The organism is Chitiniphilus eburneus, assembly GCF_005048205.1.
In the GTDB taxonomy this organism is placed as follows: Bacteria; Pseudomonadota; Gammaproteobacteria; order Burkholderiales; family Chitinibacteraceae; genus Chitiniphilus; species Chitiniphilus eburneus.
Genome location: NZ_SUMF01000002.1, coordinates 170,903 through 399,239, shown reverse-complemented (window position 1 = coordinate 399,239; position 228,337 = coordinate 170,903). Strand labels below are relative to the sequence as shown.

Here is a 228,337-nt window from a genome sequence, read left to right as displayed (position 1 = left end):
ATCGCGCGGCAGATGCGCCAGCCGGTCGGCGGCGGTGTCGAGGTCCGCCAGCTCCAGCCCATTGAATTCACACAGGCGAACACCGCGCGGGGCGGCATCGTCGCGGATCAGGATTTCGATCTCCCAGCCCGCCATATGGGCACGCCATGCCTCGAAATCGCGCGGCGACAGGCGCAGGCGCAACGAGCGCAAGGCATCGAGATAGCGGTTGAACAACTCGCCCTGGTCGGGCTGTTCGAGGAAAGCGGTGTAGATATTGAGCGCGCGGGCTTCGCTGGCGCCGCGCCGGACCGGCCAGGCAAAGCTGCCGGCGATGGCCTGCTCGGGCAGCGGGGGCAGCGCAAGGTCGATGGGCGCATCGACCAGCCCCAGCCATTTACGGTGTGGCACCCGCCTTAGCCATTTGAATGCCGCGCTGATCGCAACGTCACCGTGGGTGGCCACAAAGGGCGGGAACGGCTGGGTGGACGATTGCGCGATCATCACGGTTCTCCATCTGGCAATGAAAACCATTGGCTATACGGTGATGATATTCCGCATTCATGACGGAGAAATCCAGCGCCGGCCCCACCATCCGTCACCCCGAAAGATGGAAATCCATTCATTTGTCATGAAAATAGCGTCCACCCAAGGCACTGTTTTGCAAAGGGAAAGGCACGGTCGAGGCCATCGCCGGCCCGGCACGGTAGTCGCGCAGGCTTAGTCTTAGGCTGCCTCCGCCACGACGTGGATTTCCACGTCGTGCACCCGCACCTGTTGCCCGGGGCGGATCTTGTTGGTTTTGCGCAGTTCCTGCGCGCCATCCACCTGGACCACACCGCTCGCGACCAGCGCCTTGCCTGCGCCGCCGCTCTCGACCACGCCGGCGATCTTGAGCAGATCATTCAGCGCGATGTACTCGGTGGAGATTTCTACCTGGAGGATTTGCATGACCAGCCGCCGTTGCGAGGGAAAGCAGCGATGGTAACAGCGGCAGGCCTTCGCCTCATGCCAGGATGCCCTGTGGGCATTGCAATACCAGGCGCCACCACCGCTTGCGGAACCATGCGGGACGGTTGCTGATCCGACGTGGGCACCACCCCCGGGACAAACATCAGGGATGAATCAAACCTCAGCGTGTGGGTCCAGGGTGATCCACCATGCAGATGCACAACGCCAGACAAAATCGGCACGCAAGCTGTGCTTGAAGCGGTCATCGGGCTGGGTCAAGATGGGGGCCGCCCTGTAACGGGCTGTTTTTTCTGCTCTTTAAATCAAAAAGGAAATCCCCTTGTTCAAATGGTTCGAGCAACGCGTCCACCCCTATCCGGACGCCCCCCCCGCCCAGCCACCGAAAGGATTCTTCTCCTTCATCTGGGCCGGCACCGTCGGCATGCGCCCGCTGATCTTCGTGGTGATGCTGCTCACCGCCAGCATCGGCGCCTTCGAAGCATTGCTGTTCAGCATGCTCGGCTCGGTGGTCGACTGGCTGAGCGCCACCCCGCGCGACCAACTGTGGGCCACCCAGCAGGGCAACCTGATCCTGCTGGCCGCCATCCTGCTCGGCAGTCCGCTGTTGATCGCATTGCAGGCGCTGTTCAAGTACCAGTCGCTGGCGGGCAATTTCCCGATGCGGCTGCGCTGGAACTTCCACCGTCACCTGCTCGGCCAGAGCATGAATTTCTATCAGGACGAGTTCGCTGGCCGCGTCGCCGCCAAAGTGATGCAGACCGCACTGGCCGTGCGCGAAACGGTGATGATCGTCACCGACATCCTTGTCTTCGTCGTCATCTATTTCATCACCATGCTTGCGGTGGTCGGCACGTTCGACTGGCTGTTGATCCTGCCTTTCCTTGGCTGGCTGGCGCTGTATCTACTGGCGGTGTGGTACTTCGTGCCGCGCCTGGGCAGAGCGGGCGCCGCCCAGGCGGACGCGCGCAGCCTGATGACCGGCCGCGTCACCGACGCCTACGCCAATATCGCCACGGTGAAGCTGTTTTCGCATGCGCAGCGCGAGGCCGGCTTCGTCAAGGGCGCGATGCAGGAGTTCATGCAGACCGCCTACCGCCAGATGCGGCTGGTCAGCGGCTTCGAGATCGTCAACCACACGCTGAGCATGTTGCTGCTGGCGGCCAGCGCCGGCGTCACGTTGTGGCTATGGACGCGCGGCGAGGTCGGCGTGGGCGCCGTGGCGGCCGCAACCGCGATGGCGCTGCGGCTGAACGGCATCTCGCATTGGATCATGTGGGAGATGTCCAACCTGTTCGAGCAGATCGGCACGGTGCAGGACGGCATCACTACGCTGTCGCGCCCCATCGAGATCGTCGACCGGCCCGATGCGCAGCCACTGCGCGTCACCCGGGGCGAAATCCGTTTCGATCACGTGGACTTCAGCTACGGCAACGGCCAGCGCGTGATGGAAGACCTCACCCTCACCATCCGCCCCGGCGAGAAGGTCGGGCTGGTCGGCCGTTCCGGCGCGGGCAAATCCACACTGGTGAACCTGTTGCTGCGTTTTTACGACGTGGAAAGCGGCCGCGTGCTGATCGATGGGCAGGATATCGCCCATGTCACGCAGGACAGCTTGCGCGCCCAGGTGGGCATGGTCACGCAGGATACGTCGTTGCTGCATCGCTCCGTGCGCGACAACCTGCTCTATGGCCGCCCGGATGCCGACGACGACGCCATGATCGCCGCGGCGCGGCGCGCGGAGGCGCACGACTTCATCCTCACGCTGACCGACCCCAAAGGGCGCACCGGCTACGAAGCCCACGTGGGCGAGCGCGGCGTGAAGCTGTCCGGCGGCCAGCGCCAACGCGTGGCCATCGCGCGGGTGATGCTGAAGGACGCACCGATCCTGTTACTGGACGAAGCCACCAGCGCGCTCGACTCCGAGGTCGAGGCCGCGATCCAGGGCAGCCTGTATCGGCTGATGGAAGGCAAGACCGTGGTCGCCATTGCACACCGGCTGTCGACCATCGCCGCGATGGACCGGCTGATCGTGCTCGATCGGGGCCGCATCGTCGAGGAAGGCAACCACGCCAGCCTGCTGGCGCACAACGGGTTGTACGCGCGGCTGTGGGCACACCAGAGCGGCGGCTTCCTCGGTGAGGAAGCCGAGGACGAAGCGGCGGGTTGACCTAAGCGGGCGTAACCAGGGCGGGCCATCAGGTCCGCCTTTTTTCATGCCCGCGCCGCGGATGAGCGTTGTAGCAAGACCGACGAATGGCATTCATAATGCGCGCCGGCCTATTTGCCGAAAACCAAAATGATGCAGGGGGTAATGATGATGAACAGGAAATCCGTGTGGGGCGCACTGGCACTGCTGGTACTGCTGACCGGCTGTGCCACCAGCCGCAGCGTGGTCAGCATTCCGGCCGGCGAGATCAAGCCGGCACAGGTCGCCAATGGCAAGACCGTCTATTTTGCGTCGCTGACCGATGCCCGCGTCTTCGAAGCCAAACCGAAGGAGCCCAACATCCCGTCGCTGGATCCGTCCGAGTCACAAAGCGCCGAGATTCAGGCACGCGCCATTGCCCGCAAACGCAACGGCTACGGCAAGGCCTTGGGCGATATCCTGCTGCCCGCCGACGAAACCGCCCCGGCACTGGTGCGCAAGTCGCTGGAAAAAGCCTTTGTCGAACAAGGCTACACCGTGATCACCGATCCCACGCAGGTCAAGCCGGATACGTTCGTGGTGGATGTTGCGGTAACCAAAATGTGGGCGTGGATGAACCCGGGCTTCATGGCCCTGACCCTCAGCGCCGAAGTTGCCACCGACCTGAAGATCAAGCAGGCGGAACAGGCCCGCAGCGAATCGCTGGCAGTGAAGGAGTCGGCGCAGTTCCAGACCGGCATGGAGAGCAACTGGGTGGAAGTGGTGCAGAAGGCGCTTGCCGCCTTTACCGAACAGGCCAAGCAGAAACTGGCGCAGTAGGCGCGTCGCGTATTCCGGCCACGAACAGGCAGCTTCGGCTGCCTGTTTCCGTTGGGCTTCAATACCGGTTCACGGCGCCAGCAGATACTCGATCAGCGTTTCCACACCACGCGTCATGTTACGGATCGACCCTTCGAAATCCCAATCGTCGTGCACCACCGTCGCCACGTTGGAGATCGCCCGTACTTCGTAGAAGCGCTGCCCCGCCTGCAAGCAGGCGTGGAAGAACGCCGCGCCCTCCATGTTTTCCACATCGATGCCTTCACGCTGTACGAACGGCGCCAGCGCGGCGTTCATCGAATTGCTGTGCGCCAGCGGCAACGGCGGATCGTCCGGCAGGTGCGGGCAGTGCAATACCGGCTGGTGATCGAAATCCATGTCCAGATCGAGCTGCGCCAGGTGGCGAAAGCCGGTGGGCGTGAAGAACCCCAGGTCGGCCTCGCGCTCGCTGGCGATCAGCGCGGTGTCGCCCACCTTGAAGCGCGATTCGGGATAGACGCCGGCAATGCCCGCCAGGATCAGCACGTCCGGGCGATGCCGCTGGATCAAGCGCGCGGTGGTGACGCCCGCCGAGGTCAGGCCTACGCCGCAAAACGCCGTGCTGACAGCCGGATGCCGGAAATATTGCGCTTCGGTGCGGGTGGGAAACATGACGATGATGTTCATGGGGTAGCCGGCCGGACAAAGCGCCATTCTAACCATCGCCGCACCCGACCCACCCGGCCGGCATGCCTTGCCACCGCAGGCCGGGCCGGTTTTCCCCTGGTTCGACGGCAACAACCTTCCCCTATACTGGCCCCGCGCTGCCATGGACGCAGCGCACCGCCCCATCCACCCGTGACAGGCAGACACCATGGCTCAACCGTTCGGACTGATTCGATTCCTCACCCACGGCAGCCTGGTGGCGCAGATCGTGATCGGCCTGGTGCTGGGTGTGGCACTGGCGCTGCTGGCGCCCGGCGTGGCCTCGGCCAGCGGTTTGCTCGGTGCGCTGTTCGTGGGTGCGCTGAAGGCCGTGGCACCGGTGCTGGTATTCGTGCTGGTGGCCGCGTCCATCGCCAATCACAAGCAGGGCCAGCGCACCAATATCCGGCCGATCCTGTTGCTGTATCTGCTGGGAACGTTCCTTTCCGCGCTGGTAGCGGTGCTGCTGAGCTTCATTTTCCCATCCACGCTGTCGCTGGTCCGGCCGGAAGGTGGGCTGTCATCGCCGGGCAGCATCGTCGAGGTGCTGCGCGATCTACTGATGAATGTGGTGGACAATCCGGTGCACGCGCTCGTCACCGGCAATTTCATCGGCATCCTGGCCTGGGCTGTGGGCCTGGGATTGGCATTGCGCCACGCCGCCGACACCACCAAACGCCTGATCGACGATCTGGCGCACGCGGTGGGTGCCATCGTCCATCGGGTGATCCGCTTCGCGCCGCTGGGGATTTTCGGGCTGGTGGCCGCCACGCTGGCCGATACGGGCTTCGGCGCGCTGTGGGGCTATGCGCAACTGCTGGCGGTGCTGATCGGCGGCATGGTGGTGATGGCGCTGGTGGTCAATCCGCTGATCGTGTTCTGGAAACTGCGGACCAATCCGTATCCGCTGGTCTTCACCTGCCTGCGCGAAAGCGGCATTACCGCATTCTTCACCCGCAGCTCAGCCGCCAATATCCCCGTCAACCTGGAACTGTGCCGCAAGCTGGACCTGCCGGAAGACAGCTACTCGGTCTCGATCCCGCTGGGCGCCACCATCAATATGGAAGGCGCCGCGATCACCATCACCGTGCTGACACTGGCCGCCGCGCATACGCTGGGCATCGTGGTCGATCTGCCGACCGCGCTGCTGCTGAGCGTGGTGGCATCGATCTGCGCCTGCGGCGCCTCCGGCGTGGCCGGGGGCTCGCTGCTGCTGATCCCGCTAGCGTGCAGCCTGTTCGGCATCGACAACGACCTGGCGATGCAGGTGGTGGCAGTGGGCTTCATCATCAGCGTGTTGCAGGACTCCTGCGAAACCGCGCTGAACTCCTCCACCGACGTCCTCTTCACCGCCGCTGCCTGCCGCGCGGAAGCGGCTGGAGAGGTAGCCCGACAGGGGGCTTAGACAGTAACCCTGGATCTTGAACCACAGAGGACGGTGAGAATACGGCGTCACACAGAGAAAACCACGCCTTCGGGTAACGGGCGTGGTCAGCCCGCGAAGCGTTCTCTGTGACCCCCCGGCGTTCTCATTGTCCTCTGTGGTTCGAGGTTCAAGGTTACCCCCAAATCATCCCGCCGCATCCGCCGCGATCTTGCGCAATGCCTGGACAAAGGTTTCGGGGGGTTGGCCGCCCTGGATCAGGTAGCGGTCGTTGATGATCACAGCGGGCACGGCCGAGATGCCCTGTTCCTGGAAGAAGCGTTCCTGCTGGCGCACCGCATCGGCATGTTCGTCGCTGTCGAGGATGGCGCGCGCGGCGCCGCCGTCCAGCCCCACCGACTGGACAATGCCAACCAGCGTGTCGTGGTCGCTCGGATCCTGGCCATCGGTGAAATAGGCGGTGAACAGCGCCTGCTTCAGCGCCAGCTGCCGCGCCGCCCCCTGCTCACCGGCCCAATGCAGCAGGCGGTGGGCGTCGAAGGTGTTGTAGATGCGCTCGCGCGGGCCGAAGGTGAAGCCCAATGCCGCGCCACGCTCGCGAATGTTGTCGTGGCTCTGGCGCAGTTGTTCCTCGCCCATGCCGTACTTCTCTCCCAGGTGCTCCATCAGCCCCTGGCCGGCCGGACCCATCTGCGGATTGAGTTCGAATGGCTGGAAATGCAGGTCGAGTGCCACTTCGTCGCCCAGTTGCTCGGCGGCGCGCCGCAGCGAGGCCAGCCCGATGGCACACCATGGGCAGGAGACATCGGAAACGAAATCGATCTTGAGGGACGTGGACATGACGGGCACCTGCGCATCGCGCGGCTGAATGGAAGCAGATCAGATGCGGCCGGCCGCTGCGTGCTTCAACCGGCGGTGGGGCGCCGGCCCGCCGACCGGCGTGCGATCTCCGCTTCCAGGCAGGCCGGACACAGGCAGTCGCCGGCGCCGGGCAACGGCATCGCCGGTGGCAGATCGGCGCACCAGCAACCACCGTCGCGCCCGCCGCTGCCACAGGAAAAATCCGCCCCGCATCGGGTACAGCGTTTGCGCACCACCGGTGGCAACGCACGCAACCGCTGCCACACCGCCGCCTTGGCATCGTCGTCCATCCCCGACCAGGCCGCGATCTCATCCACCGTGCGCCGACAGCCGACACACACGCCGTCCTCGTCCAGCCGGCACAGGGCCACGCAGGGTGAAGGAACGGGGCTGGCGGATGGGCTGGAGGTAGACATGGCGCGGGCGTGGCGGATCGATCGGACGATGATGCCACGCCCTGCCGGGCTCAGTCCTTGAGGTAGTCGCCGATCTTCTCGAACAGCTCGCCGTCACGGTCCTGCGTGTATTCCCACACTGCCAGGCCACCCAAGCGTTTTTCCTTGAGGTAGTCCACCTTGTACTTCAGGCTTTCCGCGTCCTCGTAACTGACCATGACATCGCCGTTGTACAGCCAGGGCGCCTTGCCGATGGCGTCCCAGTGCCGCACATAGCCTGGCTTGCCCAGGATGTCCTTGCGGATGACATCCCAGCTCGGCGCACCACCGAACGCGACGCCCTTGAACGGCTGGAACAGCCCGTCGGCCTGGTTGGTCACGCCGCTCCAGGCCGCGCCGTAAAACGGCACGCCCATCAGCAGCTTGCGCGAATCGATGCCGGCATCCAGGTAGACCCGCATGCTCTGGTCGCTGCTCCAGCCGGCCGGATCGGCGGGTGTCTGGTACAGGTTGGAGAAATGCCCGGTGGTTGGGCTCCAGCTACCGTAGCCGGCGTAGGAGGTCACCGTGAGGAAATCGACGCTGCGCGTGGCGCGGCGCAGATCGTTCTTCTGCGCAAACCACGGGCCCGACGGCACGGCGGCGGTGATCTGGTACTTGCGCCCGGTCCTGGCACTCAGCCGATCCAGCGCGGCGCGCAGTTCCTCCAGTAACGCCACATAGTTGTCGCGGTCCTTCGGGTCGGTCTTGATCGGCAGGCCCCAGTCCGGCCCTACCGGGTATTGCCATTCGATGCCGAGGCCCGACAGTTTGTGCCGTTCGACATAGCCCAGCGCGCTGGCGATGAAGCGCGCGCGGCCTTGCGGCGTCATCGCCATCTGCGAATAGCCGTCGGCCGCCCAGCCGCCGATCGACAGGTTCACTTTCAGGTGCGGATAACGCTTTTGCAGCTTGGCCACTTCGTGCCACAGCTTGCCGAAGACCGGCGGGGTTTCGCCCTGGTCATTGGGTGGTTGCGGCTCAACCCCGGGGAGGTGGACAGTGCCATCCGGGCGGATCGCGGCAAATGCCAGATTGAGCTGGGTGATCTCATCGCCGTCGATGTCCTTGGCTTTCCAGAAGCGGCCGTCGTCCATTGCCCAGGTACGCAGGTAGGCGATCACTTCGGCGCGCTGGCGTCCACCGTGACGGCTGGCTTCGACGGTATTATCGGTCGCTGCCGCGATGGGCGGTAGCGGCGCCAGTGCGCAGGCCAGCAGGATGCCAGCCAGGGTAAGTTGCTGATGCATGGGGACTCCTCTCGATTGGTCTTGTCGAACGGCGCCCCATGACGAGGCGCGTTCCTGTCGGTACTGCCCCGCCGATTAAAGTCATGCGGCCGCGCCATCGCAATGACCCGCCACGGCCCGTTCGCACCGCGCGGCACCGTATTCGCAGGAATTTTCAACCGATGGTGCAAGGTGCCGCACCGCCCGGCATCGCAGGTTTCCGTGCAGGCATCTGCCTGGATTTTCAAGGTTTTTCAGGCGGTGGACTGGACAATCCCGGCCAAGCGTCACCGCGTCCCTTTTGCAGACATCTTCGGCTGTACAGGTAAAAAAAGAGCCGCATTCGCGGCTCTTTTCAGGGGAAAGACAACGGCTCAGGGGTTGTAGCCCAGGTTGGGCGCAAGGTCGCGCTCGGCCTGTTCCACGCTGACGCCGCGCCGCGTGGCGTAATCCTCGACCTGATCCTTGTCGATCTTGCCAACGGCAAAGTATTGCGCCTGCGGGTGGCTGAAATAGAAGCCGCTCACCGCCGCCGTCGGCAGCATGGCGTAGCCCTCGGTCAGCGTCATGCCGATGCCGGGCGCGTCCAGGATATCGAACAGGCCGGTCTTGGCGGTGTGGTCCGGGCAGGCCGGGTAGCCGGGTGCGGGGCGGATGCCGACATATTGCTCGTCGGTCAGTTCGTCCACGCTGAGCGACTCGTCGGCGGCGTAGCCCCACAGTTCCTTGCGCACTTTTTCGTGCATGTATTCGGCAAAGCCTTCGGCGAAGCGATCGGCCAACGCCTTGACCATGATGGCGCTGTAGTCGTCGTTTGCCGCTTCGAACGCGGCAACATGCGGTTCGATGCCGATGCCGCCAGTCACGGCGAAGGCCCCCAAGTAGTCGATCACGCCACTGTCCCGGGGCGCGACGAAATCGGCCAGGCACCAGTTGGGCTTACCGGCCGCCTTGACGTTCTGCTGGCGCAGGTTGTGCCAGGTCATCAACGTTTCGCCAGTGTCGGGCGCATAAATCTCGACATCCTCGCCACCCACGCTATTGGCCGGGTACAGGCCGACCACGCCATTGGCGGCGATCCATTTACCCGCGACCAGTTCCCTGAGCATCTTCTGCGCGTCGGCGAACAGCGCGCGCGCCGATTCGCCAACCACCTCGTCGTCCAGGATGCGGGGGTATTTGCCGAACAGCTCCCAGGCGTTGAAGAATGGGCTCCAGTCGATATAGGGCTCGATGGCTTCCAGCGGCACGTTCTCGAAGCGGAACACGCCCAGCCGGCGCGGCGCGGGCGGCGTGTATTGCTGCCAGTCCACCTTGAAGCCATTGGCGCGCGCGTCGGCCAGCGCCAGGAAACGGGTGCGGTCCTTGTTGGCGTGGATGGTACGGATGTTGTCGTACTCGGCACGCACCTTGGCGGCAAACTCGGGCTTGAGTTCATCGCTGAGCAGGCTGGCGCACACACCGACGGCGCGGCTGGCATCGGGGACGTAGAACACGTTGCCGCGCGGGTAGTTGGGTTCGATCTTGACGGCGGTGTGCACCTTGCTGGTGGTGGCGCCGCCGATCAGGAGCGGGATATCGAAGCCCTGGCGTTCCATTTCCTTGGCCACGTGCGCCATTTCTTCCAGCGACGGCGTGATCAGGCCGGACAGGCCGACAATGTCGGCGCCGGTTTCGCGCGCGGTGTCGAGAATCTTCTGTGCCGGCACCATCACGCCCAGGTCGAGCACCTGGTAGTTGTTGCAGCGCAGGACCACGCCGACGATGTTCTTGCCGATGTCGTGCACGTCGCCCTTGACCGTGGCCATGACGATCTTGCCCTTGGCCGGCGCATCGGCCAGCCCCATGGCGATCTTTTCCTCCTCGATGAACGGCTCCAGGTGCGCCACGGCGGCTTTCATCACGCGCGCCGATTTCACCACCTGCGGCAGGAACATCTTGCCGGCGCCGAACAGGTCGCCGACGTGGTTCATGCCGGTCATCAACGGGCCTTCGATCACGTGGATCGGGCGCTCGGCTGCCTGCCTGGCTTCTTCGGTGTCTTCGACGATGTAGGTGGTGATGCCCTTGACCAGCGCATGGGTGATGCGCTCCTGCAAGGTGCCCTGGCGCCACGACAGATCCTCGGCCTTGGCCTGGTTGGCGTCGCCGCGATAGGTTTCGGCCAGCGCGATCAGCGCCTCGGTGGCGGCCAGCGGATCATCGCCCACCGTCCGGTTCAGCACCACGTCTTCGATGCGGTCACGCAGGTCGGCCGGTACTTCTTCGTACACTTCCAGCGCGCCGGCATTGACGATACCCATCGTCATACCCTGCCCGATCGCGTGGTAGAGGAAGACGGCGTGGATCGCTTCGCGCACCTTGTTGTTGCCACGGAACGAGAACGACACATTGGATACGCCACCGCTGATCTTGGCATGCGGCAGGTGCCGCTTGATCCAGCCGGTGGCTTCGATGAAATCCAGGCCGTAGCGCGCGTGTTCTTCGATGCCGGTGGCGACGGCGAAGATGTTGGGGTCGAAGATGATGTCCTCGGGCGGGAAGCCCACCTCGTCCACCAGGATGCGGTAGCTCTTTTCGCAGATCTCGATCTTGCGAGCGAAGGTGTCGGCCTGGCCCACCTCGTCGAACGCCATCACGATCACGGCCGCGCCATAGCGGCGCAGCAGGCGCGCCTGCTCGACGAACTTGGCGACGCCCTCCTTCATCGAGATCGAGTTGACGATGCATTTGCCCTGCACGCATTTCAGGCCAGCTTCGATCACATCCCACTTGGACGAATCGATCATGATCGGCACGCGGCTGATGTCCGGCTCGGCGGCGATCAGGTTGAGGAAGGTGACCATGGCCTTGTGGGCATCGAGCATGCCCTCGTCCATGTTGATGTCGATCACCTGGGCGCCCGCCTCCACCTGCTGCCGCGCCACGTCCAGCGCGGCCGGGTAGTCGCCGGCCAGGATCAGCCGGGCAAACGCCTTGGAGCCAGTGACGTTGGTACGCTCGCCGACGTTGACGAACAGGTCGCCGTCGCCGATGTTGAACGGCTCCAGCCCGGACAATCGGCATTTCTTCTCGATCTGCGGCAAGGGACGTGGCGCGACGTCCTTCACCGCCTGGTAGATGGCGGCGATGTGTGCCGGCGTGGTGCCGCAGCAACCGCCGATGATGTTGGTCAGGCCGCTAGTGGCCCATTCCTTCACCTGCCCGGCCATTTCTTCCGGCCCCAGGTCATAGCCACCGAAGGCATTGGGCAGGCCCGCGTTGGCGTGGACCGAGACATAGGTATCGGCGATACGCGCCATTTCCTCGACGTAGGGACGCAGCAGGTCCGGGCCGAGCGCGCAGTTCAGACCGAAGCTGATCGCGTCGGCGTGGTTGAGGCTGTTGTAAAACGCCTCGGTGGTCTGCCCGGTGAGCGTACGGCCGGATTGATCGGTGATGGTGCCGGAAACCATGATCGGCAGCCGTTCGACCCCGGGACGGTCGTCGAAATACTTGTGGATGGCGAACACCGCCGCCTTGGCGTTCAGCGTGTCGAAGATGGTTTCGACCAGCAGCAGGTCGGCACCACCTTGTACCAGGCCGTCGATCGCCTCCAGATAGCTGGTGACCAGCTCATCGAAGGTGACGTTGCGATAACCTGGATCGTTCACGTCCGGGCTGATCGATGCGGTGCGGTTGGTCGGGCCGAGCACACCGGCGCAAAAGCGTGGCTTGTCGGGGGTGGCGGCACTCTGCGCCACGCACAGATCCTTCACCAGTCGCGCTGCGGCGTGGTTGATCTCCCACACCAGGCTTTCCATGCCGTAGTCGGCCATGGCGATGGACGTACCGTTGAAACTATTGGTCTCGATAATGTCCGCACCGGCATCCAGATATTGCTGGTGGATGGCGCCGATCACGTCGGGACGGGTGAGTACCAGCAGGTCGTTGTTGCCCTTGAGGTCCGACGGCCAGTCGGCAAAGCGCTCGCCACGGTAGTCGGCTTCCTCCAGCCGGTATTGCTGGATCATCGTGCCCATGCCGCCATCCAGGATCAGGATGCGGTCGTTCAACAATTGGCGAAGCTGGGCGGTGCGCGCGGTCATGAGAGTCTGATTCGTCAGCGAAAACCGCGAATTTTACCATAGGCCACCCTACCCCCCGTTTTAACGGGCAACGTGGCAATAGTTCGCTGCGGTGCAACAATCCGGGGTTGCCTGCGGTCGTATGGCTTGCCATAAAGCTATGTATTTTTGCGAATGATCGCGTCGAACCGATTCTAGGGAATTCCATCATGATCAAGCCTTCGGAACGCCTGGCCCTTGCCAGTACGCTACCTCTGAAACTCGCTCTGCAATGGCAGCGCCGGATCGCCGAAACCACCCATAAATGGTGGGAAGCCCAGACCCCCCCGCCCCAGCCACTGGCGCAGAATCCCATCGCTGCCGCGTGGGAATACTGGAGCGACAGCATCGAGCGCCAGGTGTTGTTCTGGGACACGCTGCGCCAGCGCGGCGACAATTTCATCGAGCACGAGAAAGCCGGCAAGCCGCCGCTGCTGCACTTCGACTACGAACTGATCCTGGATGCGCGCACCTTCAGCCAGCCGGTGAACTATGCGCTGGCGCGCATCGTTCCGCCTGTGGGCGTGACCGTCGATGACCGCAAGCGACCCTACGTGGTGCTCGATCCGCGAGCCGGCCACGGTCCCGGCATCGGTGGCTTCAAGGATGACTCCGAAGTGGGCATGGCGCTGCGCGAAGGCCACCCGGTTTATTTCTGCGTGTTCTTCCCCGAGCCGATGCCTGGCCAGCGGCTGGAAGACGTCACCCTGGCCGAAGCCGACTTCCTGCGCGAAGTGATCCGCCGCCATCCCGAATCCCCCAAGCCCGCGTTGGTCGGCAACTGCCAGGGTGGCTGGGCCGCGATGCTGGTGGCCGCGCATGCGCCGGAACTGGTGGGCGCCCTGGTGATGGCCGGAGCGCCGGTTTCGTACTGGGCCGGCGGCGACGGCAAGAACCCGATGCGCTACGCGGGTGGCATGCTGGGCGGTGCGTGGAGTGCATTGCTCGCGGCCGACCTGGGCGGCGGAATCTTCGACGGCGCCTATCTGGTGGACAACTTCGAGAACCTCGATCCCGCCAATACACTGGTCAAGAAGAACCATCACCTCTACGACCAGATCGATACCGAGCCGCCGCGCTACCTGGATTTCGAACGCTGGTGGGGTGGCTATTTCCTGATGAACGAAGAGGAAATCCGCTGGATCGTCGAGAACCTGTTCGTCGGCAACAACCTCACCGAAGGCCAGGCCATCGGACGCAACGAGATATACGACCTGCGCAAGATTCGCGCGCCGATGGTGGTGTTCGCCTCGATGGGCGACAACATCACGCCGCCGCAACAGGCCATCAACTGGGTGCTCGACCTGTACCCCGACACCGACAGCCTGAAGGCCAGCGGCCAGGTGATCGTGGGGCTGGCGCACAAGACCACCGGCCATCTGGGCATTTTCGTCTCCGCCAAGATCGCGCGCCGCGAGCATGCTCAGATCGTGGAACTGTTGCAGGTGATCGAAACGCTGGCACCGGGCCTGTACCAACTGGACATCCACGACGAAACCGACGAGCAAGGCAACGTACACCACGTGGCCGAGCTGACCGAACGCAGCGTGGAAGAGCTGCGTGGCCTGCAACGCGACCAGCGCCACGACGAAACGCCGTTCGCTGCGGTCGAAGCCATCTCGCGCCTGGGCGTTTCGGCCTACACCACGCTGCTGCGGCCGTGGATCGCGCCGTTCGTCACGCCCGATGCGGCCAAGTTCGGTCGCATGATGCATCCGCTGCGCGTCCAGCACTGGGGCTGGTCCAGCCTGAACCCACTGGCCAAGCTCAACCAGCATGCGGCGGACTACGTACGCCAGATGCGCGTGCCACGCGAACCGGAATGGCGACAGTGGGAACGCTATGTGGTCGATCAGAACGCGGCGGCACTGGATGTCTATCGCGACGCACGCGACGCGGCCACCGAGCTGGCGTTCTTCAACCTGTACGTCCCCGCCGCGCTGGCGGGTGTCGGCAATGAACTGATCCCCGACTACCTGCGCCGCGACCGGCCGGCCGCGCCAGCCTGGAACGATGCCGAACTGCTCGCCTCGCTGACCCATGGCGATCCGCTCGACGGGCTGGTGCGGATTGCCACGCTGGCGCAGCGCGGCTTGCCCACCATCAACATCGAACGCCGGGTGGCAGCGTATGAATGGGTCGCGCGCCATCCTGCGCTGCAACATCTGACGCAGGACGAGATCAGCGCCCGGATCCGGCAGCAGTCGCTGTTGGTCTGGCGCTTCCCGGCCGAAGCCCGCAAGACGCTGCCCGCCCTGTTCCAGGATGAAGCAATGCTCAAGCAGGCTTTTGCCAGGATCACCGAAATGGTGCGCACCCTGCCCGATCCGAAAGAAGCGCTGGCGAACCTGGCCCTGCTGGAAACGGAGGTGCTGGGGCAGTTCGAGCCGACCACCGCGGCAGCGATCGCGGAAGAAGCCGGCGCCGCGGCGGCATTCGATGCCCCGCCCGCCACGCCACCGACCAGAACTGCCAAACCGGCAGTGGCCAAACCCGCTGCCAAGCCGGCAGCGAAGCCCGCGGCAGCCAAGCGTGCGACGGCGACCAAGGAGCCGATATCGCCCACTCGCGGGGCACAAGCCAAACAGCGGGCGGAAGTTGCCCCCAAGGCCAAGTCGGCGGCAGCGGCGCCCAAAACCGAAAACGGCAGCAAACCGGCGGCGCGACGGACTCGCGCCGCCAACGACAACGCCAAGGAGTAACACCACGATGAGCACCCTCACCGGCAAGATCGCGCTGGTTACCGGTATCGCCAACGAGCAATCCATCGCCTACGGCATCGCCAAGGCGCTGAAAGCACGCGGCGCCGAACTGATCATTACCTACGTCAACGACCGCACGCTGGATTTCATCCAGCCGGTGCTGCCGTCGCTGGAGCCAGCCCTGCTGATCAAATGCGACGTGACGCAGGAAGGTGACCTGGAAAACGTGTTCCAGCAGATCGGCCAACGCTGGGGCAAGCTGGATATCGCCCTGCATTCGATCGCCTTCGCGCCCAAGGCCGACCTGCACGGCCGCGTGGTGGACACCAGCCGCGACGGCTTCCTGCAAGCCATGGACGTGTCGTGCCATTCGTTTGTGCGCTTGGCCAAGCAGGCCGAGCCACTGATGAAGGACGGCGGCACACTGATCACGCTGAGCTACTACGGTGCTGAAAAGGTGGTACCCAACTATGGCGTGATGGGGCCGGTGAAGGCGGCGCTCGAAGCCACCACGCGCTATCTGGCGGTGGAGCTCGGCCCGAAGAAGATCCGCGTGCACGCAGTGTCACCCGGCCCGGTGCAGACCCGCGCCGCCTCGGGTATTCCCGAATTCAGCAGCATGCTGGAGGACGCCACGCAGCGCGCGCCATTGCAAGAGCTGGTGGACATCGACGATGTCGGCGCCGCCACTGCCTTCCTGTGCGAGCCGGGTGCCGCCGCCATCACCGGCAGCGTGTTCTACGTGGATGGCGGGATGCACATCCTGGCCTGACGCAGCCCGGCCCGCAATGGGCCGTGGCGGCAACCACAAGGCGGCGTCGGCAGGCGCCGCCTTGTCGGTCTAAGGTAGTATCGATTTCCCGGTCTGTTCGGCCAGCAAGCAGCGGATCGTCTCCCGCCGCCGCGCCGCCCCGGATCCGTTCACTCTTCGCTGGTTGCCGCTCATGCCTCTCCTCGCCCGTTACATCCAGTTCAGCCAGACCGGTGGTCCCGAAGTCCTCACGCTCGCCGAAACCACGCTGCTCGATCCCGGTCCCGGCGAAGTGCTGATCCGCCAGACCGCCATCGGCGTCAACTTCATCGACACCTATCACCGCAGCGGTCTGTATCCGTTGCCGCTGCCTTCCGGCATCGGCCAGGAGGCGGCCGGCGTGATCGAAGCGGTGGGCGCCGGGGTGGTCGAATTCGCGCCCGGCGACCGCGTCGCCTATGCCGGCGGCGGCCAACGCGCCGCACAGGGGGGCGAGTGCGGCGCCTACGCCAGCCATCGGCTGATGCTGGCCAACGGGCTGGTGCCGATTCCCGGCGAGATTCCCGACGAAGTGGCCGCCGGCACACTGCTGCGCGGCATGACTGCGCAGTACCTGCTCAAGCGCACCTTCCCGATTGCCAACGGCATGACGGTACTGATCCACGCCGCAGCCGGCGGCGTGGGCCAGATCGCCTGCCAGTGGGCGCGCTGCCTGGGCGCCAAGGTGATCGGTACCGTGGGTTCCACCGCCAAGGCCGAGCTGGCCCGCGCGTGGTGCGATCATGTGATCGACTACACCCAGCCCGACTGGCCGGCCCGGGTACGCGCACTGACCGGCGGCCGTGGCGTGCCGGTGGTGTACGACGGCGTGGGCGCCGCCACCTTCGAAGGCTCGCTCGACAGCCTGGCGCTGCGCGGCACGCTGGTGAGCTTCGGCAACGCCTCCGGCGCGGTACCGCCATTCTCGCCCGGCCTGCTGTCGCAAAAGGGCTCGCTCTACCTGACCCGCCCGACACTGGGCCACTACACCGCCACCCGCGAGGAACTGCTGGACACCGCGGCGGACTACTTCACAGTGGTGGCACGCGGCGATGTCGAGGCCAATATCGGCCAGCACTACCCCCTGGCGGACGCGGCGCAGGCGCATCGCGACCTGGAGGCGCGCAAGACCACCGGCTCCACGCTGCTGGTTCCCTGAGCCCGCGCCAGGTCCACCCGCCCCCAGATCCTGAGCCAGGCTCTGAAGCCGTTCAGCCCCGGAGCACCCATGGTCCATCTCCTTTATCTGCACGGATTTCTGTCCAGCCCCTTCTCGAAGAAAGCGCAGGAAACGGCCGTGTGGATGGCCGAGCAAGGATTCTCCGACTACTTCCATTGCCCCGATATCCCGATGGAGCCCAGGGCCGCGGCCGACGCGCTGCTGCACGCGCTGGACCGGTTGAAAGGCGAGCCGACATGCTTCATCGGCAGCTCGCTCGGCGGCTACCTGGCCACCTGGCTGGTGGAGGAATACGGTGGCCGCGCGGTGCTGGTCAATCCAGCCGCGCATCCCTACGAACTGCTCCGCCAGTATGTCGGACCGCAGCACAACTACTACACCGGCGAAACCCACGTCATCGACGCCAGCTATGCAGACGATCTGCGCGAACTGAATCGTGAGATCGCGCAACCCGACCGTTACTGGTTGCTGCTACAAACCGGAGACGAGGTCCTCGACTACCGCGAAGCGCTCGATAAGTACGCCGGCAGCCGGCATACCGTGATCGAAGGCGGCGACCACTCCTTCCAGGACTACACCCGATGGCTACCCGCCATCTGGGATTTTGCTCAGGAGCACTGAAACCCATGCCCATCCCGCAAAGCGGCATCCTCCCCGCCGCCTCCGCGCATGGCCTGTTCGTCATGCTGCGCCGGCGCCTCGGCCGCCGTATCGACGACGCATTGCGCAGCATGCTGGCCGCCATTCCCGACCGGATCGACAACGTCGCGCTGGAGGCGCCCGAAACCCTGACACTGGGGGTCGTCGGCATTGGCGCCAATACCTGGGCCGACCTGTTCGGCGAGGCTCGGCCGCAGTGGTTGCGGGGGTTTCCGCGCATTTCCGGCGCCATCCACCCGGCCCCATCCACCGATGTCGATCTGCTGCTGCACCTGCGCGGCGAGCGCTGCGACCTGTTGTATGAGCTGGGCGAACGGCTGGTGGTCGATCTCGCCGAGTGGTTCGACCCGGTGGAAACCACCGCCTGTTTCCGCTACCGCGAAGGCCGCGACCTGACGGGCTTCGTGGAAGGCACCGAGAACCCGGTCGGGGACGAACGTGCCACCGTGGCCCTGGTGGGCGAAGAAGATGCCGCCTGGGCCGGGGGCAGTTACGTCCACATCCAGCGCTACGTGCACCGGATGAACGAATGGCAGAAACTGCCGGTCAAGCAGCAGGAGGCCGTCATCGGGCGCACCAAGGAATCCGACGAAGAACTGAGCGACGACGACAAGCCACTGACGGCGCATGTGCGGCGAGTGGAAATCGAGCAGGACGGCGAAGAGCTGGAAATCCTGCGCCAGTCGATGCCCTACGGCACACCCGGTGGCGAGAAAGGCCTGTTGTTCGCGTCCTATTGCAAGACACCGGTCAATTTCGAAAAAATGCTGGCGCGCATGGTGTCGCCCACCGCCGACGGCCGCGTGGACCATCTGCTGAACTACACGCGGGCGGTCAGCGGGGCGGCGTTCTTCGTTCCCAGCCGCGAGGCGCTGGCCTCGCTGGCAAAGTCGTAACTCAACAACCAAGTGGAGCTTCCATGCAGATCCAGGTTCGTACCGATCACCATATCCACGGCGGTGAATCGCTCACCCAGCGAGTGGAACAGACGCTGCGTGCGGAATTCGCACGCTTCGGCGATCAGATCACCCGCGTAGAGGCGCATTTCGCCGACACCAATGGCGACAAGGGCGGCGACGACGATATCCGCTGCACGCTGGAAATCCGCCTCGGCGGCCTGGCTCCGCAGGTGGCGACGCACGACGCCGGCGACATCGATATCGCTCTCGATGGCGCCATCGACAAGCTGATCCGGCAACTGGACAGCACGCAGGGACGGCTGGAATCCCGCAAGCGCCGGCCCGGCACCGCCCCCGGCGCGGCGGACGAAAACGAAGCAGACGAGTAAGTTCGCAGCCGCAAAAAAAGAGCCAGTCGTCGCGACTGGCTTTTTCCTTGCGGCCGATATGGCCCAATCGTTAAGCAAGCTTAATTGGACGCCCGCCCCTCGGCGGCGTAGTTTTGCCGCTTCTCATCAAATGGAGTCCCCCGTGGACAGCAGCTCAGGCAGTCGGCCTCGAACCGACCGCTGACGGCAAGGACATCCCGGCGCACTCCCGCCACTGCCCTTGCCGTCCGGCAAGGCGTGGCATCGGCTGAATCGTCCGATTCGGCCCTTTTCCCACCTGCACTTCTTCGCCATGCGTCGCACGCCCGGCTGATCCCGGCCGCGCGCCGATGGCCTATGTCCGATCATCCTTGGGCCGGCTGGCGCCTTTGCGCATCCCGGCGGGGAGGAACCATGCAATTCGATTTTCTGAAGCCGGCACTGCTGGCCTTTCTGCACAAGGGTCTGAGCATCCGTCAGTTTCGCCAGCTGGCGATCCTGGACTTCCTGCGCGGCGCCGCCGTGGGCAAGGAAATGCCCCGCCAGCAGGCCGAACGCGTCCGCGCGCTGTCCTTGCTGACCGCCGACGCCGTGCTCGACCGCCTGGGTAGCCACGAGCAGGGTCTGACCGAGCAGGAAGCCGACAACCAACGCGAACGCTTCGGCCCGAACGAAGTCGTCCAGGAGCAGCCGCTGTCCTGGCAGGCGCACCTGTGGCTGTGCTACCGCAACCCGTTCAACGTCCTGCTGACGTTGCTGGCCGTCATTTCCTATCTGACCGAGGACGCCACGGCCACCCTGGTGATCGGCGCCATGGTGGTGATTTCCACGCTGCTGCGCTTCGTGCAGGAAAAGCGCTCCAACGGCGCCGCCGACCGCCTCAAGGAAATGGTGAGCAATACCGCCACCGTGCTGCGGCGGGAGTCGGACGCGACCGTGCCGGCGGATACGCAACGCCGCTTCGACATGCCGCCACGCCCGCATGACGCCCGCAAGACCGAAATCGCCATCAAGCAACTGGTGCCGGGCGACATCGTAGTGCTGTCCGCAGGCGACATGATCCCTGCCGATTTGCGCGTGCTGGCGGCAAAGGACCTGTTCGTCAGCCAGGCCGCACTGACCGGCGAATCATTGCCCGTGGAAAAATTCGCCACCCAGCACGATCCGTCCGTGACGCACCCGCTGGCACTGGAAAATCTGTGCTTCATGGGCGCCAACGTCGTCAGCGGCACCGCCACCGCCGTCATCGTCGCGACCGGCAACCACACCTACTTCGGCGCACTGGCCGAACGAGTGACCGCACAGGACCGCACCCCCACCCAGTTCCAGGCCGGAGTGAACAAGGTGAGCTGGGTCTTGATCCGCTTCATGCTGGTGATGGCGCCGCTGGTGCTGCTCATCAATGGCTTTACCAAGGGCGACTGGCTGGAGGCCGCACTGTTCGCGCTCTCCATCGCCGTCGGGCTGACCCCCGAGATGCTGCCCATGATCGTCACTTCGACACTGGCCAAGGGCGCAGTGGTGCTCAGCCGCAAGCAGGTGATCGTGAAGCGCCTGGACGCCATCCAGAACTTTGGCGCCATGGACATCCTGTGTACCGACAAGACCGGCACGCTGACCCAGGACCGGATCGTGCTGGAGCGCCATACCGATGCTTTCGGCACGGTGGAGGACGGCGTGCTGGAGATGGCCTACCTGAACAGCTATCACCAGACCGGGCTGAAGAATCTGCTGGACGTGGCGGTGCTGGAGCATGTGGAGCTGAACAAGACGCTGGATATCGCCGGCAACTATCGCAAGGTGGACGAGATCCCCTTCGACTTCGCACGGCGCCGCATGTCGGTGGTGGTGAGCGAACACGACGAACACCACCTGCTGATCTGCAAGGGTGCGCTGGAAGAAGTGCTGGCGGTCTGTACGCATGTCCGGCACGGCGCTTCGGTCCAGCCCCTGAGCGCCGGACTGCTGGCGCAGATCCGTACCATCACCGCCGGGTTGAACCAGGAAGGCCTGCGCGTCGTCGCCGTTGCGACCCGGGAGCTGCCGCCGGTTCGCCATAGCTACGGTGTCGGCGACGAAGCCGAGCTGGTACTGGTGGGCTATATCGCCTTTCTCGACCCACCCAAGGAAACGACCGCTCCCGCGCTGCGGGCACTCCACGCCCATGGCGTGGAGGTGAAGGTGCTGACCGGCGACAACGAACTGGTCACGCTGAAGGTCTGCAAGGAAGTGGGGCTGCCAGTGAAAGGGTTGCTGCTGGGCAGCGATACCGAGGCCATGGATGACGCCCGCCTGGCGGCGGCGGCCGAAACCACCACCGTGTTCGCAAAACTGTCGCCGGTACAGAAGGAGCGCCTGGTACGCGTGCTGCGCGACCGGGGTCATGTGGTCGGCTTCCTGGGCGACGGCATCAACGACGCGCCCGCCCTGCGTGCCGCCGACATCGGCATTTCGGTCGATTCGGCGGTGGATATCGCCAAGGAAGCGGCCGACATCATCCTGCTGGAAAAGAGCCTGATGGTGCTGGAAGCAGGAGTGATCGAAGGACGCAGAACCTTCGCCAACATGCTCAAGTACATCAAGATGACCGCCAGTTCCAACTTCGGCAACGTGTTCTCGGTGCTGGTGGCCAGTGCCTTCCTGCCGTTCCTGCCGATGCTGCCGATGCACCTGCTGGTGCAGAACCTGCTCTACGATATCTCGCAGATCGCGATTCCTTTCGACCATGTCGATCCCGAATCGCTGACCCGCCCACAACGTTGGAACCCGGACGAACTCGGCCGCTTCATGGTTTTCTTCGGCCCGATCAGCTCAATCTTCGACATCGCCACCTATGGGCTGATGTTCTTCGTGTTCCACGCGAACTCGGCCGCGCACCAGACGCTGTTCCAGTCCGGCTGGTTCATCGAAGGGCTGCTGTCGCAAACCCTGGTGGTGCACATGATCCGCACCCGCAAGCTGCCTTTCATCCAGAGCCGCGCGGCATGGCCACTGTTGGCCATGGGGTTGACCATCGCCAGCATCGGCATCTTCCTGCCAATGGGCCCGCTGGCGCACTACTTCAAGCTACAAGCACTGCCATGGAGCTACTTCCCGTGGCTGGCGGCCATCCTGCTAGCCTATATGGCCCTGACCCAGGGTATGAAAGGCTTCTATGCGCGGCGGTATGGGTGGCAGTGACGCGAATTGATTGCATCGACAGGCAGCGGGAAACAGTGCCCATTTTGCCGGGCCGGCCCCCAGACATTCTTGGGGCGTGCGGCAGGATTAACCCGGAAACATGACTGCAACGATCAAAGAGCGCAAGGCAGGCCCAGCAAACGGGGAAAATCCACCCGCTGGGCATGCTCTTTGAAACCGATCCCGAATTGCAGCAAGGCAAGGCCGTCGATGCATACATCGAAGGCATGTTGGCCCTACGCCAAACGCAGGCCAACAAGATCAGTGCATAACGCAATGCCAAATCGCCTTGGGAGCAAGTACTGACTCGCTCTCGATCATGCGGTGCCAAGCCAGCAGGGCCGGTACCGGGGTGTCCCCTTCGGGTTCAGGATTTCAAACCAATGATTGATGACCAGCCTCGGGGCCGTGAAGGCACGACCCCATTCGCTGGACCATGACACCCTCACGGCATCGGTAGAATTGGAAGTACTGGCTAAGTAAAGCACCGGCTGCTGGATTGTGGAAAAATTGATGCACGGTAAAGCACGCATCAATGCTTTTGCCATTTTCGCCGGCCGTACAAATACTGCCCTATCGGCCTAAGCCGGCTGAAAAGATCAAAACAAGGGGTAAAGATGAGCAAAGCCGTCGTTATAGCCATTGTCGGGGGCATCGGACTGTGTTTCGTGATCGGTACCTGGGGCGGAAAAATCACGGCGGATACTCAACAATCCTCGGCAATGCGTGAGATGGCAACACAAGACGAATTGACCATTGAAATGATCAGGGCCAATGTCGACGGGACGAATGAACAATTACCAATACCCATTGGCGATGACGTTAGAATGGACAGGCTTGTTGCCGGGCCCGGCAAGAGAATTGATCATCTCTATACCTTGGTAAAAGACCGCAACTATTACTTACCGGCGGCCGAAATGAAGGCAAAGATAGGTGAAACGCACAGAATCTCGTATTGCTCAAATACCCAGTCAAAGGAGCTTCTTCTTCGTGGCGTAGCGTTTACTTTTTCCTATTTTGACAATCAAAAAAATCCGGTTTTTTCATACACACTGAATTCGATTGACTCGTGTGCCGGTATCGAAGGGCCCGAAATTGATCTTGTAGAATTGACTGAAGGCGCAAGAGAACTGGACGCTGCGGCCAAGGCGGTACTGAGGGAAAAGCTTGCCCGGATCAATCAAGACATGCCCTATGAGATTGGCGATGGTATTACGGCCCGTTCAACAATGGATGCCGGAAGCAGGGTGGTATTGATCCTTGGATTGGCGGATGCCGGCATCGAAAGGGCGTCGAAACAAATCGAAGCATACCAGACCCGTATCAACCATTTTATATGTACTGATTTGCGCCTGAAATTCGATAATCCCAAGGATATGGATTTTCGGTCGATACTCGGCGATAAAGCTGGCAAGCTGGTCATCATCGTAGCCACCGATCCCGACAAAGATTGCGCGGCCTGAACTCGCTCGACCCTGCTCTCTGTTGGGTTGGAAGCTTGCCGGTACCGCCAGTTGTTGCGTCACGACTCAACCAGAGTGGACAGCGGAAAGCGTGGCCACTTCGAAAGCGGTGCACGAAAGCCGCTATCAACGTCGAAGACCAGAGGGGCATCCACATGGTCAGTATCTGCAGGACATAAAGCTATGACGCGAACCTGTGGCCGACACCACGCCTGGAAGCTGGTGAAACCCACCCGCTGAGGACGTTTTGCGGAAAAAATCCAGATTTGCGGAAAAAAGCAGACCAAGAAAAAGGGCCTGACATGCGTCAGGCCCTTGTTTCTTCTAGCAATTCCTGGTGGGTCGTGCGGGACTCGAACCTGCGACCAACGGATTAAAAGTCCGCTGCTCTACCAACTGAGCTAACGACCCGGAAAGACCGCGAATATAGCGACGGCCTTGGCATGCGTCAAGGCAAGCCTCGACGCAACTACAATGAAAAACCGGCCTGGAAGGCCGGTTTTTCCTATCTTGGTGGGCTGTGAGTGGCTCGAACACTCGACCTACGGATTAAGAGTCCGCTGCTCTACCAACTGAGCTAACAGCCCGAAAGAGGGGCGAATTATTGTATGAGCCCCGAAAACTGTCAACCCCCAAGCCGCGATTTTTCCTGCGATGCCCGCGAGAACCATCGTCGGGACGAGTCGCCGGTGGGTGTTAGACTTTCGCCTTTGACTCGAGGGAGACCTTTCATGCGCCTACTTCACACCATGCTGCGCGTCGGCGATCTGGAGCGTTCGCTGGCTTTCTACACCGAAGTGCTGGGCATGCGCGTGCTGCGTCGCCAGGACTACCCGGAAGGCCGTTTCACGCTGGCTTTCGTGGGCTATGGCGAAGAAAAGGATACCGCCGTGATCGAGTTGACCCATAACTGGGATACCGACAAGTACGACCTGGGCAATGCCTACGGCCACATCGCCCTGGAAACGCCGGATGCCCATGCGGCCTGTGAGGCGGTTCGGGCCAAGGGCGGGCGTGTCACCCGTGAGGCGGGGCCGATGAAGCACGGCAGCACCATCATCGCTTTCGTCGAGGATCCCGACGGCTACAAGATCGAGTTCATCCAGAAAGGCACGCAGTAACCACCGGGGCCATCCATGAACCGCTTTGTTCCACTGGGACTGCTGTTCCTGCCCATGGCCGCCTCGGCGGCCGGGCTGGATGGCAGCCAGCTTTCGCTGACCTGGGCACTGCCCTTTGCCGGCATCCTGTTGTCGATTGCGTTGTTTCCGCTGTTCGCCCCTCATTTCTGGCACCGCCATTTCGGCAAGGTGGCAGCCTTCTGGGCGCTGGTTTTCCTGATCCCCTGCGCGCTGCTATTGGGCCCGGCTACGGCAGGCGGGGTCGTCGCGCATGCGCTGATCGAAGAATTCATCCCTTTCCTGCTGCTGCTGTTCGCGCTGTATACCGTTTCCGGTGGCATCCTGGTCTGGGGCAACCTGCATGGCTCGCCCGCCCTGAACACCGGCATCCTGGCGCTGGGCTCGGTGCTGGCATCGATCATGGGCACCACCGGGGCCGCGATGCTGCTGATCCGACCGCTGCTCAAGGCCAACGACAATCGCAAGCACAATGTGCACGTCGTCGTTTTCTTCATCTTCCTGGTGGCCAACATCGGCGGTGGGCTGACCCCCATCGGTGACCCACCGTTGTTCCTCGGCTTCCTGAAAGGCGTGGGCTTTTTCTGGACCGTGGAGCATATGGCGTTGCCGGTGCTGCTCTGCGTTTCCATCCTGCTGACGCTGTTTTTCTTCATTGATCGCCATTACTTCCGCAAGGAAGGCGTGTTGCCCCGTGACCCGACGCCGGACACGCCACTGAAGCTGTATGGCAAACGCAATCTGATCCTGATCGCCGCCGTGATCGGCGCCGTGGTGATGTCCGGGGTCTGGCAGCCTGGCATCTCGTTCCGGATCGCCGGGGCGACGCTGGCTTTGCAGAACCTGGTACGCGACATCCTGCTGATCGGCATTGCCCTGCTATCGCTATGGCTGACCCCCAGACAGGTTCGGGCGGGCAACGATTTCAACTGGTTTCCGATTCTGGAAGTGGGCAAGCTGTTCTCGGCCATCTTCATCGTCATGGCCCCCGCCATCGCGATTCTCCGCGCCGGCGAGGCCGGGCATCTCGCCCCGCTGGTGCGGATGGTGTTCGCGGCGGACGGCACGCCCCTGGACACGATGTTCTTCTGGATGACCGGCCTGCTTTCCGCGTTTCTCGACAATGCGCCGACCTATCTGGTGTTCTTCAACCTGGCGCATGGCGATGCGCAGCACCTGATGGGCGAGATGGCCAGCACCCTGCTGGCGATTTCGGCGGGTTCCGTCTTCATGGGCGCGATGAGCTATATCGGCAACGCGCCGAACTTCATGGTGAAGGCCGTAGCGGAAGATCGTGGGGTGAAGATGCCGAGCTTCTTCGGCTACATGGCCTGGTCGCTGGCCATTCTGCTACCGGTGTTCTTGCTGGTAACGGTCGTTTTCTTCCACATCTAGGTCGGTAACGGCGTCTTTTTCCAAGCCCGGCCTTGTGCCGGGCTTTCCATTTGTCGCTACCGGAACTTCCATCTCCGTGTCGGAGTCAGGTTGTATTCCTTGCATGACTCCTAGTTATCACCTTTAGTGATTTAGTTACTCACTCTCACACGCATCCTGATGCCTTTGACTTGCGTCAGGAGGCGGATATCACCGCAGCCTATACTGCGATGCGACGGGGCAGGTCACCGCCCATCTTCATCACAACAGCAACGAGGTGTTCCGTGGCTCAACAAACGCTCACCAAAGACTTACTTGTAAAGATGCACAAGTATTGGCAGGCGGCGAATTATCTGTCGGTCGGTCAGATCTATCTGCTGGACAACCCCCTCCTGAAAGAGGCCCTGAAGCGTGAGCACGTGAAGCCGCGCCTGCTGGGTCACTGGGGGACCACGCCGGGTCTGAACTTCATCTATGTTCACGCCAACCGCCTGATCAAAGAACGCGACCTGAACATGATCTACATCACCGGCCCTGGCCATGGTGGTCCTGGTCTGGTTGCCAATGCTTGGCTGGAAGGCTCCTACGAGGAGTTCTACCCGAGCATCGATCGCTCCGCCGCCGGCATGCAGCGTCTGTTCAAGCAATTCTCTTTCCCGCGCGGCATTCCGTCGCACGTCGCCCCGGAAACCCCGGGTTCGATGCACGAAGGCGGTGAGCTGGGCTATGCAGTGTCCCACGCCTTCGGCGCGGCATTCGACAACCCCGACCAGGTCGTCCTGGCCGTGGTGGGTGACGGCGAAGCCGAAACCGGCCCGCTGGCTGCTTCGTGGCACTCCAACAAGTACCTGCACCCGGTCAACGACGGCTTCGTGCTGCCGATCCTGCACCTGAACGGCTACAAGATCGCCAACCCGACCCTGCTGGCCCGCCTGTCCAAGGATGAGCTGACCAAGCTGTTCGAAGGCTATGGCTACACGCCGCACTACGTCGAGCTGAAGCAACCGACCTTCAACGAAAAGCTGGAATCGTTCGAAGAGATCCACACGGCAATGGCGACCATGCTCGACACCGTGATGGATGAACTGACCGCCATCCGTGCCGCCGCCAAGGCCGAAATGGATGCCGGCAAGCCGATCACCCGCCCGAAATGGCCGATGATCATCATGCGCACGCCGAAGGGCTGGACCGGTCCGAAGGAAATCGACGGCAAGAAGGTCGAAGACTACTGGCGCAGCCACCAGGTGCCGTTCTCCGACATGACGCCGGAACACGTTGCCGCGCTGCAAACCTGGATGAAGAGCTATCAACCGGAAACCCTGTTCGACGAAACCGGCGCACTGAAGCAAGAGCTGGTTGAACTGGCCCCGGCCGGCATCAAGCGTATCGGTAGCAACCCGGTGGTCCACGGTCAGGTCACCAAAGACCTGCGCATGCCGGACTTCCGCAAGTACGAGTTCAAGTTCGACAAGCCGGGTACCGCTTCCTGCGAAGCCACGCGCGAAATGGGCAAGTTCCTGCGCGACGTGATGAAGGACAACGAAGACAGCCGCAACTTCCGCATCTTCGGCCCGGATGAAACCGCGTCCAACCGTTGGAACAATGTGTTCGAAGTGTCCGGCAAGACCTGGTTCGCCGATTACTTCGAAGCCGACAAGACCAACGACTACCTGTCGCAAGACGGCCGCGTGATGGAAATCCTGTCGGAGCACACCTGCCAAGGCTGGCTGGAAGCGTACAACCTGACGGGCCGTCACGGCTTCTTCAGCTGCTATGAAGCGTTCATCCACGTCATCGACTCGATGTTCAACCAGCACGCCAAGTGGTTGAAGACCACCCGCGAGATCAACTGGCGCAAGCCGGTGCCGTCGCTGAACTACCTGCTGACCAGCCACGTCTGGCGTCAGGATCACAACGGCTTCAGCCACCAGGATCCGGGTTTCATCGATCACGTGGTGAACAAGAAGGCAGAGGTTATCCGTGTGTACCTGCCGCCTGATGCCAACACCCTGCTGTCGGTAACCGACCATGTGCTGCGTTCGCGTCACTATGTGAACGTTGTCGTGGCCGGCAAGCAGCCCGCACTGCAATACCTGACCATGGATCAGGCGATCAAGCACTGCACCAAGGGCGCCGGTATCTGGGATTGGGCCTCGAACGATGAAGGCGGCGAACCGGATGTGGTGATGGCTTGCGCGGGCGAAATCCCGACGATGGAAGCCCTGGCCGCAACCGACCTGCTGCGTCAGCACTTCCCGGACCTGAAGATCCGCTTCGTCAACGTTGTGGACCTGATGACGCTGCAACCGGAAGAAGAACACCCGCACGGCATGTCCGATCGCGAGTTCGACGCGCTGTTCACTGCCGACAAGCCGGTGATGTTCGCATTCCACGGCTACCCGTGGCTGATCCACCGCCTGACGTATCGTCGCAATGGCCACAGCAACATCCATGCTCGCGGTTACATCGAGGAAGGTTCCACCTCGACACCGTTCGACATGGTTGTGGTCAACCAGCTCGACCGCTTCAACCTCGCCATCGACGTGATTGATCGCGTCGAGAAGCTGCAAAAGACCGGTGCTCATGTTCGTCAGAAGTTTGTCGACAAGCTGGTCGAGCACGAGCAGTACATCGCTGAACATGGCGATGACCTGCCGGAAGTGAAGAACTGGAAGTGGCCGTACTAAACCGAACCAACACCAAAATCTAACGCTTCACTTGTCTATTTGCGGCCCACCTCACGGTGGGCCGTTTTTTCTTTTTGCGTCTTATTGCCATTGTCGTTAATTGATCGCGGTCAACCCTGATGGCGGGATGGCCCGCCACACTGCATCGGCCCGCATTGCCCGCGGCAAAAACGAAAAGGATTTTCATCATGCTTGCCCACGCCTTCAAACCACTCGTGATCAAGGGACGCTCGTTGCTGCCCGTCATCCAGGGAGGCATGGGTGTCGGCGTATCGGCTCACAGGCTGGCAGGCGCGGTAGCCAAGGAAGGCGCCGTGGGCACCGTCGCGTCAGTGGACCTGCGCCATCATCATCCGGATCTGGTCGAACGCTCCAAACATACCAAGGACACCGCCATCCTCGACGCGCTGAACTGCGAAGCGCTGGATCGTGAAATCCACCTTGCCCGCGATATCGCCAACGGTCAGGGCATGATCGCCGTGAATGTGATGAAGGCTGTCGATTGCCACGTCAAGCTGGTCCAGCAAGCCTGCGAATCCGGCGCCGACGCAATCGTCATGGGCGCCGGCCTGCCGTTCGACCTGCCCGAAGTCACCGCCGATTACCCCAACACCGCATTGATCCCCATCCTTTCCGATGTACGTGGCATTGCGGTGGTGTTGAAGAAATGGATGAAGAAGGGCCGCAAGCCCGACGCCATCGTGATCGAACATCCCGCGCATGCCGGGGGCCACTTGGGCGCAACCCGCCTGGACGATATCCACAACGAGAAATTCGATTTCGAGCGCGTACTGCCGGACACACTGGCGCTGTTCGACGAGCTGGGCATCCCGCGCGACGCGATCCCGCTGATCGTCGCCGGCGGCATCAACAGTCATGAAAAGGTCTGCCGTTACCTGGGCATGGGCGCCGCCGGGGTACAGCTGGGTACGGCGTTTGCCGTCACCGAGGAAGGCGATGCCCACCCCAATTTCAAGGCGGTGCTGGCCGGGGCGCAACAGGAGCAAATCGTTGAATTCATGAGTGTCGCCGGATTGCCTGCCCGCGCGGTGCTCACGCCTTGGCTCAAGAATTATCTCAACCGCGAAACCCGCTTGCAGGGGAATGCCAAGGCCGATCCCGCACGTTGCACGCAGGGGATGAACTGCCTGTCGGTTTGCGGATTACGCGATGGGCTGGCCAAGGTCGGGCAGTTCTGTATCGATCTGAAGCTCGCCGCCGCAATGCGGGGCGAAGTCAGCAAGGGCCTGTTCTTCCGTGGCGCGGACTCCCTGCCCTTCGGCGATGCGATTCGTCCCGTGCGTGAGTTGCTCGACTATCTGCTCACCGGGCAGAAGCCGGCCGGGCTGACCGCCTGATCGCGAGTTCCGTTCTGGAAAGGCCTGCTCCGGCAGGCCTTTTTGCTGTTCAGCGATAACGCGTCGGGTCCACGACTCCGGCCGCTTCGAAGCCCGCCTTGCGCAGGCGGCATGCATCGCATGCGCCGCAGGCACGGCCGTCATCGTCGGCCTGGTAGCAGCTCACCGTCAGGCCGTAATCCACCCCCAGCCGGATGCCCGTCTGAACGATCCGGGCCTTGCTCCATTGGATCAGCGGCGTGTGGATCGTCAGTGGCGAGCCTTCCACGCCAACCTTGGTCGCCAATCGCGCCATTGCCTGGAAAGCGGCGATGTACTCCGGACGGCAATCGGGATAGCCGGAATAATCGACCGCGTTGACACCGATGAAGATGTCGTCGGCCTTGAGTACCTCCGCCCACGCCAGGGCATACGACAGCAGGATGGTATTGCGCGCCGGCACGTAGGTCACCGGGATCGTCCCATCCTCCACGCCCGAGGTCGGCACATCGATGCTCGCATCGGTCAGTGCCGACCCGCCAAAAGCGGCCAGATCGATCCGCGCCACGCGATGCTCGACGGCCCCCAGCGCCTGTGCCACCCGCGCAGCCGCCTTCAGCTCGGCGTTATGGCGTTGTCCATAGTCGAACGACAATGCATAGGGCGCCAGATCCATGTCGCGGGCAATGGCAAGGCAGGTAGCGGAATCCAGCCCGCCGGACAACAGCACCACCGCGGGTCTGCGCGTCGTGTTCATGGTGTTTCCTCTTTCTTTTCCATGGCAGGCGTCGCCGGCAACAAGCCCTTCAGCGAACGCTCGGCCAGATCGTGATACAGATTGGTGCGGAACAGGCGGGCAACGGCAGCGGCGATCATCGTCGCGGCCAGCGTGGAAATCACCATGGCGTGACCATCGGTCATTTCCATCAGGATGACTGCGGAAGTGAGCGGGGCGCGCGTCACCGCGGCAAGCATAGCCGCCATGCCGATGGCCATCAGCTTGACGTGGATGCTGCTGTCGAACAGCGGCAGGAACCAACTACCGATGCCCGCCCCCAGCGAGAGCGACGGCGCGAAGATCCCACCAGGCAGGCCGGTCAGGAATGTCGCCAGCAGGCCGATGAACTTGAGCGGCAGGTAGTACCAGGGCAGCCCGTGCCCACTGGCGACTGCCACGCTGGTCGCTTCCGCGCCGCTACCGAAAATGGGTGCGATCAGGCCACACAGCGCGATCAGCAGACCACACCCGGCAATGAAATGGTACGGATGCACCAGCCGCCAGTGCGCCAGTGTCCTGGGCAGCCAACGGTGTGGATTGACGCACAACCACGAAAAGGCGCCGCCGAGAAGCCCCGCGACCACCGAAACCAGCACCATCGGCAGCAGGATGCCGTAATCGAAGTCCGGCACCCGGATACGCCCGAAGTACGTGTAGTTGCCCAGGAAAGCCAGCGACACCACGCCCGCAAGGATCACCGCGCCGATCAGCTTGCCGCTGGTTCTTTCCTCCACCGAGCGCGCCAATTCCTCGAATGCGAACACGATGCCGGCCAGCGGCGTGTTGAAGGCGGCCGCAATGCCAGCGGCGCCACCCGCGAGGATCAACTGCCGGCGGAATGTGGCATCCGCCAGCGGCACGAAGCGATGGCAGGCATACATGATGCTGGCGCCGATCTGCACCGTCGGCCCCTCGCGCCCCAGCACGAACCCCGACCCCAGGCCAGCAACGATCCCGACGAACTTGGCCAATGCAATGCGCAAACCCAGCAAGCGTTCCGCCATGGCTGGCTGATCGGCCACCTGCAACGCCGCCATTGCCTGCGGGATACCACTGCCTTCCGCACCGCGACCGATCCGCGTCATCAGCCAGCGTATCGCCATCCCTCCCAGAGGCAATGACAACAGCGGCCACCACCACCAGCGCTGAGTCAGCGCATCAAAGCCGGCAAACGCCCATTCGGCGGCCTTGGCGAGCATCACGGCAACCAGGCCGACCACAGCCGCGCCCAACCACAGCGTCAATGTGGCACGGGTTCTGTCGGGGAGTTCCTTGAGACGGGCAAGCAGATGTTTGAGCATGGGAATTGAATGGGGCAAAACTATTCCAGTGTAGTCGCTACCGGGCGAACAGCCCGCGACCCAGCTCAGACCCCCGGCTTTTCGCCCCACAGGATCTTGTGCAATTGCACCTGCATGCGTACCGGCAGCTTGTCTTCCAGCACCCAGTCGGCCAGCCTGGCTGGCGGCAGGCTATCCCAGACCGGCGAAAACAGGATCGGTGCAACCTGCTCCAGATTTCGGTCGCGAATGACCGTGCGGGCCCATTCGTAATCCTCGCGGCCCGCCAGGACGAACTTGATTTCATCGTTCGCCCCGAGCATGTCGAGGTTGCTCCACAAGTTCTTTTCCGTCTCGCCGGAGCCGGGCGCCTTCAGGTCGACAATGCGCGAAACGCGCGCATCGACCTCATTCACCGGTAATGCACCGCTGGTTTCCAGGCTGACGCTGTACCCGGCATCGCACAGATCGCGCAACAGTTGATGCACCGGCTTCTGCGCCAGCGGCTCGCCACCGGTCACGCAGACGTGCCGCGCGTCATAGCCGGCCACTTTTTCCAGAATGTCGGCGATGGTCATGGTTTCGCCACCATGGAAGGCATAGGCCGAGTCGCACCAGGTACAGCGCAGTGGACAGCCCGTCAGCCGCACGAATACCGTCGGCAGGCCAATCCGGCTGGTTTCGCCCTGGAGCGAATGGAATATCTCGGAAATGCGCAAGGATGCGCTGCGCATGCGGTTCTCCTTGTCGGGTAAACAGCCCGACGGATGCAATCGATCAAAGCACAACGGCCGTCCATGCGGGAGATCGCCCGCGGTACGGCCGTGCACAACGACGCCATTGTAAGCCGCCAACCTGCTGGCTGGCGACCGGGAATCGTGTCAGTTGGTAGCGAGCAGCGCCTTCTTGGCCGCTTCCGCCTTTTCCGAGTTGGGGTATTTCTCGATCAGGTTCAACAGGATCGCCCGCGCGCCCTTCTTGTCGCCCTTGGCGTTGGCCACGACGGCCAGACCGAACAGTGCGTCGGGGGCCAGCGGATCGTCCGGCGCCTTGACCACCACCTCGTTGTAGGCGGCTTCCGCGCCCTTGAAATCCTTAAGCGATGTCAGGCTGGTGCCGAGCCAGTACTGGGCCTCGGGCAACAACGGGCTGGCCGGGTGATCGCCAATGAACTTGCGCAGCCCGGCCGCCGCCTCTTTGTGCTTGCCATTCTTGGCCAGTGCCACCGCGCCATCCAGCGATTGCTCCACCGCCATCTGCTGCGCCTTGGCCTGGGCGACCTTGGCCTCCTCGATGGTCCGGACACGACCGTCCAGATCGACATACAGGTCCTTTTGCCGCTTTTCGGCCGCATCGGCGTTGTACTGCAACACCTCGACCTGACCACGCAGTGTGGCGATCTCCTGCTTCAATGCTTCGATCTGGTTGGTCAGATCGACCATGCGGCGCGACGCTGTTTCCAGTTGCGTGATGCGATCCTGTTGTTGCTTGGTCAACGTCTGCAATTGCTGGACACCTTCGCGCGCCTCGCTGTCGGCGAAGATGGCGGAATGCGCGGGCAGGCTGAGGGCCAGCGCGGTGAGGACGGCGAGTCGTTTCATGGACGTCATCTTGGGCAGTTTCATGGCGGGCTACAGGCTGAAAATGGAAAACGGCGACAGGAATCCCGTCGCCGCAAGACTAGGCGCATTCACCCCGCGCGACAAGCAAGCGGAGCCATGCAACGGACATGGCGCAAATTATTGCTGCTCGCCCTGGTAAACAATTTCGGCGCGACGGTTGCGTGCCCAGGCTTCCTCGGTATCGCCCAGTTCCAGGGGCTTTTCCTTGCCGAAGCTGACCGTCTCGATCTGCGCATCCTGCACGCCATAGGCGTTCATGTTCTTCTTGACCGCGTCGGCACGCTTCTGGCCCAGCGCCAAGTTGTATTCAGCGGTACCGCGTGCGTCGGTATGGCCCTGGATGATGATCTTGGCGCTATGGTTATCCAGCAGGTATTTGGAGTGGGCCTCCACCACCGGCGTGTATTCGCTCTTTACCACGAAGGAGTCGAAATCGAAGTACACGCGGCGGGTCGACAGCACATTGTTCGGGTCGGTCAGCGGGTTATAGCCCTTCTGTGCCAGGTCATTGCCTTGCGAGCCACTGGTGCTCGTTCCGGAAGTCGAAGCACCATCGGTCACCGGAGCCGGTGTCTGGGTGGACGAGCCATCGGTCTTCGGCTGGCTGGCGCAGGCGGCAAGCAACGCCGTGAGGGCGAGGCTGAGCGCGATCTTTTTCATGACATGAATCTCCTTGGTCAAAACCGGATCTGGCGGGTCGGCCGCATATGCGTCGTCGTCCAGCCAATAGCAGCAGCATAAACCGCAAACCTTACAAGATTTGCACGATGTATTACAAGCCATATGTGGGATGGGGCACGAATCACCACCCGTGCCCGGCAGCACATGCTAAACAGGCCCCACCTTTCGTGAAGCAGTTATTTTTCACGCCCTTAGCGCAACACCGGCCCCCAGGCCGGCTGGCGTACGTCGCCGGCCTGCACGCGCAGGCGCTGCTTGACGCGGCCATCGCGCGATACGGCATGCAAGACGCCTCGGCCGCCCACTTCCGTTTCGTACAGGATCATCCGCGCGTTGGGCGCGAAGGAAGGCGAATCATCGGCGCTGGTATCGGTCAGCACCTGCACCTGGCGACTGGCCATGTCCATGACCGCCACATGGAAACCATTGGTCTGGGTGACGAAAGTCAGGGTCTTGCCGTCGGGGCTGACCTTGGGCGACGCATTGTAGCCACCGGTAAAGGTCAGACGCTCGGCCTGCCCGCCAGAAGCCGACATCCGATAGATCTGCGGACTGCCGCCCCGGTCGGAGGTAAAGACAATGCTGCCGTCCGGCGTGAAATAGGCCTCGGTATTGATTTCACCGGTATTGGTCAGCCGGCGCGGCGTCCCGCCCTGCACCGGCACGGTGAAGATCTGGCTGCCGCCGTCGCGCGTCAGCGTTACCGCCAGCGTCTTGCCATCGGGGGCCCATGCGGGCGCGGAGTTGCTGCCCTTGAACGCCGCCACCTGCCAGCGCCGGCCGGTGGCCAGCTCCTGGGCATAGACAATGGGCTTCTTGTCCTCGAACGAGACATACGCCAGACGACCGCCATCGGGGGACCACTTGGGCGACATGATCGGCTCGTTGGACGCAACGATGGTCTGTGCGCCATAACCGTCCGCATCGGCCACCTGCAACTGGTAACGCTTGCCCTGCTTGAGCACATAGGCAATACGGCTGTTGAAGGCCCCGGGCTCGCCGGTGATCTTCTGGTAGATCATATCGGCAATCTGATGCGCCACGCGGCGCAGTTGCGTCGGTCGCGCCACCTTCTCATGCGCGATCAGCGTCTGCTTGGTGCCCAGGTCGATCAGCCAGAACTTGATCGAGAGATTGCCATCGCCAGCGGGCTCCACCCGGCCGACCAGCGCCGTCTGCGCGCCACGGCCGCTCAAGGCCGCCGCGTTGATCTGCTCGGGAGCATAGGGAACGGGCGACAGATCGCCGGCGCCGATCACCTTGAACAACCCGCTGCGACTGAGATCGTCCGCGATCACCGGCGTCAGCGGCTGTTGCTGCGCCTGTTCGCTCTGGAACGGGGCAATCGCGATGGGATACTGGTTGGCGCCGACGCCGACCACTTCGATGCTCATGTCGGCATGCGCCGCCGTACTCGCGGCCAACAGGCCCGCGACCAGGAATTTGAAGATGCGCTCCAGCATTGCGTCGCTCCTTCGGGCCATGCGATGGCCCTGTTGTCGATCGGCTCCGTCCGCGTCAGTCACGCAGGCGGAAAGTGATGTTCCATTGGCGCTCGCCCCCGCTGAACGGCTTGCCCGAAGGCAGGGGCGGGAACTGCCGCAGTCCGGTGATGGCCCGCTCGATGGCCTGGTTATACGCAGCGTCGCCGCTGGAACGTACCAGCTCGATGTTCTGGATCTCGCCGCTGGGTAGCAGGCTGATCCGGTAGACGGCGCTGGGGTTGCCCGCGCCGGTATCGTCGTAGGTCAGGCGCGATTTGATCAGTGCCGTCACCCGCGCGCGGTAATCGTCGCCGACACCGGTGCCGCTGCCTTGCCCAGTACTGCCGGTGGGCGCGTTCGGGTCGGTGCCCTTGCCACCCGGCTTGGCACCAGGCTGCGGTTTCGCGCCCGGCTTGAGCAGGGCATCCATCGACAATGCGTCGTCCATTTCGCTACGCGGACGCGGCTTCGGCGTGGGCTTGCTGGTAGGGGTCGGCACCACCTTGGCCGGCGTTGGCTTCGGCGCAGGCGTCGGTGTTACCACCGGGGTCGGGGTGGGCGTCGGGCGTGGTGTGGGGGTAGGACGCGGCGTCGGCTTGGGCTTGACCTTTTCCGTGGCGATGTCCGGGTCCTTTTCGACCGGCGCGGGCGGGGCGGGTGGAATGGGCTTGGGCTTTTCCACCGGTGCCGGCGGCATATGATCGCTCTCAGCCGGTGGCGGACCCCACAGCTCCACTTCCACCGGCTGCGGCTTTTTGGTCTGCCACTGCACCGAGATCAGCAGGAAAACGACGAACAGGACGTGTACCACCAAGGCCAGCAGGAAGCTCAAGCCACGGTGCGCCTCGCGCTCGTTGATTGCCTGACGCGGACTCATGTGCCGGAACGCTGCTCCACCAGCAGCCCGACGCGGGCGATCTGCGCGCGCTTGAGCGCATCCATCGCGTTCATCACCAGTTCGTATTTCACGCCCTTGTCGGCGGCGATGACCACCGGGCGCTCGGGATCACTGGCCAGCCGCGCCTTGACCAGCTCCGCCAGCGCAGGGGCATCGGCGGCGGATTCGCTGATGTTGCCGCTGTCGATCAGCTTCATTGCGCCGTTGGCGTCGATTTCCACGCGCAGCGGTTGTGCGCGCACTTCGCGGTCGGTGGTGGCGCCCACCGTCGGCAACGCAATGGTGCCCTGCTGCATCATCGGTGCGGTCACCATGAAGATCACCAGCAGCACCAGCATCACGTCGATATATGGCACGACGTTGATCTGGTTCATTGCACGGCGGGGTCTGCGATGTCCGGCCATCTCGTTGCCCTCGTTCCTTTACTTCGCAGCCTGACGCTGCAGGATGTTGAGGAATTCCTCGGAGAAGGCGTCGAAGCGGTTGGCCAGGCCATCCACATCGTGCGCGAAGCGGTTGTACGCGACAGTGGCCGGAATCGCCGCGAACAGGCCGATGGCGGTGGCCACCAGCGCCTCGGCAATACCGGGCGCGACGGTGGCCAGCGTGGCCTGCCCAACATTCGCCAGGCCGCGGAACGCATGCATGATGCCCCACACCGTGCCGAACAGGCCGATATAGGGCGATACCGAGCCGACCGAGGCCAGAAAGGACGTGTGCTTGTCCAGGTAGTCGAGTTCGCGCTGCGTGGCAGCACGCATCGCGCGCCGGGTGCCGTCCATGATGTCGGACAGCTCCATGCCACCGCGCTGGCGCAGCTTCTGGAACTCGGTGAAGCCCGCCACGAAGATCTTTTCCAGGCCGATGGCATTGCCGCGCCGGGTATGCTCGTAGAGCCCGGCCAGATCGGTGCCGCTCCAGAAACGATCTTCGAAATCGTCGGTACGGCGCAGGGCGGTACGCAGCGTGAAGAACTTGCTGAAAATGTGCCACCAGGACAGCAGCGACAGCAGCACCAGCAGTGCCATCACCAGTTGCACGACGAAGCTGGCCTGCGTGACCAGCGTGAGGATAGACATGTCTTGCGCGCCGACTGCGACGTCCACCTTATTCTCCCTTCGCTTGTTTTCAGGCGTTGCCGGATTGTCCGACAAAACCCGTGCTTACGTGAACCAAATCTTCCCGACCTGTGAAGCTGGCTTTTGTTCCTATCCTGGCTGATCGCCCGGGGGGTTGAGCCCGAAATGCTGGTAGGCCAGCAGGGTGGCAACCCGTCCGCGTGGCGTGCGTTGCAACAAGCCTTGCTGGATCAGGTAAGGCTCCAGCACGTCCTCGATGGTGTCCGATGCCTCACCGATCGCAGCCGCCACGTTGTCCAGTCCGACCGGGCCGCCGCCGAATTTCTCGATCACCGCCGACAGCAACTTGCGGTCCATCACATCCAGCCCCGCATGATCGACATCGAGCATGCGCAGCGCGGCATCGGCCACCTCGCGGGTGACGAGGCCGTCCGCGCGAACGTCGGCGTAGTCGCGCACCCGGCGCAGCAGGCGGTTGGCAATCCGCGGCGTGCCGCGCGAACGACGCGCCACCTCGAACGCCCCCTCGCCATCCATCTCCACATTCAGCAAGGAGGACGAACGCTCGACGATGCGGGTCAGTTCTTCCGCCGTGTAGAACTCGAGCCGCGCGACGATACCAAAACGATCGCGCAACGGGTTGGTCAACATGCCAGCCCGCGTGGTGGCGCCGACCAGCGTGAACGGCGGCAGGTCCAGCTTCACCGAACGTGCCGCCGGGCCTTCGCCGATCATGATGTCCAGCTGGAAGTCCTCCAGCGCGGGGTAGAGGATTTCCTCCACCACGGGCGAAAGACGGTGGATTTCGTCGATGAACAGCACGTCGTGCGGTTCGAGATTGGTCAGCAGTGCGGCAAGGTCGCCGGCACGCTCCAGCACCGGCCCGCTGGTCTGGCGCAGATTCACCCCCAGCTCGCGCGAAATGATGTGCGCCAGCGTGGTCTTGCCCAGGCCGGGCGGCCCGAACAGCAATACGTGATCGAGTGCTTCGCCGCGTTTCTTGGCCGCCTCGATGAAGATTTCCAGTTGCCCGCGCGCCTTTTTCTGCCCGACGTATTCGTCGAGCAGCTTGGGCCGCAATGCACGCTCCAACTGTTCTTCCTGCTGGGAAAGGGTCTTGGCGGTGACCATGCGCTCGGGTGGCGCGGCAGAGAGGGAATCGGTTTCGATCATCGGGAAAACCTGGGCGCAAGGTGGAAATACAAGGCGACCAGCACCGCTGCTGCCGCATACCCGGCCATGATATCGGAGAAATGGTGCACCCCCAGCACCACCCGCGCCAATCCACCACCCAGGATCCAGAGCGTCCCCAGCGCAACCCAGCAGGGCCACGCCCGCGGCCAGCGCCGGCGCAGCAGCCACGCCGCCGCGCAGCCCAGCCCCCATGCCGCCATGGCATGGCCACTGGGAAACGACGAGCCATGTACCGTCATCAGGTAGTCCAGTTCCGGGCGAGGGCGGTTGACCAGCAGTTTGAGCAGGCTGTTGCCTCCCCAAACCGACAGCAGGAACAACGGCAACCCCGGCCAGGCGCTGCGTCCAACCCGGTACAACGCCAGGCCGAGCAGGCAGGCGATCGTCATCGAACCGGCAAAGCTGCCCGCCCGCGCGGCCCACTGCGCGACCGTCACCCAATGGGGGCCCAGGTTGTACAGCGCGACGGAAACCCCGGCATCCAGATTCACGAGGGGAGCACTGCCCAGCAGCAGCCACAATGTGACGAAGCCCACGGCGCCAGCCATGGCCAGCCAGCCGGTCCACCCCACATACCAGCGACGCATGTTCAGGCCTTGGCAACCTTGGTGGTTCGGGCCTTGGGCGCCTTCTGCTTGGGCACCAGCCGCACCAGCGTGGAACGATTGGCCGGTCCGGGCGGCTGCACTTCGAACCAGCCGGTGGCCTTGATCAGGCTGGAGAGCTTGGCGTAGCCATAGTTGCGCGAGTCGAAATCGGGGTGCTGCTGACCGAGCAGGCTGCCGATACCGCTGAGGTTGGCCCAGCCTTCGTCATCGGACAGCTTGACCAGCGCATCGGACAGCAAACGCTTTAAGCGCTTGTCGATCGCCAGCAACTGCGCCGGCTCGGCCACAGCGGGCTGGTCGCTCAGCAACGGGTTCAGATCGTCCAGGTCGGCGGGTTGCAGGATTTCCACGTAGACGAACTTGCTGCATGCCTTGACGAAGGCTTCCGGCGTTTTCTGTTCGCCAAAGCCCCACACCACCACGCCATCCTCGCGCAGTCGCGTGGCCAGACGGCTGAAATCGCTGTCGCTCGATACCAGGCAAAAGCTCTCGTAGCGCTCGGAGTGCAACAGATCCATGGCATCGATCACCATGGCAATATCGGAGGCGTTCTTGCCCTTGGTATTGGGAAACTGCTGCACCGGGTGAATGGCAAAACGAGCACACAAGTCGCGCCACGAACGTTCGTGCCGGCTGAAGTCGCCATAGACGCGCTTGAGCGCCAGCGTTCCCAGCTTGCCTGCCTCATCGAGAACCTGTTCGATCCAGGTAGGCGAAACATTATCGGCATCGATCAACACGGCTACGTTTGCCATGGGCGCTCCTTGCGGGTTGGTTCACTTTTTTTGGTTAGCTGGCGGGCTGCTTCAGACGCGCGCCAGTCGCTTCAATGCCTGCCGGATGCCGTCGGAGACTTCCGTACCGGCGGGGAGATCCTTGATCGCGGCGCCGGCTTCGCGCTCGTTGTAACCCAGCGCCAGCAAGGCATGCAGGATATCGTTGTTCACACCGGCCGGCGCCGCGGCGGTCATCGACGGCACGCCGCCGGTGACGGGCAGGCCGCCCAGCTTGCCCTTGAGCTCCAGCACCAGACGCTCGGCTGTCTTCTTGCCGATGCCGGGCACTTTGGACAGGCGCGCCACATCCTCGCTGGCAATCGCCAGCGCCAGCTCATCCCCGGAAAGCCCGGACAGGATGGCCAGCGCGATCTTGGCGCCGATGCCGGAAATCTTGATCAGCTCGCGAAACAGATCGCGCTCGACACGGCTGGCAAAACCATAGAGCAATTGCGCATCCTCGCGCACCACCAGGTGAGTGAACAGCTCCACCTTCGCACCCACCGCCGGCAATACATACAGCGTGCTCATCGGCACATCCAGTTCGTAGCCGACGCCATGGGCGTCCACGACGACATGAGGTGGCTGCTTTTCGAGCAGCGTTCCGGAAAGGCGGCCGATCATGAGGATTCCTTCGTTGTGGCGGTCAAACGACAACGCGCCCCGTGAATACGGAGCGCGTCTCGCGGGTTCGCCAGTATGAACGAAGCAAACCGGGGCGTCAGTCGAACAGCTCTTCCAGAAAGCTCTTTTTGCGATAGTGCTTTTGCCGCTTGTAGGCGTCGTGGTCCTGGTAGTGCGGCTGGGCTGGCGGGTAGGGCTGCGCCGTCGGCGCGGGCGCCGGGGCGGGAGCCTGATCCCGGGCGCTACGTTCGATGATCTTGTCCAGTTCGCCACGATCCAGCCAGACACCACGGCATTGCGGGCAGTAATCGATCTCCACGCCCTGACGCTCACTCATCACCAGTTGCGTGGTCTTGCAGACCGGGCAGTCCATGAAGGTTTCTCTTTGGGAAATAAGGAAACGTTAGGGACCGCTGGCTGCACGGGTAGTTCCTGAGAATGGCCTCAGATCAGGCGACCGCGACGAATCGAACGGCCCTGCTTTTGCAGTTGCCCCGCCACGCCGCTGGCGTGCTGCGAGTGGGCCAGCGCCACGGCGAGCGCGTCGGCCGCGTCGGCTTGCGGAATGCCGCTCAGGCGCAGCAGCCGCTGCACCATGTGGCCGACCTGATCCTTATCCGCGTGGCCATTGCCGACCACGGCCTGCTTGACCTGCAAGGCGGTGTACTCCGCGATGGGCAACCCTGCCAGCACCAGTGCCGCAATCACCGCGCCGCGCGCCTGGCCGAGCAACAGCGTGGACTGCGGGTTGACGTTGACGAAGACGATTTCCACCGCCGCGATGTCGGGCTGGTAAGTTTCGACGATCTGGGCAATGCCGTCGAGCAAGGCCTTGACCCGCTCCGGCAAGGTGCCGCCGACCGGCGTCTTGATGCAACCGGAAGCCACGTAACTGCGCTGCTGACCCGCAACATCGATCACACCGAAGCCGGCGATGCGGGAGCCGGGGTCGATGCCGAGAACGCGCATCACTCGTCGCCGAGCACGCTGTCGCCCTTGCCGAACGTCCAGTGGCGACTGATGCCGATCACATCGGTGTCCTTGCGGATTTCCGGCGGGAAGGCCCCGTAGGGCGCGGCTTGCTTCACGATCCGCAGCGCGGCGGCATCCAGCTCCGCGTTGCCGGACGATTTACCGATTTCCGCCGAAGTCACGTTGCCGTTGGCATCGATCTCCACGTCCAGCCGCAACCGGCCGTACAGCTTCTGGCCATTCTTGTCCGTGGGATACGCCAGATTGCCCAGGCGCTCCACCTTCATCCGCCAATCCTCCACATACCGCGCAAAGCGATATTCCCGGGCACGGGCGCCGATGAAGGTTTTGCGGGGGCGGGTCTGGTAAGCCTCCAGGCGCTTGCTCACCTGCGCGGCCAGGCCGGACAGCTCGCGCGCCTGCTGGCGGATTTCCTCAGGGTCCACGCCCGGCTGCGCGTCCGTGGTGGGCGCATCCTGCTTTTCCGTCTGGCCCAGGGTGCCGTCACGCTCCAGCTTGGTCATCAGTTGCCGGGTGCGCTGCTCCAGTTGCTGCTGCCGTGCCTGCGTGCGCTCCAGCTCGGCCGACGGCGTTTTCGCCAGCACGGGCAGGGGACTCTTGACCCGGCGATTCTCCGCGTCGGTATTGCCGCCCCCATCGAGGTTGACCTGTGCATCCACCTCGGCCTTGGCCGGCGCGGTGTCGGTCCGCTGATTGACCAGCACCACCTCCAGCGGCTGGCTGGAAAACAGCGTGCGCGGATCGGGCAGCACGAACTTGATGCCGAAGATAGGTGCAGCGTGGGCGAGCAGGGATAGCGCCAGCGCGACTGCCATGAAACGTTGCCCGCGATCCATTGCCAAATTCCTGACCGACCCTGTTGAAGAATCGGGCGAGTGTAGCATAGCCCCTGAAAGCCACCCCCGACGGCAGGGAGTAGCCGTCCGGGGCAACGGGACGCGCGGTAAATCACCCCCCAGCCGAAGGGTTTGCCACACCCCGAGGGCTTGCTTAATATGCGCTATACCCCATTTGTAAGAGAAGGTGCATACCCATGCGTATCGCAGGCATCGTGGCAATGGCGTTGTTCGCTTCCTGTAGCTTTGCTGCGGAGGACGGCGCCAAGGTAGCGGCAAAATACAACTGCCTGGCGTGCCACGCGGTGGACCACAAGATCGTCGGCCCTGCATACAAGGAGATCGCCAAGAAGTATCGCGGGCAGAAAGGCATCGAGGAAAAGCTGATGGTCCGCGTGAAACAGGGCGGCAGCGGGAACTGGGGGCAGATCGCGATGCCGGCGCAACAGATCGGCGATGCGGATTTGCGCGTCATCGTGCGGTGGGTGCTCGCGCAATAACAATTGTGCGATGGACCAGCGGCCAGTATTCAGGCTTATTGCATGTGGGCAGCGAACTGACTTAAGCTGCCTGCCCATTTGGCAGCGAATCGTTTTGTAAGGTTAGCTGCGGATTTGCGAGCATGAACGCCACAAAAAGCGAGTAAGACGATGGCCAAACTCACAGAGCAAGACATCCTCGGCTGGAACGGTCCGGAAGAGGATTACATGAACGCGGATCACCTGGCTTTCTTCCGGGAGCGCCTGCTCCACATGAAGGAAGAGCTGCTGGCCAACGCCAGCCAGACCAGCCAGCACTTGCAGGAGCAGGAAGCCACGCCCGATCCGGCCGACCGCGCCACGCTGGAAGAGGAATACGCGCTGGAGCTGCGTACCCGCGACCGCGAGCGCAAGCTGCTGATGAAGATCGACTCCACGGTGAAGAAAATCGACGATGGCTCCTACGGCTATTGCGAAGACACTGGCGAGCCGATCGGCCTCGCGCGCTTGATGGCCCGGCCGACGGCATCGCTGTCGCTGGAAGCCCAGGAGCGCCGCGAACGCCTGAAGAAGCAGTACGCCGACTAGGCATCGCGCGTTCTCATGAGCACCGATTCGCCGGACTTGCTGGCCGGCGCACGGACACTGGTGGCCAGGGCTGGCGCGCGCGTCACGCCCTGGCGCGTCAAGGTGCTCGCCGCGCTGATGAGCGCGCATCGCCCGCTTTCTCACCTGGACGTCCTCGCCGCGCTCGATCCCGACGCGGATCGCGTCACCGTCTATCGCGTGCTCGACTGGCTGACCGACGTGGGGCTTGCCCACAAGCTGGCTGGCGATGATCGGGTATGGCGGTTTTCCGTCAGCCCTGTCCCCCATAGCCACGCTCACTTCCATTGCCATCGCTGTGGACGCTTCTTCTGCCTGGAGGAAGTCAGCACCGATCTGCCGCTTCCGCTACCCGGCGGATTCGTGGCGGAGGCCCTGGAAATCACGGTCAAAGGCATTTGCGCCGACTGTCGTTAGGCGCTAATCTACTTCCCTTGCTCAAAATTAATGCAGTGCGCAATCCGATTGAGATATTCAATCGCCGCGCCGTATTGCACCGCTAGGGAACACCATGCATTACCAGACCGACGACGTTCGCATTCGCGAAATCAAGGAACTGCTGCCGCCGATCGCCCTGCTGGAAAAGTATCCGGTTACCGATACCGCTTCGGCCACCACGTTCGAATCGCGACAAGCCATCCACAATATCCTGCAAGGCACGGATGATCGCCTGTTGGTCATCGTCGGCCCCTGTTCCATTCACGATACCGAAGCCGCGCTGGAATACGGCCGCAAGCTGAAGGTGTTGCGGGAGCAGTACAAGGATCGTCTCGAAGTGGTGATGCGCGTTTATTTCGAAAAGCCGCGTACCACGGTGGGCTGGAAGGGTCTGATCAACGATCCCTACCTGAACGGCAGCTTCAATATCAACGACGGGCTGCGCATTGCGCGCAAGTTGCTGCTCGATCTGAACGATATGGCATTGCCCACCGCCGGCGAATACCTGGACATGATCACGCCGCAATACATGGCCGATCTGATGAGCTGGGGCGCCATTGGCGCACGCACCACCGAATCGCAGGTCCATCGCGAGCTGTCTTCCGGCCTGTCCTGCCCGGTGGGCTTCAAGAATGGCACCGACGGCAATCTCAAGATCGCCATCGATGCGATTCGCGCCGCCGGCCAGCCGCATCATTTCCTGTCGGTGACCAAGTATGGCCACTCGGCCATCGTCTCCACCGCCGGCAACCCGGATTGCCACATCATCCTGCGGGGCGGCAAGGAACCGAACTACGACGCCAACCATGTGCGCGCCGCCCAGGCCGATCTGGCCGCAGCGGGCCTGCCGGAAAAGGTCATGGTCGACTTCAGCCATGCCAATAGCCGCAAGGACTACCGCCGTCAGATCGAAGTGTGCAACGACACCTGTGCACAGGTTTCCTCCGGCAACCACGCGTTGTTCGGGGTGATGATCGAATCGCACCTGATCGAAGGGCGCCAGGATCTGGTGGGCGACAAGGCAGCCTGCTACGGCCAGTCGATCACCGATGCCTGCATCGGCTGGAGCGATACGGAGAAGGTCCTGGCCGACCTGGCCAATGCCGTGGCGGAGCGCCGCGCGTTTGCCCGTCTGGCGGCAACCACCGCCTGACCCAGGCAGAAACTGCGCGCCATGCAACGCCCCGCACTGCGGGGCGTTGACGTATTCGGCATGGCAATTACCCTCGCGCTGCTAGGGCGTGTCGTCACATGTTTTGCGGCAGCGCTGGGCCGAAAAAGCACCAGCCATCAGGCGCGCGACGCAGCCAATAACCGGTTATTGGCAAGGAGCGCAACGCAGTGGATGGTGTTTTTTCCGCCCAGCCCTGCGGGTTCGGGGCAGTTCGGGCGCTGCGCGGTGTCGCAGGCCGCTTGCGGTATCCATACCGCCGCGCGTCCAGCGCCTGGCGCGGCATCCCGAACTGCGCCGAACGCTGTCGTGAAACATGTGACGACACGCCCTAAGCTGAGTTCGTTCGTATCGGAGCCTGTATGCATCTCCCGATTCACTTGCTCGCATTGCAGCAGGCCGAAATGCCCTGGCGCAAGGCAGTCTGTGGCGCCATCAGCGTCGGCCTGCCCATGCTGATCGCCTATTGCCTGGATCAGCCGTACGGCATCCTGTTCGGCGCCATCGGCGGCCTCTACGCCAGCTTCCTGGATTTTGGCGGAACCTTCCGCCATCGCGCATCGACCCAGGCCTGGGGCCTGGCGCTGATCTTTTCGGCCGGCATCGCGGGCAACCTGATCGGCTCCGCCTCGCCTGCCTTGCTGCTACTGCTGCTGGCGATGTTATGCCTGGGGGTCGGCTGGATCGATGGCACCGGCGTGGCACTCGAGACCATTGCCCGTTTCGTCGTACTGGCATTCCTGATCTACGCCTACCTGCCCGCACCACCGTGGTCCGCACTGATCTTTGCGGTGCTGGGCATTGCCATCGGGCTTGCCGCCGTCGGGGTGGACAGCATGATCTGGCCTCGCGCCTTGCCCCGAACCCATCCGGGGCTGGTCAACAGCATCGGCAAGGTCATGCGGGGACGCAATGCGGGATGGACCCATGCGCTGGGCTTTTCAGCCACCACCTGCGCCGCAATGTGGCTGGCGCTCGACCTTCACTACACCAGACCAGCATGGGTCACCGCCGTCACGCTGTTCGTCATCAGGCCGGATGGTCCCGACAGCCTGCGCCGCTTGTTCCAGACCGCGTTCGGCACGCTGGCCGGCGCGGCTGCCGCCTGGTGCATCAGCCACATCCTTCCTTATATGGGATTGATGCTGGTCTGGGTCACGATACTGGCGTTCCTGCGGCCGTTGGCCGTTGCGCGCAATCAGTGGGCCGCCTCGGCGGTGATGACCGCCATGATCCTGCTGCTGTTCGATATCGTGCTGCTACCAGCGGGGCAGGGCGCCGGCGCCGCCATCCTGCGGGTACGCCTGAACGACGCGATGCTGGGTGCCATGGTTGCCCTGATCGGCGTTGCGCTGTTCAACCGGGATGCGCGACGTCACCTGCTGGCGCATCTGCGCGATTGAGATGAACGTCGATGAGGACTAACTGCGGCGGGTGCCCAGCGCCTGACGCACCCAGGCCTCGACCGCGGCCTCGTCGATCACACCTTGCGGCCCTGCCTGTACCTCCGCCAGGTTCACGCCCAGGCGTGCCGCCAGCGAGGCCGCCGTCCTGGTCACCTGTAGCACCGGCTCCGGCGTACCCTCCACAGAGGCGGAAACCGGAAGCGAAGTTTCGCAAACAGGGGGCAGACCATCCACCCAGGTCAGCCATTCGCTGTCCGGCTCTTCGACTTCCATCATCAGCAACAATTCATCGCTGCCGATCTCGTCATTCAGGGCCACCACGAAACTCTCGATCACGCCATCGGTCGAGGCATGGACCAGCAGTTGCTCGCCGTCCAGCAACAGGCTGATCAACGGCGCATCGACCTCAACGTAGTCGCCGGGGCTCGCCAACAGCGCCTCGACGCGTGCTGCGCCGGGCATAGTCGGTGCGCATATCAGGTGAGTGGTGGTTTGTTTCATGCCATTGGCACAAATTGGTGAAAGATTGATGTAGCGCGGCCGGTACGGAAATATGCTGCCAGTATTCAAATAAAGTAAATCGTTCTGTATCGCCGGATTCACGCTGTCAGGTATTGATCTTCGCCAAGATAACACCATCGGGCGAAGATTATGCTGCTCGGCGTGCGTATTGCGGTGCAACAAAACCGCACTACGATTAGTCAGACACCCCATCCGTGCCTTGCCAAGGAGCTTCCATGGTCCACGAAAACATTCTGTTCGACGACATCCGCCCAGGCATGCGCTATGAGCGTAAGCACACGGTTCGAGCCAGCGATATCACGCTGTTCGGCATGATTGCCGGTTCCAGGGGCGAAGGTGAACAGCGTAGCGTACCCGCGCTCGGCGCGTTCCCGCTGTTCTCGTCGACCACCACCAATTTCTTTCCCGGCAACGGTTCCATCCTGGCGGGCCACGAACTGAAATCGCACGGCTGGATTCGTGAATCCGACGAACTGACCATCGCGCTGGAAGTCACGGAAAAACACGAAGTCTCGAAGCAGGTCCAGATGGAGTGCCGCTGCGAGAACCAACTCGGCGAAGTGATCGCCTCCGGCCCCATCATTGTGGTGCCGCCGACCGAAAAACGCCTGAATCGTTTTGAAGAGCCGCCACAACTCACCCTGCGCCAGCACCACGTGTTCACGGCCTTGCGCGCCAAGGCAGAGAAATTCCCCCCAGTTCCCACCGCGGTTGTCCATCCTTGTGACCGCGATTCGCTGCTGGGCGCGCTGGAAGCAGCCAAGGCCGGCCTGATCACGCCAATCCTGGTCGGTCCCGAAGGCAAGATCCTGGGCATTGCAGCCACGGTTGGCGTCGACCTGACCGGAATCCAGATCGTCCACGCAGAACACAGCCACGAAGCCGCCGACAAGGCCGTGGCACTGTGCCGCAGCGGCGAGGCGCAGGCACTGATGAAGGGCAGCCTGCACACCGATGAGATGATGCGTGCCGCCATGAGCTCCAGCACCGGCCTGCGCGCCGGCAAGCGCGTGTCGCACGTGTTCGTGATGGACGTACCCGCCTATGGCCGCCCGCTGCTGGTGACCGATGCTGCCATCAACATCGCGCCCGATCTCGGCGCCAAGGTGGACATCACGCAGAACGCCATCAACCTGGCCAAGATTCTCGGCATCGAGGAACCCAAGGTTGCCATTCTCTCCGCGGTCGAAACCGTCTACGAGAAGATGCCTTCCACATTCGACGCCGCATTGCTCTGCAAGATGGCTGATCGCGGCCAGATCCAGGGCGGCGTGCTGGATGGCCCGCTGGCTTTCGACAACGCCATCTCGATGGTCGCAGCCAAGACCAAAGGCATCAAGTCGCCGGTGGCGGGCCAGGCCGACATTCTGGTCGTGCCGGATATCGAATCGGGCAATATGCTTGCCAAAACAATGAGCTATTTCGCAGGGGCGGATTCGGCGGGGATCGTCCTCGGCGCCCGGGTACCAATCGTGCTGACCAGCCGCGCGGACGATGTGAAGGCTCGCCTCGCATCGGCAGCCGTCATGGCGCTGGTGGCGCATGCAGGACGCAAAGGAGACTGAATACAAATGAAACAACTCATTCTGGTGATCAACGCCGGTTCTTCCAGCATCAAGTTCTCCCTGTTCGAACAGGGTGAACCCGATCCGGTCCTGCTCTACAAGGGCCAGGTCGAAGGGATCTACGTAGAGCCTTACTTCACGGCCAAATCCGCGGATGGCGACAAGCTGGCTGCGGAAAACCTGCCGGCGGATGGGCCCAAGAGCCATGATCAGGCACTGCGCCATATCCTGAAGTGGCTGGAAAACCACACCGCCGGTCGCAAGCTGGCTGTCATCGGGCATCGCGTCGTGCATGGCGGCCGTCGCTTCTCGCGCCCCGAGCTGGTCACCCACGAGATCATTTCCGAACTGGAAGCACTGGTGCCGCTGGCGCCGTTGCACGCACCGCACAACATCACGCCGATCCGCATCCTGGCCGAACTGTTGCCCGGCGTACCGCAAGTGGTCTGCTTCGACACCGCGTTCCACGCCAACCAGCCTGAAATCAATCAGCTGTATGCCTTGCCATACGATTTTTCGCAGCGCGAAGGCATTCGCCGCTATGGCTTCCACGGCCTTTCCTACGAGTACATCGCAGCAGTACTGCCGGAAATCGATGCGCGTGCAGCGGCCGGCCGTACCGTGGTCGCCCACTTGGGCAACGGTGCGTCGATGGCGGCCCTCTCGGCCTGCCATGGCGTGGCTTCCACCATGGGCTTCACCGCGCTGGAAGGCTTGCCGATGGGCACGCGCACCGGTTCGATCGATGCCGGCGTGGTCCTGCACCTGATGAACCATCTGCATATGGATGCCAAGGGGATCGAGGATCTGCTGTACAAGAAATCCGGCCTGCTGGGCTTGTCCGGCATTTCCAGCGACATGCGCGAGCTGCACGCCAGCGACGATCCGCGCGCCAAGCTGGCAGTGGATTATTTCGTCAGCAAGATCGCTCGCGAAGCCGCATCCCTTGCCGTGACGCTGCAAGGCATCGATGCGCTGGTGTTCACCGCGGGCATTGGCGAAAACGACGACATCGTGCGTCGCGATGTGTGCCGGCAACTGGGCTGGCTGGGTGTGGAACTGGACGAATCGCTGAATGCTCAGCGCAGCGGCCAGCCACGGTTGATTTCCACCCCGCAAAGCCAGGTGGCGGTCTATGTCGTGCCGACCAACGAAGAACTGATGATCGCGCGCCATTCCCTGGGATGCGTGGACGAAACCGCCTCGCAGTACGCCGCGACGCCGACTCCCGCCTGACCATCCATCGTCAGCGGGCCGTCCTACACGACCGCAGCACCAAAGCAACCTGGCCCTCATGGCCAGGTTGTTTTTTGTCCGGGTCCTCCTGGGCGCGGGTTCGTCATCGTGGCTTCACCATCGAACGAAATACTTCCTTGCTTGTCAGGCAGAGCCTGCGTCCCTACGATACGCGGGACTTTTATTGGTGGAGAAGGCAATGCAGCAAGACGACGTGGTGATCGACACCACACCTGAACCGAGGCGCGTGGATGCGATAGGCGGGTGGCTATGGATCATCGGCGCGTTTTCGTTGTATCGCCGGAGCTGGTTGCAGTGGACGGCGATGTCGGCGCTGTTCTTCATTCTGGCTTTTGCGCTATCTGCATTGCCCCTGGTATCGATCGCAGCCACGATCGTGACGCCGGTTCTGGTCGCGGGGATGATGGATGCCGCCGATCGCTGCCACCGTGGCGAATCCTTCCAGGTTCTCGACCTGTTCAACGGCTTCAAGCGCAATACCCGGGAACTGCTGCTGGTCGGCGCCTTCTATCTGGTCGCCTGGCTGGCCTTCTTCATGATCCTGATGCTGATGGTCGAACTCCTGGGACTGAAATCGCAGTTGATCGTACTCAGCCAGGAAGCGCTATCGGCCAAGAACACGCCGGCACAGAGCCCTTCAAGCGCATTGGTATGGTTCGGCCTGTTCGCCTTCATCGGCGGGCTGCTGGTATCCAGCATCTATTTCTTCGCGCCCGCGCTGGTCATGTTGCGCGGGATGCGCGCCGTCGAAGCCATGAAGCTCAGTTATGTGGCGTTCTGGCGCAATTTCCTGCCGATCCTGGTGTTCAGCATCGCGTTCGTGGCCTTGACCATCCTGGCATCGATCCCGCTTTTTCTCGGCTTTATCGTGTTGATTCCCCTGGCTTTGCTAGCCCCCTACGCCGCATACGTCGGCATCTTCGAATAAATCGCCGTCAAGGATCGAGCGTGTCAGAGAGCCCCTACAAAGGTAAGACCGGCATACAGCGCGTGTTCAATGCGCTGGGTTACTCCATCGACGGCCTGAAAGCGGGCTGGGCCAACGAGGCCGCGTTCCGGCAGGTGTCGTTGCTGGCCTGTGTCGGCGTGCCACTGGCGCTGTTCGTCGGCCTTCCCGGCTGGGCCCGCGTCGCCGTCATCGCCAGCCACCTGCTGACCGTGATCGTCGAACTGCTCAATTCCGCGATCGAAGCAGCAGTCGACCATACTTCGCTGGAGAAACATCATCTGGCAAAGCGAGCCAAGGACCTGGGTAGCGCCGCCCAGTTGATCTGCCTGATCAATCTGGCACTCATGTGGGGGCTCGCCCTGCTGGGATGAGGCGCGGCAAACGCAAAAAAGCCCTCGGCGGACGAGGGCTTTTGCATTTGCATTCGGCAAATCATCAGGGCAGCCTGCGCAGCTCCGCTTCGATATCCGACAGCAGGATATTGAGCGCCGTGTCGGAAATCAGCACTTCGGTCAGGCAGAGCAGCAACGAAATCACCATCATGAACAGGCTGGCAACAAACACCAGGTGGGCGGCAAGCGCCTGGGCAAAAAACACCAGCACCATCGAGACAATGCACAGCATCAGGCTGCCCACACCGAATGCCTGCATACCCCGGATCAGCGCCACCCGGCGGCGCAGGTTACCGAGCTGCCGCAGGATGTTGCCGTCCGGATCCCGATGATGCGCATCGTAGAGCTGGCGGATGATCGTGGATAACGCCAGGAAACGGTTGGTATAAGCCAACATCAGCAACGAAATCGCAGGGAAAAGCAGCGATGGCGTCGTGATGCTGAACTCATCCATTTTTCTTGAAATCCTTGATGACGTGTTGTTGCCGGCGGCTGACGGCCAGGCGATCGGGAACATCCCGCAGGACGGCGACCCAATGGGTTTCGCCACCGTTGGAGGGTACCTTTTCGAACCCGATCAGGGAATCCCGCGCCACCAGGCAATTACGGTGAATACGCACGAAACGGCTACCGAACTCTTCTTCCAGCCGGGTCAGCGAATCTTCCAGCAGGTACTCCCGCTCGCGGGTACGCAGCGTGATGTATTTCTGCTCGGCCTTGAGATACCGCGCTTCCGACACCGGAATCAGATGCAGCCGACCGCGTTCGGTCACGCTGAAATGGCTACGCGCGGTGGAAGATGGTTCGGCCTGGGTTTTGGCGTCGCGCAGCTCACGGACGCGGTTCAGGGCGTCCATCAGGCGTTCGCGACGGATCGGCTTGAGCAGGTAATCGATAGCGCGGACTTCGAAGGCGGCAACGCCGTATTCCTCGAAGGCCGTGGCAAAGATCACGGCAGGGGGCTGCGACAGCCCCTGTAGCTCACGCGCCAGCTCGATACCGCTCATTTGCGGCATCTGGATATCGATGATGGCTGCATCGGCATCGGCTTCGGCCAGTTGCGACAAGGCCGATACCCCGTTCGTAGCCGTCCCGACGATTTCCAGCGGGAAGTCGGCGGCACAATCGTTCAGCACATCTTCCAATCGGCGCAGCGCCGGTAACTCGTCATCGACCAGAAAAAGGCGCAATGGCGTCGTCATGGGCAATCTCCCGGTAAGGCACCACAATGTGTACTTGATAATAGCCATTCACGGCTTGAGTCGTGAGGTTGGCTTCGGCGTCAAAATGCAACAGCAAGCGCTCGCGGATATTTTCCAGCGCAATTCCGTTCCCCTGATGCTGGCGCACCGCATCCACCGGCGGCAGGGGATTTCTCACATCCAGATGCAGTTGATCCCTGATCCGAAAAATGTTCACCTGGATCGGGGCCGGCTCCAACGCCGGTTCGATGCCATGATAGATGGCATTTTCGACCAACGGCTGCAACATCAGCGGCGGTACCGCGGCATCTCCCGGCATATTGTCGATATGCCAGTCGACTTTCAGCCTCGGGCCCAGCCGAACCGCCTCGATATTCAGGTAACGCTTCGTCAAATCGACCTCTCTGTCGAGGCGCGCCAACTGACGATTATCTTTCATCAAGACCCGGAACAAATCCGCCAGGTCCTCCAGCATCTGCTCGGCCTTGAGGGGCTCGCTCCGAATCAGCGACAGCACCGCATTCAGGCTGTTGAAAAAGAAATGCGGCCGGATACGCGACTGCAACGCAGCCAGCCTAGCCTCCGACAATCTAGGCGATAGCGAGCGCTGCTTCAGCCTGAAATACCCTAACAGGGTGAGCGAAACAGCCAGGATCGCCATCGCGCCGGCCAACAACAACTGCTCGCCACCTTCCACCGGCAGCACTACCGCCCGCCCGATGCTGCCTCCGACCACGGCGAGCAGGCAGACCCCCACGGCGCCGTAGTTGTAGGGCAACCGCCCCAGCAAGGGGCTGGCCAGCCCCAGCAGCAGCAACGCCGGCAGCAGGGAAAACTCCAGCCACAGCACGCTATCGGAAAAACGTTGCGCCCATACCGACCAGCTCGCCAGACCAATCAGCGAATAGACGAAGAGGGCGAGATGGGCAAACACCAGGATGCGCAGGATTACGCCCATGTTGCGGAAATCCGGCAGCAGGTCAGGCTCGGTCGCGGGGTTCACCCTGATACTCGTAGAAGTGTCTTGAAAGTAATCCCTACACTATAAACAAAGTCTGTCTTCCAGATTCAGGCTTGTTCCTCTTTCATTCATGTCGCTAGCCATTGTCCACAGTCGCGCCCTGGTCGGGCTTGCGGCGCACCCCGTCGTCGTCGAAGTCCATCTTGCCAATGGCTTGCCGGCTTTCAATCTGGTCGGGCTTCCCGAAACCGAGGTCAAGGAAAGCCGCGAACGGGTTCGCGCCGCACTGACCGTCTGCGGCTTCGAGTTTCCCAATCGCCGGATCACCGTCAATCTGGCCCCCGCCGACCTGCCAAAATCCTCCGGGCTTTACGATCTGCCGATCGCCCTGGGCATCCTTGCCGCCAGCGACCAGCTGCCCGCGCGCCCATTGGCGGAGTATGAGTTCGCGGGGGAGCTGGGCCTCACTGGAGAATTGCGGCCGGTACGCGGCGGTATCGCCCTGGCCCGTGCCGCCAGCCGTGATCGTCGTGCGCTGATCCTGCCGATGGCCGCGGCAGGCGAAGCCGCCTTGATCCCCGATGCAACGGTCCACGGCGCCCATCATCTGCTGGAAGTCTGTAAGCATTTTGCGGCAGGCGAGATGCTACCCGTAGTCCCTACGTCAGCCATGTGCGCATCGACCAGCTATCCCGATATGGCCGACGTACGGGGACAGGGTCAAGCCAAGCGGGCGCTGGAAATCGCAGCGGCGGGGCGGCACAGCCTGTTGCTGATGGGGCCGCCAGGCACCGGCAAATCGATGCTGGCACAGCGCCTGCCTGGCTTGCTACCCCCTTTGAGCGCGGACGAAGCGCTTGAAGCCGCCGCCGTGCAATCGCTCTCTCGCGGTGGCTTCGATCCCGCCACCTTCGGGCATCGCCCCTTCAGAACGCCTCATCACACCGCTTCGGCGGTTGCACTGGTCGGTGGCGGCAGTGTAACTAATGCAATTAGTTGCTAGTTACCACCTTTAAATGTTAAAAATCTAACATTTATTGTGATGTGGGTTGCAGAACATGTTCGGTTATAAGCCGCTTGCTAAGCATCCAGGCGTGTGGAGAGTTGACGGCTTCAGTCACTTTGTTCATGCCAAACGAGCTGGAACCTTCATAAGGATTCATTTCGCACTTGTAACGTCAGAGAGCAAAAACAAGCCCTACACCCCGAACTCACTAGTTCTAACAGCCAATAGCGCGAACTTTCTTACGCTTACAACGCATATCGCGCGCATTCGGTATTTTCGTGTAGGAACGACTTGGGAAAATGGGTTACGCGTGGGGCAGCCCGGCAGCGACATCCACCTCACCGTTAATCCTCGTAATATTAAATTTTTGCGGTTTGGCGAGAGCCTCGATATTGGTGGACGCTATGTCGCCCCTCTGCCAAACGAATATTTTCGCATGCCCGATGAAAACAGAAGGGCGTTGTCTCAGAGCTATCTCGCCGCTTTACCCGTCAATGGAAATTTGCAAACGCGGTGGCTTATTCTTCCTATGGCAGAGTTGCTCGCTTTTTATTTTGGTGTGTCTACCCGGCTCCCCTCTTGGATCACAAGTGGCAGGTACAAAGATAAATTCAAAGGAATATTTCTGCCAGAGACGCGCACAGTTGAACTGCACACCAACGAGTGCCTTTCGGTTAGAGAGCGCAAAGTTCTAGCTCGTTGTTTTGCGAGCGATGCCGGGCTCAGTGCGCTTCGAACACCCCACCAACATCAGGTTGAGGTCCGATGTAACAATCAGGACCATCAGGAGCTAGAGACGCTTGTCATAAAGGCTTTGTTTCCATTCGGGGAGCCGACCACATTGACTATCGCGGGTAAACACTTCCAGCTTGATCGCGGTAACAAAATATGGGGTTTCTATGGGATGCGGATTATAAGGTGTAGCCATCGACCTGACTTTGATCATATCCACATCATCAGTGACCACGGTAGGCAGGGAAGCCAAGGAGGAGCCAAGGCAAGCGGCGGTCCCCCGAATTTCGACCCAAAATCACTAGACGACTTGCAAGATGCTCGAGACCAACTTTTTGACGACACACCTGCTGACCCGAGGCTTAGACGCATGCATGTGGTGGAGTGTGTAGACCCTTTCTCTGGTTTAGATCACCTCACCACCGAACTTCTTTCCCCTGACGAGAAGCGTTCAGCAAATCGAAGAATTTTTGGCGGGTCTATCGATATCGACGGTTATACGCATGGCGATGGAGATCAAGAGGGGATTGACGGCGGTAAGCAGGGGGTCGACGCATTCGAGCATGATATTGTTATCGCACGTCAACTTGAAGATTTTCAGCACAGCCTAGATTTGCTGGCTAAACAACTAAACGCGAAAAAAAAATGGAAGCTTAAATACCGCAACGGACTGAATGGCCCACCAGGCGGAAAAGTAGCCATTTTTTCAAACAAGCTGCCGCGCTCAAATTGGCACTTGGTCATTGACCCTAAAACCATGTCGAGAACTGCCCGGCAGGTCGTTTTCGCGGAATTTTCCGACCATGCTGAACAGCAATTTTTCTATCTTTTTGAGATGCAGCTTCGACACGATGAAGTAAGTGGTCAATGCACCATTCTGCTGCATAGACATGACTTCCTGCGCTTCGATGACCGAGACTGCGAAGTGTTATTTGAGCTGACACAAGTTAAGAATCGGTGGCCCAAGAAGAACGCCACTTGGGATTCGGAAAGGCACAAAAGAATGGCTGCAGAGCTTTTTGGAACAGTCAGTCTTAATCGTGTTCACCACCCCAAACGACCCATAGTAAGTTCTGCAGAGGCTGATCCCAACCTCATTGCCGCTCGTCATGCAAGTTACCTCGCGGGCTGGGCCAAGTTGCTGGGTTCGGTCATAGATGAAAGTATCGGTGTCCATGGAGACAATGGGGCATTTGTATCTCGAACTCGAAACTGATCCGTTGGATACCATTTGCTTTGGCAAGTAGGGCATATTTCTGCAAGCCCACGTGTGATACCCCGCTCTCAAGGGCCAGTATTTCTTGGGGTCAGCCTTTTTTGCTTACGCAGTTGGGCGAGTCCGCGCCCGAACACAATGCGTGCGTGGATCTTGATGACATCTTTTTCTTCTCGTGACACTAAGCAGAATCCAAATGCCGAGTCATGGAACAACAAGTCGTTGAGCCGGGCATTTGAACGTGCAGTTCCTTTTTCCGTTCATTTAACTATCAGGCTTCGTGCCGATCAGCCGTGCTGTGTGGTGTGTGCGAACGACGAGGCCGCGATGGGGACAGACCGAGGTCCGAACTTGTGTTGAGCGAGGCCGAGCGCGACTCACGGCCTTCACCCTGCGACGCAAGACGGCCCAGGCGTTGGTGCTTCGCGCGCGGATCGTGTTGGCCTGTGCTGACGGGTAGACAACAAGATCGTGCCCAGCCAGCAGCGCGCGGCACCGCAGTCAGTGCCTAAGTGGCGAGCGCAATTTGTCGAGCTTCGGCTCGATGGATTGCTTGAGGCGCCACGTTCAGGCGCTCCGCGCACGATCGAGGACGCGAAGATCGATACGGTAATCGCCAAGACACTGGAGAGCGCTCCTGAGGGCGCCACGCATTGGAGCAAGCGCTCCATGGCCCGCGAGGCCGCCCTATCGCAGTCATCCGTCTCGCGCATCTGGCGAACCTTCGGGCTGGCGGCCGCATCGGCAGAAGACCTCCAAACTCTCCAACGATCCGTTGTTCGTCGAGAAGGTCCGCGACATCGTCGGCCTGTATCTCGATCCGCCGCTTATGGCCATGGTGCTGTGTGTGGACGAGAAGAGCCAGATTCAGGCGCTCAGAAGCACATTCGTCGCGGTCCCCATCGACACTAGGGCGAATCGACATTCAAACGTGGGATGCGTTGGTCCGCGAGCCGGATGGCTGCGCGAAGCGCGGTGCAGTAGATAGCCCTCCTATCTGCAAGCCGTGCGACAAAGCAGACGCCGGCCCGCGGACCAACCCGAAGGGAAGGATGAAGGCCGGGCGCATCGCTACGTTGTGCCTCGCTCGTGGGGATCACCCCACTTTGCTCGGCACGCCTTGCCCTGCATCCCGGCCTTCGTCCTTCGCACCCATGTTTGAATGTCGATTCGCCCTAGGCACACGTAGTGAAAGAACTGATGCGGTTGGGTATTCTTGTATTCGATCAGACGCGATTGACTGACCAGTTGAGCTTGCAATCCTTCGTTTGACGGACAAGGACGGCAGGACAAAAATTTTCGGCAGGTACTACTTGGTAATAGGACGGATAGCAATGGCAACATCGCTCAAGATTGACGATGCGCTGAAAGACCGCGTCCAGCATCTCGCCAGTCTGCGCCGCCGATCGCCGCACTGGATCATGCTCGAAGCTATCCAGCAATACGTCGAACGCGAGGAAGCCCGCGAGAGCTTCAAGCAGGAAGCCTTGGCATCCTGGGTAGCGTATCAAGAAACTGGCCGGCACTTGACCGGCCTGGAAGTTCGTACTTGGCTAAACACCTGGGGCTCCGACGGCGAAAAGGCTCTGCCTCAGTGCCACAAGTAGTCACCACTGAAGCGCGATGGAAGGCTTGGAGCGATGTCGGCGCTTCCTGGCAATCAAGGCCCCGGAGGCGGCAAAGCGGGGCCGGCCAAGCCATTGGACGTCACTTCCTGCTGCTGGAGACAGCCCCCGACATGGGCCGGCCCCTCCCTGAAATGCCAGAGCCGCGAATTAGTGTTCGGGGTGAATCGCCCAGGCTTCCCTAGTTGATGCTGAGGCTTACCTCACCCCTCAGCAGCGCGCTTCACTGCTACCATCAGCAGGATGCTCAGACGCCCCATTGCCGCCATGCGCCATCATCTCCCCCTGCTGCTCTGCCTCTCGGTAACAACGTTATCCGTCCACGCGGTGGAAGAAATCTCCGAGGCGGATCGCGCCATGCTTGAGGGCATCATCAAGATGGGTGAAGCCGGGACGCCGATCCCCAAGCATCCCATTCCTAAAGATCTGCTGATCAAGGCCCTGCAGACCCCTTCGCCCAAGCCCGAGTTCTGGGAGCAGGCCATGCCCAACGACTTCACCGTGGATGCAGAGCAGGCGCTCCAGGACGCACGCGACTATCTGAACAACCTGCCCCCCCCCAGCAAGGCGGAGCTGGCCGCGCTGAAACAGCGCACCCAGCGCAATCTGGTGCACTTTTCGGGTGGCACCTTCACCATGGGGGACTTCGGCTGGTGGGAAACCCCACCCTGGCCGATCACCACCGAGGAAGAGGACGATCCGCCGCACTCGGTCACGCTGAGCGGGTTTTCGATTCAGACCTATCGCGTCACCTTTGCCGACTACGATCTGTTCACCCGCGCCAAACGGCTGCCGGCAATCAATACCGGAGACTACTTCGGCGGGTTGCGTTTTCGCTATCCCGACTACCCGGCTGGCTCGGTCGCCTGGCCGCAGGCGCGCGATTACTGCCTGTGGCTGGGGGACATCACCGGCCAGCCGTTCGATCTGCCGACCGAGGCACAGTGGGAGTACGCGGCGCGCTCAGGCGGGCGCGAGGTGTTCTTTGCGGCGCCGCCAGAGGCGGAAAAGGATGTCGGCAAACTGAACGAGATATTGAATAAGGCGGCCGAAGGGCGCTCACCGGACCATTTCAACTCACGTCCTGTGGGTACCTACCCCCCCAATCGTGCCGGTGTCTATGACATGGCCGGCTATGGACTGGAGTGGGTGTTCGACTGGTACGCCCCGTATGGCAAGGCATCCCAGATTGATCCCAAGGGACCGGACAGCGGTACGTTAAAGGTGCTGCGCTACGTTTCGAGCGACCCAAGCAAGGGCGTGACATCGCGTAGAGGCGAAGCGGCAACCCTGAAGATCCATCGCAAGTCGCTTGATCTGGAATACGAACTGATCGCTTCGACGGTGAATCTCAACTTCCGCTGCGCACTGAACAAACCGAAGCCCTGGAAATAACCCATCAGGCCAAACTGCGGCGCGGCGCCCACCATGCGTTGTCATTCCAGGCGAGATGGATGCCGTTCTGCCAGGCGTACACCGCGCTGTCGTTGAAGACCAGTTGATACCCTGGGCTGGGTTCGGTCTTGACCCGGGCGTAGACCGCTTCGATAAACTCGGCGCCGACGATCCGTTCCGTCGCTTGGCGGGCGGCTACAGCATCGCTCTTGGTCCCGAAATCATCGCTGCAATGCTGGAAGATGTTGTCGCATTCCGCCTTGAGTTGCGCCGCCTCGAACAGCCGCTCAATCGCGCTTCCCACTTCCGCCCGAGTTTGCGGCGACTTGCGATACAGGTTCTGCATCTGCCGCAGCAGATACCCTTTGACTTCAGCAATCGAGTTCAGCAACGGGTTGGATGACATGATAACTGCCTGGACGATCCGCCACGGTTCTCGTAACGCGATACGACTCAAGCGGATCTCCAAGTCTCCTGATGTTTGCCCAACATATTCCCCTATGGCCTTGCCCTCGATGATCGATAGCGCACAAATAATGCAAAAATTCTTGAAGGCATCCCCCAAAAAGTAGTCCAGCATCTTGTCCCCAGAATTGACGACCTGATGCTTGAACCAGCAGGCGAACTCCCACATCTGGACTGCCCCCACCACCGCCTCGATACCGCCCTTGGCCCCCAGGCCGACGCAAGCGCCCAGCTTGGCGTAGACCTTGAACTTGCCCTCATGGAAGCGAATGCCGAACGCGGCCGTGCCGCCGATCCCCGCCTGGCCGTCGATCTTGGGGGTGATGCTGGCGAAGTCAGCGTAATTCGGCGACTCCGGCTGGCGCCATTGCAACGCGCCGCCAAGCTTGGCGGAAATGGATGCCCCGGCAAAGGCGGTCAGTTCGCCCTTCAGCTCCTGATTGGTGTTCAGGTTGGCCTTGACGTTGAGCTTCGGCAGGTTGATCTGCCTGGCATCACGCGGTACCGGGGCGCCGCGCATCTGTTGCGATCCATCCGCGCCTACGACGAATTCCAACCCACCTTCGGCCAGCACGCTGGCGCCGCAGGTCCCGCGTAGCTCACCCTCGATCACCGCCCTGAAATGCCCCAGGGTGCGTTCCTGGTCGCTGATTTGCGCCGCCTTGGCGACCCCCTCGGGCAGGATGAACAGTTCGCAGCCGTTGACGCAGGGCAGGTAGAACTTGGCATTGAGCACCCCGTCGGCGAGGACGGCGCCAGCTTCGGCTTTGCCTTTGAAGGCCCCTTTGGCCTTGGCTTTAAGCGCCAGCACTTCGCGCCAGGAGGCGGACACGTCCACTTCGCTGCTGGCCGAAACCCCGGCAAAGGCCCGTAGCAGGGTGGCGCCACCGGAGAACTCGCTGATGTCGTCCTGGTCGGCGGGCGCCGCAAAATTGGCCCGCTCGTTGAAGGCCTTGATGAAGTCCGGTGCCCATTCGACCCGGCCTTTTTCGGGGTCGATGAACTGCCATTCGTGCTTGATCTTCAGTTGCAGATTGGTCAGGTCTTCGATGAACTTGTTCTGGTCCAGGCGGTACTTGCCGCTGGCGGCATCGCGCGTCAGGAAGGACTTCATCTCCGGTTGGTCGGCATTGCTCAGCTTGTAGCGGCGCCAGTGGTTTTTCATCTTGTCCGAGCGGACATAGGTCATCTTGAAACCCCGGGGCAGGTTGTTGTTGCCCTGGCCAGGCCGGGTCCACATCGGCAGCAGCTCCAACAGCTCGCCACCTTTGTTCAGCGGTGGGATGTTGGCCAGTTCGTCCTTCACTTTCTTGCGGGCGGCTTCTTCCCGTTTGAGGGCATCGGCCAGTGCCTGCTCAGCCACGGCCAGTTGTACCGGATCCTTGAGGTCCGTTGCCCACAAGCGTTGCTGGGCATCGCCAAAGTTGGCGCGCGCATTCAGCAGGTCATCCATGAACTGGTTGATCTGGGCCACTTCCTGCAACACGAACGGCGCATCCTCGGGAGGCACTACCACCACCTCGGCGAATTGGGGGCAGAAAAACACCATACCGCCAGTGCTGACCTGAACTTCAACCACACTATCCGGGCGTGGATTGGTTTGTCCGGTGGCCACGGGGAAATTCATCGGTGGGTCCCGTCGAGAGTCAGGAAAAAGCAGTCGGTCAGGCGGCGGGGTTCGTTCAACACCTGCTGCACAATCTCGATCATGGCTAAATCCCGGAATATCCGGCTGGCGCGCCGGTGCGCCAACGGCGGCTTGATGGTCAGGCCAGAACGGGCAAAGCCGTCATCGGCAGGGAGCGCCCGTGCCTGGGGGACCACACCACAGCGCACCGCGCTATCACCTTCGGTTGTCAGGGTGCCCAGCTCGGCGGGCAAACCGAGTCGCGATTTGAGTTCCAACCCAACGTCGGGGGAGAGGCATGTCACCTCATAGCGGAAGGGCTGGGACAGTGCCTCCGCGCCGGTGACCGACTGAGGCAGCAGCTGCTCACGGTAGGTGCTGGCATCGGCCAGGTGGAGCGTGACCAGTCGTTGTGCTTGGGTGAAAGCAGAAGTGAACGCTGCAAAAAGCTGATGAATATCCATGCCTTTGCCGACACAAACCGTCAGGGAACAGGCATGCTATCAAGCATCATGCTGATTGCCTAACCCGTATGTGCCACCATGGACACGCCAACGATGAACGGCGGGAACACCCGGACTAACGAGGTAGGTTGACAGGGTCATGTTCGACACACTGTTCGCCCATGCAACGATTTCCCCACCCGCAGGACATTCTGCTATTCGTTCGGCTGCAACAACAGATCGCGCAAGCTCAGTGCATCCTTGATGAACAGACTTGGCTAGGCTGGCGTGCTCCCTACGCCTTGCGGTGTCCGACCGGGCATCGTTTCAGCGCCTCGGCCTCGGTACTGCTCTACCGGCCGATTCAGTGCCCTGAATGCGTACAAGCCGCGCTGCATGCGCAACTACACCAGTTCATTCCCCGCATCAGCCAGGAAGTGCTGGTCGACTTCGTCGAAGGTGATATCGACCGCCCCATCGTCACCGGCGTGGTCTACAACGGCAGCCAGTGCTTAGCACCAAGCAAGAGCCACAACCGGGTTACATAACGAAAGCTTTCATGGGCAGGTGCTGGGGCAAACGGGCCGCCGTGCCGGTTTTGTGCCTACCGTGCCGATCGATACCTACAATTGATCTAGAACGTGCTTTTGCGGGGCAGTGATGGACATCAACGAACCGGGTCAAAAAACGGCGACGGCAAAGATCTTCATTGGCTCACCCGATGAGGCCGTTCGCCATTTACAGCAACTAAAGCCTCGACCACGCCATGTCATCGCGCTCACCGTTGAGCACCCCGATTCGGGTGTTGCACAAGCGACGGCGACCGCCATCGCTTCCCTTGTACCCACCATTCTTTCGGCGCAGAAGAAGGCGCTGCAGCAGAGATTCGATGCGTTGGTCGAGCTGCTGGTGGATCCAGTGCCTGTGCCAACGCGCTTCCTGACGCATGCGCGCATGCAATTGGACGCTCGGCAGGCAGTCTTTGCGGAAGGTGACTGGCTATCCGCTGCCGAAGTAGGCAGGCTTGCAGGCCTCAGCATAACCAGCAGGCAACCACGGAAATGGAAGCAAGCTGGCCGTATCTTTGTGATTCGCCGCGAAGGTCGTGATTACTTTCCTGCCTACGGACTGAATGCGCAAAATGGCTACCGGCCTGTTTCGGCGCTTTCCGAGATACTTCGCACCTTCGAAGGGCACAAAACCGCATGGCAGATTGCTTGCTGGTTCTCCTCCGTCAATAGCCTGCTCGGCGGTAAGCGCCCCAAAGACCTGCTAGCGATAGAGCCAACTCGGGTGATGGTAGCAGCCAAGGACGAACTGGTTCGCGCCATTCATGGCTGAACGACGATTGAAATGACATTCCACCTGCGCACCATCGGTGCCTTGGTCAATGGCAGAGGTTTCACTACCGTGCTGGGTCAACACTAAGCGGTAGTCGAAGCTGGCCAGCGACACTTGGTTCGGCCCAACTTGGCGGGCGCTGGTCCAGTCGGTCAGCGTATCCTCAGCTTCGGTTGCATCAGCGCGATGGAAGCGGATGCGACCCTGGCGCGCCCGTCTCGGGTAATGACTTCAATCGTCTTTGTATGCCTAGTCATACGCACAGTCCTATGTCTACTAGAAGATACGCGATGGACCGTGTCCGGCAATTCAGGGGGCTATCTCACCCGGGTGTGCCGCCATTGACACGCTCGTGATGAATGGCCGGAACACTCGGACTAACGATATAGGTCGTCAGCGTCATGTTCGACACACTGTTCCGCCCATGCAACGACTTCCCCACCCGCAGGACACTGCTGTTCGTTCGGCTGCAACAACAGATCACGCAGGCTCGACACACCCTTGATGAACAAACTTGGCTGGGCTGGCGTACCCTATACACCTTGCGGCGCCCGATCGGACATCGTTTCAGCGCTCCGCCTCGGTGCTGCTGCACCGACCGATCCAGTGCCCTGAATGCGCCCAAGCGCACTTTATGCACAGCTGTATGCGCTGTCTGCTAATTCCAGGGAAGATTGAATTTCCCGCTAGCGATGGAGGCCCCCAAGCGCCAAAGCGAAGCTTTGGGCTGTCCAGTTGACTGAAAGGGTAGGCTGTTTATGCAATGGCCTATTTTGGATTGGAGCGGAATTTTTTACCTAAATTTAAAGATTTTGCAACTCCGAAATTAACCTTGTAGTTACAATTTTCTTTCACCCTGGGCATCACTTTGGATGGTGATCTTTCTCTGTATGACCAGTGCCAATACCCGCCACCACTTGCAGCTAGCGATTCGGTATAGCCGATAACATTTACACTGTACCAAAACTGCAAATATGCTTCAGCAGACTTTGCGATGCTTAAACTCTGGACTGCTGAGTTATTTGGTGACTTGATAAATTCATTGTAGGCATCAATGAAGTCTTGATAACTAAATTTCGTAGATCCATGTAGGTATTGAAAAAATACGATGCAGTCATCAAACTCTTTATTTGTTATGTAATAATTAGCATAGTTTTTAACTTCTCCCAGTAGATATTCGGAAAATTTGTCCGTAAATTTAGAGGACTTAATTTCTTCGAAATGGAAATTGCTTTTGTCTGGCTGGTTTGCATTTATGGAAATCAAGGTCTTGATGGCTGCGAAAATATCGCGAGGCCTGTGGAATGAATGCTTGAGTAGATATTTAAATGATTCGGATTCACTGCCACCCTGCTCTTGGAAGTAAGCATTCCACCCGCTGCTGGAGCCTAACTGCGATGTAAAATATTTGTTAGAAATATTAAAGATATCGGAATCCCTGTAATTATCATTGGTTGTTTGCCAGTCAAATATAACTGAGTTATCTTCGAGCTTGCAATTGGAGTTGTGCAAGTTTAGAGAGTCAAATACATCTGGCCTCAGTAACAAAACGCACCTCATGCGGCCATGGGTATCTTTTATAGAAGCAAAGTAATCAGAATTTAAATGCCAAGCAGCCTCTGCTAAACCTATTAGGCATTTTTGATATTCTGCGAAATCAACTTCGTTAGGCTTTGCATCTAGCCCATCTATAAAAAGGGCTACGTCGCTACTTAGTTTTATACCTTGCAACCCAGCCTTAAGAATTTTTTCGCACTCAAGTAGCGCTAATTTTATCTCTCTGGACGTTAGCTTCTTGGTTTGGCTGTTACTTTCATTTAGTCCAGCCTTGGCTGTTTCAGGCAGACTCCCAGATATTTCTGATGATTGAGTTAGCGTTGTTACAAACTCGACAACATACTCCAATTCTGGAATATGGGATTCCTGATCATACTTATTAATCGCCTTTTCTATGTCTGCAAACTTTCTGTTGATTCTGTGTACCCAAGTTCTCTCTTTTTCAATAACTAATTTTGCCATCAAGTACAGGAGCGTCGCCCTCCAGATTATTGAGTAGTCCGTATAGTCAAGCTTTCCGTTCTCTTTTAGTTTTATAAATCTGGTGTACTGGGTCTCAGATATGGAAATTAATTTGGAGGAGATATTTTTTGGGGATGTCTGTTGCATGTGAAATGCGAGCGCAGTTTTACCTACCCCTTTTTCACCAATAATGTAATAGCAATTACTATTGCATACTTTGGTCAAGAATTTGGTTTCAACATAAGAGCTATTAAAAAATTTCTTCCTCTCCTTGACTTTGTAATCAATTGCATCAAGTGATGGCTCAACGAGTTCATTTATTTTTTTAGTCATGGGAAACCTTTGTTAAAAGCCGAATGTTTGAATTAATGTTTGAATTCACTAGCCTGCGCGGCTTCTCGCGCAGGTCCGTTGGAATGAGAGGTTAGAGCCTTACAACCCTTTTATAGCTCTATCTTGCATATGCAACCCATCAAAATCATCGATCGAGAAATTTCTCGGGAGTTTGTGGAGTTTGAGATCGTCGCAATTAATTCTCATTTCACCAACAAGATTTAGGAACCATGCGTCGACATCGGACCGACTTCTTTTCAATGCAAGATGAGTCGACCGATTGATGCAGAATGCGATGAAATCGGCAATTTGAAGCAACGGTTCGGCTGCAGATGACGAGTAGCATCCGTTAAATGAAACCGGCCAGTCGTGAAATATTTCTAAACCAAAGGCTGTACCGGGTTTTTCTCTACCCTCATCGAGAAAGAGCGTGATCGGTACAAGGGCTTCCTTGAACTTATTCTTGAGTTTAAGTAACAGCAAAAGCAGGGAAAGATCGGCGCGGTCTGACAAGTCGAGACCTTCAATTTTCCCGACAAGACCACCTATGTCGTGGTCGCCTAAAGTGCGATCATCTATCGTTTGAATAAAAATAGGCCATTGATAACGCCTATAGATGGAAGCAAAGAACTCAAAAATTCGTAGATTTACTTGATCCTTAATTTTGTCCCAAGGAGGTTTTCGGTTGTAGATGTCAACGAAGTGAAATTCTTTCGCTTTAACACCGGTCTCTTTATCAATCTCAGCCAAACACTCGGCCGTCTGTTTTCGAATGTTTTGAACCTCTTCATCTAAAAAGACAACAGCAACATGTGTTCGGCGATTGCTAGTGACAAATGATGACCCTGCTCCCATCTCTGGGCCATATGTGTCGTCAATTGCGATGTGCATAGTTGGGCTCTAATGTTAATAGACTGACAGCTCTGTCAGTACATTATTAATAAGAACGCTCCAAAGCCGTACAAGAACTGCTTTTATTTCTACGCCGTCCGTATATGCACCTCAATCATACGGGCATGACGTGACCTTCCCCCACCCAGCTATACCAAGAGTTAGTTAGCATGATGGCCAAGGAGCCCGCATGCGCAACTTCCGTTTTACCGATGAATAGATCATCGCCTTCTATAAATTCGCCTTCTATAAATGGCGCGTCAAATTCGGGGGCATGGACGTTCCAGAAGCACGGCGCCTCAAACAGCTTGAAGACGAGAACAATCGCCTCAAGCGGCTGGCACATATGCCCACGCAATTACCAGTAAAGCGGGCATTCCCGACCAAAGAAGTTGGCCGGTGGATCCCTCATACTTCGCCTGCATGCGGTCTGCACATCGCGACGGGCGTTGCCATGCCAGCCGTTTCTCCTGTCTCTCCTGACTTAATCACTTCGCTCGCGACTTTACGTAGCCCATGCCGTCAAGGTGCGCCAGGCCGTTTCCTCAGCTGCGTACGGGCCCCACCCACCTGTCGCTTTCCTCCTTGACGGGCCACTTCCGTGGGCTCGTGGCAGTCGCGATGAACTCAGAAAAGACAGAGGCACAGGGCCAATCAGGTTCCTCGTGCCAACCGCACCGAACAGCTGAAAAGCAGGGTTCCGAATCTAGGAGTTGGGTGTGTGGCGGTCAATGACGTTGCTATAGGCAAACCATCAATCGGCCTTTTTGGCCAGCTGATTGAGGACTACGCGCCACGGTTGAATCCACCGGCCGTCGTTAAGTTCTTCTTCAAATTTCAACTTAGCATTCCGAATTGCCTCCCATTGCACCGCAGCCGCTCCAAGTAGGCGGTCTGCCTCGTCAAGCGAAGTAACACTAGCTTCACAATTTGCAAACCAGAACAGAAACTGCTGCTGGGCAAGAGCAGACCAAGCGGGTTGTTTGCGAGTATTGCTCAAGGCTGCGAGGATTTTCTGGCTATAAGGATTATTATCGTGGCATGAGCTGATAACGAACTCTCGTTGAAAACGCAGCAAGTCAGCTTCACGCAAAAATGCCAGTAGCGATGGTTCAAGCCAATAAGGAAGAGCCGCAGCCCCACCCGTAGTTTTTTCTTCCTCCCATCGACTCAAGCTAAACCGGCGAAGGTTAAAGTATTTTCCAGCTGCATTGTTTGTTGCGCCTGCAGCTTTCCAAAGAATCATTTCTGTAGATGAGAAAGCTACGGTGACCTGATACCCTATAGATGACAGCACGCGAATCAGTCTTGCAGCCCCCTCCAGCTCCGCAGTATTGGTTCGCTCCCGGCGAGGTTTCGTGTCATCACATAATGTGAGATAAATATCTCTTCCTTTGAAACGAGACATAAGCGTTGCCACAGCCATATAGCGCATTGGAGATGCTAGGTCTTGCATGCCTACATGAGCCGTGAGCATTGCCTTTGGTTTACCATCGCCAAGCTGAGCATGCAAACTGTTGGCAATCGCGACTAATCTAGCATAGTAGTCGTCGTTGAATACGCGTGGGTGAGGCGCGGGGCTGCAGATGCTATCGAGATCAATGTGTTGCAGTGAGGAGATGAGCAACTTATTAATTTGATCCCACCAAGCCAAGTCCGAGTGATCACTGGTATCCATATCCGCCGGAAAATATGGCCAGCGCGCTAATGCACCCCGCTCTGATCGTGGCAAATATAATTGAGGATCGAAGATTAGGGTGTCGTGCCGGTGGCGATTGCGATATTGTGCAGCCTGCTTCGTGGTTTCTTCCGGTGCATAATTGACTGGGCTGAGTATGACCCCTCGGAAAGCGTCAAGATCCTGCTCAAGAATGATTGATTCACTGTTATATCCGACCTGATGGTATGCAGCCAATGTGCGCCCCTCCGACAGATTGCCACGCTTTCAAAAGGATTTCCGGCCTCAGGACTCGGCGAACGGGCCAAGGGTTGACCATTTGAATTAGTACTTCAAGGCCCTGCTTGCAGGCCATATTTTTAAAATAGGTGGATGGCCCGTCGCGACGCATAACCCGTTCAATAGTGCTATCGAGTTTTTCTTCATACGCAAACGGATGTACCCCCAAAGCGGCGATTGACAAGGTCACCCCCAACGCAAACTGATCCGTACGCCAGTCAATTAGGTGCTTTTCGTTGTTCAGCTGCTCAGGGGCTGCGAAAGCCGGCGTACCAGGTCCATGCAGTAGCCAAGTCTGTGTAAGAGATGTCGCTGTCAAATGGCGTGCAATCCCAAAATCGACTAAGACTGGCTTATCTTCATCATTGAACAGGATATTGTCGGGTTTAATATCGCGATGGACGATACCTCGGTCGTCGAGATGGCAAAGCGCATCGACTAGAGCTACGCCCAGCTGGCAAATGGACTCAATGGGTAGTACACCTGTGGCAAGCCTTTCGGTGAGCGTACCCCCAGTTAGGAAAGGCTCAATGAAGTAAAAGAATTCTCGGCCTTCATACCGGATCACCTCAGAACACAATAGTCGCGCAATATGCGGATGATCACAGGTGCGATGTGCTTGGGCTTCACGTTTTATGCGCTCGTAATGCAGGTCGTCCTGCACGATCTTGAGCGCCAAGGGGGTGTGCCCATCCTGAACAAGATAGGTCTTTTTGAATGCGCCAGCGGCGCAAGGTTGGACATAGGACAGTCCAAGGGTACGGCATATGGCTTGAGCTACATCGTCAGTGGAGTCGTTCACCATGTGTGGCCAGCATCGATTTTGCTTTTTCGTGCAGCCATAATAGCACCGGTTCTGACAGTTTGCTTTCGATTGCAATCTCAATCGTGGCGTCACTCACGAGGCATAGACCAACGCCAAGCCGCTCAAACTCAGTGCGATAGCGCAAAACGCGGTGACCGACATCCGCCGGCAAAACGACATATGTTCGCTCGGCGAAGCTGGTATTCCGCCACGCCTGATGCACAGCCTTACGCCAGTCAGTTAGCTTAGCCTCAAACGCGAGAATTTGATTTTCACAGTCGCTCACCAAGACATCGGTTCGACCGGAGCGGTAGTCAAACTCCCGGATCAAGGTGGCTAGCTCGAACGGTGCTGAGTCTCGAGCTAGATGGCTGGCAAAGGCATCCACCAGCATCTCTTCCGTGCTGAATACAGAACTGGTTTTGCTCATGTGAGCCTCACATTGCCTGAAATTTGCTAACTAGCTGCTATTATAGTGCTAATTAGCGCCCGGAAAACGTGATGCCCCGTACCGCCAATCAGCACGAGACCATGAGGATTACAATCAATGTGAGTGCACAGCTGGCGCACTACCTTGACCAACTCATCGAGTTAGGCCTCTATGGAAAAACGCATGCTGAGATCGCGTCGCTGCTGGTCAACCGTGGGATAGAGGCACTGGTGGAGAAAGGGCATATTTTTCATTCTGGTAAGCCTCAAAAATAGGGGCCCCAGCTACACCGTTCGCTCGGCACTGTTGGCCCGCACCCGACCATAGGCCCATTCACGAAGGCACGTCTGGATAAACTGCTCGGCCTTGCCATTGGTCTGCGGCCGATACGGCTTGGTGAAACTGTGCGTGATGCCCAGCGCTTGGCAGGTCCGGGCAAACAGGCCCGAGCGGTAGGCGGAACCGTTGTCGGTGATCAGCCGTTCAATCTTCACGCCCAGGGCCGCGTAATAAGTGACCGCCGCCTTGAGGAACTCGACTGCTGAGCCCTTACGCTCGTCCGCGAGCATCTGCACAAACCCAACCCGAGAGTGGTCGTCGATGGCGACATGGGCGAACTCCCAGCCTGCGCCTCAGGTGTGGTCACGTGGATCGCCGCTGGTGCGGTGACCCGTGACGGCAATGCGCCCGAGTTTCTTCGTGTCCATGTGCAGCAACTCGCCGGGACTTTGTCGCTCGTAGCGCACCACGGGTATCGCAGGCTCCAGGGCGCGCAGGTTGGACAGCCCCGACATCACCCCGTCTTGAATAGCACTGCGCTTTAGAGCCCGGCCCCCGATATTACCGGTTTCTTCATCGCTAGCTGCCGGGCATAGGCCAACGGTGTCAGCCCGCCCAACGCCTTCTTCGGCCGCTCCTCGTTATATTCCCGCCGCCAAGCTTCAATCAGCACGCGCGCATGCGCCAAACTGGTGAACCAGTGCTCGTTCAGACATTCGTCCCGTAGCCGGCCGTTGAACGATTCGATGTAGGCGTTCTGGTTCGGCTTACCCGGTTCGGTTTTTGCCGTGTCACAAGTAGGAACATCTGGATGCCCCGGACAGCTTCATCGGCAGTCACCTGAAGATTGCCCAGTTGAACTACACCCGTGGTTACCGCAGCGGCCAGCACATTCATCCATGTGCGGATTCTGGCGGACATGGCCACCCGTTCTGATCACTCGTGATTACATCGCTGATGATTTGTGCGCAGGTTACTGGTGAGCTGACCGGCAGTTTTTTGTCTGCAATTCGGCCAAAGCGAACGCTGGGCTGACTAAACGCTTCGACTGCTGATACGTGTGAGCGGACGTAACCTGGTCGACGTTGACACCCGCCGAGTCACCGCCAAGTGGCTCAAGAACGCTTCGACTTCGACGGTGCCGAGCGCGGCGGGGTGCTGCTTGCCATGGAAGAAGATGAGCTGCCGAATCCAGTACCGATAGGCCTGCTCAGTTTTGGGACTGAAATGCCTGCGCCGGCACACAGTGGAGACTTGATCGAGCAGGCGTGGCTTAGCTGGAATTGCTCCCCATAACGTTACGCCTTAGCAACATGAAAAAGCGGACAGTATGCACAGAGTGCGTAAGGTGCGTCATGTCCATATGATTGCGGTGCATATACGGACGGCGAAGGGGAAAAGTCTTGAAGATCAGTAGCTTGGGCGGTGTTTTTGGCGTCCGTATGATTATTATTGCACTGACAGTGCGGTCAGTCTATTAACTGTTAAGGTGTCACAGAAGCGATTCCGCCATGAAGTCGGCCTGTACATTTTTAGCTTTGCCTGGATGTGACAAAACTACTCATTGGCAGTGAGCAGTTGTGACTGTGACTACCGGTTCAAAAGGCGATACCTGTTGAAACTATCAACCTCGGCGAAAGCCATATCAGCGAAAGGAATGCCATGAAAGTTGATGACAATTTGAAAAGCCTTTTAGAGAAAGTTGGATCTGGGGAACTTGACAGATATCTTACCGAATTGGAAGGGAGTGATTTAGGTTTCCACATTCCAACACAAATAAGTGACGGCACGTTGAAGCTGATGGATGAAGGCTTTTCACAAAACGAAAGTAATTTAAAAATTTCTGTCACACGTGTAGCTGACGTTAAGCCAGAGGACAGCTATATCGTAGGATGGATGGGTGACAAAACAAATAAACCGATACAGTGCAGAGGCGGACACAGTAGTTGCACTGGGCATTGTGATAAACACGGTGGGCCAATCAAAAACTGTAGCGCCTGTTCAAGAATAGGTAGCGAGCTTATTGCCCCTCAACTTGACTATGATTCTGCGGTTAAGCAGTTAGAAAACAGAAGAGACTTGCTTAATACGTTGGCCAAACAGGGGTTTGGTTTAGCCTTATTACATGGCCACAACAGTGAGTTCACCTTTACAAAATTGCCTCACGATTACGTGTCGGTCATTGCCAATGGGGAAACGAGCTTTCGCAAACTTTCCGATGTTCAAATGGATGCGAGCTTTGTGCCAACTGTTTGGCGCAACGTTAACGGTAAGTTGCAAGTGGCTGGTGGCTATTCTGATTTTTAACATCGCAAGGCTTGCCATCGCGCTGACCCCTAACCCTTCGGTTAAGAGGGACGCTCCGCCGGCAGGCCGGCTCCGCGCCCCTTACCTCCAACGTTAGCGCATATGACAGTGTCTCAGCGAAATGTTGTCCGAACTCTATCTCTGCTTTCCATCGCAGGAGGAATCGCTTGGCAGCTTTTCGAGCCAGGTTTTGAGCCATCGCTATTCGTAATCGTCGGCCTGATGGGTCTCTTCACCCAGTGGTGGCCAACTCGCCGCAAAAGCTATGCTGCAAGGCGACTTAGCGGAACCGTCACTTTCAACTACTCCAACAACGATGGCCGATACGTCATCGGGCGAGAGGAATTGCTGTTTGAAACCGCGTGGAGCAAGGCAAGTGATACATCGATTCACATCTACAAGGACCCACCCTCGATTGATTCCCTCGCTATAGCCCCTGGCGTGGCACACATCAAAGATCTTAGGAGCGTCTCTGGCCTCGACTTCTCATCTCGGTCGAGAACTCCTCAAGAGGGCGACGTGATTGTCTTGAAGAATAAGTACGGCAAGTACGCAGCTCTGAAAGTTTCCGATATCAAGGACAGCACGAGGTCCGATTTGATAGATGAGATAACCTTCAGCTACGTCATAAATCCGGACGGCGGAGACGACTTCAGATGAGCGCTAACAATTCGTTCAAGCCGACACCACTTCGTGGCGCGGCTTAACTCAAACGTTAGGATCTGATTAGCGATCATGCCTGAAATATCCAAAGACATAATTCTATTGATTCAATATCTTGCCCCAGGCTTTCTTTCGGCATGGATTTTCTACGGATTAACATCTCATGTTCGCCCAAGCAGCTTCGAACGTGTAGCTCAAGCTGTAATATATTCACTTTTTATTAAAATTGCTTCTGATGTATTTCAATACATCGTCTTGCTCATTGGCAAAAAATGGAGCTTCGGCCCTTGGCTGGAACCCGCCGATATAGCAATATCTATCATTAATGCAACCACTCTTGGATTTTTGCTGGCGCTAGTATCAAACAGTGATTGGTTTCACTCTAGGCTGCGAAAGTTAAGGCTTTCAAGTAGATCGGCACACCCCTCTGAATGGTGTGCTGTACTAAAAGCCAACCCAGCGTACATGGTCTTTCATCTTAAAGATGAGAGAAGATTGGTTGGCTACCCACTTGTTTGGCCCAGCGATCATGAAAAGGGGCATTTCTTCATTACAAATTGCCGATGGCTTTTGGATGATGATGGCAACAGCGAATCTTCTGAAAATCAGGACTCAAACCACATAGAGGTTGATTATGCAGAAGGCATTCTAATGCACTCGTCTGATGTGAAAATGATAGAAATATTAAAGGAAGGAGATAACGATGAATGACAAAACAAAACCCAAAAGTAGCTCTGTCAAAAAATCAACACCAGCAATGGAGAACTGGAACCCTCCCCCAAAAAGCACCAAACCCCCAACAATAAGAATTCCTCCCCCTCCAAAACCTAAGGGTGGGAAATCCTAACATGGCGCTCAACTCGCTCCCTTTGGTTGCTGAACTCGCCAAAGCTGCGCTTTGGGTCGCCGGTTAGCTCTACGTTGGGGTCTGCTTTGCAACGAAGGCGACATCAATCTGCTGGATATGAACTTCTGCTTTGGCCGATCAGCGGTCTCTGAGACCATCACGATGGTTATATATATTCAGCGGCGTGGTCACGAACGCCAGAATGGGTGGTCACAAGTGACCAGAATCCGCATCCATGGTTGCACTGCAGAACACGCACCAACGCCATTGATCTGTGCGCCCATGCCCGCATCGCGAGCCCAAATCTCGATATGGGGGAGGCGGAACGCGCAGTAGTAACCCCGCTAACCATTGCAGCTCCGTTTCCATAACATTCTGCATTGGAACCCTAAGGTTGAATGGAATTTTATTATTTCGCTTTGAGGGCAAAAGACAGAGTTAGGATTAAACCTTATTTTCAGATGGAAATTATGTAATTAATGAAAATGCTTTTCCGATGAAAATTTATTATGGTTTTACATATGATGCTCAGAATAGTCTAGAAAACCCCAGGGCGATTCATCTTCTTTCCAGATAGGGAGCGGCAGCACGTAACTCTTGCTCGCAAGGCCAGTATTGCCGTTGATCCAGGTAATCTGCGGCTACTCGATATAGCCAATAAGGCAGTTCTGGCTCGATACTAGTTAGCCTTGAACGTGTCAGCTGCCGGGCATAGCACACATCGAGAAAACGTGCTGGCCAGCCCTCCAACAGCCACATCACAGTCAACATTAGCTGTCGCTGTTCCGCAGTACGGTAATACTCATAATCAACTTTCGGTAAGCCCATCATCCCATTCAATTCAATACCCAGGTCCGCTAAATATGGTCGAATTCGTATGCCAAAGCGACCACTCAAGGCCGCTAGCAACACACGAAGCCCATGAAAAAACGATATTGAGCATCCAGGGGTAAATTCACCGCAATCCCAGTGGCGGTGAGAAAACAACTGACAGACGTCAATGTAGCGTTGTAACGACGCATGATCCTGCCAGGTGGGTGGTGCCACTGGGGCCTCCCTCAGATCGGCATTACACACTGAACAAAGGCAAAGTGTCGCATGCGGAATCACTCTGTCCCGGCCGATACCATGCCGATGAAACATCACTGGTGAGCCACACCAAGGGCAACAATCCAGCATGCAAGTTCCGTGGATATGGCACAGTCCGTAGAAAGCCAATCGCCAGCGCAACCGAAAGTAGGGCACCCGGTCATCGGCCAAGCATGCCGGGCAGAACTGCATGCCCGCACGCCTGCGATCACGGTGAAAAACGCCAGCCGGCCTGACCCACGCCGCGTTACCAAACTGCGGCAGCACGTCATAGATCAGCCCCTCATAACACTGCAACGTGCGTAGCCTCAATGCCTCAACGGATTGTCCAGTCTGCCGTTCAAGCAGCGCCAGAATGGCTGGGTGAGGGTGTCGATCGATGTCCCGTGTCCAGATCGGCAGCTTGCACCGCAGCAAGTTGGCATAAAAGGTATGGATGGAATAGCCGTTCTCGAACGCCAATCGAACCATCCATGAAGACAGTATTTCGTCCGGTAGGGGCTGAGGGTGAGCCGGCAGCATATGAAGCTACAGGGAGGCGATCTGCTTTTTGCGGTCCGACGGTGGGACATAACCGCAGCTGTTGAGCTCCTTTACGGTAATGCATTCCGTTCCATCACGGATTGCTTGTTTAGCGGCCAGATTCAACAGATCTGAGATTTCACCAATGGTCCCCTCGGTCATGGCATTAATCTTGTGCGCCACGGTGTTACTACTCAGTGAGGACGGCCGGCGCAACGGTAGCACTACTTCAAACGAGGCCAGCAAATCACGGTACGCCTGCTCATCAGGCCGCCAGTTGGGCAGCACCAGTGGCTTGAATCGATTCTGGATCTGCGGATCGATACTAACGGCACGAGCCAAATCACCGGTGCCGCAACCAACGATCGAAATCGACAGTACATTACTCATGAACTTTAAAGAATTGAGTACTTGCTGCTGCTGCGACTTGTTACTCGCCAACATGTTATGTAGCTCATCCAGAAGCAGCACCTTGAGCCGAACACCTTTAAGCACATGCATGGCACGATCTCGCTTGGCATCCAGGCTGCTGGCGGGCACCCGCTCGTAAAAGGCGTTCAGAATCTCGCTGTAAAGCGCCGCCTCAGTCGGCGCCGCTGGTGTCTGGATGAATAGAACCGGTGCATGGACATAATCATTTTGAAGATCCTCCTTCACCGGATGTTGACGGATAAAGCGCTCGATCAGCCTTGTCTTGCCGTTGTTCGTATTGCCAAGCAGCAGCATGCTCGGCATACGGGTTTGCCGGGGATGGCGTACAAGATCTTCAAGTTTGGACAGGATTTCATGGGCACGTGGATAACCAATCCAACGGGGTCGGTTGATCCAGTCCTCACGTAGCGCGTTATCCTGCGCGGCAATAGGTCGGCTTTGTGGATGAAGGTGGCTATAGTCGCTCATGTTCAGGCCCCTTCGACCTCAATTTCGCTGAACGCAGTCCCTACGGCACCTTCAGGCATCTCTGAGCCTGCTACGGCTGCGCCTGGCCCCGATTCAGCACCTGACGTGGCGGCGACAGCAAGGGGCTTGCCAGCGGTATGAAGTCCCGCCCAACCCTTGCGCCGCTGCGCCTCGCGCAATGCCCGCTTGCCATGGGTCTGTGCCTTGCGAGCCAGGCGGGTCTTTTCGATGGCTTGTTCTTGAATTTGGCGGCGCCTGCGGACACCTTCAAAGATCGCATCCTCGTCAATCTGGGCTGCTGGATCACTTTTCATCAAACGAGCTGCCGCGCGTAGCTCCCAAATGCTAATCGCAGGCCTGCTGGCGTTGAAATACGGGATCGGGTGGTAGGTGTTGTCTTCAGGGTCCAAAAAATAAATCACGCTGATGTCACGTGGGTCTCTCGCAAACAGGAACTTGCGTTTCAGGCGTGGATTTTCGGGGTCACTTGCGTCTATCCAGCGTCGCAATACCGGCGATGAATACTGGATATTGTCCATGACCACCCCGTCGCGCTGGATGGTACGTAGTTCGAAGGGCAGGAAATCCAGGCGCAGCTTCTCTTCATTGGATATGGGCAAAGGTAAACCCACTCCAGGGCGTTCGGCATTGCCATGGACACATTGCTTATAAAACTGGATGGGCGACAAGCCACCAAGGTCTTTTTGCGGTTGATTATGGTACTCATACACGAGGAATGTTGTGAACCAGCAATCCAACTCGGACAAGGTCATGCAAGCCCTGCCTTCAGAGTCATAGTCCGCTTTTAGTTGAACATTCGAAAATGTAGTGCCTGGCAGCTCTTGCACCTGCCCCATGAAAGTGCGGAAGGCCCTTTCGATATGAGGTCCATAGTTTGGGTGACCTTTGCGACGATGCTCAATCAAGATGCCGTATTCATCGCAAGCACGCCTTAGTGTCTTACCCCGGAACTCCTTGGCGCCATCCAGGTGGATTTTGGCCATCTTGCCGTAGATCGGCCAAGGTGCATGGATATCCATCTTAGCCAGCCATAACTCCTTGCGCATGATTGCCCGGCCAATGCAAAGACCCGCCGAAAGCGTACCCGCTGGGTCGAGACTCATGTAAAACCCGCCAACCATCCGCGAGTTCGCATCAATCGCCAATGTCAGCGACGGTCGGCCGATCGGCCGCCGAAATTCATCGTCAACCACGATCACGTCAACCGGTGTGTGATCAATCTGTCCCACCGCATTCGGAAAATCCGCATCCGGAAACTGTCCACGCAACAGGTCAAGCTTCTCTCGTGCGGCTTTGTAGCCATAACGCTTTGTCGTTTCCAAACGCCTGTCCAACTTTCTGACACGGGCATACACGGTATTGCGATCAGGAGGCGGAAGATCTGCCGCATCGCACTGTTCACGAATTTGCTTGTAGAGCTTGGCTACGGATGGCCGCTCCATCTTCAGGTAATACCGATCAATCTGCGTCTGGACAATGCTCTCAACCTCGGCATCCAACCGGGATGCGCCCTTGTCTGCTCTCGGCGTGCGCAGTAAGGAGGACACCAAACCTGTTTCTTTGAAGCGATTGAGCCACCGATAAATCGTCATGATCGACTTTTCGGCCCTCTCTGCTACCTCGTAAACAGTGACACCACTATTGGCATCCAGTAGAGGCTGGATGAGCTCATAGCGCCCCATCGCCACTTCCCAATCCTTATCCTTTGCCAATAAATGCTTGCCCTGCGGTACCGCACTATCACCCGCCGGGGTGGCATATAGTGATGAAACGGGGACAACCTCCGTCGCATTGCCAGAGACGGTGCGGATCACTGCTTCGGTCAGGCCCTTGATCTCAAGCACAACGACGGCCTGGTCGCGCCAGTAGGCCAACTGGCCAGGACGAATTGTATTCATGCTTCACACAGCTCCTCTGCCCAAATCGCAGAACGCATGGTGAGTGGTTGGTTCAGGTCGCAGCCGATCGCGCCAACCGCGATCAGATTCCAAAGCACTGGAATCATCTCGGCTCGGTTATCCGGATCGCTGCATAGCGCACACAACAACAATTCCGGGTCAACCTCGCCGAGGTCCCAGAGAATTTGCAGGACATGCTGACGCATCTCTGGCTCGGTTACGCGGTCTCGATACATCTGCAGGAATCGTGCATTTTTGAGATAGGGCGTCCGGATTTCCCGCTCGGTATAAACCATGAAGCGCCAGCCCTTGTTCATCGCAAAGGTCTTGGCCGCTCGGAACTTGGGCATGAGCTCTTTCCAATCCTTCCGGAAACCCCCTCGATACTTCACTTCGTACAAAATCGGCTGAATCGGGCTGCTCACATTGTGCTTGAAGATGATCAGGCCATCCGGTGTGTAGAAACCCTCTTGTCCGCTTCTGGTCAGATATGGAATTTTGAGGGGCTGAGGGTCGACTCGCTCCACGTCGGGGTCGAACCGTAGAATCTCCATCAGGTCACGTTCCAACGTCGATTCATAGTCACCGATGCCAGGGACCGTGCCGGTCACGCCATGGCTACCCATGTTGATTTCCCGTACCGGCCCGAACCTAAGGTTATCGTCCATTATCATCTACCGTTAGTAGGGTGGAGGTATTTTCACATTTACTGCCAGAATTTACAGGCAGCACGCCGCTGCCTGGCGAGGTATCGCTGGCTCATCACGGTATCCTGTTCCTCGACGAGCTGCCCGAGTTCGACCGCAAGGTGCTGGAAGTCCTGCGGGAGCCACTGGAAAACGGCCACATCCATATCAGCCGGGCTGCGCACAGTGCTGTGTTTCCGGCGTGCTTCCAGTTCGTCGGCGCGATGAACCCGTGCCCTTGCGGATACCTGGGCCATCCGCAGAAAGCCTGCCGCTGCACCCCGGAGCAGATTGCGCGGTATCGCGGCAAACTGTCGGGCCCGCTGCTGGATCGGGTCGATCTGGTGGTCGAAGTGCCTGCCTTGCCCGCATCCGCATTGCAGGAGGCAAGATCGGGCGATTCGAGCAAGCGGATACGGGAGCGGGTTCAGCGTTCGCATGAATGCCAGGTGGCGCGGCAGGGGAAAAACAACGCCGCGTTGCAGGCCGCAGAAGTGGATATGCATTGCACGGCGGAAGACGCTGCGCGATTGCTGTTGGCCCAGGCCATGGAGAAACTGGGGCTATCCGCGCGGGCATATCACCGGCTGTTGCGTGTAGGGCGCACCATCGCCGATCTGGATGGCGCCGCCGCCATCGCAGCCCGACATATGGCCGAAGCCATTCAGCTGCGCCGTTTGCTTTGATCGATGCCGGCTCGGCTTGCCCCTCAGCCGGGAATCGATTCTCCGATGGAATCCAGCCGGCGATCCCATTGCCGCGCCAGATAGGGGGGCAGATTGCGTTCGATCGCCCCGCGCAGCACTTCATCCAGGGTGCGCCATTCGCTGGAACCCACCAGATTGAATAGCGACGCTTCGTCATTGCGGGCGGCGAGGCGATAGCTTTCGCCATCCAGCGCGGCATACCAGAAAGCCAGCAGACGTTGACGCCACGGCGTTGCGGCAGGAGCGCGCGAGATCAAGGCGATCATTACTGGATGCTGCGATGCAACATCGATAAAATCATCGATCACCGCCATGATGCGATCGATGCCGATGGCGTAAGCAAGGGAAGACATATCGGGTACTCCAGGACAGACAGGGCACGCCCCACTGGGTTGATACAAGGCAGACCCCCGGCTCCACGGCTCGGTTCCAGGTTGTACGTTCGGTTACCTTGGGCGCGGTCCAGCGCAGTTTGTTAGACTTGGCCGCGATCTCCCGCTTGTTCCACGTGAAACCATGACCACTCCTCGCTACGATGAATCCGCAGTCAAGGTGCTGAAGGGCCTTGACCCTGTCCGCCATCGTCCCGGTATGTACACGCGTACCGATAATCCGTTGCATATCTGCCAGGAAGTGATCGACAACGCCGCCGACGAGGCGCTCGGCGGCTACGCACGCTCGATCCGCGTCACGCTGTACCGCGATCAGTCGATGAAAGTAATCGACGATGGTCGTGGCATCCCGGTAGGCATTCATCCGGAGGAGGGCGTACCCACGGTACAGGTGGTGTTTACCCAACTGCACGCAGGCGGCAAGTTCGACAAGAAGGACGGCGGCGCCTACGCGTTTTCCGGCGGTCTGCATGGCGTCGGCGTTTCGGTGACCAACGCACTGTCCACGCTGCTTCAGGTGGAAGTGAAACGGGAAGGGCAACTGCACCGCATCGTGTTCGGGGATGGCGAAGTCCGCGAGCCGCTCGCCGTCGTCGGCACCTGCGCCAAGAAAGAAACCGGCACCGCCGTCACGGTGCGGCCCGATCCCAAGTATTTCGATTCACCGCTCATTCCGCAGGGCGAGCTGGAACACCTGCTCAAATCCAAAGCCGTGCTGCTGCCGGGCCTTATCGTCACGCTGGAGGTGGAACTGCCCAGCGGCGAATTCCTGCACAAGGAATGGTGCTATCCCGACGGCCTGGTCGGTTATCTCAGCGAGCAGTTGGCCGGGTATGAGACGTTGATTCCCATCTTCAAAGGCGACAAATACATCGAAGCAGGTGACGACAGCTTCGCGCCCGGAGAGGGATGCGCATGGGCCTTTACCTGGAGCGATGAAGGGCCCGCCAATCGCGAGTCGTACGTCAACCTGATTCCCACCCCTGCTGGCGGCACGCACGAATCCGGCCTGCGCGATGGGGTATTCCAGGCGGTGAAGACCTTCATCGAATTTCACTCGCTGTTGCCCAAAGGGGTGAAGCTGCTGCCCGAGGATCTGTTCAGCCGCTGCTCCTTCGTGCTATCGGCCAAGGTGCTGGACCCGCAATTCCAGGGCCAGACCAAGGACAAGCTCACCAGCCGCGATGGTTTGAAGCTGGTGTCGCAGATGGTCAAATCGCCTTTCGAGCTTTACCTGAACGAGCACGTCGAGTTGGGCAAGCGCCTTGCCGAACTGGCGATCCGTGCGGCACAAAGCCGGCAGAAGAACGCGCAGAAAGTAGAAAAGAAAAAGTCCTCCGGCGTCGCAGTGCTACCCGGCAAGCTCACCGATTGCGCCAGTGACGAAACCGGCCGTTGCGAGCTTTTCCTGGTCGAGGGTGATTCGGCGGGCGGCTCCGCCAAGCTGGGCCGCGACAAGGATTTCCAGGCCATCCTGCCGCTACGCGGGAAGGTGTTGAACACCTGGGAGGTGGATCGCGACCAGATTTTTGCCAATAACGAAGTGCACGATATCGCGGTCGCCATCGGCGTCGATCCCCATGGTCCGCATGATCAGGCCGATCTATCCGGCCTGCGCTACGGCAAGATCATCATCATGTCGGATGCCGACGTCGATGGTTCGCACATCCAGGTGCTGCTGCTGACGTTGTTCTATCGCCATTTTCCTCGGCTGATCGGGGCGGGGCATGTCTTCGTCGCGCAGCCACCGCTCTACCGCGTGGATATCGCCGGCTCGGGCAAAGCCAAGCCGCCTCGCAAGTTCTATGCGCTGGACGAAGGCGAGCTGAACGCCATCCTCGACAAGCTGCGTGCAGAGAAGGTTCGCGAAGGGGCGTGGAGCATCTCCCGCTTCAAGGGCCTGGGTGAAATGAACGCGGAGCAACTGTTCGATACCACGATGAATCCCGATACGCGACGCGTGCTGCGCGTGGGAATCCCGGACGATGTCACCGCCAATACCCGCGATCTGATGAACATGCTGATGGGCAAGGGTGAAGCCAGCAGCCGGCGCGCATGGCTGGAAGCGCGCGGCAACGAAGTGGAAGCCGATCTTTAGGCATCATGTTTTCACCATCCGCGCAGGCCGTTCCACGTGGAACGGCCTTTTTTGTTTCGCTGGCCTTGCCCAACCCTCCAGCGAGACTGGCCGCCTCGCCGCCGCGTGGTTATCGTGCGTTCAGGGAGGCACGATCATGACCATCGCATTGAAAGCGCCCATCCAGGCCTGGCTGGACAGCCTGTGTACGCGCTGGCTGGGAGAAAAGCCACAGCTCGATCAAGTGATCGATGGCTTTTACGGACAGGTTTATCTGCTAACCCTGGCCGACGGAACGCGTCGCGTCATCAAGCGTTTCCGCATCGCCGGGTTTGCCCACCTGGAGATGCAGGCGACGCGCCGACTGCGTCGGTACACGCCAGCCCACCTGGCGGTGCCCGACATCCTCCAGTTCGAAACGGTGGAGCAGGGCGGCTGGGATGCCTTTCTGATGCCCTTCGTGATCGGCGTCCCCGCCTATGACACGCCGCAGGAACACGTGCCGATGCTGGTGGAAGACATCGTGGCACTGCAACGACACTGGCACGCGCAGACCCAGACGGCGTTCGAAGACCTGGATGGCAACCTCCACGATAATTTCCTGGAAAGCTATCGTGCCTATCTGGCACCTCGCATCGCCTTCCTGGAAAAGACCGAGGATTTCAATCCGGCGCAAAAGCGACGGCTCTTCGCCACGCTGGACCTGCTCGAACCACTGCTGGCGCCGCTGGCCAACGACATGCCCAGCTTCATCCACGACGACGGGCACGCCGGTAACTACCTGGTCGATCCCGTGACCTGGCGACTCTGCGCCGTCATCGATCCGGCCGCCGCGCGCTTCGCCCATCGCGAACTCGATCTGTTCCACCTGCCCGATTCGCGTCCCGAATATGGCCTGCTGGAACGCTACCTGGCGTTGACCCCACCCGCGCCCGGCTGGCCAAAGCGGCGCTGGCTGTTCAGCTTGTGGGACGACATCAAACATGCCGAGTTCACGGGCTGGCGCGATGAAGCGTGGTTCGATCGCAAGCTGGCAGCGTTCGAGGAAACGCCGGCAGACTGATCAACCTGCTGGCGCGGGCAGACTGGCCAGGGATTGCAACGCCGCCGAGAGTGCCTGTTCCACCTGTCGCAAACCCGTCGCCGCGACGTCATAGCGCCGCTCCCGCCACGCCTCCACGGCGCGCAGGCCCGTGGCATTCACCCGGTCCAGGCCATCCACCTCCGCAATGCCCACGGATGCATCCACGCCATGGCGTTGCGCCTGCCACGCGGTGAAGTTGACCAGCAACACGTCAGCCAATGGCTGCTCTGGCTGGAACAGGCAACGATAGATGGCCTCGCGCGCTTCGAGCAGTTCCGCCTGGCCCAGGCCAACGCCACTGTCGTGGCACGCTTGCCGCGCCTGGCCATGCAACTGCTGCATGACGCCACCGGTTGCCTGGAGATGTTCCGCAAGCTGCCGGCCCTTGCCAACCTGTTCCAATGCACCATCGGAAAGCTGATGCAGGGCCGTGCGCACACTGACCGTAGCCCCGCTGATGCGCTCCACCAGCTTGCGAATCTCGCCCGAAGCCACCGTGGTCCGCTCCGCCAGTTTGCGGACCTCATCCGCAACAACCGCAAAGCCTCGCCCGGCCTCGCCCGCCCGCGCGGCCTCGATGGCCGCATTCAGCGCAAGAAGATTGGTCTGCGCGGAGATCTCGCCGATCATCTCGACAAAACCGACGATATCCTGCGCGCTTTCGGCCAGCGAAACGGTCTCGGTCGCGGATTGATCGGTCTGTTCGACCAGATGCAGCATCCCCTGGGTGAGCGCCTGGAGCGTGGCGTTCATCTCGGAAAACCCGGCAGAAGCCTGGGCAGCCGAATCCAGTGTGTGGACACTTTCGCTGGCGGCTCTGCGCAACGCGTCGATCAACCGCATGAACGCGGCGCCACCGGCTGTGAACTCGGCAAAAATGGCGGGGTAGGCGCCCGCACCCTGGCCACGATCCCCGGTTTGTCGTTCCAGCATTTCCAGAAAGCGCGTGTCGCGCTCGTGCTTTTCCACCTGCTGCCGCAAACGCGCATTCTCGTCGCTCAGCGCCTGCATCCTGGCGTGCAGGTCATCGTGTCCTGGCCGTTGCTTGAACATATTCCCCCCGGATTCGTCGCGGCTGCTTTTGGCCGTGGCCATGCCCGGCACAGTATAGTGGAGCACTCTCCCCTTGATACGCATCGCCCATGTCGCCACCCATCGTCTACCTTGCCGGGCCCGGGGTCTTTCGTCAGGACGCCGTGGCCTGGGGTGCCCAGCTCACCGCGCTGTGCGCGCAGCACGGCCTGGCCGGGCTGTTCCCCCTGGATAATCAGTTGCCGCCACTGACCGACACCGCCGCGCAACGACGCTGGCTGTTTCAGGCCAACTGTGGCGCGATCCACCAAGCCGATGTCGTTCTGGCCGATTGCCGGGCTTTTCGTAGCGCAAGCGAACCGGATAGCGGCACGGCATTCGAAATCGGGTTTGCACATGCGCTGGGTAAACCGGTTTACCTCTGGCTACCGGATGTCGCCGAAGGCAGCACCATGCGGCAACGCGTCGCCGGGCCGGCAGCAGCGGGAACGCCCATCGATAACGACGGCCTGCTGATCGAAGACTTTGCCGCACCGCTCAACCTGATGTTGTGGGAAGCCGCCGATCACGCGATCTTCGCCACCACTGCCGAATCGGCCATCGCTCAACTGGCCGAGCTGCTGCGGTGTTCCACGTGAAACCATTGCGTCGCTGAACGGGGGCCGGCATCGGGCTACAATGCCGCCTGACCTGTTTTTCGGCGACGTCTCCTCATGTCCGATCTTGATCTTCCCGAACTTCCCGAAACCGAAGCCCCCGTCGAGGCGGCAAGCGGCGGCAATCGCCGGTACATCAACGCCCAGACTTCGGCGCTGGCGCCGGACGATGGCGAAAGCGTGCAATTGGGCCTGTACGCGGAAAAGAGCTATCTCGAATACGCAATGAGCGTGGTGAAAAGCCGCGCGTTGCCGCAGGTGGAAGACGGCCAGAAGCCGGTACAGCGACGCATCCTCTATGCGATGCACGAGCTGGGTCTGACCGCCACCGCCAAGCCGGTGAAGTCAGCCCGTATCGTCGGCGAAGTGCTGGGCAAGTTTCACCCCCATGGCGATCAATCGGCCTATGACGCGCTGGTGCGCATCGCCCAGGATTTTTCGCTGCGCTACCCCTTGATCGACGGCCAGGGCAATTTCGGCAGCCGGGACGGTGATGGCGCGGCGGCGATGCGGTATACCGAAGCCCGCCTGACGCCCATTGCCGAACTGCTGTTGGGTGAGCTGGATGCCGGCACCACCGATTTCATCCCCAATTACGACGGTGCACTGGAAGAGCCATTGCTGCTACCGGCACGGCTGCCAGTGCTGTTGCTCAACGGCACTTCCGGCATTGCCGTGGGCATGGCCACGGAGATTCCTTCGCACAACCTGGGCGAAGTAGCCGACGCGGCCGTGGCGTTGATCCGCAATCCCGGGCTCGATACCGCCGGGCTGCTGGAATACGTGAAGGGCCCGGATCTACCCGGCGGTGGGCAACTGATTTCCAGCGCCCGCGATATCCAGTCCGCCTACGAAGCAGGGCGGGGCAGCCTGAAATTGCGCGCGCGCTGGGAAAAGGAAGACCTTGCGCGTGGGCAATGGCAGATGGTCGTCACCGAATTGCCGCACGGTACTTCCAGCCAGCGGGTGCTGGAGGAAATCGAAGAACTAACCAATCCCAAGCTGCGCAAGGGCAAGAAGGCGCTGACACAAGAGCAGGTGCAGACCAAGCAATTGGTGTTGTCGCTGCTCGACCGTGTTCGCGACGAGTCGGGCAAGGATCAGCCCATCCGGCTGGTGTTCGAACCCAAGTCATCGCGGCAGGACCCCGCCGAGCTGATGAATGTGCTGCTGGCACATACCTCGCTGGAAACCAATCTGCCGATGAATCTGGTCACCATCGGCCGCGATGGTCGGCCAGGCCAGAAATCGCTGCGTGACCTGATCGCGGAATGGGTGGACTTCCGCTTCGTAACGGTGCGGCGCCGTACCGAACACCGGCTGGGCAAGGTGGATGACCGCATCCATATCCTCGAAGGGCGGATGGTCGTCTTCCTCAACATCGACGAAGTCATCCGCATCATTCGCGAAAGTGACGACCCCAAGGCCGCATTGATCGCGCGCTTCCAGCTCAGCGACCGGCAGGCCGAGGATATCCTGGAAATCCGCTTGCGCCAGCTGGCACGACTGGAAGGGATCAAGATCGAGCAGGAGCTGGTGGATCTGAAGCGCGAGAAGGGCGAGTTGGAGCATCTGCTGTCCAACCCGGCCGCCATGCAGAAGCTGCTGATCAAGGAGATCGAGGCCGACCGCAAGAAATATGGCGACCCACGCCGTACCCTGATCGAGGAGGCCGAAAAGGCCACGCTGGAAGTGGCGGTAGTCGATGAGCCCACCACGCTGATCCTGTCGGAGAAAGGCTGGATTCGCAGTCGCCAGGGCCATGGTATCGAGTTGCAGAACCTGGGATTCAAGGATGGCGACAAGCTGCTGACCGCCATCGAGTGCCGCACGGTGGATTCCGTGGCACTGTTCGGCAGCGACGGCCGCGTCTACACCATTCAGGCCGCGGTGGTTCCAGGGGGCCGGGGCGATGGCGTGCCGGTCACTACCCTGGTGGAGTTGTCCGCCAAGAGCCGTGTGGTGCAACTGATGACGGCCCGCGCGGAGGAATGGGTCATCATCGCCAACGCTTCCGGCTATGGCTTTGCCTGCCAGTTCGAGAACCTGCTGTCGCGGCAAAAAGCAGGCAAGAGCTTCATTACGCTGGAAGCGGATGAAACGCTGCTGCGGGTCACCACGTTTGTTCCACGTGAAACATCCGTCGTGGCATGCCTGTCGAAAGCCGGCAAGTTGCATCTGTTCCCGTATTCGGAATTCAAGCAACTCGCCGGTGGCGGGCGCGGCGTGATCACGATGGCGCTGGATGACAAGGATCACCTGGCCGCTATTACCGTCTCCGACGGAGAAACCCTGCGACTGACCGGCACCGGCCGTGGCGGCAAGCCGACAGAGCTGATTCTGGATGCCAACGAAATGGCGCCCTATGTCGGCAAGCGGGCACGCAAGGGCAAGCCGATCAATGCCGGGCTGAAATTCCCGGGATTCTGATCCACCGGGAGGGCAGGACCGATGAATGAAGCACTGCGCGCAAGCTGGGCTGCACTGGGCATTCCCGAGTCGGTCCTGGAAGCCAAGCGGCTCACGCTCTACGAAGAAGCCGAGTCGCTGACTGATGCGGAAACCGGCGACGATGGCCGCGTGTGGCAACTGACGCCAGCGGCAACGCTGGCATGGCAGGCGCTGCGCACTGCGGCAGCGGAGGATGGCATCACGCTGCGCATTGCCTCCGCCTATCGTGGCACCGACCGGCAAGTGGCGCTGATCCGCCGCAAACTGAACGCCGGGCAGCCCATCGATGCCATCCTGCAAGTGCTTGCGCCGCCGGGTTGCAGCGAGCATCACACGGGACGCGCCATCGACATCTACATGCCCGGCGGCCCCATCGTGGAAGAAGCCTTTGAAGACACGCCGGCGTTTGCCTGGCTGCAGGCCAACGCCGGACGCTACGGATTCACCTTATCGTTCCCGCGCGACAATCGCTACGGCTATGTCTACGAACCCTGGCATTGGTGTTTCCAGCCCGTTCAGCTTGCCTGACGGGCTGTCTCGAAAGCCCGTATCAAGCTCGCTCGATCGCACCGATATAGTCGGCCTTACCCAGCGTGACACCGTTATGCCGCAGGATGTCGTAGGCCGTGGTGACATGGAAATACACGTTCGGCAGGACGAAATGCAGCAGGTAGAAATCTCCCGGCATCGGATGGTCCGGCATCCAGGGCAGAGTGACCGCTTTACTCGCGGCATCGTCCAGCGAAGTGGGCGCGATGGTGTTCAGGTAGGCAACAACCGTCGCAATACGCTCCTTCAACTCATCGATACGCGTCTCGCTATCGGGGAGCTTGAGCGCATCCAGCCCCGCCAGCCGCGCGCCAACACCCTTGGCCTGGTCGGTGGCGATCTGCACCTGCTTCACCAGTGGAAACATATCCGGTGCCAGCCGTGAATTGAGCAACACGCTTTCTTCAATGCCACGGTCCGCACAGAAGGCAGCCGCCTTGTCGAGCAGGACCGACAGGTTACCCAGCATGCGGATGAAAGCGGGAACGGAAACCTGGTAGTAGGACAAACTCATGAGTTCACTCCGGGAAACAGCCCGGCAATCCCGTGGTTCGATCACGCCCGCGCCGTGCCTGGTCGGTCCACGCTTGGTATGTGAACGCGATTTCACATCTCGAGCACAAACAGCACACGCATGGGGCAGATGATCGGATTCGGGATTTCGAGCAGATAGATAGGGGAAAACAGCCCAGTCATCCTAGCCGAATCCCGGGCATTGCGGCGACGAGGACGTGAAGCCGAAAACCACGCTCCCGTGACCCCGCTATCCCTGTTCCAGCCTGAGCAACGTTTCCGTCACGCCATGGAATGGGCTGCTGCGCGACAAACCATCGACCAGTTCCTGCACCGCCAGCGTCGAGCATTGCGCACTGGTGTCCACCTCCAGGTCGTACTGCATCCAGCGATGCACTCGTGGCAGCTCCCAGGCGGAGAGTCCGGCCGCCCGATCCCCGCGCGCGGCTTCCCGTCGAGCCAGGGTTTCCTCATCGCAGTGCACCCCGACCAGCGCCACCGAATAACCAGCCAGCTCGGTCAACAACTCCCGGATTTCTTCCGGCTCGCACCAGGCGTTATCGACGATCAGCTTGACGCCCGCCTGCAACAGCGACGGCAAAGCGTAGTGATAGGCGCGCACCAGCGCTGCCCAATCGTATCCCGGCCGGGCGATCGGCTCGCCACGCTGCATCCGTAACAGGTCGGAAGGCGGCAGCGCATAGAGCACGCTGTCGATGGAGAAGTTGAGGTATTGCTCCGGCAGGCATTCCTGCAATGCCCGGGCAAGCGATGTCTTGCCGGAGCTGCTGGTGCCGTTCAGAACGATGACATGGGGCAGGCTCATCGCGGCATGGTATCAGCGGGAGGCCCGCCAGCCCTAGGCAATCAGTGGCAGGCAAAGGTCGTAGCGTTTGTCGTGGAAATAATGCTCCAGACGGGGCCGCGACGGATCGGGCACCAGCCCGGTCTGCGGCAGCCAGGTCAGCATCAGGTCGCGCCAGCGCGGGCCGATATCGTCCTCGGTGCCACCGTGATGGAACACCGCCCAGCGACCGGCCGGCATGCGGTATTCACCCATGCCGCGCGGCACACGCACCTGCTGATTGATCTCGGTGGCCGCGTCGTACCGACGACGGCCAGCGGGCGTCGTGGCCGGATCGCTCCAGATCAGCCCGAAACGCCGGTCGGGATCGGATTCAATCTGGTGCAGGCGGCACTGCGCCTCCAGTTGCTCATACAACTTGTGCAAGTGGTTGCCGTAATCACCCACCTCGCGCACGGTCAGCATCCGGGCCGCGGGCCAGTCCTCCACCGAGATCCGGGTCGCCACTTCGGCGAAGGACCATTGGTAATCCGCCTCGGTTCCGACAATGGCCTGACCGGGGGTATAGGAAATCGGGCCCAGATTGGTCCGCAACCATTCGCGGGCGGGCGGCGTACCCTTGCGCCATGCGCTGGGCGTAAAACCGAATGTCCGATTGAAAGCGCGGCTGAACGTGGCAGCCGAAGAGAACCCGACCGCCAGCGCCACTTCGCCGATCGGCATGCGCGGCGCCCAATGCAGCAACGAGGCAGCGACTTCCAGGCGCAAGCGCCACAGAAAGGCCTGCGGGGTGGTCTGGTAATGCAGCTGGAAGCGTCGCACCAGATACCAAGGCGAATAATGTGCGGCTTCGGCCAGATCAGCCAGCGTCAATGGTGCGGCGAGATCGCGCACCATCCGATTGATCGCGCGTTCCAGTCGAGGGCAGGGCGCGGGGGCGAGAATGGGCCTGGGGGCATTCATGATCGTATTCCACAACCGCCGTAAGCGGTAATCGATCCAGAGACCGTCAATCTTGGATCAAGCGGACAACGAATGGGGGGCAGTCCTTCGATATTCGCAACATGAGCAAAAAGTAATGTAAGCACACTGCTAATTGCTGGTATTCATGCTAGCTGATACGTCACTATTCTTCTGCTTTTGTATCTTCCGGACGAGCCCAGAACATGCGATCCGGCACCAGCTGCCCCATGCCAGGGCGGAAAGCATTCACCAGCGTCTGCCATACGTATTCCTGGGCATCGCGGACAGCTGTGTTCAACTCCACCCCACTGGCCAGGGCGCCGGCCAGGGCGGCGGACAACGTTGCGCCCGATCCATGGTAACGCCCGGGCAAGCGATCCCACATATCGCTGCGGACACGACCATTGCGCGAATACAGCACGTTGCTTACCTTGCTCGTCTGCTCCTGCGCCCCGGTAATAAGCACATACTCGCAGCCGCAATCGATCAGGCGGGCCGCCGCCGCATCCAGCGGCAAGTCGTCCTGTTCCTCGGCATCGTCCGACCCCAGCCGGCGCGCCTTGCTGCTGTTGGTACAGACGATCAGGGCGTTGGGCAGCAGCAGCTCGCGGATCGCCGCCGCAAACTCATCAGTGGAATACTCATCGCGCTGGCTATGCTCGAGCACAGGATCGAGCACCAACGGGATATTGGGGTAGTCCGCGACGATTTCGGCGATCACCGCCAGATTCTCGATACTGCCGGCCAGGCCCACCTTGATCGCATCCACCTGCATGTCTTCGAGAACGAAGCGCGCCTGTTCGTTGACCCAGTCGGCCTCGATGGCCTGAACTTCCTGCAGGCCGGCCGTGTCCTGCACGGTGAGCGCGGTCACCACCGGCAGCGCGTGGCACCCCAGCGACGACAGCGTCGTCAGGTCTGCGGCGAGACCAGTGCCGGCGGATGGGTCGTTGGCGGCAAAAACGAGAACCAAGGGTGGGGTGGGACGCATCGCGGGGGTGTAAGGGATGGGATAGAATTCGATTCTAAACCAGCACCCTGAAGGTCATCGGATGAAAAAATACATGTGCTTGATTTGCGGTTTCATTTATGACGAAGCAGAGGGCCGTCCGGAGGATGGGATCGAGCCCGGAACCCTCTGGGACGTGGTTCCTCTGAACTGGACCTGCCCCGATTGCGGCGCCCGCAAGGACGACTTCGAAATGGTGGAAATCTGATCGGACCATCGGGAGTACCACGATGAAAAAACTGTTGATTGCCACTGCGGTGGCCCTGGTCGTGGCGGGATGCCAGCAGGTGAACACCACCAGCGCCGGCGCCGCCGGCGTGAACCGGAAGCAGACCATGAGTTCGCTGCTGTCCGAACAACAGGTTGTGGACATGTCCGTCCAGTCCTACCAGGAAGCGCTGGCCAAGGCCCGCGCCAAGGGGACGCTCAATACCGATCAGAAGATGGTGTCGCGCGTACGCGTCATCGCCGATCGCATCATTCCGCAGACCGCCGTTTACCGCCCGGATGCCACGCGCTGGAACTGGGAAGTCAACGTCGAGAAAAGCGACCAGCTCAACGCCTACTGCATGGCCGGCGGCAAGATCATGTTCTACTCGGGCATCATCGATAAGCTCAAGCTGACCGATGACGAAATCGCCCAGATCATGGGCCACGAAATCGCGCATGCGCTGCGCGAACATGCGCGCGAGCGGATGAGCCAGGCTTATACCAAGCAGTTGGCCTTGCAGGGGCTGTCGATTTTCACCGGCGGCAAGTACGACGATTACCTGGGCATGGCCGACCAGTTGACCGAGGTCGCCTATTCGCTGCCGAACAGCCGCGAGCATGAGTCCGAAGCCGACACCATCGGCCTGGAGCTCGCCGCGCGCGCTGGCTATAACCCGCAGGCAGCGGTCACCCTGTGGCAGAAAATGGCCGCGGCCAGTACCGGCGCACCGCCGCAGTTCCTCTCCACCCACCCGTCGAACCAGACGCGTATTGCCGATCTGCAGGCGCGCATCCCGACCGTCGAGCCGCTTTACCAGGCCGCGCTGGCACGCAACCCCGCCCCCAAACCCAAGAAAAAGTGAGCGCCCCGTGCTCTGGGCCAAATCGTTCCACCTGATCTTCGTTACCTGCTGGTTCGCGGGCCTGTTCTATCTGCCGCGCCTGTTCGTGAACCACGCGCAGGTGCAGGATGAAGCCACTGCCGCACGGTTGCTGCTGATGGAGCGCAAGCTGCTGCGCTTCATGACGGCGCTGGCCGTGCTGGCGCTCGGATTCGGTGTGCTGACCTGGTCGTTCTACGGTTTCTACGCCGGTCCCGGCTGGTACTGGATGCATGCCAAGCTGACGCTGGTGGCCACGCTGGTGCTCTATCACGGCTGGTGCTGGCGGCTTTACCTGGGATTCGTACGCGGCAAAGCGAAGCACAACCATGTCTGGTATCGCTGGTTCAACGAGTTCCCGGTGCTGATCCTGTTCGCCGTGGTGATCCTCGCCATCGTCAAACCCTTCTGAGTATCCCCATGGGTATCGAGATCGAACGCAAATTCCTGCTGGCCCATGACGGTTGGCGTGCCAAGGTCAGCCGTTCCACCCGCATCGCGCAGGGTTATCTGTGTACCGAGCCCGACAGAACAGTGCGGGTACGCCTCAAGGGCACCCAGGGCTTCCTCACCATCAAAGGCCGTAACGACGGCATTGCACGTGCCGAATTCGAGTATCCGATTCCCCAGGCGGATGCCGAGGCCTTGCTCCGGCTTTGCCCCCGGGTACTGGACAAAACCCGCCATCTCGTCGAAATCGTGCCTTATGTGTGGGAAATCGATGAATTCCATGGCGACAACAGCGGTCTGGTGGTCGCCGAGATCGAACTTCCCAGTGTCAATGCGGCGTTCTCCCAACCGGACTGGCTGGGTGACGAGGTGTCGCACGACACCCGCTATTTCAACAGCAATCTTTCCCAGCACCCTTTTAGCCGCTGGAACACGGAGTCGCCCCGATGAGTCACAACAACGCCCTGTTCGCCCGCGCGCGCCACCACATTCCGGGCGGCGTGAACTCCCCCGTCCGCGCGTTTGGCTCCGTAGGCGGCACGCCGCGCTTTTTCGCCCGGGGTGAAGGCGCATATGTGTGGGACGTCGATGGCCAGCGCTATATCGACTACGTGGGTTCGTGGGGGCCGCTGATCCTCGGACATGCCCACCCGGCGGTACTGGAGGCCGTAATGCGCGCGGCGCGCAACGGCCTTTCGTTCGGGGCACCGACGGCCGCCGAGGTCGATCTGGCGGATTTGCTGTGTGAACGCGTCCCCAGCATGCAGCAGGTGCGGCTGGTTTCCAGCGGCACCGAAGCCACAATGAGCGCCATTCGGCTCGCGCGCGGCCATACCGGTCGTGACAAACTGGTGAAATTCGAGGGCTGCTATCACGGCCATGCCGATTCGCTGCTGGTCAAGGCAGGATCCGGCCTGCTGACGTTCGGCAACCCTTCGTCCGCCGGCGTGCCCGCGGCGGTCGCGGCGGACACCATCGTCCTGCCCTACAACGACGTCGCGGCACTGGAAACGGTGTTCCATGAACAAGGCGACCAGATTGCCGCAATCATCGTCGAGCCCATCGCGGGCAATATGAATCTGATCCAGCCCAGCCCGGCGTTCATCACCGCGATGCGCACCTTGACCGAAGCCCATGGCGCGCTGCTGATCTACGACGAAGTAATGACGGGTTTTCGGGTTGGGCCGCAATGCGCGCAGGGATTGCATGGCGTCTCCCCCGATCTGACCTGCCTGGGCAAGGTGGTGGGCGGCGGCATGCCATTGGCGGCGTTTGGCGGCCGGGCCGATGTCATGGCCAAGCTGGCACCGCTGGGACCGGTCTATCAGGCTGGAACGCTTTCGGGAAACCCAGTGGCTGTCGCCGCCGGTATCGCCACCTTGCAGGAAATCGACGGTCCGGGCTTTTTCGAAAACCTGGAACAGCAAACAGCGAATCTGGTCGAAGGTCTGAGGAAGGAAGCAGCAAAACAAAGTGTTAGCTTCTGCACCCAATCGATAGGCGGCATGTTTGGCATTTATTTCAGCAAGGCCATTCCTACCGGGTTCGCCGAGGTCATGACCAGCGACCGTGATAACTTCAATTTATTCTTTCATGCCATGCTGGAGCAGGGTATCTACCTTGCACCCTCGGCATTCGAAGCAGGTTTCGTCTCCGCATGCCATGGTTCGGCCGAACTGGAAACCACGTTCGTCGCAGCCCGTCGCGCGTTCAACCAGATCCAGCAAAAAATGCAATAAGTATTTGCAGATACAGAGTTTTCCACTAGTCAAAACAAGGCTGTCAGGCATGTTTTGATGCCCCCGACCATTCGACATCCAATCCCCGCACGCCTGTCAGGGACGCTTGCCAAGCTGGTGCGTCACTGCTGTTATCATTAGAGCATACTGATAAACGGCATTTAGCTCGGGGAGTGGCATCATGCGTCAAGGGGGCTTCACACTGATCGAGGTGATGGTCGTCATCGCCATCATCGGAATCGTGCTGGGCATTGCCGCGCCCAGCTATCAATCTCTGGTTCGCAACAGCCGGCTGTCCTCCGCTTCCGAGGAACTGCTCACGCACCTGATGCTGGCGCGTACCGAGGCCATCAAGCGGAACAGAAGCGTCGATGTCTGCGCGGCGGATACCTCCGCCAGCTCGCCTGAATGCGATTCGAGCCGTGCCTGGAAGGATGGCTGGATCGTGATCGTTCCTGGCGAAACCCAGCCGTTGCGGATCGGCACGCCGGTGGAAAACATCGATGCGCTCGACGTTACCGGCACCACCCAGAACAAGCTGACCTTCCGCTCGTTCACCAATGCCAGCAACCAGGCCGCCACCTTCACCTTCTGTATCGCCGGCGTGCAAGCCCGCGAAGTGGTGGTGGAACGCTCCGGCCGGGTTTCCCGCCTGTTGGGTGACACATGCGCCGCCGACTGACTTCCTCCCCGGCTCAGCACGGCGTCATCATGATCGAGGTGCTGGTGGCCTTGATCGTGCTGGCGCTGGGCATCCTGGGCCTGGCGGGCCTGCAGGTGTACTCACTGAAAAACAGCCAGAGTTCCTATATGCGCTCCATCGCATCCGATCTGGCCAACGATCTTTCCGAGCGGGTCCGCGCCAACCGCACCCCCGAGCTATCCGGCAGCATCCAGGTCAAGGTGGCCAGCGAAGCCTCGATGGCACGCAGCGCCCTGCCGCCGGATTATCCCGCCTTCGTCTGCGGCAACAGCGCCAGCGGCGTGGTCTGTACTCCCCCCAGCGACGGTCACCCAGGCAATGCACTGGCCGCCACCGAACTGGCCGCCTGGATCAGGCTGGTTGACGTATCGCTGCCGGTAGGTGCCCCGGGCACTGCGAATCGGGGCGGCGGCATCATCTGCCGCGACAACGACATCACCAATGGTGTGGATGTACCCGATGCCACCGATCATGGCGGCCCGATCTACGACAGCAGCGATTCGGAATACGAGGCGAAGACCGGCTGTCTCGCCCCCGGCAACGCCAAATACGCCACGGCACCCCTGGTCATCAAACTGTGGTGGCAGGATCTGGACCAAAGCGGCAAACGGGTTGCCGGCGCGCCGCTGCAAGTGTTCAGCACCCCGCTGGGAGACAACCTGGCCCATCTGGCGGTTCCGGCTTCCGCACCTGCTTCCGGAGCCTCGCCATGAGCCGCCGCCTCCACCACGGCTTTACCATCGTCGAATTGATGGTGGGCCTGGCCCTCGCCCTGTTGCTGGCCCTCGCCATTGCCAATGTCTACGTGCAGACGCGCCAGACCTTCCGGATTCAGGCCGCGCAAAGCCGGGTTTCCGACGATGGCCACTACGTACTGGATATCTTCAAGCGCGTGCTGTCCCAGGCCGGATACCGCCCGTTGGCCAAGGCGGGCGCCGACTTCAAGACCAGCTTCCCGGCCACATCGCCCTTTGCCGCCGGGCAGGTGATCACCGCGAACAACGGTACGCTGTCCATCCGGTTCTATGGGGAAAACACGGACAGCGCATCAGCGGTTGCCACTCAGGGCAACATCATCGGCTGCGATGCCAGTGACGCCCCGTTCCTCACCGACAACCAGCGACATACCTTCGCGTTGAAACTCGATGGCGAGCAACTGAAGTGCAACGACACCGTGCTGGTCGGCAATGTTCTCGACTACAGCCTGCGCTTCGGTGTCTATGACGGTACCAACAAACAAGGGCTGAAGGACAACGGGCGGATCATCACCCAGTACATCGCCACCCCCACCAATTGGGATGACGTACTGGCGATCCGGATGTGCGTGGTCATCGTTTCGGATGCCGGCAGCGGCACCAACCTGACCCCCGAACCGATGAGCTATCAGGATTGCGCCGGAAACACGGTCACCGCGACCGATCGCCGGATATACCGGAATTTCACCTCGACATTCCAGTTACGCAATCTTGCCTCCAATCTGCCGTCGTGAGAGGCCCATGTTATGAAACGGCAAACCAGAACCGATGCGGGTTTTATCCTGATCACCAGCATCATCTTCATGCTGGTGCTTACCGTCGTGGTGGTCTACGCGGTGCGTTCCGCCACCGTTTATGAACGCGTAGCCGGCAACAACCGCAATCGCAGCATGGCCGTGCAATCCGCGGAATTCGGCTTGCGCGAATCGCAGGCCAAACTGCTTTCCGAGCTGTACGTCGCGGGTAAAGTGGCCAATCCGGTTTCCAGGAATCTCAGCGCGGACGCCTACGCGGCTTTCAATGACCCCGATCACTGGACGAACAGCAATTCGATCGAGGTGACCGGCGATATCACCGGCACCTACTCAAAACCGAGATACGTGGTGCGCAACGAAAACGTCGCCGCAGCGGAAGAGGGCTGCAATTACTACGGCGTCAAATCGTTGGGCAGAGGTGGCAACAGCAATAGCGTTGTCGTCCTGGATGCAGTCGTCAAACGCTGCATGCGATAAGGGTTGAAACCATGAAAAAGAACACGCTTTGGGCCATCGCCCTCATCGCCCTGCTGGGTCACTCACCCGCGGTCCTCGCCGGCAAGATGGCGCAAAGCAATCTGGATCCATTTCGCCCACTGGCGATCCAGAATACGTCCGCGCCACTGAACATGCTGGTTCTGGGTCGCGACCACAAGCTGTGGTACGAAGCCTATAACGACGCGTCCGACCTGATGGAAACCGGCGTCTACGATGTCGGATATCGCGGCTGGAAACTGCTGAATGCTTCGGAAGGCGCGAAGGAAGGCAATTTCTATATCGATTATTACGGCTATTTCGATTCCTATACCTGCTACACCTACAGCGCGACCAATCACCGCTTCGAACCCAGCGAGAAAACCGCCACCAAGAAATGCTCGTCCAAATGGAGCGGCGACTTTCTCAATTACCTGACCACCTCGCGCATGGATGCGTTGCGCAAAGTGCTCTACGGCGGCACCCGTTCCACCGATACCGCGACCGAAACGGTCCTGCGCCGCGCCTATATTCCACAGGATGCGCATAGCTGGGGCAAGGAATACACCAGCCAGGCGGTGGATGGTTACCTGATCACCGACTACACCCCCCTGGGCCAGCCCGGTACCAACAAACGCCATTTGTTCGCCAATACCACGGCCAACGGTACCAATGGCGGGATCGCCAATCTGCCCTTGCTGCGCTTCCTGCCCAATCGCGCCGAACGGGTCTGGAACTGGGTGAGCAAGAATGCGCCCGTGTCGGGAACCACCCTCACCACGGCCACTGGCGAGGATACGGTCACCTTCACCGAAAACCGCACCACGCTGACCGATTCGCTCAAAGGTGGGTTCTGGAACGTTCAGGTCCAGGTGTGCAAGAGCTCGTCGCTGAAAGAAACCAATTGCAAACAATATGGCACCAGCTGGAAACCCACCGGCCTGCTCCAGCAATATGGCGACAGCGATGCCATGCGTTTCGGCCTGCTGACCGGCAGCTACAGCAAGAACCTGGCGGGCGGGGTACTGCGCAAGAACATCAGTCCCTTCTCGGATGAGGTCAATCCCGCCAATGGCGTGCTACTCAAGCCCGCCAAGGGGATCGTCACCGCGCTCGATGCATTGCGCATTCATGGCTTCGGCAGCGGCGGCAGTTACGATTGCGGCTGGAACTTCGCGTCCAAGGAACTGGAAAACGGCAACTGCCTGTCATGGGGCAACCCGGTCGGCGAAATGCTGGAAGAAACCATGCGCTATTACGCTGGTGGTTCAGCCACCAGTTCCTTTACCGGTGATAGCGCCGGCACCGCCATCGGCGTGCCCGAGGAAACCAGTTGGCTGAATCCGTACCGCTCCACCTCCTCCGGCGGCAACGATATCTGCGCCAAACCGTATGTCACGCTGATTTCGGACATCAATCCTTCCTGGGATAACGACAACCTCACCGGCTCGGTCGGCGGCCAGACCATCAATTACAGCAGCCGGGGCAGTACGCTGTGGACGGCCGAGTTCGGCGGTAGCGGCAACGCGATCCTGGGCGGTGTCACCGGCAATGTGGACGGCGCGCCCACCTCCAAGAGCGTGTCCAACTTCAACAACATTCTTGGCCTGCCCGAAGAGCCGAACAAGAAGGGCAGCTATTCCTCCGCACTGGTTGCGGACTTTGCCCGCAACAACGCTTTCATTTCCGCCAACAACCGGCTTCGCGTATCCACCTTCGCCGTCGCACTGGCATCGCCGTTGCCCGTCATCAAGGTACCGGTGGGAACGGGCGCCAATAGGCGCACGGTCACGCTGACGCCGTTCGCCAAATCGGTTGGCCAGTACGGCATCGACGGCACCAAGGGTCGCTATCAGCCCACCAACCAGATCGTCGATTTCTATATCGACAACATCGTCAACATCGGCGGTGGCTTCCCCAACGACGCCAGCATCAATGGCGGCCGGCCGTACTACAAGTTCCGCATCAACTACGAAGACGTGGAATACGGCGCCGACCACGACATGGATGCCATCGGTGAATACACCATCCAGTTGACGGCGGATAACCAGGTCGAAGTGACGGTCGCCTCCACCTATGCCTCGGGCAGCATCATCCAGCACTTGGGCTACACCGTATCCGGCACCACGGCCGATGGGCCTTATCTGGTGGTACGCGATTGCGATACCGCGCCCAAGGTCACCGGCGAGCCGTCGCAATGCGTCTTCACGGCGGATGCCGGGGTGGCCAGCGACGTCAGCTACTGGCTGGACAAACCCGCCACCGGCTATCCCAAAACCAACCCCACCCGGGGCCTGCCCATGCTCGATACCCGGCGCTTCACGGCGTCCAGCAGCGCCGGCAGCCTGGTCGATCTGAAGGATCCGCTGTGGTACGTCGGCAAATGGGGCGGTACCGATCCGGCCAATTGGGACAAGGACGGCAACCAGACACCGGACAGCTATTTCCTGGTGACCAACCCACTCAAGTTGCAGGAACAGCTTTCCAAGGCATTCGCCTCGCTGGATTCCAACGCACGCAATGCCCAGATCGGCGCCGGCGCCGGCGGTAGCGGGCAGAATACGCAACGCCTGTACAAGGCGGACTACATCCAGGAACGCTGGTCAGGCGATCTGACCGCCTATATCAACTCCGGGATGGATTTCGGCGAACTGGCGTGGCGCGCCAGCGACAAATTGCTCTCCCCCAACAACCGGGTGATGCTGTCCTGGCACTACGGCAGCAATTCCGGCGTTGCCTTCCGGCCCGCGTCGTACCAGACAGCGACCGCGCCGCAGAACCTGAGCGCCAACCTGATCAACTATCTGCGCGGCGACAACACCAACGAAAGCAAGACAGGTTTCCGTCAGCGGCAACAGGTGGGTGGCCAGAGCAACTACTACGGCGACATCCTGGATTCGCGCCCGGTGGCGATCATGGGCGGCCCGTCGCCGGATTACCGGCCGGACGAACCGGGTTACAGCGCGTATGCGGAAGCCAATGCCACGCGCAAGCAAGTCGTTTATGTGGGCGCCAACGATGGTGCGTTGCATGGCATCGACGACAGCTACAACGTCGATACCCTGAAGCCGGGCACCAATGCCGGCAAGGAAGTGTTGGCTTATGTGCCGGGGTTCCTGTTCAACAAGCTCTCCAAGCTGTCCGAACAGAATTATCAGCACCAGTTCTACGTCAATGGCCAGACCTCGGTGCAGGACGTGCAGCTCACCAGCGCCAGCGATAGCTGGAAAACCATGCTGGTCGGCAGCCCCGGATTTGGCGGCAAGGGCATCTTCGCCCTGAACATCACGGATCCGGCGCTGTTCACCGAAGCAAATGCCGCCAGCCTCGCCCTCTGGGAGTTCTCTAGCGTGGATGACGCCGATATGGGCTACTCGCCGGGCTCCGCCGTCATGGTCAAGACCAACGACGGCAAGTGGCGCGCGATTACCGGCAACGGCTACAACAGCACCACCGGCAAGGCCGTGCTCTTCCTGCTGGAAGCACGCGGGCCGAATAATGGCTCCTGGGCCAACCGGATGGTGAAGATCGACACCGGCGTGGGCGATGCCGTCGCCAGCGGCAACTACAACGGCCTCTCGGCCCCCACCTTTGCCGATCTGGACAACAACGGAACCGTGGATGTGGTCTACGCGGGCGACCTGAAAGGCAATATGTGGAAGTTCGACCTGCGTAGCAAAAACCCGGCGAACTGGACCGTCGCATTCAATGGCGCGCCACTCTATACCGCGGTCGATGCCAATGGCGTGGCGCAACCGATCGCCAACTGGCCTGAAGTGGCATTCCATCCCACCCAGGGCCTTGTCGAAAGCAGCAACGGTGTCGTGACCAGCGATGGCCACCTGCTGGTGTTCTTCGGTACCGGCAAGTTCTTCGAGGATTGCGATCCGGAGCTGACCTGCGCCGGCGAATCCAACAAGAACGCGTTCTACGCGATCTGGGACAAGGGTGAACCGGTAACCGCCAGCGATCCCTTGCTGGAACGCTGCTACGGCAACTTCACCCAGGCCGACGTCGATGCCTACAACGAAGACCTGACCGGCAACAGTCAGATCCGCTTGAGCGACATCCGCAACCTGGTACGCCTGGAGAACTGCCCGGGCGAGACCGAACTGGGCAATATCGACTGGAGCACCGACAAGGGCTGGTTCATGAAGATGAAGGGGAATTACGCCCGGATGGCGGGCGCCCCGCGCGTCGTCGGCGGCACGGTGGTCTTCAACATCACCAACCTCACCAGTACCTCCAGCAACGAATGCACCATCAATGGCGAAACCACCACGATGGCGCTCGACTTTGCCAATGGTGGCCAGAGCGAGAACCGCTTCGGCGCCCAGAACATCGGCGGCAAGCTGGTCTCCCTGCCCAATGTCGGCATCGTGCAGGACGTGTTCCTGCCAGGCGGAACCACCACGCTGATCAACCAGCGTCCCGCAGGGGTCAACGATGATAACGGTGGCGGGCGTGACTACGGCTCGAAGGACCGGCCCAAGACCTGCATCTCGAAGGGATCGCCAGTCGGCACCGATACCCAGTCAGCACGTTGCATGATCGTGCCGGTGAACTGGAAAGAAATCCTCAACTGAACCCAGGGCGCCTGTTCAATCGCAGGCGCCTTTTTAACTGGTCCATTCATATGAAAAGAAAATCCCAGGGGTTTACGCTGGTGGAACTGATGGTCATTGTCGCGATCATCGGCACTCTTGCAGCGATCGCCATTCCCAACTATCGGGATTACGTCACCAAGACCCGGCGCGCCGACGCGCAGGCCGTATTGTTGCAAAATGCCCAGATCATGGAACGCGGCTACACGGTGAACAATCGCTATACCTGCACCTCGCCACCCATTGTCGCCGCCGCGCCCATCGATGGCAGCACCAAGTACTACACCATTGCGGTGGACGACGACGGTAGCTGTGCCGACGACTATTTCCGCCTGGTGGCCACACCCACCGGTAGCCAGGTCGGCGATGGCGCGCTGTCGCTGGATTCCGCAGGTCTGCGCCGCTGGAACAAAAATGGCGGCGGCTGGCAGAACAGCTGGAAATAGCCCTTATCGCGGGGAATCGGTGACGCGCTTGATGCTCGGCACCGGTTTTCCATCTTCCTTTGCTGGCGTAAACAGTGTGCGGTAAAGCTGCCGCACGATGGCTGCTGTCTGCCGCGGGTCCAGGACACTGGATACCACGGTCACGTCTTCCACTTCCCCACGATCGCTGATTCCAACATCCAGCTCGATCAGTGGCGGCATTTCCGCATCCCTGGGCGGCAACTGAAAATCCGGTTCCACGATGGCTTCGGCTTCCATGAAAGTATGGAGGGCCGGCGTTGCTTCGCTTGCAGTCAGCCAGGCCGGTATCTCTTCCTGCCAGGCAGGCAAATGCGATGCAACAAGGGAGTGGATCATCTGCGTACTTTGCTTGGCCGCTGATGTAGCCATGGGCACAACATCCGGTACGTCAGATGCCTTCTTCTGCAAGCCGGGTTTTGCCTTGCTTACCAGATGGATTTCCAGTGGCGTTTCGTGGAAAACCGGCCATAAGACGCTGGGTTGAAGCAGCAGGAACAGCAGGATCATCAGATGGAAACTGATGGACCAGGCACTGGCAAGTACCAGGAAATATCCGGGAGATCGCGGTGGTTTCGGGATGTTCGCTGCGTCGGACACAGGTTTAGATCAAGCTACGAATCTTTGCTTCCAGCATTTTCATGTCGGGTTCACCGACATAGCGTTGCACGATCCTGCCTTCCTTATCGATGAGAAAGGATGTAGGTGTCAGTTGAATATCACCGAAGGCCGATGAGATCTGGTCGGTAGTGTCGTGTGTGACGATAAAGGGAAGTGCAGTCCTGGCCACGTAGTGATCGATGCGTGCACGATCATCGTAGCTCATGGCAACGGCAAGGGTCTTGTAGGGCAACGTTTTCAGTTTGTCCTGGAGTGAAACCAGCTTTGGCATCTCAGCCATGCAACCTGTGCATGTCGTGGCCCAGAAGTTGACCAGAATCACATTTCCTTTCAGATCAACGAGTTGCTGCTTCTTTCCCTGAAGGGTTGTCCAGCTTGCTTGTGGAATGTCTCGCTGTTGTCCCAACAGCAGGTAGCCAATACCACCTGCTATCACCAGTACGAGAAGGGTCCATCCGAGACGTTTCATGGGCAGGTTACGGTTCGGGTTATACAACGATGTATAAATAGAAAGAACTAAGAACAGTTAATAAGGCTGTCCCAAGTCTGTGGATAACGCGGATTCTACTGAAGAATCATACTGTTGTCGTTTGGCAAACCAACCCTGAGCCCAGGGAGTTGCCTGTGGATGAAACGGTGATTGTTTTGGCGGCTCGTTCCGATTGCCGGTTTTCCACAGCGTGGCGTCGTTTGTCCACAGAACAAGCTGTTGATTTCCCGTCTTCTTTCTCCAGAGCGCTATAATCGGGCGCTTTTCAGGCAAGGAGCACGCATGTCGATCCAGTGGTATCCCGGGCACATGCATGCCGCCCGCAAACAGGTGGCCGAAACCATGGCCAAAGTGGATCTGGTCATCGAGGTGGTCGATGCCCGCCTGCCCGGGTCCAGCACCAATCCCATGATCGATCAGTTGCGCCGCGCGCGGCAGCGTCCCGCGTTGAAGATTCTCAACAAGGCAGACCTGGCTGATCCGGCCTTGAATGCGCGCTGGCTGGAATGGTTCAGGGCGCAACCCGCCACTTCCGCCATTTTGATGGGCGAGGACAACAAGCAGGGGCAGGCGCGCAAGTTGCCTCAGTACTGCCGTGAGCTGGCACCTCACCGTACCGGCGCGGAAAAGCCCTTGCGCGCCATGATCATGGGTATTCCAAACGTGGGTAAATCCACGTTGATCAACGTGCTGATGAGTCGGCGCATCGCCAATGTGGCGGATACGCCAGGCGTGACCAAATCCCAGCAGCGTGTCGAAACCGGTGAGGGCTTCATCCTCTATGACACCCCTGGTCTGCTCTGGCCCAAGATCGAACGCCCGGAATCCGGCTACAGACTGGCCCTGGCCGGATCGGTCGGTCGGAATGCCTACAACGAGGAAGACGTGGCATGGTTCGCCGTCGAGACACTCCAGCAACGTTATCCGCAGCTGCTTGCGGCGCGATACAAGCTGGATGACCTGTCCCTGCCCGCCGATGAACTGTTCAACCAGATCGGGAAGAAGCGAGGCGCGGTGCTCGGCGGTGGACGCATCGACCGCCAGAAGACGGCGGAACTGATCCTGACCGATTTCCGTAGCGGCACCCTCGGGCGCATCACGCTGGAATCACCGGACGATTTCCTGTTGCCGCCGGAACCATTGGCACCGACCGACCATACTGGCAGTGCCGATGAGGATATTGCCGAGTGAGTCGCTGGTTGTGCCTGGCGCTCGGTCTGTGGGCGATGCCGGCATGGGCCGCGGTCGATGTTCGCGATGATGCCGGCAACCGGGTCAGGCTGGAGCAACCCGCCACCCGCGTCATCACGCTTGCTCCACATGCAACGGAACTGATCGCGGCGCTCGCGCCACGGACGCTGGTTGCGGTGGATCGCTACAGCAACTACCCCGAGCAGGTGCGCAAGCTGCCCCAGGTTGGTGACTATGCCGCGATCAACGTGGAGGCCGTGATTGCACTCAGGCCGGATCTGATCGTCATCTGGGAAGGCAAGGCAGCGACGGAACTGGCTGCGCGACTGGCACGCCTGGCTATTCCGGTTTTCATCAGCCGTCCTGCCTCGGTGGAGGACATTGCCACCAACCTGGAGCGGCTTGGGGTACTGGTGGGAAAACCGGAGCAAGGAAAGGCCCTGGCGCGCCGCCAGCGCGATGGATTGACCGCATTGCAACGCCGGTATGCCGGAAAGCCGCCGGTGCGGGTGTTTCTCCAGTTGGGCGTGTCCCCCATGTTCACCGTATCGCGCAAGGCGTTTCTCGGGCAGGCGTTGGCGGATTGCGGCGCGATGACGCCTTATGCGGAGGACCGCGCGGTCACGCCGCAGGCCAGTCTGGAAGCAGTGCTGGGGTTCGCGCCCGAGTTGATCCTGGTGGATGGTCCAGCCGAAGCGCTGGCGGACTGGCAACGGTTTCCCGAACTGCCCGCCGTGGCCAATGGTGCGGTGATCGCCCTGAGCGGGGACAGGTTCGTCCGCCCCGGCCCGCGTTTTGTCGAGGCGGCCATGGAACTGTGCCGGCGGGTCGACGCGGCGCGGGCGCGCAAAATACCTTAGAATCGATTCGGGTCAACGGAGGCCGTCTGATGGATGCCGAACTCGCCACGCTCGACGACAAGATCGGGCAACTCATACACCTGTGCAAACAACTGAAGCTGGAGAATCACGCCCTGCGCCAGCAAGTGCTTTCGCTTCAGCAACAGAAGGTGCAGCTCAGTGCCAAGGTGGAAGGCACCCGGAACCGTGTGGCGGCGATTCTTGCCAAGTTGCCCGACGAAGAAGAGGAGGATGGTGAATGAGCGATATCAAACAGCTCGATGTCACCATCATGGGGCGCGAGTTCCGCGTGGCATGCCCGGCCGAGGAAGAGGAAACCCTGCTCGAGGCGGTTCGCATGCTCGATACCAAGATGCACGAGATTCGCGAAAGCGGAAAAGTGATCGGGATCGAGAAGGTCGCCATCATGGCCGCGCTGAACTTTGCCCACGAGTACCTGCACGTTGAGGCGGGCGGTTTTGACATCGCGGCCTATCAGCGTAGAATCAATCTCATGAATGCAACGCTCGACGCAGCACTACAGGATCAGGCCGAGTTGTTCTGATCCCGGTTGTGGCGAGTCTCCCAGTTGCTTTCCTGCGGTGTTTGTCCGGCTTTTATATTCCTTGAACCGATAAGCTTGCATCGGTCGCCGGCATTCCAGTCGTCTGTTGTGCGCGTTCCTTTGTCGAACGCACCTGAAGGCGGCAAGCTGGTGACACTTGAACCCCAGGGTTCAGGATGCTAAGCCGGACGGCACTCGCGGGAAGCCCTCTTTCGTGTCTCCCCCTTTCGTACCCCTCGACGACAAGCTGGCGTTACGGCGCGCGATTCGCGCGCGCCGTGCCGCGTTGTCCGCTGCCGAACGGCACGCTGGTAGCCTGGCGGTGGCAAAGCTGGCAATCCACCTGCTGCGCAACAGCCGTCGGGTTGCGGCATACGTTCCCACCGGTAGCGAGCTTTCCACCTGGCCATTGATGCTGTATGCCCTGCATCGTGGCTGCGACGTCTATCTGCCCCGCGTGCCACGCCGGGGCAGGCGGATGTCCTTCGTCAAATGGGATTCGACCTCGAACTGGCGTGTGGGGCGCTATGACATTCCCGAACCGGATCATCCGGAAGTCATCGGTGCTCGTTTGCTGGACGTGGTGTTCGTACCGCTGGTTGCGTTCGATGCGAGCCTGGCGCGGTTGGGCCAGGGCGGGGGTTACTACGATGCCACGTTCCATTTCCGCCGGATGCGGCGGCACTGGCGCAAACCGCTGCTGGTCGGGCTGGCCTTCGACGAACAGCGCGCCGAGCGTGTTCCAGCCGAGCGGTGGGACCTTCACCTCGATCTCGTGATCACCCCAGGCGGGATCCTGCGCCGCCCAGCTTGACACGGGGTTGGCCCGGACCATTCCACTTACCGGCGCCGCATTGTCCCCTGCCTGTCTATTAGCGATCCTTAGTGATATACCTTAGTCATTGAACCAAGTGGGTTCGACTTAAATCAAGATTACCTAGGTTTATCATGACAACTGGAAAAATTTCACAGCCCGGCCCCGAGAGTGGCCCTAAACTTGCCGGCAAACGCTGATATACGGCGAATCTATTCGCATTCACGCTTCCGAGGTAGTCCTTCATGTCTAGCCAGCGCATCGAGTTGTTAGCCCCCCTGACCGGGCTTATCGTCCCCATCGAATCCATTCCCGATCCTGTGTTCGCACAGAAGATGGTGGGCGATGGCATCGCGATCGATCCTACTTCCAATGTGCTGGCGGCGCCCGCGAGCGGGAGGATCAAACAACTTCACACCTCGCATCATGCGGTGACCCTGCTGACGCCCGAAGGGCTGGAAGTGCTGCTGCATATCGGTCTCGATACCGTGATGCTCAAGGGCGAAGGGTTCAAGGCGCTGGTCAAGGAAGGCGAAGACGTTCGAACGGGTCAGCCGCTGATCGAATTCGATGCGGAACTGATCATGAAGCGCGGCAAGAGCATCCTGACTGAAATGGTGATTACCAACGGTGATAAGGTCGCGGCGTTCTTGCCGGGCAGCGGCTTTGCCCGCGTGGGCCTGACGCCGGCGCTGACGCTGGAACTGGTCGGAAGCACGGCGGCCGCGCCTGCGGGGGCTGGCGAAGGCCAGTTGTCCGACGCGATCAAGGTACCCAATCCCACCGGGCTGCATGCGCGCCCGGCCGCGGTGTTGGCCAATGCCGCCAAGACCTACAAGAGCGATATCAAGCTGGTGCGTGCCGGCGACGACGCCAATGCCAAATCCGTGGTCTCGATCATGGGTCTGGAGGTCAAGCACAACGATGAAATCAAGATCAAGGCCACCGGCCCCGATGCTCAGGCTGCGATCAAGGCGCTGACGGAGCTGATTCGCTCCGGCTGTGGTGAGGATTGCGGCCCTGGCGTACCCGCAGGTAAGCCGAAGACGGTAATCAAGCCCGTCGTCAAAGCGCATTCCGACGATCCCAATGTACTGGTCGGTGTATCCGCGTCGCCCGGTCTGGCCGTGGGCCAGATTTTCCAGGTGAAACAGGATGTGATCGAGGTCCGCGAAAACGGCGACAACCAGGAAGTGGAACGTCGCCGTCTCGATGACGCCTTGAAGGAAGCCAAGCTACAACTCGAAACGTTGAAGTCGGAAATCGAAGACCCGGCCAAGGCTGAGATCTTTTCCGCGCACCAGGAGTTGCTGGCTGATCCGGATCTGCTCGACATCGCGATCTCCAGCGTCAGCGAGGGCAAGAGCGCGGGCTTTGCCTGGCGCAAAGCGTTCACGACCTACGCCGACAAGCTGGCCAAATTGCAGAACGAAGTACTTGCCGGTCGCGCCAACGACATTCGCGACGTGGGCCGTCGCGTGCTGCGCCTGCTGGCCGGTGTGAAGGAAGCCGAGCTGATCGTGCCGGACAATGCCATCCTGATCGCCGAGGAACTGACGCCTTCCGATACCGCCAGCCTGGATCGGACCAAGGTGCTCGGCTTTGCCACCACCGGCGGTGGCGCCACCAGCCACGTGGCGATCCTGGCGCGCTCGCTCAATATCCCCGCGATCTGCGGGATCGAAGATGCCGTGTTGCAACTGGAAAACGGCGTGCCGGTCATTCTGGACGGTTCCCGAGGTGTGCTGCGCAAGAATCCCAGCGAAACCGAAGTGCAGCAGATCCGCGACAAGCAGGCGGTCCTGGCGCGCAAGCGCGCAGAAGAGCAGGCCACCGCACATCAGCCGGCGATTACGCGCGACGGCACCCGCGTCGAGGTGGTCGCCAACATCGGTGGCCTGGACGAAGCCAAGCAGGGCGTGGAACTGGGAGGCGAAGGCGTTGGCCTGCTGCGTTCCGAGTTCCTGTACCTGGAGCGCACCGATGCCCCGACCGAGCAGGAGCAGACCCAGATCTACGGCGACATCGCCAAGGCGCTGGGCAATACGCGGACACTGGTGATCCGCACGCTGGACGTGGGCGGCGACAAGCCCTTGCCCTATCTGCCGATGCCCGCTGAGGAAAATCCGTTCCTGGGCGTGCGCGGTATCCGCCTGTGTCTGGCCGCACCGGAAATCCTGCGGACCCAGCTCCGCGCCATCCTGCGCGCGGCGCCGCTGTCCAAGTTGCACATCATGTTCCCGATGATCGCCTCGCTGGAGGAAGTTCGCGAAGCCAAGGCCATCGTCGCCGAGGAAAAGGCCGCGCTGAACGTGACCGCCGACGTCAAGGTGGGGATCATGGTCGAAGTGCCTTCCACTGCGGTGATGAGCGAAATCTTCGCGCGTGAAGTGGATTTCTTCTCCATCGGGACCAACGATCTGACCCAGTACACGCTGGCGATGGATCGTGGTCATCCCAAGCTGGCCAAGCAGGCCGATGCATTGCATCCGGGCGTGCTGCGCCTGATCGCCATGACGGTGAAGGGCGCCCATGCGCATGGCAAGTGGGTGGGTGTTTGTGGCGGCATCGCGTCCGATCCGCTGGCGGTGCCGGTGCTGCTGGGTATCGGAGTGGACGAGTTGTCGGTCAGTGTGCCGGCCATTCCATCGATCAAGGCTCTGGTGCGCAAGCTGAACAAGACCGACTGCGTCAAACTCGCCAACGAAGTATTGCAACTGGGAACCGCCGCGGAGGTCCGGACACGGCTTGCCACGCTCGCCGATTGATCCTGTTCTTTTCCGCCATGAAAAACGCCGCCCGCGCATTCAGCGCCGGCGGCGTTTTTCATGGCTCGGATTCCAGGAGCGCTTGCCCTGAAACAGGGCGAATCGTGCAGCCAATTCGCCGAATGGCTGCAAGCTAAATCGTTTTTGCTCTTCTCATTTCGCAATTTTGATCCAAAACAAACGAAATGCCCTTTTCTAGAGCAATCACCTGATGGCTGAGGGCACGAAGCTGGGCGGATCATCGGCAGCAAACCAAAGCGAAGAGAGGTCAAAACCATGTTCAAGCAAGCGTTTGCGATCTTGCAGAAGATCGGTAAGGCGTTGATGTTGCCGGTGGCGGTATTACCTATCGCCGGTTTGTTACTGGGGATAGGGGCTTCCAATTTTTCGTTTCTGCCGGCGGTGGTTTCGCAAATCATGGCGCAGGGCGGCGGCGCCATCTTCGGCAATCTACCGCTGATCTTCGCGGTGGGCGTTGCGCTCGGCCTGACCGAAAACGACGGGGTCGCGGCCATTGCCGCGGTGGTCGGCTTCGTGGTGATGATTGCCACCATGGGCGTGATGGCGGTGGCCTGGGGCATCGAACCAGCGACCGTGATGGGCATGAAATCGATGGAGACCGGGGTGTTCGGCGGCATCATCATCGGTGGCGTGGCGGCGATGCTGTTCAACCGTTACTACCGCATCGTATTGCCGCAGTACCTGGGTTTTTTCGCCGGCAAGCGCTTCGTCCCCATCGTGACCGGCGTTGCCGCGATCTTCGTCGGCGTGGCCTTGTCCATCATCTGGCCGCCGATCCAGCGTGGTATCGAGGTGTTCTCGCACTGGGCCGCCTATAGCGATCCGCGCACCGCCGCCACGGTGTACGGCTTCGTGGAACGGATGCTGGTGCCGTTCGGCCTGCACCATATCTGGAACGTGCCGTTCTTCTTCGAAATCGGCAACTTCACTGATACCGCCGGCAAGGTGGTGCATGGCGACATCAATCGCTTCTTCGCGGGTGACCCCACCGCCGGCATTCTCTCCGGCGCCTTCCTGTTCAAGATGTTCGGTTTGCCGGCGGCCGCGATCGCGATCTGGCATACCGCCAAGCCGGAGAACCGGGTGAAGGTGGGCGGCATCATGATCTCCGGTGCGCTGACCTCCTTCCTCACCGGCATCACCGAGCCGATCGAATTCGCCTTCCTGTTCGTGGCGCCGCAGCTTTACCTGATTCACGCCGTGCTGGCCGCCACCACGCAGTTCATCGCCAACTCGCTGAACATGCACATGGGCTTTACGTTCTCCCAGGGTGGCATCGATTTCCTGCTGTTCAATGCCTTCGGCAAGTATGCACAGAACTGGTGGCTGGTTCTGATCCTGGGCCCGATCTATGCCGCGATCTACTACGGCGTGTTCCGTTTCGCCATCCTGAAGTTCAATCTCAAGACGCCGGGACGGGAAGAAGAAACGGGCGAGGAGGTCCTGGAACACACGCTGGGCGAAGGCGACCGTACGCGCGACCTGGTGCTCGCCTTTGGCGGTGCCGACAACATCAAGGGTCTGGATGCGTGTATCACCCGCTTGCGCATCGTGGTGGACGATATTGCCAAGGTGGACCAGAGTCGCCTCAAGGCCATGGGAGCCGCGGGCGTGATGGTCGTGGGCAACGGGGTGCAGGCGGTTTTCGGTACGCTATCCGAAAACATGAAGACGGATATGGCCAAGTACCTTGGGCGACACTGAGCGACAAACCATGAAAAACGGAGCGCCTCGGCGCTCCGTTTTTTCGCATGCGGGTTTCATCAAGCTACCGGATCGTGATCCAGCGCCTGGATCTGCTTGCGCAGCCACCACACCAGCAGCACGCCTGGCAGCGCGACCAGTACGCTGATGACGAAGAACCGGGACCAGCCGAAGGCATCGACGATATAGCCCGAAGCCGGCCCTACATACACCCGGCCAAAGGCCGCCAGCGCGGATAGCAGTGCGTACTGGGTGGCGGTGAAGCGGACATTGCACAAGGCCATCAACAGCGCCACCGAGGCAGTGGTTCCCATGCCGCCCGCCAGGTTCTCCAGGCCGATGGCCATGAACAGCAGGTCATTGCCGGGCGTTGGCGTGGTGGCGATCAGCCAGTAGCCCAGGTTGGTCAGCGCCTGTGCCAGCCCGAACCACAGCAGCGCGCGATACAGGCCCAGCCGTACCATCAGCAACGCACCGGCAAAGCCACCGAAAATGGTGGCGATCATGCCGAACACCTTGTTGGCCTGACCGATCAGGCTCTTGGTGTAGCCCATGTCCAGCAAGAACTTGGTGGATAGACTGCCGGCAAAGGCGTCGCCCAGTTTATAGGCGACCACCAGCGCCAGCAGAATCACCGCCCCGCGACGGGAGAAGAACTCGCGTAGCGGTTCGACCACCGCTTCTTCCAGTGTCAGCGGTGGCCGCGCGACGACCTCCGGCTCCGGGGCCATGAAGCTCACCACCACCATAACCACCATCAGCCCTGCCATCACCCAGTAGGTCTGCTGCCAGCTCAGGATACCGTCGGCCAGGATCAGCGCCAGCGCGCCCGAGGTCAGCATCGCCATGCGATAACCGAACACATTGACGGCCGCGGCCGCGCCGCGCTCCTCATGGTGGACGAGTTCGGTGCGGTAGGCGTCGATCACCACGTCCTGGGTGGAGGAAAAGAAGGCCACCAGCAACGCCAGGACCGCGAAGGTAGGCAGGTGCTGCTGCGGATTCAAACCGCCCATTCCCGCGATGGCCAGGGCCAGCAGCAATTGCGTCAATACCATCCAGCCCCGCCGACGGCCGAGGAAAGGCATCGGGAAGCGGTCGATCACCGGCGCCCAGAGGAATTTCCACGTATACGGCTGGCCGGCCAGCGTGAACCAGCCGATGGTGGTGATATCGAGCCCCGCATCGCTGAGCCAGGCCTGTAAGGTCGAGCCGGTGAGGGCGAGCGGCAGGCCGGAGGCGAAGCCGAGGAACATGGCCGCGGCGATACGGCGATTGCTGAAGACGGCAAAATAATTGGCGAGGCGCATGGAGGCGGCCGGAAAACAAATGGCCGCCAGTATCGCACGGGCGGCCACGGCATCGCGGACGATGCGAACGGTGGGGGCGGATGATCAGAACGGGTAGTCGTAGTCGAGGATCAGCGGCGCGTGATCGGAGAACTTCACGTCCTTGTAGATCGACCCGGTGTGCGCTGTCTGCGCCAGCCCACGGGTACCGATGTGATAGTCGATACGCCAGCCCACATCCTTGGCGTATGCCTGGCCACGGTTGCTCCACCAGGTGTATCCGGGCATCTCCGGGTACAGTGTGCGCCACACATCCACCAGGTTCAGCTCGGCGAATACCCGGCCGATCCAGGCCCGCTCTTCCGGCAGAAAGCCGGAGTTCTTCAGGTTGCCTTTCCAGTTCTTCAGGTCGATTTCGTTGTGGGCGATGTTCCAGTCGCCCAGCAACAATACATCGCGACCGCACGCGGCCAGATCGGCGAGATGGGGCCAGAACGCATCCATGAAGGCGAATTTCACCTGCTGCCGTTCCTCTCCCGAAGAACCGGACGGCAGATAAAGCGAGATCACGCTCAGGTTGCCGAACTGCGCTTCGATATAACGGCCTTCGCGATCGAATTCCGGCAGGCCGAGGCCGACGATCAATTTGTCGGGCTGGCGGCGACAATACAACCCGACCCCGCTGTAGCCCTTTTTTTCCGCGTAGTGGAAATAGCCGTGGTAACCCGCCGGGGCGCGCATCGCTTCCGTCAGGTCGCCATCCTGCGCTTTCAGTTCCTGAAGGCCGATGACGTCGGCGCCCGATTGGGCGACCCAGTCGAGGAATCCCTTGTTGGTGGCCGAACGGATTCCGTTGAGATTGGCTGAAACGATGCGCACAGTCGCTCCTTGAACGGGCGCCGGAGGGGCTTGCGCCACGTGATATGCTGTTTTTCGTCACATTGATCCGAAATGCGGCACTTCGGCTTGAACAAAACGTAAGGCCGAATCTGACCGGATTCCGTGATGAATCCATTCTTTGCAGGAGCCAGAACCGATGTCCGACTTTCGCCAGGAATTCATTGAATTCGCCGTGGCACAGAATGTGCTGAGCTTTGGCGAGTTTATCACCAAAGCCGGCCGCAACTCGCCGTACTTCTTCAATGCCGGCTTGTTCAGCAACGGCGCCGCCCTGGCGGAACTGGCCCGTTTCTACGCGCAGGCGGCACTGGCCGCGAAGGTCGGGTTCGACGTGTTGTTCGGGCCGGCCTACAAAGGAATTGTCCTGGCGGCGGCAACCGCGGTGAAGCTGGCCGAGGCTGGTCACAACGTGCCGTTCGCCTACAACCGCAAGGAAGCCAAGGATCACGGTGAAGGGGGCGTGCTGGTAGGCGCCAAGCTCACGGGCAAGGTACTGATCATCGACGATGTGATTTCGGCGGGAACCAGCGTGCGCGAATCGGTGGAGATGATCCGGGCACATGGCGCCGAACCGGCGGGCGTGCTGATCGCGCTGGACCGGATGGAACGTGGGCAAGGAGCATTGTCCGCGGTGCAGGAAGTGGAGCAGCGGTTTGGTATCCCGGTGATTCCCATCGCCACGCTGGATGACCTGCTCGGCTACCTCGCCGCACGTCCCGACATGGCTGGAAATTTGAAAAAAGCCGAGGCCTACCGGGCCGAGTACGGCATCCACAGCCGCTGAAGCGAAACCCGCTCGGCGCTGAGGCATCGAGAGGAAAAGCATGAAGAGACTGACCTTGCTGACCGGAGCGCTGCTGCTGATCTGGGCGGCCTCCGCCGAGGCGGCGCTGTATCGGTGGGTGGACGAAAACGGCAATACGCAATACAGCGACAAGCCGCCGGCCGCCCAGCCCAAGGGTGGCGTGACGGAGCTGGACAAGCGCGGCATCGTGCGCAAGACGCCGCAACCGCAAATGTCGGAGGAAGAGCGGCTGCGCAAGCAGGAAGCCGAACGTCAGGCCAATGAGGCGCGTCGCCGCGATCGCGCCTTGCTGCTGTCATTCTCCCGGCCCGAGGAGGTGGATTTGCTGCGCGATCAGCAGGTCGAAGCGATCCAGGCCACCATCCAGACCAACAAGATCAAACGCCAGAACGCATCGGCCAAGCTGGCCCGGCTGAACGAACAGGCGGATCGCTTTGCCAAGCGGAAGAAGCCGATACCGACGGATCTGGAAACCGATATCGCGTTGACGCGCAAGGAAATCGACGAGATCGATCTCGACAGCCAGAAGCGTCAGACCGAAATCATCGAGGTGAAAAAGCGGGCCGAAGCAGACAAAAAACGGCTGACGGAGTTGCAGGCAGGCCAGCGCTGAACTGGTCCGCTGCCGGGGCGGGATACATCCCGCCCCTTGTGTTGTCGCAAATGTATCCGTCCTCGCCGTCGACCCGCTGTCTATCATGCGTAGAATGGCCGCCGCACCGGCGGCCTGAGGCAATGCCCCCGGATGCTAGGTAAATTTCCGTAGTTCAGCCTTGCAACGGTGCGGGCAAACTGCGCGCGCAGATAGCACACAGGATTCGGCATCATGACCCAGACCAGCGTGAACGCGGCGACCAAAGCCGTACTTGGCATCGACATCGGCGGTAGCGGTATCAAGGGGGCGCCCGTCGATGTGCAGACCGGCGAATTGCTCGGCGAGCGTATCCGGCTCGATACCCCGCAGCCCTCCACCCCCCAGGCCGTTGCCACGACGGTGCGCCAGCTGGTCGAGCAGTTCGACTGGAAGGGGCCGCTCGGCTGTACCTTCCCCGCCATCGTCCATAACGGCGTGACGATGTCGGCGGCCAACGTGGACAAGAGCTGGATCCAGGCACCTGCCGAGCAGATTCTCGCCGATGCGGTGGGGCTGCCGGTCAAGCTGGTCAATGATGCCGACGCAGCGGGCCTGGCCGAAGTGGTGTTCGGCGCGGCCAAAGGGCTGACCGGCAAGACCCTGGTGCTGACGCTGGGTACCGGTATCGGCAGTGCCTTGATCGTCGACGGCAAACTGATCACCAACACCGAATTCGGGCACGTGATCTTCCCCAAGGACGACATTGCCGAGAAGTACTGCTCCGCCAAGGTGAAGGAAGACCTGGACCTGAAGTACAAGCAATACGCCATGCGCCTGAACGAATACCTGCTGCACCTGCAACTGCTGCTCTCGCCCGACCGGGTGATCATTGGCGGCGGTATTTCCAAGAAGCATGACAAGTTCATTCCGGAGCTGACCGGCTTGCGCTTCCCGGTGGTGCCGGCCGCATTGAAGAACGATGCCGGGATCGTCGGCGCCGCGCTGGAGGCTGCCAACGCCTTCGGGCTGTAAGTCGTCGGGATGATCCAGGCGTGGCGGCTGTCGCGCCTGGCAGGGCGCGATGATTCCACGGGCTTTTTCGGCCTTCATCCGGGCGTGAAGGCGCTTCATAGTGCAAGTGCCTGTTTTGCCGTAGAATATTTGCCCTTTGCATCGCGGCGCGGCACATCATGCTTTATCCCACTCGTTACGACGTCATCGTGGTCGGCGGCGGCCATGCCGGCACCGAGGCGGCGCTGGCCAGCGCCCGCATGGGCCGCCGCACCCTGTTGCTGACCCATAACATCGAAACCCTGGGCCAGATGAGCTGCAATCCGTCGATCGGCGGCATTGGCAAGGGCCATCTGGTCAAGGAAGTGGATGCACTCGGCGGTGCGATGGCCCTGGCAACCGATCTTGGCGGCATCCAGTTCAAGACGCTCAACTCCAGCAAAGGCCCGGCGGTGCGTGCCACGCGTGCCCAGGCCGACCGCATCCGCTATAAGGCGGCCATTCGCGGCATGCTGGAAAACCAGCCCAACCTCGATCTGTTCCAGCAGGAAGTCGCGGATCTGATCGTCGAGGGGGATCGCGTCGTCGGGGCGCTGACGGCAATCGGCATCCGGTTCGAGGCCAGTGCGGTGGTGCTGACCGCAGGCACCTTTCTGGGCGGCAAGATTCATGTCGGGCTGGAAAACCAGGTCGGCGGCCGTGCGGGCGACCCGGCATCGGTGTCGCTGTCCGCGCGGTTGCGGGAGCTGCAATTGCCGGTTGGCCGTCTGAAGACCGGTACACCGCCGCGCATCGACGGGCGGACCATCGATTTCTCGGTGCTGGAGGTTCAGCCCGGCGATGTGCCGGAGCCGGTTTTCTCGGTACGCGGCACCCGCGCCATGCATCCGCGCCAACTACCCTGCTGGATCGCCCATACCAATTTGCGAACCCACGAGATCATCCGCTCCGGGTTCGACCGCAGCCCCATGTTCACCGGCAAGATCGAAGGCGTGGGACCGCGCTACTGTCCCAGCATCGAAGACAAGGTGAACCGCTTCGCCGATAAGGACAGCCACCAGATTTTCCTGGAGCCGGAAGGGCTGGATACCCACGAGTTCTACCCCAACGGCATCTCCACCAGCTTGCCGTTCGATATCCAGATCGCTGCGGTGCAATCGATCAAGGGCCTGGAAAACGCACGCATCCTGCGCCCCGGCTACGCCATCGAATACGACTACTTCGACCCGCGCGCGCTGAAGGCCAGTTTCGAGAGCAAGGCCATCGCCGGCTTGTTCTTCGCCGGCCAGATCAACGGCACCACCGGCTACGAGGAAGCCGCCGCGCAGGGGCTGTTCGCCGGTATCAACGCGGCATTGTTGGCCAGCGGGCAGGATGCCTGGACGCCGCGCCGCGACGAAGCCTATCTGGGCGTATTGGTGGATGACCTGATCACGCGCGGCGTCACCGAGCCGTACCGCATGTTTACCAGCCGTGCCGAGTTCCGGCTGCAACTGCGCGAGGACAACGCCGACTTGCGGCTGACCGAAGCCGGCCGCGCGCTGGGCGTGGTGGGCGACGAGCAGTGGGCGTTGTTCTGCAGAAAGCGCGATGCGGTCGAAGCTGAACTGCAACGGCTGAAATCCACCTGGATCAATCCACGCTTGCTGGATGCTGCCGAAGCCGAGCGGGTGCTGGGCCGCGCCATCGAGCGCGAGTACAACCTGGCCGAGCTGCTGCGCCGTCCGGAAGTCGACTACGCCAGCCTGCTGACGCTGACCTGCGCGCAGCCCCGGGAGGGAGAGGCCCGGGTCGAGGACCCTGCGGTCGCGGAACAGGTGGAAATCCAGGTGAAGTACCAGGGCTACATCGAGCGACAGCAGCACGAAGTGGCCAAGCGCGACAACCTGGAAGAATTCAAGCTGCCGCTCGATCTGGATTACACCCAGGTGGTGGGTCTGTCGAAGGAAGTGCAGCAGAAGTTGAATACCCATCGCCCCGAGACGCTGGGGCTGGCCAGCCGCATTTCCGGCGTCACTCCCGCTGCCGTGGCGTTGCTGCTGGTCCATCTCAAGAAAAGACAACTCATCGACCACAAGGCCGCATGATGACCGTGATTACCGCACACCCGCTGGCCGATACGCTGGCGGCGGGCCTCGCCGAGTTGGCGATTGCCCTGACCCCTGAGCAGCAACGATCGCTCCTGGCCTATGTCGATCTGCTGGCCAAGTGGAACAAGACCTACAGCCTGACGGCGATCCGCGAGCCGGAACGGATGGTGCCGCACCATCTGCTCGATTCGCTGGCCCCGCTGCCGCATCTGGCTGGCCAACCTGGCTGCCGCGTGCTCGATGTCGGCTCGGGTTTCGGCACCCCCGGCATTCCGCTGGCCATCGCGCGGCCGGACTGGCAATTGTTCCTGCTCGATTCCAATCACAAGAAAACCACGTTCCTGCGTCAGGCCATCGTCGATCTGCGCCTGCCGAACGTTACGGTCCTGACCGAACGGGTCGAAAGCTATCGGCCCGAGGCCGGATTCCAGATCATTACCTCGCGCGCATTCGCCGACCTGGGCGAATTCGTGAAACTTACGCGCCATCTGCTGGCGCCCGGTGGAGAGTGGGCGGCGCTCAAGGGTGTCTACCCCTACGAAGAGATTGCGCAATTGACGGTAGACATCCGCGTGGCGAGCGTCGATCATCTTGCGGTGCCCGGCCTGGAAGCCGAACGGCACCTGGTGCACCTGAAGACGGAGAACGCGGCGGCATGAAAATCCTGGCGATCGCCAACCAGAAAGGCGGGGTGGGCAAGACGACCACCGCGGTGAACCTTGCGGCGAGCCTGGCTCACCTGGGGCGACGCGTGCTGCTGGTCGATCTCGATCCCCAGGCGAACGCCACCATGGGCTCCGGCCTGGACAAGGCCAAGCTCAAGCACACCGTCTACACCATGCTGATCGGCGAGTCGTCGTTGTCGGACACGATGCAGGTGTCAGAATCGGGGGGCTTCGACGTCCTGCCGGCCAATCGCGAGCTGGCCGGAGCCGAAGTGGAGCTGGTCGAGGCAGAAGCCCGCGAGTCGCGCCTGAAGGCGGCGCTGGCCGATGTCGCGGACAGCTACGACTTCATCGTGCTCGACTGCCCGCCTGCCTTGAACCTGTTGACGCTGAACGGCCTGGTGGCCGCCGATTCCGTGATGATCCCGATGCAATGCGAGTACTACGCGCTGGAAGGGTTGTCGGATCTGGTGAATACGCTGCGCCGGGTCAAGCAGGGCCTCAACCGCACGATCGAAATCGAAGGCCTGTTGCGCACCATGTTCGATCCGCGCAGCACGCTGGCGCAGCAAGTCAGCGATCAACTGGTCAAGCACTTCACTTCCAAGCTGTACCACACCGTCATACCGCGCAATGTGCGGCTGGCCGAGGCGCCTTCCTATGGGCGGCCCATCCTCTCGTATGACAAGTCCTCCAAGGGGGCCCAGGCCTACCTCCAACTCGCCGAGGAACTGCTGGCGCGGCATAATCCGGCCGAAGCAGCCCACCCGGTTTAATCAATGATCAAGAAATTCAAAGGTCTCGGCCGTGGCCTCGATGCCCTGATGGGCGACGATGCGCCCGGCGACACCCTGCGGCAGTTGCCGCTCGACAGCCTGCAACCGGGCCGTTTCCAGCCACGCATCCATATCGATGACGAGGCGCTGCGCGAGCTGGCCGAGTCGATCAAGGCGCAAGGGTTGATGCAGCCGGTGCTGGTCCGTGCCATCGAAGACGGCCTGGAACAGCGCTACGAAATCATCGCTGGCGAGCGCCGCTGGCGGGCCAGCCGCCTGGCCGGGCTGAGCGAGATTCCCGCGCTGGTGCGCGAGGTGCCCGACGAAGCCGTCGCCGCGATGGCGCTGATCGAGAACATCCAGCGCGAGGATCTCAACCCGCTCGAAGAAGCGCAGGGGCTGGCGCGTCTGATCGACGAGTTCGGCATGACCCACGAGGCGGTGGCGCACGCGGTGGGCAAGTCGCGCGTCACCGTCACCAATTTGCTGCGGCTGCTCAATCTGGCCGAGCCCGTGCGTGAAATGTTGCTGGAAGGACAGCTCGACATGGGGCACGCTCGCGCCTTGCTGGCACTCGATACCCTGCCGCAGCTCGATGCCGCCAAGACGGTAGCGCTAAAAGGCTTGTCGGTGCGCGAGACCGAAAGCATGGTCAAGCGCCTGTTGCAGGACACACAGGCTGCCGCGGAGCAAAAGCGGGTCGACCCGGATGTCCGCCGGCTGGAAGAAGAAGTCTCCGAGCGCTGGGGCGCGCGGGTGCAGATCAAGCAGAGCAAGCAAGGGCGGGGCCGGGTGACCATCGATTACGATAGTCTGGATGACCTGGATCGCCTGCTGGGCCGACTGAAATGACAGAATGCGATGGGCCGCACCAAGCACCAGATTGGTGCGGCTAGCATACTTCCAGATTGGCTTCATAGACCGACGACAAAAGCATAGTTTCCGTCAATCGGTAAAATTGACGGGGCGCAAAGCCGCTCCGTATAATCCCGGGGTTTTTCCCCAAGGAAGCTATGGTCAAGCGGCCGGAAATCCGCCGAGTTATTCGCCTCAAGCTGGTGCTGACAATCGCCGTTTCGGTGCTTGCGTGGGCTTTATGGGGTGAGAACGCCGGGATTTCAAGTGCTCTTGGCGGAGGCATCTCGCTGGTGGGCGCGTTGCTCTACGCACGCATCGCCTACCCGGGGGGCTGGGGAACACCGCAGACGATGCTGTCGCGGCACTACGCTGCCGAGATGGCGAAATTTGGTTGGACCATTACCGGATTCGCGCTGGTGATCGTATTGATCCCGGTGCACGGCCTGGGGCTGCTGTTGGGCTATATCGCCGCCACGGCGGCCTACTGGCTGGGCCTATTCGTAAAACTGGAAAAGAACTGAGCATATGGCTGCCGAACAACTGAGCGCAACGGATTACATCGTCCACCACTTGACGCACTGGCGTCTGCAAACCGACGGCTTCTGGTCCGGTTTCCATCTCGATACCTTCTGGTTTTCTTTGATCCTCGGCTTCGTTTTCGTCGGCCTGTTCGGCTATGTGGCCCGCAAGGCCACGAGCGGTGTGCCCGGGCGGTTGCAGAATTTCGTCGAGTTGATCGTCGAAATGGTGGACAGCCAGATCAAGGATGCCTTCCACGGCAAGAGCAAGGTGATCGGCCCGCTGAGCCTGACCATCTTCGTCTGGGTGTTCCTGATGAACTCGATGGACTTTCTGCCGGTGGACCTGCTGCCCACCATCGCCCAACTGATCGGCCACTATGGCTTCGGCATGGATCCGCACCACGTCTACCTGCGTGTCGTGCCCACCGCCGACGTCAACCTGACCTTCGCCATGTCGCTGTCGGTGCTGCTCGTGATCATCGGTTTCTCGATCAAGGCCAAGGGCGTGGTCGGCTGGATCAAGGAACTGCTGACCAAGCCGTTCCACGCGGAAGGGCTGGTGATGAGCATCATCCTCGCGCCGGTCAACCTGGTGTTCCAGGCCATCGAACTGCTGGCCAAGCCCATTTCGCTGTCGCTGCGGTTGTTCGGCAACATGTACGCCGGCGAGCTGATCTTCATCCTGATCGCATTGCTGCCGTTCTGGGCGCAATGGGTGCTGGGCGCGCCCTGGGCGATCTTCCACATCCTGATCGTCACCCTCCAGGCCTTCGTCTTCATGATGCTCACGATCGTCTACCTGTCGCTGGCGGTGGAAGATCACTAAGAATCGCGCCGGGCGGCCATTGCCGGACCGGCTCGTGTTTCAACCCTTGTACTAACGACCTTTCCTATTAGGAGATATAGAAATGGCTGCACCTGAACTCATCGCCGGCATCCAGAGCATGACCGTGATCGCGGTTGCGATCATCATTGGTCTTGCCGCCATCGGTACCGCGCTGGGCTTCGCCATTCTCGGCGGCAAGTTCCTCGAATCGTCGGCTCGCCAACCGGAAATGATCCCGGTTCTGCAAACCAAGCTGTTCATCATCGCCGGTCTGCTCGACGCCATCTCGATGATCGGTGTCGGTGTCGCACTGCTGTTCACGTTCGCCAACCCGTTCCTCGCCGCACTCGGTTAATCGGTCGGTTTAAGAGAAAACCCTTAAACCTGGAGGACTAGTTCGTGGAACTCAATGCATCCCTCATCGGGCAGGCGATCACATTCGCCCTCCTGGTGTGGTTCACCATGAAATTCGTCTGGCCTCCGCTGACCCGGATGATGGATGAGCGCGCCGCGCGCATCGCTGATGGTCTGGCTGCGGCCGACCGTGCCAAGCAGGATCTGGCCAATGCGGAACGCGCATCGGCGGATCGCCTGCGTGAAGCCAAGCAGCAAGCGTCGGAACTCATCGCCCAGGCCGAGAAGCGTGCGGCCCAGATCGTCGACGAAGCCAAGGATCAAGCCAAGGTGGAAGGCGAGCGCCTCATCAAGGGTGCGCAAGCCGAGGTGGGCCAACAGGTCCAGCAAGCCAAGGAAGCACTGCGTCAGCAAGTGGCGACTCTCGCCCTGGCCGGTGCGGAAAAGATCCTGAAGCAAGAGATCGACGCTGCCAAGCACGCCGATTTGTTGGCATCCATTCAAGCGGAACTGTAAGACAGTCATGGCAGAACTCATCACCGTCGCAAGACCCTACGCCGAGGCTGTTTTTCGTCTGGCAAAGCAGGAAGGCAAGCTCGGGCAATGGTCCGAAGTCCTTGCCAATCTTGCTGTCGTTGCCCAGGACGAAACCGCGTCGACCGTAGTGGCCGATCCCAAGTATTCCGCTATTCAGCTCCAGCAACTGCTGGTTGGCCTGTTGGGCGGCAACGTCGGCGCCCAGGTGGAGAATTTCATCGCCGTGGTGCTGGAAAACCGCCGTTTTGCCGCATTGCCGGATATCGCCGCGTTGTTCGAGTCGCTCAAGGTGGCCGAAGAAGGCGAAGTGAAGGCCGAGATCGCCTCCGCGTTCCCGCTCAACGACGCCCAAGTCGCCCAGCTCGAGGCCCTGTTGGCCAAAGAGCTCAAGCGCAAGGTGGAAGCCGAGGTGAAGGTCGATTCCGATCTGATCGGTGGCGTGACGGTGACAGTCGGTGACCTGGTGATCGACGCTTCCGTGCGCGGCAAGCTGACAGCGCTGGCGACAAGCCTGAAGAGCTAGGAGATTTTTGTATGCAACTCAATCCGTCTGAAATCAGTGAACTGATTAAGGCTCGGATCCAGAACCTGTCGGAAGGCGCAGAAGTCCGTACCACTGGTACGGTCGTTTCGGTCACCGACGGTATTGTCCGCATCCACGGCTTGTCCGAGGTCATGCAGGGCGAAATGCTGGAATTCCCGGGCAACACCTTTGGCCTGGCCCTGAACCTCGAGCGCGACTCCGTCGGCGCCGTGGTGATGGGTGAATACACCCACATCGTCGAAGGCGACGAAGTGAAGTGCACCGGGCGCATTCTGGAAGTGCCGGTCGGCCGTGAACTGGTCGGCCGCGTGGTCAATGCCCTGGGTCAGCCCATCGACGGCAAGGGCCCGCTGGGTGCGACCGAAACCAGCCCGATCGAAAAGATCGCTCCGGGCGTTATTGCACGTCAGTCGGTGTCGCAGCCGCTGCAAACCGGCCTGAAGTCCATCGACACCATGGTGCCGATCGGCCGGGGCCAGCGTGAGCTGATCATTGGCGACCGTCAGACCGGCAAGACCGCTGTCGCGCTCGACACGATCATCAACCAGAAGGGCACTGGCGTCATTTGTATCTATGTCGCCATCGGCCAGAAGGCATCGTCGATCGCCAACGTGGTGCGCAAGCTGGAAGAGCACGGCGCGATGGGTCACACCATCGTCGTGGCCGCCGCCGCTTCCGAATCTGCCGCGCTGCAATACATTGCCGCCTACTCCGGCTGCACGATGGGCGAATACTTCCGCGACCGCGGCGAGGACGCTCTGATCGTCTATGACGATCTGTCCAAGCAGGCCGTGGCGTATCGCCAGATTTCGCTGCTGCTGCGTCGTCCCCCGGGCCGCGAAGCGTTCCCCGGCGACGTGTTCTATCTCCACTCCCGCCTGCTGGAACGCGCTGCGCGTATCAATGCCGACGAAGTCGAGAAGCTCACCGGTGGCGCAGTGAAGGGCAAGACCGGTTCGCTGACCGCATTGCCCATCATCGAAACGCAAGCCGGCGACGTGTCCGCATTCGTGCCGACCAACGTGATTTCGATTACCGATGGCCAGATTTTCCTGGAAACCGACCTGTTCAACGCGGGTGTCCGTCCCGCCATGAACGCCGGTATCTCGGTGTCGCGCGTCGGTGGCGCTGCACAGACCAAGGTCATCAAAAAGCTCGGCGGCGGTGTGCGTCTGGCGCTGGCCCAGTACCGTGAACTGGCTGCGTTCGCGCAGTTCGCCTCGGACCTGGACGAAGCCACCCGCAAGCAGCTTGAGCGCGGCAAGATGGTGACCGAGCTGATGAAGCAGGCCCAATACAGCCCGCTGAAGGTTGCCGAACTGGGCGTGACCCTGTTGCTGATTGCCAAGGGCATCTACGACGACGTCAAGGTCGAGAAGGCACTGGCATTCGAAGCCGCCTTCCTCGCCGACCTCAAGGCCAACCACGCCGATGTGCTGGCGCGGGTGGAGGAGAAGGGCGACCTGTCGGCCGACGACGAAGCAACCATCCTCAAGGCGGTGGAAAGCTTCAAGTCTGCCAGCGCCTACTGATTCGAACCCGTTTAGAGAAGGAATCGAATCATGGCTGGCGGCAAGGAAATTCGCACCAAGATCAAGAGCGTCAAAAACACGCAGAAGATCACCAGTGCCATGGAAATGGTGGCAACGTCCAAGATGCGCAAGGCGCAGGAGCGCATGCGGTCGGCTCGCCCGTACGGTGAAAAGATCCGCAATGTGGCGGCTCACCTGTCGGCGGCCTTCGTGGACTACGCCCACCCCTTCCTGCAACAACGCGAGACGGTGAAACGTGTCGGCCTGATCGTCGTGACGTCGGACAAGGGGCTGTGTGGTGGCTTGAACACCAACGCCCTGCGCCTGGCGCTCAACACGATGAAAGCCTGGCACCAGAACGGCCGCGAAGTCGCTGTGACCGCTATCGGCAGCAAGGGTCTGGGGTTTATGAGCCGCAGTGGCGCCAAGGTCGTTTCCTCGACCGTGGGCCTGGGCGACACCCCGCACCTGGACCAGTTGGTCGGGCCGCTGAAGGTCATGGTGGATGCATTCATCGCCGGTGAAGTGGACGAAGTGCACCTCGTGTACACCAAGTTCATCAACACCATGAAGCAAGAGCCCGTGGCAGAACAGTTGCTGCCGCTCTCCGGCGAGGCCTTCGGCCAGCCCGAGCACGGTTACAACTGGGAATACCTGTACGAGCCCGACGCCAAGACGGTCATCGACGAGCTGATGGGTCGCTACCTGGAAGCCCTGGTATACCAGGCGGTGGCGGAAAACATGGCGAGCGAGCAGGCGGCGCGCATGGTGGCGATGAAAGCGGCAACCGACAACGCCGAAAAGGTGATCGGCAATCTGCAACTGCTGTACAACAAGACGCGTCAGGCCGCGATCACCAAGGAACTCTCCGAGATCGTCGCCGGCGCCGCAGCGGTTTGATGCAGGTCGCTCCCCGAATTGAATGAATTAGGAACCCTAAGATGAGCCAAGGGAAAATCGTACAAATCATTGGCCCGGTGGTCGACGTGGAATTCCCCCGCGACAACCTGCCCAAGGTGTATGACGCGCTCCAGCTCGTCGACCAAGACCTGACGCTGGAAGTCCAGCAACAGCTTGGCGACGGTGTGGTGCGTGCCATTGCCATGGGCTCCACCGACGGCTTGAAGCGCGGTCTGACCGTGGGCAACACCCACGCTCCGATCTCGGTCCCGGTCGGCAAGGCCACGCTGGGCCGGATCATGGACGTGCTGGGCAAGCCGGTGGACGAAGCCGGCCCGGTCGAAGCCGAAGCCACGCGCGCCATCCACCAGTCTGCACCGAAGTTCGACGAACTGAACCAGACCATCGACCTGCTGGAAACCGGCATCAAGGTGATCGACCTGGTCTGCCCGTTCGCCAAGGGCGGTAAGGTCGGTCTGTTCGGTGGCGCGGGTGTCGGCAAGACCGTCAACATGATGGAACTGATCAACAACATCGCCAAGGCGCACAGCGGTCTGTCCGTGTTCGCCGGCGTGGGCGAGCGTACCCGCGAGGGCAACGACTTCTACCACGAAATGAAGGACTCCAACGTCCTCGACAAGGTGGCGATGGTGTACGGCCAGATGAACGAGCCGCCGGGCAACCGTCTGCGCGTTGCACTGACCGGCCTGACCATGGCCGAGCACTTCCGTGACGAAGGCCGCGACATCCTGTTCTTCGTGGACAACATCTACCGCTACACGCTGGCCGGTACCGAAGTGTCCGCGCTGCTGGGCCGGATGCCGTCCGCGGTGGGTTACCAGCCGACGCTGGCCGAGGAAATGGGCGTGCTGCAAGAGCGCATCACCTCGACGAAGACTGGTTCGATCACCTCGATCCAGGCCGTCTACGTGCCTGCGGATGACTTGACCGACCCGTCGCCCGCCACCACCTTCGCCCACTTGGATGCAACCGTGGTGTTGAGCCGTGACATCGCCGCGCTGGGTATCTACCCCGCCGTCGATCCGCTGTCCTCCACCAGCCGCCAGCTCGACCCGCAGGTCGTGGGCGACGAGCATTACCAGGTGGCGCGCGGCGTGCAGTCGACGCTGCAAAAGTACAAGGAATTGCAGGACATCATCGCGATTCTGGGTATGGATGAACTGTCCCCCGAGGACAAGCTCACCGTGTCCCGCGCGCGCAAGATCCAGCGTTTCCTGTCGCAGCCGTTCCACGTGGCCGAAGTGTTCACGGGTTCGCCGGGCAAGTACGTGCCGCTCAAGGAAACCCTCAAGGGCTTCAAGGGCATTCTCAACGGCGATTACGATCACCTCCCCGAGCAGGCCTTCTACATGGTCGGCAGCATCGAGGAAGCGCTCGAAAAAGCCAAGACCTTGCAATAAGGGGATAGGCGATGGCCATGACCATGCACGTGGACGTGGTAAGCGCCGAGGAGCTGATCTACTCCGGCACGGCCGAGTTCGTCTCGGCCCCTGCCGAGAAGGGCGAGATCGGTATCCTGCCGCGCCATGCGCCGCTGCTGTCCCGGATTCGTCCGGGCGCGCTGCGCATCAAGCCGGCCAACAGCAACGATCCGGACGTGGTTCTCTACGTCTCGGGTGGTTTGCTCGAGGTGCAACCGCATGTGGTGACCGTACTGGCCGACACCGCGATTCGTGGTGCCGACATCGACGAAGCCAAGGCGCGTGACGCCAAGGCTCGCGCCGAGGAAGCGCTGAAAAACAAGAGCAGCTCAATGGACTTCGCCATGGCGCAGGCCGAATTGCTCGAAGCCGTGGCGAAGCTCGCCGTGGTGGATAAGCTGAAGAAGCGTGGTCACTGATTCTTCCCTGCGAAGAACGTTGAAAAGGGCAGCCGCAAGGCTGCCTTTTTTCTTTGGCCGCGCATGTTCCACGTGAATCATTCGTGGGCGAGAACGCTGTTTGGGGGGATGGCCCCCTACAAAGGATGTCACGAGGCCGTTCGGTGGCAGGCCGGCAGGCGTTGCTGGATGCCTGAGGCAATTTTTGACGTTCGCCGTCATGCAATTGCCGGATACGATCTACCAATGCTTGCGCCGACTGGCGGACCGGGGTCAACCTCCCGGCTTGCCCGTCTTTGTCCCGTCAAAGGCGCCCGGTACAATCGCCCCCGATCCCACCTTCCTCTCCTCGACCGTCCATGACTCAATCCGCCATCAACGTCGTCGTACTTGCCGCTGGCCAGGGCAAGCGAATGTATTCCAAGCTGCCCAAAGTGCTGCACGGCCTGGCGGGCAAGCCGCTGCTCGGCCACGTGCTCGATACCGCGCGCCAGCTCAACCCGCAGCAACTGGTCGTGGTGTACGGCCACGGTGGCGACCAGGTGCAGGCCCGGTTCCAGAACGCCACCGATCTGGCCTGGGCGCACCAGGCCCAGCAACTGGGCACTGGCCACGCATTGGCGCAGGCGCTCCCGCAGTTGAAAAGCGGTACCACGCTGATGCTGTACGGCGACGTTCCGCTGACCCGGCTCGATACCCTGCGCCAACTGCTGGCAGCCAGCGAGGGCGGCAAGCTGGGCATCCTGACCGATCTGCTGGACGATGCCACCGGCTATGGCCGCATCGTGCGCGATGCCACCGGCGCAGTACAGGCCATTGTCGAACAGAAGGATTGCACGCCCGAGCAGGCCGCAATCCGTGAAATGAATACCGGCATCCTCGCATTGCCCACTGAACGCCTCGCCGGCTGGCTGGCCGAGCTGAAGAACGACAATGCCCAGGGCGAGTACTACGCCACCGACCTGATCGCGCTTGCGGTACGCGATGGCGTGGCGGTCGCCACGGTGCAGCCGGCCAACCATTGGGAAGCCGAAGGCATCAACAACAAGCTGCAACTGGCCGCGCTGGAGCGGATCCACCAAGGCGAGGTCGCGCGTGCGCTGCTCACCGCCGGCGTCGGCCTGGCCGACCCCGCGCGCATCGATGTGCGCGGTACGCTCAGCCACGGACAGGATGTGTTGATCGACGTGAACTGCGTTTTTGAAGGCCACGTCGCGCTGGGTAACGATGTGCGGATCGGTGCCAACTGCGTGCTGAAGGACGTCAGGATCGCCGATGGCGCCGTCATCCATCCATTCAGCCATCTGGAGGGTGCCGAAATCGGCTCTGGCGCCCTGATCGGCCCCTATGCCCGCCTGCGGCCGGGAGCCCAGCTTGCCGAAAATGTCCATATCGGCAACTTCGTCGAAGTGAAGCAATCGACCATCGCCAGCGGTTCCAAGGTCAACCACCTCAGCTACATCGGTGACACCACCATGGGGGCGGGCGTCAATATCGGCGCGGGCACCATCACCGCCAACTACGATGGCGTGAACAAGTTCCGCACCGTGATCGAAGATGGCGTGCGCATCGGCTCCAACAACGTGCTGGTCGCACCGGTGACCATCGGCACTGAAGCCACCACGGGTGCCGGTTCGGTGATCGGCAAGAACGCCCCGGCCGGCAAGCTCACCGTCGCCCGGGCCAGACAGGTGACCATCGAGGGCTGGCAGCGCCCGGTGAAAATCCAGAAGTAAGCGGCGCTGGCCGCCAGCGTGGCGGCGGATGGGCATGAATCGGCGCGGGCTTTGGCCCGCGTCGGCATTTCCGGCGGCTTGCCTCGTCCCCAACCGTCTGGCGAATGGGCGCCAAGGAAATCCGCTTCGGCCGGACGAAGCACCGCGCACACCGCTGGTTTGCCCCTTATAATCGCGGCAATTTTCACGTCCGGGTCTCGCCATGTTGCAACGCACTCCCCTGTACGAAGCGCATGTCGCCGCTGGCGGCAAGCTGGTCGATTTCGCCGGTTGGGAACTGCCGATCCACTACGGCTCCCAGCTCAAGGAACATGACATCGTGCGCACCGACGCCGGGGTGTTCGACGTGTCGCACATGACGGTGATCGACGTGACCGGGCCGCAAGCCACCGCCTTTCTGCAAAAGCTGCTGGCCAACGATGTGGCGCGGCTGGGGTTCGAAGGCAAGGCGCTGTATTCCGGCATGCTCACCGCCGAAGGCGGTGTGATCGATGACCTGATCGTCTACAAGACCGCGTGGGACTACCGTGTCGTGGTCAATGCCGCCACGCGTGACAAGGACCTGGCGTGGATAGCGCAGCACGCCAAGGCGTTCGACGTCACCGTCACCGAACGTCCGGAACTGGCGATGCTGGCCATTCAGGGCCCCAACGCACTGGCCAAGACCAGCGCCGCCGCGCCGCAACTGTCCGCGCTGATCGATGGCCTGCAAGTGTTCCAGGGGCTTGCGGCGAGCGAGGTCGACGGTGGCTGGTTCGTGGCCCGCACCGGCTATACCGGTGAGGATGGGCTGGAAATCATGTTGCCGGGCGATCAGGCAACGGCCTTCTGGAATGCGCTACTGGTGGCCGGCGTGTCGCCTACCGGCCTGGGCGCCCGCGATACGCTGCGGCTCGAAGCCGGCATGAACCTCTACGGCCATGAAATGGACGAGACCATTTCGCCCCTGACGGCCGGCATGGGCTGGACCATTGCCTGGCAGCCCGAGGCGCGTGATTTCATCGGCCGTGCCGCGCTGGAGGCCGAACGGGCCGCCGGCCCGGCATTCAGGCAAGTGGGGCTGGTGCTGCAAGGCAAGGGCGTGCTGCGCGCCGGCCAGACCGTGCAGACCGATGCCGGGGCGGGTGTCATTACCAGCGGCACCTTTTCGCCTACCCTGAAGCTGTCCATTGCCATGGCCCGCGTGCCGGCCGGCTGTGGCGAACAAGTGGAAGTGGATATCCGCGGCAAGCTGGAGCCTGCCCGCGTGATCAAGATGCCGTTCGTGCGCCATGGCGCGCAGGTTTTTGAGTGACCGACAGCGCCACATTGTTGCCGCAGGGTCAGTTATTGCTGTGAAAGGTGAATGACGAGGCCGGCTGGCAAACGACGCTTTGCATTCATGTTTCACATTTCACGATCGAGGAATCCCATGAGCCAAGTCCCCGCCGAATTGAAGTACGTCGATACCCACGAATGGCTGCGTCGCGAAGACGACGGCACCATCACCATCGGCATTACCGACCATGCCCAGGAATTGCTGGGCGATGTGGTCTACGTCGACCTGCCCGCCGTCGGCTCGCGCTTCAACCGTGGCGATACCGCCGGCGTGGTGGAGTCGGTCAAGGCGGCCAGCGACGTGTACGTGCCGATCGAAGGCGAAGTGGTCGCCGTCAACCAGGATCTGGTCGATGCGCCCGAGATCGCCAATACCGCGCCCTACGCGCAAGCATGGTTCTTCCGCATCAAGCCGGCCGATGCCGCCGACTACGACGGACTGATGACCGCAGATGCCTACAAGGCGCTGATCGGCGCCTAACGCCTGTCGAATTCGCACTCCCTGGGGCGGGAGCGGGATAAAGCCGGGTGCTTCACCGGTTGGGCGTGCCGACAGCATGCGCCCCATCCTGCTCCGCCTTCGCCCGCTTTGCCGGCCACGCGGGAGTCTTGATTGACTTGTCCGTTGCCTCCCGCCCGGTTGTCCGATGTTCCGTCCGTGCCCGTTGCCATTTTCCCAGACATTGCCCATGACCTCCCTGACCCGACTCGAAGCCCACGACGAATTCATCCAGCGCCATATCGGCCCGGATGCCGACGAGCGCGGCGACATGCTGCAAGTGCTGGGCGTGGCCTCGCTGGAAGCGCTGGTGGATGAAACCATCCCTGCCGCGATCCGCTTGCCGGCCGACCTGCCGTTGCCCACGCCGCGGTGTGAAGTGGACGCGCTGGCCGACCTGGCCGCGCATGCGCGCCGCAATGTCATCCGCACTTCGCTGCTGGGCCAGGGCTACTACGACACGCATCTGCCCAAGATCATCCTGCGCAACGTGCTGGAAAACCCCGGCTGGTACACCGCCTACACGCCGTACCAGGCCGAGATCGCTCAGGGCCGGCTGGAAGCGCTGCTCAACTACCAGCAGATGGTGATCGACCTGACCGGGCTGGCGTTGGCCAATGCCTCATTGCTGGACGAAGCCACGGCGGCCGCCGAAGCGATGGCGATGGCGCGTCGCGTGTCCCGGTCGAAGTCGAACCGTTTCTTCGTCGAAGCCGCCGTGTTTCCGCAAACGCTGGACGTGCTGAAAACGCGTGCCCACGGCTTTGGCTTCGAACTGGTGGTCGGCACGCTGGAGCAGGCGGTGGATGCCGACGTGTTCGGCGCGCTGCTGCAATACCCGGGCGACGACGGTGAAGTGCGTGATCTGGCACCGGCCATCGCCGCGCTCAAGGCACGCGATGCCGTGGTGGCGGTTGCCAGCGACCTGCTGGCCTTGGTGTTGCTCAAATCGCCGGGCGCGCTGGGCGCCGACATCGCCCTGGGTTCGGCGCAACGCTTTGGCGTACCGATGGGCTTTGGCGGCCCGCACGCCGCGTTCTTTGCCACCCGCGATGAGCACAAGCGTGCCGTGCCTGGCCGCATCATCGGCGTCTCGGTCGATACGCGCGGCAAAACCGCGCTGCGCATGGCGCTACAAACACGTGAGCAACATATTCGCCGCGAAAAGGCGAACTCCAATATCTGCACCTCGCAGGTGCTGCTGGCCAACATCGCCGGCATGTATGCCGTGTATCACGGCCCGACTGGCCTGCGCCGCATCGCCGAGCGCACCGCACGGCTGACCGCCATTTTCGCCGCTGGCTTGCGCCAGGGTGGAGTACGCGTACTGAACACCACCGCGTTCGACACCTTGCGCATCGCCGTGGCCGATGCAGCGGCGCTGCTCGCCAAGGCCGATGCCGCCGGCTACAACGTGCGGCAAGTGGATACGGGCACCGTAGCCGTGTCGTTCGATGAAACCACCACCCGACACGACCTGGCGGCGCTGTGGCCACTGTTCGGTGTGGACGCCGACGTGGGTGCGCTCGACGCTGTCGCCGGGGCATCGATTCCCGCCGCGCTGCTGCGCGACGATGCCATCCTGGCGCACCCGGTGTTCAACCGTTACTACACCGAACACGAGATGCTGCGCTACCTGAAGCGCCTGGAAAACAAGGATCTGGCGCTGAATCACTCGATGATTTCGCTGGGCAGTTGCACCATGAAGCTGAATGCCACCAGCGAAATGATCCCGGTCACCTGGCCCGAGTTCGGCCGCGTCCATCCGTTCGCCCCGGCCGGGCAGACCGAAGGCTACGTGGCGATGATCGAAGAGTTGTCCGAATGGCTGCGCATCGTCACCGGCTTCGACGCCGTGTGCATGCAGCCGAATTCCGGCGCGCAGGGCGAATACGCCGGGCTGGTGGCGATCCAGCGCTACCACGAAGCGCGTGGCGATGCACACCGCCGCATCTGCCTGATCCCCAAATCCGCGCACGGCACCAACCCCGCCACGGCACAGATGATCGGCCTGAGCGTGGTGGTGGTCGATTGCGACGACGCTGGCAACGTGGACGTGGCCGACCTGCGCGCCAAGGCGGAAAAGCACGCGGCCGAGCTGTCGTGCCTGATGATCACCTATCCCTCCACCCACGGCGTCTTTGAAGAAGCGGTACGCGACATCTGCGAGATCGTGCATGCGCACGGCGGCCAGGTGTACATGGATGGCGCCAACCTCAATGCCCAGGTGGGCCTGACCGCGCCCGGCCACATCGGCGCCGATGTCAGCCACATGAACCTGCACAAGACGTTCTGCATTCCGCACGGTGGCGGCGGCCCCGGGATGGGCCCGATCGGCCTGAAGGCACATCTGGCGCCGTTCGTGCCCAACCACGCGGTACGCGCGGTGCCCGGTGCCAGCGTTGGCCAGAGCGCGGTTTCCGCCGCGCCCTACGGCTCCGCATCGATTCTGCCGATCTCGTGGATGTATATCGCGATGATGGGCGGCGAAGGCCTGAAGCGCGCCACGCAAACCGCCTTGCTCAACGCCAACTATGTGGCGGCGAGGCTGGGCGCGCACTACCCGGTGCTGTACAGCGGCCGCCGTGGCCGCGTGGCGCATGAGTGCATCATCGATATCCGTCCGATCAAGACCGCCACCGGCATCAGCGAGGTGGACATTGCCAAGCGCTTGATGGATTACGGCTTCCACGCCCCGACCATGAGCTTCCCCGTGCCGGGCACCATCATGATCGAACCGACCGAGTCGGAATCGAAAGCCGAGCTGGATCGCTTCGTCGAGGCGATGATCGCCATCCGCGCCGAGATCGCCCAGGTCGAAAGTGGCGTACTGCCAGCCGACACCAACCCGCTCAAGCATGCGCCGCATACCCAGGCCGACGTGATCGGCGATTGGGATCGCCCCTACAGCCGCGAGCAGGCCGTGTTCCCGTTGCCGTGGGTGCGCGACAACAAGTTCTGGCCCAGCGTGAACCGCATCGATGATGTCTACGGCGACCGCAACCTGTTCTGCGCCTGCGTGCCGATGGCCGATTACACGCACTGAGTGCCCACTAACCCAACCGGGAAACCGCTATGCATTCCATCCTCGTCCTGACCGTGCTGGGCGCCGACAAGCCCGGCCTGGTGGAACAACTGGCCAACGCCGTGGCCGACCATGGCGCCAACTGGCTCGAATCCTCCATGAGCCGCCTGGCCGGGCAGTTCGCCGGCATCCTGCGCATCGAAGTGGCGGCGGATCGGCGCGCAGCGCTGGAAGCTGCGCTGGCCGGCTTGGCCGACTTGCGGGTCACGGTGGTGGAAGGAGGCATCGGCGAGGATTATCCGCACGAGTTCACGCTATCGGTGGTCGCGCACGACCGCATCGGCATCGTCAAGGAAGTGACGCAGGTGCTGGCGCGGCATCGCATCAATGTCGATCAACTGGCCACCGAAGTGGTGCCGGCTGCGATGTCGGGCGAGTCGATGTTCCACGCCGATGCCGTGCTGCGCGCGCCCGCCGGCTACGACGAAGCCGCGCTACAACGCGACCTCGAAGCATTGTCGGACGATCTGGTGGTGGAGTTCGGCGAAGCGTAGCCGGCCCGTCTTAGCGCGGAGCGGCAACCAGGGTGGCAAGTTGCCCGGCCATCTCCGCCAGCGGCCCCGACCAATCGCCTGGCTGGTCCTGGCGGAACAATCGCATCGTTTCCGGATACCACGGGCTGTCGCCGCGTTCCCGCTGCCAGCGCCAATCGGTGCCAATCGCCGGCAGCAGGACCCAGCAGGGGCACGCCAGCGCTCCCGCCAGATGTGCCACCGCACTGTCCACGCTGATCACCAGGTCGAGCTGGTCGATCACCGCCGCGGTATCGGCGAAATCCTCGAACTCCGCGCCGAGCGGTAGTAGCGCCATGCCCTCGGGCGCGGACGGCTGCGTGCCCGGTTGCAGGCTGATCCAGTGGATGCCGGGGATGCGTGCCAGTGGCGCCAGGGTCGCCACTGCGGGCAGCGAGCGCTGGCGGTCGTTGTGATGCAACGGATTGCCGCGCCAGCACACGCCAACCTTGAAGCCCGAATCCGGCAACCGGGCCTGCCAACGCGCGCGATGGGCTGGATCGGGCGCGAGATAAGGCAGCGACGCGGGCCATGTTTCCGGCGTACCACCGCCATGGCGCGGCACATCCATCGACATCGCCCAGTAATCGAAGCGCAGGCCGGCCGCCTGGGTATCGGTGTGTGCCAGTACCTGATCCACACCGCCCAGCGAGCGCAGCAGTGTCACCAGCACGGGCTGGCAGGCGACGGCGACGCGCGCGGCCCCCATTTGCTTCAGGCGCATGGCGTAGCGGCAGAACTGGATCTGATCACCGTAGCCCTGTTCCAGCCAGAGCAGGATGGACTGCCCGGCCAGCGATTGGCCTTGCCAGCGTTGGCCCGGCAAATGGGCCGGACGTAGCGTGGGGTATTTCAGATGCGGGTCGAAGCGGGTTTCGTGCTCGACCCAGCCCGGCCGCCACTGACCTCTCGCCAGCAGCAGGAAGGCGCGATTGAGCCGCGCGCGCGGGTGGCCGGGGACGGTGGCGAGGGCGGTGATAAAGGCGTTTTCCGCCTCCGCGTCGCGAGCCTGTCCGGCCAGCAGAACGCCCAGGTTGGAATGGGTCAGCGGATCGCGCGGATCGAGTGCCAGTGCGCGGCGGTAGGCGGCTTCCGCTTCGACCAGCCGCCCCTGCTGCGTCAGCAACCCGGCCAGATTGGCGTGGATGCGCGCCTCGTCCGGCGCCAGCGACAGCGCAAGCCGGTACCAGTCTTCGGCCTCCTCATCCCGTTGTTGCCCCGCCAGCAGCAACGCGAGATTGGCTGGCGCGGTGGCATCGTCCGGCGCCAGCGCGACGGCGCTGCGATAGTGTTGCTCCGCCGCATCGACCTGGCCGCGTCGGGCCAGCAGATCGGCCAGGGCCAGGTGCACCGGGGCCGGATCGGGCGCCAGCAGGCCGGCGCGCAACGCGGGCTGCGCGGCCTCGTCCTGCCCCGCAGCGGCAAGTGCCAGGCCCAGATTGGCCTGGATTTCCAGATCGTCGGGCGCCAGATCGGCGGCGGTGGCAAAGTGCTCCAGCGCTTCGGAGCGGCGTTCGCCGCAGGCCAGCAACAACGCCAGATTGAAATGCAGATCGGCATCGTCGGGCAGCCCTTGCAGCGCCTGCCTCCACCATCGCTCCGCCTGGGACGCATCCCCCACGGCCTGCATGCAGGTGCCGGCCAGGCGGGCCAGCACCGGATCGCCGGGGGTGGCGTCGAGCGCCGCCAGCACCACGCGATAGGCATCGAGGGGACGTTGATCGTGCAACAGCGCGCGGGCCTGTTCGGTGACGGAAACGGCAGCCATGTCGGGACGATTGGATGTGGTCTGGGGTCAGGGAGCGCGCTGCGCGACCGGGGGATCACTACAGCGCATCGCTTTTGCTTACGGGATTGTGGCCCTGCCCGGGCTTCCTGTCAGTACGCGCCGGGCAACGTGGCGCCCGGTGGTAGAATCGCGCCTGTCCGAGATCGCCCCGCGCGATCCACCTTTACTACCGGGAATGCATCATGAGTCTGAAATGCGGCATCGTCGGCCTGCCCAACGTCGGCAAGTCGACCCTGTTCAATGCGCTTACCAAGGCCGGCATCGAAGCCGCCAATTATCCCTTCTGCACCATCGAGCCCAACGTCGGCGTGGTGGAAGTGCCGGATGCGCGCCTGGGCCAACTGGCCGCCATCATCAATCCGCAGCGCATCGTTCCGGCCATCGTCGAATTCGTCGATATCGCCGGCCTGGTGGCGGGTGCCAGCAAGGGTGAAGGTCTGGGCAACCAGTTCCTGGCCAATATCCGCGAAACCGACGCCATCGTGAACGTGGTGCGCTGCTTCGACGACGACAACATCGTGCACGTCGCCGGCAAGATCGATCCGATCTCCGACATCGAAGTGATCGGTACCGAACTGGCGCTGGCCGACCTGGCCACTGTGGAAAAGGCAATCCAGCGCGACGGCAAGAAGGCCAAGAGCGGCGACAAAGAGGCGATCAAGCTGGTGGCGGTGCTGGAAAAACTGCTGCCGACGCTGAACGAAGGCAAGCCTGCCCGCGCCGCCGGCCTGTCCGACGACGACAAGCTGTTGATCAAGCCGCTGTGCCTGCTGACGATCAAACCCGCCATGTACGTGGCGAACGTCGCCGAAGACGGCTTTACAAACAACCCCTTGCTCGACCGCGTGACCGAATTTGCCAAGGCCGAGGGCGCGCCGGTGGTGGCGGTCTGCGCCGCCATCGAAAGCGACCTGGCCGAAATGCCGGACGAAGACAAGGCCGAGTTCCTGGCCGAACTGGGCCTGGAAGAACCGGGCCTCAACCGCCTGATCCGCGCGGGCTACGAGTTGCTGGGCTTGCAAACCTATTTCACCGCCGGGGTGAAGGAAGTGCGCGCCTGGACCATCCACGTCGGCGATACCGCGCCGCAGGCGGCTGGTGTGATCCATACTGACTTCGAGCGTGGCTTCATCCGTGCGCAGACCATCTCCTTCGCGGACTTCATCCAGTACAAGGGTGAGCAGGGCGCCAAGGAAGCGGGCAAGATGCGCGCGGAAGGCAAGGATTACGTGGTAAAGGATGGGGATGTGTTGAACTTCCTGTTCAACGTCTGACGATTTTTTCGGAACTCAGGAGCGTTCGGTAGCGCTTGGTGGATTGGGTAGGCCTTTTGAAATCAAAGGGTTGCCAAAAAATACGGTCTGCTGAGCGTTCCTATTGTTCATTGAGGTCTGAAAAATTCGGGGTAGCGTTGGGGGTACTCGTGTTCAACCGTGGGGGTACTTTTCCCGCAATGGAGTCCAACGATGCCCGTGAATCTACTCACCCGATGCCAAGTTATGAGCATAAAAGGGAACGTAATGGCACGGATGTGGATGGTGCGCGGCGAAGGTGGCAGCCTGTACAACGCCTTTCGTGAGCGAGGTGTGGCGGCAGTGGGTTGGAGCCAATTGGCCGCTCATGCTAAACCAGGCATCGGTCGCAAGCAGTTGATTGCTCTGTACCAGTCTGCCGAGCCCCAAGCAAAACATGGCACTGTGGTGTCCGGCGCATCTCAGGTCTGGCGTTTCGTCAACGACATCCAGGATGGCGACTGGGTCATCACCTATTCGCCTGCTAATCGTTTGTACTCAATTGGAAAGGTAACTGGACCAACCGAGCATCACCCTGAGTGGGCCGAGCAGGGTATGCCGCTGGCGCGCAAGGTGCATTGGCAAGAGCAGGAGCTGCTACGTGACAACTTGGGCACCAGCACAAAGAACAGCCTAGGTTCAACCTTGACCCTCTTTGAGGTGCCGTCCAGCGCAGCAGCCGAAGTGCTGTCGGCGCTGAAGGGCAAACCAGTGCCAGCCGTGGAAGATGAAACCGGAGACGTCATCGCCGACCCGTTGGCTGACATCGAGTCCCAGGCACTGGAGCGCATCAAGGACCGGGTCAACGAACTCGACTGGGACGACATGCAGCAGCTGGTCGCCGGCATCCTGCGCGCCATGGGCTACAAGACCCAGGTTTCGCCGCCAGGCTCGGATCGAGGCAAGGACATCGTGGCTTCGCCAGACGGCTTTGGCTTCGAACACCCACGTATCGTCGTGGAGGTTAAGCACCGCAAGGGGCAGATGAGTAGCCAGGAAATCCGCAGCTTCCTCGGTGGCCGCCACAAGGATGATCGTGGGCTATATGTCAGCACCGGCGGCTTCTCCAAGGATGCCCAGTACGAAGCGGATCGGGCATCCATTCCGCTGGCAATGTGGACGCTGGATCATGTGGTTCGCGCGCTGATCGAACACTACGATGCCACCGACGCCGAAACCAAACGAATCGTGCCGCTTAAGCGGCTTTACTGGCCTGCGTGAGTTATCAATGCAAAACATGAGCCTGACAAAGACCGTGACATGCTTTCCCCGAAACCTAGCATTCACGGCCCTTTGCCAACCGATCAACGTCTGACCCCATGCGGCCATCGCCGCTGCAACAAACAGGGCGCCTCGTGATCGGGCGCCCTTTGTATTTGCGTTTGAACGTCGATTCGTTCTAGAACTGCTCCACCCGGTTCCGCCCGCGGTGCTTGGCTTTGTACAAGGCTTTGTCCGCCTTGTTGATCAGCGTATCGAGCGAGTCGTCGGCCGGGCCGTGTTCGGCGACGCCGAGGCTGATGGTCACGCGTAGCGGCGTGTCCTTGTAGATGAAGGTGGCGCCGGCGATCTTGCGGCGGATGCGCTCGGCCAGTTTGGTGGCCGAGACCAGCGAGGTCTGGTTGATCATGATGATGAACTCCTCGCCGCCATACCGCGCCAGCAAGTCGTAGGGACGAAGCGCGCTCTGTGCTTTGGCGGTGACTTCCTTGAGGATCACGTCGCCGGCGCTGTGGCCGTAGGTGTCGTTGATGCCCTTGAAGAAATCCAGGTCGAACATGATCACGCACATCGGGCTATTGGATTCCCGGTTTTTGTTGTATTCCTTTTCCGCGTGTTCCAGGAAGAAATGCCGGTTGTATGCGCCGGTGAGGTTGTCGGTGAAAGCAATCTTTTCCAGCTTGTTCAGCAGGGTGATGGTGCTTTTCAGTTCGCGCAGGTCGCGGGTGTAGCCGGCAACGATGTAGTGCTCGCCGCGTTTTACCCGCACCAGCGTGATTTCGGCCGGGATCGGTTCGCCGTTAAGCTTCTGGTGCATCCATTCGAAACGTACCCGGCCGGTGGCAAAGGCTTCGTTGATCTTGATCTGTGCTTTGTCCTTCGATAACGCGCCGTCGGGCTGGTATTCGGGTGACAGTTTGGGGAAGTAGTCGAGGTACTCCTGTTTGCAGCTCAGGCCGAACAGGTTCACCGCTTCCTGGTTGCAGTCGATGTTCTGGTGGTTTTCATCCCAGAAGTTGCAGCACATGGGCGTGGCGTCAAGCATGATGCGGGTGCGTTCGTCCGCCTCGCGCATTTCGGCCAGCGAGGCTTTCAGTTCGCGCAGGTCGCGGGTGTAGCCGGCAACGATGTAGTGCTCGCCGCGCTTCACGCGCACCAGCGTGATTTCGGAGGGAACCGGCTCACCGTTCAGTTTCTGGTGCATCCATTCGAACCGGGCGCGCCCTTCGCGGAATGCCTGATGGATGTATTCCATCGCCATCTCGGCCGTGGGGCGACCGTTGGGCTGGAACTCGGGCGACAGCTCGAAGAAGCGGTCCAGGTATTCCTGCTTATCCTTCAGCTCGAACAGGTTCACTGCCTCCTGGTTGCAATCGATGTTCTGGAAATTCTCGTCCCAGAAGTTGCAACACAGCGGGGTGGCGTCGAGCATGATGCGGGTGCGCTCGTCCGCCTCGCGCATTTCGCTCAGCGTGGCTTTCAGTTCGCGCAGATCGCGGGTATAGCCGGCGACGATGTAGTGATCGCCATACTTCACGCGTACCAGCGTGATTTCGGTGGGGACCGGCTCGCCGTTCAACTTCTGGTGCATCCATTCGAAACTGATCCGGCCTTGATCGAAGGCCCGCTGGATATAGTCCAGCGCCATTTCGTCGGAGCGGCGCCCACCGGGCTGGAACTCTGGTGACAGGTCGAAGAAGCGATCCAGGTATTCCTGTTTGTCTCGCAGGTCGAACAGCTTGACTGCCTCGTTGTTGCAATCGATGTTCTGGAAATTCTCGTCCCAGAAATTGCAGCACAGTGGCGAGGTTTCGAACATGATGCGGGTACGTTCGTTCGCTTCCCGCGTCGCGGCCTGACTGCCCCGGATGTCGCGCATATCGCGCATGTAGGCGGCGATGATCAATTGCCCGTGGTGTTCGATGCGGACCAGTGTCATTTCGGCGGGGATCGGTTCGCCGCGGACAGTCTGGTGCACCCATTCGAATTCCACCCGGCCTTCGACGACGACCCGTTGCAGGTAATCATTGGCCGCTGTCGTGGAAGGTTGGCCATCGGGCTGGTACGGCGGCGACAGCTCGTAGAAGCGCGCCTTGAATTCTTCCTTGTCGGCCAGCCCGAAGATGTCCACTGCCGCCTGGTTGCAGTCGATGAGGTTGGAATCGATATCCCAGATGCTGCAAGCCAGCGGCGTGGCGTCGAGCAGCAGCTTTACGCGCTCGTCCGCTTCGTGCAACTGGGCTTCCCTCAGTTTGGTGGCACGCAGGTCGCGCATGTAGCTGGCGACCACGTAGCCTTTGCCATGCTTGACGCGTACCAGGGTGATCTCCGCCGGGACCGGTTCGCCATCCAGCATCTGATGCATCCATTCGAATAGCAGGTGATCCCGCTCGCGTATTGCCTGTCGGTATTCGGCGATCACTTCCACGGAAAGGCGGCCATTGGGCTGGTATTCCGGCGACAGTTCGGCAAAGCGCACGATGTACTCCTGTTTGCTGGACATGCCAAAGAAACGGACCGCCTCCAGGTTGCAATCGATGAGCTGGCCTTCCAGCGACCAGACGTTGCAGCACAGCGGCGTCGCGTCGAGCATGACCCTCATCCGCTCGTAGGCTTCCTGGTCCTCCGGGCTGTTTGACGCAGAGAGATTGGGGCGCGGCAAAGCCATGTCGCTCTTTTCCGATGGTTGGAACACCGGCAACAGGCCGGCCACATCGTGCTCACATTTCATGCTGATAGTTCGGGCCCAGAGGATCTGCGAGACCGTCATGTCCGCCAATAGACAATGCCCTGGCGTGGGCTGCGGCTGGGTCGCCTATCGGCGGACTCCGTGCCACCGGCGCCGGAGATCCTGGCGCAGTGCCCTTTACGTCTGCCCGTCAGCAGGACGGAGGCGCTGCGGGCGGACTCGCTGATCGAGTTATCAGCGTAGGTTATTGCCTAGAAAAGACAAAAGGAGCTACTGAACGGGATGGCCGCCTGCTTAAGGGTTATACCCCTACCCACAGGCACCAGCTAAAAATGTAGCTGAACCAAGATGTTGAGACGAGTATTTGCGGGCAGGCACGTCCCTGGCCTGCCATGTCGCGCCGCTGCAACGTCAGATTGCACATGGTTATAGCGCTACGCATTAAATGATGGTTTGTAATGACGGCGTAATGTTGACGGATGGCGTCATATAACGTGCGGACCTGGCTGTGGCGACCGTCTCTCCCGGCTTGTGATCTTTTACATCACCGATGAGGGCAGGCGTCCACGATAATGCACGGCATCCGTGCCCGATAAGAAAGGAGAAAACCATGCGCAAGACCGTATCGATCACCATCATCGCCGCTTTGCTGTTGTCCGCTTGTGCCACCAATGACCTCGGCGACAAGCGCGACCTGAACAACACCGAGAAGGGCGCCATCATCGGTACTCTGGGCGGCGCGGCCGTCGGTGCGCTGGTCAACCACAAGAACCGTGGCAAGGGTGCGCTGATCGGCGCTGTGGGTGGTGGCCTGGCCGGCGGTGGCATTGGCTACTACATGGACAACCAGGCCAAGGATCTGCAAAAGCAGTTGGCACCGGAAATGTCGCGCGGCGAAGTCACCATCCAGAAGCAGGCCGACAACTCGCTGCTGGTGAGCATGACCTCCACCACCGGCTTCGATACCAATTCGGCCGCGCTGAAGCCCGCCTATACGCCGACGCTGGACAAGATCGCCCGTGTGGTGAACCAGTACGGCAAGACCATGATCACCGTGGTGGGCCATACCGACAGCGTGGGTAAGGATGCGTACAACCAGACCCTGTCCGAGCAGCGCGCCCGTGCCGTGGCGGATTACTTCGTCAGTCGCCAGGTCAATCCGGTGCGCCTGGATTCGTACGGCAAGGGCGAGACCGAACCGCGTGCCAGCAACGACACCGAGGACGGTCGCCGCATGAACCGTCGGGTAGAGCTGTGGATCATGCCGGTCAAGGCTGGCAACTGATCCGTTCCGACCGTCAAACAGCCCCGCACTTCGGTGCGGGGCTTTTTCATTGGCTGGTAATGAAGCCGGTGTATCGCCTCCTCATGTCGGGCCGGGTTGGCCGCCTCGTGCATCTGTCCCGGCCGTCCGGCTTGACCGGATCGGCGCGAAGGGATGCTGAACGGCGTTACAATCATGGGTTCCCGGGCGCGGTGGGGAACACCGTATCGCCGCACCTGTCATCAAGATGCAATATTCTTGTCATTCAATACCGACCGAATCCGGAGTCCGTCAATGAGTCGTACCGTTCAATGCGTCAAGCTGGGCCGCGAAGCGGAAGGTCTTGATTTCGCCCCGTTGCCGGGCGAACTCGGCCGCCGCGTCTATGAAAATGTCTCCAAGGAGGCGTGGGCTGCATGGGTGAAGCACCAGACCATGCTGATCAACGAAAACCGCCTGAACCTGGCCGATCCGCGTGCGCGGCAATACTTGCAGCAGCAGCTCGAAAACTACTTCTTCGGCGCAGGCGCCGATCAGCCGATGGGCTACGTTCCGCCCCAGGCCTGATGTACCGGCGCGGGCGGCCCGGCAGGGCCGCTCTGCCCGCAGATCCGATTGCATGCTTCAAATATCCCCTCGGGCACAACAAGGCCGGCTCGCGATGGCGAGGTGGGGCTTGACCGCAACTTATCCACAACTGATCGGTGATCAGTTCAGAACAGGCTTCAGAGCGTCATGACCTACAAACCCGCCGACAACCAACTGTTGCTGAACCGTGAACTGGGGCTGCTGGAATTCAATCGCCGCGTGCTGGCCCAGGCCGACGATGCGCGCAATCCGCTGCTGGAACGCCTGAAGTTCCTGTGCATCGTCTCCAGCAACCTCGACGAGTTCTTCGAAGTGCGGATGGCCTGGCTGAAGGAAAACGTCCGCCAGTATCCGACGCGGCTGTTGCCGGAAGGCATGACGCCGCATCAGGCCTATGAGTTGATCGGCAAGGAGGCGCACGCGCTGGTGGAATACCAGTACCGCGTGCTGCGCGAAGTAATGTTTCCGGCGCTGGCCCAGGAAAACATCTTCTTCTTCCGCCGCAGCCTGTGGACCGACGCGCAGCGCGAGTGGGTGCGCGACTTTTTCTTCCGCGAACTGATGCCGGTGCTTACCCCCATCGGGCTCGACCCGTCACACCCGTTCCCGCGCATTCTCAACAAGTCGCTCAACTTCATCATCGAACTGGAAGGTCGCGATGCCTTCGGCCGTACCGCCGAGATGGCGATCGTCCAGGCGCCGCGCATCCTGCCGCGCTTCGTCAAGATGCCGCGCGAGGTCACCGGCACCGACCATGGCTTCGTGTTCCTGTCGTCCATCCTGCACGCGCATGTGGATGAACTGTTTGCCGGCATGCACGTGCTGGGCTGCTACCAGTTCCGCGTCACGCGCGATTCGGACGTCACCGTGGACGACGAGGACATCAAGGACCTGCGTGCCGCGCTGGAAGGCGAACTGTCGCAGCGCTCCTATGGCGATGCGGTGCGGCTGGAGGTCGCCGACAACCTGCCTTCCCACCTGATGGAGTACCTGAAGGAGCAGTTCCACCTGGAGGACGCGGATCTCTATCGCGTCAATGGCCCGGTGAACCTGGTGCGCCTGATGCAGGTGCCCGACCAGGTGGATCGCCCCGACCTCAAGTTCGAGCCGTTCATGCCTGGCGTGCCGGTCGAATTGCGCAAGCAGCCGGATCTGTTCGCCGCCATTCGCCATGGCGATATCCTGCTGCATCACCCGTACCAGAGCTTCACGCCGGTGATCGACCTGGTGTTGCAGGCCGCGCGCGATCCGCACGTGGTCGCGCTGAAGATGACCGTCTACCGTACCGGCAGCGAATCGGCACTGATGGATGCGCTGGCCGAGGCCGCGCAGCGCGGCAAGGAAGTGACGGCGGTGGTCGAATTGATGGCGCGCTTCGACGAAGAGGCCAACATCAATTGGGCCGCCAAGCTGGAGCGGGCCGGCGTGCACGTCGTGTACGGCGTCTATGGCTACAAGACCCACGCCAAGATGCTGCTGATCGTGCGGCGCGAGGAAGGCAAGCTCAAGCGCTATGTCCACGTCGGCACTGGCAACTACCACCCGCGCACGTCCAAGCTGTACACCGACTTTGGCCTGATGAGCGCCAATGAGGATCTCAGCAGCGACGTGAACGACGTGTTCATGCAACTGACCGGCCTGGGGCTGGCGGGCGATCACAACGTGCTGTGGCAGGCGCCATTCACCTTGCAGCCCAACTTCATCAAGGCCATCGATCGCGAAATCGCGCACGCCAAGGTGGGTCGCAAGGCGGTGATCATTGCCAAGATGAATGCGCTGCTCGAACCGTCCATCATCGAAAAACTGTACGAAGCCAGCCAGGCCGGCGTGACCATCCACCTGATCGTACGCGGTGTCTGCGCCTTGCGGCCGGGTATTCCGGGCCTGTCGGAAAACATCCGCGTGCGCTCCATCATCGGGCGGTTCCTGGAACACCATCGCGTCTATTATTTTTACAACGATGGGGTCGAGGACGTTTACCTTTCCAGTGCCGACTGGATGGGACGCAACCTGTTCCGCCGCATCGAGATCGCCTTCCCGGCGCTGACATCGCGCGTGAAGCGCCGCGTGATCCGCGAAGCGCTGCGGCCGTATCTCGTCGATAACGTCCAGGCGTGGGAAATGCTGTCGGACGGCCGTTACCGCCGCAAGGCGACGCGCTCGGCCAAGGCACGCTCCGCGCAGGACATGCTGCTGGCCGAAATGGGGGCCAAGCAGCGCAACTGACGGGCCTCCCGGCCCGAAGGAGTGATGCGATGGATCTGATCCTGTGGCGCCACGCCGAGGCCGAAGACGGTTATAACGATCTGGCTCGGGGCCTGACGCCCCGTGGCCAGGAGCAGGCAAAACGTGCTGCGGTATGGCTGAAGGACGCGCTGGGCAAACGTCCGGCGCGCGTTATCGCCAGCGAAGCACTGCGTGCCCAACAGACGGCGGCGGCATTCAGCGACCATGTGGAAGTGGATGGTCGCATCAATCCCGACGTTCGCGCCGCCGCCTATATCGTCGCTGCCAACTGGCCGAGCGATGGCACGGTGGTGTTGGTGGGCCACCAGCCGACGCTGGGGCGTGCCGCCAGTCTGCTGCTGGCCGGCACTGAAATCGATTGGCAGATCAAGAAAAGTGCAATCTGGTGGCTGCACCATGACGAGGCCGACGATTCGATCCTGCTCAAGGCGGTCCACCTGCCCTGAGTTGATCCACCCGTGAGCGGGAAGGGCATGGGGCCGGTCGCGGCGAGACCAACCAGGAGCCAGCCATGCAGCCACCATCAACCCACCGTGCCGCCAACCGCCCTGCCTTGCCGCCGCTGTGGCGCAGCCGGCCCGATTTCCGTACCCGCAATCAGCACCAGCCGTTCGCCTGGATACGCCTGGGCGCTACGTTGCCTTCGCAGCTGGCCAAAGCCACCGCATAGCAAAACGGCCGCATTGTGCGGCCGTTTGCAGTCGGGTAGGGGCCGGCATCAACGCGGCGTGTGCTCCGATGTAGCCAATGCCAGCGCCAGGCTGGCGCGCAGATGCCGGGCCGCGTCGTCGTGGCGGTCGAGCGATTCCAGCAGCTCGGCCAACTCTGCGTGCGCGATGGCGGTGGGTTGCACTGCGAGGCTGGCTTCCAGGTAGTTCTGCGATTTACCCCATAGTGCGCGAGCGCGGCACAGGCGGCCCAGTGTCAGCAGCAACAGGTGATCCTGCGGGTGCGACTTGAGCCAGGCTTCGGCCTGCTGCAACTGATTGGTTGCCTGCTCGCCGCTCAAGCCCAGCGTACCGTACCGTTCCGCCAGGTCGCCCGACCAATCGCTGGCCAGCGCGTCCTCGATCGCCTCGCGCGCCAGTTCCGGTGCGCCCTGTGCGCAAAATGCCTCGGCCACGGCGAGCACCAGCGGTGGCGCAGTGCGTTCGGAGTCGGACAGCTTGCTCCACCAGTCCTGCAATTCCTTGGTCGTGCGGGGCTTGAGCGCGAAGGCTTCCAGTTGCGCCTGGATGCGCAGCCGGCGCGCCTGCTGTGCGTCGATGGCTTCGCTCTTGGCCAGTTGCTCCACCAGCCGGATTACTGCGTCGGGGTTGCCCTCGCGCTGGCGCAGACGCAATTCCAGCTTGAGCGCAGCGGTGAGCTTGGGCGAAAGCGCGCGTGCTTCGGCCAGCGCGCGATCGGCGTCATCGTAGCGGCGCTCGTCCAGATACAGCTCGGCCATCGTCATCGCCAGTGCCAGATGCTGCGGGCCCAGCTTGGCGCGCAGACGCGCGAAATACTGGTCGCGCTTGGCGAAGTCACGCGTGGCATGGGCCGAACGCGCGGCCAGCAGGCCGTTCACCGCGCAGGAGGCGTTATCGACGCTGGCGGCCAGGGCATCCGCCGCCAAGCGTTCCGCGCGTTGATAGCGACCTTCGAAAAAGGCGATGCGCGATTCGCGCTCCAGCTCGACGCTGGCGCGGCGACGGCGATCGGCACGATATGTGCGCACACGCTCAGGCAGCCCGCCGAGCTCCACGGCCAGTCGCATCGCGCCGAACAGCAGCAGTACCAGCAGCAGCAACGCAATGATGAAAGCGTTGAGCGACACCTCGATCCGCCAGGGCGGAATGAACAGTAGGGCGTAGCCGGTATTCAGCCGCGCGAACAGCGTCAGGCCGACCGCCAGCGCGAACAGCCCGATGATCCAGCCGAGTGCCTTCACGGGCGCACCCCCGTGGCTTCGGTGCGCGCGCCGCGCACGGCGGCCAGGCTTTCGGCCAGGCTGGGCAGCGGGATTGCCAGCGATTCCTCGGACAACTCCTTCAGCGAGGCTTCGGTGCTGCGCGTCTGCGCCGCGGCAGCGTCGAAGTAGTTCGCCAGGTAGTCGCGCGCGGCGTGCAGATCGGCACGGAACGCGCCATCGTTGCGCAACAGCAGCGCGGTGCGCGCGTCGAGCAGGCGCAGCTTGACGTTTTCGCGCAGGAAGAACGATTGCTCGGGGGTCAGCAGCATGGCTTCGGGCTTGTCCATTTCGCGGATGCGCACCAGTTGCTTCAGGTCGTTCCAGGCTTCGCGCACGAGGCGTTTGAACCAGTGCCGTTCGGCTGAGGCGTCGACAGGTTCGGGCGGATGGCGATAGCCGTCCACCGCCAGCGGCAGCTTGTCGATGCCGGCCACCAGGGTGTCGAGCTTGGCGGAGATGCCGACCACGTCCAGATAGGGCTGGCTCTTGAGTTTTTCGATGTCGCGCGCCACAGCCTTGCGTACGGGGATCAGCTCCGGGCGATCGAGTTGCGCCAGTTTGTCCTGGACCGTTTCCAGCCCCACCAGCGCGGCGCTGACATTGCCGGCCAGTTGCAGTTGCTGGCTGGCGAACGACAGCGTTTGCTCCAGCTCGGCCAGTACGCGCTGTGTTTCGCTACGGGTCAGCGCGTCGTACAGCGCGGTGAGCGTGGCTTGCTGGCCCTGGGCTTCGGCCTGTTTGCCCGCCAGCAGCGCGATCTCGCGCTCCATCGCGCGCAGGCGCTCGGTCAATGCCTGTTCGCGGGCGCTGGCGTCGGCGGCTTTCTGCGCGTAGTTGGCCAGTTGCCGGCCCACTTGTGCCTGGACCACCATGTTGGCCTGCTGTTGGTACAGCCAGAGTCCGCCGCTGGCGGCCAGCGCCAGGATGGCGAGCAGCAGGGCGGGCGACGGCGCGCTGAGGCGGCGGGGGCGTTTGGGCGGGGTGGAGAAAGCGGCGGACAGGGTTTCTTGTTCTTGCGTCATGGGAGGCGTGCCATCAATTGATTTGTCCGGCGAAATGGCGGCAAAGCGTGTCGACGATGCCGGCGTCACCCGCCTGGGTGAGCACGGCGTGTGCGCCCTGCTCCGCGAGTGCCGCGATGATCCGGGGATGCGGCGCAAAGTACAGCAGCGATTGTAGCCGCTCGCGCGTGGCGTCTCCACCCAGGGCGAACAAGTGTTGTGCCGCCTCGGAACTGGAGATCACCGCGCCGTCGCAGCCGGCGGCCAGTTCCCGCCACAGCCGTTCGACGTCGAAGGCGGGTGGCAGGCGACGGTAGGCGGCGACTACCGTCAGGTCGAGGCCCCGTTCGCGCAACCCCACTGGCAGGTCGTCGCGGCCGCCGTCGCCCCGGAACAGGATGGCGCGCCGGTCCTGCCAGCCGCCCAGGCGATCCAGTTCCGCCAGTAGCCCGGCGCTGTCGTAGCGTTCCGGTGGCGCGATCACGCGGTCGATGCCCAGCGCGCGGGCGCGGGCGGCGCTGCCGGGGCCGACGACCGCGGCGGTCACTTGCGCTGGCCAGGGGCGGTCCAGCCGGGCGAACACGGCGTCCAGCGCCGAAGGGCTGACGAAGATGGCCAGTGCGGCGCGCGGCAGATCGTCCAGCGTGGCGTCCAGTATCGCCGGGTCGGCGGGCGGTGCGATTTCCAGCAGCGGCAGCCGCACGGCGGTTGCGCCTTGCGCCCGCAGCGCGGCGACCAGCGCATCCGCCTGCGCCTGCGGGCGGGTGACCCAGATGCGGCGATTGGCCAGTGGGCCCGTCATGGGGCGGACAAGGCTTCCAGGATATCGGCCGCGCCTTCGGTCAGCAGCAGCTCGGCCACTTTCAGGCCCAGCCCTTCGGCGGCGGCGCGGGTGCCGTTGGCTTCGCCGTGCACGATGTGGCTGCCATCGGGCAGGCCGACGCAACCGCGCAGGCGCAGAAAGCCGTCGTCATCCTCGGCATAGGCGGCGAGCGGGATCTGGCAGGAGCCGCCCATGCGGCGCGACAACGCGCGCTCGGCGGTGACGGCGGCGGCGGTGGCCGGATGATTGAAAGGTTCCAGCAGCGCGGCAAGGTCGGCGCGATCGGCACGGATTTCCAGCCCCAGCGCGCCCTGGCCAGGTGCCGGCAGGCTGTCTTCGGGGGCGAGGTCGGCCCGGATGCGCCCGCCCAGGCCCAAGCGCTTGAGGCCGGCGCTCGCGAGCAGGATGGCGTCGTATTCGCCCGCGTCCAGCTTGGCCAGCCGGGTGCCGACATTGCCGCGCAGTGGTTTGACGATCAGATGCGGGAAGCGGGCGCGCAATTGCGCCTCGCGCCGCAGGCTGGAAGTGCCGACGACGGCGCCTTCGGGGAGCTGTTCCAGCGTTTCGTAACGGTTGGACACCAGTGCGTCGCGCGGGTCCTCGCGTTCGCCAATGGCGGTCAGCGCGAAGCCGTCGGGCATCACCATCGGCACGTCTTTCATCGAATGCACCGCCAGATCGGCGCGGCCGTCGGCGAGCGCCTGTTCCAGTTCCTTCACGAACAGGCCCTTGCCGCCGATCTTGTTCAACGTGACGTCGAGAATCCGGTCGCCCTGGGTGGTCATGCCCAGCAATTCCACTTTCAGGCCGGGATAGCGCGCGATCAGCCAGGCGCGTACATGTTCGGCCTGCCACAGCGCCAGCGGGCTTTCTCGGGTGGCAATGACGAGCTGGTCGGGAACTTGCATGGCGTGGCCTTCGGAATACGGGAAAACGGGGGCCAGTTTATCAGAGCCTGCTCGAAGTCCTTCCCTGGCCGCGCCGGGGCCCGCGGGTTCGGGCCATTGCCGATGCGGGCTCCGTCGCGAAAGACCTTGATCCGGCGTTCGGAACAACGGGGCTGGCGCTCCACAATGAAAAACGCCCGGCGGGCGCCGGGCGTTGCTGCTACGACATCGATCAACCGCCGTAGGCGGCAGGGGCCACGCCCAACTGCTGGGCGATGCCGGCGGCCAGCCGTGGATGCACCTTGTGGAAGTGGCCGAGCTGGCGCACCACCACGCCGGCCTGGGTCACGTCCTTCATCGAGCCGGCGATGTTGTCGATCAGCAACTGTTGCTGGTCGGCTTTCATCAGCTCGAACAGGGCGCGCGGCTGGCTGTAATGGTCGTCCTCATCGCGATGGCTGTATTGCCATGCCGCGACATCGCCCAACGGCAGCGGCGGTTCGCGGAACTGCGGTGCTTCGGCGGGCGTGCCCGGTACGCTGTTCGGTTCGTAGTTGGGCCCGCCGCCGCCGTTGCCGTCGAAACGCATGCTGCCCGCACGCTGATTGTTGTGGTACGGGCATTGCGGTGCGTTCACCGGCAACTGGGCATAGTTGGTACCGATGCGATAACGGTGCGCGTCGTTGTAGGCGAACAACCGGCCTTGCAGCATCTTGTCCGGGCTGAAACCGATGCCGGGCACGACGTTGGCGGGCGACAGCGCCGCTTGCTCCACTTCGGCGAAGTAGTTCTGCGGGTTGCGGTTCAGTTCCATTTCGCCCACTTCGATCAGCGGGAATTCGCCCTGCGGCCAAGTCTTGGTCAGGTCGAACGGATTCCAGCGGAAGGTCTTGGCCTGCTCCTGCGTCATGACCTGGAGACAGACGCGCCACTTGGGATATTCGCCACGCTCGATGGCATGGAACAGATCGCGCTGGGCATGATCCGGATCGGCGCCCGCCAGTCGGCCGGCTTCGGTGGGATGCAGATTCTTGATGCCCTGCTTGGTCTTGAAGTGCCACTTCACCCACACCCGTTCACCGGCGGCGTTGTACAGGCTGAAGGTGTGGCTGGAGAAGCCGTGCATGAAGCGGAAGCCATCCGGCGTGCCGCGATCCGAGAACAGGATCACCACCTGGTGCAGCGCTTCGGGCGACAGCGACCAGAAATCCCACTTGGCGTTGGCGTCCTTCAGGTTGGTCTGCGGATTGCGCTTCTGCGTATGGATGAAGTCGGGGAACTTGAGCGGGTCCTTGATGAAGAATACCGGCGTGTTGTTGCCCACCATGTCCCAGTTGCCTTCCTCGGTGTAGAACTTCACCGCGAAGCCGCGTGGGTCGCGCTCGGTGTCGGCCGAGCCCGATTCGCCGCCGACCGTGGAAAAGCGCACAAAGACCGGTGTTTCCTTGCCGATCTGGGAAAACAGCCTGGCACAGGTGTACTGGGTGATGTCACCGGTGACGCGGAAGGTGCCATGCGCACCGGAGCCCTTGGCATGCACGACGCGCTCGGGTACGCGCTCACGGTTGAAGTGAGCCAGCTTTTCGACGAGATGGATGTCCTGCAACAGGGCGGGGCCACGGGGGCCGGCGGTCTGGGTGTTCTGGTTGTCGGCGACGGGCTGGCCGAAGTTGGTGGTGAGAATGGGTTTATCGCTCATTTCGGGTTTCTCCTGGGATGAGGCAGATCTGCCAATTCAAACGAGCCGTAAGCCTGTTCATGACCTGGGGTCCCGACCCCTGGCGGCGCGAGGTGGCGCAACGCGTTGTCGCGTGCGGTCCCCTCGCTCGCCGGGAACGGTGCATTGCATGTCGTTTTTCACGCATTGCCCAGCCTGCCGGTGCTCTGAAGCGGTTGCAGGCGCGTCGAACAGGCGCAAGCCCAACGCGAAATCCAATGGTTGTAGCCGATATAAACATACCGACTCCCTCTGCTATGTTGCGCTGCGGCAAAGGATGCCTTCATTGTCGGACTGTGCTATCGGATATGGAAATTGAATGTTCTTTGGCTATCGATAGCATGGCGCTATGCCTTCCGTTTTAGAGCGATGGCATGAGACTCGGCAATGATGGGATCGGTACCCAGCCGCTCGAAGGCGCGGGTGCGTGTGCTGCTTCGCCATTCGTCGTTTCGCCGGTTATGCTGCGACGATGAAAATCGTTTCCATCCTTAGCGCGTGGATGCCGGGCCTGGGCACGCTGTTGCATTACCGTCGGGACTGGCTGCGCGCCGACGCACGTGCCGGGCTGTCGGTGGCCGCGGTGGCATTGCCGGTGGGCGTCGCCTATGCGGAGCTGGCGGGCATGAGCCCGGTCGCGGGCCTGTACGCCAGCGTGTTGCCGATGATGGTGTACGCGCTGTTCGGCACGTCGCGCCAACTGATCGTGGGGCCGGATGCCGCCACCTGCGCCATGGTGGCCGCCACGCTGGTGCCCATCGCACGCGGCAACGCCGAGCTGTATATCTCGCTGTCCGTGACATTGGCGTTCCTGACCGGCGCGCTGTGCCTGATCGCCAGCCGGCTCAAGCTTGGCTTCCTGGCCGACCTGCTGTCGCGCCCCATCCTGCTGGGCTTTCTCAATGGCGTGGCGATCAGCATCGTCGTCGGGCAACTGGGCAAGGTCTTCGGCTTTCAGTATCGCCACGCCAACCTGCTGGAACGACTGGGTGAATTGCCCGGCAACTTGTGGCCGGTGCAATGGCCGGTGGTGCTGGTGGCGCTGGCGGCACTGGGCGTGTTGTGGGCCTCCAACCGCTGGCTGCCACGCCTGCCCAGCGCACTGGCCGCGATGGTGGTCTGTGGCCTGGGCGTATGGTTGCTGGGGCTGGACCAGCGTGGTGTGGCGGTGGTCGGGCCGGTGCCGGCGGGTCTGCCGCAACTGCACTGGCCATCGCTGCCATTGCGGAATCTGGGTGAACTGCTGGGCGCGGCGGCCGCGCTGGCGCTCGTGAGCTTCAACAGCGCCATGCTCACTGCGCGCAGCTTCGCGGCCAAGAACCGCTACGACGTCGATGCCGACGGCGAATTTCGCGCATTGGGTGCCGCCAATATCGCCGCAGCGTTGTCGCAAGGCTTCGTGATCAGTGGGGCGGATTCGCGCACAGCGGTGAATGACGCCAACGGCGGCCAGACTCAGATGGTCAGCGTGATCGCCGCCGCTACCATCGCGCTGGTGATGCTGGTGTTGACCGGGCCGCTGGCCTATGTGCCGCAGGCGGCACTGGGTGTAGTGCTGATCTATGCCTCGCTCAAGCTGGTGGACTGGCGCGGCCTGTGGTCGCTCCGGCGTTACAGCCGGGGCGAGTTCCTGCTGGCGCTGGGCACCACGGTGGGTGTTGCTTTTGTCGGCGTGATGCCGGGCGTGGGATTGGCGGTGACGGTGGCGGTACTGCGGTTTCTGATGCGCGTGGCACGGCCACGCGAAAGCCTGCTGGGCGTTTACCCGGATCGTGACAGCTTCCACGACCTGGCCATCCACCCCGGCGCGGCGGCGGTGCCTGGGATGATGGTGTATCGCTTCGAATCACCACTTACCTTTTTCAACGCCGCCTACTTCAAGCACCGGGTGCTGGCGCTGGTCGATACCGCCGAAACGCCGGTGTACTGGCTGGTGATCGACTCGCTGCCAATCACCCAGTTCGACCTGACCGCGCTGGCGATGCTGCGCGAACTGAACGCGGAGCTGGCTGAGCGCGGCGTGACGCTGGCCTTTGCCGGCCGGCGCGAGGAATGGCTGAACTGGTTTCGCGAACGCGGCAAGACGCCGGATGAGCGCCTGTATTCCACCCTGCAAGCTGCGCGGCGCGACTTCAACGCGAAGATGGCGGGGAGGTGAATGAAACCCCACATCAAGGTTGGAATTTCGCCGTTTTCTACGCCCTCAACCGCGCACGGTGAAATGCTCGAAGCGGGCTTCCAGGTGTGCCAGCGTTTCGGCATCCGGCGGTAGGGCGGGCAGGCGTAGTAGTTCGTCGTCCAGGCAACCGTCGCCGCGAAACAGTTGCAGCGCGAAGTCCCGCACGCCGCTGGCGGCCAGTTGATCGGCCAGTTGTCGCAGTTGCTCCGCGCTGTGCAGTTGCGGATGCGTGGTGGTGCGGCATTCGAACGGCACTCCGCTCGTTGCCAGCATCGCCAGCGAGCGCCGCGCGGGGTCGCCGCTATTACGGATCAGCGTGACGCCAGGGTAGTGGTCGAACTGGTGCTTTACGTCGAAGCCGACCCAATCCAGGTAGGGCAGGCAGGCGTGCAGGCGATCTGGATAGGCGCCGCCGGTGTGCAGTCCCACCTTGAAGCCGAGCGCCTTTACCTGCGCGATCATGCGCGGCATCAGCGGTTCGGCCAGCGGCTCGCCGCCGCAGAACACCACGCCGTCGAGCAAGCCCTTGCGCATCGGCAGCCATGCCAGGATTTCATCCCACGACGGCAGGCCGGGCTGGCGCTCGCGCTTTTGCAGGTGCGGGTTGTGGCAGTACCGGCAGCGCCAGGGGCAGCCGGCGGTGAAGACCACGCACACCAGGTGACCGGGGTAGTCACAACTGGAAAACGGCACGAACCCACCCAGCTTGGGGCTTCTGGGTTGCTCGTCGTGCGGGTCGTTCATCGCGGGTTCCTGCACCGGGGTCATTGCTCTTTGAAGAACTTGCGGTCGGCGAACTCGCCACGCTTGCCAACGTTGAATGCGGAAACCGGGCGGTGGTAACCCATCACGCGGGTCCACACTTCGCAGCGGGTGCGTTCCTCATCGGCCAGGGCGACGACGGGTTGCGGTTGCAGGTGCTTTTGTTGCGACAGATCGGTCATGGCATTTCTCCAGAAAAAGGCGGGGCGGGCGCGGGTCCCGCACGCCCCGCAAGGCTCACCAACTTCGAATCACACGCAAAACCCGTTGGCGATTGCCGGGCTTTGCTGCGATTCCTCACGGACAAGCGCAGCGGTTCTTGCGGGCCAGCAGTTCCGCATCGCACTTGGGGCAAAACTCGTGGTGACCCGCCAGGTAGCCGTGCTTGGGGCAGACCGAGAAGGTGGGGGTCACGGTGACATAGGGCAGGCGATAGTTCTCCAGCGAGCGACGCACCAGGCGGCGGCAGGCTTCGGACGACGACACCGCTTCGTTCATGTACAGGTGCAATACCGTGCCGCCGGTGTACTTGCGTTGCAGTTCCTCCTGCCGGGCCAGCGCTTCGAACGGGTCGTCGGTGAAGCCCACCGGCAATTGCGTCGAGTTGGTGTAGTACGGCTGGTTGACGGTGCCGGCCTGCAGGATCTCCGGATAGCGCTTGCGGTCTTCCTTGGCGAAGCGGTACGTCGTGCCTTCGGCTGGCGTGGCTTCCAGGTTGTACAGGTGACCGGTTTCCTCCTGGAACTGCACGATGCGCATCCGCACGTGATCCATCAGGCGGATCGCCAGCGCGTGGCCTTCCACCGTGCTGATGTCTTCGCGGTCGTTGGTGAAGTTGCGGATCATCTCGTTCACACCGTTTACGCCCACGGTGCTGAAGTGGTTGCGCAGCGTGCCCAGGTAGCGCTTGGTGTACGGGTAGAGGCCGGCATCGATCAGGCGCTGGATCACCTTGCGCTTGAGTTCCAGCGATTGCTTGGCCAGGTCCAGCAGGTGATCGACGCGATACAGCAGCCCGGCTTCGTCGCCCTTGAACTCATGTCCGATGCGGGCGCAGTTGAGCGTCACCACGCCCAGGCTGCCGGTCTGCTCGGCGCTGCCGAACAGGCCGTTGCCACGCTTGAGCAGCTCGCGCAGGTCCAGTTGCAGGCGGCAGCACATCGACCGGACCATGTGCGGTTCCAGGTCGGAGTTCAGGAAGTTCTGGAAATACGGCAGGCCGTACTTGGCGGTCATCTCGAACAGCAGTTCGGTATTGGGATGATCCCAGGCGAAATCGCGGGTGATGTTGTAGGTGGGGATCGGGAAGGTGAACACTCGGCCCAGCGCGTCGCCTTCCATCATCACTTCGATGTAGGCGCGGTTGATCATGTCCATTTCATTCTGGAGATCGCCGTAGCAGAACGGCATTTCCTTGCCGCCCACGTAGGGCACCTGTTCGCGCAGGTCTTCAGGGCAGATCCAGTCGAAGGTGAGGTTGGTGAACGGGGTCTGCGTACCCCAGCGGCTGGGGACGTTCAGGTTGTAGATCAGCTCCTGGATGTACTGCTTCACCTGGGTGTACGACAGCGCGTCCACCCGGACGAAGGGTGCCATATAGGTGTCGAACGAGCTGAAGGCCTGGGCGCCGGCCCATTCGTTCTGCAAGGTGCCGAGGAAATTGACGATCTGGCCGATAGCGGCTGAGAAATGCTTGGGCGGGCGGGCTTCCACCTTGCCCGGCACGCCGTTGAAACCTTCGTGCAGCAGGCGGCGTAGCGACCAGCCGGCACAGTAGCCGGACAGCATGTCCAGATCATGGATATGGATGGCGCCGCTGCGGTGTGCCTCGCCCACTTCGGGCGGGTACACGTGGTTGAGCCAGTAGTTGGCCACCACCTTGCCGGCGGTGTTGAGGATCAGGCCACCCAGGCTGAAACCCTGGTTGGCGTTGGCGTTCACCCGCCAGTCGCTCTGCTCCAGATATTCGTTGATGCTCGATGCCACGTCCACCACGGTGCGGGTGTCCTGACGCAGGCGGCGGTGCGCCTCGCGGTAGGCGATATAGGCGCGTGCGGTGGCAATGAAGCCAGACCCCAGCAATGTCGTTTCCACCGCATCCTGGATCGACTCGATATGCGGCGTGCGGCCCGGGGTCAGCAGGCCGATTGCCGATGCGGCCAGCGTATTGGCTTGGTCGGCATCGAATTCGCCGGTGGCCGCGCCGGCGCGTTGCAGGGCGTCGGCGATCTTGGTGCCATCGAACGGCACGATGCGGCCGTCGCGCTTCTCGATGTACTGGGGCAGGGAAGCCATCGACAATCCTCAATATCTAGTGTTTTGTTGGAATCAGCACACAATATATTGTGGATTTGGTGAAACGGGGAGAGGTAAGCAGCCCCAATCCGTCGCGCTTTGACGAAGATCAAAAGGGCGCTGAGGGCGCCGCGAAAATCGCGCAGCCGACATTGCGAACACGTCGATGGCAACAGAGGAACGGAGCCGGAAAGTCGCCGCAATCAGCGGCGTGGCCAGAGCAGCATGGGGGCGGCAATGCCGATGGCGAGCGCCAGCATGATCATCACAGCCTTGACGGCATATACGCCGGCATCCAGCAGGAAGGCCTCGCCACCGACGCTGGTTTCCACGCTGGCGATGCCGAGCAGCGCCTGCGCCGCCTTGTACATCGAGACGCCGGGCACCAGCGGAATGGCGGCACAGACGCTGTAGACCTCCGATACCTGCCGGGTACGCCGGCCCCACCAGCCCGCCGCAACGCCGATCAGCAGGGCCGCCACCAGCGTGGCCAATACGATGTCGCTACCCGCCACCATCATCGCGCGGCGCGCAGTGTGGCCGGCGATGGCCAGCAGACAGGCCGGCAGCAACGTGCGTGGCGGCACGTTGAACAACACGGCGAAGCCCAGCGCCGCTGGCGCCGCCCACAGCTCCAGCCACCAACTCGCGGCGTTCAATGGACCACCCGCAAGGCAAGGCTGACGCCGACGCCGATGCCGGCGATGATCACCGCGCTCATCGTCAGGCGTACGCCGCCGTTCAGGTAATTGCCGGAGAGCATGTCCGCCATGGCGTTGATCAGCGGCACGCCCGGAATGAGGAACAGCACCGATGCGGCGATGGCGGGCTCCGGAGTGTACGAAAACTGCTTCGCCAGCAGCCCGACCACCAGGGCGGCGATCGCGGCGGTGACGGTGGCGAAGATAAAGGGTTTGTAGTGCCGTGCCGCCATCCACAGGCGTACCCAGCTACCGATTCCCGAGCCCAGCAGCGTGACCAGCACGGCGGCCAGGTCGCCACCGAACAGGGCGGCGAAGCCACCACAGGCCAGGCCGACGGTGAGGGCGGTCAGCCAGCGCGGGTAATAGTTGGGACGGCTGCGCAGGTCGTCGAGCAGCGACTCGAAGGCGCCGGGCCCGATACGGCATGCCTCCAGTGCATTCACCGCGCGGCCGACGCCGGTCAGCGTGCGGAAATTGACGCCCATGTGGGGGGCCTTGTGGAACACCGTGCGCTGGCGGCCATTGAGCTCGACGGTGACGCCCAGGTTGAGCGAGGACACGATGGTATGCACCGTGTCGGCGCCCAGCGCGCGCGCGGTACGGCTCATGATCTTTGCAGTGCGTGCCGTGTCGCCGCCGGACTGGTGGACCAGGGTGCCGGCGGCCAGCACCAGCCGGCAGAGGTGAGTGGGGTCGCGAACGCTCTTCATGCAGGACATTCTAGGCAAGCGTTCGCCTCCTGCGTTGCCACGCATCAATTCTCCAGCCCAGCAACATTGCCAGTACCACGGCATAGATCGCCGGCTCGGTGATGTCGCGCTTCACCAGCCACCAGAAATGCAATACCGCGAGGATGGCGATCGGGTAGATCAGCCGATGCAGCCGCGCCCAGTTGCGCTTCAGCCGCCGCATCATGGCGTCGGTCGAGGTGACCGCCAACGGAATCAACAGTACGAAGGCGCTGAAACCCACGGTGATGAACGGCCGCTTGACCACGTCGTGCCACATCGCACCCAGATCGAACTGGTGATCCAGCGCCAGCCAGGTGAGGAAGTGCAGACAGGCATGAAAGAACGCGAACAGCCCCAACATGCGCCGCAGCCGGATCAGTTCGTTGTGCCCGGTGATCCGTCGCAGCGGCGTGATCGAGAGCGTGATCAGCAGGAAGATCAGCGCCCATAGTCCGGTCTGGTGCGTGACGTACTCCACGGGGTTCACCGCGGCGGGCACGCGCCAGGCGGTCCAGGCCAGAGGGCCCAGGCAGAGCAGGAATACCACGGTTTTCAGACGGCGCATCACTGAATTCCGGTCAGGGTTGGCGGGTGGGGCGGCTATGTCGGCAAGGGGGCGGCGCGGCTATAATCCTGGGCTTCCCGGGGAGTGCATCATGAACAGTATCGTCCAGTCCGCGCAGCGCATCGTCGTCAAGGTGGGTTCCAGTCTCGTCACCAACGAAGGACGCGGCCTGGATCATACGGCGTTGACGCGCTGGGCCGCCGAGATCGCCGAACTGACGCGGCTGGGCAAGGCGGTGGCGCTGGTGTCGTCCGGCGCGGTGGCCGAAGGCGTGGCGCGGCTGGGCTGGAAGGAAAAGCCCAAGGCGGTACACGAAAAGCAGGCCGCCGCCGCCGTGGGCCAGATGGGATTGTGCCAGGCCTACGAAACCGCCTTCCGCCAGCATGGTCTGAAGACGGCGCAGGTACTGCTGACGCACGAGGACATGTCCGATCGCACGCGCTATCTCAACGCGCGCTCCACGCTGCTGACGCTGCTGTCGCTGGGCGTGATCCCCATCATCAACGAGAACGACACCGTGGTCACCGCCGAGATCCGCTTCGGCGACAACGATACGCTCGGCGCACTGGTGACCAACCTGATCGAAGGCGACGTGCTGGTGATCCTGACCGATCAGCAGGGCCTGTACACCGCCGACCCGCGTCGGGATCCGGCCGCCACGCTGATCCAGCAGGCGGTGGCTGGCACGCCGGAGCTGGAAGCGATGGCCGGCGGTGCCGGCTCCAGCGTCGGCACCGGCGGCATGTACACCAAGGTGATCGCGGCCAAGCGCGCGGCGCGTAGTGGCGCCGCCACGGTAATTGCCTGTGGCCGTGAGCCGCAGGTACTGACGCGGCTGGCCGCGGGCGAGGCCATCGGCACCGAGCTGGTGGCACAGACCACGCCGCTGGCGGCCAAGAAGCAATGGATCGCTGATCACCTGCAACTGCGCGGTCGGGTGACGGTGGACGACGGCGCTCGCCGCGCAATGGTGGAGCGCGGTTCCAGCCTGCTGCCGATCGGTGTGGTGGCCGTCGAGGGCGAATTCCATCGCGGCGAGGTGGTGAGCTGCATGGACGTCGAAGGCCGCGAAATCGCGCGCGGACTGGTCAACTACGGCGCGATCGAAGCACGGCGCATCGTGCGCTTGCCCACCGGCCAGATCGAAGCCGTACTGGGCTACGTGGACGAAGCCGAACTGATCCATCGCGATAATCTGGTGCTGGTTTAAAAAAGCCGATCCCGAACTTCCAAATCTTGAAACGCAAGGGGGCACAGAGAACACAGCGCTACATGGAGAAAACCCAAGGCAGATCGCGATCGAAAGGCACGATCTCTGACCTGGTCTGTTTTCCTCTGTGATTCTTCGTGTTCTCTGTGCTTTCTGTGTTTCAAGATTCAGGGTTGCCCAACCATCCCCCCACCCGCAAAGCCGCCGCGACATTGCGCGCGGTGGTTTCCAGGTTCTGGGCAGCTTCGGCCAGTGCCTGTTCCCGGCTACAGGGCCGAGGTAGCACCGGGAACACCGCCTGGAAGTGCGCTGCAAGTGCTTCCACGCCGTCGCCCAGGCTGCCGGCGATGCCGATCACCGGTTTGCCATGCCGCGCCGCCAGCCGGGCCACTGCATAGGGTGCTTTGCCGTGCAGCGTCTGCATATCCATCCGCCCTTCGCCGGTGACGACCAGATCGGCATCGGCGATCTCGGCATCCAGCCCGGTGCTGCGCAGCACGTACTCCGCGCCGGTGATCCGGGTCGCACCCAGCGCCAGCAGCGCGGCGGTACAACCGCCCGCTGCGCCGGCCTGATCGAGCGGAATGGCGCGCAGATCGCGAGCCAGGATGGGGGCATAGTGGGCCAGCGCGGCGTCCAGTATCGCGACCTGCTCGGGCGAGGCGCCTTTCTGCGGCGCGAACACCTGCGCGGTGCCCTCCGGGCCAAGCAGTGGATTGTCCACGTCGCAGACCGCTTCAATGGTGCAGCCCGACAGTCGCGGGTCCAGCCCGGCGCGGTCGATCCGTGCCAGCCGCGCCAGTGCGGCGCCGCCAAAGCCCACCGGCTGGTCGCTGCTGTCGAGCAGGCGCGCACCCAGCGCCTGCAAAATGCCGGCGCCACCATCGCAGGTGGCGCTGCCGCCCAGGGTGACCAGCAGATGGCGCGCGCCGGCATCGAGCGCGGCGATCATCAGTTCGCCGATGCCGTAGGTGGTGCTCGTCGTCGGATCGCGCAATGCGGGGGGCACCAGTGCCAGGCCGGCCGCCTCGGCAAGCTCGATGATGGCGATATCGCCGGCCAGCCCCCAATGGGCGCCGACACATTCGCCCAGTGGGCCGGTGACGGTGGCGTGGCGCCGCTGGCCGTTTGAGGCGGCGAGCAATGCGGCCAGCGTGCCTTCGCCGCCATCGGCGATAGGTCGCAGCACGAAGTCGGCATCGGGAAAGACGTGGGCAAAGCCGTCACGCAGGCACATTGCCACGGTGGCGGCGTCCAGGCTTTCCTTATAGGCGTCGGGAGCGATGACGATCTTCATTCGGCCTCCGGGGTGTTGGTGCCCGGCGGTGGGTAGCCAGGTGCGAATAGGCCCCCGGCGAAGCCGGGCGCGAAACGGTAGCGATATGCCGGCAGTGGCCTCCCGCTTGATTGATTCCACTCCCCCCGCCCTCGCCGCTGCGAGGGAGCCTCGCTGTATGCGGCTCGCGGAGGAGGGGCGTCCAGCGGTGGTGAGCCACGTGCGATAGGCCCCCGGCGAAGCCAGGGTGCGAAACGGTAGCGATATGCCGGCAGCGGCCTCCCGCTTGATTGATTCCACTCCCCCCGTCCTCGCCGCCGCGAGGGGGCCTCGTTGTATGCGGCTCGCCGTGGAGGGGCGTCCAGCGGTGGTGAGCCACGTGCGATAGGCCCCCGGCGAAGCCGGGCGCGAAACGGTAGCGATATGCCGGCAGCGGCCTCCCGCTTGATTGATTCCACTCCCCCCGCCCTCGCCGCCACGAGGGGGCCTCGCTGTATGCGGCTCGCCGTGGAGGGGCGTCCAGCGGTGGTGAGCCAGGTGCGATAGGCTCCCGGCAAAGCCGGGCGCGAAATGGTAGCGACGCGCCGGCAGCGGCCTCCCGCTTGATTGATTCCACTCCCCCCGCCCTCGCCGCCGCGAGGGAGATTCGCTGTATGCGGCTCGCCGTGGAGGGGCGCCCAGCGGTGGTGAGCCAGGTGCGATAGGCCCCCGGCAAAGCCGGGCGCGAAACGGTAGCGATATGCCGGCAGCGGCCTCCCGCTTGTTTGACTGCCACCACGAGGAGCCCGCTGCACTCGGAGTGGTTCCGTTTCCTTGGGGCGCCGGCATGGCCCGGAGGGGGAAGCATGCCGGTCTGACGATCAGCCGCGCGACCGGCAGCCCAGGCAATCGCCGGGTTGTTTGTCGGTATCGCGCAATTGCTTGTCGATCTCGGGCACGGGGTAGGCGGTGCCGCCGTTGCACATTACATCGTAGAACTCGCCCTGGTAGGCGTTGCGCTGGTTTTTCACCAGGCGCTTCCAGCGCTGGTTGCCGTCGATCCATTTCTTGCCGGTTTCGTCGCCATAGGCGTAGACACGGTACTGGCGGCTCTTGCAGTCGATGCCCTCGAAGCTGATGTTCTTCAGCTTGCCGCGCTTGGGCAGGACGGCGGCGGCGTAGCGGACGATGCCGTCGTCCTGGCCCACGCTCAGGCTGTCGAGCGCGATGTAGTAGTCGTTATTGCGCAGGGTGTAGCTGGCGTTGAATTGCTGCCACAGTTTCAGGTCGGCCAGTGCCGGCTTCGTAAACGCCTGTTCCGGTGGGGGCGGCGGGTTATCGCTGCCGAAAACGCGGTCCAGCACCTTGTCGGTGGTGCTGTCGTTGCCCGTGACGTCTTCCGGACGCAGGCCGGACTCACCGTAGGCCCCGGCGAGGACGGTGGCGGAAAAGCAAAGAGTAAGCAGGGCGATCAGGTATTTCATGAATGACTCCACAAGAGCGGCCGATGCTAAAGCGGCGGCCGGTCAATGTCGATGGCTGTGATGGTCGTGCTCGTCCGGCGAGGCGTGATCGTCGTCGTGGTCATGCGGCGTCGCCACCGGCTTGATTGGAATATGGCGGCCAGCGCGCTGGAAGAACCAACTGGGTTGCAGGGTCACATGGGCGATGCCATAGCGCTCGGCGAGCATGCGGGTCAGCCGCGCCAGCAGCGCCGGCCATTCCTTGGGCGATTCGATGACCAGATGCGCGGAAAGTGCGATGCGGCGCTGCGCGATTTGCCAGACGTGCAGGTCGTGTACCTGCTTCACGCCCTGCTCGCGCGCCAGGCTGTAGCCGATGTCCTCCAGGTCGAGGTGGCTGGGCACGCCTTCCATCAGCAGGTGCGTCGACTGGCGCAGCAGGTTCCAGGTGGAGCGCAGGATCAGCAGACACACGGCGATCGACAGCAGCGGGTCGATGGGTTTCCAGCCAGTGAAATAGATGACCGCGCCGGCGGCGATGGCGGCCACCGAGCCGAGCAGGTCGCCCAGCACGTGGATCATCGCGGCCCGGCTGTTCAGGTTGTCGTGATCGTGGGAGAGCGTCCAGGCCGAGATCATGTTCACCAGCAGCCCGATCACCGCGATCACCATCACGCCCATGCCGTTCACCGGCTGCGGCTGCAATAGCCGGGCGACGGCCTCCACGGTGATCCAGACCACCAGCCCGATCATGGCCACGCTGTTGATCAGTGCGCCGATCACCTCCGCGCGGGAGTAGCCGTAGCTCTGGTGCGCGTCGGCGGGGCGTTGGCCGATCACGCTGGCGATCACCGCCAGCAGTAGTGCGGCGGCGTCGGTGAACATGTGGCCGGCGTCGGAAATCAGCGCCAGCGAGCCGGTCCATACCCCGCCCACCAGTTCAACCACGCCGAAGCCGCCGGTGACGATCAAGGCGATCAGCAGACGTTTTTGCGAGGTCGGCGCGCCATGATGATGATGGTGGTGCGCGTGGTCGAACGCGTGATCGTGATCCTGATTGTGGCCGCCTGCGGCATCGTGCGGATGCTGGTGCGGGTGTTGGTCGGTCAGCGCCATGAAGCCGGGTTCCAGATGAGATGGATCAGGGTAGGAGCGTGCCCCGATCGTCCGGCCTTGGCAATGCCCCGGGGCCGGTGCTTTTTGCGCATCGGGCGTCGCGCCACGCGGTTACCTGCCGCACTGGCGCTTCAGCGTAAAATCGAGCCTTTGCGATCCTGCCCCGACGCCATGACCCCCGCGCTCGAAATCGACCTGTCCGGCCTCAACTGCCCCTTGCCCATCCTGCGCGCCAAGAAGGCGCTTGCCACGTTGCACAGCGACGATCTGCTGGCGGTAATCTGCACCGATCCGGCCACGCCGACCGACTTCGCCGCTTTTTGTCGTCAGACCGGGAACGAACTGGTCGAGTCGGCGACCCACGACGGCAAATTCCACTTCCTGATCAAGAAACGCTGACATGAACTCCCTGACGATCACCCGCCCCGACGACTGGCACCTGCACTTGCGCGATGGCGCATTGATGGCTTCGGTACTGCCGCATACCGCGCGCGAGTTCGCTCGCGCCATTGTCATGCCCAATCTCAAGCCACCGGTCACCACGGTGGCGCTGGCCGCGGAATACCGCCAGCGCATCCTGACGGCATTGCCGGAAGGCAGCGACTTCCAGCCGCTGATGACGCTGTACCTGACCTCTGGCCTGACGCCGGACGAGGTGGTCCGTGCGCGGGACAGCGGCTTCGTGCAGGGCGTGAAACTGTACCCGGCTGGGGCCACCACCAACTCCGAGGCCGGCGTGGCCGGGCTGGACGGCGTGATGCCGACGCTGGAAAGAATGGCGGAGATCGGCCTGCCGTTCCTGGTGCATGGCGAGGTCACCGATCCGGCGGTGGACGTGTTCGACCGCGAGGCGGCGTTCATCGAGTGCGTAATGGTTCCGTTGCTGCAACGGCTGCCGACGCTGAAAGTGGTGTTCGAGCACATCACCACGCGCCAGGCGGCGCAATTCGTGCTGGAGGCGGGCGACAATGTCGGCGCAACGGTCACGCCGCAGCATCTGCTGATGAACCGCAACGCCTTGTTCCAGGGCGGCATCCGTCCGCATCACTACTGCCTGCCAGTACTCAAGCGCGAAGAACATCGTCGCGCGCTGATGACCGCCGTGGCGTCGGGCTCGCGCAAGTTCTTCCTCGGCACCGACAGCGCGCCGCACGCGCAGCACACCAAGGAAACCGCCTGCGGCTGTGCCGGTATTTATTCCGCCCACGCGGCGCTGGCCTTCTACGCCGAGGCGTTCGAAGCGGCGGGCGCGCCGGACAAACTGGAAGCCTTCGCCAGCTTCAACGGCCCCGATTTCTACGGTCTGCCGCGCAACACTGGCACGGTTACGCTGGTGCGCGAATCATGGGCGGTGCCCACGTCGTATCCCTTCGGCGAGCACGACGTGGTGCCGCTGCGCGCCGGCGAATCGCTGTCGTGGCGGCTGGCCGGGCAATGATCGTCCATCGCACCGCTTTCCGGCCCGGCTGGTGGATCGCCGCCGCGCTACTGATCGCGGCGGCCTGGTGGGGGCAGCCGTTGTTGTCGGGCGCCAGCTTCGAGCACGGTTTCTTCGGCCTGTTCTGGTACACCATGCTGGCGCTGGCCACGGTGCTGTGGGCGGTGCCGGCCGAACAGGGCTGGGACGGGCATATGCTCTACCGCCGCTGGCGCCTGCTGGGGCTGGCCACATTGCGCGAACAACGCCACGCCCCGGGCGAATTCACCCGCATCGTGCTGGAGCACGAAGCCGGTGTATTCGGCTGGCACCGCGTCTGGCTGGTGTTCGAGGGTGAGCACCGTTTCGTGTTCGGCCACTGGCGCGCCAGCGCCTCCAACCTGGCCTGGGCCGACGCGCTGGCGAAGCAGTTGGCGACGGCCACCGGCATTCCGATTGCCGAACCGGGCGCCGAGGCCGGATAATGGCGCCCGCAAAGCAGGACGGACCGTCGCTGCCGTGGTGACACGGGGGAGGAAAGTCCGGGCTCCATAGGGCAGGATGCCGGCTAACGGCCGGGCGGCGAAAGCCGACGGACAGTGCAACAGAGAGCCGAACCGCCGATGGCGCGGACTGCGCGGCGCGCAAGCGCCGCAAAGGCTCCTTTCCGGGAGGCTTCGGCCAAGCGGACGAGGGGACGCCGAGCGCAAGCAAGGTGACCGCCCGGTCTGGGACGCATGCGGACCAGACCGGCTGGGTTGAAAGCGCGATTGAAGCGCGCCGGACCAGGCACAGGCAAGGGTGAAAAGGTGTTCCCGTCGGGGAACCCCCGTGAGGGGGCGGTAAGAGCGCACCGCAGGACTGGCAACAGGACTGGCAGGGTAAACCCCATCCGGAGCAAGACCAAGCAGCAGGCGTTGAAGCGGCCCGCCGAGTCTGCGGGTAGGTTGCTGGAGCGCCGTGGTAACGCGGCGCCTAGAGGAATGACGGTCACCCTCGCAAGAGGGGACAGAACCCGGCTTACAGGCCTGCTTTGCAGCTTGATTCAAACAAAGACGCCACCTCTCGAGGTGGCGTCTTTGTTTACGGCGAGGTGTGCGGGGTAACGTCGGCAGCAACGGTTTTGATGTTGCTTTTACTCCTCACACCTCACCGCGCGAACCGCCTACAGCTTCAGCACGAACTGCAAGAACCCCATTTCACGGCGGAAGCCCTGGCTCTGGTATAGCCGCTGCGCGCCGACGTTGTCGGGCGCGGTTTCCACGCGCAGTTGCAAGGCGCCCGCACCGCGCGCCGCCACCTCCACCGCCTGGAGCAACTGGGTGCCCACGTGCGAGCCGCGCGAGGTTGGTGCGACAAACAAGTCATTCAGAATCCAGATCGGCCCGGCGGCGAGCGACGACAGGCTGGGATACGCCTGGGCGAAGCCGGCGAGCCCTTGCGCGGCATCGACGACGAACAGGCGGGAATCGCGCAACTCCAGCCGCATCGCGATGAACTCGCGCGCCAGCGCGGCGTCGGCGGGACGGCCATAAAACTGGCGGTATTGATCGAACAGGATGGCGAGCGCGTCGAGATCGCTGCCGGTGGCGCTGCGGGGGCGGGCGTTGTTCATGGGGGCGGACCTGTTCAGTGAAGGCCGGATGATCGGAGTATCCGGCTAAAGCAAGAAGGGTGCCGCATGGACCACGTGTCCTGCGACACCCTTGTTGCGCGGTCCGCAGACCGGCGCGTCGGGAAGGCCGGTGGCCGCCTGGGGCGACCTGTCCTATAGCCCGTCCTGCGGGTTGTTGGCGTGCAGCTTGGCCTCCAGCTCGGCGATGCGCGCCTCCAGCTCTGCGAGCTTTTCGCGGCCGCGGGCGAGGACTTCCTGCTGGATCTCGAATTCCTCCCGCGTGACCAGATCCATGCGGGTGAACGCCGACGACATCATGGCGCGCACGTTCTTTTCCACATCCTTGGCCGGGCTGTTGGCAATGGCGTCCGAAATCTTGCTGGCGATTTCGTCGAAGAATTTCTCTTTCAGCATGTGCGGCTCCTCATGTTGGTCGGAAGTCAGTGTAGCAGACGATCTATGGCCGTCAGGGAGTTGGACGCGCCGCGTCGGCGTGCGTTCCATGCACCAATCAGGTGCCTCTTCGTGCTTTGGCGACCACGCGCTGCGCCGAGGCAGTGCGTGCAGCGCCGCGCTACGGCGCATGGCCTTGCAATGGCGGGGTTCCGGCGCTTGGCACGCTTTCTGCTGACCTTGCCGTCGTCATCACCCGGCCTACGAGGAATCAACCATGAAATTCGTTACCGCCATCATCAAGCCGTTCAAGCTCGATGAGGTTCGCGAGGCACTGTCGTCCATTGGCGTCCAGGGCCTGACCGTGACCGAAGTAAAGGGGTTCGGTCGCCAGAAGGGGCACACCGAGCTGTATCGCGGCGCCGAGTATGTCGTCGATTTCCTGCCCAAGGTGAAGGTGGAAGTCGCCATCGCCGACGATCTGGTCGAGCAGACCATCGAAGCCATCGAGAAGGCCGCGCAGACGGGCAAGATCGGCGACGGAAAGATCTTCGTGTTCGACCTGCAACACGTGGTGCGTATCCGGACCGGTGAAACCGGCGAATCCGCTATCTGAGCTTTTCAGGGAAGGAGATACCAATGAAAAAGCTGTTTGCGTCGCTCGCGCTGTTCGGCGCGATGCTGTTCGCGGCACCGAGCTTCGCTGAAGAAGCATCCGCCGCTACCGCCGCCTCCGCGCCGGTTGTCGCCAGTGCCGCCGAGGCCAAGCCGGCCGCCGCGGTCACCCCGGCCAGCGCACCTGTCGCCGCCGAGGCACCCGCCCCCTCGCTCAATAAGGGTGACAACGCCTTCATCATGATCTGCGCGGCCTTCGTCATCCTGATGTCGATCCCTGGCCTGGCGCTGTTCTATGGCGGCCTGGTGCGCTCCAAGAACATGTTGTCGGTGCTGATGCAGGTATTCACTGTGTTCAGCCTGATCAGCGTGCTGTGGCTGGTCTACGGCTATAGCCTGGCGTTCACCGAGGGCAACGCGTTCTTCGGATCGTTCGGCAAGGTGCTGCTCAAGGGTGTGACGCCGGATTCGCTGGCCGCTACCTGGAGCAAGGGCATCGTCATCACCGAGATGATCTACGTGGTATTCCAGGGCGCGTTCGCTGCCATCACCTGCGGTCTGATCGTCGGTGCGTTCGCCGAGCGCGTGAAGTTTGCCGCGGTGCTGGCCTTCATCGTGATCTGGTTTACCTTCGCCTACCTGCCGATGGCGCACATGGTGTGGTACTGGGCCGGTCCGGATGCCTACACCTCCGCCGACGCGGCAACCGCCGCCACGGCCACCGCCGGTTATCTGTTCCAGGATGGCGCGCTGGATTTCGCCGGTGGCACCGTGGTGCACATCAACGCTGCCGTGGCCGGTCTGGTCGGCGCCTACATGGTTGGCAAGCGCATTGGCTTCGGTCGCGAAGCGATGACGCCGCACAGCCTGACGCTGACCATGGTCGGTGCTGCCCTGCTGTGGTTCGGCTGGTTCGGCTTCAACGCCGGCTCCGCGCTGGAAGCCAACGGCATCGCCGCACTGGCGTTCCTGAACACCGTCGCCGCCACCGCGCTGGCCGCTCTGTCGTGGACCGCCGCCGAGTGGTTGTTCAAGGGCAAACCGTCGATGTTGGGCGCGGCCTCTGGCGCCGTGGCCGGCCTGGTTGCCATCACCCCGGCCTGCGGTTTCGTCGGTGTCGGCGGCGCACTGGTCATCGGCCTGATCGCCGGCCCGTTGTGCCTGTGGGGCGTGCATGGCCTGAAGCGCCTGCTGGGCGCCGACGATGCACTCGACGTATTCGGCGTGCACGGCGTGGGTGGCATCTTCGGTGCGCTGGCTACCGGCGTGCTGGCTGCGCCGCAACTGGGCGGCACGGGCATCTGGGATTACGTGGGCAACGCCGTCGCGGCCGACTACTCCATTGCCGGCCAGCTCAAGATCCAGGCCATCGGCGTGCTGGTGACCATCGTCTGGTCCGGCGTGGTGTCGATCGTCGCCTACAAGGTGGTGGACCTGCTGATCGGCCTGCGTGTGAAGGAAGACGAAGAACGCGAAGGGCTGGATGTGACCAGCCACGGGGAAAAGGCCTACAACATGTAAAGGCTGGAAAGGGAGAAGGGAAAGAGGGAAGGGTAAAACCAGAAGTGCCAGGCGTGCCGTGGTCTTTGACTTAGCCCTTCCCTCTTCCCTCTTCTTACCGCTCGAAGGGGTAGATCAGCCCCAGTTGCGCGCGGGCGCGGTCCAGGATGTCGATCATGGCGCGGGTGGTGGCGTGCGACATCACTGGGCTTTCCAGTTGCCCCGCCCGCAGCAGCTCGCAGAAATGCGCGGTTTCATAGTTCAGCCCGCTCCCGATGCTGGGCGCGTCGATTTCCACCCGGCGACCATCCTTGTAGTGGATGGTGGCACGGCGGGGACTCCACCATTTTTCGTCGATCACCACGTGGCCGTCCGGCCCGCACAGCAGCGCGTCGCCGCTACCGGACAGGCCCAGTCCGCAGTAAAGCTGGGCATAGCCGCGTTCATGCCGGGTATTGAGTGCAGCCAGTGTATCGACACCACTGGCGCCGATCCGACCCTGGGTTTGCACCTCTACCGCAGCGCCCAGCCAGTGCACGGCCAGGAAGGCCGCATAGATACCCACGTCCAGCAGCCCGCCACCGGCCAGGGCAGGGTCGTAGACGGCGTGGCCGGGTGGCACGTTGGGGCTGGCAAAGCCTGCGCGCACCAACGTGATCGCACCGATGGGGTCGTGCCGCAGGTGTGCGGCCAGTTTGTCGAACAAGGGATAGAACGGCGGCTTCATCGCCTCCATGTAGAGCCGGCCGCTCTGGCGGGCGACCGCCAGCACGCGGTCCAATTCGGCGGCGGAGACGGCGGCCGGTTTCTCGGTCAGCACCGCCTTGCCGGCTTCCAGCGCGGCAATGGCGTAGGGCGCATGGCTAGTGTGCGGGGTGCCGATGTACACGGCATCGAGTGGCTGCGTCAGCAACGCGTCCAGCGTGTCGCAGGCATTGGAGTCGAACTCGGCGGCAAAGGCCCGCGCCTTGTCCGCACCGCGGCTCCAGACGGCTGCCAGGCTGGCGCCGGGCACGCAATCGAGCCCCTGTGCAAAACGGCGCGCAATGCCACCGGTGCCGATGACGCCGAAGCGGATGGTCTGCATGGCCGTGTCCTGGGGGATGGGGGATGGCCATTGTGGCGGGGCGATGTGACGATCGCCATCAGGCGCTTACCCAATGGGGCGTGAGAGATTACGAGGTTTGTGGTTTTGTTTTTGGAGACCAAACCCCAAATCTTGAGCCACGAAGGACTGCGAGAATACGGAGTTCCGCCGAGGAAAAACGAGATCAAGCGCCTCTGCATCTGCAACCGATACGGGCTCCCGCCGCTAGCCTCTTCAGGTTTTCTCCGTGGCCCCTCGGTGTTCTCACTGCCCTCGGTGGTTCAAGGTGTGGGGTATCCCCACTCCACTCAGGCCCGCTCGAATCGCACCAATGCCAGCGAGCCCAGCAGGTTGGGCAACAGATCCACTTTTTCGCCCTGGTGCAGGACCACGCGGCCGGTCGACCACATGCCGAGCTTTTTCAGCAGCCGTTCAAAGTCGTATACCGTGCACAGGTGGATGTTGGGGGTGTTGTACCACTCGTAGGGGATGGTCTCGGACACCGGCATTCGCCCCAGCAGCAGTTGCCAGCGGTTTTCCCAATAGCCGAAGTTGGGGAAGGTGACGATGCCGGTGCGGCCGACGCGCAGCATCTCCTTGAGGATGCCTTCGACGTTGTGCATTGCCTGGATGGTCAGCGACAGCACCACGAAATCGAATGCGTTGTCCTCGAAGGTGGAGAGGCCGGCTTCCATGTCGCTCTGGATCACGTCCACACCGCGTGCGACGCAGGCGGTGACGCTGTCGACGTCGATCTCGACGCCGTAGCCGTGGCAATCCTTGTTGGTCGCCAGCCACGCCAGCAGGGAGCCGTCGCCGCAGCCCAGGTCGAGCACGCTGCTGGCGGGGGTGATCCAGTCGGCGATGTGGCGCAGGTCGGAACGAAGCGGCGCGGTCATGCGGCGATCTCCTGGGCGATATTGTCGAGATAGGCGCGCATGATGGCGTGGTAGGGCGCGTCTTCCATCAGGAAGGCATCGTGGCCGTGCTTGGAGTCGATCTCGGCGTAGCTCACGTGCTTGCGCGCATCGAGCAGCGCCTTGACGATCTCGCGCGAGCGCGCCGGCGAGAAGCGCCAGTCCGAGTTGAACGACACCACCAGGAAGCGTGCCTGTACCTCGGCCAACGCCTTCACCAGGTCGCCGCCGTAGTGGCGGGCCGGATCGAAGTAATCCAGCGCCTTGGTCATCAGCAGGTAGGTATTGGCGTCGAAGTAATCGGAAAACTTGTCGCCCTGGTAGCGCAGGTAAGACTCGATCTCGAATTCCACGTCGAAGCCGTACTTGTATTCGCCGCTGCGCAGCATGCGGCCGAATTTCTCGCCCATGCCGTCGTCGCTGAGATAGGTGATGTGGCCCAGCATGCGCGCCAGCCGCAGGCCGCGCCGGGGCACGGTGTCATGCTGGTAGTAGTCGCCACCGTGGAAGTCGGGATCGGTCAGGATCGCCTGCCGCGCCACGTCGTTGAAGGCGATGTTCTGCGCGGTGAGCTTGGGTGCCGCGGCAATCACCAGCGCATGACGCACCCGATCCGGATGGGTGATGGTCCAGCGCAGCGCCTGCATCCCGCCCAGGCTGCCGCCGATGATGGCGGCGAACCGGTGGATGCCGAGCTGATCGGCCAGCCGCGCCTGGGTTTCCACCCAATCGCGCACCAGCACCAGCGGAAAGGTCGAGCCATACGGCTTGCCGGTGGCCGGATCGATGCTCGACGGTCCGGTGGAGCCGTGGCAGCCGCCCAGGTTGTTCAGGCCGATGACGAAAAAGCGGTCGGTATCGATGGGCTTGCCCGGCCCGATCATGTTGTCCCACCAGCCGGCGTTCTTGTCGTCCTCGCTATAGCGCCCCGCCACGTGATGATGGCCGGACAGGGCGTGACAGATCAGGATGGCGTTGGAGCGATCGGCGTTCAGCGTGCCGTAGGTCTCGTAGACCAGTTCATAGCGCGGCAGCGTGACGCCGGAGGTGAGCGTGATGGGGGTCTCGAACACCGCCTTCTGAGCGCTGACGAGCCCGACGGAGCGGGGTTCGGGCATGACCGGGGCTTTATGGGAGCAAAGACGGAAGTCTAGCGATTCTGGCGGCGCTTATGAACCCGGGGGCGCAAAGTGACTGAAGTTGAACCCCACATCTTGAAACGCAGGGTGCACAGAGAACACGGAGTTCCACAGAGGAAAAACGAGTAAGGCCCGCGTCTGCGCCCGGTACAGGCGTCCGTACCGGCTCGGCCTTCAGGTTTTCTCTGTGACCCTATGCGCTCTGTGTTTCAAGATTTGGGGTTGGGATTTATCTGCCCTTGCAGCTTTTCCCAGCCTTCCAGTGCCATGGCCACATCGACATCGCTGACGTCGTGGCTGGGTGGTTGCAGTACCACGTGCGGTACCTGCCATGGATGCCAGACGCGGGCGTCGCTCTGGCCGAAGAAGCACAGGATGGGTTTGCCCAGCCCGGCGGCCAGGTGCATCGCGCCGCCGTCGCTACAGACCACCTGGTCGGCCAGCGACAGGCCGCCGATCAGGTCGGCGAGTTCGGCGGTGGGGCAGGGCAGCAGTGGCAGGCCCTGGGCGGCGGCGATGATGGCGGCGGCTTTTTCGTCGTCGCCAGGGTGCTGCGGGTGATCCTGCGGGCCGGGTGACCAGAACAGCAGAAAGGCGCAATGCTCGCGCTCATGGAGTGTGCGCATCATCGCCACGACACGCTCGGCGGGCCAGCGCTGACTGGGTTTGCGCGCGCTGACGTGAAACGCGACCACCGGCATGCCCGGTCGGTACCCGGCGCATTGCGTCAGTTGCCGGGCGAAGCGCTCGCGCTGGATGGGGCGCGGTGCCAGCGACAGCGGCGGCGCCCCATCGATGATGTCCAGCGGTGCCAGCAGCCGCAACGTGGCGGCGACCTCGTGTTCCGGCTGCTCGGGCAGGGCGATCGGATGGGTCAGGCCGCGCAGCTCGTCCGGCCGGGCGAAGCCGACGATGTTCGCGACGCCGGCCAGGCGCGCGGTGCGCAGCATCCGCGCCACCCCGGTGCGTCCGGCCAGGATTGCCCAGTCGTAGCCGCGCCGGCGCAAGGCCCAGGCCAGCCCGAGCCGGTCGAGGTAGGCGCCCAGCCGCGCGCCCGTGCCACCGGCATGCTTGGCCTTGGTGTAGACGAACACTCGATCCACTTGCGGATGGCCTTCGACCACCGGGGCGTTGTAGCTGTTGACCAGGAAATCGATCTCGGCCTTCGGAAAACGCTGGCGCAACGCCGCGATCAGCGGCGTGGTGCAGACCAGGTCGCCGATGTTATCGCGGCGGATGATGAGGATGCGGCGGGGTATCGGGGTCATGGGCTTTGAGACAGGCATAGACGAGGCCGAGCGACAGCATGAACAGCAGCAGCATATGGTCGCGGGTGATGTTCTCGGTGATCATCCGCCCGCCGAAACCAAGCGGCAGCAACACGCCGACCAGCCCCACCGTATCGAAATGGCGGTTCAGCCAGCGACAGGCGGCAACGATGGCGGCGATCAATACGGCATACCACAACGCCAGCCCTGGCCAGCCGGTGCCGACCAGGTATTCGGCGAAGCCGCTGTGCGCGTGGCGGGGCCGGCCGCCGTAGCGCTCTTTGACCAGGTGCATGAATGCCTGCCGGGTGTAGCCGATGCCAAGCGGGTGCTCCAGCGAGAATTGCAGGCCGGCGAAGATGAAGGCGGTGCGCTCGAAGGCCGAGACTTCGATGTTGCTGCCGTCGGGTAGCTTGGGGTAGGGAATTTCGTTCTGGTTGGTCCAGGCGATATAGCGATCCGGTTGCATGCCATAGCGCACGCTTTCCACCGCCCGATCCCAGCGCGGATCGTGCTGATCCAACATGGTGGCGCCGCCAACGATACTGCCGAGCATTACCAGCGCCAGCAGCAGCCGCCATGCCAGCGCGATATGCCGGGCGAAGCACAGCACCAGCACTGCGGCGGCCACCAGCGTCAGCGTTTCGCCCAGCAGGCCATTGCGGGCACCGGCCAGTAGATTGGCCGATATCGACAACAGCCAGATTGCCGTGACGGCTACGGTGGGGGCGCTCAGCGTGCGGCGGTAGCGCAGTGCGCGTGCCAGCAGCTCGGCCAGGGTGACAGTGAACGCCAGGATGGCAAAGAAGGCGACCTGCACCTTGCTGGTCATCACCCGGCTGGTCAGGTAGGTATCGTTGCTGAAGCGTGGATAGGTGGTGCCGATCAGATCGGGCCATTCGCGGTGCGCGGCGATCTGCCACAGGTAGTCGGCGTGCAGGACGATCAACGTCACCGCCGAGGCGGCGAAGACCAGGTTGAACACGGAGCGCGCGTTCGGTCGCAGTAGCGCCATGCCAGTGCCCAGCACGAAGGCGATCATCGCCGTCAGCCATTGGCTTTTCAACTCGCGCAGCACTTCCATGGTGTAGGGCGTGAACAGTAGCTGGATCAAAAGCCAGGCACTGAGCAGCCCCAGCAGGCGGGGCACCGGCGTGTCGCGCAACAGGCCGCCCAGCGCGGTGCGTACCGGCTGCTGTGTCAGCAGCAGGGCCAGCAGCAGGGCGATCAGCCAGTAGCGCAGCGCGATGGTGCCGGGAATCGACAGGATGCTGAACAAGGTGACGAAGCACAGATCGGTGGCCAGCAGGCGCGGTTGGGCAATTTTCATGGGGTCTGGTTCTGTTGAAGCAAGCCGATGGCCTCATCGGCGATTCGAGTGGCCGTGACGTTCCCGATGCACGCCCGCGTGCCCACCCTGCAGGTGCTGGCGGTGTGGAACACGGTGCTGCATGGATAGCACGGCAGTTGTTCGATGATGAAGCGGCTTTGCGGGTGCAGCGGGCGTTGCTCGCGGGGATCGGTCGGGCCGACGACGGAGACTACCGGTACGCCCAGGGCGTCCGCGAGGTAAATGATGCCGGAGTCCACGCTGATGTAGACGGCCAGCCGTGCGAGCAGCACCGGCAGTTGATCGAGCGCGAGGCGGCCGGTGGTATCGATCACGCGTGGCGAGGCCAGGCGTTCTCCGATGCGCGCAGCCAGCGGGCGGTCGTCCGGGCCACCGACCAGCAGCACGCTGGCGTCGCTGCGGGCGAGCAGTGCGGCGATCACGTCGGCCACCTTGTCCTCGCCCAGCTCCTTGAGCTTGTTGGCGGCGGAGACGCCGATACCGATCAGCGCGCCGTCCGGCAATCCCAGCGCGGTGACGGCGGCGTCGGCATCCGGCGCGGCGTACAGCGGCTTGTCGCGTGCGACGGGCACATCCAGTCGCGCCAGCAGTTCGGCCCATTCATCGACGATCAGGCGCTCGGCCTGATGGCGTTGCGCGTCAGTCAGCAATGGCTCGGCGCGTTGCACCGAGCGGCCGTGATTGGCGGTGACTGCGATACGGCGCGGAATGCCTGCCCACAGCGGCATCAATAACCACGGCAGGTTGGGGCTACCGAGCACGATCCAGTCGTAGCGCGCGGCGCGCAGCCGGCGTACCAGCCGCAACTTGGCGCCCAGGCCGCACCAGGCCGAGGAATCGGCTTCCCAGCGTTCGGCGATGCGCGGGTCGTGCCTGAGCAACGCGCGGTTCACCGGGTGGTGCATCACGGTGAGCGCGGCGTCGGGAAAGCGGCGTGCCAGCGCGTCGATCACCGGCAGCGTGCAGATCATGTCGCCGATCTTGGCGGTCTGCACCAGCAGGATACGGCGCGGCGCGGCGGGCTCGCGCCGTTGAGCCAGCCACAGCAGCGGCTGGCACAGCCAGGTGACCAGCCACAACATCATGGGCGGGCCGCTTCGGCGAGCACGGCTTCGACCTCGCATACATAGCGCTGCACCGTGTAATGCGCGCAGACGCGGGCATGGCCGCGTTCGCCCAGGGTACGGCGCAGTGCGGCATTGGCCGCCAGCGGGTGCAGGTGGGCCGTCAGCGTGGCAACGTCCCCGTAGGGATAGAGCAGGCCGGTTTCGCCATCGACGATCAGTTCGCGGGTGCCCACCACGGCCGAACCGATCACTGGTTTGCTCAGCAGCATCGCTTCCAGTACCACGCGTGGCAGGCCTTCGCTGGACGATGCCAGGATGCAGACGTCCATTGCCGCCACCCAGGGCAGTGGCTCGCGCTGGAAGCCGGCGAAAATCACCTTGTCGGCCAGGCCCAGTTGCACGGCCTGCTGTTGCAGCGCTTCGCGTTCGCGGCCCTCGCCTACCAGGATCAGTCGCCAGTCACCCGGCAACCGTGCGCGGGCCAGGGCCTCCAATACATGATGATTACTCTTGCGCGCGATCAGCGAGCCGACGGTGCCGAACACCACCGCGTCGTCGGGAATGCCCAGCGTGGCGCGAAGCGGCGCGCCATCGGGTAGTGGCTGCGTGGGATCGATGCCGTTGAGCACCGCGACGCAACGTCGCTCGTCCACGCCCTGGGCGGTCAGCGTGCGGACCACGCCGTACGAGACACCGATCACCTTCTTTGCCAGCCGGTTGACCAGCGCCACCGTCGGCGCGTCCAGCACCGGTTCGATGCGGCAATGCTGCACCGTCGGCACGCCGGCTGCCTCGGCGGCGCGGTAGCCCTCGATGTTGGAGAGTGGCTGGTTGTTCATGTACAGCAGGTCGAAATCGCCCTGCCGCAGCAAGGCGCCGATGCGCGCCGCGTTGGGACGGGTGCGCCAGATGGCGTCGATGCCACGCACCGCGCGGGCGCGCCGGGCTGGCCACGGCGTCAGCACGCCGCGTACCAGTTCCTTGGCGAGCTTGGCCCACGCCGGTTGCCTGCGTTGCGGGAGCAGCGTGAGCGGGATGCCGATCGCGGCGAGGTCGCGCGACAGGCTGGAATCGCCGCGCGGATAGTCGTGGTAGAAGGCGCAGGTGACGGCGAAGCGCTGGCGGTCGATGCGCTTGAGCAGCTCGAACATGCTGTTGGTGCCGCCACCCCATTCGTTGCCGGTGTCGAGCAGCAGGATTTTCTTGGGCGTCATGATGCGGGGGTTTCCAGGTGGCGCAGGCAGGCGTCGTACACCTCGTCCACGCCGATGTTGTCCATGCAGAGCGGCGCCGCGTACGGGCAGCGCTTGCCCAGGCAGGGATCGCAGGTGCGCCACTTCTGGATCACGATGTGGCGCTGCAAGGCCACCGTCGGACCGGATCGCTCCCAGTGCGCGGCGGCGAACAGGCTGACCGTGGGCGTGCCGACGGCGATTGCCATGTGCATGATGCCGGTGTCCGGTGTGACCAGCACCCGGCAGCGGCGCAGCAGCGCCGGCACCTGGACCAGCGGCAGCTTGCCCGCGGTGACGAGCACACGGGTCGGGTTGCCGATACCCTGCGCGACGGTGGCGATCAGTGGCAGTTCGGCGGGCGAACCGGTGATCACGATCCGCAGCGCCGGATCGTGCGCCAACAGGCGCCGGCCCAGTTCGGCATAGCGCTCGGGGCGCCAGCGGCGGCTGGCGGTGGAGGCGCCGGGCTGGAACGCCAGCAGCGGCGTTCCCGGGGTGACCCCGAAATCTCGCGCCAGCGTGGCATCCAGCGCTTCCTGGGTATCGGGGGCGACGATCAGTGTCATTGCCCGCTCGGTCGGCGCGCCGCCGGCCAGCGCGGCCACGGCCAGGCGCTGGTCGATGCCGTGGGTGAAATCGCCCCAGCTATGTACTGGCTCGGCGTTGCTCAGCAGATCGCGGTGCGCGAAATCGTTCGGCAGCTTGAAGCGCCAGCGCGCGCCGCTCAGCACGGCCAGCGGCGTGGCCTGCGGCTCGTTGCCATGCAGGATCGCCACCAGGTCGTAGCGCTGGCGGCGCAGGCGCCACGCGACAGGCCAGAACTCACGCCAGCGGTTGTCGTAGACGATGGTCCCGTCGATGTCCGGATTGTTGCGGAGCAATGCCGCGTAGGCGGGATGCACCAACAGATCGATGCGCGCATCCGGATAGGCCAGCCGCAGGCTGTGCAATGCGGGCGTGCTCATCAGTGCGTCGCCGATGGCGGTACAGGACACGGCCAGGATGCGCGCGATACGCGGCGTGCCCAGCTCCGCCGGGTCGGGCGGCGGCTGACGACGCACCAGCCAGCGCGTCAGCGCGATGGCGAAGTTCTGGTGCAGGTTCAGGCGCATGGCTGGTGGCCTCCGGCCACGCCGAGCGGGTGGGGCATTCGATCAACAAACACTGGATCGGTCCTCCGGGCAAAGCGAGGCTCCCTCGCGGCGGCGAGGGCTGAGCGATCCGCAATGTCATGGGATAGCCTCCAGGCGCTGCGGTGCAGGGTCAGGCGCATCTCACCGGCGCTTCAGCGCGGTGTACAGCCGCGCCAGGGTGGGTTGGCGATACAGCCAGAGCCGACTGGCCAGCCATGACGCTGGCTTGTCCTTCACCACCAGCCGGTGAATGTGCTCTCGGTCCTGGCCTGGCAGGTTGGCGCCGGGCACGGTGGTGTACAGGTGGCGGAAGCCCGCTTCGCGCGCGACGGCGAGGTAATCGTCGTCGAAATAGCCCTGCGGCCAGCACAACTGATCGCTGGCGCCGCCCAGGCGCGCGGCGAAGTTGGCGCGGCTGGTGGCCAGGTCTTCCGCCAGCCGGGCGCGTTTCTCGGCCGGGTCGGCGCACTGTTTGTCCCAGCGGGTGTGGCTATGTGTGTGGCTATGGAATTCGAAAGTACCGGCGGCGCGCATCGCCGCCACTTCGCTGGCGCGCACGATCACCTCGTCGGCACGGCCCTCACCGATGGCGGCCTTGCAGGCCCGGTGATCGGGTGTGGCCGGCAGCGGGCCACCGTCGCCGGCATGCGGGCGTGCCGGGCCGTCGCCAACCCAACCACTGACGGTGAACAGCACTGCGCGCTGGCCGTGGCGCGCCAGCACCGGATGGGCGTACACCCAGTTGTCGAGGTAGCCGTCGTCGAACGTGATCAGCACCGATTTGTCGGGCACGGCCTCGCCAGCGAGAAAACTGGCGAACTGCTGCGTACCGAGCGTGGTGTAGCCTGCGCGCGCCAGCCAGCCCATGTGCCCGGCGAACGTGTCGGGGCTGACCGTGACCAGGCCCGGAGCGGGCGAGACGTGGTGATACATCAGCACCGGTACGGCGCGGGCGGCTTTCATGCGTGGCCCCGTTCGGCCAGGCTGTTGCGATAGAACGCTTCCATCTCGGCGGCCATCGTCGCCACGGCGAAGCGGCTGCGGGTGATGGCGCGACCGGCTTCACCCATGCGCTGGCGCAACGCGGCGTCGCCAATCAGTGTTTCCAGCGCGGCGCGCAGCGCGGGAACGTTCTGCGCCGGGACCAGCAGGCCATTCACGCCGTCTTCGATGACCTCCGGTACGCCGTCCACGCGGGTGCCGATCACCGGCAGGCCCATTGCCATTGCTTCGATGTACGAGGTGCCCAGTGCTTCCTGGTGCGTGGCGAGGGCGAATACGTCGCAGCCGGCCAGTACGTTGGCCACGTCGCGGCGCAGGCCCAGCAGGTGCACGCGGTCGGCCAGCCCCTCGCTGGCGAGCAGCGCGCTCAGATTGTCGTACTGCGGCCCGTTGCCGGCCCAGACCAGATGCAGTGCCGGATGGCGTTCCAGCAGCGGCTTGGCGGCCTCCAGCAGTTCGCGATGGCCTTTCTTGGCTCGCAGGATGGCGACGGTGCCGACCACGATAGCGTCGTCGGGCAGCTTCAGCTCGGCACGCAGCGTGGACGTCACCGGCTCGGGTGCCTGGATGCCGGTGTAGATGGTGGCGGCATGCGCGGCGGGCACGCCCTTGCCGATCAGGTATTGCCGAACGTGCTCGCTGACCGAGACCACGCGATGCGGCAGCCAGGTGTAGGTGGCGAGCGAGGTGATCTCCAGCGCCAGATGGCGCGTGCGGACGATCAGCGGCGTGCCGGCCAGCCGTCCGGCCATACCCGCCAGCAGGCTATCACGCCCGCTGTGGGTGTTGAGTACGTCGAAGCGGCCCTGGCGCAGCAGTTTGCGCATGCGCCAGACCGCGCCCAGGTCGGCGCCATTGCGCATGCGCACGTGATGCACCGTGAAGCCTTCCGCGGTCAGCCGCTCGCCGAGCTTGGCGCCAGGCTGGCAGACCAGTTCCAGCGTGTGGCCGCGCTCGCGCAGCGCGACCATTTCCTTGAAGGTGCGATGTTCCTGGCCCCCCCAGCCCAGCGAGGATTCGGAATGCAGGATGTGCAGCGATGGTTTGTCCATGTTCAGGCGTCCAGCAGATCGGCGTAGAGCGATTCCAGTTCGCCGGCCATGCGCGTCAGGGTATAGGGCTCGGCGGTGGCGCGGGCGGCGGCACGCAGCGCCGGCCAGTGTTCGCGTCGTTCCAGCCACGCGCCCAGGCTGCGGCGCAGGCCGGCGGTGTCCAGCGCATCGTTGAGCCAGCCATTTTCGCCGGGGCGCACCCATTCGGCGGCGCCGCACAGCGGCGTGGTGAAGATCGGCAGGCCGCTGGCCAGTGCTTCGACGCAGACGTTGGGGAACGGGTCGTACAGCGTCGGCAGGATCAGCGCGTCGGCCGCCCCGTACAGCGGCTTCACGTCGGGCAGGCCACCAAGGAAGCGTACCCGGTCGGCGACGCCCAGTCTGGTTGCCTGGCGCCGATAGCGCGCGGCGTGTTTGTCTTCGCCGGCGATGGCCAGATGCAAGCCGGGGTGCGGCACGATGGCATCGATGGCGGCGGCGGCGCCCTTGCGTTCGAAGCCGGAGCCTACGTATGCCAGCAGCGGTGCGTCTTCGGGAATCTGGTGATCGCGGCGCCAGCCTTCGCGGTAGCGGGTGAGTTCGGGATGGAACGAGCCGGTATCGACGCCGTTGTAGATCACCGCCAGCCGCTCGGCGGCCACGCCGAAGCGCTGTGCGATCTGATCGCGGACCAGCATTGAATTGCAGATCACCATGCGCAGCGCCGGATGGCGGAACATCTCGGCCTCGGCGCGACAGATGTAGCGATGATAAGGGCTGAGGGCGCGGGTCATGCGTTCCAGCGGCCCCTGGATGCGCGCCAGTTGTTCCAGCCAGGCCGCGTGCACACCGTCGCCGGCGCGGAAGATCCCGGCGCCCGGAATGCGCTCGTGGCTTTGCACCAGGTCGAATTCGCCAAATCGGTGCTGCGCGGCGCGGGCGAAGCCGGCATCGCGCGACAGCCGGCCGAACTGGGGCGGGTCGATGGTCTCGCAGCGCCAGCCGGCGCCGCCGTCCTTCCACTGCCGCGCCAGCAGCGTCACATCGAGCGCGCCACGTTGCGCCAGCGCTTCCAGCGCGCGGCTGACAAAGCGTTCCGCACCGCCGTGCGGGTTGTATTTCTGCCGCACGATGGCGAGCTTGATCGGGGCGTTCATCGGCCGGTTTCCGCCAGGAGTTCGTCCAGCGCCATCAGCACGCGCTCGGGCGTGATGGCGACGAGACAATCGCTGATGCCACTGCCACCACAGCCGTTCTGGCCACAGGGACGACAGGTGTAGGGTGTGGCGATCACGCGTTGCGGCACCCGCCACGGGCCCCATTCGATCTCGCCGGAAGGGCCGAACAGTGCCACCACGGGTGTCTGTACCGCTGCGGCCAGGTGCATCGGCACCGAATCGACGCCCACCAGCGCGCGCGCGCCGGCGATCAGCGCGCCCAGCTCTTTCAGCGACAACTGGCCGCTGAGATTGGCGACGGGGCGCGCCAGTTGCGAGGTCAGCTCGGCGACCCACGCCATTTCGTTGGGCGACGGCGCGGCGGAAAGCACCACAGTGTCGCCGCGTTCGGTCAGCGCATCGATCAGTGCCGCCATTCGGGCCACCGGCCACGCCTTGAACAGCCAGCGCGAGGTTGGGTGGATCAGTAGATAGCGGCCGTTTACGCCGGCCTGGGCCAGCTTGCCTGCGATGGTGTGTTCAGCATCCTCGCCCGGCACGAAGTGCAAGGCAGTGGTGGTTTCGTCGGGGCGGATGCCGATACGGCGCAACGCATCCAGGTGCAGGTCCACCGTATGCCGGCGGTTGCCGCCGACGAGGGGATACAACGCGCCGAACGAGCGTTGCCACAGCTTTTGCGCGCGCTTGCCGTTCTTGCGCGACTGCGGCGCGACCGACAGGCGCGGTTTGAGCAGGCGGGTGAAACGTGCTCCGTGCCAGTGGTCGGTCAGGTGGACGATCAGGTCGTAGTCGCGCGCTTTCAGTGTGCGGTAGAGGCCGAGGTAGGCGCGTGCCTGCGCCAGCCAGCCCAGCTCGCGCCAGTTGCGGCCGATGGTGTGCACCTGTGCCACGTGCGGATGCAGTGTGAGCATGTCGCGGGTGTCGTGATAGACCAGCGCGTCGACCTCGATGCCGGGATGCGCGGCGGCCAGGGTGCTGAACACCGGCCCGGTCAGCAATACATCGCCGTGGTGGCGTAACTTGATGACCAGCGCGCGCCTGATCGGTGCATCAGGCACCGTGGTAATCCTTGAACCAGGCGACGAAACGCCCCAGCCCGTCGTCCAGGCCGACGCGCGGCACGGCGCCGGTGGCCGCTTCGAGCGCCGAGGTGTCGGCGTAGGTTTCTTCGACGTCGCCCGCCTGCATCGGCAGCAGGCGCTTGTCGGCGACGCGGCCAAGATGGCGTTCCAGCGTGGCGATGAATTCGCCCAGCTCGGCCGGGTTGCTGCCGCCGATGTTGTACAGGCGATAGGGTGCCCAGCTACTGCCGTTGCGCGGGTTCATCACGTCGAAGGCGGGATCGGGCGCGGCCGGGCGCTCTAGCAGTGCGACGATGCCGTCCACGATGTCGTCGATATAGGTGAAGTCGCGCCGCATCCGGCCGTGGTTGTAGACGTCGATGCTTTCGCCGGCAACGATCTTCTGCGCGAACTTGTAGTAGGCCATGTCCGGCCGGCCCCACGGGCCATAGACGGTGAAGAAGCGCAGCCCGGTGACGGGCAGGCCGTACAGGTGGGCGTAGCTGTGCGCCATCGCCTCGTTGGCCTTCTTGGTGGCGGCGTAGAAGCTGACCGGGTGCTCGGTGCTGTCGCTTTCGCGGAACGGCAGGCGGCGATTGCCGCCGTAGACGCTGGACGAGCTGGCGAAGATCAGGTGGCCGACCTTGCCGTGGCGACAGCCTTCCAGCACATGGCTGAAGCCGGTGAGGTTGGCGGCGTTGTAGGCCAGCGGGGCGTCGATGGAATAACGCACGCCAGCCTGTGCCGCCAGGTGCACCACCGCGTCGTAGCCGCCATCGCGGATCAGCGCGACGGTGCGCGGCTCGGCGATGTCCAGCGTTTCGAAGCTGAAGCCGTGCTGCGGCGTCAGGCGCGCCAGCCGCGCCTGTTTGAGCGCGGGATCGTAGTAACTGTTGAGGCTGTCGATGCCGTGAACCTGGTGCCCCAGCGCGAGCAGGCGTTCGGAAAGATGCATGCCGATGAAACCGGCGGCACCGGTGACCAGAATCTTCATGGGGAACCTGAGGCCCGGGGCCGTCGGAAAGGATGGCGGATTATATCAGGCACGTTGCCCGCGATAGACGTGAGGCGTGAATGGTGGGGGCAAGGGCGCTATGCTTGCACCTCCTTTCTTTGCCTCGCGCTTTCCATGACTTCACCTACCCTGGGCGTGGCCCTGATCACGCGAAACGCGGCGCGGCGGCTGCCCGAGTGCCTGAGGGCGCTGGCCTTTGCCGACCGGATCGCCGTGCTGGATTCGGGCAGCGACGACGACACCGTCGCCATTGCCCGCGCCCACGGCGCGCAGGTCGAGACATCGCCGGACTGGCCTGGCTTCGGCATCCAGAAGAACCGCGCTGTGGCGCTGCTGGATACCGACTGGGTATTGTTGATCGACGCCGACGAGGTGGTCACGCCAGAGCTGGCCGCGTCGATCCGCGCGGTACTGGCGCAGCCGGTGCATGAGGTCTACGCGCTCAATCGGCTGTCGTCGTTCTGCGGGCACTGGATGCGCCACGCTGGCTGGTTCCCGGACTGGATTCCCCGCTTGTTCCGCTGTGGCGTGGCGCGTTTTTCCGACGATCTGGTGCACGAACGGCTGATATTCGACGGCGCGGTGGGGCGGCTGGATGGCCTGCTGATGCACTATTCCTACGAGGATCACGCCGATGTGCTGCGCAAGCTGGATGCCTATTCCACCGCCGGGGCGCAGCAACGCTTCGCGCAGGGCCAGCGCGGCGGGCTGGGCAAGGCGGTCCTGCGCGGCGGGTGGGCATTCATGCGCACCTACTTCATCAAACGCGGCTTCCTCGACGGCGCGGCCGGCTTCCAGGTCGCGATGTTCAACGCCGAGACGGTGTACTACCGGTTCCTGAAGCTGGGGGGGATGAAGCGGTCGCGTGAATCGACCGAAACGACCCCCGCTACCCTTCGCTGAACTGCGCTGCGTGCATCTGGGTGTAGACGCCGCCTTGTGCCAGCAGGTCTGCATGGCGGCCGCTTTCGATCACCTGGCCTTCGCGCAGTACCAGGATGCGGTCGACGTTTTCGATGGTGGACAACCGGTGTGCGATCACCACGGTGGTGCGCGATTTCATCAGGTTTTCCAGCGCGGACTGCACTTTGCGTTCCGATTCGGTATCCAGCGCGCTGGTTGCTTCGTCCAGGATCAGTACCGGCGCATCCTTGTACAGCGCCCGGGCGATTGCCAGTCGCTGGCGTTGCCCGCCGGACAGCCGCACGCCGTTCTCGCCCAGTTCGGTATCGAAGCCCTGCGGCATGGTCTCGATGAACTCCAGCGCAAACGCCGCTTCGGCCGCCGCGCGCACGCGGGCATGGTCCGGCGCCGCGTCGCCATAGGCGATGTTGGCGGTGACGCTGTCGTTGAACAGCACCACGTCCTGGCTCACCAGCGCGAACTGGCGACGCAGGTCGGCCAGCCGGTAATCCTGCAACGGCACGCCATCCAGGCGGATTTCGCCTTGGGTCAGGTCGTAGAAGCGCGGCAGCAGGTTGGCCAGCGTGGTCTTGCCGCTGCCGGATTTGCCGACCAGCGCCACCGATTCGCCAGGCGCGATGGCAAAACTCACGTCGTTCAGCGCGTTGCGCTCACCTCCGGCGTAGCCGAACACCACGCGGTCGAAGTCGAGCCGGCCCTCGGCGCGCACCAACTCGCGGTTGCCGGTATCGCGTTCCACGTCCTGATCCAGGATGCCGAACACCGATTCAGCGGCGGCGAGGCCCTTGTGGAGCTGTTCGTTGAGCTTGGTGATGCTCTTGAGGGGGGCCTGCATCATCATCATCGCGGTGATGAACGAGACAAAGGCGCCGGCGGTCAGCTCGCCGTCCTGAGCGCGCAGGCTGGCGAAGTAGATGATGACGGCCAGCGTGGCACCGATCAGCAGCATGATCAGGCTGGAGTTCAGGCTGGAGGTGGCGGTCTGCTTGACGTTCACATGGCGCAGCCGGTTGTTCACCTTGGCGAAGCGTTGCTGTTCGTAGCGCTGGCCGCCGAAGATCTTCACTACGCGCTGGCCGGAGAACGCTTCATCCAGCGTGCGCGTCATCTCGCCCACACCCTGCTGCGATTCGCGTGCCAGCCGGCGCTGCCGCTTGCCGACCAGGCGGATGCTGATCACCACGCCGGGGATCAGCACGATGCACAGCAGTGTCAGCCGCCAGTCGTGATACAGCATCACGCCGAGGAAGATCACCACCGACAGCGAGTCGCGGATGAAGGTGGTCATGATCTGCGCGCCGGCCAGCATGATCTGGTTCACGTCATTGGTGATGCGCGACAGCAGTACGCCCACCGACGATTGGTCGAAGAAGCGCACCGGCATGTTGATCATGCGGGTGAACATATGGTCGCGCAGGTCGCAGACCACTCGCGTGGTCAGCCAGTTGCTGGTGTATTCGTTACCGAAGTTGGTCGCCATGCGCAGCACGGCCAGTCCGAAGATCTGTGCCGGGATCACCCAGGCGGCAGTGGTGGCGAGCGCTTCGGCCTTGAGGTTCTGGTCCACCAGTGGCTTGAGCAGCAGCGACATTGCGCCGTCCACCGCCGCCGCCAGGCCCAGGCAGACCATGTTGAACACGATCACCGGCCAGTAGGGCTTGATGTGTTGCAGGACGCGGAAATAAAGCTGGCGGTTGGTCATGGCGGGCGGGTTCTGGAGGGAGGCGGTCATGGTATGGGGCCGTATCGGACGGGATGGGCAGGGCGGGTGCGGCTTAGAAATCGCCGTAGCGTGCTTGCAGCAGCGCGATCAGCGTGGCGCCAGCCGTTTCGGTGCGCAGCACGCGCGGCCCCAGCGCCAGCCCGGTCCAGCCGGCGGCGATGGCCGAGGCCTCCTCGTCGGGCGACAGGCCGCCTTCGGGGCCGACCAGCAGCGCAATGCCGGTGGCTTTGGTGGGCAGGGTGGCGAGCGTAGCGGTGCCGCGTGGTGACAGCAATAGTTTCAGCTCGACGCTGGGCGGTGTCGCCAGCAGCGTCGGCAGATCCTGGACCAGCGCGATGTCCGGTACGCGGGTGCGGCCGCTTTGTTCGCAGGCGGCCGCGGCGACGCCTTGCCAGTGCGCGCGGCGTTTCTCGGCGCGCTCGCCGGCCATCCGGCCCTGGGTATAGGCGCTGTTCACCGGCACGATGCGCGTCACACCCAGCTCGGTGGCTTTCTGGATGGCATAGTCCATGCGTTCGGCCGCGGCGATCGCCTGCACCAGAATGATTTCCAGCGGTGATTCGCGCTCCACCACCGTGTGGTCGCCGACCGCGATCTCGACCGTACGCTTGCCCATATGCGTCACCGTGGCGGCGTATTCGCCGCCACGGCCGTCGAACACGGTCAGCGCGTCGCCCGGTTGCAGGCGCAGTACCTGCACGTGGCGCGCGGCGTCTTCCGGAAGGGACAAGGCGGCGCCGCTGGCGAGCGGCAGGTCGAGATACAGGCGGGGCATCGGTACGGTCTGTGTGAACGGATGAGGGGTCAGGTTTCGACCAGGCGCTGCACGATCAGCCCGATCACGCCGATGACGCCGCCGGCGAGTGCCACGGTCAGCGTCCAGCGGATCAGGCGCGGCCAGAACGGGTCGCGAGTGCGCTGGTACTTGAACGCGGCCCAGCCGACGATGACAACCACCAGAATGATCAGAATGCGCAGTAGGGCGAACATGCTCCGATGATGGCCGATCGGGGACGGGCTGCCAACCGGGGGCGGTAAATCCAGAGCTCGAAACACGGAGGGCACTAGAGAATACAGAGGGTCACGGAGAAAACCTTCCAGACGAATGCCTGCAACAGGCTTGGTAACAGCGGCGATCATCCGGCAATGCTGATTGCGGCAGGCCCTGCCCTGATTTTCTCCCGCTTTTCTCCGTGTCCTTCGTGCTCTCGGTGTTTCAAGATGTGGATTTTGCAGTTCTTAGATACTCAGTGGCGGCAGGTCGTGGAAGCTGCTCGGCACGGTGTCGCGGTCTTCGAACGTGACGAATTCGTAGTTGGCTTCGTCGGCCAGCAGCGTGCGCAGCAGTTTGTTGTTCATCGCGTGGCCGCTCTTGTAGCCGGAAAAAGCGGCGATCAGCGGATGTCCGAGGATGTAGAGATCGCCGATGGCATCGAGCACCTTGTGGCGCACGAATTCGTCCTCGAAACGCAGGCCGCCGTCGTTCAGCACGCGGTATTCGTCGATGACGATGGCGTTGTCCATGCTGCCGCCGCGCGCCAGGCCGTTCATCCGCATGTATTCGAATTCGTGGATGAAGCCGAAGGTGCGGGCGCGGGCGATTTCGCTGATGTAATTGGTGGTGGCGAAGTCGATGCAGACGGTCTGCGCGGATTTCTTGAACGCTGGGTGCTGGAAGTCGATGGTCAGCGCCACCTTGTAGCCGTCGTGCGGGTCCAGGCGTACCCACTTGTCGCCGTCGCGCACCTCCACCGGCTTGAGCACGCGCACGAAGCGCTTGGGCGCGGTCTGCTCGACGATGCCGGCCGATTGCACCAGGAAGATGAAGGGGGCGGCGGAGCCGTCCATGATCGGCATTTCCTGGGCATCGACCTCGACTTCCACATTGTCGAGGCCGAGCCCGGCAAAGGCCGACATCAGGTGTTCGATGGTGCCCACCCGCACATCGTCCTGGACCAGCGTCGAGGAGAGACGCGTGTCGTTGACGAGTGCGGGCCCCACCCTGAAGGGCGCCGATCCGGGTAAATCGGTGCGCCGAAATACAATGCCGTGGTCCACCGGCGCCGGCTTGAGCACGAGCGTGACACGATCGCCCGAGTGCAGGCCGACCCCAACGGCGCGTACAGTCGATTTCAGGGTACGTTGTTGAAACATGGACACTTTTCCCAATCAGTAACTGCTTTCGATTCTAACAGCCCCGGGTCTTGGGCTTGATTGAACCTCGCAATGTTCCCGATCAGCCGAACCTATGCCGGGCGCTTTTGCCGAGCCGACGGCCCTTCACCTGCTGCCCCGGCCTCACACATTGAGGTGGAAGAAGCCGTAGCGAGCCTTTGCAGGGCGCGAAGCGGGTGGCCGAGACACTCCGCAATGGACTGGATGTCCATGAGGATGTCGAGGCCGCTCGCGACAAAGCCATGCGAAGGCGCAGCAGGCTTGTTCCGCCTCAATCGGCTTGGCGTCGCAGGAAGGCGGGTATATCCATATCGATGTTGTTCAACGCCGGACGCGCGCCCGAAGCCGTGTTGTCCGTGGCTCCGCCGCCACGGCGCGAGCGCCAGATCGCGGGGGTGTCGTAGTCCTCGGCGTTGAAGCCATCGGTACCCGTCTTGCGGCTTTCGTTCTGGATCACCGACAGCGACGGCTTGCTGTTCTCCTTGGCGCCCAGGCCGGTGGCGATCAGCGTGATGCGCAGCGAGTCGCCCAGCGTTTCGTCGTACACCACGCCGTGCTTGATCTGCGCGTCGTCGGCCACATGCTGGTTGATGATTTCCAGCGCCTGGCGGATTTCGCTCTTCTTCAGCGTGGCACGGCTGGCCGAGAAGTTGACCAGCACGCCGCGCGCGCCCTTGAAGCTGATGTTGTCCAGCAGCGGGCAGCGGATCGCTTCCTCGGTGGCCTCGACGGCACGGGCCGGGCCGGTGGCCAGGGCGGAACCCATCATCGCCATGCCCATTTCGCGCATCACGGTCTTCACGTCGGCGAAGTCCACGTTGATCAGGCCGGGGTAGTGGATGATCTCGACGATGGAGCCCACGGCGTTGCGCAGGATGTCGTCGGCGGCGCGGAACGCCTCGTCCACCGTCACGTCCTCGCCCAGCACTTCTTCCAGCTTTTCGTTGGACACGACGATCAGCGAATCGACATAGCGTGCCAGTTCGTCGATGCCGGATTGCGCCACCTTCTGGCGCGCGCCTTCATCCAGGCCCGGCTTGGTCACGACGCCGACGGTGAGGATGTTCTTCTCGCGGGCAACCTGGGCAATTACCGGCGCGGCGCCGGTACCCGTGCCGCCCCCCATGCCGGCGGTGATGAACACCAGGTCGGCGCCTTCGATCAGCTCGCCGATGCGTTCGCGGTCTTCCTCGGCGGCCTGGCGGCCGATGTCCGGGTTGCAGCCGGCGCCGAAGCCCTTGGTGAGCTCGGTACCCAGTTGCACCACGTTTTCGGCGCGCGACAGCTTGAGCACTTGCGCGTCGGTGTTCGCGGAAATGAAATCCACGCCCTGCATGCTGTGGTCGATCATGTTGTTGATCGCGTTGCAACCGGCGCCGCCAACGCCGATGACCTTGATATTGACGAGGTGCGCGACCTCTTGAACTTCGATGGTGAGTGCCATGGTGATTCTCCTCTTGACCCGATTCTACCTAACTTGCTGACCCGAAACTGAATTACTTACAAAAGAGCGTTAAAAGTTATTCTGGAACCACGATTTCATGCGCCCCAACAACTCGCCGAACGAACCGTCCTTGATGCGTCCGGCCGGATTCCGCTGGTACTGCTCGCGGGCGAGCAGCAGCAGCCCGACCGCGGTGGAATAACGTGCGTTCTTGACGACTTCCGCCAGCCCGCCGACATATTTGGGCGTGCCCAGGCGGACCGGCATGTGGAAGATTTCCTCGCCCAGCTCGACCATGCCGGGCATCAGCGCGGCGCCGCCAGTGACGACGATGCCGCTGGAAAGACGATCCTCGAAGCCGGCGCGGCGCAGCTCGGCCTGCACCAGCCCGTACAGCTCTTCGACGCGCGGTTCGATCACTTCGGCCAGCGTGTGGCGGCTCATCTGGCGCGAGCCCCGCTCGCCGACGCCGGGGACTTCGATCATGGCCTGCGGGTCGGTCATGTGGCGCAATGCCACGCCGTGCTGGAGCTTGATGGTCTCCGCCTCGCCGGTGGGCGTGCGTAGTGCCATGGCGATGTCGTTGGTAATCTGATCGCCGGCAATGGGGATCACCGCGGTGTGGCGGATCGCGCCGTCGATGAACACCGCTATGTCGGTGGTGCCGCCGCCGATGTCCACCAGGCATACGCCCAGGTCCTTTTCGTCCTCGGTGAGTACCGCATAGGCGGACGCCAGCGGTTGCAGAACCACTTCGGCGATCTCCAGCCCGCACCGGCGCACGCACTTGGTGATGTTCTGCACCGCGCTGATCGCGCCGGAGACGATGTGCACACGGACTTCCAGGCGCACGCCGGACATGCCCAGCGGCTCCTTCACGTCTTCCTGGCCGTCGATCACGTATTCCTGCGCCAGGATGTGCAGCACCTGGTGATCGGTGGGGATGTTCACCGCGCTGGCGGTCTCGATCACCCGGGTCATGTCGGCCTGGGTGACCTCCTTGTCCTTGATCGCCACCATGCCGTGCGAGTTGAGCCCCTTGATATGGCTGCCGGCGATGCCGGTGAAGACCTCGCGGATCTTGCAGTCGGCCATCAGCTCGGCTTCGCCCAGCGCGCTCTGGATGGCGCTGACGGTCTTCTCGATATCGACCACTACGCCACGCTTGAGCCCGCGGCTGGCGGCCGAGCCGAGCCCGACCACGTTCAACTTGCCGTCGTCCATGATTTCCGCGGCAACGGCCACCACTTTCGAGGTGCCGATGTCGAGCCCGACGATGAGGTTCTTGCTGTCTCTAGTCACTGACGGACCTCTTTTCCTTGATTGCGTGTTGCCTGTCCGGCGGCGTTCGCGCCACCGATCTCGTTGGTTGTCTTCATGCCGGCAGCTCGATCGTCGGCCTGGGTACTGGCGTTGCGGCGGGCCGCGGTGGCGCGGGCTGGGCGGCGGGCTTTGGCGCGGCCGGTGCCACCACCGTGCCGGGTTTGCGTGCTTCGGCCGGGGTGTAGCCCGGCAGCCGCACGGCGAAGCCGTTGGGGTAGCGCAGGTCCACATACTGGAACGGGTGCTTTTCCGCGATCAGCGCCAGCGAGTTCGGGTAGGCGGTGACGAAGCGCTGCACCCTCGGCAGCGCATCGTCGCGGCCGATCTCCACGGTGATGCCGTCGTTCAGCTCCATGCGCCACGCGCGCCGCGCCGACAGCCAGACGTGTTCGGGCGTCTTGCCGATGGGTGCGAGCGCGGCGTGCAACGCGCGGTAGCCTTCCACCATCTGTTTCTCCGTGCCGCCCGGGCCTTCCAGCACTGGCAGCTTGTCGTTCGAGGCGGCGTCGAAACGCTCGCCATGGCCATTGAGCAGTGCCAGGCTGCCCCAGCGGGCAATGGCCACGTGCTCTTCGATACTGACTTCCAGCCGATCCGGCCACCGGCGCCGCACGCTCACCTTGCGCACCCATGGCAGCTTTTCGAAGGCTGCCCGGGTCTTGTCCAGGTTCAGCGTGAAGAACGTGCCTTTCAGCTCGTTCTTGATCACGTACTGCAACTGCTCACGCGTCACATGCTCCAGCTCGCCGTCCACCTTGATGCGCTTCACCGGGAACAGCGGCGAATTCACCGCCAGGAACACCAGCGAATAGAACAGCAGCAGCGCGGCCAGACCGGTGAGCAGGTTGGCGAACCACAGCAAAAGTTGCGGCTTATCCCACACTTTTGCGCCCCACCTGCGCTACTGCGCCGGCCCCGTCCTGCGTCGTGCGCTGCTCGCGATCCTCACGTACTACAGGTACGTTCCGGTCGCTGCGCTGCTGGCTCCTTGACCGGAGCCGGCTCGCTACGCGCATGCGGGGGCAAAAGCATCCGGTCATGCCTCTTCTCGCTCCAGCGTCGTATCCAGAATCTGCAACACCAGGTGTTCGTAATCGATCCCCGCCTCGCGGGCGCACATCGGGAACAGGCTGTGGCTGGTCATGCCCGGCGCGGTGTTCGGTTCCAGCAGATAAATGCCGCCGGCTTCATCGGCGAGAAAGTCGATGCGCGCCCAGCCTTCGGCGCCGAGCACGCGGTAGGCCACCTCGGAGAGCTGGCGTGCGCGCAGTTCGGCGTCGCCGGCCAGGCCAGGGCAGCGGTAGACGGTGTCGTCGCGGAAGTACTTGGCGTCGTAGTCGTAGAAATCGGTGGCCGGTTCGATCTTCACCGTGGCCAGTGCCTGGCCATCCAGCACGGCGCAACTGTATTCGCCGCCGGTGATCGCTTGCTCAACCATCACCAGCGGGTCGTACTTGGCGGCTTCTTCGTAGGCGGCGCGGATCTCGGCGGCGGTGCGGCACTTGGTCACGCCGACGCTGGAGCCGCCGTTCGATGGCTTGACGAACACCGGGGAGCCCAGCTTGGGGATCACCGCGTCGAAATCGCTTTGTGCGTCGAGCAGCAGGTAGGCGGGCACGGGCAGACCCAGGGCCTGCCACATCAGCTTGGTGCGCCATTTATCCATGCTGATGGCCGACGCCATCACGCCGCAGCCGGTGTAGGGCACGCCCAGGTATTCCAGCGCGCCCTGGATGGTGCCGTCCTCGCCTTCGCCGCCGTGCAGGATCAGGAAGGCGCGGTCGAAGCCCTGTTCCACCAGGTCGGTCAGCGGTTGCTCGGCCGGGTCGAAGGCGTGGGCGTCAACGCCCTGGCTGAGCAGCGCTTGCAATACGCCATTGCCGCTCATCAACGAGACTTCGCGCTCGCTGGAGCTGCCGCCCATCAGTACCGCGACCTTGCCGTATTTCTGCTTGATACCCATGGTCATATGCCTCCCGCCAGCTTGGCGGGGATGCCGCCGATCGAGCCGGCCCCCATGGTGATCACCACATCGCCGTTGCGCGCGGCGCTGACGATGGCGTTCGGCAGATCGGCAATCTGTTCGACGAACACGGGTTCCACCTTGCCGGCAACGCGCACCGCGCGCGCCAGGCTGCGGCCGTCGGCGGCGACGATGGGCGATTCGCCCGCGGCATAGACCTCGGCCAGCAGCAAGCCGTCCACGGTATTCAGTACCTTCACGAAATCCTCGAAGCAGTCGCGGGTGCGGGTGTAACGGTGCGGCTGGAACGCCAGCAGCAGGCGGCGCCCCGGGAACGCGCCGCGCGCGGCGGCCAGCGTGGCGGCCATTTCCACCGGGTGGTGGCCGTAATCGTCGACCAGCGTGAAGCTGCCACCGTCGGGCAGCGCCACGTCGCCATAGCGCTGGAAGCGCCGGCCCACGCCCTGGAACTCGGCCAGTCCTTGCTGGATCGCGGCATCGGAGGCGCCTACTTCAAGCGCGATGCCGATGGCGGCCAGCGCGTTCAGTACGTTGTGGCGGCCAGGCATGTTGAGCATGACGGGGATGCGGCGCTGCTCGCCGTTTTCCCACACGGCGTCGAAGCGCATGCGGGTGCCATCCTCGACGATGTGTTCGGCGCGCAGCATGGCATCGGCGCTGGTGCCGTAGGTGGTGATCGGGCTGGTGACGCGCGGTAGTATCTCGCGCACCGTCGGGTCGTCCACGCACAGCACGGCCCGGCCGTAGAACGGCAGGCGATCCAGGAAATCGACGAAGGCCTTTTTCAGGTTGTCGAAGTCATGGCCGTAGGTATCCATGTGATCGGCGTCGATGTTGGTGACGACGGCGATGATGGGCGTGAGCAGCAGGAACGAGGCATCGCTTTCGTCGGCCTCGGCCACCAGGCATTCGCCGCTGCCCAGCCGCGCGTTGGAGCCGGCTGCGTGCAACTTGCCGCCGATGACGAAGGTGGGGTCCAGCCCGGCTGCCTCCAGCACCGACGCGGTCAGGCTGGTGGTGGTGGTCTTGCCGTGGGTGCCGGCGATGGCGATGCCCTGCTTCAGCCGCATCAGTTCGGCCAGCATCATGGCGCGCGGCACCACCGGAATCTTGCGGCGATGCGCTTCGACCACCTCGGGGTTGTCGGGCTTCACCGCGCTGGAGATCACTACCACGTCGGCGTTGGCGATGAAGCCGGCCGCGTGGCCCTGGTGCACGGTGGCGCCGGCGGCGGCCAGCCGTTGCGTGGTGGCGTTGCTGCCCAGGTCTGAGCCGGAGATTTCGAAGCCCTGGTTCAGCAGCACTTCGGCGATGCCGCTCATGCCGACGCCGCCGATGCCTACGAAGTGAATGCGTTTGACCTTGTGTTTCATCTCGATTTATCTCGTCAACCGGCCAGTTCGACCAGCGTGGCCGCCACCTGCGCGGTGGCTTCGGGCTTGGCGACCGCGCGTGCCGCGCGGCCCATGCGCGCCAGTTCGGCGCGATCCAGCCCTGCCAGCGCGTTGGCCAGCGTGTCCGGTGTCAGGTCCTTCTGTTCCAAAAGCAGCGCACCACCCGCATCGGCGATGAAACGGGCGTTGCGCAGTTGTTGTTGATCCTTGTGATAGGGGTACGGCACCAGTACGCTGGGCGCGCCGGCGGCCGCCAGCTCGGCGACGGTGACCGCGCCGGCGCGGCAGATTACTAGATCGGCGTCCCGGTATGCACCAGCCATGTCGTCGATGAAGGCACGGCAATCGCCGAGGACGCCGGCAGCGGCATAGTTGGCCTTCAGCGCGTCGATCTGCTTGGCGCCGGCCTGATGGATCACCAGTGGGCGCTGCGCTTCGGGCAGCCTGGCCAATGCCTGCGGCACGATATCGTTCAGCGCCTGCGCACCCAGGCTGCCGCCGACCACCAGCACGCGCAGCGGGCCTTCGCGGCCGGCGTAGCGGGTGTCGGGATCGGGCAGTGCGGCGATCTCGGCGCGGATCGGGTTGCCGGTCCATTGCACGGGCCTGGGATAATCGGCACCGAACGCGTCGGGGAAGCCGGACAGTACGCGTGTCGCCAGCCGGCCCAGCCAGCGGTTGGCCAGCCCGGCCACGGCGTCGGCGGTGTGCACCACCAGCGGCACGCGCAGCAGGCCCGCCATCAGCGCACCGGGGAACGACACGTAGCCGCCCAGGCCCAGCACCACGTCCGGGCGGCGGCGCAGCAGCACGCCGGTGGCCTGCAACAGCGCGCGCGTGACGGTGAATGGCGCCAGCAGCAGCGCCAGCTTGCCGCGACCGCGCACGCTGGCGAAATCCAGCGCTTCGAAGTCCACGCCGTGCTGCGGTACCAGTTTGCTTTCCATCCCGTTGCGCGTACCCAGCCAGAACACCTGTACGCCCTGTGCCTGGAGTGCGTGGGCGATGGCCAGGCCGGGGAAGATATGGCCGCCGGTACCGCCGGTGGTGATCATCACGATGCGGCTCATGGCGTGAACCCCCGCAGCGCTTGACGGTTTTCGAAGTCCACGCGCAGCAGCACGCCCAGTGCGATCAGGTTGGCCAGAATGCCGGAGCCGCCGAACGAGAGCAGCGGCAGCGTCAGGCCCTTGGTGGGCAACAGGCCCATGTTCACGCCGATGTTGATCACGCTTTGCACGCCAAACCAGATGCCGATGCCCTGGGCTACCAGTGCCTGGTAGGCGCGGTCCAGCTTGGCGGCCTGCACGCCGATCATGAAGGCGCGGAACACCAGGAAGGCAAACAGGCAGACGATCAGTGCCACGCCGGCAAAACCCAGCTCTTCGGCGATGATCGCCATCAGAAAGTCGGTGTGCGCTTCGGGCAGGTAGGACAACTTTTCCACGCTGGCGCCCAGGCCGACACCCAGCCATTCGCCCCGGCCGAACGCGATCAGCGAGTGGCTGAGCTGGTATCCCTTGCCGTACGGGTCCTGCCACGGGTCGAGGAAGCCCAGCACGCGTTGCATCCGATACGGCGAGCTGACCACCAGGCCGACGAAGCCGACCGCCAGCAGGGCGATCAGGCCGGCGAACAGGCGCCAGTCGAAGCCGCCGAGGAACAGCAAGCCGACCGCGATGGCGGTGATCACGGCGAAGGCGCCGAAGTCGGGCTCCAGCAGCAGCAGGCCGCCGACCACCAGCATCACCACCAGCATGGGCAGCAGGCCCTTGGTGATGCTGGCGACGAAATCGCCGCCCATGAACGCGGCCTTGCGCACCGTGTAGTCGGCGGCATACAGCACCACGATGAACTTCATCAGCTCGGACGGTTGCAGGTTGACCAAGTACAGCGACAGCCAGCGCTGGCTGCCGTTGACCTCGCGGCCGATGCCGGGCACCAGCACCAGCGCCAGCAGGATCACGCCGACAATGAACAGCAGCGGCGCGTATTGTTGCCAGGTCTTGGTCGGGATGTTGAAGGCGATGAAGCCCCCTGCCAGCCCCAGCACCAGGAAGATGGCGTGACGTACCAGGAAGTAGGTGCTGCGATAGCCCGAATCCTTGTCCACCTCGGCCATGGCGATCGACGCGGAGTAGACCATCACCAGGCCAAAGGCGAGCAGGATCAGCACGCCCCACACCAGCGCTATGTCGTAGGCGCTCATGCTGGGGCGGGACCGTCTCAGGGCCTGGTAGAAGATGTGCTTCATGGCGCCGCCGGCTCCAGTGCACGCACGGCATCGATGAACACTTCTGCGCGGTGATGGTAGTTGCGGAACATGTCCAGGCTGGCGCAGGCGGGGCTGAGCAACACCACGTCGCCGCGTTGCGCCAGGTTGGCGGCGGTCCGCACCGCCTGTTCCAGCGTGGGCTCGGCGACGAGGGGCAACATGCCGCCGGCGAGGCCGGCTTCGGTGCCTTCCAGCGCGGCGGCGATCTGCGGGCCATCGCGGCCGATCAGCACCACGGCGCGGCAGATGCGCGCGCAGGCGGGTTTCAGCGGCCCGAAGTCCTGGCCCTTGCCGTCGCCACCAGCAATCAACACCACCGGCCGCGTCATGCCTTTCAGCGCGGCTTCGGTGGCGCCGACATTGGTGCCTTTGGAGTCGTCGTAGTAGCCCACGCCATCGACGTTGGCGACGAACTCGACCCGGTGCGGCAGGCCCTTGAAGCCCTTGAGCGCCTTGACCAGCGGTGCCGGAGGCAGGCCGATGGCACGGCACAGGGCCAGCGCGGCCAGCGCGTTCACCGCGTTGTGCAGGCCGGCGACCGGCAGATCGCTGGCGCGCAGCAGCGTGCTGTCGCCCACGCGCAGGGCAAAGTCATTGCCCTCGGCGACCAGCCCGTATTCATCGGCGCGGCGCGGCGCATCCTGGCCGAAGCGGATCACGTGGCGGCCAGGCAGGCCCATGTCGCGGCTGTATTCGTCTTCGCGATTGAGGATCATCGCGCCCTGGCCATGGAAGATGTGCGCCTTGGTGGCGGCGTAGTGCACCATGCCCTGGTAGCGGTCGAGGTGGTCTTCCGACACGTTCAGCACGGTGGCCGCGTCGGGCGCCAGCGTGGAGGTGGTTTCGAGCTGGAAGCTGGACAGCTCGAGTACGTAGACGTCGGCGTCCGGTGTGGCGGCGAGCGCGTCCAGCACCGGCAGGCCGATATTGCCGGCAACCACGGTCCTGAGGCCGGCGGCCTCGCACATCTGCCCGACCATGGTGGTGACGGTGGATTTGCCGTTGGAACCGGTGATGGCGATGACCTTGGCGGGGCGGCCGGCGATGGCGCGTGCGAACAGCTCCACATCGCCCACGGCGGGAATCCCCCGGCGCACGGTGGCGTCGATGGCTGGCGTGGCGAGCGGCACGCCGGGGCTGACCACCAGCAGGTCGGCGTCGGCGAAGGTTTCCACGCTGAAGGCGCCCAGGCGCAGCGTCGCCTGCGGCACCGCGTTGCGCAACTCGTCCAGGCTCGGCGGCTGCTCGCGGCTGTCGGCCACGGTCACGCGCGCGCCCTGGCTTGCCAGCCAGCGCGCGGCGGAAAGGCCCGTTATGCCAAGGCCCACGACGATGGCGTGGGACCGGGACAGCACCGGATTGGGTGCGAAGGGCGAGCTGCTAGCGTTGGCCACGACGGCCCCGCTGGGACGGATGAAGCTGATTCATGGTGTTTGGCCCGGTGTCGGGGCGTCTCCTAGCGCAATTTCAGGGTGGCAAGGCCAGCCATCACCAGCAGCAGGGTGATGATCCAGAAACGCACGACGACCTGCGTTTCCTTCCAGCCTTTGAGTTCGTAGTGGTGGTGCAGCGGCGCCATGCGGAACACGCGCTTGCCGGTCATCTTGAAACTGGCGACCTGGATCATCACCGACAGCGCTTCGACCACGAACACGCCGCCCATGATGAAAAGGACGATTTCCTGGCGGACGATCACTGCCACCGTGCCCAGGCCGGCGCCCAGTGCCAGCGCGCCCACGTCGCCCATGAACACTTCGGCGGGATAGGCGTTGAACCAGAGGAAGCCGAGACCGGCGCCGGCCATCGCGGCGCAGAAGATGATCAGCTCGCCCGCGCCCGGTACGTGCGGCACGCCCAGGTAGCGTGAGAACACGGCGTTGCCGGCCACGTAGGCGAAGATGCAGAACGCGCCGGCGACGAACACCGTCGGCATGATCGCCAGCCCGTCCAGCCCGTCGGTGAGATTGACGGCGTTGCTGGTGCCGACGATCACGCAGTAGGTCAGCACGCAGAAACCCACCGCGCCGAACGGATAGAGGATTTCCTTGTAGAACGGGATGATGAAGCCGGTGTGCGACGGCAATTGGCCGACATTCACCAGGAACAGCCCCGCGCCGATGGCGATCAGCGATTGCCAGAACATCTTGGCCTTGGCCGACAGCCCCTTGGGGTTCTTCAGCGCCACTTTCTTGTAGTCGTCGACAAAGCCGACGACGCCGGTCGCCAGCGTGACCACCAGCGTGAGCCAGACGTATTTGTTGCCCAAGTCGCCCCATAGCAGTGTGGTCAGGCCGATTGCCAGCAGGATCAGCGTGCCGCCCATGGTCGGCGTGCCGGCCTTGACCAGATGGGTCTGCGGGCCGTCGTTGCGCACCGATTGGCCGACCTTCATTTCGGTGAGCTTGCGGATCACCAGCGGGCCGAGCAGCCACGAGATCGCCAGCGCGGTCATCATGGCCAGCACGGCGCGCAGCGTGAGATAGCTGAAGACGTTGAAGGCGCGAACCGATTCGCTCAGCCATTCGAATAACCAGACCAGCATCTCAGTATTCCTCCACCAGCGCGTCCACCACCCGTTCCATCCGCATGAAGCGCGATCCCTTGACCAGTACCGTGGTCTGCGGTGTGACGGCGGCGCGCAGCGCCGTCAGCAGTTCGTCCAGTTGCGCGAAATGCCGGCCGGTGCCGAATGCCTCGCTGGCGTGGCGCATCTCGGTGCCAAGCGTGTACAGGGCGCTGACGCCGCGCTGGCGGGCGTAATCGCCCACTTCGGCATGCAGTGCGGCGGCGTTGTCGCCCACTTCGCCGATATCACCCAGCACCAGCAGCGTCGGCGCGGGCGCGGTGACCAGCACGTCGATGGCGGCTTTCATCGAATCGGGATTGGCGTTGTAGGTGTCGTCGATCAGCCGCGCGCCGTTGGCGGCGGTCTTGTTTTCCAGCCGGCCCTTCACGCCGTGGTAGGCGGACAGCGCGGCCGCGATGTCTGCGATGTCCAGGCCCAGCGCGTAGCCGACGGTGGCGGCGGCCAGCGCGTTGCGCACGTTGTGCAGGCCGGGCACCGCCAGCGTCACCGGGGCGTCGTCCAGCGGGGCGTCGAGGATGAAGCGGCTGGCGGTGGCGTCGAGCTGGACTTCGCGCGCGGCGATTTCGGCGGCGATGGTGCCAAAGGTGATCTGCTTGTGGCCGTTGGCCAGCATGCTCCACAGCGCCGCGTTGGCATCGTCGGCATTGATGATGGCCACGCCCTCATCGGGCAGGCCACCGAAGATTTCGCCCTTGGCGCGTGCCACGCCTTCCACCGAGCCGAGGGCTTCCAGGTGGGCGGCGCCGGCATTGTTGACCAGCGCGATGTCGGGTCGGGCCAGGCGCGTCAGGTGGTCGATCTCGCCGAAATGGTTCATGCCCATCTCGACCACGGCGTAGCGATGCTGGGGACGCAGCGACAGCAGCGTCAGCGGTACGCCGATGTGGTTGTTCAGGTTGCCTCGGGTGGCGAGCACGGCATCCGGGCCGGCGTGGGCCGCCAGCACGGTGGCGGTCATTTCCTTGACCGTGGTCTTGCCGTTGCTGCCGGTGATGCCGATTACCGTCGGGTCGAGTTTGTCGCGCCAGTGGGCGGCCAACTGCGTCAGCGCGGCCAGCGTGTCGGCGACGACGATGCGATTGCCCGCGCCGGGCTGATCGACCAACGCGGCCACTGCACCCTGCGCCAGTGCGCCATCGACGAAATCGTGACCGTCGAAGCGGTCGCCCTTCAATGCGACGAACAGATCCCCCGGCCGCACGTCGCGGCTGTCGGTGGTCACCCGTTCGAACGCCAGGTCGGCGTCGCCGACCAGTTGCCCTTCCAGCGCCAGCGCGGTTTCGCGTAGCGTCAACATCATTTGCCTTTCCTTTCCAATGCGGCCAGCGCGTGTTCCACGTCGTCGAAGTGGTGCCGTACGCCAGCGATTTCCTGATACGTTTCATGGCCCTTGCCGGCGATCAGCACCACGTCGCCGGCCTGTGCCAGGTCGATGGTCGCGTCGATGGCCAGGGCGCGGTCCGACTCCACGGAGTAGTCGGCATGGCCGCTGCCATCGACACCGGCGACGCCTTCGACGATTTCGTCGATGATGGCCTGCGGGCTTTCACTGCGCGGGTTGTCGCTGGTGATGACCACGGTGTCGGCGCGATGGCAGGCGATCTCGCCCATCAACGGGCGCTTGCCGTGGTCGCGATCGCCGCCGCAGCCGAAGATGCAATACAGCCGGCCGTTCTTGCCCATGGCGTCGCGCAGCGTGCTCAGCGCCTTGTCCAGCGCATCCGGGGTGTGGGCGTAATCGACCACCACCAGCGGTTGCGCACCACCGCCCAGCCGCTGCATCCGCCCTGGCGCGGCATGGATCTTTTCCAGCACGCGCACGGCATCGATCAGGGGCACTTTGGCGGCCAGCAGCGCCGCCAGGCAGGCCAGCAGGTTGTAGGCGTTGAAACGGCCGATCAGGCCGGATTGCAGGGTGGCCGTACCGAAGGGCGTGGTCACTTCCAGGGTCAGCCCGGCGAGCGAGGTGTCGATATGGATGGCACGGACGTCCCCGGCGTCGATGCCGTAGCTCAGTACGCGGGCGACCGTCGTTTCTGTTACCAGTTGCGCGCCGAACGGGTCGTCGGCGTTGATGATGGCGGCCTTCAGGCCTTCCCAGTTGAACAGCCGCGCCTTTTCGGCGCCGTAGGCTTCCAGCGTGCCGTGGTAGTCCAGGTGGTCGCGCGTCAGGTTGGTGAAGATGGCGATGTCAAACACCACGCCATGTACCCGGGCTTGCGCCAGGCCGTGTGAGGAGACTTCCATCGCCACGGCGTTGACGCCGGTATCGCGAAAGCCAGCCAGCCAGCCCTGCACGGCCACCGGTTCCAGCGTGGTGTGGCTGGAGGGCAGCAGCGACGGGTAGACGCCGTTGCCCACGGTGCCGAGCACGCCCACCTTGCGGCCCAGCGCGCCCAGCGCCTGTGCCAGCCAGTTGGCAATGGAGGTCTTGCCGTTGGTGCCGGTGATGCCGAACACCAGCATGTCGGTGGAGGGGTCGCCCAGCAGTCGCGCGGCGATGATGCCGGCCTGCGCGCGCAGTTGCGGAACCGCCAGGTTGGGCACGGCCCAGTCCGGATTCCAGGCGAAGTCCTCGGCTTCCCACAGCACCGCGCCGGCGCCATTGGCGATGGCTTCGGCGATATAGGCGCGGCCGTCGGCGTATTCGCCCTGATAGGCCAGGAACAGGTCGCCCGGCCTGACCTTGCGGCTGTCCGATGCGACATGGCGTCCGGCTGCCAGGGTGTCGATGGCGTCGAAATCCAGCACGGGCAGGGGCCAGTTCAAGGGCTTCATGTTTCCTCCGGCACTTCCGGCTCGTCCTGGCCGGGTAGCAGGATGTTGTCGGTCGGTGCGTCCGGGGGAACGCCCAGCATGCGCAAACTGCCCGCCATCACGTTGGAGAACGCCGGGCCGGCGACGGTGCCGCCGTAATATGAATCGCCGTGGGGCTCGTCGATCATCACGGCCACGATCAGGCGCGGGTCCGACACTGGCGCGAAGCCGACGAAGGAGCCGACGTAGCGTTTTTCGACGTAGCCGCCGACACCCACTTTCTTGGCGGTGCCGGTCTTGCCGGCCACGCGGTAGCCCACCACTTGCGCCCGGGTACCGGTGCCGCCGGGCTGGGTGGCCTTTTCCATCATCAGGCGTACTTCGCGGATCACTTCGGGGCTGAATACGCGCTTGCCGGGTAGCGGGGCAACCTGCTTGGTAAAGGTGACCGGACGGATCTCGCCGTCGGTGGCGAATACCTGGTAGGCGCGCGCCATCTGCATCAGGCTGACCGAGATGCCGTAGCCGTAGGCCATGGTGGCCTGTTCCACCGGGCGCCAGGTCTTCCACGCGCGCAGCTTGCCCGAGGCTTCGCCGGGGAAGCCGGTACGCGGTGGCTGGCCGAAGCCGATGGCGTCGTAGTGCTGCCACAGGAACTCGCGGTCCTGGGCCAGCGCGATGCGCGCGGTGCCGACGTTGGACGATTTGACCAGGACGCGTTCGACGGTCAGCGCACCGTAGTTGTGCGTATCCTTGATGACGTAGCCGGCCATGCCCATGGCGCCGCCGGTGGTGTCGATCACGGTATTGGGCGTGACCTTGCCGGATTCCAGCGCGGTGGAGATGGTGATCGGCTTCATGGTCGAGCCGGGTTCGTAAAGGTCGGTGACCGCGCGGTTGCGGCGGCGTGCCGGGTCGATGCGGGCACGGCTGTTGGGGTTGTACGAGGGCGTGTTGGCCAGGGCCAGCACTTCGCCGGTGCGGGCGTCGAGCACGACGATGCCGCCGCCGAGCGCCTTGTTGGCTTCCACGGCGGCTTTCAGTTCGCGATACGCCAGGTATTGGATGCGGCGGTCGATGGACAGCGTCAGCGTCTCGCCATCCTTGGGCGGGATGATGGTGGAGATGTCCTCGACGATGAAACCGCGACGGTCACGGATCACCGTGCGGCTGCCAGGCTTGCCGGCCAGCATGTCCTGGCGGGTGAGTTCGAAGCCTTCCTGGCCCTTTCCGTCGATATTGGTGAAGCCGAGGATATGCGCGGTGACCTCGCCGGCCGGGTAGTAACGGCGATACTCGGTTTGCGCGTAGACGCCGGGCAGGTTCAGTTCCAGCACTTTTTTGGCGTCCTGCGGGGCCATGTGGCGCTTGAGCCAGACGAAGTCGGGCTTGTCGCCGCTCTTGCGGCTGGTGGACAGGCGGCTCTCGACCACCTTCACCGGCATGTCGACGGCCTTGGCGAGCTTGCTCATTTCGTCTCGCGACATCGGTACCGGCTCTTTCTCGGAGCTGGGTTCCCAATGGTCGGGACGTTTCTGGCCGGCGGGCAGCAGCTTGATCGAGCGCGGGCTGACCCAGATCGATTGCACCGGGGTGGAAATGGCCAGCGGTTCGCCGTTGCGGTCGGTGATCATGCCGCGATTGGCTTCCAGCTTGAGCGTGCGGGCGTAGCGGGCCTCGCCCTGCTGCTGGAGAAAGCCATCGTCCATGATCTGGAGAAAGAAGCCGCGCGCGATCAACACGATGAACAGGATCATCAGGCCGGTGAGGATGAACCAGACGCGCCAGCGCTCCAGCTTGAGCTGCTGGACAAAGCGCTGGCGGGCGCGGCCCTGGGGTGCGGTCTGCATCAATCCACATCCCCCTGCCTGGGCCGGGCCACGGCGGTGCCGCGCGGCAGGATCACCTGGGTGCGATTGGCCCCCGGCAACTGCATGCCGAGCTTGCGGGTGGCTTCATCCTCGATGCGCGAGTGCATGGCCCAGGTGCTTTGCTCGAGCTGCAACTGCCCCCATTCCACGTCCAGCTTCTTGGTGTGCTGGGCTTCCTTCTGCAATTCGGAGTACAACTTGCGCGCCTTGTGCTGGCTGGTGACCACGGACATGGCGCACACCATCAGCAGGCCCAGTAAAAACAGATTGAGGCGGATCATTGCGCCGCCTCCGTTCTTTCCGCCACCCTGAGTATCGCGCTGCGCGCGCGCGGGTTGTCCGCCAGCTCGGTATCGCCCGCGCGGATCGGCTTGCCGATCAGCCGCAACGGTGGTGGCGGCAGGTCGGCCGCCCTGATCGGCAGCCGGCTGGGCAGGTGGTTCTTGGCGGCATCCTGCATGAAGCGCTTGACGATGCGATCTTCCAGCGAGTGGAAGGCGATCACTGCCAGCCGCCCGCCGGGCGCGAGCAGGGCCAGCGCCTGTGGCAGGATCAGCGCGAGCTCTTCAAGCTCGCGATTGATGAAAATCCGTAGAGCCTGGAAGGTACGCGTCGCCGGGTCCTGGCCCGGCTCACGGGTGCGCACGACGCCTGCCACGAGCGTGGCAAGTTCGCGAGTCGTTCCGACTGGGGCGTCCCCGCGACGCGCAACAATCGCTGCTGCAATCTGTTTAGCAAACCGTTCTTCGCCATAGTCACGTATCACCTCGGCAATATCTTGTTGGTCGGCGCTGGCCAGCCATTCGGCGACAGTGTTGCCGCGCGTGGTGTCCATCCGCATATCGAGCGGCGCGTCGAAGCGGAAGCTGAAGCCGCGACTGCCGTCGTCCAGTTGGGGCGAAGACACGCCCAGATCCAGTAAAAGCCCGTCGATGGCGGTCACGCCGCGCGCCGCCAATGCATCGGCCAGCGTGGCGAAGCCTTCGTGAACGATCGAAAAGCGGGGGTCGGCGATCTGTCCGGCTTCGCGGATGGCGGCCGGGTCCTTGTCGAAGGCGATCAGCCTGCCGCCGGGGCCGAGGCGGGAAAGGATGAGCCGGCTGTGGCCGCCGCGACCGAACGTGCCGTCGACGTAACAGCCGTCGGGACGGATCGCCAATGCCTCGACGGCTTCGTGCAACAGCACGGTCTTGTGAACGAAGCTCACAGCGAAATGCCCTGCATCTGGCTGGCCAGTTCGGCAGGGTCGATCGCCATGACGGCTTCGTTCTGCGCCGCCCACTTGGCTTCGTCCCACAACTCGAACTTGTTGCCCATGCCCACCAGCGCCACGCCCTTGTCGAGATGGGCGATCTGGCGCAGGCGCGGAGAGATCAGCACGCGGCCGGCGCTGTCGAGTTCGACATCCTCGGCATGACCGACGATGAAACGGCGGATGGGCATCTGCGCGCCGGTGAGGGTATTGAGCTGGTCGCGCACGGGCAGCCAGTCGGGTTCGGGATACAGCAGCAGGCAGCCGGAAGGTTCGACGGTGATCACCAGCCGGCCTGCACAACGCGCGGACAGCAGTTCGCGATGCTTGGCCGGAATGGCCAGACGCCCTTTGCTGTCGAGGTTGAGTGATGCAACGCCGCTGAACATGATCCCCATTCCTGATGTGGCGGGGTGTTTGTCACACTTTCACCCACTTTTTCCCACTGCGCCCCACTATAGAGTAAAAAAAAAGCGCTCACAAGGGGCGCTGATCGATAATTCCGTTTTGATACAATCACTTAGAGCGTTTTGCTTACGCTGCATCAGCGGCTGATAAAACAGCGCAAAATGAAGCAACAACCGCGCAATCTTAAAGTGCTACTTTAACTAGCTCAGCCACCTGTCATGGTCCGATGAAATACCTGCGCGTACTCTTTTATCTATTCTTCCTCTGGGCGGCGGTGGTGTTTGTCATCGGCCATTTCCGCCCCCAGATGCGGCAGGAACTGGACCGGGTGATGCGGATTGCCGCATCCGTGCTCTTGCTGGGCGGCCTTGCCGCACTGGGGTGGCACTTCCTGGGATGAACGGGGTCGGAACGTGATGCGCGATCATCGCGACTCGCGATCCTTCACGATTCTGCTTCCGTTACGTTCTTGAGCAAGCTGCCTACTGCTGGTGATTGCCAGCGTCTAATCGATCTGCAGGAGCCGGTCATGTCCAACACCCCAGCGTCCACTCCCAGGCCCAGTGAAATCACGCCCGAGGCGTGGTACCTGAACCGGCGACAGTGGATGGCGGGGGCGATGGGTCTGGGCTTGTCTGCCTTGTTGCCGGGCTGGGCCGGTGCGGCGGGGACATGGGCCACACGACCCAGCCGCTTCAGTACGGATGAAGAGAAGAACCGGTTCGAGCAGATCACCCAATACAACAATTACTACGAGTTCGGTACCGACAAGGAAGACCCTGCGCAATACGCCGGCACACTGAAAACGCGGCCATGGACGGTGCGCGTCGAGGGTGAGTGCGAGGCGCCACGCACCTTCGACATCGACACGCTGATGAAACTGGCCCCGCTGGAAGACCGCGTCTATCGCCTGCGCTGCGTGGAGGGCTGGTCGATGGTGATTCCCTGGGTGGGGTTCGAGCTGAATGCCTTGCTCCGGCAGGTGAAGCCGACTTCGCGCGCCCGCTACGTCGAGTTCACCACCCTGGCCGATCCGCGGCAGATGCCCGGCGTGCGCAGCCGTGTGCTGGATTGGCCTTATACGGAAGGGCTGCGTATCGATGAGGCCATGCATCCGCTGACCATCCTGGCGGTCGGCCTGTATGGCAAACCGCTGCCCAATCAGAACGGTGCGCCGATTCGCCTGGTGGTGCCCTGGAAGTACGGTTTCAAGAGTGCGAAGTCCATTGTGCGCATCCGCCTGACCGATACCCAGCCGGCGACGGCCTGGAACAAGGCCGCACCCCAGGAATACGGTTTTTATTCCAATGTGAATCCCGAGGTGGATCACCCCCGCTGGAGCCAGGCCACCGAGCGCCGCATCGGCGACCTGCTGCGACGCAAGACCCTGCTGTTCAACGGCTATGGCAACGAGGTGGCGCGCTTGTACCAGGGAATGGACCTGCGGAAATTCTATTGAAACCATGCGCTGCGGGTAATGCGATGCCGCAGTACCCACCCCTACGGGGCATGCATGGTGCTTACGCAATAGGGAACGACGAGAAGTGTTGTGTATGTGCCCCTGCCTGAAGGGATAAGCCGCCCGTCTGTCGCCGATGAGCGTGGAGGCAAAGTTTGATGACAATCAATTGAAGGCGTCCTTACGTCTCCTGCTAATCCCTTTTCCTTATTTTTCGCCGGGTTGAGTTCCCCCGACCAAGGGTTGGCCCTTACGGCAGTGCGGTTGGGTTGGGCCGATCAAAGGCGGCAATTGCCGCTGGCATGCTTTCTTCGCGAGGGGGATTGAGGTAAAACAAGCCGCGAACAAGCAAAAATCCTGGGGGGCGAGTCATGCTGGATGTGGTGTTCCGTAAAACGGATATGGGCGCGGAAGAAATGCGCACCCGCGCGCATGCGCTGTCTCCGAAGCTACGTCAGTTATTGATCATGATCGATGGCAAGACACCGGCGGGCCAATTGGCATTGCAGCTTCCGGAAAAGGAAATGATCCATCGGCTGATGGAGCTGGAGTGGGATGGCTTCATTGAACGCGTCGGCGGCGTCAGCGCCGGTGGGGCCGCTGCGACACCCAAGGCCGCGCCCGCCCCGGCTGCGGCGGTATCGCTGGAAAGCGCAACCATCAGCGCCGGGCAGATGGCGCGGATTCGTACCGTGCTGGAGATGAGCAACCAGAACCAGCTGGCTGGCGCGCTGGATAACCTGCTGCACCAGTTGCACGGCTCGATGGACAAGGCGGCGCTGGAGGCCGCCATCGGCCACTGGTTGCAGATGATGCGCGAACGCGGCCACGACGGCGCCGCGCAAACTTACCTGGCGCAGATTCGCGCCGCGCTCAAGAACTGAGGTCCGCCGCGCTGTCGAGACGCGTCGCAAACAATGCCGCTTCCAGCGCCGCCCAATCGGGCGGCGTCGTGCTTTGTACGATCACTTCGAAGCGATTGTCGCGGCGGTATGCCGAAATGGCGGCCGCAGGCATGCCATCCACCCAGTCGAAGCGATACCAGTCTCGCTCCGTGTGAAATACGCCCTTGGCGCGCGTCAGGCCGGCCAGTTCCAGTGCTTCGGGCTGGCTGAAGGCTTCGAACAGCTCGGCCACCTGATAGGAAACAAACAGGGTTTCCGGCCCGAAGACCCACCCGCAACTATGCGAATCCAGGCTGGACTGGGTTTTGCGCAGTGGGTAGGCGGGCTCCGTTTCCGCCTGAACGGGGGCACCCTGTCGCCGTGACGGTGTCAGGCCATGTCCGGCGGGGCGGACCACGACGTTGCCCCAGCGCCGGGTATCGAGGGCCAGGTCCAGCAACGCGGGATCGAGGTCGCCCTTGATCGCTTCGACGATCGCCAGCTTCTCCGGGAACAATGCTTCGCCCATGCGGCGGGCACGGGCGAGTTGTTCGGCGTCGGCGAGATCGACCTTGTTCAGCACCAGCACGTCGGCCAGTTCCAGTTGATCGCGCCAGGTTTCGTGCGTGGTGTAGCGGGTATCGTCCAGATGGCGCGGATCGAGCAAGGTCACCACCGCGCGCAGCGAAAATGCCTTGGCGAGCAGGGGGTCGCGCAGCAGATCGACGATACCAGCCGGATGCCCCAGGCCGGACGGCTCGATCAGGATGCGATCCGGGCGGCGCTCACGTACCAGTCGGGTCAGCGCGGTGCGCAACATCGGGCTGGTGGTGCAGCAGATGCAACCGCCAGGCACTTCGGCCACGTTGAGGTTGTCGCCGGCCGCCGACAGCGTGGCGCCGTCGATACCGATCTCGCCGAACTCGTTGACCACCACCGCCCAGTACTGATCGGCGGGCTTGCCGGCCAATAGCCGGGTCAGCGCCGTTGTCTTGCCGACGCCGAGAAAGCCAGTGACGAGATTGACGGGAATCTTGGGCAAATCGGTCATTTCAACCACTCGAGTAGGGGTTGCCACTGCGCGAAGTCGCGCTCGAAGCGCGGGCGCGGCAGATCGAACAGGGTCAGGCCGCGTGGCTGCAATTGCACGTAGAGCTGTGTATCGCGCAGGCTGGTCAGCAACGGCAGTTGGTAGTCGGCCACGAAATTCTGGAAACGACGGAAGGTCTGGGTGCGCGGATTGACCCGCATTCCCACGACGGCGATTTCGACACGTCCTTTGCGTACGGCTTTTTCTTCGGCGAGGCGTTCGAAGAAATCCGTCAGCGCCCATAGATCGAAGCTGGCGGGCTGCACCGGTACAACCACACGCTCAACCACCTTGAGCGCGGCATCCAGCTTCCGCCCATGCAGGCCGGCCGGGCTGTCGAGCACCGCCACCGTCGTGCCGTGCGGTGGACGCGCGGGCAGCCCTTCCGGTAGCTCCCAGCCATGAATGCGGGGGAAGTTGTCCGGGCGCTGCGCCAGCCAGCGTTTTGCCGTGTGCTGCCGATCCAGGTCACCCAGCATCACCGATTCACCTTCCCAGGCGAAATATGCTGCCAGGTGGGTAGCCAGCGTCGATTTGCCGCTACCACCCTTGGGATTGGCCACAAGGATGGTTTTCATGGGGCGGGGGCGGCTTTGTGCGGGCGTCGACGTGCTTCGTCGGTATGCAGTTTTTGCATGGCGCCGCCCAGGTCGCCCGACAGCAGTTGCGGCACGATCTGATGGGCACGATCCAGCGTTTCGTCGATCAGCGTCTGTTCCTCCATCCGTGGCGGCTTGAGTACATAGGCCGCGACCTGTGCGCGGTCGCCCGGGTGGCCGATGCCGACGCGCAGGCGCCAGAAGTTGGGCGTGGAGAGATGGGCCTGGATGTCCTTGAGGCCATTGTGCCCGCCGTTGCCGCCGCCCTGCTTGAGTTTGATCTGCCCCGGCGGGATGTCGAGTTCGTCGTGCACCACCAGGATTTCGTGCGGCAGGACACGGTAAAATTGCGCTAGCGACACCACCGACAGGCCGCTGCGATTCATGAACGTCATCGGTTGCAACAGCCAGACCTCGTGGCCGGACAGGCGCGCCCGTCCGACCTGGCCGTGGAACTTGTTCTCGTGGCGTAGCGTGGCGCCGCCATCGCGGGCCAGTTGGTCCACCCACCAGAAGCCCGCGTTGTGGCGCGTGGCCGCGTATTCGGCACCAGGATTGCCCAGGCCGACGATCAGTTTGATGGGGGAAGCGGAAGAGGTCATTGGTATTTGGTTGCGTTTTTGGTCGGGGCATTTTACCCGCGATGCAGAAAACGATGGACATCGCCGGTTTTTCCCGGTAGCGTGCCCCTCGCAGTCGTATCAATGCATGTATTCGAGCAGTTCCCCCGCCCCTAGAGTGGCGCCTCGCTGCTTCCCGGCTACGTTTCTTGATCGTTTGCAGGACCAGGGCGAACTATTGCCCGAATTATTTTTATTTTTCAAAGAAGGAACGTAGCAATGGCTACCGGTACCGTTAAGTGGTTCAACGACTCCAAGGGCTTCGGCTTCATCACCCCGGATGACGGCAGCGCCGATCTGTTCGCGCATTTCTCCGAAATCCAGGGCAACGGCTTCAAGAGCCTGGCCGAAAACCAACGCGTTGAATACGATGTGAAGCAAGGCCCGAAGGGTCTGCAAGCTGCAGCGATCCGCAAGGTCTGATCGCTCAGGCATCGAGAAAAACCGCGGCATTGCCGCGGTTTTTTTATTGCCCGCTCGTTGTGTCCGCTTCGCCTTGCGGGCGACGGGTGTAGTCGGGGAAGAGCACTTCGGTGTAGCCGAGCTTGTGCAGATCGTCGATACGCAGCGGGTACAGGATGCCGTTCAGGTGATCGCATTCGTGCTGGACCACCCGTGCATGGAACCCTTCCACGCTACGGTCGATCAGGCGCCCTTCGACATCGAAGCCCGTGTAATGCAATGCCGTATGCCGAATCACGCGGCCACGCAGCCCCGGTACGGACAGGCAGCCTTCCCAGTCTTCCTCCCGCTCGGGAGAAAGCGGCGTCAGCACCGGGTTGATCAGGACGGTTTCCGGTACCGGCGGTGCTTCCGGGTAGCGCGAGTTCCGCTGGAACCCGAAGATCACCACCTGCAGGTTCACGCCGATCTGAGGGGCGGCGATGCCCACGCCCTGGTGCGCGCGCATGGTGTCGAACAGGTCGGTCACCAGTTCGTAAAGATCGGCTGTGGCAAAGGCTTTCACCGGTTCCGCGATCCGATACAGACGCGGATCGCCCATCTTCAGCACTTCTCGTACCGCCATTCTTTTACCCCCTGCAAGACGCGACGCCCGCGCTCTGGCTACAATCACCCGATCTATTCAGGAACGGTACCATGGCGCAGCGCATCATTTTCGTTGAAGACGATAGCGAGCTGGCCGAACTGATCGGCGGCTTTCTGAGAAGTTTCGAATTCGAAGTCGAGCATCTGGCCGATGGTGGCGACCTGCTCAACCGGGTGCGCGTCCAGCCACCGGAAATGGTCCTGCTCGATATCATGCTGCCTGGCAAGGATGGCCTGACGCTATGTCGCGAGCTGCGCGAGTTCTACAGCGGGCCGGTGGTGATGCTGACCTCGCTCAACAGCGACATGAACCAGATCCTCAGTTTCGAGATAGGCGCTACCGACTATGTGGTCAAGACCACGCCGCCGGCGGTGCTGCTGGCGCGCATCCGTGCCCACTTGCGCCAGGGAGGCGGGCAGGGTGGCCAGGTGGACGCGGCGGCACCCATCGCGGCGGGCGATCGCTCATCGCTCAACTTCGGCAAGTTGCAGATCGACGCGCGTAACCGCACCGCGACCTACGACAAGGAGCCGCTGCACCTGTCCACCGGTGACTTCGATCTGCTGTGGGAGCTGGCGCGCCACGCCGGCGAAATCCTGTCGCGCGATCACTTGCTCAAGACGCTGCGGGGCATCGAGTACGACGGGATGGATCGCAGTATCGACGTGGCGATTTCGCGCCTGCGCAAGAAACTGAACGACGACCCCAACGAGCCGCGCAAAATCAAGACCATCCGCCACAAGGGCTACCTGTTTGCGGCGGATATCTGGTGGCAGGAGTAAAGCCCGCCGCGCACGGCGCGCGCCGCCGCGTGAGGGATATCGCCCATGCGTAAACTGTTTCTGCGTTTCTACCTGACGGTCGTGATCTGCTTTCTGGCGTCGGCGTTGTTGATCGGCGCCGTTTACAAGCAGATGCTGGAGCGGATCAACCGTCAGTACCTGAACGACGTCTTCCAGAGCACCATCATCATCGTCGAGAACGAACTGGGCGCATTGCCCCAGTCGCTCTGGCATGACGAGATCGCACGCCTGCGCAACAAGTTGCCGGTGCCGGTGAACATCGAAGAAGTGGAGGCCTACAAGCTCAACCCCTCGCTGCTACAGGGGATGATGAATGGCGAAACGCTCTATCTGCCGCGCCGGAACATTTATATCCACCGCATTCCCGATACCCAACTGGTCATCGAGCTGGGGCCAGTGGCGTATCTCTCGCGGCTGGACAGCGTGTCCTGGCCCGATGCCATCGGTTTGCTGTTGATGTGTGCGGCGCTGGGCGTTCCCACCTGGCTATGGCTACGCCCGTTCTGGCGGGACCTGCTGACGCTGATCCGTCAGAGCCGCAAGCTGGGCACGGGCGACTTTGGCGCGCGAACCAAGCTGGAGGAATCGTCGCCGCTGGAGCCACTGTCCGGCACCATCAACCGTATGGCGCAGGATATCGAGGAACTCTCCGCCAGCCGTCAGGCCATGATCGATTCGATCTCGCACGATGTGCGCACGCCGCTGGCGCGTCTGCGTTACCGCCTGGAAGCGGTCAAGGCGGGGGCGCCGGTGGAAAGCTTCATCGGCGGGGCCGAGCGCGATCTGGAACAGATGGACCAGTTGGTCGAGGAATGGCTGACGCTGCGTACGCTGGAGCGGCCGGAGATGAAGCCCGAGCCCCAGCCGTTCGAAGCGCTGCCATGGCTGACACGTCAGTTGGATGAACTGGCGGTGAATGCCGCGGCGGTGGCGTTCGTCAACGCCACGGGCGAGGCGGAGCCATGGCTGTGGGCGGACCGCTACTATCTGGGCCGCGCCTTGGGCAACCTGGTCAACAATGCCCGGCGCTACGGGGGAGGGCAGGTGCGGGTGACGTTCTCTTGGCACGATGGCGTCGCCTCGCTGGAAGTGGAGGACGACGGCCCCGGCATTCCGGAGGACGCGCGTGAGCGTCTGCTCAAGCCGTTCGAGCGGCTGGAGGGGAGCCGCAACCGCAGTACCGGCGGGCATGGGCTGGGGCTGGCGATCACCGACATGATCATGAAGGGGCACGGCGGTGAGCTGCGCATCGGCGACAGCGAGCTGGGCGGTGCGCGCATGACGCTGAGCTGGCCGAGCACATTGACCGCCGAAGCGTGATCCGGCTGCAAGCCGGCCCCTTTCCTCGTTACAATGCCCCGATACTGTTCGTTCCCACTGGTTTGACCCATGGACATCAAGCTCTACATGCAGGACGTCGGCCGCCGCGCCCGCGCCGCCAGCCGCGCAATGGCCAAGGCCGATACCGGCGCCAAGAACCAGGCGCTCATCGCCATTGCCGACGCCATCGAGCGTGATGCCGACGCGCTCAAGGCCGCCAACGCACGCGATATGGAACAGGCACGTGCCGATGGCCTGGAGCCGGCGCTGCTCGACCGGCTGCAACTGACCGACAAGACCATCGCCACCATGGCCGAAGGCCTGCGCCAGATTGCCACGTTGCCGGACCCCATCGGCAACATGGGCGATTTCAAGTTTCGCCCCACCGGTATCCAGGTGGGCAAAATGCGCGTGCCGCTGGGCGTGATCGGCATCATCTATGAAGCGCGCCCCAACGTGACCGCCGATGCCGCTGGGCTGTGCATCAAATCGGGCAACGCCACCATCCTGCGCGGCGGGCGCGAAGCCTTTCATTGCAATCAGGCAATCGCCGCGCTGGTGAAGGAAGGTCTGGCGGTGGCCGGGTTGCCGGAAACGGCGGTGCAGATCGTCGAAACGCCGGATCGTGCCGCCGTGGGCGAGCTGATCACCATGAGCGAATTCGTGGACGTGATCGTGCCGCGCGGCGGCAAGAGCCTGATCGCGCGCATCGCCGCCGACGCGCGTGTCCCGGTGATCAAGCACCTGGACGGTATCTGCCACGTATACATCGATGACGAGGCCGACCCGGAAAAGGCAATCCGCATCGCCGATAACGCCAAGACGCAGCGCTACGCCCCGTGTAACACCATGGAAACGCTGCTGGTGCACGAGAACGTCGCCGACGTGATCCTGCCGCCGCTGGCGGAGATCTACCGCAGCAAGGGGGTGGAGCTGCGCGGCTGCACCGCGACGCGCGATATCCTGCCCGATGCGGTGCCGGCCACCGAGGAAGACTGGCGTACCGAATACCTGGCGCCGATCCTGTCGATCAAGCTGGTTGCCGATCTGGACGAAGCCATCGACCACATCAACACCTATGGCAGCCACCATACCGATGCCATCGTCTCGGAGAACTACACCAAGGCGCGGCGCTTCCTGCGCGAGGTGGATAGCGCCAGCGTCATGGTCAATGCCTCCACCCGTTTTGCCGATGGTTTCGAGTACGGGCTGGGCGCGGAGATCGGTATTTCCACCGACAAGATCCACGCGCGTGGCCCGGTTGGGCTGGATGGCCTGACCAGCGAAAAATGGATTGTGCTGGGCAACGGCGAAATCCGGAGCTGAAGCGCCAGTTGTCGAATACCCGGCCCGCTTCGGCGGGCCTTTTCAATTGATGGCGCGGGTTTGCCATACCGCCAATCGCCCGCCCCGGTTGCCCGACGGCGGACAAGGAATGCGTCCACCACAATGGCTGAGGGTACACTAGCGGTTTTGCCGGCAACCGATATCGGCCGGCGATTCCCGGGCCATCCAGGCGCGGGTTGTCACAGGAAACAGGAATGAACGAACAAACCCAGCAAATGCGCGACGTGGCCGTAGCCGCTTTGGAAGACATCAAGGCCAAGTACATCGAAATACTGGATACCGCCGAACTCACCGATCTGTTCGATTGCATGGTGGTGGCTTCCGGCGACAGCAACCGGCAGGTGCGCGCTCTGGCCAACAACGTGGCGGTCGAGCTGAAAGCCAAGGGCTTCGAGGTGCTGTCCACTGAAGGCGAAGAAAGCGGCGAATGGGTGCTGGTGGATGCAGGCTCGCTGGTGGTGCACGTGATGTTGCCCGCCGTGCGCGACTATTACGATCTGGAGCAACTGTGGGGTGGCCAGAAGCCCAGCTTCAACCCGCTGGGGCGGCCCTGGTCGGCAGTGTGACCGGAACGGCAAAAGTGTAATGGCTTAACGTTATAACCATCGCGTCTTTTTGCCGTTTTGCGAATTAGGTAGATTACCCTTTTCAAGACCGGGCACAGTGCCCGGTCTTTCATGCTTTTTGCCCCCAGACTCCTTCATGAACACCATCAGCGACGCGCGACAGACCCATCTCAAGCAACTGGAAGCGGAATCGATCCATATCATCCGCGAAGTGGCGGCCGAGTTCGACAACCCGGTGATGCTGTACTCCATCGGCAAGGATTCCGCCGTGATGCTGCATCTGGCCAGGAAAGCCTTCGCGCCGGGCAAGCCCCCGTTCCCGCTGATGCACGTGGATACCACCTGGAAATTCCAGGAGATGTACAAGCTGCGCGACAAGCAAAAGGCGGAAGGCTGGAACCTCATCACCTACGTGAACGAGGAAGGCGTGAAGGCGGGCATCAACCCATTCACCGCCGGCAGTGCCAAGCACACCGACGTGATGAAGACCGAGGGCCTGAAGCAGGCGCTGAACAAATACGGCTTCGACGCGGCATTCGGCGGCGCCCGGCGCGACGAGGAAAAGAGCCGCGCCAAGGAGCGGGTCTATTCGTTCCGCGACAAGAACCACCGCTGGGACCCGAAGAACCAGCGTCCCGAGTTGTGGAACCTCTACAACTCCAAGATCGACCGTGGCGAATCGATCCGGGTGTTTCCGCTGTCCAACTGGACCGAACTGGATATCTGGCAATACATCTTCCTGGAAAACATCGAGATCGTGCCGCTGTACTTTTCCGCCGAGCGCCCGGTGGTGGACCTGAACGGCACGTTGGTCATGATCGACGACGACCGCATCCTGCAATACCTGACCCCGGAACAGAAAGCGGGCATCCAGACCAAATCCGTGCGCTTTCGCACGCTGGGCTGCTACCCGCTTACCGGCGCGGTGGAATCCACCGCCGCCACGCTGCCCGAGGTCATCCAGGAAATGCTGCTGACCACCACCAGCGAACGCCAGGGTCGCGTGATCGACCACGATTCCAGCGGCTCGATGGAAAAGAAAAAGATGGAAGGCTATTTCTGAGCGTCGGTGCGTTCTGCCAGGTATTGCGCGCTTGCGGGGCATGTACCGGGCGCGCTGGCCTGGATGGGGCAACAGCGGCCCCTTTTTGTCCCGACGTCCAGCCTTGCTGTCGCGCCTGGGCTTCGCATGGCTCGGGAGCGTTTTTAACTGATATGTGTAATCGCGCCGAATCCGGCACAGGCATAACCCAGATAACCCCAACCAGCAGGCCGTGGGTACCCGGCGCTGGATCACGCTTTAGGCTGCAACCATGTCCCACCAGTCCGACCTGATCGCCAGCGACATCCTCGCCTATCTGAAGCAGCACGAGAACAAGGACCTGCTGCGCTTCATCACCTGCGGCAACGTGGATGACGGTAAATCCACGCTGATTGGCCGGCTGCTGCACGACTCCAAGCTGATCTTCGAAGACCAGCTTGCCGCCATTCAGAAAGACAGCAAGAAGTACAACACCACCGACCAGGAAATCGACCTGGCGCTGCTGGTAGATGGCTTGCAGGCCGAGCGCGAGCAGGGCATCACCATCGACGTGGCGTATCGCTACTTCAGCACCGATCGCCGCAAGTTCATCATCGCCGACTGCCCGGGGCACGAGCAGTACACCCGCAACATGGCTACTGGTGCCTCCACCTGCGACCTGGCCATCATCCTGATCGACGCGCGTTACGGGGTGCAGACGCAGACGCGCCGACACAGCTTCATCGTCAGCCTGCTGGGTATCCGCCATGTGCTGGTAGCGGTGAACAAGATGGATCTGGTCGATTTCTCCGAAGCGCGTTTCAACGAAATCAAACACGCGTATCTCGATTTCACCGAGCAACTGGATATTCCCGACATCCGCTTCGTGCCGATCTCTGCATTGCGCGGCGATAACGTCGTCAACGAGTCGAGCCAGACGCCCTGGTACGAGGGCGACACCTTGATGAAGCTGCTGGAAAGCGTGGAGATCAGCCGCAATGCCAAGCTGGATGCGTTCCGCCTGCCTGTGCAGTACGTGAACCGGCCGAACCTGGACTTCCGTGGCTTTTGCGGCACGATCGCCGCCGGCCATGTCTGCCCGGGCGACGAGATCGTCGCACTGCCATCCGGCAAATCGTCCAGGGTAAAAGCCATCGTTACCTACGAAGGCGAACAGCCGGCCGCATTTGCCGGACAAGCCATCACGTTGACTCTGGAAGACGAAATCGACGTCAGCCGCGGCGATATGCTGATCCGTGCCACCGACGTACGGCCCAGCGTCGGGCAGCGTTTCGATGCCCATCTGGTCTGGATGAACGAAGCACCGCTGATCGTTGGTAAGGAATATGCCTTCAAGCTGGGTGGCAAAACCGTCTATGGCCGCATCGCTCGCATTCGGCACCGCGTGGATGTGAACACCCTGGCCCAGGTGGAAGTGGATTCACTGCAACTGAACGAAATCGCCCTGGTGACAATTGAAGTGAATGCGCCGGTGGTCTTCGATGCCTACGCCCAATGCCGCGGTACGGGTAGCTTTATCGTGATCGACCGGTTGAGTAATGCGACGGCGGGGGCGGGGATGGTGACGGGTGTATCCACAAGTGCCGACGCGCCGCTGGGCGAAATGGACGAACTGACTCGGCTGCGGGCTTTCGAGGTGGAGTTGAATGGGCTGGTGCGGAAGTATTTTCCGCACTGGGGGACAAAAGAGATTTCTTCGCTTCCATAAAGAAAAAAGGCCACCATCCAGGTGGCCTTTTTTTGTCAGTTGCTTTTCAGAAGCCGTGGCTTTTCCGTGATGAAATATTGAGGCAGAAATTTCCAGCCACAGATTTGAAAGAAATCCGCAGCGGAATACCGGGTGTCGGTTGCGAACAATGCTGCTGCTTGTTCCGATAGCGGGTCGAATTGAGGGAGCCGTCGGTGGCTGTTGCCACTATTTATGAAATAACCAATTTCATTGATTGATGTAGGCAGGCACAAGATCAAGGCTGCCAAAACCATTTTCTTTTTGACCGGCCCCGCATCCATTAACGTATCTATTGATCTCACGCTCAGAAGAAATATCGGCCCAAGCGAAACCCGCATTACAAAATCACTGGTGTTCCCGTATGTAAAAGGCAGGATAAGCAGAATGATCAACGAAATGAGGCAGAGGCGATCCCTGTAAATGTTTCGGCGCAATATGAAAACAAATATTCCCAATTCGGCCAGGAGAAAAAATAGCAACTCGTTGAGCTTGGGAAGTCGCTGTGAAATGCAAGTTATGCACGCCCCGCCCATTGGCATGTCACTTGAAAGATAAAGCGCCACGACTAGTGCGGCGGCGGAGAATGTGACAAAGGTGACAATATTTAAAATGGAACCCAATTCAAATCTTCTGGACCAGAACAGCCAGAGAACGATGGGCAAGGCTCCAATCATTCCATATGGGGTCCATATTGCCAGCAAACAAAAGGTGGCTGCGAGAAACGATAAAGAGAATTGCTGATGCCGTAAAGCCATCAGGATGAAGATAAAGGTGGGAATGCTCTGGTGTGGGACCCAGATCAAAGCCGTGATGATGGAAGAGTATTCGATTGGCAGGCCAAGATTGTCATAAGCCCACCTTTCAGAGTGGATTCCAAGAAAAGGCGCGCTCGGCATATCTTTCAATGCTCTTAGCAGATGCTCTGCGTAGAAATCGGCCCCGCCCAAGGCAAGAATGAATAAAAGGGCACATACGGCGCGCGTAGGAACAACATATCGCGATAACACCATTTTGCAAATTATCACATACCCCAGAAAGAGATAGCCACAAAAAGCTATTTTGGGGGTGATGATCGAAAATGTTTTGACCAACAAGGCGGGCAGCAGGTAGGCACCCACATAATAGCGCAGATAATGTGTGCTACCTTGTAATTCTAGCGATACTGGCCAATCATTCCGGCTGATTTCGTTTAGAATTGCCCAGTGCTTGAACCAATCCCACGCGAATTGATTTCTCGAAAATCCTGCAATCCATATCAGGATGCCTGCTACTAATGCTGAAATTACCCAATAAAAGCTGTTTTCTTTCCGAGCGGAAGGAATGCACCAGAAAAGGCTCAATCCAGTTATGAGGGCGGCGATAGGCAGGAGGAATGGGTCGACAAAAAAAAGAAAAAAAATCAACGTAGGGGCCAATAGATACAAGTACGCTATTACTGCCTCCAGCGTAGTCCTTGCGTGCGGTGAGCTTATCGGGCCAATAGATGGGTAGTTCATTTGCTGCTGCTGGGCTCCCCTGAGCGGGGCATTTTTTTGTGTAAGGGGTGAACGTAATCGTCTGGTATTTCATACCATTCGACTATTTTCGAATAGAGGTTGGTCAAGGATTTTCCTTGAGGTGTCAAGGAGTATTCGCCGTTTGTGGCGGATACTGTTCCCGTCCTGATTTGCTCATCCATTCTACGATCTACAGCTTTGAATTCTCGAATGTATTTTTCAATCAGGGCGGATTCGAGCTCATCCTTGCTGTATGCACTTTTCTTGGCATCGGACATATAGCCTAGCAGGAATACTGTGACAGATCGGTCCGCCGTAACGGGTAAATGAGTAAAGAACAGGGTATTGACACAAAGCATCATGCTAAAGCTGACCAGCACGTCTTTTCTATCTATCCAATTGAAAGGCACGGCGAGTAATAGCAAGGAAATTGCAGATATGGTGACAAGTATTACCTTTAACCCGCGATAAAAAAATACAGCTTCGCCGCTGAAAAGCCCGATTTGTAAAACGAATTTTACCAGTACCATGGAAAAAACAATCAGGAATAGCTGTAGCGCAATTCCTCTAATGAGATGTAATGCAGCCATTTTTCCCTCTATGGGCAGAGCAGCAAGCCATACTTTCTGGAGTGCAAGGAGAATAAATAATGTCGGGGTTGGCTCAGAAGAAATTGCTTACTTGCTGGTACAACCAGTGCCTTAACGTGGCTTGCACGACAAAATTTGTCAAAGGCATCAAAATTGAAATCGAGAACCTTATTTTTATAAAGTAGCTGCCCAACCTGGTAGCGGTGCCCAGCTTCGAGGGCATTTTCTCTTGAAAAGATCATTCCTGCCGCTTGAGTGCCTGATTCATAGTGTGCTGTTCTGAATACGATCCATGCGAGCTCCGGATTATCCGGCCAGTAAACCATATCTCCCGGGCGAATGATGGATTGGATTGCATGCGGGGTTTTAACTGGACCTGATTCAAGCTCTCTAAGCAAGGGGCTTCTTACATCCCAGCAAACAAGAAGCACTGTTATCCATAGCACCGCGAGCATCCCACCTATTATAGGGGGTGTTCGAAAAATTATTCCCCACAAAATAAACGGCAGAAGCCATTTTATATCGGAGCCAATCAGGTACTGAAAAAAAACCAGCGAATTGTTGTTGTAGAGGGGAGTGGCCGTTTGAAAATCCGGGAGCTCCGTGGCCGCCATGATTATGATGAATAATGGGAGCAGCCACATGAGCTTTGCAAAATTGAATAAAGGGCGCTGCTCTTCTGAATGGCTGTATTTTGTGAGCCATAGCCAACTGACGGCTAGTGCGCTTGCCAGCCAGACGGATGGGGAAAATAGTGAGGAAAGAAAAATCGGAAGAAAAACATGATTGACTATTTTGGAACGATGCCGAAAGGCATGAATGAAGATATATCCAGCGCAAAATTTGGAAAATGATGAGGTGATCCAGCCAATTCTCCATGGCTGTATTTTTAATAAAAATATATTGTCGAAATATGAAGCCGCCCAACTCAGCAGGTACCCGAGGCAGCCACTGGCAATTATTATAAAAAGCAGTAGTCTGAACCGGCCCCTTGCCGCGATGAAGGCGGTAAATATCGTTAGGATGTCAATTAACGGTGCTGCTTTTTGTTGGGGCGTCCATTCGCTAAAATACAGATAGGGAACGCCGCGAATAACCTGGGCTTGCCAGGCAGGGTCTAGTGAATTCGTATGATAAAGAAAGAAAAAAAGCAGACCTGTAACCGTAACCAACAATGCTGCGCTTATTAAAATACGTGGATGGGGGAAGCAGATAGCTATTACAGGAAGCGCCGCCCATATAGCCATGAGGGGGTGGCAGATCAACGCCAGAAGCATCATGCCAATGGCGATGCTTTTTTTTGAATTCATTGCCAATGCAATTGCAGACAGAGAGAGTGCTTCTGCGGCAATCCGGGCGGTAAGGAATCCTTCGCTATATTCAAAAATGCCATTGCCGCCATAATAATTGTCCCCAACTGCCGCCAGGCACATCGAAACAAAAATAGCCTGGCGTGCGGGCATTGCTGAGCGGGCTATGAAATAAACGGCGGATATCCAGATCAACTGGAAAGCAAGCCAGATGAAGTAAATGACTTTTACGCCAAATATGCTTAACAGGAATGAATAAGCATTGGTGAAAAAGGTATATTTGTCCTGCGAGCCGAATTTGAAGAACAGATCGCTGGAAAATGCTGCGGGATTGTCCAGATAGATGGCTTGGGCGAAATAAAGGCGCGCATCATGGACAATGCCCCGATAAGGATGCGCAACCAGCCAGAGCACAATGAGTAGCAGGGCACCTATTACGACAGGGAGCTTTTTTTTTGAGAACAAAGAAGTTTCGTACATCGATATTTGCAAAAACCAATAAAGAAATCCCATCTGTCAAGGATGGGATTTGTGAATATCGAAACTTTTAGTTTTGAGAGTTTGCCACGGCGGCTGTCAGGAAATTCCTGGCGTCGGCTTGTGCTGTTTTATTACTGCTTTTTTGCATATATTGTTCGTAATTTGGAATTGCAATCGCCGCCAAGATTCCGATAATGGCTACGACTATCATCAGTTCAATCAGCGTAAAACCCCGCATATGTCTCATGGTTGTCCCCAACGTATCCCGACCGAGCAACCAAAGGGTAAGCAAGGAATATGCCAGAAGTCTTTACTGGTCTGCTATGGGGGCCTCTACCAACTGGTTGAAAAACTGTTCAAGATCCAGCCGGGGCCTTAGCTCAACAACACGCATGCCACGTTCGCGACAGGTATCCAGGATATTCCACAGGTCATTTTGCTGGACTTCGATGAGCCATTCTCCAGCACCGAGTGGCGTCGCCTGCGTGGGGGCATTTTCTCCGGCAATGCGTAACTGCAACGCGGTATCCGGCGCCTGTTCAAGCTCGGACAAATTGCCGAGTGCGCGTAACCTGCCCTGGTGGATGATGCCAAAGCGATCGGCCAGGCGTTGTACGTCATAGAGCACATGCGAAGAGAAGAACAGGGTTCCCCCCGCAGCATGAAACTCGCCCATCACATCCATGACCAGTTTGCGTCCAACGGGATCCAGCCCGGAGAGCGGTTCATCCAGCACCAGCAGACGTGGCTCGATGGCTAACGCGTGTGCCAGCGCGGCGCGCTGTGTCATGCCTTTGGAAAAGCCCCGAATTGGCTTGTTGGCTACTTCTTCCAGGCCAAAGCGGGCAAGCCAGCTTAGGCAGTGCTCTCGCATGGATGGCTTGCGCACTCCATGATAGGCGCAGCCGTAATCCATCAGTTCCAAAGGCGTCAGCTGATCAAACAAAATGGGGCTTTCGGGCACATAGGCGACGCGCTGGCGTGCGCGTGGCTGCAAGGCTGGTATGCCAAACAATGAGGCGCCGCCTTCATCAGGTGCCAGCAAGCCCATGAGTGCCTTGATGGTTGTACTTTTACCTGCGCCGTTTGCCCCGATGAAGCCAAATGCCTCGCCGGGCTGGACGGACAAACTGAGGTCGTCGAGCGCGACCTTGGTTTTGCGCCAACCGGCACGATATGTCTTTTTGAGGCGAACCAGCTCGATGGCTGTAGTCATGACGGTTATCTCAAGGCTGGGTTTGCGCGGGCCTGCGGGTGACCAAAATAGGCACCCCTTGCAGATTTACGGCGTAACCCAAATTGGTTGGATCAGCAGGTAGCTCGGCCAGTTCGGAGGGCACCAGATCGTTCAGGCTATGGATGGGTTGGCCTTTTCGCTTTCGGTAGCTTTCGGCTGCCGCGCGTAGAGCAAGTAGCCCCTCCACGCGAGCTGCCCTGCTTTGCAGATAACCGCGCAGGCCGGCGTGGGCCGTTTGCGATGCCATGGCGTGCAAGATGTTCAGCGCCTGCTTCGGGTTGTCCATATTCTCGGCCCAGCGAGCCGCCATCGCCTGCAACGCGAGTTTGTTGTTGCCTTCTACGCGTTCAGCGGCGGTTCTGATGGACGTGGCAGCACCCGCATAGTCCCCAAAAAAGTACTGCTGGTTGAAGCCATAGAAAAACGGTGGGTACATATCGGCGGGGCGCCCCCCTGTGGCGTTGTGCAACACGATCTGGGCCGCCTGTGCTTCTCCTTGCCAGGCCAGTGTCGCGGCGGCGAGGTAATAGTTATCTTCGTGCGCCGGATTGAACCAGCTTGCTTGCTGTTGAAGCTGGGCCTGGACTGCCACGGTTTCCGGGTCCGGGTTTTTGGTTGTGACCATGATGGCCCGGAAGACATTCAGGTTCGCGGCAAGGTAGCGGTCTCCGCCAGTCATGACCAGTTGCACCGGTACTGGCAATGCCACACGCAGGGTTCCTTCGTCACGCTCCTGTTCTGCACGCGGTGACCAATGAAGCCCGTAAGCGATATAACCGCCCAGGCATGCTACCCCTAGCCCGATGGTGATGGCTAAGCGCGAGCTCATGCTTCCTGGTGCCGCCAGTGATGAATGACCAACGCCAATGTCACGAGGATGCCGCAATAAAGGAGGGCTGGGATCGAGCCGGCGAGATAGCCGGGTGCCGCGGCATCGGGGTAGAGATAAGCCGCCCGCCAATCCAGGGCGCTGAGGTCGGGGATCAGCCACTTGAGCATTTTCAGGATCGGCAGATTATGTTCTCGCAATGCCTGTGGCGCATCGTTGCTGAACATCAGATAGGTAATCGCCGTATTCCAGCTTTTGGCCGCGATGGCGAACATCAGGCCAATGGCAAGTGGCAGGAAAGGGGTGCGGCTTAAAGTGAAAATCAGAACGGTAAAGCTGAGGATGACCAGGCTTTCCAGCCAGATGCCTAGAATCATCCAGAGAAAGGGCCAGCCGAAATATACCTGGCTACTGGCGGCATAACCCCAGTTGGCATAACGCCCGATAGCGGCAACGGGCAGTGCGAGCAGCGCGGCGGATAGCAGAAGAAGCAATGCGCAGCCTAGCCAGCGGCCGAGGAGATAGTCGCTGGGCTGCAGCGGGTAGGCCAGCATCCAGATCACATGCTTGCGCTCCCTGTCTTTTTGCAATAGTTCCTGAACCCAGATCAGGCTAAGAAAAAGCAGAGCGAAATGCAGGCCACTGATGGCAACATCGCTGGCTACAACCAGCGGTTGGCGGGCGGAAAATGCGCCGGCGAGCGCAGCGGCGACCACCATTCCCACACCTAATACAAAAACCAGCCAGGTTGCCCGGCTGCGTAGGCCGAGCAGAAGTGTAAATCGCAGGGTCAAGAACAAGGGCATCCATCACTCCAAAGCACAAAACCCTTCCACAGAAGGGTTTTGTGCGTGAGCAATTCAAAAACTTTGCTTACGATCCGCTACCAGCTGCTTTTCCTACAGCCGTTCCGGCATCCGCATCATCACAAACTTTCTCGGCACACGCATCCAGGTCGCGGACGGCACCACCTTCGGAGCTCCCGCCAAACATGCGGTTGCCCTTCACCGAAACAGCACCCACCGCTACGCTGGCGGTGCCATCTTCTTCGTACTTGAGTATCACATTGGCCGAGCACTTCATATCAAAGTTGTTGATAATGAAGCCGGCGTTGTCTGCTACAGCGGTGACCGGCTGTGTCCCCGCGGCTTTGCCATCGCAAACATCCGCGGCAAATGCGCTAACGGAAATGGAGAGTACGCCAACCGCCAGAATGGTTTGAATCAGTTTCATGTTGCTATCTCCTATGAACCTATGTGCTTAGTTCTGCGAGTTGGCGACTGCGGCAGTCAGGAAGTTGCGAGCGTCGGATTGAGCCGACTTGTTCTCGCTCTTCTTGGTGTATTCGGTGAACTGGGGAATGGCGATGGCGGCCAGAATGCCGATAATGGCAACCACGATCATCAGTTCGATCAGGGTGAAACCCTTCTGAAGCTTTTTCATGTGAGAGCGCTCCTGTAGCGTTGTCTACCTCCCCGAAGGGGCGTGAAGGGTATTAAGCAAACCCCGTGCCATGTTGCAGGTGCGAGCTCCGCTGTGGTGGATGGGCACTTTCCGCAAAATCGTGTTGTTGGCAGAACAATGGGTGCGGACTTGGATGTAGGCTGGGTTTGCGTTATTATCGCGCTCCGCGCCGTTGTAGCTCAGTCGGTAGAGCAACTGATTCGTAATCAGTAGGTCGAGTGTTCGATTCACTTCAACGGCACCATAGGTTTCAGGCAAAAAAGCCCGCTTCGGCGGGCTTTTGCTTTGGTACTGTGGTATGGCGCCTCCTGTCGTCGCCGATCAGCGGAGTTTGTTTGTTCAGTCGCTTGGGCTGGCGGACCTATCGCTGAACTATGAAAAGTGACGAAAATCGTCACCTCGCCTTACAAAATCCGGCCGCTGCCTTCTTGCGCTCTCCAGACAGGAATCGATATGGCGATCCCCCGACAACCCGCGCGGCCTACCAAGCGAACACAGCTCGGTCGGGCTCTGTCGAAACTGGGCTTTTGTTCCCGCAATCAGGCCGAGGCCCTGGTGGTCGAAGGCCGGGTCTCGGTGAATCGCAAAATCGTGCGTGATCCGCTGGCGTGGGTTTCCTTGGAAGTGGACGTTTTCCGCGTGGATGGCCGGGAGATCGCCGTCGAGCGCAAGGTCTATCTGATGCTGAACAAGCCGCGAGGTCTGGTGACCACCGCGCAGGACGAGCAAGGCCGCGGGACGGTTTATGAATGTCTCGCAAACGCCCAGCTACCGTGGATAGGGCCTGTGGGGCGGCTGGACAAGGCCAGCGAGGGGTTGTTGCTCTTCAGTAACGATACCGGCTGGGCCGCCAGGCTCACTGACCCTGCCAGTCATCTGGACAAGACCTACCATGTTCAAATCGACCGGATCGCCGACGATTCGCTGCTTGATGCGATGATCCAAGGGGTGAGGATGGATGGCGAGGTGCTTTCCGCCAAATTCGTCACCCTGTTGCGCAACGGCGAGCGCAATAGCTGGCTGGAGGTTGTGTTGGATGAAGGACGAAACCGCCATATCCGCCGTTTGCTGACCGCGCAGGGGGTGGAAACCCTGCGGCTCGTGCGTGTGGCGATCGGTTCCTTGCCATTGGGAGATTTGCCCAAAGGGCAATGGCGGATGCTGAATGAGGAAGAGGTCGCCCGGCTGGCGGGTAGCGCTAACCACCCGTGAACTTGTGGTGAGGAAGGTTCTCCCACCGTCGGGAGCGTTTCTCCCCTACGCGAGCAATTGACAGGGCGCCCAAGCGGGCGCCCTCTTTGTCTGTAGAAATTTGAGTCAGGCCAACGCGCCCAGGCCCCATCGCGCCAGGAGCTGCGCTGTTTCGTGCAGCGGCAGGCCTACCAC

213 protein-coding genes, 3 tRNA genes, 2 other RNA genes and 10 pseudogenes (2 of these 228 cut by a window edge) are annotated in these 228,337 nt (G+C 61.9%); 111 read left to right on the top strand and 117 right to left on the bottom strand.

What is annotated here, in order from left to right; translation table 11 throughout:
* Positions 1-483, bottom strand: the 5' portion of a protein-coding gene (locus FAZ21_RS04510; protein WP_136772065.1) for a hypothetical protein. The gene continues 273 nt to the left of window position 1, outside the view; only the first 483 of its 756 coding nucleotides appear in the window; its start codon is at positions 481-483; the stop codon falls past the left edge of the window.
* Positions 484-705: 222 nt separating this feature from the next.
* Positions 706-930 (bottom strand): RNA-binding S4 domain-containing protein, encoded by a 225-nt coding sequence (locus FAZ21_RS04505; RefSeq protein WP_136772064.1) that lies wholly within the window; start codon positions 928-930, stop codon positions 706-708.
* A 340-nt stretch (positions 931-1,270) separates the two neighbouring features.
* Here FAZ21_RS04505 and FAZ21_RS04500 point away from each other — a divergent pair, with 340 nt between their 5' ends.
* On the top strand, positions 1,271-3,118 hold the full coding sequence (locus tag FAZ21_RS04500; protein WP_211243363.1) for an ABC transporter ATP-binding protein: 1,848 nt from the start codon (positions 1,271-1,273) through the stop codon (positions 3,116-3,118).
* Positions 3,119-3,268: 150 nt separating this feature from the next.
* A complete protein-coding gene (locus FAZ21_RS04495; protein WP_136772062.1) occupies positions 3,269-3,916 on the top strand; it encodes a YajG family lipoprotein in 648 nt (215 codons plus the stop codon).
* Between the two features lie 69 nt (positions 3,917-3,985).
* Here FAZ21_RS04495 and FAZ21_RS04490 read toward each other — a convergent pair whose 3' ends face one another.
* A complete protein-coding gene (locus FAZ21_RS04490) occupies positions 3,986-4,582 on the bottom strand; it encodes a phosphorylase family protein (protein ID WP_136772061.1) in 597 nt (198 codons plus the stop codon).
* A gap of 187 nt (positions 4,583-4,769) precedes the next feature.
* Here FAZ21_RS04490 and sstT point away from each other — a divergent pair, with 187 nt between their 5' ends.
* A complete protein-coding gene (gene sstT, locus FAZ21_RS04485; RefSeq protein ID WP_136772060.1) occupies positions 4,770-6,005 on the top strand; it encodes a serine/threonine transporter SstT in 1,236 nt (411 codons plus the stop codon).
* A gap of 165 nt (positions 6,006-6,170) precedes the next feature.
* On the opposite strand, the gene FAZ21_RS04480 is transcribed toward sstT, so the two are convergent.
* The 4 genes from FAZ21_RS04480 to metH all read right to left on the bottom strand — a co-directional run bounded on the left by FAZ21_RS04480 (position 6,171) and on the right by metH (position 12,596).
* Positions 6,171-6,824, bottom strand: a complete 654-nt coding sequence (locus tag FAZ21_RS04480; RefSeq protein ID WP_136772059.1) for a DsbA family oxidoreductase — start codon at positions 6,822-6,824, stop codon at positions 6,171-6,173.
* Between the two features lie 65 nt (positions 6,825-6,889).
* Complete coding sequence (locus FAZ21_RS04475) at positions 6,890-7,261, bottom strand: DUF1289 domain-containing protein (protein WP_136772058.1); 372 nt, start codon at positions 7,259-7,261, stop codon at positions 6,890-6,892.
* A 50-nt stretch (positions 7,262-7,311) separates the two neighbouring features.
* Positions 7,312-8,529 (bottom strand): glycoside hydrolase family 18 protein, encoded by a 1,218-nt coding sequence (locus tag FAZ21_RS04470; protein WP_136772057.1) that lies wholly within the window; start codon positions 8,527-8,529, stop codon positions 7,312-7,314.
* A gap of 353 nt (positions 8,530-8,882) precedes the next feature.
* Positions 8,883-12,596, bottom strand: a complete 3,714-nt coding sequence (gene metH, locus FAZ21_RS04465) for a methionine synthase (protein ID WP_136772056.1) — start codon at positions 12,594-12,596, stop codon at positions 8,883-8,885.
* Positions 12,597-12,784: 188 nt separating this feature from the next.
* Between metH and FAZ21_RS04460 the strand changes: the two genes are divergently transcribed.
* From FAZ21_RS04460 to FAZ21_RS04425, 8 genes are all read left to right on the top strand, one after another.
* Entirely contained in the window at positions 12,785-15,316 is a 2,532-nt protein-coding gene (locus FAZ21_RS04460; RefSeq protein ID WP_136772055.1) for a DUF3141 domain-containing protein, read from the top strand.
* Positions 15,317-15,323: 7 nt separating this feature from the next.
* On the top strand, positions 15,324-16,088 hold the full coding sequence (fabI, locus tag FAZ21_RS04455; RefSeq protein ID WP_136772054.1) for an enoyl-ACP reductase FabI: 765 nt from the start codon (positions 15,324-15,326) through the stop codon (positions 16,086-16,088).
* A gap of 172 nt (positions 16,089-16,260) precedes the next feature.
* Complete coding sequence (locus FAZ21_RS04450) at positions 16,261-17,265, top strand: quinone oxidoreductase family protein (protein ID WP_136772053.1); 1,005 nt, start codon at positions 16,261-16,263, stop codon at positions 17,263-17,265.
* A gap of 69 nt (positions 17,266-17,334) precedes the next feature.
* On the top strand, positions 17,335-17,907 hold the full coding sequence (locus FAZ21_RS04445; RefSeq protein ID WP_136772052.1) for a YqiA/YcfP family alpha/beta fold hydrolase: 573 nt from the start codon (positions 17,335-17,337) through the stop codon (positions 17,905-17,907).
* 5 nt (positions 17,908-17,912) lie between these two features.
* Positions 17,913-18,842 (top strand): Dyp-type peroxidase, encoded by a 930-nt coding sequence (locus FAZ21_RS04440; protein ID WP_169307243.1) that lies wholly within the window; start codon positions 17,913-17,915, stop codon positions 18,840-18,842.
* Between the two features lie 23 nt (positions 18,843-18,865).
* Positions 18,866-19,234, top strand: a complete 369-nt coding sequence (locus tag FAZ21_RS04435) for an HPF/RaiA family ribosome-associated protein (protein WP_136772050.1) — start codon at positions 18,866-18,868, stop codon at positions 19,232-19,234.
* Between the two features lie 393 nt (positions 19,235-19,627).
* Positions 19,628-22,393, top strand: coding sequence for a magnesium-translocating P-type ATPase (gene mgtA / locus FAZ21_RS04430; RefSeq protein WP_136772049.1), 2,766 nt, complete (start codon positions 19,628-19,630; stop codon positions 22,391-22,393).
* A 617-nt stretch (positions 22,394-23,010) separates the two neighbouring features.
* Complete coding sequence (locus tag FAZ21_RS04425; RefSeq protein ID WP_136772048.1) at positions 23,011-23,856, top strand: hypothetical protein; 846 nt, start codon at positions 23,011-23,013, stop codon at positions 23,854-23,856.
* Between the two features lie 335 nt (positions 23,857-24,191).
* Here FAZ21_RS04425 and FAZ21_RS04420 read toward each other — a convergent pair.
* A tRNA-Lys gene (locus FAZ21_RS04420) sits at positions 24,192-24,267 on the bottom strand.
* Positions 24,268-24,367: 100 nt separating this feature from the next.
* Positions 24,368-24,443 (bottom strand) — tRNA-Lys (locus FAZ21_RS04415).
* Between the two features lie 144 nt (positions 24,444-24,587).
* Between FAZ21_RS04415 and gloA the strand changes: the two genes are divergently transcribed.
* The 4 genes from gloA to FAZ21_RS04395 all read left to right on the top strand — a co-directional run bounded on the left by gloA (position 24,588) and on the right by FAZ21_RS04395 (position 30,414).
* A complete protein-coding gene (gene gloA / locus FAZ21_RS04410) occupies positions 24,588-24,977 on the top strand; it encodes a lactoylglutathione lyase (RefSeq protein ID WP_136772047.1) in 390 nt (129 codons plus the stop codon).
* Positions 24,978-24,992: 15 nt separating this feature from the next.
* Positions 24,993-26,390, top strand: a complete 1,398-nt coding sequence (locus tag FAZ21_RS04405) for a sodium:proton antiporter (protein ID WP_136772046.1) — start codon at positions 24,993-24,995, stop codon at positions 26,388-26,390.
* A 209-nt stretch (positions 26,391-26,599) separates the two neighbouring features.
* Positions 26,600-29,056 carry a phosphoketolase family protein gene (locus tag FAZ21_RS04400; RefSeq protein ID WP_169307242.1) on the top strand — a complete coding sequence of 819 codons (2,457 nt, stop codon included), beginning with the start codon at positions 26,600-26,602 and terminating at the stop codon, positions 29,054-29,056.
* A gap of 188 nt (positions 29,057-29,244) precedes the next feature.
* Complete coding sequence (locus tag FAZ21_RS04395; RefSeq protein ID WP_136772045.1) at positions 29,245-30,414, top strand: NAD(P)H-dependent flavin oxidoreductase; 1,170 nt, start codon at positions 29,245-29,247, stop codon at positions 30,412-30,414.
* Between the two features lie 49 nt (positions 30,415-30,463).
* Here the strand turns inward: FAZ21_RS04395 and queC are convergent, their stop codons facing one another.
* From queC to FAZ21_RS04315, 16 genes are all read right to left on the bottom strand, one after another.
* Positions 30,464-31,150, bottom strand: a complete 687-nt coding sequence (gene queC, locus FAZ21_RS04390; RefSeq protein ID WP_136772044.1) for a 7-cyano-7-deazaguanine synthase QueC — start codon at positions 31,148-31,150, stop codon at positions 30,464-30,466.
* A complete protein-coding gene (locus tag FAZ21_RS04385; protein ID WP_136772043.1) occupies positions 31,147-32,472 on the bottom strand; it encodes a chloride channel protein in 1,326 nt (441 codons plus the stop codon). The genes queC and FAZ21_RS04385 overlap by 4 nt, the downstream gene beginning before the upstream one ends.
* Before the next feature lie 65 nt (positions 32,473-32,537).
* A complete protein-coding gene (gene queE / locus FAZ21_RS04380) occupies positions 32,538-33,185 on the bottom strand; it encodes a 7-carboxy-7-deazaguanine synthase QueE (RefSeq protein ID WP_136772042.1) in 648 nt (215 codons plus the stop codon).
* A 147-nt stretch (positions 33,186-33,332) separates the two neighbouring features.
* The gene (gene ybgF / locus FAZ21_RS04375) at positions 33,333-34,052 is read right to left on the bottom strand and encodes a tol-pal system protein YbgF (protein WP_169307241.1); all 720 of its coding nucleotides are present in this window, start codon (positions 34,050-34,052) and stop codon (positions 33,333-33,335) included.
* Between the two features lie 138 nt (positions 34,053-34,190).
* Positions 34,191-34,733, bottom strand: coding sequence for a peptidoglycan-associated lipoprotein Pal (gene pal / locus FAZ21_RS04370; protein ID WP_136772040.1), 543 nt, complete (start codon positions 34,731-34,733; stop codon positions 34,191-34,193).
* A 212-nt stretch (positions 34,734-34,945) separates the two neighbouring features.
* Positions 34,946-36,217 carry a Tol-Pal system beta propeller repeat protein TolB gene (gene tolB, locus FAZ21_RS04365; RefSeq protein ID WP_136772039.1) on the bottom strand — a complete coding sequence of 424 codons (1,272 nt, stop codon included), beginning with the start codon at positions 36,215-36,217 and terminating at the stop codon, positions 34,946-34,948.
* Between the two features lie 55 nt (positions 36,218-36,272).
* Positions 36,273-37,115 (bottom strand): energy transducer TonB, encoded by an 843-nt coding sequence (locus tag FAZ21_RS04360; protein WP_136772038.1) that lies wholly within the window; start codon positions 37,113-37,115, stop codon positions 36,273-36,275.
* Positions 37,112-37,510, bottom strand: a complete 399-nt coding sequence (gene tolR, locus FAZ21_RS04355) for a protein TolR (RefSeq protein ID WP_136772037.1) — start codon at positions 37,508-37,510, stop codon at positions 37,112-37,114. Before tolR ends, FAZ21_RS04360 begins: the two co-directional genes overlap by 4 nt.
* Positions 37,511-37,558: 48 nt before the next feature.
* Positions 37,559-38,215, bottom strand: a complete 657-nt coding sequence (gene tolQ / locus FAZ21_RS04350) for a protein TolQ (protein ID WP_136772036.1) — start codon at positions 38,213-38,215, stop codon at positions 37,559-37,561.
* A 129-nt stretch (positions 38,216-38,344) separates the two neighbouring features.
* The gene (gene ruvB / locus FAZ21_RS04345; protein WP_136772035.1) at positions 38,345-39,388 is read right to left on the bottom strand and encodes a Holliday junction branch migration DNA helicase RuvB; all 1,044 of its coding nucleotides are present in this window, start codon (positions 39,386-39,388) and stop codon (positions 38,345-38,347) included.
* A complete protein-coding gene (locus tag FAZ21_RS04340; RefSeq protein WP_136772034.1) occupies positions 39,385-39,996 on the bottom strand; it encodes a phosphatase PAP2 family protein in 612 nt (203 codons plus the stop codon). The genes ruvB and FAZ21_RS04340 overlap by 4 nt, the downstream gene beginning before the upstream one ends.
* Before the next feature lie 2 nt (positions 39,997-39,998).
* Positions 39,999-40,772, bottom strand: a complete 774-nt coding sequence (locus FAZ21_RS04335) for an NYN domain-containing protein (RefSeq protein ID WP_136772033.1) — start codon at positions 40,770-40,772, stop codon at positions 39,999-40,001.
* Positions 40,773-40,823: 51 nt separating this feature from the next.
* Positions 40,824-41,417: a Holliday junction branch migration protein RuvA gene (ruvA, locus tag FAZ21_RS04330; protein ID WP_136772032.1), complete on the bottom strand. Its 594-nt coding sequence runs from the start codon at positions 41,415-41,417 to the stop codon at positions 40,824-40,826.
* Between the two features lie 97 nt (positions 41,418-41,514).
* Positions 41,515-41,790 (bottom strand): TFIIB-type zinc ribbon-containing protein, encoded by a 276-nt coding sequence (locus tag FAZ21_RS04325; RefSeq protein WP_136772031.1) that lies wholly within the window; start codon positions 41,788-41,790, stop codon positions 41,515-41,517.
* A 71-nt stretch (positions 41,791-41,861) separates the two neighbouring features.
* On the bottom strand, positions 41,862-42,386 hold the full coding sequence (ruvC, locus tag FAZ21_RS04320) for a crossover junction endodeoxyribonuclease RuvC (RefSeq protein WP_136772030.1): 525 nt from the start codon (positions 42,384-42,386) through the stop codon (positions 41,862-41,864).
* A complete protein-coding gene (locus FAZ21_RS04315) occupies positions 42,386-43,246 on the bottom strand; it encodes an energy transducer TonB family protein (RefSeq protein WP_169307239.1) in 861 nt (286 codons plus the stop codon). Before FAZ21_RS04315 ends, ruvC begins: the two co-directional genes overlap by 1 nt.
* A gap of 197 nt (positions 43,247-43,443) precedes the next feature.
* Between FAZ21_RS04315 and FAZ21_RS04310 the strand changes: the two genes are divergently transcribed.
* The 5 genes from FAZ21_RS04310 to FAZ21_RS04290 all read left to right on the top strand — a co-directional run bounded on the left by FAZ21_RS04310 (position 43,444) and on the right by FAZ21_RS04290 (position 47,343).
* Complete coding sequence (locus tag FAZ21_RS04310) at positions 43,444-43,746, top strand: c-type cytochrome (protein ID WP_136772028.1); 303 nt, start codon at positions 43,444-43,446, stop codon at positions 43,744-43,746.
* A gap of 150 nt (positions 43,747-43,896) precedes the next feature.
* On the top strand, positions 43,897-44,313 hold the full coding sequence (gene dksA / locus FAZ21_RS04305) for an RNA polymerase-binding protein DksA (protein ID WP_136772027.1): 417 nt from the start codon (positions 43,897-43,899) through the stop codon (positions 44,311-44,313).
* 15 nt (positions 44,314-44,328) lie between these two features.
* Positions 44,329-44,748, top strand: a complete 420-nt coding sequence (locus FAZ21_RS04300; RefSeq protein WP_136772026.1) for a Fur family transcriptional regulator — start codon at positions 44,329-44,331, stop codon at positions 44,746-44,748.
* Positions 44,749-44,842: 94 nt separating this feature from the next.
* Positions 44,843-45,922 carry a 3-deoxy-7-phosphoheptulonate synthase AroG gene (aroG, locus tag FAZ21_RS04295; RefSeq protein WP_136772025.1) on the top strand — a complete coding sequence of 360 codons (1,080 nt, stop codon included), beginning with the start codon at positions 44,843-44,845 and terminating at the stop codon, positions 45,920-45,922.
* Between the two features lie 380 nt (positions 45,923-46,302).
* Positions 46,303-47,343 (top strand): FUSC family protein, encoded by a 1,041-nt coding sequence (locus FAZ21_RS04290; protein ID WP_136772024.1) that lies wholly within the window; start codon positions 46,303-46,305, stop codon positions 47,341-47,343.
* 18 nt (positions 47,344-47,361) lie between these two features.
* Here FAZ21_RS04290 and FAZ21_RS04285 read toward each other — a convergent pair whose 3' ends face one another.
* Positions 47,362-47,847, bottom strand: coding sequence for a hypothetical protein (locus FAZ21_RS04285; RefSeq protein ID WP_136772023.1), 486 nt, complete (start codon positions 47,845-47,847; stop codon positions 47,362-47,364).
* 236 nt (positions 47,848-48,083) lie between these two features.
* Between FAZ21_RS04285 and FAZ21_RS04280 the strand changes: the two genes are divergently transcribed.
* The 4 genes from FAZ21_RS04280 to FAZ21_RS04265 are packed head-to-tail and all read left to right on the top strand — an operon-like array spanning position 48,084 to position 52,010.
* Entirely contained in the window at positions 48,084-49,433 is a 1,350-nt protein-coding gene (locus FAZ21_RS04280; RefSeq protein WP_136772022.1) for a bifunctional enoyl-CoA hydratase/phosphate acetyltransferase, read from the top strand.
* Positions 49,434-49,439: 6 nt separating this feature from the next.
* On the top strand, positions 49,440-50,669 hold the full coding sequence (locus FAZ21_RS04275) for an acetate/propionate family kinase (protein WP_136772021.1): 1,230 nt from the start codon (positions 49,440-49,442) through the stop codon (positions 50,667-50,669).
* Between the two features lie 58 nt (positions 50,670-50,727).
* Positions 50,728-51,618 (top strand): BPSS1780 family membrane protein, encoded by an 891-nt coding sequence (locus tag FAZ21_RS04270; RefSeq protein WP_136772020.1) that lies wholly within the window; start codon positions 50,728-50,730, stop codon positions 51,616-51,618.
* A gap of 20 nt (positions 51,619-51,638) precedes the next feature.
* A complete protein-coding gene (locus FAZ21_RS04265; RefSeq protein WP_136772019.1) occupies positions 51,639-52,010 on the top strand; it encodes a diacylglycerol kinase in 372 nt (123 codons plus the stop codon).
* Positions 52,011-52,074: 64 nt separating this feature from the next.
* On the opposite strand, the gene FAZ21_RS04260 is transcribed toward FAZ21_RS04265, so the two are convergent.
* The 3 genes from FAZ21_RS04260 to FAZ21_RS04250 are packed head-to-tail and all read right to left on the bottom strand — an operon-like array spanning position 52,075 to position 54,236.
* Positions 52,075-52,548 carry a DUF2721 domain-containing protein gene (locus FAZ21_RS04260; RefSeq protein ID WP_246038472.1) on the bottom strand — a complete coding sequence of 158 codons (474 nt, stop codon included), beginning with the start codon at positions 52,546-52,548 and terminating at the stop codon, positions 52,075-52,077.
* Positions 52,478-53,233, bottom strand: coding sequence for a LytR/AlgR family response regulator transcription factor (locus FAZ21_RS04255; RefSeq protein WP_026262692.1), 756 nt, complete (start codon positions 53,231-53,233; stop codon positions 52,478-52,480). Before FAZ21_RS04255 ends, FAZ21_RS04260 begins: the two co-directional genes overlap by 71 nt.
* The gene (locus FAZ21_RS04250; protein ID WP_211243362.1) at positions 53,199-54,236 is read right to left on the bottom strand and encodes a sensor histidine kinase; all 1,038 of its coding nucleotides are present in this window, start codon (positions 54,234-54,236) and stop codon (positions 53,199-53,201) included. Before FAZ21_RS04250 ends, FAZ21_RS04255 begins: the two co-directional genes overlap by 35 nt.
* Before the next feature lie 88 nt (positions 54,237-54,324).
* Here FAZ21_RS04250 and FAZ21_RS04245 point away from each other — a divergent pair.
* The 6 genes and pseudogenes from FAZ21_RS04245 to FAZ21_RS04220 all read left to right on the top strand — a co-directional run.
* Positions 54,325-55,173: pseudogene (locus FAZ21_RS04245) on the top strand (YifB family Mg chelatase-like AAA ATPase); the annotation flags it as partial.
* Positions 55,174-55,252: 79 nt separating this feature from the next.
* On the top strand, positions 55,253-57,148 hold the full coding sequence (locus FAZ21_RS04240; protein WP_136772018.1) for a hypothetical protein: 1,896 nt from the start codon (positions 55,253-55,255) through the stop codon (positions 57,146-57,148).
* A 471-nt stretch (positions 57,149-57,619) separates the two neighbouring features.
* A pseudogene (locus tag FAZ21_RS21325) lies at positions 57,620-57,805 on the top strand (IS630 family transposase); the annotation flags it as partial.
* Positions 57,806-57,844: 39 nt separating this feature from the next.
* Positions 57,845-58,052: pseudogene (locus tag FAZ21_RS21320) on the top strand (IS630 family transposase); the annotation flags it as partial.
* 430 nt (positions 58,053-58,482) lie between these two features.
* On the top strand, positions 58,483-58,755 hold the full coding sequence (locus FAZ21_RS04230) for a CopG family ribbon-helix-helix protein (protein ID WP_136772017.1): 273 nt from the start codon (positions 58,483-58,485) through the stop codon (positions 58,753-58,755).
* Positions 58,756-59,040: 285 nt separating this feature from the next.
* The gene (locus tag FAZ21_RS04220) at positions 59,041-60,168 is read left to right on the top strand and encodes a formylglycine-generating enzyme family protein (RefSeq protein WP_169307238.1); all 1,128 of its coding nucleotides are present in this window, start codon (positions 59,041-59,043) and stop codon (positions 60,166-60,168) included.
* Positions 60,169-60,172: 4 nt separating this feature from the next.
* On the opposite strand, the gene FAZ21_RS04215 is transcribed toward FAZ21_RS04220, so the two are convergent.
* Together FAZ21_RS04215 and FAZ21_RS04210 are read right to left on the bottom strand one after the other, a co-directional pair.
* Entirely contained in the window at positions 60,173-62,260 is a 2,088-nt protein-coding gene (locus FAZ21_RS04215) for a hypothetical protein (RefSeq protein ID WP_136772015.1), read from the bottom strand.
* On the bottom strand, positions 62,257-62,724 hold the full coding sequence (locus FAZ21_RS04210; protein WP_136772014.1) for a contractile injection system protein, VgrG/Pvc8 family: 468 nt from the start codon (positions 62,722-62,724) through the stop codon (positions 62,257-62,259). Before FAZ21_RS04210 ends, FAZ21_RS04215 begins: the two co-directional genes overlap by 4 nt.
* A gap of 386 nt (positions 62,725-63,110) precedes the next feature.
* Between FAZ21_RS04210 and FAZ21_RS21220 the strand changes: the two are divergent.
* Together FAZ21_RS21220 and FAZ21_RS04200 are read left to right on the top strand one after the other, a co-directional pair.
* Positions 63,111-63,209, top strand: a pseudogene (locus FAZ21_RS21220) (phage baseplate assembly protein V); the annotation flags it as partial.
* Between the two features lie 154 nt (positions 63,210-63,363).
* Positions 63,364-64,044: a hypothetical protein gene (locus FAZ21_RS04200; protein WP_136772012.1), complete on the top strand. Its 681-nt coding sequence runs from the start codon at positions 63,364-63,366 to the stop codon at positions 64,042-64,044.
* Positions 64,045-64,812: 768 nt separating this feature from the next.
* On the opposite strand, the gene FAZ21_RS04190 is transcribed toward FAZ21_RS04200, so the two are convergent.
* Entirely contained in the window at positions 64,813-66,396 is a 1,584-nt protein-coding gene (locus tag FAZ21_RS04190) for a P-loop ATPase, Sll1717 family (protein WP_136772011.1), read from the bottom strand.
* A gap of 99 nt (positions 66,397-66,495) precedes the next feature.
* Positions 66,496-67,287, bottom strand: a complete 792-nt coding sequence (locus tag FAZ21_RS04185) for a DUF3800 domain-containing protein (protein ID WP_136772010.1) — start codon at positions 67,285-67,287, stop codon at positions 66,496-66,498.
* A gap of 244 nt (positions 67,288-67,531) precedes the next feature.
* Between FAZ21_RS04185 and FAZ21_RS04180 the strand changes: the two are divergent.
* A pseudogene (locus FAZ21_RS04180) lies at positions 67,532-67,627 on the top strand (transposase); the annotation flags it as partial.
* A 414-nt stretch (positions 67,628-68,041) separates the two neighbouring features.
* Here FAZ21_RS04180 and FAZ21_RS04175 read toward each other — a convergent pair.
* From FAZ21_RS04175 to FAZ21_RS04165, 3 genes are read right to left on the bottom strand one after another with little or no spacing between them, the layout of a single operon-like run.
* Positions 68,042-69,202 (bottom strand): hypothetical protein, encoded by a 1,161-nt coding sequence (locus FAZ21_RS04175; RefSeq protein ID WP_136772009.1) that lies wholly within the window; start codon positions 69,200-69,202, stop codon positions 68,042-68,044.
* Positions 69,174-70,049: a serine/threonine protein kinase gene (locus FAZ21_RS04170; protein ID WP_136772008.1), complete on the bottom strand. Its 876-nt coding sequence runs from the start codon at positions 70,047-70,049 to the stop codon at positions 69,174-69,176. Before FAZ21_RS04170 ends, FAZ21_RS04175 begins: the two co-directional genes overlap by 29 nt.
* Positions 70,030-70,479, bottom strand: coding sequence for a hypothetical protein (locus FAZ21_RS04165; protein WP_136772007.1), 450 nt, complete (start codon positions 70,477-70,479; stop codon positions 70,030-70,032). The genes FAZ21_RS04170 and FAZ21_RS04165 overlap by 20 nt, the downstream gene beginning before the upstream one ends.
* A gap of 71 nt (positions 70,480-70,550) precedes the next feature.
* On the opposite strand from FAZ21_RS04165, the gene FAZ21_RS04160 reads away from it, so the two are divergent.
* Positions 70,551-70,754, top strand: a complete 204-nt coding sequence (locus tag FAZ21_RS04160) for a hypothetical protein (RefSeq protein WP_136772006.1) — start codon at positions 70,551-70,553, stop codon at positions 70,752-70,754.
* Positions 70,755-70,769: 15 nt separating this feature from the next.
* Here the strand turns inward: FAZ21_RS04160 and FAZ21_RS04155 are convergent.
* The 3 genes and pseudogenes from FAZ21_RS04155 to FAZ21_RS21215 all read right to left on the bottom strand — a co-directional run.
* Positions 70,770-71,267: pseudogene (locus tag FAZ21_RS04155) on the bottom strand (DDE-type integrase/transposase/recombinase); the annotation flags it as partial.
* Positions 71,268-71,299: 32 nt separating this feature from the next.
* Positions 71,300-71,536, bottom strand: a pseudogene (locus FAZ21_RS04150) (integrase core domain-containing protein); the annotation flags it as partial.
* Between the two features lie 257 nt (positions 71,537-71,793).
* A complete protein-coding gene (locus FAZ21_RS21215) occupies positions 71,794-72,024 on the bottom strand; it encodes a site-specific integrase (protein WP_373279523.1) in 231 nt (76 codons plus the stop codon).
* A gap of 396 nt (positions 72,025-72,420) precedes the next feature.
* Between FAZ21_RS21215 and FAZ21_RS04140 the strand changes: the two genes are divergently transcribed.
* The 3 genes from FAZ21_RS04140 (at position 72,421) to FAZ21_RS04130 (ending at position 74,439) form a co-directional block, all read left to right on the top strand.
* Positions 72,421-73,065: a hypothetical protein gene (locus tag FAZ21_RS04140; RefSeq protein WP_136772005.1), complete on the top strand. Its 645-nt coding sequence runs from the start codon at positions 72,421-72,423 to the stop codon at positions 73,063-73,065.
* 102 nt (positions 73,066-73,167) lie between these two features.
* Complete coding sequence (locus tag FAZ21_RS04135; protein WP_136772004.1) at positions 73,168-73,725, top strand: hypothetical protein; 558 nt, start codon at positions 73,168-73,170, stop codon at positions 73,723-73,725.
* A 75-nt stretch (positions 73,726-73,800) separates the two neighbouring features.
* Positions 73,801-74,439 carry a DUF6338 family protein gene (locus FAZ21_RS04130; RefSeq protein WP_136772003.1) on the top strand — a complete coding sequence of 213 codons (639 nt, stop codon included), beginning with the start codon at positions 73,801-73,803 and terminating at the stop codon, positions 74,437-74,439.
* A 694-nt stretch (positions 74,440-75,133) separates the two neighbouring features.
* Here FAZ21_RS04130 and FAZ21_RS04125 read toward each other — a convergent pair.
* The 4 genes from FAZ21_RS04125 to FAZ21_RS04110 are packed head-to-tail and all read right to left on the bottom strand — an operon-like array spanning position 75,134 to position 79,673.
* On the bottom strand, positions 75,134-76,186 hold the full coding sequence (locus tag FAZ21_RS04125; RefSeq protein WP_136772002.1) for a TniQ family protein: 1,053 nt from the start codon (positions 76,184-76,186) through the stop codon (positions 75,134-75,136).
* 6 nt (positions 76,187-76,192) lie between these two features.
* Positions 76,193-77,086, bottom strand: coding sequence for a TniB family NTP-binding protein (locus FAZ21_RS04120; RefSeq protein ID WP_211243358.1), 894 nt, complete (start codon positions 77,084-77,086; stop codon positions 76,193-76,195).
* Between the two features lie 2 nt (positions 77,087-77,088).
* Entirely contained in the window at positions 77,089-79,005 is a 1,917-nt protein-coding gene (locus FAZ21_RS04115) for a TnsB C-terminal domain-containing protein (RefSeq protein WP_136772001.1), read from the bottom strand.
* Complete coding sequence (locus FAZ21_RS04110; protein WP_136772000.1) at positions 79,002-79,673, bottom strand: TnsA endonuclease N-terminal domain-containing protein; 672 nt, start codon at positions 79,671-79,673, stop codon at positions 79,002-79,004. Before FAZ21_RS04110 ends, FAZ21_RS04115 begins: the two co-directional genes overlap by 4 nt.
* A gap of 56 nt (positions 79,674-79,729) precedes the next feature.
* Between FAZ21_RS04110 and FAZ21_RS04105 the strand changes: the two are divergent.
* A pseudogene (locus FAZ21_RS04105) lies at positions 79,730-80,377 on the top strand (ATP-binding protein); the annotation flags it as partial.
* A gap of 23 nt (positions 80,378-80,400) precedes the next feature.
* On the opposite strand, the gene FAZ21_RS04100 reads toward FAZ21_RS04105, so the two are convergent.
* A complete protein-coding gene (locus tag FAZ21_RS04100; protein ID WP_136771998.1) occupies positions 80,401-80,751 on the bottom strand; it encodes a hypothetical protein in 351 nt (116 codons plus the stop codon).
* Between the two features lie 163 nt (positions 80,752-80,914).
* On the opposite strand from FAZ21_RS04100, the gene parE reads away from it, so the two are divergent.
* Both parE and FAZ21_RS04090 read left to right on the top strand, forming a co-directional pair.
* The gene (parE, locus tag FAZ21_RS04095) at positions 80,915-82,888 is read left to right on the top strand and encodes a DNA topoisomerase IV subunit B (protein ID WP_136771997.1); all 1,974 of its coding nucleotides are present in this window, start codon (positions 80,915-80,917) and stop codon (positions 82,886-82,888) included.
* Positions 82,889-83,024: 136 nt separating this feature from the next.
* Positions 83,025-83,930, top strand: coding sequence for a protein kinase family protein (locus FAZ21_RS04090; protein WP_136771996.1), 906 nt, complete (start codon positions 83,025-83,027; stop codon positions 83,928-83,930).
* Here the strand turns inward: FAZ21_RS04090 and FAZ21_RS21210 are convergent.
* Positions 83,931-84,593: pseudogene (locus tag FAZ21_RS21210) on the bottom strand (methyl-accepting chemotaxis protein); the annotation flags it as partial.
* A 500-nt stretch (positions 84,594-85,093) separates the two neighbouring features.
* Between FAZ21_RS21210 and FAZ21_RS04080 the strand changes: the two are divergent.
* The 3 genes from FAZ21_RS04080 (at position 85,094) to FAZ21_RS04070 (ending at position 88,618) form a co-directional block, all read left to right on the top strand.
* Entirely contained in the window at positions 85,094-85,621 is a 528-nt protein-coding gene (locus FAZ21_RS04080; protein WP_136771994.1) for a nucleoside 2-deoxyribosyltransferase, read from the top strand.
* A 75-nt stretch (positions 85,622-85,696) separates the two neighbouring features.
* Positions 85,697-88,069 carry a DNA topoisomerase IV subunit A gene (gene parC, locus FAZ21_RS04075; RefSeq protein WP_246038470.1) on the top strand — a complete coding sequence of 791 codons (2,373 nt, stop codon included), beginning with the start codon at positions 85,697-85,699 and terminating at the stop codon, positions 88,067-88,069.
* Positions 88,070-88,090: 21 nt separating this feature from the next.
* A complete protein-coding gene (locus FAZ21_RS04070) occupies positions 88,091-88,618 on the top strand; it encodes a M15 family metallopeptidase (RefSeq protein WP_136771993.1) in 528 nt (175 codons plus the stop codon).
* Positions 88,619-88,640: 22 nt separating this feature from the next.
* Here FAZ21_RS04070 and FAZ21_RS04065 read toward each other — a convergent pair whose 3' ends face one another.
* From FAZ21_RS04065 to thiD, 4 genes are all read right to left on the bottom strand, one after another.
* A complete protein-coding gene (locus FAZ21_RS04065) occupies positions 88,641-89,153 on the bottom strand; it encodes a DUF1993 domain-containing protein (RefSeq protein WP_136771992.1) in 513 nt (170 codons plus the stop codon).
* Positions 89,154-89,402: 249 nt separating this feature from the next.
* Positions 89,403-89,978, bottom strand: coding sequence for a chloramphenicol phosphotransferase CPT family protein (locus FAZ21_RS04060; RefSeq protein WP_136771991.1), 576 nt, complete (start codon positions 89,976-89,978; stop codon positions 89,403-89,405).
* Between the two features lie 33 nt (positions 89,979-90,011).
* A complete protein-coding gene (locus FAZ21_RS04055) occupies positions 90,012-90,920 on the bottom strand; it encodes an AraC family transcriptional regulator (RefSeq protein WP_136771990.1) in 909 nt (302 codons plus the stop codon).
* A gap of 163 nt (positions 90,921-91,083) precedes the next feature.
* Complete coding sequence (gene thiD / locus FAZ21_RS04050) at positions 91,084-91,893, bottom strand: bifunctional hydroxymethylpyrimidine kinase/phosphomethylpyrimidine kinase (RefSeq protein ID WP_246038469.1); 810 nt, start codon at positions 91,891-91,893, stop codon at positions 91,084-91,086.
* Between the two features lie 79 nt (positions 91,894-91,972).
* Here thiD and FAZ21_RS04045 point away from each other — a divergent pair, with 79 nt between their 5' ends.
* From FAZ21_RS04045 to FAZ21_RS03995, 11 genes are all read left to right on the top strand, one after another.
* Positions 91,973-92,137, top strand: a complete 165-nt coding sequence (locus FAZ21_RS04045) for a rubredoxin (protein ID WP_136771988.1) — start codon at positions 91,973-91,975, stop codon at positions 92,135-92,137.
* A 22-nt stretch (positions 92,138-92,159) separates the two neighbouring features.
* Complete coding sequence (locus FAZ21_RS04040) at positions 92,160-93,002, top strand: M48 family metallopeptidase (RefSeq protein WP_136771987.1); 843 nt, start codon at positions 92,160-92,162, stop codon at positions 93,000-93,002.
* A gap of 7 nt (positions 93,003-93,009) precedes the next feature.
* A complete protein-coding gene (locus tag FAZ21_RS04035; RefSeq protein WP_136771986.1) occupies positions 93,010-93,432 on the top strand; it encodes a CopD family protein in 423 nt (140 codons plus the stop codon).
* A gap of 8 nt (positions 93,433-93,440) precedes the next feature.
* Positions 93,441-93,920: a CYTH domain-containing protein gene (locus tag FAZ21_RS04030; RefSeq protein WP_211243357.1), complete on the top strand. Its 480-nt coding sequence runs from the start codon at positions 93,441-93,443 to the stop codon at positions 93,918-93,920.
* Positions 93,917-95,209 (top strand): glutamate-1-semialdehyde 2,1-aminomutase, encoded by a 1,293-nt coding sequence (hemL, locus tag FAZ21_RS04025; protein ID WP_136771985.1) that lies wholly within the window; start codon positions 93,917-93,919, stop codon positions 95,207-95,209. Before FAZ21_RS04030 ends, hemL begins: the two co-directional genes overlap by 4 nt.
* A 181-nt stretch (positions 95,210-95,390) precedes the next feature.
* The gene (locus FAZ21_RS04020; protein WP_136771984.1) at positions 95,391-95,891 is read left to right on the top strand and encodes a GspH/FimT family pseudopilin; all 501 of its coding nucleotides are present in this window, start codon (positions 95,391-95,393) and stop codon (positions 95,889-95,891) included.
* A complete protein-coding gene (pilV, locus tag FAZ21_RS04015) occupies positions 95,876-96,625 on the top strand; it encodes a type IV pilus modification protein PilV (protein WP_136771983.1) in 750 nt (249 codons plus the stop codon). The genes FAZ21_RS04020 and pilV overlap by 16 nt, the downstream gene beginning before the upstream one ends.
* On the top strand, positions 96,622-97,401 hold the full coding sequence (locus FAZ21_RS04010) for a PilW family protein (protein WP_136771982.1): 780 nt from the start codon (positions 96,622-96,624) through the stop codon (positions 97,399-97,401). Before pilV ends, FAZ21_RS04010 begins: the two co-directional genes overlap by 4 nt.
* Before the next feature lie 12 nt (positions 97,402-97,413).
* On the top strand, positions 97,414-97,899 hold the full coding sequence (locus FAZ21_RS04005; RefSeq protein ID WP_136771981.1) for a pilus assembly PilX family protein: 486 nt from the start codon (positions 97,414-97,416) through the stop codon (positions 97,897-97,899).
* 11 nt (positions 97,900-97,910) lie between these two features.
* Entirely contained in the window at positions 97,911-102,482 is a 4,572-nt protein-coding gene (locus FAZ21_RS04000) for a pilus assembly protein (protein WP_136771980.1), read from the top strand.
* Between the two features lie 50 nt (positions 102,483-102,532).
* Positions 102,533-102,946, top strand: a complete 414-nt coding sequence (locus FAZ21_RS03995; protein WP_136771979.1) for a type IV pilin protein — start codon at positions 102,533-102,535, stop codon at positions 102,944-102,946.
* A 3-nt stretch (positions 102,947-102,949) separates the two neighbouring features.
* Here FAZ21_RS03995 and FAZ21_RS03990 read toward each other — a convergent pair whose 3' ends face one another.
* Both FAZ21_RS03990 and FAZ21_RS03985 read right to left on the bottom strand, forming a co-directional pair.
* Positions 102,950-103,474, bottom strand: coding sequence for an energy transducer TonB (locus FAZ21_RS03990; protein ID WP_136771978.1), 525 nt, complete (start codon positions 103,472-103,474; stop codon positions 102,950-102,952).
* Between the two features lie 94 nt (positions 103,475-103,568).
* Entirely contained in the window at positions 103,569-104,054 is a 486-nt protein-coding gene (locus FAZ21_RS03985; protein ID WP_136771977.1) for a TlpA family protein disulfide reductase, read from the bottom strand.
* A gap of 303 nt (positions 104,055-104,357) precedes the next feature.
* On the opposite strand from FAZ21_RS03985, the gene ylqF reads away from it, so the two are divergent.
* The 8 genes from ylqF (at position 104,358) to ptsG (ending at position 111,977) form a co-directional block, all read left to right on the top strand.
* The gene (gene ylqF / locus FAZ21_RS03980) at positions 104,358-105,266 is read left to right on the top strand and encodes a ribosome biogenesis GTPase YlqF (RefSeq protein ID WP_136771976.1); all 909 of its coding nucleotides are present in this window, start codon (positions 104,358-104,360) and stop codon (positions 105,264-105,266) included.
* A complete protein-coding gene (locus FAZ21_RS03975; RefSeq protein ID WP_136771975.1) occupies positions 105,263-106,126 on the top strand; it encodes a helical backbone metal receptor in 864 nt (287 codons plus the stop codon). The genes ylqF and FAZ21_RS03975 overlap by 4 nt, the downstream gene beginning before the upstream one ends.
* Positions 106,127-106,155: 29 nt before the next feature.
* Positions 106,156-106,368 carry a coiled-coil domain-containing protein gene (locus FAZ21_RS03970; RefSeq protein ID WP_211243356.1) on the top strand — a complete coding sequence of 71 codons (213 nt, stop codon included), beginning with the start codon at positions 106,156-106,158 and terminating at the stop codon, positions 106,366-106,368.
* Positions 106,365-106,670 (top strand): cell division protein ZapA, encoded by a 306-nt coding sequence (locus FAZ21_RS03965; RefSeq protein WP_136771974.1) that lies wholly within the window; start codon positions 106,365-106,367, stop codon positions 106,668-106,670. Before FAZ21_RS03970 ends, FAZ21_RS03965 begins: the two co-directional genes overlap by 4 nt.
* A gap of 26 nt (positions 106,671-106,696) precedes the next feature.
* Positions 106,697-106,878: non-coding RNA, 6S RNA (ssrS, locus tag FAZ21_RS03960), on the top strand.
* Between the two features lie 6 nt (positions 106,879-106,884).
* Complete coding sequence (locus FAZ21_RS03955; RefSeq protein WP_136771973.1) at positions 106,885-107,484, top strand: 5-formyltetrahydrofolate cyclo-ligase; 600 nt, start codon at positions 106,885-106,887, stop codon at positions 107,482-107,484.
* A 245-nt stretch (positions 107,485-107,729) separates the two neighbouring features.
* Positions 107,730-110,252, top strand: a complete 2,523-nt coding sequence (ptsP, locus tag FAZ21_RS03950) for a phosphoenolpyruvate--protein phosphotransferase (RefSeq protein ID WP_136771972.1) — start codon at positions 107,730-107,732, stop codon at positions 110,250-110,252.
* A 276-nt stretch (positions 110,253-110,528) separates the two neighbouring features.
* Positions 110,529-111,977 (top strand): PTS glucose transporter subunit IIBC, encoded by a 1,449-nt coding sequence (gene ptsG / locus FAZ21_RS03945; protein WP_136771971.1) that lies wholly within the window; start codon positions 110,529-110,531, stop codon positions 111,975-111,977.
* Positions 111,978-112,036: 59 nt separating this feature from the next.
* On the opposite strand, the gene FAZ21_RS03940 is transcribed toward ptsG, so the two are convergent.
* Together FAZ21_RS03940 and FAZ21_RS03935 are read right to left on the bottom strand one after the other, a co-directional pair.
* Positions 112,037-113,287 (bottom strand): AmpG family muropeptide MFS transporter, encoded by a 1,251-nt coding sequence (locus FAZ21_RS03940; RefSeq protein WP_136771970.1) that lies wholly within the window; start codon positions 113,285-113,287, stop codon positions 112,037-112,039.
* An 84-nt stretch (positions 113,288-113,371) separates the two neighbouring features.
* Positions 113,372-114,145: an exodeoxyribonuclease III gene (locus FAZ21_RS03935; protein ID WP_136771969.1), complete on the bottom strand. Its 774-nt coding sequence runs from the start codon at positions 114,143-114,145 to the stop codon at positions 113,372-113,374.
* A gap of 157 nt (positions 114,146-114,302) precedes the next feature.
* On the opposite strand from FAZ21_RS03935, the gene pyrE reads away from it, so the two are divergent.
* From pyrE to FAZ21_RS03830, 21 genes are all read left to right on the top strand, one after another.
* A complete protein-coding gene (pyrE, locus tag FAZ21_RS03930; protein WP_136771968.1) occupies positions 114,303-114,950 on the top strand; it encodes an orotate phosphoribosyltransferase in 648 nt (215 codons plus the stop codon).
* Positions 114,951-114,990: 40 nt separating this feature from the next.
* Positions 114,991-115,584 carry a DUF4124 domain-containing protein gene (locus FAZ21_RS03925; protein ID WP_136771967.1) on the top strand — a complete coding sequence of 198 codons (594 nt, stop codon included), beginning with the start codon at positions 114,991-114,993 and terminating at the stop codon, positions 115,582-115,584.
* A 213-nt stretch (positions 115,585-115,797) separates the two neighbouring features.
* Complete coding sequence (gene ppgK, locus FAZ21_RS03920) at positions 115,798-116,577, top strand: polyphosphate--glucose phosphotransferase (RefSeq protein ID WP_136771966.1); 780 nt, start codon at positions 115,798-115,800, stop codon at positions 116,575-116,577.
* A 158-nt stretch (positions 116,578-116,735) separates the two neighbouring features.
* Positions 116,736-118,643, top strand: a complete 1,908-nt coding sequence (gene mnmG / locus FAZ21_RS03915) for a tRNA uridine-5-carboxymethylaminomethyl(34) synthesis enzyme MnmG (RefSeq protein ID WP_136771965.1) — start codon at positions 116,736-116,738, stop codon at positions 118,641-118,643.
* Entirely contained in the window at positions 118,643-119,305 is a 663-nt protein-coding gene (gene rsmG / locus FAZ21_RS03910) for a 16S rRNA (guanine(527)-N(7))-methyltransferase RsmG (protein ID WP_136772166.1), read from the top strand. The genes mnmG and rsmG overlap by 1 nt, the downstream gene beginning before the upstream one ends.
* Positions 119,302-120,087: a ParA family protein gene (locus FAZ21_RS03905; RefSeq protein WP_136771964.1), complete on the top strand. Its 786-nt coding sequence runs from the start codon at positions 119,302-119,304 to the stop codon at positions 120,085-120,087. Before rsmG ends, FAZ21_RS03905 begins: the two co-directional genes overlap by 4 nt.
* Before the next feature lie 3 nt (positions 120,088-120,090).
* Positions 120,091-120,939, top strand: coding sequence for a ParB/RepB/Spo0J family partition protein (locus FAZ21_RS03900; RefSeq protein ID WP_211243355.1), 849 nt, complete (start codon positions 120,091-120,093; stop codon positions 120,937-120,939).
* Between the two features lie 161 nt (positions 120,940-121,100).
* Positions 121,101-121,466 carry an ATP synthase subunit I gene (locus FAZ21_RS03895; RefSeq protein WP_136771963.1) on the top strand — a complete coding sequence of 122 codons (366 nt, stop codon included), beginning with the start codon at positions 121,101-121,103 and terminating at the stop codon, positions 121,464-121,466.
* A gap of 4 nt (positions 121,467-121,470) precedes the next feature.
* Complete coding sequence (gene atpB, locus FAZ21_RS03890; protein ID WP_136771962.1) at positions 121,471-122,292, top strand: F0F1 ATP synthase subunit A; 822 nt, start codon at positions 121,471-121,473, stop codon at positions 122,290-122,292.
* Positions 122,293-122,374: 82 nt separating this feature from the next.
* Positions 122,375-122,647, top strand: a complete 273-nt coding sequence (atpE, locus tag FAZ21_RS03885) for a F0F1 ATP synthase subunit C (RefSeq protein WP_136771961.1) — start codon at positions 122,375-122,377, stop codon at positions 122,645-122,647.
* A 44-nt stretch (positions 122,648-122,691) separates the two neighbouring features.
* Positions 122,692-123,162, top strand: coding sequence for a F0F1 ATP synthase subunit B (locus FAZ21_RS03880; protein WP_136771960.1), 471 nt, complete (start codon positions 122,692-122,694; stop codon positions 123,160-123,162).
* A gap of 7 nt (positions 123,163-123,169) precedes the next feature.
* Complete coding sequence (locus FAZ21_RS03875) at positions 123,170-123,706, top strand: F0F1 ATP synthase subunit delta (protein WP_136771959.1); 537 nt, start codon at positions 123,170-123,172, stop codon at positions 123,704-123,706.
* Between the two features lie 11 nt (positions 123,707-123,717).
* Complete coding sequence (gene atpA, locus FAZ21_RS03870) at positions 123,718-125,259, top strand: F0F1 ATP synthase subunit alpha (RefSeq protein ID WP_136771958.1); 1,542 nt, start codon at positions 123,718-123,720, stop codon at positions 125,257-125,259.
* 30 nt (positions 125,260-125,289) lie between these two features.
* Positions 125,290-126,159, top strand: a complete 870-nt coding sequence (gene atpG / locus FAZ21_RS03865; protein WP_136771957.1) for a F0F1 ATP synthase subunit gamma — start codon at positions 125,290-125,292, stop codon at positions 126,157-126,159.
* A 41-nt stretch (positions 126,160-126,200) separates the two neighbouring features.
* Complete coding sequence (gene atpD, locus FAZ21_RS03860; protein WP_136771956.1) at positions 126,201-127,580, top strand: F0F1 ATP synthase subunit beta; 1,380 nt, start codon at positions 126,201-126,203, stop codon at positions 127,578-127,580.
* Between the two features lie 17 nt (positions 127,581-127,597).
* Positions 127,598-128,020: a F0F1 ATP synthase subunit epsilon gene (locus FAZ21_RS03855; RefSeq protein ID WP_245559198.1), complete on the top strand. Its 423-nt coding sequence runs from the start codon at positions 127,598-127,600 to the stop codon at positions 128,018-128,020.
* Positions 128,021-128,358: 338 nt separating this feature from the next.
* Positions 128,359-129,735, top strand: coding sequence for a bifunctional UDP-N-acetylglucosamine diphosphorylase/glucosamine-1-phosphate N-acetyltransferase GlmU (glmU, locus tag FAZ21_RS03850; RefSeq protein WP_211243354.1), 1,377 nt, complete (start codon positions 128,359-128,361; stop codon positions 129,733-129,735).
* Positions 129,736-129,937: 202 nt separating this feature from the next.
* A complete protein-coding gene (gene gcvT / locus FAZ21_RS03845) occupies positions 129,938-131,029 on the top strand; it encodes a glycine cleavage system aminomethyltransferase GcvT (protein WP_136771955.1) in 1,092 nt (363 codons plus the stop codon).
* Positions 131,030-131,146: 117 nt separating this feature from the next.
* On the top strand, positions 131,147-131,533 hold the full coding sequence (gcvH, locus tag FAZ21_RS03840) for a glycine cleavage system protein GcvH (RefSeq protein WP_136771954.1): 387 nt from the start codon (positions 131,147-131,149) through the stop codon (positions 131,531-131,533).
* A gap of 208 nt (positions 131,534-131,741) precedes the next feature.
* Positions 131,742-134,597: an aminomethyl-transferring glycine dehydrogenase gene (gene gcvP / locus FAZ21_RS03835; protein ID WP_136771953.1), complete on the top strand. Its 2,856-nt coding sequence runs from the start codon at positions 131,742-131,744 to the stop codon at positions 134,595-134,597.
* A gap of 29 nt (positions 134,598-134,626) precedes the next feature.
* Positions 134,627-135,130: a glycine cleavage system transcriptional repressor gene (locus tag FAZ21_RS03830; protein ID WP_136771952.1), complete on the top strand. Its 504-nt coding sequence runs from the start codon at positions 134,627-134,629 to the stop codon at positions 135,128-135,130.
* Between the two features lie 10 nt (positions 135,131-135,140).
* On the opposite strand, the gene FAZ21_RS03825 is transcribed toward FAZ21_RS03830, so the two are convergent.
* On the bottom strand, positions 135,141-136,916 hold the full coding sequence (locus FAZ21_RS03825) for a tetratricopeptide repeat-containing glycosyltransferase family protein (protein ID WP_136771951.1): 1,776 nt from the start codon (positions 136,914-136,916) through the stop codon (positions 135,141-135,143).
* Between the two features lie 203 nt (positions 136,917-137,119).
* Between FAZ21_RS03825 and ychF the strand changes: the two genes are divergently transcribed.
* Positions 137,120-138,211, top strand: a complete 1,092-nt coding sequence (ychF, locus tag FAZ21_RS03820) for a redox-regulated ATPase YchF (RefSeq protein WP_136771950.1) — start codon at positions 137,120-137,122, stop codon at positions 138,209-138,211.
* Between the two features lie 246 nt (positions 138,212-138,457).
* Positions 138,458-139,450 carry a restriction endonuclease gene (locus FAZ21_RS03815; RefSeq protein ID WP_136771949.1) on the top strand — a complete coding sequence of 331 codons (993 nt, stop codon included), beginning with the start codon at positions 138,458-138,460 and terminating at the stop codon, positions 139,448-139,450.
* A 178-nt stretch (positions 139,451-139,628) separates the two neighbouring features.
* On the opposite strand, the gene FAZ21_RS03810 is transcribed toward FAZ21_RS03815, so the two are convergent.
* Entirely contained in the window at positions 139,629-142,181 is a 2,553-nt protein-coding gene (locus tag FAZ21_RS03810; RefSeq protein ID WP_169307236.1) for a sensor domain-containing diguanylate cyclase, read from the bottom strand.
* Positions 142,182-142,749: 568 nt separating this feature from the next.
* Here FAZ21_RS03810 and FAZ21_RS03805 point away from each other — a divergent pair.
* From FAZ21_RS03805 to FAZ21_RS20160, 5 genes are all read left to right on the top strand, one after another.
* Entirely contained in the window at positions 142,750-143,424 is a 675-nt protein-coding gene (locus FAZ21_RS03805; RefSeq protein ID WP_136771947.1) for a YiaD family glycine zipper/OmpA-like lipoprotein, read from the top strand.
* A gap of 273 nt (positions 143,425-143,697) precedes the next feature.
* A complete protein-coding gene (locus FAZ21_RS03800) occupies positions 143,698-143,970 on the top strand; it encodes an oxidative damage protection protein (protein WP_136771946.1) in 273 nt (90 codons plus the stop codon).
* A 168-nt stretch (positions 143,971-144,138) separates the two neighbouring features.
* On the top strand, positions 144,139-146,217 hold the full coding sequence (gene ppk1 / locus FAZ21_RS03795) for a polyphosphate kinase 1 (protein WP_136771945.1): 2,079 nt from the start codon (positions 144,139-144,141) through the stop codon (positions 146,215-146,217).
* A gap of 29 nt (positions 146,218-146,246) precedes the next feature.
* Positions 146,247-146,684, top strand: a complete 438-nt coding sequence (locus tag FAZ21_RS03790; RefSeq protein ID WP_136771944.1) for a SixA phosphatase family protein — start codon at positions 146,247-146,249, stop codon at positions 146,682-146,684.
* A 65-nt stretch (positions 146,685-146,749) separates the two neighbouring features.
* Positions 146,750-146,908 carry a hypothetical protein gene (locus FAZ21_RS20160; RefSeq protein WP_169307235.1) on the top strand — a complete coding sequence of 53 codons (159 nt, stop codon included), beginning with the start codon at positions 146,750-146,752 and terminating at the stop codon, positions 146,906-146,908.
* A gap of 48 nt (positions 146,909-146,956) precedes the next feature.
* Here FAZ21_RS20160 and FAZ21_RS03785 read toward each other — a convergent pair whose 3' ends face one another.
* The 5 genes from FAZ21_RS03785 to FAZ21_RS03765 all read right to left on the bottom strand — a co-directional run bounded on the left by FAZ21_RS03785 (position 146,957) and on the right by FAZ21_RS03765 (position 152,599).
* Complete coding sequence (locus FAZ21_RS03785) at positions 146,957-148,168, bottom strand: heme biosynthesis HemY N-terminal domain-containing protein (RefSeq protein WP_169307234.1); 1,212 nt, start codon at positions 148,166-148,168, stop codon at positions 146,957-146,959.
* On the bottom strand, positions 148,165-149,211 hold the full coding sequence (locus FAZ21_RS03780) for a uroporphyrinogen-III C-methyltransferase (RefSeq protein ID WP_136771942.1): 1,047 nt from the start codon (positions 149,209-149,211) through the stop codon (positions 148,165-148,167). The genes FAZ21_RS03785 and FAZ21_RS03780 overlap by 4 nt, the downstream gene beginning before the upstream one ends.
* A gap of 13 nt (positions 149,212-149,224) precedes the next feature.
* Positions 149,225-149,992, bottom strand: coding sequence for a uroporphyrinogen-III synthase (locus tag FAZ21_RS03775; protein WP_136771941.1), 768 nt, complete (start codon positions 149,990-149,992; stop codon positions 149,225-149,227).
* Positions 149,989-150,921: a hydroxymethylbilane synthase gene (gene hemC / locus FAZ21_RS03770; RefSeq protein ID WP_136771940.1), complete on the bottom strand. Its 933-nt coding sequence runs from the start codon at positions 150,919-150,921 to the stop codon at positions 149,989-149,991. The genes FAZ21_RS03775 and hemC overlap by 4 nt, the downstream gene beginning before the upstream one ends.
* A gap of 211 nt (positions 150,922-151,132) precedes the next feature.
* Positions 151,133-152,599: a catalase gene (locus FAZ21_RS03765; protein ID WP_136771939.1), complete on the bottom strand. Its 1,467-nt coding sequence runs from the start codon at positions 152,597-152,599 to the stop codon at positions 151,133-151,135.
* Between the two features lie 490 nt (positions 152,600-153,089).
* Here FAZ21_RS03765 and FAZ21_RS03760 point away from each other — a divergent pair, with 490 nt between their 5' ends.
* Positions 153,090-154,775 carry a SulP family inorganic anion transporter gene (locus tag FAZ21_RS03760; protein WP_211243353.1) on the top strand — a complete coding sequence of 562 codons (1,686 nt, stop codon included), beginning with the start codon at positions 153,090-153,092 and terminating at the stop codon, positions 154,773-154,775.
* Between the two features lie 45 nt (positions 154,776-154,820).
* Here the strand turns inward: FAZ21_RS03760 and FAZ21_RS03755 are convergent, their stop codons facing one another.
* The 6 genes from FAZ21_RS03755 to msrQ all read right to left on the bottom strand — a co-directional run bounded on the left by FAZ21_RS03755 (position 154,821) and on the right by msrQ (position 159,853).
* A complete protein-coding gene (locus tag FAZ21_RS03755) occupies positions 154,821-155,540 on the bottom strand; it encodes an anaerobic ribonucleoside-triphosphate reductase activating protein (protein ID WP_136771938.1) in 720 nt (239 codons plus the stop codon).
* Positions 155,541-155,560: 20 nt separating this feature from the next.
* Positions 155,561-155,740, bottom strand: a complete 180-nt coding sequence (gene nrdD, locus FAZ21_RS03750) for an anaerobic ribonucleoside-triphosphate reductase (protein ID WP_136771937.1) — start codon at positions 155,738-155,740, stop codon at positions 155,561-155,563.
* 115 nt (positions 155,741-155,855) lie between these two features.
* On the bottom strand, positions 155,856-157,853 hold the full coding sequence (locus tag FAZ21_RS03745) for a ribonucleoside triphosphate reductase (RefSeq protein ID WP_136771936.1): 1,998 nt from the start codon (positions 157,851-157,853) through the stop codon (positions 155,856-155,858).
* 203 nt (positions 157,854-158,056) lie between these two features.
* A complete protein-coding gene (locus tag FAZ21_RS03740) occupies positions 158,057-158,512 on the bottom strand; it encodes a threonine/serine exporter family protein (RefSeq protein WP_136771935.1) in 456 nt (151 codons plus the stop codon).
* Positions 158,509-159,267 carry a threonine/serine exporter family protein gene (locus tag FAZ21_RS03735; protein ID WP_169307233.1) on the bottom strand — a complete coding sequence of 253 codons (759 nt, stop codon included), beginning with the start codon at positions 159,265-159,267 and terminating at the stop codon, positions 158,509-158,511. Before FAZ21_RS03735 ends, FAZ21_RS03740 begins: the two co-directional genes overlap by 4 nt.
* 10 nt (positions 159,268-159,277) lie before the next feature.
* A complete protein-coding gene (msrQ, locus tag FAZ21_RS03730) occupies positions 159,278-159,853 on the bottom strand; it encodes a protein-methionine-sulfoxide reductase heme-binding subunit MsrQ (RefSeq protein ID WP_136771933.1) in 576 nt (191 codons plus the stop codon).
* 91 nt (positions 159,854-159,944) lie between these two features.
* Between msrQ and proB the strand changes: the two genes are divergently transcribed.
* A complete protein-coding gene (proB, locus tag FAZ21_RS03725) occupies positions 159,945-161,063 on the top strand; it encodes a glutamate 5-kinase (RefSeq protein WP_136771932.1) in 1,119 nt (372 codons plus the stop codon).
* Positions 161,064-161,223: 160 nt separating this feature from the next.
* Here proB and FAZ21_RS03720 read toward each other — a convergent pair whose 3' ends face one another.
* The 3 genes from FAZ21_RS03720 to FAZ21_RS03710 all read right to left on the bottom strand — a co-directional run bounded on the left by FAZ21_RS03720 (position 161,224) and on the right by FAZ21_RS03710 (position 164,897).
* Entirely contained in the window at positions 161,224-162,360 is a 1,137-nt protein-coding gene (locus tag FAZ21_RS03720) for a glycerate kinase (protein ID WP_136771931.1), read from the bottom strand.
* 839 nt (positions 162,361-163,199) lie between these two features.
* On the bottom strand, positions 163,200-163,802 hold the full coding sequence (locus tag FAZ21_RS03715; RefSeq protein WP_136771930.1) for a CNP1-like family protein: 603 nt from the start codon (positions 163,800-163,802) through the stop codon (positions 163,200-163,202).
* A gap of 42 nt (positions 163,803-163,844) precedes the next feature.
* On the bottom strand, positions 163,845-164,897 hold the full coding sequence (locus FAZ21_RS03710) for a cation diffusion facilitator family transporter (protein WP_136771929.1): 1,053 nt from the start codon (positions 164,895-164,897) through the stop codon (positions 163,845-163,847).
* A gap of 171 nt (positions 164,898-165,068) precedes the next feature.
* Between FAZ21_RS03710 and FAZ21_RS03705 the strand changes: the two genes are divergently transcribed.
* The 4 genes from FAZ21_RS03705 (at position 165,069) to rnpB (ending at position 167,353) form a co-directional block, all read left to right on the top strand.
* Positions 165,069-165,296, top strand: a complete 228-nt coding sequence (locus FAZ21_RS03705; protein ID WP_136771928.1) for a sulfurtransferase TusA family protein — start codon at positions 165,069-165,071, stop codon at positions 165,294-165,296.
* Position 165,297: 1 nt separating this feature from the next.
* Entirely contained in the window at positions 165,298-166,335 is a 1,038-nt protein-coding gene (pyrC, locus tag FAZ21_RS03700) for a dihydroorotase (protein WP_136771927.1), read from the top strand.
* Positions 166,332-166,799, top strand: a complete 468-nt coding sequence (locus FAZ21_RS03695; RefSeq protein WP_136771926.1) for a hypothetical protein — start codon at positions 166,332-166,334, stop codon at positions 166,797-166,799. The genes pyrC and FAZ21_RS03695 overlap by 4 nt, the downstream gene beginning before the upstream one ends.
* Before the next feature lie 10 nt (positions 166,800-166,809).
* An RNA gene (rnpB, locus tag FAZ21_RS03690) (RNase P RNA component class A) lies at positions 166,810-167,353 on the top strand.
* Positions 167,354-167,479: 126 nt separating this feature from the next.
* Here the strand turns inward: rnpB and FAZ21_RS03685 are convergent.
* Both FAZ21_RS03685 and FAZ21_RS03680 read right to left on the bottom strand, forming a co-directional pair.
* Entirely contained in the window at positions 167,480-167,929 is a 450-nt protein-coding gene (locus FAZ21_RS03685) for a GNAT family N-acetyltransferase (RefSeq protein ID WP_136771925.1), read from the bottom strand.
* Positions 167,930-168,082: 153 nt separating this feature from the next.
* On the bottom strand, positions 168,083-168,343 hold the full coding sequence (locus tag FAZ21_RS03680; protein ID WP_136771924.1) for an accessory factor UbiK family protein: 261 nt from the start codon (positions 168,341-168,343) through the stop codon (positions 168,083-168,085).
* Between the two features lie 256 nt (positions 168,344-168,599).
* Between FAZ21_RS03680 and glnK the strand changes: the two genes are divergently transcribed.
* Positions 168,600-168,938, top strand: a complete 339-nt coding sequence (gene glnK, locus FAZ21_RS03675; RefSeq protein WP_136771923.1) for a P-II family nitrogen regulator — start codon at positions 168,600-168,602, stop codon at positions 168,936-168,938.
* 23 nt (positions 168,939-168,961) lie between these two features.
* Positions 168,962-170,458, top strand: a complete 1,497-nt coding sequence (gene amt, locus FAZ21_RS03670; protein ID WP_136771922.1) for an ammonium transporter — start codon at positions 168,962-168,964, stop codon at positions 170,456-170,458.
* A gap of 94 nt (positions 170,459-170,552) precedes the next feature.
* Here the strand turns inward: amt and FAZ21_RS03665 are convergent, their stop codons facing one another.
* The 13 genes from FAZ21_RS03665 to FAZ21_RS03605 form a co-directional block, all read right to left on the bottom strand.
* Positions 170,553-171,524 carry a Gfo/Idh/MocA family protein gene (locus FAZ21_RS03665; RefSeq protein ID WP_136771921.1) on the bottom strand — a complete coding sequence of 324 codons (972 nt, stop codon included), beginning with the start codon at positions 171,522-171,524 and terminating at the stop codon, positions 170,553-170,555.
* A 308-nt stretch (positions 171,525-171,832) separates the two neighbouring features.
* Complete coding sequence (gene metW, locus FAZ21_RS03660; RefSeq protein ID WP_136771920.1) at positions 171,833-172,423, bottom strand: methionine biosynthesis protein MetW; 591 nt, start codon at positions 172,421-172,423, stop codon at positions 171,833-171,835.
* On the bottom strand, positions 172,420-173,559 hold the full coding sequence (gene metX / locus FAZ21_RS03655) for a homoserine O-succinyltransferase MetX (protein ID WP_136771919.1): 1,140 nt from the start codon (positions 173,557-173,559) through the stop codon (positions 172,420-172,422). Before metX ends, metW begins: the two co-directional genes overlap by 4 nt.
* Before the next feature lie 230 nt (positions 173,560-173,789).
* Entirely contained in the window at positions 173,790-174,848 is a 1,059-nt protein-coding gene (locus tag FAZ21_RS03650) for a glycosyltransferase family 9 protein (protein ID WP_169307232.1), read from the bottom strand.
* Positions 174,805-176,178, bottom strand: a complete 1,374-nt coding sequence (locus FAZ21_RS03645; protein ID WP_136771917.1) for an O-antigen ligase family protein — start codon at positions 176,176-176,178, stop codon at positions 174,805-174,807. The genes FAZ21_RS03650 and FAZ21_RS03645 overlap by 44 nt, the downstream gene beginning before the upstream one ends.
* Positions 176,175-177,284, bottom strand: a complete 1,110-nt coding sequence (locus tag FAZ21_RS03640) for a glycosyltransferase family 9 protein (protein WP_169307231.1) — start codon at positions 177,282-177,284, stop codon at positions 176,175-176,177. Before FAZ21_RS03640 ends, FAZ21_RS03645 begins: the two co-directional genes overlap by 4 nt.
* The gene (locus tag FAZ21_RS03635; RefSeq protein ID WP_136771915.1) at positions 177,281-178,480 is read right to left on the bottom strand and encodes a glycosyltransferase; all 1,200 of its coding nucleotides are present in this window, start codon (positions 178,478-178,480) and stop codon (positions 177,281-177,283) included. Before FAZ21_RS03635 ends, FAZ21_RS03640 begins: the two co-directional genes overlap by 4 nt.
* Positions 178,477-179,613: a glycosyltransferase family 9 protein gene (locus FAZ21_RS03630; RefSeq protein WP_136771914.1), complete on the bottom strand. Its 1,137-nt coding sequence runs from the start codon at positions 179,611-179,613 to the stop codon at positions 178,477-178,479. Before FAZ21_RS03630 ends, FAZ21_RS03635 begins: the two co-directional genes overlap by 4 nt.
* A 162-nt stretch (positions 179,614-179,775) precedes the next feature.
* Positions 179,776-180,597 carry a polysaccharide deacetylase family protein gene (locus FAZ21_RS03625; RefSeq protein WP_136771913.1) on the bottom strand — a complete coding sequence of 274 codons (822 nt, stop codon included), beginning with the start codon at positions 180,595-180,597 and terminating at the stop codon, positions 179,776-179,778.
* Positions 180,594-181,688, bottom strand: coding sequence for a glycosyltransferase family 4 protein (locus FAZ21_RS03620; RefSeq protein ID WP_136771912.1), 1,095 nt, complete (start codon positions 181,686-181,688; stop codon positions 180,594-180,596). Before FAZ21_RS03620 ends, FAZ21_RS03625 begins: the two co-directional genes overlap by 4 nt.
* Positions 181,689-181,690: 2 nt before the next feature.
* Complete coding sequence (locus tag FAZ21_RS03615) at positions 181,691-182,824, bottom strand: glycosyltransferase family 4 protein (RefSeq protein WP_136771911.1); 1,134 nt, start codon at positions 182,822-182,824, stop codon at positions 181,691-181,693.
* Positions 182,821-183,903: a putative lipopolysaccharide heptosyltransferase III gene (rfaQ, locus tag FAZ21_RS03610; protein ID WP_136771910.1), complete on the bottom strand. Its 1,083-nt coding sequence runs from the start codon at positions 183,901-183,903 to the stop codon at positions 182,821-182,823. The genes FAZ21_RS03615 and rfaQ overlap by 4 nt, the downstream gene beginning before the upstream one ends.
* On the bottom strand, positions 183,896-184,900 hold the full coding sequence (locus FAZ21_RS03605; RefSeq protein ID WP_136771909.1) for an NAD-dependent epimerase/dehydratase family protein: 1,005 nt from the start codon (positions 184,898-184,900) through the stop codon (positions 183,896-183,898). The genes rfaQ and FAZ21_RS03605 overlap by 8 nt, the downstream gene beginning before the upstream one ends.
* Before the next feature lie 135 nt (positions 184,901-185,035).
* Here FAZ21_RS03605 and FAZ21_RS03600 point away from each other — a divergent pair, with 135 nt between their 5' ends.
* Positions 185,036-185,824 carry a glycosyltransferase family 2 protein gene (locus FAZ21_RS03600; protein ID WP_136771908.1) on the top strand — a complete coding sequence of 263 codons (789 nt, stop codon included), beginning with the start codon at positions 185,036-185,038 and terminating at the stop codon, positions 185,822-185,824.
* Here FAZ21_RS03600 and msbA read toward each other — a convergent pair.
* The 19 genes from msbA to mraZ form a co-directional block, all read right to left on the bottom strand.
* Entirely contained in the window at positions 185,811-187,577 is a 1,767-nt protein-coding gene (gene msbA, locus FAZ21_RS03595; protein WP_246038468.1) for a lipid A export permease/ATP-binding protein MsbA, read from the bottom strand. The genes FAZ21_RS03600 and msbA overlap by 14 nt on opposite strands.
* Positions 187,578-187,620: 43 nt before the next feature.
* A complete protein-coding gene (locus tag FAZ21_RS03590; RefSeq protein WP_136771907.1) occupies positions 187,621-188,343 on the bottom strand; it encodes a 16S rRNA (uracil(1498)-N(3))-methyltransferase in 723 nt (240 codons plus the stop codon).
* Between the two features lie 29 nt (positions 188,344-188,372).
* A complete protein-coding gene (locus FAZ21_RS03585) occupies positions 188,373-188,558 on the bottom strand; it encodes a hypothetical protein (protein ID WP_136771906.1) in 186 nt (61 codons plus the stop codon).
* 249 nt (positions 188,559-188,807) lie between these two features.
* Positions 188,808-189,722, bottom strand: coding sequence for a UDP-3-O-acyl-N-acetylglucosamine deacetylase (gene lpxC / locus FAZ21_RS03580; protein WP_136771905.1), 915 nt, complete (start codon positions 189,720-189,722; stop codon positions 188,808-188,810).
* A 292-nt stretch (positions 189,723-190,014) separates the two neighbouring features.
* Entirely contained in the window at positions 190,015-191,187 is a 1,173-nt protein-coding gene (gene ftsZ, locus FAZ21_RS03575; RefSeq protein WP_136771904.1) for a cell division protein FtsZ, read from the bottom strand.
* 69 nt (positions 191,188-191,256) lie between these two features.
* Positions 191,257-192,489, bottom strand: coding sequence for a cell division protein FtsA (ftsA, locus tag FAZ21_RS03570; protein WP_136771903.1), 1,233 nt, complete (start codon positions 192,487-192,489; stop codon positions 191,257-191,259).
* A 73-nt stretch (positions 192,490-192,562) separates the two neighbouring features.
* Complete coding sequence (locus FAZ21_RS03565; protein ID WP_246038467.1) at positions 192,563-193,372, bottom strand: cell division protein FtsQ/DivIB; 810 nt, start codon at positions 193,370-193,372, stop codon at positions 192,563-192,565.
* A gap of 174 nt (positions 193,373-193,546) precedes the next feature.
* Positions 193,547-194,473, bottom strand: a complete 927-nt coding sequence (locus tag FAZ21_RS03560; protein WP_136772161.1) for a D-alanine--D-alanine ligase — start codon at positions 194,471-194,473, stop codon at positions 193,547-193,549.
* Positions 194,474-194,475: 2 nt separating this feature from the next.
* Positions 194,476-195,867, bottom strand: a complete 1,392-nt coding sequence (gene murC / locus FAZ21_RS03555; RefSeq protein WP_136771902.1) for a UDP-N-acetylmuramate--L-alanine ligase — start codon at positions 195,865-195,867, stop codon at positions 194,476-194,478.
* 14 nt (positions 195,868-195,881) lie between these two features.
* Positions 195,882-196,958: an undecaprenyldiphospho-muramoylpentapeptide beta-N-acetylglucosaminyltransferase gene (gene murG / locus FAZ21_RS03550; protein WP_136771901.1), complete on the bottom strand. Its 1,077-nt coding sequence runs from the start codon at positions 196,956-196,958 to the stop codon at positions 195,882-195,884.
* Positions 196,955-198,142 carry a putative lipid II flippase FtsW gene (ftsW, locus tag FAZ21_RS03545; protein WP_136771900.1) on the bottom strand — a complete coding sequence of 396 codons (1,188 nt, stop codon included), beginning with the start codon at positions 198,140-198,142 and terminating at the stop codon, positions 196,955-196,957. Before ftsW ends, murG begins: the two co-directional genes overlap by 4 nt.
* Positions 198,139-199,557, bottom strand: coding sequence for a UDP-N-acetylmuramoyl-L-alanine--D-glutamate ligase (murD, locus tag FAZ21_RS03540; protein ID WP_136771899.1), 1,419 nt, complete (start codon positions 199,555-199,557; stop codon positions 198,139-198,141). Before murD ends, ftsW begins: the two co-directional genes overlap by 4 nt.
* Positions 199,558-199,619: 62 nt before the next feature.
* Positions 199,620-200,705 (bottom strand): phospho-N-acetylmuramoyl-pentapeptide-transferase, encoded by a 1,086-nt coding sequence (gene mraY / locus FAZ21_RS03535; protein WP_136771898.1) that lies wholly within the window; start codon positions 200,703-200,705, stop codon positions 199,620-199,622.
* A gap of 1 nt (position 200,706) precedes the next feature.
* Positions 200,707-202,050, bottom strand: a complete 1,344-nt coding sequence (locus tag FAZ21_RS03530; RefSeq protein WP_246038466.1) for a UDP-N-acetylmuramoyl-tripeptide--D-alanyl-D-alanine ligase — start codon at positions 202,048-202,050, stop codon at positions 200,707-200,709.
* The gene (locus FAZ21_RS03525) at positions 202,047-203,528 is read right to left on the bottom strand and encodes a UDP-N-acetylmuramoyl-L-alanyl-D-glutamate--2,6-diaminopimelate ligase (protein ID WP_136771897.1); all 1,482 of its coding nucleotides are present in this window, start codon (positions 203,526-203,528) and stop codon (positions 202,047-202,049) included. Before FAZ21_RS03525 ends, FAZ21_RS03530 begins: the two co-directional genes overlap by 4 nt.
* Positions 203,525-205,357 carry a peptidoglycan D,D-transpeptidase FtsI family protein gene (locus FAZ21_RS03520; protein ID WP_136771896.1) on the bottom strand — a complete coding sequence of 611 codons (1,833 nt, stop codon included), beginning with the start codon at positions 205,355-205,357 and terminating at the stop codon, positions 203,525-203,527. Before FAZ21_RS03520 ends, FAZ21_RS03525 begins: the two co-directional genes overlap by 4 nt.
* A complete protein-coding gene (gene ftsL / locus FAZ21_RS03515) occupies positions 205,357-205,659 on the bottom strand; it encodes a cell division protein FtsL (RefSeq protein WP_136771895.1) in 303 nt (100 codons plus the stop codon). Before ftsL ends, FAZ21_RS03520 begins: the two co-directional genes overlap by 1 nt.
* Positions 205,656-206,585 (bottom strand): 16S rRNA (cytosine(1402)-N(4))-methyltransferase RsmH, encoded by a 930-nt coding sequence (gene rsmH, locus FAZ21_RS03510; RefSeq protein WP_136771894.1) that lies wholly within the window; start codon positions 206,583-206,585, stop codon positions 205,656-205,658. The genes ftsL and rsmH overlap by 4 nt, the downstream gene beginning before the upstream one ends.
* Positions 206,582-207,019 carry a division/cell wall cluster transcriptional repressor MraZ gene (gene mraZ, locus FAZ21_RS03505; protein WP_136771893.1) on the bottom strand — a complete coding sequence of 146 codons (438 nt, stop codon included), beginning with the start codon at positions 207,017-207,019 and terminating at the stop codon, positions 206,582-206,584. The genes rsmH and mraZ overlap by 4 nt, the downstream gene beginning before the upstream one ends.
* Before the next feature lie 245 nt (positions 207,020-207,264).
* Here mraZ and FAZ21_RS20155 point away from each other — a divergent pair, with 245 nt between their 5' ends.
* From FAZ21_RS20155 to FAZ21_RS03495, 3 genes are all read left to right on the top strand, one after another.
* Positions 207,265-207,438, top strand: a complete 174-nt coding sequence (locus FAZ21_RS20155; protein ID WP_169307230.1) for a protein MIGRI — start codon at positions 207,265-207,267, stop codon at positions 207,436-207,438.
* A gap of 129 nt (positions 207,439-207,567) precedes the next feature.
* A complete protein-coding gene (gene msrP / locus FAZ21_RS03500) occupies positions 207,568-208,497 on the top strand; it encodes a protein-methionine-sulfoxide reductase catalytic subunit MsrP (RefSeq protein WP_136771892.1) in 930 nt (309 codons plus the stop codon).
* Between the two features lie 383 nt (positions 208,498-208,880).
* Complete coding sequence (locus tag FAZ21_RS03495; RefSeq protein ID WP_136771891.1) at positions 208,881-209,381, top strand: hypothetical protein; 501 nt, start codon at positions 208,881-208,883, stop codon at positions 209,379-209,381.
* Here the strand turns inward: FAZ21_RS03495 and FAZ21_RS03490 are convergent.
* From FAZ21_RS03490 to pth, 3 genes are read right to left on the bottom strand one after another with little or no spacing between them, the layout of a single operon-like run.
* Complete coding sequence (locus FAZ21_RS03490; protein WP_136771890.1) at positions 209,371-210,432, bottom strand: CobW family GTP-binding protein; 1,062 nt, start codon at positions 210,430-210,432, stop codon at positions 209,371-209,373. The genes FAZ21_RS03495 and FAZ21_RS03490 overlap by 11 nt on opposite strands.
* Positions 210,429-211,049, bottom strand: a complete 621-nt coding sequence (locus FAZ21_RS03485; RefSeq protein ID WP_136771889.1) for a nucleotide-binding protein — start codon at positions 211,047-211,049, stop codon at positions 210,429-210,431. The genes FAZ21_RS03490 and FAZ21_RS03485 overlap by 4 nt, the downstream gene beginning before the upstream one ends.
* Entirely contained in the window at positions 211,046-211,672 is a 627-nt protein-coding gene (pth, locus tag FAZ21_RS03480) for an aminoacyl-tRNA hydrolase (protein WP_136771888.1), read from the bottom strand. The genes FAZ21_RS03485 and pth overlap by 4 nt, the downstream gene beginning before the upstream one ends.
* Before the next feature lie 237 nt (positions 211,673-211,909).
* Here pth and FAZ21_RS03475 point away from each other — a divergent pair, with 237 nt between their 5' ends.
* Positions 211,910-212,113 (top strand): cold-shock protein, encoded by a 204-nt coding sequence (locus FAZ21_RS03475; RefSeq protein WP_136771887.1) that lies wholly within the window; start codon positions 211,910-211,912, stop codon positions 212,111-212,113.
* Positions 212,114-212,156: 43 nt separating this feature from the next.
* Here FAZ21_RS03475 and def read toward each other — a convergent pair whose 3' ends face one another.
* The gene (gene def, locus FAZ21_RS03470) at positions 212,157-212,717 is read right to left on the bottom strand and encodes a peptide deformylase (protein WP_136771886.1); all 561 of its coding nucleotides are present in this window, start codon (positions 212,715-212,717) and stop codon (positions 212,157-212,159) included.
* Between the two features lie 71 nt (positions 212,718-212,788).
* Between def and rstA the strand changes: the two genes are divergently transcribed.
* The 6 genes from rstA to cysN all read left to right on the top strand — a co-directional run bounded on the left by rstA (position 212,789) and on the right by cysN (position 219,524).
* Positions 212,789-213,520, top strand: a complete 732-nt coding sequence (rstA, locus tag FAZ21_RS03465) for a two-component system response regulator RstA (protein WP_136771885.1) — start codon at positions 212,789-212,791, stop codon at positions 213,518-213,520.
* A gap of 45 nt (positions 213,521-213,565) precedes the next feature.
* Positions 213,566-214,861 (top strand): ATP-binding protein, encoded by a 1,296-nt coding sequence (locus FAZ21_RS03460; RefSeq protein WP_136771884.1) that lies wholly within the window; start codon positions 213,566-213,568, stop codon positions 214,859-214,861.
* Between the two features lie 69 nt (positions 214,862-214,930).
* Complete coding sequence (locus FAZ21_RS03455) at positions 214,931-216,187, top strand: glutamate-5-semialdehyde dehydrogenase (RefSeq protein WP_136771883.1); 1,257 nt, start codon at positions 214,931-214,933, stop codon at positions 216,185-216,187.
* A 215-nt stretch (positions 216,188-216,402) separates the two neighbouring features.
* On the top strand, positions 216,403-216,774 hold the full coding sequence (gene rsfS, locus FAZ21_RS03450) for a ribosome silencing factor (protein WP_136771882.1): 372 nt from the start codon (positions 216,403-216,405) through the stop codon (positions 216,772-216,774).
* 136 nt (positions 216,775-216,910) lie between these two features.
* A complete protein-coding gene (gene cysD / locus FAZ21_RS03445) occupies positions 216,911-217,837 on the top strand; it encodes a sulfate adenylyltransferase subunit CysD (protein ID WP_136771881.1) in 927 nt (308 codons plus the stop codon).
* A 250-nt stretch (positions 217,838-218,087) separates the two neighbouring features.
* A complete protein-coding gene (gene cysN, locus FAZ21_RS03440; RefSeq protein WP_136771880.1) occupies positions 218,088-219,524 on the top strand; it encodes a sulfate adenylyltransferase subunit CysN in 1,437 nt (478 codons plus the stop codon).
* Positions 219,525-219,559: 35 nt separating this feature from the next.
* Here cysN and FAZ21_RS03435 read toward each other — a convergent pair whose 3' ends face one another.
* From FAZ21_RS03435 to FAZ21_RS21205, 9 genes and pseudogenes are all read right to left on the bottom strand, one after another.
* Positions 219,560-221,041, bottom strand: coding sequence for a hypothetical protein (locus tag FAZ21_RS03435; protein WP_136771879.1), 1,482 nt, complete (start codon positions 221,039-221,041; stop codon positions 219,560-219,562).
* Positions 221,038-221,631, bottom strand: a complete 594-nt coding sequence (locus FAZ21_RS03430) for a hypothetical protein (RefSeq protein WP_136771878.1) — start codon at positions 221,629-221,631, stop codon at positions 221,038-221,040. The genes FAZ21_RS03435 and FAZ21_RS03430 overlap by 4 nt, the downstream gene beginning before the upstream one ends.
* 8 nt (positions 221,632-221,639) lie before the next feature.
* Positions 221,640-223,421 carry a hypothetical protein gene (locus FAZ21_RS03425; RefSeq protein ID WP_136771877.1) on the bottom strand — a complete coding sequence of 594 codons (1,782 nt, stop codon included), beginning with the start codon at positions 223,419-223,421 and terminating at the stop codon, positions 221,640-221,642.
* A 67-nt stretch (positions 223,422-223,488) separates the two neighbouring features.
* Entirely contained in the window at positions 223,489-223,632 is a 144-nt protein-coding gene (locus FAZ21_RS21010) for a Tfp structural protein (RefSeq protein ID WP_373279522.1), read from the bottom strand.
* 99 nt (positions 223,633-223,731) lie between these two features.
* Positions 223,732-224,637: an ABC transporter ATP-binding protein gene (locus tag FAZ21_RS03415; protein ID WP_136771875.1), complete on the bottom strand. Its 906-nt coding sequence runs from the start codon at positions 224,635-224,637 to the stop codon at positions 223,732-223,734.
* A 10-nt stretch (positions 224,638-224,647) separates the two neighbouring features.
* Positions 224,648-225,487 carry a hypothetical protein gene (locus FAZ21_RS03410; protein ID WP_136771874.1) on the bottom strand — a complete coding sequence of 280 codons (840 nt, stop codon included), beginning with the start codon at positions 225,485-225,487 and terminating at the stop codon, positions 224,648-224,650.
* Positions 225,484-226,293 (bottom strand): hypothetical protein, encoded by an 810-nt coding sequence (locus FAZ21_RS03405; RefSeq protein WP_136771873.1) that lies wholly within the window; start codon positions 226,291-226,293, stop codon positions 225,484-225,486. Before FAZ21_RS03405 ends, FAZ21_RS03410 begins: the two co-directional genes overlap by 4 nt.
* Before the next feature lie 67 nt (positions 226,294-226,360).
* On the bottom strand, positions 226,361-226,720 hold the full coding sequence (locus tag FAZ21_RS03400; protein ID WP_136771872.1) for a hypothetical protein: 360 nt from the start codon (positions 226,718-226,720) through the stop codon (positions 226,361-226,363).
* 122 nt (positions 226,721-226,842) lie between these two features.
* Positions 226,843-226,930 (bottom strand): annotated as a pseudogene (locus tag FAZ21_RS21205) (prepilin-type N-terminal cleavage/methylation domain-containing protein); the annotation flags it as partial.
* Positions 226,931-227,119: 189 nt separating this feature from the next.
* Between FAZ21_RS21205 and FAZ21_RS03390 the strand changes: the two are divergent.
* Both FAZ21_RS03390 and FAZ21_RS03385 read left to right on the top strand, forming a co-directional pair.
* Positions 227,120-227,195: transfer RNA gene (locus FAZ21_RS03390), tRNA-Thr, on the top strand.
* Between the two features lie 209 nt (positions 227,196-227,404).
* Positions 227,405-228,163 (top strand): pseudouridine synthase, encoded by a 759-nt coding sequence (locus tag FAZ21_RS03385; RefSeq protein ID WP_136771870.1) that lies wholly within the window; start codon positions 227,405-227,407, stop codon positions 228,161-228,163.
* Between the two features lie 105 nt (positions 228,164-228,268).
* Here the strand turns inward: FAZ21_RS03385 and FAZ21_RS03380 are convergent, their stop codons facing one another.
* Positions 228,269-228,337, bottom strand: the end of a protein-coding gene (locus tag FAZ21_RS03380) for a Maf family protein (RefSeq protein ID WP_136771869.1). It continues 516 nt past the right edge of the window; the window shows 69 of its 585 coding nt (coding positions 517-585); the start codon falls outside the window, past its right edge; it ends in the stop codon at positions 228,269-228,271.

Coding starts and splice junctions, on each gene's coding strand:
- atpE (WP_136771961.1), top strand. CDS start 122,375: ATGGCTGCACCTGAACTCATCGCCGGCATCCAGAGCATGACCGTGATC.
- FAZ21_RS04110 (WP_136772000.1), bottom strand. CDS start 79,673: ATGGACGATAACCTTAGGTTCGGGCCGGTACGGGAAATCAACATGGGT.
- FAZ21_RS03715 (WP_136771930.1), bottom strand. CDS start 163,802: ATGAAATACCTGATCGCCCTGCTTACTCTTTGCTTTTCCGCCACCGTC.
- FAZ21_RS03735 (WP_169307233.1), bottom strand. CDS start 159,267: ATGAAGAGCGTTCGCGACCCCACTCACCTCTGCCGGCTGGTGCTGGCC.
- FAZ21_RS03800 (WP_136771946.1), top strand. CDS start 143,698: ATGAGTCGTACCGTTCAATGCGTCAAGCTGGGCCGCGAAGCGGAAGGT.
- FAZ21_RS04165 (WP_136772007.1), bottom strand. CDS start 70,479: ATGAGCAAAACCAGTTCTGTATTCAGCACGGAAGAGATGCTGGTGGAT.
- FAZ21_RS03705 (WP_136771928.1), top strand. CDS start 165,069: ATGACCCCCGCGCTCGAAATCGACCTGTCCGGCCTCAACTGCCCCTTG.
- metX (WP_136771919.1), bottom strand. CDS start 173,559: ATGCCCGAACCCCGCTCCGTCGGGCTCGTCAGCGCTCAGAAGGCGGTG.
- FAZ21_RS04340 (WP_136772034.1), bottom strand. CDS start 39,996: ATGCGTCGCTGGTATGTGGGGTGGACCGGCTGGCTGGCCATGGCTGGC.
- FAZ21_RS03400 (WP_136771872.1), bottom strand. CDS start 226,720: ATGAAACTGATTCAAACCATTCTGGCGGTTGGCGTACTCTCCATTTCC.
- FAZ21_RS04280 (WP_136772022.1), top strand. CDS start 48,084: ATGGTCCACGAAAACATTCTGTTCGACGACATCCGCCCAGGCATGCGC.
- metH (WP_136772056.1), bottom strand. CDS start 12,596: ATGACCGCGCGCACCGCCCAGCTTCGCCAATTGTTGAACGACCGCATC.
- FAZ21_RS03780 (WP_136771942.1), bottom strand. CDS start 149,211: ATGACGCAAGAACAAGAAACCCTGTCCGCCGCTTTCTCCACCCCGCCC.
- hemC (WP_136771940.1), bottom strand. CDS start 150,921: ATGCAAGTTCCCGACCAGCTCGTCATTGCCACCCGAGAAAGCCCGCTG.
- FAZ21_RS04385 (WP_136772043.1), bottom strand. CDS start 32,472: ATGCTCAAACATCTGCTTGCCCGTCTCAAGGAACTCCCCGACAGAACC.
- FAZ21_RS03615 (WP_136771911.1), bottom strand. CDS start 182,824: ATGAACGCCCCGATCAAGCTCGCCATCGTGCGGCAGAAATACAACCCG.
- FAZ21_RS03530 (WP_246038466.1), bottom strand. CDS start 202,050: ATGATGTTGACGCTACGCGAAACCGCGCTGGCGCTGGAAGGGCAACTG.
- gloA (WP_136772047.1), top strand. CDS start 24,588: ATGCGCCTACTTCACACCATGCTGCGCGTCGGCGATCTGGAGCGTTCG.
- ybgF (WP_169307241.1), bottom strand. CDS start 34,052: ATGAAACGACTCGCCGTCCTCACCGCGCTGGCCCTCAGCCTGCCCGCG.
- FAZ21_RS03790 (WP_136771944.1), top strand. CDS start 146,247: ATGGATCTGATCCTGTGGCGCCACGCCGAGGCCGAAGACGGTTATAAC.
- FAZ21_RS03680 (WP_136771924.1), bottom strand. CDS start 168,343: ATGCTGAAAGAGAAATTCTTCGACGAAATCGCCAGCAAGATTTCGGAC.
- FAZ21_RS03695 (WP_136771926.1), top strand. CDS start 166,332: ATGATCGTCCATCGCACCGCTTTCCGGCCCGGCTGGTGGATCGCCGCC.
- FAZ21_RS04400 (WP_169307242.1), top strand. CDS start 26,600: ATGCGACGGGGCAGGTCACCGCCCATCTTCATCACAACAGCAACGAGG.
- FAZ21_RS03710 (WP_136771929.1), bottom strand. CDS start 164,897: ATGGCGCTGACCGACCAACACCCGCACCAGCATCCGCACGATGCCGCA.
- FAZ21_RS04460 (WP_136772055.1), top strand. CDS start 12,785: ATGATCAAGCCTTCGGAACGCCTGGCCCTTGCCAGTACGCTACCTCTG.
- rstA (WP_136771885.1), top strand. CDS start 212,789: ATGGCGCAGCGCATCATTTTCGTTGAAGACGATAGCGAGCTGGCCGAA.
- msrP (WP_136771892.1), top strand. CDS start 207,568: ATGTCCAACACCCCAGCGTCCACTCCCAGGCCCAGTGAAATCACGCCC.
- lpxC (WP_136771905.1), bottom strand. CDS start 189,722: ATGTTTCAACAACGTACCCTGAAATCGACTGTACGCGCCGTTGGGGTC.
- queC (WP_136772044.1), bottom strand. CDS start 31,150: ATGAACACGACGCGCAGACCCGCGGTGGTGCTGTTGTCCGGCGGGCTG.
- FAZ21_RS04040 (WP_136771987.1), top strand. CDS start 92,160: ATGAAAAAACTGTTGATTGCCACTGCGGTGGCCCTGGTCGTGGCGGGA.
- fabI (WP_136772054.1), top strand. CDS start 15,324: ATGAGCACCCTCACCGGCAAGATCGCGCTGGTTACCGGTATCGCCAAC.
- FAZ21_RS03590 (WP_136771907.1), bottom strand. CDS start 188,343: ATGCCCCGCCTGTATCTCGACCTGCCGCTCGCCAGCGGCGCCGCCTTG.
- FAZ21_RS04200 (WP_136772012.1), top strand. CDS start 63,364: ATGGACATCAACGAACCGGGTCAAAAAACGGCGACGGCAAAGATCTTC.
- FAZ21_RS03520 (WP_136771896.1), bottom strand. CDS start 205,357: ATGCAGACCGCACCCCAGGGCCGCGCCCGCCAGCGCTTTGTCCAGCAG.
- pth (WP_136771888.1), bottom strand. CDS start 211,672: ATGACCTCTTCCGCTTCCCCCATCAAACTGATCGTCGGCCTGGGCAAT.
- atpA (WP_136771958.1), top strand. CDS start 123,718: ATGCAACTCAATCCGTCTGAAATCAGTGAACTGATTAAGGCTCGGATC.
- FAZ21_RS04030 (WP_211243357.1), top strand. CDS start 93,441: ATGGGTATCGAGATCGAACGCAAATTCCTGCTGGCCCATGACGGTTGG.
- FAZ21_RS04055 (WP_136771990.1), bottom strand. CDS start 90,920: ATGAATGCCCCCAGGCCCATTCTCGCCCCCGCGCCCTGCCCTCGACTG.
- FAZ21_RS04405 (WP_136772046.1), top strand. CDS start 24,993: ATGAACCGCTTTGTTCCACTGGGACTGCTGTTCCTGCCCATGGCCGCC.
- FAZ21_RS03830 (WP_136771952.1), top strand. CDS start 134,627: ATGCATTCCATCCTCGTCCTGACCGTGCTGGGCGCCGACAAGCCCGGC.
- FAZ21_RS04290 (WP_136772024.1), top strand. CDS start 46,303: ATGCATCTCCCGATTCACTTGCTCGCATTGCAGCAGGCCGAAATGCCC.
- FAZ21_RS03825 (WP_136771951.1), bottom strand. CDS start 136,916: ATGGCTGCCGTTTCCGTCACCGAACAGGCCCGCGCGCTGTTGCACGAT.
- FAZ21_RS03475 (WP_136771887.1), top strand. CDS start 211,910: ATGGCTACCGGTACCGTTAAGTGGTTCAACGACTCCAAGGGCTTCGGC.
- FAZ21_RS03430 (WP_136771878.1), bottom strand. CDS start 221,631: ATGGCTGCATTACATCTCATTAGAGGAATTGCGCTACAGCTATTCCTG.
- FAZ21_RS04010 (WP_136771982.1), top strand. CDS start 96,622: ATGAGCCGCCGCCTCCACCACGGCTTTACCATCGTCGAATTGATGGTG.
- msbA (WP_246038468.1), bottom strand. CDS start 187,577: ATGACCGCCTCCCTCCAGAACCCGCCCGCCATGACCAACCGCCAGCTT.
- mnmG (WP_136771965.1), top strand. CDS start 116,736: ATGCTTTATCCCACTCGTTACGACGTCATCGTGGTCGGCGGCGGCCAT.
- FAZ21_RS03635 (WP_136771915.1), bottom strand. CDS start 178,480: ATGACGCCCAAGAAAATCCTGCTGCTCGACACCGGCAACGAATGGGGT.
- glmU (WP_211243354.1), top strand. CDS start 128,359: ATGACTCAATCCGCCATCAACGTCGTCGTACTTGCCGCTGGCCAGGGC.
- murC (WP_136771902.1), bottom strand. CDS start 195,867: ATGAAACACAAGGTCAAACGCATTCACTTCGTAGGCATCGGCGGCGTC.
- FAZ21_RS04450 (WP_136772053.1), top strand. CDS start 16,261: ATGCCTCTCCTCGCCCGTTACATCCAGTTCAGCCAGACCGGTGGTCCC.
- FAZ21_RS04285 (WP_136772023.1), bottom strand. CDS start 47,847: ATGAAACAAACCACCACTCACCTGATATGCGCACCGACTATGCCCGGC.
- amt (WP_136771922.1), top strand. CDS start 168,962: ATGAAAAAGCTGTTTGCGTCGCTCGCGCTGTTCGGCGCGATGCTGTTC.
- FAZ21_RS03385 (WP_136771870.1), top strand. CDS start 227,405: ATGGCGATCCCCCGACAACCCGCGCGGCCTACCAAGCGAACACAGCTC.
- FAZ21_RS03905 (WP_136771964.1), top strand. CDS start 119,302: ATGAAAATCCTGGCGATCGCCAACCAGAAAGGCGGGGTGGGCAAGACG.
- FAZ21_RS03640 (WP_169307231.1), bottom strand. CDS start 177,284: ATGATGTTGTGGCTGGTCACCTGGCTGTGCCAGCCGCTGCTGTGGCTG.
- msrQ (WP_136771933.1), bottom strand. CDS start 159,853: ATGCGCCGTCTGAAAACCGTGGTATTCCTGCTCTGCCTGGGCCCTCTG.
- nrdD (WP_136771937.1), bottom strand. CDS start 155,740: ATGACCGATCTGTCGCAACAAAAGCACCTGCAACCGCAACCCGTCGTC.
- FAZ21_RS04335 (WP_136772033.1), bottom strand. CDS start 40,772: ATGGCAAACGTAGCCGTGTTGATCGATGCCGATAATGTTTCGCCTACC.
- tolB (WP_136772039.1), bottom strand. CDS start 36,217: ATGCTGGAGCGCATCTTCAAATTCCTGGTCGCGGGCCTGTTGGCCGCG.
- FAZ21_RS03900 (WP_211243355.1), top strand. CDS start 120,091: ATGATCAAGAAATTCAAAGGTCTCGGCCGTGGCCTCGATGCCCTGATG.
- FAZ21_RS03645 (WP_136771917.1), bottom strand. CDS start 176,178: ATGAAAATTGCCCAACCGCGCCTGCTGGCCACCGATCTGTGCTTCGTC.
- FAZ21_RS03625 (WP_136771913.1), bottom strand. CDS start 180,597: ATGAAAGCCGCCCGCGCCGTACCGGTGCTGATGTATCACCACGTCTCG.
- ftsL (WP_136771895.1), bottom strand. CDS start 205,659: ATGATCCGCCTCAATCTGTTTTTACTGGGCCTGCTGATGGTGTGCGCC.
- metW (WP_136771920.1), bottom strand. CDS start 172,423: ATGACCGCGCCGCTTCGTTCCGACCTGCGCCACATCGCCGACTGGATC.
- FAZ21_RS03995 (WP_136771979.1), top strand. CDS start 102,533: ATGAAAAGAAAATCCCAGGGGTTTACGCTGGTGGAACTGATGGTCATT.
- FAZ21_RS03985 (WP_136771977.1), bottom strand. CDS start 104,054: ATGAAACGTCTCGGATGGACCCTTCTCGTACTGGTGATAGCAGGTGGT.
- FAZ21_RS03805 (WP_136771947.1), top strand. CDS start 142,750: ATGCGCAAGACCGTATCGATCACCATCATCGCCGCTTTGCTGTTGTCC.
- FAZ21_RS04130 (WP_136772003.1), top strand. CDS start 73,801: ATGCCTGAAATATCCAAAGACATAATTCTATTGATTCAATATCTTGCC.
- FAZ21_RS04395 (WP_136772045.1), top strand. CDS start 29,245: ATGCTTGCCCACGCCTTCAAACCACTCGTGATCAAGGGACGCTCGTTG.
- FAZ21_RS03720 (WP_136771931.1), bottom strand. CDS start 162,360: ATGAAGATCGTCATCGCTCCCGACGCCTATAAGGAAAGCCTGGACGCC.
- FAZ21_RS03460 (WP_136771884.1), top strand. CDS start 213,566: ATGCGTAAACTGTTTCTGCGTTTCTACCTGACGGTCGTGATCTGCTTT.
- FAZ21_RS04425 (WP_136772048.1), top strand. CDS start 23,011: ATGAGCAAAGCCGTCGTTATAGCCATTGTCGGGGGCATCGGACTGTGT.
- gcvH (WP_136771954.1), top strand. CDS start 131,147: ATGAGCCAAGTCCCCGCCGAATTGAAGTACGTCGATACCCACGAATGG.
- FAZ21_RS03810 (WP_169307236.1), bottom strand. CDS start 142,181: ATGAAATGTGAGCACGATGTGGCCGGCCTGTTGCCGGTGTTCCAACCA.
- FAZ21_RS03665 (WP_136771921.1), bottom strand. CDS start 171,524: ATGCAGACCATCCGCTTCGGCGTCATCGGCACCGGTGGCATTGCGCGC.
- ruvB (WP_136772035.1), bottom strand. CDS start 39,388: ATGATCGAAACCGATTCCCTCTCTGCCGCGCCACCCGAGCGCATGGTC.
- FAZ21_RS03415 (WP_136771875.1), bottom strand. CDS start 224,637: ATGACTACAGCCATCGAGCTGGTTCGCCTCAAAAAGACATATCGTGCC.
- FAZ21_RS03875 (WP_136771959.1), top strand. CDS start 123,170: ATGGCAGAACTCATCACCGTCGCAAGACCCTACGCCGAGGCTGTTTTT.
- FAZ21_RS04240 (WP_136772018.1), top strand. CDS start 55,253: ATGTTCGGTTATAAGCCGCTTGCTAAGCATCCAGGCGTGTGGAGAGTT.
- atpG (WP_136771957.1), top strand. CDS start 125,290: ATGGCTGGCGGCAAGGAAATTCGCACCAAGATCAAGAGCGTCAAAAAC.
- FAZ21_RS03525 (WP_136771897.1), bottom strand. CDS start 203,528: ATGAAGCCCTTGAACTGGCCCCTGCCCGTGCTGGATTTCGACGCCATC.
- FAZ21_RS04080 (WP_136771994.1), top strand. CDS start 85,094: ATGTCGCCACCCATCGTCTACCTTGCCGGGCCCGGGGTCTTTCGTCAG.
- ftsZ (WP_136771904.1), bottom strand. CDS start 191,187: ATGGCACTCACCATCGAAGTTCAAGAGGTCGCGCACCTCGTCAATATC.
- FAZ21_RS03490 (WP_136771890.1), bottom strand. CDS start 210,432: ATGACCGATTTGCCCAAGATTCCCGTCAATCTCGTCACTGGCTTTCTC.
- ylqF (WP_136771976.1), top strand. CDS start 104,358: ATGTCGATCCAGTGGTATCCCGGGCACATGCATGCCGCCCGCAAACAG.
- FAZ21_RS04495 (WP_136772062.1), top strand. CDS start 3,269: ATGAACAGGAAATCCGTGTGGGGCGCACTGGCACTGCTGGTACTGCTG.
- FAZ21_RS04270 (WP_136772020.1), top strand. CDS start 50,728: ATGGCCAGGTTGTTTTTTGTCCGGGTCCTCCTGGGCGCGGGTTCGTCA.
- parC (WP_246038470.1), top strand. CDS start 85,697: ATGTCCGATCTTGATCTTCCCGAACTTCCCGAAACCGAAGCCCCCGTC.
- dksA (WP_136772027.1), top strand. CDS start 43,897: ATGGCCAAACTCACAGAGCAAGACATCCTCGGCTGGAACGGTCCGGAA.
- FAZ21_RS03925 (WP_136771967.1), top strand. CDS start 114,991: ATGAAGAGACTGACCTTGCTGACCGGAGCGCTGCTGCTGATCTGGGCG.
- glnK (WP_136771923.1), top strand. CDS start 168,600: ATGAAATTCGTTACCGCCATCATCAAGCCGTTCAAGCTCGATGAGGTT.
- FAZ21_RS03485 (WP_136771889.1), bottom strand. CDS start 211,049: ATGAAAACCATCCTTGTGGCCAATCCCAAGGGTGGTAGCGGCAAATCG.
- FAZ21_RS04220 (WP_169307238.1), top strand. CDS start 59,041: ATGCGCCATCATCTCCCCCTGCTGCTCTGCCTCTCGGTAACAACGTTA.
- FAZ21_RS03585 (WP_136771906.1), bottom strand. CDS start 188,558: ATGTTCGCCCTACTGCGCATTCTGATCATTCTGGTGGTTGTCATCGTC.
- FAZ21_RS03650 (WP_169307232.1), bottom strand. CDS start 174,848: ATGACCCCGATACCCCGCCGCATCCTCATCATCCGCCGCGATAACATC.
- FAZ21_RS04310 (WP_136772028.1), top strand. CDS start 43,444: ATGCGTATCGCAGGCATCGTGGCAATGGCGTTGTTCGCTTCCTGTAGC.
- FAZ21_RS03630 (WP_136771914.1), bottom strand. CDS start 179,613: ATGCGCCTGAACCTGCACCAGAACTTCGCCATCGCGCTGACGCGCTGG.
- proB (WP_136771932.1), top strand. CDS start 159,945: ATGAACAGTATCGTCCAGTCCGCGCAGCGCATCGTCGTCAAGGTGGGT.
- hemL (WP_136771985.1), top strand. CDS start 93,917: ATGAGTCACAACAACGCCCTGTTCGCCCGCGCGCGCCACCACATTCCG.
- FAZ21_RS03965 (WP_136771974.1), top strand. CDS start 106,365: ATGAGCGATATCAAACAGCTCGATGTCACCATCATGGGGCGCGAGTTC.
- FAZ21_RS04475 (WP_136772058.1), bottom strand. CDS start 7,261: ATGTCTACCTCCAGCCCATCCGCCAGCCCCGTTCCTTCACCCTGCGTG.
- ruvA (WP_136772032.1), bottom strand. CDS start 41,417: ATGATCGGCCGCCTTTCCGGAACGCTGCTCGAAAAGCAGCCACCTCAT.
- FAZ21_RS03970 (WP_211243356.1), top strand. CDS start 106,156: ATGGATGCCGAACTCGCCACGCTCGACGACAAGATCGGGCAACTCATA.
- FAZ21_RS04060 (WP_136771991.1), bottom strand. CDS start 89,978: ATGAGCCTGCCCCATGTCATCGTTCTGAACGGCACCAGCAGCTCCGGC.
- FAZ21_RS03895 (WP_136771963.1), top strand. CDS start 121,101: ATGGTCAAGCGGCCGGAAATCCGCCGAGTTATTCGCCTCAAGCTGGTG.
- FAZ21_RS03940 (WP_136771970.1), bottom strand. CDS start 113,287: ATGCGCCTCGCCAATTATTTTGCCGTCTTCAGCAATCGCCGTATCGCC.
- FAZ21_RS20155 (WP_169307230.1), top strand. CDS start 207,265: ATGAAATACCTGCGCGTACTCTTTTATCTATTCTTCCTCTGGGCGGCG.
- ppgK (WP_136771966.1), top strand. CDS start 115,798: ATGACCCAGACCAGCGTGAACGCGGCGACCAAAGCCGTACTTGGCATC.
- atpD (WP_136771956.1), top strand. CDS start 126,201: ATGAGCCAAGGGAAAATCGTACAAATCATTGGCCCGGTGGTCGACGTG.
- FAZ21_RS03685 (WP_136771925.1), bottom strand. CDS start 167,929: ATGAACAACGCCCGCCCCCGCAGCGCCACCGGCAGCGATCTCGACGCG.
- pilV (WP_136771983.1), top strand. CDS start 95,876: ATGCGCCGCCGACTGACTTCCTCCCCGGCTCAGCACGGCGTCATCATG.
- FAZ21_RS20160 (WP_169307235.1), top strand. CDS start 146,750: ATGCAGCCACCATCAACCCACCGTGCCGCCAACCGCCCTGCCTTGCCG.
- FAZ21_RS04115 (WP_136772001.1), bottom strand. CDS start 79,005: ATGAATACAATTCGTCCTGGCCAGTTGGCCTACTGGCGCGACCAGGCC.
- cysD (WP_136771881.1), top strand. CDS start 216,911: ATGAACACCATCAGCGACGCGCGACAGACCCATCTCAAGCAACTGGAA.
- rsmG (WP_136772166.1), top strand. CDS start 118,643: ATGACCGTGATTACCGCACACCCGCTGGCCGATACGCTGGCGGCGGGC.
- FAZ21_RS03745 (WP_136771936.1), bottom strand. CDS start 157,853: ATGGCTTCCCTGCCCCAGTACATCGAGAAGCGCGACGGCCGCATCGTG.
- FAZ21_RS04440 (WP_169307243.1), top strand. CDS start 17,913: ATGCCCATCCCGCAAAGCGGCATCCTCCCCGCCGCCTCCGCGCATGGC.
- queE (WP_136772042.1), bottom strand. CDS start 33,185: ATGCGCAGCGCATCCTTGCGCATTTCCGAGATATTCCATTCGCTCCAG.
- mgtA (WP_136772049.1), top strand. CDS start 19,628: ATGCAATTCGATTTTCTGAAGCCGGCACTGCTGGCCTTTCTGCACAAG.
- FAZ21_RS03855 (WP_245559198.1), top strand. CDS start 127,598: ATGACCATGCACGTGGACGTGGTAAGCGCCGAGGAGCTGATCTACTCC.
- FAZ21_RS04260 (WP_246038472.1), bottom strand. CDS start 52,548: ATGTTCCCGATCGCCTGGCCGTCAGCCGCCGGCAACAACACGTCATCA.
- FAZ21_RS03560 (WP_136772161.1), bottom strand. CDS start 194,473: ATGGGTATCAAGCAGAAATACGGCAAGGTCGCGGTACTGATGGGCGGC.
- FAZ21_RS04255 (WP_026262692.1), bottom strand. CDS start 53,233: ATGACGACGCCATTGCGCCTTTTTCTGGTCGATGACGAGTTACCGGCG.
- FAZ21_RS04300 (WP_136772026.1), top strand. CDS start 44,329: ATGAGCACCGATTCGCCGGACTTGCTGGCCGGCGCACGGACACTGGTG.
- parE (WP_136771997.1), top strand. CDS start 80,915: ATGACCACTCCTCGCTACGATGAATCCGCAGTCAAGGTGCTGAAGGGC.
- pyrE (WP_136771968.1), top strand. CDS start 114,303: ATGTCCGACTTTCGCCAGGAATTCATTGAATTCGCCGTGGCACAGAAT.
- FAZ21_RS04140 (WP_136772005.1), top strand. CDS start 72,421: ATGAAAGTTGATGACAATTTGAAAAGCCTTTTAGAGAAAGTTGGATCT.
- ppk1 (WP_136771945.1), top strand. CDS start 144,139: ATGACCTACAAACCCGCCGACAACCAACTGTTGCTGAACCGTGAACTG.
- gcvT (WP_136771955.1), top strand. CDS start 129,938: ATGTTGCAACGCACTCCCCTGTACGAAGCGCATGTCGCCGCTGGCGGC.
- FAZ21_RS04120 (WP_211243358.1), bottom strand. CDS start 77,086: ATGAGCGACTATAGCCACCTTCATCCACAAAGCCGACCTATTGCCGCG.
- FAZ21_RS21010 (WP_373279522.1), bottom strand. CDS start 223,632: ATGATAGTCGTAGCCATTATCGGAATCTTGGCGGCGATTGCAATTCCA.
- FAZ21_RS04090 (WP_136771996.1), top strand. CDS start 83,025: ATGACCATCGCATTGAAAGCGCCCATCCAGGCCTGGCTGGACAGCCTG.
- FAZ21_RS04275 (WP_136772021.1), top strand. CDS start 49,440: ATGAAACAACTCATTCTGGTGATCAACGCCGGTTCTTCCAGCATCAAG.
- FAZ21_RS03990 (WP_136771978.1), bottom strand. CDS start 103,474: ATGATCCTGCTGTTCCTGCTGCTTCAACCCAGCGTCTTATGGCCGGTT.
- pal (WP_136772040.1), bottom strand. CDS start 34,733: ATGAAAAAGATCGCGCTCAGCCTCGCCCTCACGGCGTTGCTTGCCGCC.
- FAZ21_RS04065 (WP_136771992.1), bottom strand. CDS start 89,153: ATGAGTTTGTCCTACTACCAGGTTTCCGTTCCCGCTTTCATCCGCATG.
- FAZ21_RS04125 (WP_136772002.1), bottom strand. CDS start 76,186: ATGCTGCCGGCTCACCCTCAGCCCCTACCGGACGAAATACTGTCTTCA.
- mraZ (WP_136771893.1), bottom strand. CDS start 207,019: ATGTTCAGCGGCGTTGCATCACTCAACCTCGACAGCAAAGGGCGTCTG.
- FAZ21_RS04360 (WP_136772038.1), bottom strand. CDS start 37,115: ATGAGTCCGCGTCAGGCAATCAACGAGCGCGAGGCGCACCGTGGCTTG.
- FAZ21_RS03435 (WP_136771879.1), bottom strand. CDS start 221,041: ATGAACTACCCATCTATTGGCCCGATAAGCTCACCGCACGCAAGGACT.
- FAZ21_RS04445 (WP_136772052.1), top strand. CDS start 17,335: ATGGTCCATCTCCTTTATCTGCACGGATTTCTGTCCAGCCCCTTCTCG.
- ychF (WP_136771950.1), top strand. CDS start 137,120: ATGAGTCTGAAATGCGGCATCGTCGGCCTGCCCAACGTCGGCAAGTCG.
- ptsP (WP_136771972.1), top strand. CDS start 107,730: ATGTCTAGCCAGCGCATCGAGTTGTTAGCCCCCCTGACCGGGCTTATC.
- sstT (WP_136772060.1), top strand. CDS start 4,770: ATGGCTCAACCGTTCGGACTGATTCGATTCCTCACCCACGGCAGCCTG.
- FAZ21_RS03455 (WP_136771883.1), top strand. CDS start 214,931: ATGGACATCAAGCTCTACATGCAGGACGTCGGCCGCCGCGCCCGCGCC.
- FAZ21_RS03620 (WP_136771912.1), bottom strand. CDS start 181,688: ATGGACAAACCATCGCTGCACATCCTGCATTCCGAATCCTCGCTGGGC.
- FAZ21_RS03425 (WP_136771877.1), bottom strand. CDS start 223,421: ATGTACGAAACTTCTTTGTTCTCAAAAAAAAAGCTCCCTGTCGTAATA.
- FAZ21_RS04100 (WP_136771998.1), bottom strand. CDS start 80,751: ATGTCTTCCCTTGCTTACGCCATCGGCATCGATCGCATCATGGCGGTG.
- FAZ21_RS03775 (WP_136771941.1), bottom strand. CDS start 149,992: ATGACGGGCCCACTGGCCAATCGCCGCATCTGGGTCACCCGCCCGCAG.
- FAZ21_RS03815 (WP_136771949.1), top strand. CDS start 138,458: ATGGCACGGATGTGGATGGTGCGCGGCGAAGGTGGCAGCCTGTACAAC.
- FAZ21_RS04470 (WP_136772057.1), bottom strand. CDS start 8,529: ATGCATCAGCAACTTACCCTGGCTGGCATCCTGCTGGCCTGCGCACTG.
- FAZ21_RS04230 (WP_136772017.1), top strand. CDS start 58,483: ATGGCAACATCGCTCAAGATTGACGATGCGCTGAAAGACCGCGTCCAG.
- tolQ (WP_136772036.1), bottom strand. CDS start 38,215: ATGTCTATCCTCACGCTGGTCACGCAGGCCAGCTTCGTCGTGCAACTG.
- FAZ21_RS04325 (WP_136772031.1), bottom strand. CDS start 41,790: ATGGACTGCCCGGTCTGCAAGACCACGCAACTGGTGATGAGTGAGCGT.
- FAZ21_RS04480 (WP_136772059.1), bottom strand. CDS start 6,824: ATGTCCACGTCCCTCAAGATCGATTTCGTTTCCGATGTCTCCTGCCCA.
- FAZ21_RS03600 (WP_136771908.1), top strand. CDS start 185,036: ATGACTTCACCTACCCTGGGCGTGGCCCTGATCACGCGAAACGCGGCG.
- pyrC (WP_136771927.1), top strand. CDS start 165,298: ATGAACTCCCTGACGATCACCCGCCCCGACGACTGGCACCTGCACTTG.
- tolR (WP_136772037.1), bottom strand. CDS start 37,510: ATGAACCAGATCAACGTCGTGCCATATATCGACGTGATGCTGGTGCTG.
- FAZ21_RS04160 (WP_136772006.1), top strand. CDS start 70,551: ATGCCCCGTACCGCCAATCAGCACGAGACCATGAGGATTACAATCAAT.
- FAZ21_RS04000 (WP_136771980.1), top strand. CDS start 97,911: ATGAAAAAGAACACGCTTTGGGCCATCGCCCTCATCGCCCTGCTGGGT.
- FAZ21_RS04005 (WP_136771981.1), top strand. CDS start 97,414: ATGAAACGGCAAACCAGAACCGATGCGGGTTTTATCCTGATCACCAGC.
- FAZ21_RS04215 (WP_136772015.1), bottom strand. CDS start 62,260: ATGAATTTCCCCGTGGCCACCGGACAAACCAATCCACGCCCGGATAGT.
- cysN (WP_136771880.1), top strand. CDS start 218,088: ATGTCCCACCAGTCCGACCTGATCGCCAGCGACATCCTCGCCTATCTG.
- FAZ21_RS04190 (WP_136772011.1), bottom strand. CDS start 66,396: ATGACTAAAAAAATAAATGAACTCGTTGAGCCATCACTTGATGCAATT.
- FAZ21_RS04135 (WP_136772004.1), top strand. CDS start 73,168: ATGACAGTGTCTCAGCGAAATGTTGTCCGAACTCTATCTCTGCTTTCC.
- FAZ21_RS04020 (WP_136771984.1), top strand. CDS start 95,391: ATGCGTCAAGGGGGCTTCACACTGATCGAGGTGATGGTCGTCATCGCC.
- FAZ21_RS03765 (WP_136771939.1), bottom strand. CDS start 152,599: ATGAGCGATAAACCCATTCTCACCACCAACTTCGGCCAGCCCGTCGCC.
- murG (WP_136771901.1), bottom strand. CDS start 196,958: ATGAGCCGCATCGTGATGATCACCACCGGCGGTACCGGCGGCCATATC.
- rsfS (WP_136771882.1), top strand. CDS start 216,403: ATGAACGAACAAACCCAGCAAATGCGCGACGTGGCCGTAGCCGCTTTG.
- ruvC (WP_136772030.1), bottom strand. CDS start 42,386: ATGCGCGTTCTCGGCATCGACCCCGGCTCCCGCATCGCCGGCTTCGGT.
- FAZ21_RS04185 (WP_136772010.1), bottom strand. CDS start 67,287: ATGCACATCGCAATTGACGACACATATGGCCCAGAGATGGGAGCAGGG.
- FAZ21_RS04315 (WP_169307239.1), bottom strand. CDS start 43,246: ATGGATCGCGGGCAACGTTTCATGGCAGTCGCGCTGGCGCTATCCCTG.
- def (WP_136771886.1), bottom strand. CDS start 212,717: ATGGCGGTACGAGAAGTGCTGAAGATGGGCGATCCGCGTCTGTATCGG.
- FAZ21_RS04490 (WP_136772061.1), bottom strand. CDS start 4,582: ATGAACATCATCGTCATGTTTCCCACCCGCACCGAAGCGCAATATTTC.
- FAZ21_RS04070 (WP_136771993.1), top strand. CDS start 88,091: ATGAATGAAGCACTGCGCGCAAGCTGGGCTGCACTGGGCATTCCCGAG.
- atpB (WP_136771962.1), top strand. CDS start 121,471: ATGGCTGCCGAACAACTGAGCGCAACGGATTACATCGTCCACCACTTG.
- FAZ21_RS03405 (WP_136771873.1), bottom strand. CDS start 226,293: ATGCCCTTGTTCTTGACCCTGCGATTTACACTTCTGCTCGGCCTACGC.
- FAZ21_RS03410 (WP_136771874.1), bottom strand. CDS start 225,487: ATGAGCTCGCGCTTAGCCATCACCATCGGGCTAGGGGTAGCATGCCTG.
- FAZ21_RS04210 (WP_136772014.1), bottom strand. CDS start 62,724: ATGGATATTCATCAGCTTTTTGCAGCGTTCACTTCTGCTTTCACCCAA.
- FAZ21_RS04435 (WP_136772050.1), top strand. CDS start 18,866: ATGCAGATCCAGGTTCGTACCGATCACCATATCCACGGCGGTGAATCG.
- gcvP (WP_136771953.1), top strand. CDS start 131,742: ATGACCTCCCTGACCCGACTCGAAGCCCACGACGAATTCATCCAGCGC.
- FAZ21_RS04045 (WP_136771988.1), top strand. CDS start 91,973: ATGAAAAAATACATGTGCTTGATTTGCGGTTTCATTTATGACGAAGCA.
- aroG (WP_136772025.1), top strand. CDS start 44,843: ATGCATTACCAGACCGACGACGTTCGCATTCGCGAAATCAAGGAACTG.
- FAZ21_RS03605 (WP_136771909.1), bottom strand. CDS start 184,900: ATGAAGATTCTGGTCACCGGTGCCGCCGGTTTCATCGGCATGCATCTT.
- FAZ21_RS03755 (WP_136771938.1), bottom strand. CDS start 155,540: ATGAACGACCCGCACGACGAGCAACCCAGAAGCCCCAAGCTGGGTGGG.
- FAZ21_RS04505 (WP_136772064.1), bottom strand. CDS start 930: ATGCAAATCCTCCAGGTAGAAATCTCCACCGAGTACATCGCGCTGAAT.
- FAZ21_RS03760 (WP_211243353.1), top strand. CDS start 153,090: ATGAAAATCGTTTCCATCCTTAGCGCGTGGATGCCGGGCCTGGGCACG.
- mraY (WP_136771898.1), bottom strand. CDS start 200,705: ATGCTGGTCTGGTTATTCGAATGGCTGAGCGAATCGGTTCGCGCCTTC.
- ptsG (WP_136771971.1), top strand. CDS start 110,529: ATGTTCAAGCAAGCGTTTGCGATCTTGCAGAAGATCGGTAAGGCGTTG.
- ftsW (WP_136771900.1), bottom strand. CDS start 198,142: ATGAAGCACATCTTCTACCAGGCCCTGAGACGGTCCCGCCCCAGCATG.
- FAZ21_RS04170 (WP_136772008.1), bottom strand. CDS start 70,049: ATGGTGAACGACTCCACTGACGATGTAGCTCAAGCCATATGCCGTACC.